Annotated in this window: 201 protein-coding genes and 3 pseudogenes (1 of these 204 only partly in view); 115 read left to right on the forward strand and 89 right to left on the reverse strand. The window is 65.0% G+C overall.

The window, feature by feature from the left end; translation table 11 throughout:
• Nucleotides 1-266, reverse strand: partial view of a nucleotidyltransferase family protein gene (locus tag ABIA40_RS04945; protein ID WP_404539529.1) — the beginning only. Its footprint begins 784 nt before the window's first position; 266 of the gene's 1050 nt are visible here — the first part of the coding sequence; the start codon lies at nucleotides 264-266; its stop codon lies off the left edge, out of view.
• Between the two features lie 198 nt (nucleotides 267-464).
• On the opposite strand from ABIA40_RS04945, the gene ABIA40_RS04950 reads away from it, so the two are divergent.
• On the forward strand, nucleotides 465-1076 hold the full coding sequence (locus ABIA40_RS04950; RefSeq protein ID WP_404539532.1) for an acetyltransferase: 612 nt from the start codon (nucleotides 465-467) through the stop codon (nucleotides 1074-1076).
• Between the two features lie 6 nt (nucleotides 1077-1082).
• Here ABIA40_RS04950 and neuB read toward each other — a convergent pair whose 3' ends face one another.
• The 6 genes from neuB to ABIA40_RS04980 all read right to left on the reverse strand — a co-directional run bounded on the left by neuB (nucleotide 1083) and on the right by ABIA40_RS04980 (nucleotide 9475).
• Nucleotides 1083-2144, reverse strand: a complete 1062-nt coding sequence (gene neuB / locus ABIA40_RS04955; RefSeq protein WP_404539534.1) for an N-acetylneuraminate synthase — start codon at nucleotides 2142-2144, stop codon at nucleotides 1083-1085.
• Nucleotides 2141-3319, reverse strand: coding sequence for a UDP-N-acetylglucosamine 2-epimerase (neuC, locus tag ABIA40_RS04960; protein WP_404539537.1), 1179 nt, complete (start codon nucleotides 3317-3319; stop codon nucleotides 2141-2143). The genes neuB and neuC overlap by 4 nt, the downstream gene beginning before the upstream one ends.
• Nucleotides 3312-4538 carry a LegC family aminotransferase gene (locus tag ABIA40_RS04965; protein WP_271537313.1) on the reverse strand — a complete coding sequence of 409 codons (1227 nt, stop codon included), beginning with the start codon at nucleotides 4536-4538 and terminating at the stop codon, nucleotides 3312-3314. Before ABIA40_RS04965 ends, neuC begins: the two co-directional genes overlap by 8 nt.
• Complete coding sequence (locus ABIA40_RS04970) at nucleotides 4531-5550, reverse strand: NAD-dependent 4,6-dehydratase LegB (protein ID WP_404539540.1); 1020 nt, start codon at nucleotides 5548-5550, stop codon at nucleotides 4531-4533. Before ABIA40_RS04970 ends, ABIA40_RS04965 begins: the two co-directional genes overlap by 8 nt.
• 133 nt (nucleotides 5551-5683) lie before the next feature.
• On the reverse strand, nucleotides 5684-6886 hold the full coding sequence (locus ABIA40_RS04975) for an HAD-IIIA family hydrolase (RefSeq protein WP_404539543.1): 1203 nt from the start codon (nucleotides 6884-6886) through the stop codon (nucleotides 5684-5686).
• A gap of 84 nt (nucleotides 6887-6970) precedes the next feature.
• Nucleotides 6971-9475 carry a hypothetical protein gene (locus ABIA40_RS04980; protein WP_404539545.1) on the reverse strand — a complete coding sequence of 835 codons (2505 nt, stop codon included), beginning with the start codon at nucleotides 9473-9475 and terminating at the stop codon, nucleotides 6971-6973.
• A 725-nt stretch (nucleotides 9476-10200) separates the two neighbouring features.
• Between ABIA40_RS04980 and ABIA40_RS04985 the strand changes: the two genes are divergently transcribed.
• The 4 genes from ABIA40_RS04985 to ABIA40_RS05000 all read left to right on the forward strand — a co-directional run bounded on the left by ABIA40_RS04985 (nucleotide 10201) and on the right by ABIA40_RS05000 (nucleotide 14900).
• Nucleotides 10201-10938 carry a hypothetical protein gene (locus ABIA40_RS04985; protein WP_271537321.1) on the forward strand — a complete coding sequence of 246 codons (738 nt, stop codon included), beginning with the start codon at nucleotides 10201-10203 and terminating at the stop codon, nucleotides 10936-10938.
• 59 nt (nucleotides 10939-10997) lie between these two features.
• Nucleotides 10998-11873, forward strand: a complete 876-nt coding sequence (locus ABIA40_RS04990) for a hypothetical protein (protein ID WP_271537323.1) — start codon at nucleotides 10998-11000, stop codon at nucleotides 11871-11873.
• 81 nt (nucleotides 11874-11954) lie between these two features.
• Nucleotides 11955-13157, forward strand: a complete 1203-nt coding sequence (locus tag ABIA40_RS04995) for a hypothetical protein (protein WP_271537325.1) — start codon at nucleotides 11955-11957, stop codon at nucleotides 13155-13157.
• Between the two features lie 297 nt (nucleotides 13158-13454).
• Entirely contained in the window at nucleotides 13455-14900 is a 1446-nt protein-coding gene (locus ABIA40_RS05000) for a DUF6056 family protein (RefSeq protein ID WP_271537327.1), read from the forward strand.
• A gap of 32 nt (nucleotides 14901-14932) precedes the next feature.
• On the opposite strand, the gene ABIA40_RS05005 is transcribed toward ABIA40_RS05000, so the two are convergent.
• The gene (locus ABIA40_RS05005; RefSeq protein WP_271537329.1) at nucleotides 14933-15874 is read right to left on the reverse strand and encodes a glycosyltransferase family 2 protein; all 942 of its coding nucleotides are present in this window, start codon (nucleotides 15872-15874) and stop codon (nucleotides 14933-14935) included.
• Between the two features lie 238 nt (nucleotides 15875-16112).
• Between ABIA40_RS05005 and rfbF the strand changes: the two genes are divergently transcribed.
• Genes rfbF through ABIA40_RS05025 form a run of 4 tightly spaced genes read left to right on the forward strand, consistent with a single transcriptional unit; the run spans nucleotide 16113 to nucleotide 20142 of the window.
• Nucleotides 16113-16883: a glucose-1-phosphate cytidylyltransferase gene (gene rfbF, locus ABIA40_RS05010; RefSeq protein WP_271537330.1), complete on the forward strand. Its 771-nt coding sequence runs from the start codon at nucleotides 16113-16115 to the stop codon at nucleotides 16881-16883.
• Entirely contained in the window at nucleotides 16880-17941 is a 1062-nt protein-coding gene (rfbG, locus tag ABIA40_RS05015; protein WP_271537332.1) for a CDP-glucose 4,6-dehydratase, read from the forward strand. The genes rfbF and rfbG overlap by 4 nt, the downstream gene beginning before the upstream one ends.
• Before the next feature lie 25 nt (nucleotides 17942-17966).
• Nucleotides 17967-19208 carry a class I SAM-dependent methyltransferase gene (locus tag ABIA40_RS05020; protein ID WP_271537334.1) on the forward strand — a complete coding sequence of 414 codons (1242 nt, stop codon included), beginning with the start codon at nucleotides 17967-17969 and terminating at the stop codon, nucleotides 19206-19208.
• Nucleotides 19209-19245: 37 nt separating this feature from the next.
• Nucleotides 19246-20142 (forward strand): hypothetical protein, encoded by an 897-nt coding sequence (locus ABIA40_RS05025; RefSeq protein WP_404539551.1) that lies wholly within the window; start codon nucleotides 19246-19248, stop codon nucleotides 20140-20142.
• A gap of 11 nt (nucleotides 20143-20153) precedes the next feature.
• Here ABIA40_RS05025 and ABIA40_RS05030 read toward each other — a convergent pair whose 3' ends face one another.
• The 8 genes from ABIA40_RS05030 to ABIA40_RS05065 all read right to left on the reverse strand — a co-directional run bounded on the left by ABIA40_RS05030 (nucleotide 20154) and on the right by ABIA40_RS05065 (nucleotide 28827).
• Complete coding sequence (locus tag ABIA40_RS05030; protein ID WP_404539554.1) at nucleotides 20154-20993, reverse strand: SDR family oxidoreductase; 840 nt, start codon at nucleotides 20991-20993, stop codon at nucleotides 20154-20156.
• Between the two features lie 13 nt (nucleotides 20994-21006).
• Nucleotides 21007-21768, reverse strand: coding sequence for an SDR family NAD(P)-dependent oxidoreductase (locus ABIA40_RS05035; protein WP_271537340.1), 762 nt, complete (start codon nucleotides 21766-21768; stop codon nucleotides 21007-21009).
• Nucleotides 21765-22613 (reverse strand): sugar phosphate isomerase/epimerase, encoded by an 849-nt coding sequence (locus ABIA40_RS05040; protein WP_271537342.1) that lies wholly within the window; start codon nucleotides 22611-22613, stop codon nucleotides 21765-21767. Before ABIA40_RS05040 ends, ABIA40_RS05035 begins: the two co-directional genes overlap by 4 nt.
• Nucleotides 22610-23374, reverse strand: coding sequence for an SDR family oxidoreductase (locus tag ABIA40_RS05045; protein ID WP_404539558.1), 765 nt, complete (start codon nucleotides 23372-23374; stop codon nucleotides 22610-22612). Before ABIA40_RS05045 ends, ABIA40_RS05040 begins: the two co-directional genes overlap by 4 nt.
• The gene (locus ABIA40_RS05050; protein ID WP_404539561.1) at nucleotides 23367-24056 is read right to left on the reverse strand and encodes an acylneuraminate cytidylyltransferase family protein; all 690 of its coding nucleotides are present in this window, start codon (nucleotides 24054-24056) and stop codon (nucleotides 23367-23369) included. Before ABIA40_RS05050 ends, ABIA40_RS05045 begins: the two co-directional genes overlap by 8 nt.
• On the reverse strand, nucleotides 24056-25975 hold the full coding sequence (locus tag ABIA40_RS05055; RefSeq protein ID WP_404539563.1) for an N-acetylneuraminate synthase family protein: 1920 nt from the start codon (nucleotides 25973-25975) through the stop codon (nucleotides 24056-24058). Before ABIA40_RS05055 ends, ABIA40_RS05050 begins: the two co-directional genes overlap by 1 nt.
• Nucleotides 25976-25997: 22 nt before the next feature.
• Entirely contained in the window at nucleotides 25998-27374 is a 1377-nt protein-coding gene (locus tag ABIA40_RS05060) for a CBS domain-containing protein (RefSeq protein ID WP_404539566.1), read from the reverse strand.
• A gap of 229 nt (nucleotides 27375-27603) precedes the next feature.
• A complete protein-coding gene (locus ABIA40_RS05065) occupies nucleotides 27604-28827 on the reverse strand; it encodes a phenylacetate--CoA ligase family protein (protein WP_404539569.1) in 1224 nt (407 codons plus the stop codon).
• A gap of 86 nt (nucleotides 28828-28913) precedes the next feature.
• On the opposite strand from ABIA40_RS05065, the gene ABIA40_RS05070 reads away from it, so the two are divergent.
• On the forward strand, nucleotides 28914-30065 hold the full coding sequence (locus ABIA40_RS05070; RefSeq protein ID WP_157285545.1) for an AGE family epimerase/isomerase: 1152 nt from the start codon (nucleotides 28914-28916) through the stop codon (nucleotides 30063-30065).
• A gap of 12 nt (nucleotides 30066-30077) precedes the next feature.
• Here the strand turns inward: ABIA40_RS05070 and ABIA40_RS05075 are convergent, their stop codons facing one another.
• The 6 genes from ABIA40_RS05075 to ABIA40_RS05100 all read right to left on the reverse strand — a co-directional run bounded on the left by ABIA40_RS05075 (nucleotide 30078) and on the right by ABIA40_RS05100 (nucleotide 37242).
• Nucleotides 30078-30917 carry an ABC transporter ATP-binding protein gene (locus tag ABIA40_RS05075; RefSeq protein WP_404539572.1) on the reverse strand — a complete coding sequence of 280 codons (840 nt, stop codon included), beginning with the start codon at nucleotides 30915-30917 and terminating at the stop codon, nucleotides 30078-30080.
• Between the two features lie 160 nt (nucleotides 30918-31077).
• The gene (locus ABIA40_RS05080) at nucleotides 31078-32361 is read right to left on the reverse strand and encodes an ABC transporter substrate-binding protein (protein ID WP_036015698.1); all 1284 of its coding nucleotides are present in this window, start codon (nucleotides 32359-32361) and stop codon (nucleotides 31078-31080) included.
• A gap of 42 nt (nucleotides 32362-32403) precedes the next feature.
• Entirely contained in the window at nucleotides 32404-33477 is a 1074-nt protein-coding gene (locus tag ABIA40_RS05085; protein ID WP_157285543.1) for a branched-chain amino acid ABC transporter permease, read from the reverse strand.
• Nucleotides 33478-33480: 3 nt separating this feature from the next.
• Nucleotides 33481-34374, reverse strand: a complete 894-nt coding sequence (locus ABIA40_RS05090; RefSeq protein WP_036029874.1) for a branched-chain amino acid ABC transporter permease — start codon at nucleotides 34372-34374, stop codon at nucleotides 33481-33483.
• A 118-nt stretch (nucleotides 34375-34492) separates the two neighbouring features.
• On the reverse strand, nucleotides 34493-36424 hold the full coding sequence (locus ABIA40_RS05095; RefSeq protein ID WP_404539577.1) for a long-chain fatty acid--CoA ligase: 1932 nt from the start codon (nucleotides 36422-36424) through the stop codon (nucleotides 34493-34495).
• Nucleotides 36421-37242 (reverse strand): ABC transporter ATP-binding protein, encoded by an 822-nt coding sequence (locus ABIA40_RS05100; protein ID WP_128266395.1) that lies wholly within the window; start codon nucleotides 37240-37242, stop codon nucleotides 36421-36423. The genes ABIA40_RS05095 and ABIA40_RS05100 overlap by 4 nt, the downstream gene beginning before the upstream one ends.
• Before the next feature lie 334 nt (nucleotides 37243-37576).
• On the opposite strand from ABIA40_RS05100, the gene ABIA40_RS05105 reads away from it, so the two are divergent.
• The 4 genes from ABIA40_RS05105 to ABIA40_RS05120 all read left to right on the forward strand — a co-directional run bounded on the left by ABIA40_RS05105 (nucleotide 37577) and on the right by ABIA40_RS05120 (nucleotide 39679).
• A complete protein-coding gene (locus tag ABIA40_RS05105; RefSeq protein WP_036015705.1) occupies nucleotides 37577-38257 on the forward strand; it encodes a Crp/Fnr family transcriptional regulator in 681 nt (226 codons plus the stop codon).
• Nucleotides 38258-38279: 22 nt separating this feature from the next.
• On the forward strand, nucleotides 38280-38987 hold the full coding sequence (locus ABIA40_RS05110) for a helix-turn-helix domain-containing protein (protein ID WP_193760749.1): 708 nt from the start codon (nucleotides 38280-38282) through the stop codon (nucleotides 38985-38987).
• A 61-nt stretch (nucleotides 38988-39048) separates the two neighbouring features.
• On the forward strand, nucleotides 39049-39267 hold the full coding sequence (locus tag ABIA40_RS05115) for a DUF4287 domain-containing protein (RefSeq protein ID WP_036015710.1): 219 nt from the start codon (nucleotides 39049-39051) through the stop codon (nucleotides 39265-39267).
• 10 nt (nucleotides 39268-39277) lie between these two features.
• A complete protein-coding gene (locus ABIA40_RS05120) occupies nucleotides 39278-39679 on the forward strand; it encodes a DoxX family protein (RefSeq protein WP_404539582.1) in 402 nt (133 codons plus the stop codon).
• A 19-nt stretch (nucleotides 39680-39698) separates the two neighbouring features.
• Here the strand turns inward: ABIA40_RS05120 and ABIA40_RS05125 are convergent, their stop codons facing one another.
• The gene (locus ABIA40_RS05125; protein WP_338122748.1) at nucleotides 39699-40961 is read right to left on the reverse strand and encodes an MFS transporter; all 1263 of its coding nucleotides are present in this window, start codon (nucleotides 40959-40961) and stop codon (nucleotides 39699-39701) included.
• Between the two features lie 124 nt (nucleotides 40962-41085).
• Complete coding sequence (locus tag ABIA40_RS05130; RefSeq protein WP_036043312.1) at nucleotides 41086-41928, reverse strand: uroporphyrinogen-III synthase; 843 nt, start codon at nucleotides 41926-41928, stop codon at nucleotides 41086-41088.
• A 141-nt stretch (nucleotides 41929-42069) separates the two neighbouring features.
• Here ABIA40_RS05130 and purU point away from each other — a divergent pair, with 141 nt between their 5' ends.
• Nucleotides 42070-42933, forward strand: coding sequence for a formyltetrahydrofolate deformylase (gene purU / locus ABIA40_RS05135; RefSeq protein WP_404539586.1), 864 nt, complete (start codon nucleotides 42070-42072; stop codon nucleotides 42931-42933).
• A gap of 76 nt (nucleotides 42934-43009) precedes the next feature.
• On the opposite strand, the gene ABIA40_RS05140 is transcribed toward purU, so the two are convergent.
• On the reverse strand, nucleotides 43010-43291 hold the full coding sequence (locus tag ABIA40_RS05140) for a hypothetical protein (protein WP_271537376.1): 282 nt from the start codon (nucleotides 43289-43291) through the stop codon (nucleotides 43010-43012).
• Nucleotides 43292-43866: 575 nt separating this feature from the next.
• Between ABIA40_RS05140 and ABIA40_RS05145 the strand changes: the two genes are divergently transcribed.
• The 12 genes from ABIA40_RS05145 (at nucleotide 43867) to ABIA40_RS05200 (ending at nucleotide 57632) form a co-directional block, all read left to right on the forward strand.
• Nucleotides 43867-45045, forward strand: a complete 1179-nt coding sequence (locus ABIA40_RS05145; protein WP_404539589.1) for an ABC transporter substrate-binding protein — start codon at nucleotides 43867-43869, stop codon at nucleotides 45043-45045.
• Nucleotides 45046-45243: 198 nt separating this feature from the next.
• Nucleotides 45244-46113: a branched-chain amino acid ABC transporter permease gene (locus ABIA40_RS05150; RefSeq protein WP_036015727.1), complete on the forward strand. Its 870-nt coding sequence runs from the start codon at nucleotides 45244-45246 to the stop codon at nucleotides 46111-46113.
• Nucleotides 46114-46121: 8 nt separating this feature from the next.
• The gene (locus ABIA40_RS05155; RefSeq protein WP_128266401.1) at nucleotides 46122-47150 is read left to right on the forward strand and encodes a branched-chain amino acid ABC transporter permease; all 1029 of its coding nucleotides are present in this window, start codon (nucleotides 46122-46124) and stop codon (nucleotides 47148-47150) included.
• Entirely contained in the window at nucleotides 47147-47902 is a 756-nt protein-coding gene (locus ABIA40_RS05160) for an ABC transporter ATP-binding protein (RefSeq protein ID WP_036015732.1), read from the forward strand. The genes ABIA40_RS05155 and ABIA40_RS05160 overlap by 4 nt, the downstream gene beginning before the upstream one ends.
• A complete protein-coding gene (locus ABIA40_RS05165) occupies nucleotides 47895-48611 on the forward strand; it encodes an ABC transporter ATP-binding protein (RefSeq protein ID WP_404539593.1) in 717 nt (238 codons plus the stop codon). The genes ABIA40_RS05160 and ABIA40_RS05165 overlap by 8 nt, the downstream gene beginning before the upstream one ends.
• A gap of 19 nt (nucleotides 48612-48630) precedes the next feature.
• The gene (locus ABIA40_RS05170; protein ID WP_157285532.1) at nucleotides 48631-49749 is read left to right on the forward strand and encodes a cobalamin-independent methionine synthase II family protein; all 1119 of its coding nucleotides are present in this window, start codon (nucleotides 48631-48633) and stop codon (nucleotides 49747-49749) included.
• A 626-nt stretch (nucleotides 49750-50375) separates the two neighbouring features.
• Nucleotides 50376-51731 (forward strand): hypothetical protein, encoded by a 1356-nt coding sequence (locus tag ABIA40_RS05175; protein WP_157285531.1) that lies wholly within the window; start codon nucleotides 50376-50378, stop codon nucleotides 51729-51731.
• Nucleotides 51732-51791: 60 nt separating this feature from the next.
• Nucleotides 51792-52988, forward strand: coding sequence for a methionine adenosyltransferase (gene metK / locus ABIA40_RS05180; protein WP_271537390.1), 1197 nt, complete (start codon nucleotides 51792-51794; stop codon nucleotides 52986-52988).
• Nucleotides 52989-53187: 199 nt separating this feature from the next.
• Complete coding sequence (gene ahcY / locus ABIA40_RS05185) at nucleotides 53188-54609, forward strand: adenosylhomocysteinase (RefSeq protein ID WP_157285529.1); 1422 nt, start codon at nucleotides 53188-53190, stop codon at nucleotides 54607-54609.
• A 159-nt stretch (nucleotides 54610-54768) separates the two neighbouring features.
• A complete protein-coding gene (locus tag ABIA40_RS05190) occupies nucleotides 54769-56229 on the forward strand; it encodes a flavin-containing monooxygenase (RefSeq protein WP_404539598.1) in 1461 nt (486 codons plus the stop codon).
• Between the two features lie 142 nt (nucleotides 56230-56371).
• Nucleotides 56372-57034 carry an AAA family ATPase gene (locus tag ABIA40_RS05195; protein ID WP_404539601.1) on the forward strand — a complete coding sequence of 221 codons (663 nt, stop codon included), beginning with the start codon at nucleotides 56372-56374 and terminating at the stop codon, nucleotides 57032-57034.
• Nucleotides 57003-57632 carry a phasin family protein gene (locus ABIA40_RS05200; RefSeq protein WP_198399873.1) on the forward strand — a complete coding sequence of 210 codons (630 nt, stop codon included), beginning with the start codon at nucleotides 57003-57005 and terminating at the stop codon, nucleotides 57630-57632. The genes ABIA40_RS05195 and ABIA40_RS05200 overlap by 32 nt, the downstream gene beginning before the upstream one ends.
• A gap of 25 nt (nucleotides 57633-57657) precedes the next feature.
• Here ABIA40_RS05200 and ABIA40_RS05205 read toward each other — a convergent pair whose 3' ends face one another.
• Genes ABIA40_RS05205 through ABIA40_RS05215 form a run of 3 tightly spaced genes read right to left on the reverse strand, consistent with a single transcriptional unit; the run spans nucleotide 57658 to nucleotide 58819 of the window.
• The gene (locus tag ABIA40_RS05205; RefSeq protein ID WP_404539604.1) at nucleotides 57658-57825 is read right to left on the reverse strand and encodes a hypothetical protein; all 168 of its coding nucleotides are present in this window, start codon (nucleotides 57823-57825) and stop codon (nucleotides 57658-57660) included.
• Between the two features lie 30 nt (nucleotides 57826-57855).
• Complete coding sequence (locus ABIA40_RS05210; protein ID WP_404539607.1) at nucleotides 57856-58092, reverse strand: 4-oxalocrotonate tautomerase family protein; 237 nt, start codon at nucleotides 58090-58092, stop codon at nucleotides 57856-57858.
• A 16-nt stretch (nucleotides 58093-58108) separates the two neighbouring features.
• The gene (locus ABIA40_RS05215) at nucleotides 58109-58819 is read right to left on the reverse strand and encodes an SDR family NAD(P)-dependent oxidoreductase (protein WP_271537399.1); all 711 of its coding nucleotides are present in this window, start codon (nucleotides 58817-58819) and stop codon (nucleotides 58109-58111) included.
• 213 nt (nucleotides 58820-59032) lie between these two features.
• Between ABIA40_RS05215 and ABIA40_RS05220 the strand changes: the two genes are divergently transcribed.
• The 3 genes and pseudogenes from ABIA40_RS05220 (at nucleotide 59033) to ABIA40_RS05230 (ending at nucleotide 61291) form a co-directional block, all read left to right on the forward strand.
• On the forward strand, nucleotides 59033-59956 hold the full coding sequence (locus ABIA40_RS05220) for a LysR family transcriptional regulator (protein ID WP_404539611.1): 924 nt from the start codon (nucleotides 59033-59035) through the stop codon (nucleotides 59954-59956).
• A 146-nt stretch (nucleotides 59957-60102) separates the two neighbouring features.
• Nucleotides 60103-60258 (forward strand): hypothetical protein, encoded by a 156-nt coding sequence (locus tag ABIA40_RS05225; RefSeq protein ID WP_007612486.1) that lies wholly within the window; start codon nucleotides 60103-60105, stop codon nucleotides 60256-60258.
• Between the two features lie 140 nt (nucleotides 60259-60398).
• Nucleotides 60399-61291: pseudogene (locus tag ABIA40_RS05230) on the forward strand (aspartyl/asparaginyl beta-hydroxylase domain-containing protein).
• 94 nt (nucleotides 61292-61385) lie between these two features.
• Here ABIA40_RS05230 and ABIA40_RS05235 read toward each other — a convergent pair.
• The gene (locus tag ABIA40_RS05235) at nucleotides 61386-61934 is read right to left on the reverse strand and encodes a hypothetical protein (protein ID WP_404539614.1); all 549 of its coding nucleotides are present in this window, start codon (nucleotides 61932-61934) and stop codon (nucleotides 61386-61388) included.
• Nucleotides 61935-62099: 165 nt separating this feature from the next.
• Here ABIA40_RS05235 and ABIA40_RS05240 point away from each other — a divergent pair, with 165 nt between their 5' ends.
• Complete coding sequence (locus ABIA40_RS05240; protein WP_404539617.1) at nucleotides 62100-62558, forward strand: YybH family protein; 459 nt, start codon at nucleotides 62100-62102, stop codon at nucleotides 62556-62558.
• A 72-nt stretch (nucleotides 62559-62630) separates the two neighbouring features.
• Here ABIA40_RS05240 and ABIA40_RS05245 read toward each other — a convergent pair whose 3' ends face one another.
• The 3 genes from ABIA40_RS05245 to galE form a co-directional block, all read right to left on the reverse strand.
• Nucleotides 62631-63332 carry a fumarylacetoacetate hydrolase family protein gene (locus tag ABIA40_RS05245; protein ID WP_157288072.1) on the reverse strand — a complete coding sequence of 234 codons (702 nt, stop codon included), beginning with the start codon at nucleotides 63330-63332 and terminating at the stop codon, nucleotides 62631-62633.
• A 33-nt stretch (nucleotides 63333-63365) separates the two neighbouring features.
• Nucleotides 63366-65168 (reverse strand): ABC transporter ATP-binding protein, encoded by a 1803-nt coding sequence (locus tag ABIA40_RS05250; RefSeq protein WP_404539620.1) that lies wholly within the window; start codon nucleotides 65166-65168, stop codon nucleotides 63366-63368.
• A gap of 118 nt (nucleotides 65169-65286) precedes the next feature.
• Entirely contained in the window at nucleotides 65287-66300 is a 1014-nt protein-coding gene (gene galE, locus ABIA40_RS05255; protein ID WP_275514412.1) for a UDP-glucose 4-epimerase GalE, read from the reverse strand.
• A 126-nt stretch (nucleotides 66301-66426) separates the two neighbouring features.
• Here galE and ABIA40_RS05260 point away from each other — a divergent pair, with 126 nt between their 5' ends.
• Nucleotides 66427-67464 carry a glycosyltransferase family 4 protein gene (locus tag ABIA40_RS05260; RefSeq protein WP_404539624.1) on the forward strand — a complete coding sequence of 346 codons (1038 nt, stop codon included), beginning with the start codon at nucleotides 66427-66429 and terminating at the stop codon, nucleotides 67462-67464.
• Nucleotides 67465-67647: 183 nt separating this feature from the next.
• On the opposite strand, the gene waaF is transcribed toward ABIA40_RS05260, so the two are convergent.
• On the reverse strand, nucleotides 67648-68712 hold the full coding sequence (waaF, locus tag ABIA40_RS05265; RefSeq protein WP_404539626.1) for a lipopolysaccharide heptosyltransferase II: 1065 nt from the start codon (nucleotides 68710-68712) through the stop codon (nucleotides 67648-67650).
• A gap of 158 nt (nucleotides 68713-68870) precedes the next feature.
• On the opposite strand from waaF, the gene rfaD reads away from it, so the two are divergent.
• The 5 genes from rfaD (at nucleotide 68871) to ABIA40_RS05290 (ending at nucleotide 75613) form a co-directional block, all read left to right on the forward strand.
• A complete protein-coding gene (gene rfaD, locus ABIA40_RS05270; RefSeq protein ID WP_404539629.1) occupies nucleotides 68871-69851 on the forward strand; it encodes an ADP-glyceromanno-heptose 6-epimerase in 981 nt (326 codons plus the stop codon).
• A gap of 13 nt (nucleotides 69852-69864) precedes the next feature.
• Entirely contained in the window at nucleotides 69865-71349 is a 1485-nt protein-coding gene (gene rfaE1 / locus ABIA40_RS05275) for a D-glycero-beta-D-manno-heptose-7-phosphate kinase (RefSeq protein WP_275511954.1), read from the forward strand.
• Entirely contained in the window at nucleotides 71346-72632 is a 1287-nt protein-coding gene (locus ABIA40_RS05280; RefSeq protein WP_404539633.1) for an O-antigen ligase family protein, read from the forward strand. The genes rfaE1 and ABIA40_RS05280 overlap by 4 nt, the downstream gene beginning before the upstream one ends.
• Nucleotides 72633-72716: 84 nt before the next feature.
• Nucleotides 72717-74630 (forward strand): SDR family NAD(P)-dependent oxidoreductase, encoded by a 1914-nt coding sequence (locus ABIA40_RS05285; protein ID WP_198400047.1) that lies wholly within the window; start codon nucleotides 72717-72719, stop codon nucleotides 74628-74630.
• A gap of 35 nt (nucleotides 74631-74665) precedes the next feature.
• Entirely contained in the window at nucleotides 74666-75613 is a 948-nt protein-coding gene (locus tag ABIA40_RS05290; protein WP_275511927.1) for an NAD-dependent epimerase/dehydratase family protein, read from the forward strand.
• Here the strand turns inward: ABIA40_RS05290 and ABIA40_RS05295 are convergent.
• Nucleotides 75601-76620, reverse strand: coding sequence for a glycosyltransferase family 4 protein (locus ABIA40_RS05295; protein ID WP_271537413.1), 1020 nt, complete (start codon nucleotides 76618-76620; stop codon nucleotides 75601-75603). The two genes, ABIA40_RS05290 and ABIA40_RS05295, sit on opposite strands and share 13 nt — an antisense overlap.
• Nucleotides 76617-77576: a lysylphosphatidylglycerol synthase transmembrane domain-containing protein gene (locus ABIA40_RS05300; RefSeq protein WP_157287992.1), complete on the reverse strand. Its 960-nt coding sequence runs from the start codon at nucleotides 77574-77576 to the stop codon at nucleotides 76617-76619. The genes ABIA40_RS05295 and ABIA40_RS05300 overlap by 4 nt, the downstream gene beginning before the upstream one ends.
• A gap of 211 nt (nucleotides 77577-77787) precedes the next feature.
• On the opposite strand from ABIA40_RS05300, the gene ABIA40_RS05305 reads away from it, so the two are divergent.
• The 6 genes from ABIA40_RS05305 to ABIA40_RS05330 all read left to right on the forward strand — a co-directional run bounded on the left by ABIA40_RS05305 (nucleotide 77788) and on the right by ABIA40_RS05330 (nucleotide 84990).
• The gene (locus tag ABIA40_RS05305; RefSeq protein ID WP_271537419.1) at nucleotides 77788-78777 is read left to right on the forward strand and encodes an SDR family NAD(P)-dependent oxidoreductase; all 990 of its coding nucleotides are present in this window, start codon (nucleotides 77788-77790) and stop codon (nucleotides 78775-78777) included.
• Between the two features lie 7 nt (nucleotides 78778-78784).
• The gene (locus ABIA40_RS05310) at nucleotides 78785-80197 is read left to right on the forward strand and encodes a mannose-1-phosphate guanylyltransferase/mannose-6-phosphate isomerase (protein WP_404539639.1); all 1413 of its coding nucleotides are present in this window, start codon (nucleotides 78785-78787) and stop codon (nucleotides 80195-80197) included.
• A gap of 182 nt (nucleotides 80198-80379) precedes the next feature.
• Nucleotides 80380-81384, forward strand: a complete 1005-nt coding sequence (locus ABIA40_RS05315; RefSeq protein ID WP_404539641.1) for a Gfo/Idh/MocA family protein — start codon at nucleotides 80380-80382, stop codon at nucleotides 81382-81384.
• A 50-nt stretch (nucleotides 81385-81434) separates the two neighbouring features.
• Complete coding sequence (locus tag ABIA40_RS05320; protein WP_404546170.1) at nucleotides 81435-82586, forward strand: DegT/DnrJ/EryC1/StrS family aminotransferase; 1152 nt, start codon at nucleotides 81435-81437, stop codon at nucleotides 82584-82586.
• Nucleotides 82587-82811: 225 nt separating this feature from the next.
• On the forward strand, nucleotides 82812-84338 hold the full coding sequence (gene murJ / locus ABIA40_RS05325; RefSeq protein WP_404539644.1) for a murein biosynthesis integral membrane protein MurJ: 1527 nt from the start codon (nucleotides 82812-82814) through the stop codon (nucleotides 84336-84338).
• 256 nt (nucleotides 84339-84594) lie between these two features.
• Entirely contained in the window at nucleotides 84595-84990 is a 396-nt protein-coding gene (locus ABIA40_RS05330) for a DUF1127 domain-containing protein (RefSeq protein ID WP_404539646.1), read from the forward strand.
• A 14-nt stretch (nucleotides 84991-85004) separates the two neighbouring features.
• Here ABIA40_RS05330 and ABIA40_RS05335 read toward each other — a convergent pair whose 3' ends face one another.
• Nucleotides 85005-85469: a hypothetical protein gene (locus ABIA40_RS05335; protein ID WP_275511921.1), complete on the reverse strand. Its 465-nt coding sequence runs from the start codon at nucleotides 85467-85469 to the stop codon at nucleotides 85005-85007.
• Nucleotides 85470-85736: 267 nt separating this feature from the next.
• On the opposite strand from ABIA40_RS05335, the gene ABIA40_RS05340 reads away from it, so the two are divergent.
• The 4 genes from ABIA40_RS05340 to ABIA40_RS05355 all read left to right on the forward strand — a co-directional run bounded on the left by ABIA40_RS05340 (nucleotide 85737) and on the right by ABIA40_RS05355 (nucleotide 90596).
• The gene (locus tag ABIA40_RS05340; RefSeq protein WP_275511920.1) at nucleotides 85737-86018 is read left to right on the forward strand and encodes a hypothetical protein; all 282 of its coding nucleotides are present in this window, start codon (nucleotides 85737-85739) and stop codon (nucleotides 86016-86018) included.
• Nucleotides 86019-86199: 181 nt separating this feature from the next.
• Nucleotides 86200-88509 (forward strand): xanthine dehydrogenase family protein molybdopterin-binding subunit, encoded by a 2310-nt coding sequence (locus ABIA40_RS05345; protein ID WP_404539650.1) that lies wholly within the window; start codon nucleotides 86200-86202, stop codon nucleotides 88507-88509.
• A 128-nt stretch (nucleotides 88510-88637) separates the two neighbouring features.
• Nucleotides 88638-89087 carry a cytochrome c gene (locus ABIA40_RS05350; protein ID WP_404539653.1) on the forward strand — a complete coding sequence of 150 codons (450 nt, stop codon included), beginning with the start codon at nucleotides 88638-88640 and terminating at the stop codon, nucleotides 89085-89087.
• 225 nt (nucleotides 89088-89312) lie between these two features.
• Nucleotides 89313-90596, forward strand: a complete 1284-nt coding sequence (locus tag ABIA40_RS05355) for a cystathionine gamma-synthase family protein (RefSeq protein ID WP_157280855.1) — start codon at nucleotides 89313-89315, stop codon at nucleotides 90594-90596.
• 212 nt (nucleotides 90597-90808) lie between these two features.
• Here ABIA40_RS05355 and ABIA40_RS05360 read toward each other — a convergent pair whose 3' ends face one another.
• Nucleotides 90809-91228, reverse strand: coding sequence for a CHRD domain-containing protein (locus tag ABIA40_RS05360; RefSeq protein ID WP_157280854.1), 420 nt, complete (start codon nucleotides 91226-91228; stop codon nucleotides 90809-90811).
• A 148-nt stretch (nucleotides 91229-91376) separates the two neighbouring features.
• Here ABIA40_RS05360 and ABIA40_RS05365 point away from each other — a divergent pair, with 148 nt between their 5' ends.
• Nucleotides 91377-92300 (forward strand): cytochrome c, encoded by a 924-nt coding sequence (locus ABIA40_RS05365; RefSeq protein ID WP_271537437.1) that lies wholly within the window; start codon nucleotides 91377-91379, stop codon nucleotides 92298-92300.
• Nucleotides 92301-92436: 136 nt separating this feature from the next.
• Here ABIA40_RS05365 and ABIA40_RS05370 read toward each other — a convergent pair whose 3' ends face one another.
• Together ABIA40_RS05370 and ABIA40_RS05375 are read right to left on the reverse strand one after the other, a co-directional pair.
• Nucleotides 92437-92682 carry an Lrp/AsnC family transcriptional regulator gene (locus ABIA40_RS05370; RefSeq protein WP_018642903.1) on the reverse strand — a complete coding sequence of 82 codons (246 nt, stop codon included), beginning with the start codon at nucleotides 92680-92682 and terminating at the stop codon, nucleotides 92437-92439.
• A gap of 101 nt (nucleotides 92683-92783) precedes the next feature.
• Nucleotides 92784-94763, reverse strand: coding sequence for a PAS domain S-box protein (locus ABIA40_RS05375; protein WP_404539658.1), 1980 nt, complete (start codon nucleotides 94761-94763; stop codon nucleotides 92784-92786).
• A 321-nt stretch (nucleotides 94764-95084) separates the two neighbouring features.
• Between ABIA40_RS05375 and thiD the strand changes: the two genes are divergently transcribed.
• From thiD to ABIA40_RS05395, 4 genes are all read left to right on the forward strand, one after another.
• A complete protein-coding gene (thiD, locus tag ABIA40_RS05380; RefSeq protein WP_404539661.1) occupies nucleotides 95085-95885 on the forward strand; it encodes a bifunctional hydroxymethylpyrimidine kinase/phosphomethylpyrimidine kinase in 801 nt (266 codons plus the stop codon).
• Between the two features lie 194 nt (nucleotides 95886-96079).
• Nucleotides 96080-96892 (forward strand): UDP-2,3-diacylglucosamine diphosphatase, encoded by an 813-nt coding sequence (locus ABIA40_RS05385; RefSeq protein WP_128264429.1) that lies wholly within the window; start codon nucleotides 96080-96082, stop codon nucleotides 96890-96892.
• Between the two features lie 13 nt (nucleotides 96893-96905).
• Entirely contained in the window at nucleotides 96906-97949 is a 1044-nt protein-coding gene (locus ABIA40_RS05390) for a glycosyltransferase family 4 protein (protein WP_404539664.1), read from the forward strand.
• 157 nt (nucleotides 97950-98106) lie between these two features.
• The gene (locus tag ABIA40_RS05395; RefSeq protein ID WP_157280849.1) at nucleotides 98107-99090 is read left to right on the forward strand and encodes a threonine/serine dehydratase; all 984 of its coding nucleotides are present in this window, start codon (nucleotides 98107-98109) and stop codon (nucleotides 99088-99090) included.
• Nucleotides 99091-99272: 182 nt separating this feature from the next.
• Here ABIA40_RS05395 and ABIA40_RS05400 read toward each other — a convergent pair whose 3' ends face one another.
• Nucleotides 99273-101096 carry a caspase family protein gene (locus tag ABIA40_RS05400; protein ID WP_404539667.1) on the reverse strand — a complete coding sequence of 608 codons (1824 nt, stop codon included), beginning with the start codon at nucleotides 101094-101096 and terminating at the stop codon, nucleotides 99273-99275.
• Nucleotides 101097-101260: 164 nt separating this feature from the next.
• Here ABIA40_RS05400 and ABIA40_RS05405 point away from each other — a divergent pair, with 164 nt between their 5' ends.
• From ABIA40_RS05405 to ABIA40_RS05415, 3 genes are all read left to right on the forward strand, one after another.
• Complete coding sequence (locus tag ABIA40_RS05405; protein ID WP_404539670.1) at nucleotides 101261-101704, forward strand: RbsD/FucU family protein; 444 nt, start codon at nucleotides 101261-101263, stop codon at nucleotides 101702-101704.
• A gap of 7 nt (nucleotides 101705-101711) precedes the next feature.
• Nucleotides 101712-102248: an AAA family ATPase gene (locus ABIA40_RS05410; RefSeq protein WP_404539672.1), complete on the forward strand. Its 537-nt coding sequence runs from the start codon at nucleotides 101712-101714 to the stop codon at nucleotides 102246-102248.
• A gap of 191 nt (nucleotides 102249-102439) precedes the next feature.
• Nucleotides 102440-102799, forward strand: a complete 360-nt coding sequence (locus ABIA40_RS05415) for a hypothetical protein (protein WP_404539675.1) — start codon at nucleotides 102440-102442, stop codon at nucleotides 102797-102799.
• A 12-nt stretch (nucleotides 102800-102811) separates the two neighbouring features.
• Here ABIA40_RS05415 and ABIA40_RS05420 read toward each other — a convergent pair whose 3' ends face one another.
• The gene (locus ABIA40_RS05420; protein ID WP_271537479.1) at nucleotides 102812-103165 is read right to left on the reverse strand and encodes an ADP-ribosylation/crystallin J1; all 354 of its coding nucleotides are present in this window, start codon (nucleotides 103163-103165) and stop codon (nucleotides 102812-102814) included.
• A gap of 127 nt (nucleotides 103166-103292) precedes the next feature.
• Nucleotides 103293-104717 carry a hypothetical protein gene (locus ABIA40_RS05425; RefSeq protein WP_271537456.1) on the reverse strand — a complete coding sequence of 475 codons (1425 nt, stop codon included), beginning with the start codon at nucleotides 104715-104717 and terminating at the stop codon, nucleotides 103293-103295.
• Nucleotides 104718-104792: 75 nt separating this feature from the next.
• Here ABIA40_RS05425 and ABIA40_RS05430 point away from each other — a divergent pair, with 75 nt between their 5' ends.
• Complete coding sequence (locus ABIA40_RS05430) at nucleotides 104793-105992, forward strand: MFS transporter (RefSeq protein WP_404539678.1); 1200 nt, start codon at nucleotides 104793-104795, stop codon at nucleotides 105990-105992.
• On the opposite strand, the gene dgcA is transcribed toward ABIA40_RS05430, so the two are convergent.
• A complete protein-coding gene (dgcA, locus tag ABIA40_RS05435; RefSeq protein WP_271537461.1) occupies nucleotides 105962-106957 on the reverse strand; it encodes an N-acetyl-D-Glu racemase DgcA in 996 nt (331 codons plus the stop codon). The two genes, ABIA40_RS05430 and dgcA, sit on opposite strands and share 31 nt — an antisense overlap.
• Before the next feature lie 131 nt (nucleotides 106958-107088).
• Here dgcA and ABIA40_RS05440 point away from each other — a divergent pair, with 131 nt between their 5' ends.
• Genes ABIA40_RS05440 through ABIA40_RS05450 form a run of 3 tightly spaced genes read left to right on the forward strand, consistent with a single transcriptional unit; the run spans nucleotide 107089 to nucleotide 109902 of the window.
• Nucleotides 107089-108222, forward strand: a complete 1134-nt coding sequence (locus ABIA40_RS05440) for an ABC transporter permease (protein ID WP_157280843.1) — start codon at nucleotides 107089-107091, stop codon at nucleotides 108220-108222.
• A 2-nt stretch (nucleotides 108223-108224) separates the two neighbouring features.
• On the forward strand, nucleotides 108225-109007 hold the full coding sequence (locus tag ABIA40_RS05445; RefSeq protein WP_271537463.1) for an ABC transporter ATP-binding protein: 783 nt from the start codon (nucleotides 108225-108227) through the stop codon (nucleotides 109005-109007).
• Between the two features lie 28 nt (nucleotides 109008-109035).
• Nucleotides 109036-109902, forward strand: coding sequence for an MlaD family protein (locus ABIA40_RS05450; protein ID WP_057028765.1), 867 nt, complete (start codon nucleotides 109036-109038; stop codon nucleotides 109900-109902).
• 143 nt (nucleotides 109903-110045) lie between these two features.
• On the opposite strand, the gene ABIA40_RS05455 is transcribed toward ABIA40_RS05450, so the two are convergent.
• Nucleotides 110046-115748, reverse strand: coding sequence for a negative regulator of septation ring formation (locus tag ABIA40_RS05455; RefSeq protein WP_404539683.1), 5703 nt, complete (start codon nucleotides 115746-115748; stop codon nucleotides 110046-110048).
• 396 nt (nucleotides 115749-116144) lie between these two features.
• Here ABIA40_RS05455 and ABIA40_RS05460 point away from each other — a divergent pair, with 396 nt between their 5' ends.
• Both ABIA40_RS05460 and ABIA40_RS05465 read left to right on the forward strand, forming a co-directional pair.
• Nucleotides 116145-116519 carry an Hpt domain-containing protein gene (locus ABIA40_RS05460; RefSeq protein WP_271540558.1) on the forward strand — a complete coding sequence of 125 codons (375 nt, stop codon included), beginning with the start codon at nucleotides 116145-116147 and terminating at the stop codon, nucleotides 116517-116519.
• Nucleotides 116520-116684: 165 nt separating this feature from the next.
• Nucleotides 116685-117005 carry a 2Fe-2S iron-sulfur cluster-binding protein gene (locus tag ABIA40_RS05465; RefSeq protein WP_008143731.1) on the forward strand — a complete coding sequence of 107 codons (321 nt, stop codon included), beginning with the start codon at nucleotides 116685-116687 and terminating at the stop codon, nucleotides 117003-117005.
• 28 nt (nucleotides 117006-117033) lie between these two features.
• On the opposite strand, the gene ABIA40_RS05470 is transcribed toward ABIA40_RS05465, so the two are convergent.
• Nucleotides 117034-117501: a thioesterase family protein gene (locus ABIA40_RS05470; protein ID WP_225114188.1), complete on the reverse strand. Its 468-nt coding sequence runs from the start codon at nucleotides 117499-117501 to the stop codon at nucleotides 117034-117036.
• A gap of 182 nt (nucleotides 117502-117683) precedes the next feature.
• Between ABIA40_RS05470 and ABIA40_RS05475 the strand changes: the two genes are divergently transcribed.
• The 3 genes from ABIA40_RS05475 (at nucleotide 117684) to ABIA40_RS05485 (ending at nucleotide 120090) form a co-directional block, all read left to right on the forward strand.
• Nucleotides 117684-118712, forward strand: a complete 1029-nt coding sequence (locus ABIA40_RS05475; protein WP_271540555.1) for an NAD(P)/FAD-dependent oxidoreductase — start codon at nucleotides 117684-117686, stop codon at nucleotides 118710-118712.
• Between the two features lie 173 nt (nucleotides 118713-118885).
• Nucleotides 118886-119479 (forward strand): DUF2147 domain-containing protein, encoded by a 594-nt coding sequence (locus tag ABIA40_RS05480; RefSeq protein ID WP_157280838.1) that lies wholly within the window; start codon nucleotides 118886-118888, stop codon nucleotides 119477-119479.
• A 257-nt stretch (nucleotides 119480-119736) separates the two neighbouring features.
• A complete protein-coding gene (locus ABIA40_RS05485; RefSeq protein WP_271540552.1) occupies nucleotides 119737-120090 on the forward strand; it encodes a hypothetical protein in 354 nt (117 codons plus the stop codon).
• A 56-nt stretch (nucleotides 120091-120146) separates the two neighbouring features.
• Here the strand turns inward: ABIA40_RS05485 and ABIA40_RS05490 are convergent, their stop codons facing one another.
• The 3 genes from ABIA40_RS05490 to ABIA40_RS05500 all read right to left on the reverse strand — a co-directional run bounded on the left by ABIA40_RS05490 (nucleotide 120147) and on the right by ABIA40_RS05500 (nucleotide 122650).
• Nucleotides 120147-120416, reverse strand: a complete 270-nt coding sequence (locus ABIA40_RS05490; protein ID WP_271540550.1) for a hypothetical protein — start codon at nucleotides 120414-120416, stop codon at nucleotides 120147-120149.
• Between the two features lie 192 nt (nucleotides 120417-120608).
• Nucleotides 120609-121973, reverse strand: a complete 1365-nt coding sequence (locus tag ABIA40_RS05495) for a cell wall metabolism sensor histidine kinase WalK (RefSeq protein ID WP_275511904.1) — start codon at nucleotides 121971-121973, stop codon at nucleotides 120609-120611.
• On the reverse strand, nucleotides 121970-122650 hold the full coding sequence (locus ABIA40_RS05500) for a response regulator transcription factor (protein WP_036015597.1): 681 nt from the start codon (nucleotides 122648-122650) through the stop codon (nucleotides 121970-121972). The genes ABIA40_RS05495 and ABIA40_RS05500 overlap by 4 nt, the downstream gene beginning before the upstream one ends.
• Before the next feature lie 507 nt (nucleotides 122651-123157).
• Between ABIA40_RS05500 and ABIA40_RS05505 the strand changes: the two genes are divergently transcribed.
• Complete coding sequence (locus ABIA40_RS05505) at nucleotides 123158-123892, forward strand: MipA/OmpV family protein (RefSeq protein ID WP_404539690.1); 735 nt, start codon at nucleotides 123158-123160, stop codon at nucleotides 123890-123892.
• 3 nt (nucleotides 123893-123895) lie between these two features.
• Nucleotides 123896-124636, forward strand: coding sequence for a hypothetical protein (locus tag ABIA40_RS05510; RefSeq protein WP_404539693.1), 741 nt, complete (start codon nucleotides 123896-123898; stop codon nucleotides 124634-124636).
• Nucleotides 124637-124696: 60 nt separating this feature from the next.
• On the opposite strand, the gene garD is transcribed toward ABIA40_RS05510, so the two are convergent.
• The 7 genes from garD to ABIA40_RS05545 all read right to left on the reverse strand — a co-directional run bounded on the left by garD (nucleotide 124697) and on the right by ABIA40_RS05545 (nucleotide 134814).
• Nucleotides 124697-126238 carry a galactarate dehydratase gene (gene garD, locus ABIA40_RS05515; protein ID WP_404539696.1) on the reverse strand — a complete coding sequence of 514 codons (1542 nt, stop codon included), beginning with the start codon at nucleotides 126236-126238 and terminating at the stop codon, nucleotides 124697-124699.
• Nucleotides 126239-126382: 144 nt separating this feature from the next.
• Complete coding sequence (locus ABIA40_RS05520) at nucleotides 126383-127831, reverse strand: aldehyde dehydrogenase family protein (protein WP_057028773.1); 1449 nt, start codon at nucleotides 127829-127831, stop codon at nucleotides 126383-126385.
• Nucleotides 127832-127854: 23 nt separating this feature from the next.
• Nucleotides 127855-129213, reverse strand: a complete 1359-nt coding sequence (gene gudD / locus ABIA40_RS05525) for a glucarate dehydratase (protein ID WP_157280832.1) — start codon at nucleotides 129211-129213, stop codon at nucleotides 127855-127857.
• 23 nt (nucleotides 129214-129236) lie between these two features.
• On the reverse strand, nucleotides 129237-130181 hold the full coding sequence (kdgD, locus tag ABIA40_RS05530; protein WP_036030198.1) for a 5-dehydro-4-deoxyglucarate dehydratase: 945 nt from the start codon (nucleotides 130179-130181) through the stop codon (nucleotides 129237-129239).
• Between the two features lie 123 nt (nucleotides 130182-130304).
• Nucleotides 130305-131210: a LysR substrate-binding domain-containing protein gene (locus tag ABIA40_RS05535; protein ID WP_109143167.1), complete on the reverse strand. Its 906-nt coding sequence runs from the start codon at nucleotides 131208-131210 to the stop codon at nucleotides 130305-130307.
• A 476-nt stretch (nucleotides 131211-131686) separates the two neighbouring features.
• Nucleotides 131687-133633 (reverse strand): hypothetical protein, encoded by a 1947-nt coding sequence (locus tag ABIA40_RS05540; protein ID WP_271540530.1) that lies wholly within the window; start codon nucleotides 133631-133633, stop codon nucleotides 131687-131689.
• 98 nt (nucleotides 133634-133731) lie between these two features.
• On the reverse strand, nucleotides 133732-134814 hold the full coding sequence (locus tag ABIA40_RS05545) for a YbhN family protein (protein ID WP_404539701.1): 1083 nt from the start codon (nucleotides 134812-134814) through the stop codon (nucleotides 133732-133734).
• Nucleotides 134815-135244: 430 nt separating this feature from the next.
• Here ABIA40_RS05545 and ABIA40_RS05550 point away from each other — a divergent pair, with 430 nt between their 5' ends.
• A complete protein-coding gene (locus tag ABIA40_RS05550) occupies nucleotides 135245-135751 on the forward strand; it encodes a ferritin-like domain-containing protein (RefSeq protein WP_271540528.1) in 507 nt (168 codons plus the stop codon).
• A gap of 38 nt (nucleotides 135752-135789) precedes the next feature.
• On the opposite strand, the gene ABIA40_RS05555 is transcribed toward ABIA40_RS05550, so the two are convergent.
• Nucleotides 135790-136128, reverse strand: a complete 339-nt coding sequence (locus ABIA40_RS05555) for a hypothetical protein (RefSeq protein WP_404539704.1) — start codon at nucleotides 136126-136128, stop codon at nucleotides 135790-135792.
• A gap of 31 nt (nucleotides 136129-136159) precedes the next feature.
• On the opposite strand from ABIA40_RS05555, the gene ABIA40_RS05560 reads away from it, so the two are divergent.
• Nucleotides 136160-136351: a hypothetical protein gene (locus ABIA40_RS05560; protein ID WP_404539707.1), complete on the forward strand. Its 192-nt coding sequence runs from the start codon at nucleotides 136160-136162 to the stop codon at nucleotides 136349-136351.
• 454 nt (nucleotides 136352-136805) lie between these two features.
• The gene (locus tag ABIA40_RS05565) at nucleotides 136806-139205 is read left to right on the forward strand and encodes an EAL domain-containing protein (RefSeq protein WP_404546172.1); all 2400 of its coding nucleotides are present in this window, start codon (nucleotides 136806-136808) and stop codon (nucleotides 139203-139205) included.
• A 4-nt stretch (nucleotides 139206-139209) separates the two neighbouring features.
• Here ABIA40_RS05565 and ABIA40_RS05570 read toward each other — a convergent pair whose 3' ends face one another.
• Nucleotides 139210-139644 (reverse strand): hypothetical protein, encoded by a 435-nt coding sequence (locus ABIA40_RS05570; RefSeq protein ID WP_404539710.1) that lies wholly within the window; start codon nucleotides 139642-139644, stop codon nucleotides 139210-139212.
• A gap of 76 nt (nucleotides 139645-139720) precedes the next feature.
• On the opposite strand from ABIA40_RS05570, the gene ABIA40_RS05575 reads away from it, so the two are divergent.
• Nucleotides 139721-140302 (forward strand): hypothetical protein, encoded by a 582-nt coding sequence (locus ABIA40_RS05575; protein WP_404539713.1) that lies wholly within the window; start codon nucleotides 139721-139723, stop codon nucleotides 140300-140302.
• 59 nt (nucleotides 140303-140361) lie between these two features.
• On the opposite strand, the gene ABIA40_RS05580 is transcribed toward ABIA40_RS05575, so the two are convergent.
• Entirely contained in the window at nucleotides 140362-141705 is a 1344-nt protein-coding gene (locus ABIA40_RS05580; RefSeq protein ID WP_225129423.1) for a PLP-dependent aminotransferase family protein, read from the reverse strand.
• 186 nt (nucleotides 141706-141891) lie between these two features.
• On the opposite strand from ABIA40_RS05580, the gene ABIA40_RS05585 reads away from it, so the two are divergent.
• Nucleotides 141892-142128, forward strand: a complete 237-nt coding sequence (locus ABIA40_RS05585) for a DUF1127 domain-containing protein (protein ID WP_036015631.1) — start codon at nucleotides 141892-141894, stop codon at nucleotides 142126-142128.
• Between the two features lie 178 nt (nucleotides 142129-142306).
• On the opposite strand, the gene ABIA40_RS05590 is transcribed toward ABIA40_RS05585, so the two are convergent.
• Nucleotides 142307-142732 carry a universal stress protein gene (locus ABIA40_RS05590; RefSeq protein ID WP_036015633.1) on the reverse strand — a complete coding sequence of 142 codons (426 nt, stop codon included), beginning with the start codon at nucleotides 142730-142732 and terminating at the stop codon, nucleotides 142307-142309.
• Nucleotides 142733-142788: 56 nt separating this feature from the next.
• Nucleotides 142789-143325, reverse strand: a complete 537-nt coding sequence (locus ABIA40_RS05595) for a histidine phosphatase family protein (RefSeq protein WP_275502468.1) — start codon at nucleotides 143323-143325, stop codon at nucleotides 142789-142791.
• A 92-nt stretch (nucleotides 143326-143417) separates the two neighbouring features.
• Here ABIA40_RS05595 and ABIA40_RS05600 point away from each other — a divergent pair, with 92 nt between their 5' ends.
• From ABIA40_RS05600 to ABIA40_RS05640, 9 genes are all read left to right on the forward strand, one after another.
• The gene (locus ABIA40_RS05600; RefSeq protein ID WP_404539718.1) at nucleotides 143418-144875 is read left to right on the forward strand and encodes an NAD(P)/FAD-dependent oxidoreductase; all 1458 of its coding nucleotides are present in this window, start codon (nucleotides 143418-143420) and stop codon (nucleotides 144873-144875) included.
• Between the two features lie 87 nt (nucleotides 144876-144962).
• Nucleotides 144963-145475 (forward strand): peptide-methionine (R)-S-oxide reductase MsrB, encoded by a 513-nt coding sequence (msrB, locus tag ABIA40_RS05605; RefSeq protein ID WP_036015643.1) that lies wholly within the window; start codon nucleotides 144963-144965, stop codon nucleotides 145473-145475.
• A gap of 223 nt (nucleotides 145476-145698) precedes the next feature.
• Entirely contained in the window at nucleotides 145699-147951 is a 2253-nt protein-coding gene (locus ABIA40_RS05610; protein ID WP_157280822.1) for a flagellar hook-basal body complex protein, read from the forward strand.
• Between the two features lie 34 nt (nucleotides 147952-147985).
• Complete coding sequence (gene flgK / locus ABIA40_RS05615) at nucleotides 147986-149869, forward strand: flagellar hook-associated protein FlgK (RefSeq protein WP_275502469.1); 1884 nt, start codon at nucleotides 147986-147988, stop codon at nucleotides 149867-149869.
• 21 nt (nucleotides 149870-149890) lie between these two features.
• A complete protein-coding gene (locus ABIA40_RS05620; protein ID WP_157280820.1) occupies nucleotides 149891-151774 on the forward strand; it encodes a flagellar protein in 1884 nt (627 codons plus the stop codon).
• Between the two features lie 73 nt (nucleotides 151775-151847).
• Nucleotides 151848-152633, forward strand: a complete 786-nt coding sequence (locus ABIA40_RS05625) for a hypothetical protein (RefSeq protein ID WP_404539723.1) — start codon at nucleotides 151848-151850, stop codon at nucleotides 152631-152633.
• Nucleotides 152634-152673: 40 nt separating this feature from the next.
• On the forward strand, nucleotides 152674-154272 hold the full coding sequence (locus ABIA40_RS05630) for a hypothetical protein (protein WP_404539726.1): 1599 nt from the start codon (nucleotides 152674-152676) through the stop codon (nucleotides 154270-154272).
• Between the two features lies 1 nt (nucleotide 154273).
• Nucleotides 154274-155527 carry a RimK family alpha-L-glutamate ligase gene (locus tag ABIA40_RS05635; RefSeq protein WP_404539729.1) on the forward strand — a complete coding sequence of 418 codons (1254 nt, stop codon included), beginning with the start codon at nucleotides 154274-154276 and terminating at the stop codon, nucleotides 155525-155527.
• A complete protein-coding gene (locus tag ABIA40_RS05640) occupies nucleotides 155524-157020 on the forward strand; it encodes a pyridoxal phosphate-dependent decarboxylase family protein (RefSeq protein ID WP_404539731.1) in 1497 nt (498 codons plus the stop codon). Before ABIA40_RS05635 ends, ABIA40_RS05640 begins: the two co-directional genes overlap by 4 nt.
• Before the next feature lie 74 nt (nucleotides 157021-157094).
• On the opposite strand, the gene flbT is transcribed toward ABIA40_RS05640, so the two are convergent.
• Nucleotides 157095-157538 carry a flagellar biosynthesis repressor FlbT gene (gene flbT, locus ABIA40_RS05645; protein WP_404539733.1) on the reverse strand — a complete coding sequence of 148 codons (444 nt, stop codon included), beginning with the start codon at nucleotides 157536-157538 and terminating at the stop codon, nucleotides 157095-157097.
• A gap of 319 nt (nucleotides 157539-157857) precedes the next feature.
• Between flbT and ABIA40_RS05650 the strand changes: the two genes are divergently transcribed.
• From ABIA40_RS05650 to flaF, 5 genes are all read left to right on the forward strand, one after another.
• On the forward strand, nucleotides 157858-160137 hold the full coding sequence (locus tag ABIA40_RS05650) for a DUF1522 domain-containing protein (RefSeq protein ID WP_404539735.1): 2280 nt from the start codon (nucleotides 157858-157860) through the stop codon (nucleotides 160135-160137).
• Between the two features lie 357 nt (nucleotides 160138-160494).
• Complete coding sequence (locus ABIA40_RS05655) at nucleotides 160495-162774, forward strand: DUF1522 domain-containing protein (RefSeq protein WP_404539738.1); 2280 nt, start codon at nucleotides 160495-160497, stop codon at nucleotides 162772-162774.
• A 316-nt stretch (nucleotides 162775-163090) separates the two neighbouring features.
• Nucleotides 163091-165370 (forward strand): DUF1522 domain-containing protein, encoded by a 2280-nt coding sequence (locus ABIA40_RS05660; protein WP_404539741.1) that lies wholly within the window; start codon nucleotides 163091-163093, stop codon nucleotides 165368-165370.
• Nucleotides 165371-165590: 220 nt separating this feature from the next.
• Nucleotides 165591-167885, forward strand: a complete 2295-nt coding sequence (locus tag ABIA40_RS05665; protein ID WP_157280812.1) for a DUF1522 domain-containing protein — start codon at nucleotides 165591-165593, stop codon at nucleotides 167883-167885.
• A gap of 294 nt (nucleotides 167886-168179) precedes the next feature.
• On the forward strand, nucleotides 168180-168548 hold the full coding sequence (gene flaF / locus ABIA40_RS05670; RefSeq protein ID WP_018642830.1) for a flagellar biosynthesis regulator FlaF: 369 nt from the start codon (nucleotides 168180-168182) through the stop codon (nucleotides 168546-168548).
• Between the two features lie 159 nt (nucleotides 168549-168707).
• Here the strand turns inward: flaF and ABIA40_RS05675 are convergent, their stop codons facing one another.
• From ABIA40_RS05675 to ABIA40_RS05690, 4 genes are all read right to left on the reverse strand, one after another.
• On the reverse strand, nucleotides 168708-169067 hold the full coding sequence (locus ABIA40_RS05675; RefSeq protein ID WP_404539746.1) for a hypothetical protein: 360 nt from the start codon (nucleotides 169065-169067) through the stop codon (nucleotides 168708-168710).
• Nucleotides 169068-169225: 158 nt separating this feature from the next.
• Entirely contained in the window at nucleotides 169226-169723 is a 498-nt protein-coding gene (locus ABIA40_RS05680; RefSeq protein ID WP_157280811.1) for a hypothetical protein, read from the reverse strand.
• An 11-nt stretch (nucleotides 169724-169734) separates the two neighbouring features.
• The gene (gene flgJ / locus ABIA40_RS05685; RefSeq protein ID WP_036013115.1) at nucleotides 169735-170103 is read right to left on the reverse strand and encodes a flagellar assembly peptidoglycan hydrolase FlgJ; all 369 of its coding nucleotides are present in this window, start codon (nucleotides 170101-170103) and stop codon (nucleotides 169735-169737) included.
• Complete coding sequence (locus tag ABIA40_RS05690; protein ID WP_036027924.1) at nucleotides 170103-171227, reverse strand: flagellar basal body P-ring protein FlgI; 1125 nt, start codon at nucleotides 171225-171227, stop codon at nucleotides 170103-170105. Before ABIA40_RS05690 ends, flgJ begins: the two co-directional genes overlap by 1 nt.
• Nucleotides 171228-171509: 282 nt before the next feature.
• Between ABIA40_RS05690 and ABIA40_RS05695 the strand changes: the two genes are divergently transcribed.
• Complete coding sequence (locus ABIA40_RS05695; RefSeq protein ID WP_404539751.1) at nucleotides 171510-171923, forward strand: flagellar assembly protein FliX; 414 nt, start codon at nucleotides 171510-171512, stop codon at nucleotides 171921-171923.
• Nucleotides 171924-171935: 12 nt separating this feature from the next.
• Here ABIA40_RS05695 and ABIA40_RS05700 read toward each other — a convergent pair whose 3' ends face one another.
• Nucleotides 171936-172307, reverse strand: coding sequence for a helix-turn-helix domain-containing protein (locus tag ABIA40_RS05700; RefSeq protein ID WP_025037390.1), 372 nt, complete (start codon nucleotides 172305-172307; stop codon nucleotides 171936-171938).
• Nucleotides 172308-172470: 163 nt separating this feature from the next.
• Between ABIA40_RS05700 and ABIA40_RS05705 the strand changes: the two genes are divergently transcribed.
• Nucleotides 172471-173082 carry an NAD(P)-dependent oxidoreductase gene (locus ABIA40_RS05705; protein ID WP_404539754.1) on the forward strand — a complete coding sequence of 204 codons (612 nt, stop codon included), beginning with the start codon at nucleotides 172471-172473 and terminating at the stop codon, nucleotides 173080-173082.
• A 217-nt stretch (nucleotides 173083-173299) separates the two neighbouring features.
• Nucleotides 173300-173665: an RNA polymerase-binding protein DksA gene (dksA, locus tag ABIA40_RS05710; RefSeq protein ID WP_085966600.1), complete on the forward strand. Its 366-nt coding sequence runs from the start codon at nucleotides 173300-173302 to the stop codon at nucleotides 173663-173665.
• A gap of 284 nt (nucleotides 173666-173949) precedes the next feature.
• On the opposite strand, the pseudogene ABIA40_RS05715 reads toward dksA, so the two are convergent.
• A pseudogene (locus ABIA40_RS05715) lies at nucleotides 173950-174224 on the reverse strand (winged helix-turn-helix transcriptional regulator); the annotation flags it as partial.
• Between the two features lie 15 nt (nucleotides 174225-174239).
• Between ABIA40_RS05715 and ABIA40_RS05720 the strand changes: the two are divergent.
• The 3 genes from ABIA40_RS05720 to ABIA40_RS05730 all read left to right on the forward strand — a co-directional run bounded on the left by ABIA40_RS05720 (nucleotide 174240) and on the right by ABIA40_RS05730 (nucleotide 177620).
• Nucleotides 174240-175268: an SDR family oxidoreductase gene (locus ABIA40_RS05720; RefSeq protein WP_404539757.1), complete on the forward strand. Its 1029-nt coding sequence runs from the start codon at nucleotides 174240-174242 to the stop codon at nucleotides 175266-175268.
• Nucleotides 175269-175351: 83 nt separating this feature from the next.
• On the forward strand, nucleotides 175352-176131 hold the full coding sequence (locus ABIA40_RS05725) for a 2-keto-4-pentenoate hydratase (protein WP_404539760.1): 780 nt from the start codon (nucleotides 175352-175354) through the stop codon (nucleotides 176129-176131).
• Nucleotides 176132-176453: 322 nt separating this feature from the next.
• Nucleotides 176454-177620: a PcfJ domain-containing protein gene (locus ABIA40_RS05730; protein ID WP_404539763.1), complete on the forward strand. Its 1167-nt coding sequence runs from the start codon at nucleotides 176454-176456 to the stop codon at nucleotides 177618-177620.
• A 134-nt stretch (nucleotides 177621-177754) separates the two neighbouring features.
• Here the strand turns inward: ABIA40_RS05730 and flgH are convergent, their stop codons facing one another.
• From flgH to flgF, 4 genes are read right to left on the reverse strand one after another with little or no spacing between them, the layout of a single operon-like run.
• Entirely contained in the window at nucleotides 177755-178519 is a 765-nt protein-coding gene (gene flgH, locus ABIA40_RS05735; protein WP_271540245.1) for a flagellar basal body L-ring protein FlgH, read from the reverse strand.
• A 4-nt stretch (nucleotides 178520-178523) separates the two neighbouring features.
• Entirely contained in the window at nucleotides 178524-179654 is a 1131-nt protein-coding gene (gene flgA / locus ABIA40_RS05740) for a flagellar basal body P-ring formation chaperone FlgA (RefSeq protein WP_404539766.1), read from the reverse strand.
• Between the two features lie 10 nt (nucleotides 179655-179664).
• Nucleotides 179665-180453, reverse strand: a complete 789-nt coding sequence (gene flgG, locus ABIA40_RS05745) for a flagellar basal-body rod protein FlgG (protein WP_036013098.1) — start codon at nucleotides 180451-180453, stop codon at nucleotides 179665-179667.
• Nucleotides 180454-180469: 16 nt separating this feature from the next.
• Nucleotides 180470-181231 carry a flagellar basal-body rod protein FlgF gene (flgF, locus tag ABIA40_RS05750; RefSeq protein ID WP_128264476.1) on the reverse strand — a complete coding sequence of 254 codons (762 nt, stop codon included), beginning with the start codon at nucleotides 181229-181231 and terminating at the stop codon, nucleotides 180470-180472.
• A 382-nt stretch (nucleotides 181232-181613) separates the two neighbouring features.
• Here flgF and fliL point away from each other — a divergent pair, with 382 nt between their 5' ends.
• The 5 genes from fliL to ABIA40_RS05775 all read left to right on the forward strand — a co-directional run bounded on the left by fliL (nucleotide 181614) and on the right by ABIA40_RS05775 (nucleotide 185343).
• Nucleotides 181614-182111, forward strand: coding sequence for a flagellar basal body-associated protein FliL (fliL, locus tag ABIA40_RS05755; RefSeq protein ID WP_157280803.1), 498 nt, complete (start codon nucleotides 181614-181616; stop codon nucleotides 182109-182111).
• A 19-nt stretch (nucleotides 182112-182130) separates the two neighbouring features.
• Nucleotides 182131-183333: a flagellar motor switch protein FliM gene (gene fliM / locus ABIA40_RS05760; RefSeq protein WP_036027916.1), complete on the forward strand. Its 1203-nt coding sequence runs from the start codon at nucleotides 182131-182133 to the stop codon at nucleotides 183331-183333.
• Nucleotides 183330-183776: a DUF6468 domain-containing protein gene (locus ABIA40_RS05765; protein ID WP_074448249.1), complete on the forward strand. Its 447-nt coding sequence runs from the start codon at nucleotides 183330-183332 to the stop codon at nucleotides 183774-183776. Before fliM ends, ABIA40_RS05765 begins: the two co-directional genes overlap by 4 nt.
• A gap of 9 nt (nucleotides 183777-183785) precedes the next feature.
• Nucleotides 183786-184547 (forward strand): MotE family protein, encoded by a 762-nt coding sequence (locus tag ABIA40_RS05770; RefSeq protein ID WP_036013086.1) that lies wholly within the window; start codon nucleotides 183786-183788, stop codon nucleotides 184545-184547.
• A 598-nt stretch (nucleotides 184548-185145) separates the two neighbouring features.
• Nucleotides 185146-185343: a hypothetical protein gene (locus ABIA40_RS05775; protein ID WP_404539773.1), complete on the forward strand. Its 198-nt coding sequence runs from the start codon at nucleotides 185146-185148 to the stop codon at nucleotides 185341-185343.
• A 21-nt stretch (nucleotides 185344-185364) separates the two neighbouring features.
• Here ABIA40_RS05775 and ABIA40_RS05780 read toward each other — a convergent pair whose 3' ends face one another.
• Nucleotides 185365-189456, reverse strand: a complete 4092-nt coding sequence (locus ABIA40_RS05780) for a VCBS domain-containing protein (protein ID WP_404539775.1) — start codon at nucleotides 189454-189456, stop codon at nucleotides 185365-185367.
• Nucleotides 189457-189825: 369 nt separating this feature from the next.
• Here ABIA40_RS05780 and ABIA40_RS05785 point away from each other — a divergent pair, with 369 nt between their 5' ends.
• The 3 genes from ABIA40_RS05785 to ABIA40_RS05795 all read left to right on the forward strand — a co-directional run bounded on the left by ABIA40_RS05785 (nucleotide 189826) and on the right by ABIA40_RS05795 (nucleotide 195396).
• Nucleotides 189826-190476: a FecR domain-containing protein gene (locus tag ABIA40_RS05785; protein WP_404539778.1), complete on the forward strand. Its 651-nt coding sequence runs from the start codon at nucleotides 189826-189828 to the stop codon at nucleotides 190474-190476.
• Between the two features lie 65 nt (nucleotides 190477-190541).
• Nucleotides 190542-191447, forward strand: a complete 906-nt coding sequence (locus ABIA40_RS05790; protein ID WP_271540228.1) for a tetratricopeptide repeat protein — start codon at nucleotides 190542-190544, stop codon at nucleotides 191445-191447.
• Between the two features lie 214 nt (nucleotides 191448-191661).
• On the forward strand, nucleotides 191662-195396 hold the full coding sequence (locus ABIA40_RS05795) for a tetratricopeptide repeat protein (RefSeq protein ID WP_404539781.1): 3735 nt from the start codon (nucleotides 191662-191664) through the stop codon (nucleotides 195394-195396).
• Nucleotides 195397-195585: 189 nt separating this feature from the next.
• Here the strand turns inward: ABIA40_RS05795 and fliP are convergent, their stop codons facing one another.
• Complete coding sequence (gene fliP, locus ABIA40_RS05800; protein WP_271540224.1) at nucleotides 195586-196344, reverse strand: flagellar type III secretion system pore protein FliP; 759 nt, start codon at nucleotides 196342-196344, stop codon at nucleotides 195586-195588.
• Nucleotides 196341-197315 (reverse strand): flagellar biosynthetic protein FliO, encoded by a 975-nt coding sequence (locus ABIA40_RS05805; protein ID WP_157280797.1) that lies wholly within the window; start codon nucleotides 197313-197315, stop codon nucleotides 196341-196343. The genes fliP and ABIA40_RS05805 overlap by 4 nt, the downstream gene beginning before the upstream one ends.
• Before the next feature lie 351 nt (nucleotides 197316-197666).
• On the opposite strand from ABIA40_RS05805, the gene flgB reads away from it, so the two are divergent.
• From flgB to ABIA40_RS05855, 10 genes are all read left to right on the forward strand, one after another.
• On the forward strand, nucleotides 197667-198071 hold the full coding sequence (flgB, locus tag ABIA40_RS05810; RefSeq protein WP_271545076.1) for a flagellar basal body rod protein FlgB: 405 nt from the start codon (nucleotides 197667-197669) through the stop codon (nucleotides 198069-198071).
• Between the two features lie 19 nt (nucleotides 198072-198090).
• Complete coding sequence (gene flgC, locus ABIA40_RS05815; RefSeq protein WP_036013073.1) at nucleotides 198091-198516, forward strand: flagellar basal body rod protein FlgC; 426 nt, start codon at nucleotides 198091-198093, stop codon at nucleotides 198514-198516.
• A 16-nt stretch (nucleotides 198517-198532) separates the two neighbouring features.
• Entirely contained in the window at nucleotides 198533-198841 is a 309-nt protein-coding gene (gene fliE / locus ABIA40_RS05820) for a flagellar hook-basal body complex protein FliE (protein WP_036043790.1), read from the forward strand.
• Nucleotides 198842-198948: 107 nt separating this feature from the next.
• On the forward strand, nucleotides 198949-199212 hold the full coding sequence (gene fliQ / locus ABIA40_RS05825; protein WP_025037372.1) for a flagellar biosynthesis protein FliQ: 264 nt from the start codon (nucleotides 198949-198951) through the stop codon (nucleotides 199210-199212).
• Nucleotides 199213-199229: 17 nt separating this feature from the next.
• Entirely contained in the window at nucleotides 199230-200000 is a 771-nt protein-coding gene (gene fliR, locus ABIA40_RS05830) for a flagellar biosynthetic protein FliR (RefSeq protein ID WP_157280795.1), read from the forward strand.
• A gap of 13 nt (nucleotides 200001-200013) precedes the next feature.
• Entirely contained in the window at nucleotides 200014-201093 is a 1080-nt protein-coding gene (gene flhB, locus ABIA40_RS05835; RefSeq protein WP_271545070.1) for a flagellar biosynthesis protein FlhB, read from the forward strand.
• Between the two features lie 155 nt (nucleotides 201094-201248).
• A complete protein-coding gene (cckA, locus tag ABIA40_RS05840) occupies nucleotides 201249-203834 on the forward strand; it encodes a cell cycle histidine kinase CckA (RefSeq protein WP_271545069.1) in 2586 nt (861 codons plus the stop codon).
• A 230-nt stretch (nucleotides 203835-204064) separates the two neighbouring features.
• On the forward strand, nucleotides 204065-205078 hold the full coding sequence (locus ABIA40_RS05845; protein ID WP_128264483.1) for a Tim44 domain-containing protein: 1014 nt from the start codon (nucleotides 204065-204067) through the stop codon (nucleotides 205076-205078).
• Nucleotides 205079-205222: 144 nt separating this feature from the next.
• On the forward strand, nucleotides 205223-205903 hold the full coding sequence (locus tag ABIA40_RS05850; protein ID WP_404539789.1) for a lectin: 681 nt from the start codon (nucleotides 205223-205225) through the stop codon (nucleotides 205901-205903).
• A 204-nt stretch (nucleotides 205904-206107) separates the two neighbouring features.
• Nucleotides 206108-206815: a glutathione S-transferase gene (locus ABIA40_RS05855; protein ID WP_057030310.1), complete on the forward strand. Its 708-nt coding sequence runs from the start codon at nucleotides 206108-206110 to the stop codon at nucleotides 206813-206815.
• A 22-nt stretch (nucleotides 206816-206837) separates the two neighbouring features.
• Here the strand turns inward: ABIA40_RS05855 and ABIA40_RS05860 are convergent, their stop codons facing one another.
• The 3 genes from ABIA40_RS05860 to ABIA40_RS05870 all read right to left on the reverse strand — a co-directional run bounded on the left by ABIA40_RS05860 (nucleotide 206838) and on the right by ABIA40_RS05870 (nucleotide 208584).
• The gene (locus ABIA40_RS05860) at nucleotides 206838-207512 is read right to left on the reverse strand and encodes an isoprenylcysteine carboxylmethyltransferase family protein (protein ID WP_271545061.1); all 675 of its coding nucleotides are present in this window, start codon (nucleotides 207510-207512) and stop codon (nucleotides 206838-206840) included.
• 116 nt (nucleotides 207513-207628) lie between these two features.
• Entirely contained in the window at nucleotides 207629-207802 is a 174-nt protein-coding gene (locus tag ABIA40_RS05865) for a hypothetical protein (protein WP_167361693.1), read from the reverse strand.
• A gap of 308 nt (nucleotides 207803-208110) precedes the next feature.
• Nucleotides 208111-208584: a hypothetical protein gene (locus ABIA40_RS05870; RefSeq protein WP_404539794.1), complete on the reverse strand. Its 474-nt coding sequence runs from the start codon at nucleotides 208582-208584 to the stop codon at nucleotides 208111-208113.
• A gap of 212 nt (nucleotides 208585-208796) precedes the next feature.
• Here ABIA40_RS05870 and ABIA40_RS05875 point away from each other — a divergent pair, with 212 nt between their 5' ends.
• Complete coding sequence (locus tag ABIA40_RS05875; RefSeq protein WP_404539797.1) at nucleotides 208797-210452, forward strand: fumarate hydratase; 1656 nt, start codon at nucleotides 208797-208799, stop codon at nucleotides 210450-210452.
• A 148-nt stretch (nucleotides 210453-210600) separates the two neighbouring features.
• Here ABIA40_RS05875 and ABIA40_RS05880 read toward each other — a convergent pair.
• From ABIA40_RS05880 to ABIA40_RS05900, 5 genes and pseudogenes are all read right to left on the reverse strand, one after another.
• Nucleotides 210601-211520: pseudogene (locus ABIA40_RS05880) on the reverse strand (SH3 domain-containing protein).
• Nucleotides 211521-211537: 17 nt separating this feature from the next.
• On the reverse strand, nucleotides 211538-211834 hold the full coding sequence (locus ABIA40_RS05885; RefSeq protein WP_036013050.1) for a hypothetical protein: 297 nt from the start codon (nucleotides 211832-211834) through the stop codon (nucleotides 211538-211540).
• A gap of 105 nt (nucleotides 211835-211939) precedes the next feature.
• Nucleotides 211940-212494 (reverse strand): inner membrane-spanning protein YciB, encoded by a 555-nt coding sequence (locus tag ABIA40_RS05890; RefSeq protein WP_225128851.1) that lies wholly within the window; start codon nucleotides 212492-212494, stop codon nucleotides 211940-211942.
• A gap of 225 nt (nucleotides 212495-212719) precedes the next feature.
• Nucleotides 212720-212977, reverse strand: a complete 258-nt coding sequence (locus ABIA40_RS05895; protein WP_404539800.1) for a hypothetical protein — start codon at nucleotides 212975-212977, stop codon at nucleotides 212720-212722.
• 80 nt (nucleotides 212978-213057) lie between these two features.
• Complete coding sequence (locus ABIA40_RS05900) at nucleotides 213058-214455, reverse strand: carotenoid oxygenase family protein (protein ID WP_275502139.1); 1398 nt, start codon at nucleotides 214453-214455, stop codon at nucleotides 213058-213060.
• 107 nt (nucleotides 214456-214562) lie between these two features.
• On the opposite strand from ABIA40_RS05900, the gene ABIA40_RS05905 reads away from it, so the two are divergent.
• Nucleotides 214563-215294 (forward strand): TetR/AcrR family transcriptional regulator, encoded by a 732-nt coding sequence (locus ABIA40_RS05905; RefSeq protein ID WP_404539803.1) that lies wholly within the window; start codon nucleotides 214563-214565, stop codon nucleotides 215292-215294.
• Nucleotides 215295-215304: 10 nt separating this feature from the next.
• On the opposite strand, the gene ABIA40_RS05910 is transcribed toward ABIA40_RS05905, so the two are convergent.
• Entirely contained in the window at nucleotides 215305-215910 is a 606-nt protein-coding gene (locus ABIA40_RS05910; RefSeq protein WP_404539806.1) for a hypothetical protein, read from the reverse strand.
• 162 nt (nucleotides 215911-216072) lie between these two features.
• On the opposite strand from ABIA40_RS05910, the gene ABIA40_RS05915 reads away from it, so the two are divergent.
• On the forward strand, nucleotides 216073-216636 hold the full coding sequence (locus tag ABIA40_RS05915) for an SET domain-containing protein (protein ID WP_404539809.1): 564 nt from the start codon (nucleotides 216073-216075) through the stop codon (nucleotides 216634-216636).
• A 46-nt stretch (nucleotides 216637-216682) separates the two neighbouring features.
• Here the strand turns inward: ABIA40_RS05915 and ABIA40_RS05920 are convergent, their stop codons facing one another.
• The 3 genes from ABIA40_RS05920 to ABIA40_RS05930 all read right to left on the reverse strand — a co-directional run bounded on the left by ABIA40_RS05920 (nucleotide 216683) and on the right by ABIA40_RS05930 (nucleotide 218419).
• Nucleotides 216683-216868: a hypothetical protein gene (locus ABIA40_RS05920; protein ID WP_275502146.1), complete on the reverse strand. Its 186-nt coding sequence runs from the start codon at nucleotides 216866-216868 to the stop codon at nucleotides 216683-216685.
• A gap of 887 nt (nucleotides 216869-217755) precedes the next feature.
• Nucleotides 217756-218154, reverse strand: coding sequence for a hypothetical protein (locus ABIA40_RS05925; RefSeq protein WP_157280781.1), 399 nt, complete (start codon nucleotides 218152-218154; stop codon nucleotides 217756-217758).
• Nucleotides 218155-218188: 34 nt separating this feature from the next.
• On the reverse strand, nucleotides 218189-218419 hold the full coding sequence (locus tag ABIA40_RS05930) for a hypothetical protein (protein ID WP_197424487.1): 231 nt from the start codon (nucleotides 218417-218419) through the stop codon (nucleotides 218189-218191).
• A gap of 100 nt (nucleotides 218420-218519) precedes the next feature.
• Between ABIA40_RS05930 and ABIA40_RS05935 the strand changes: the two genes are divergently transcribed.
• Together ABIA40_RS05935 and ABIA40_RS05940 are read left to right on the forward strand one after the other, a co-directional pair.
• Entirely contained in the window at nucleotides 218520-219341 is an 822-nt protein-coding gene (locus tag ABIA40_RS05935) for a helix-turn-helix domain-containing protein (protein ID WP_275511327.1), read from the forward strand.
• A gap of 40 nt (nucleotides 219342-219381) precedes the next feature.
• The gene (locus ABIA40_RS05940) at nucleotides 219382-220206 is read left to right on the forward strand and encodes a helix-turn-helix domain-containing protein (protein ID WP_275502152.1); all 825 of its coding nucleotides are present in this window, start codon (nucleotides 219382-219384) and stop codon (nucleotides 220204-220206) included.
• Here ABIA40_RS05940 and ABIA40_RS05945 read toward each other — a convergent pair.
• Entirely contained in the window at nucleotides 220194-220994 is an 801-nt protein-coding gene (locus ABIA40_RS05945) for a thioesterase family protein (protein ID WP_404539815.1), read from the reverse strand. The two genes, ABIA40_RS05940 and ABIA40_RS05945, sit on opposite strands and share 13 nt — an antisense overlap.
• A gap of 171 nt (nucleotides 220995-221165) precedes the next feature.
• On the opposite strand from ABIA40_RS05945, the gene ABIA40_RS05950 reads away from it, so the two are divergent.
• Nucleotides 221166-221831, forward strand: a complete 666-nt coding sequence (locus ABIA40_RS05950) for a DsbA family oxidoreductase (protein ID WP_404539818.1) — start codon at nucleotides 221166-221168, stop codon at nucleotides 221829-221831.
• A 6-nt stretch (nucleotides 221832-221837) separates the two neighbouring features.
• On the opposite strand, the gene ABIA40_RS05955 is transcribed toward ABIA40_RS05950, so the two are convergent.
• Nucleotides 221838-223007 (reverse strand): GNAT family N-acetyltransferase, encoded by a 1170-nt coding sequence (locus ABIA40_RS05955; RefSeq protein ID WP_404539821.1) that lies wholly within the window; start codon nucleotides 223005-223007, stop codon nucleotides 221838-221840.
• 154 nt (nucleotides 223008-223161) lie between these two features.
• Nucleotides 223162-224598 carry a cytochrome c oxidase accessory protein CcoG gene (gene ccoG / locus ABIA40_RS05960; protein WP_404539824.1) on the reverse strand — a complete coding sequence of 479 codons (1437 nt, stop codon included), beginning with the start codon at nucleotides 224596-224598 and terminating at the stop codon, nucleotides 223162-223164.
• Nucleotides 224599-224654 lie beyond the last annotated feature (56 nt).

Genomic DNA, 224654 nt, shown 5'->3' on the forward strand with positions numbered 1-224654 from the left:
CTCTGCCGCATCAAATGCAGGCGATCCTCACGGGACAAGGTCGCAGGGGCCGACACTGGCGTCCGGTTCATGATATCGGTTGCAAGCCCCGTGAGGGCGATGCCGCGCAGCAGTCCGCGTCTGACGTCGCCGTCGGTGACCACGCCGAGCAGCCGGTTCTGGTCGTCCAGCACCAGCGCAATCTGGATGCTTCCGCTCTCGATCGCGGCAATGGCCTCGCCCACACTGGCCTGGGTACCGACGATGGCCTTGCGCCAGGATTTCATGGCAATTCTGCCTCGTACACGCCGGATTTGTGGGCAGCCCACGGCTGAGCCTGCTATATCGCGGCTGCGAGAGGCGGCGTCAACCCCGTCAGGGGACCCGGGCTTGTCCTTGTTAATTCACGCGTTTTCGGGCGCAATCGGTCGGTTTGAAGCGTCCGGGCCCGCCCGCTAAGATCGGTGCAGCTCAGGGGAATCGCGATGGACGATCTGATCATCATCGGCGGCGGCGAACATGCCTTCATGGTCTACGAGGCAGCGCTTCTGTCGGGCCAGTTCAACGTCATCGGTTTCCTCGACCGCCAGCCGGGAACGTTGGGCGATGCGCGCTATCTCGGAACCGATGATGTTGCGCCGAACTATCCCGATGCCGCCTTCGTGGTCGGGGTCGGAACGATGCAGGCGGGGCCCGCGCGCCGGCAGATGATCGGCCGGCTGCAGCTGAATCGCTGGGCGTCGGTCATCCATCCCCGCGCGTTCGTCTCGCCGTCGGCCACGATCGGTCCGGGCAGCGTCGTCATGCCGGGCGCGATCGTCAATGCGCGAAGCATGATCGGCCATCACTGCATCATCAATTCGGGCGCGGTCGTCGAGCACGACGTGCGGGTCGGGCACTACACCCATCTGTCTCCGGGAACGGTGGTCGGCGGCGGCGCGGAGATCGGCGACAATTGCTTCGTCGGGCTCGGCAGCCGCGTTCGCGATCACATTTCCATTGGCAATGATACGCTGGTCGCGATGGGCTCTGTCGTCACGGGCTCATGGCCGCCCGGCTCGGTGCTGCGCGGGGTTCCTGCCAAGCCTCGCCGCTAGACCGGATCATCCGGCTCGAGCGCCCGCGGTGCCGCGGGTTCCGATCAGGGACCAGTACTCGATCGGCGACCGCCCCGTGCCCGGCCGCTTGGCGGTGATGTCGGCCGGACCAATGATCTCGCCGGCCTTCAGTGCGCGTGCCGCCACGATGCTCTTGCGCGCCACCGGCACATTCCCGACCTCGGACTCCCTCGGCGCCTTAACGCCGTCGCCGAGCGCGGCCTCGACATTGCGGATGGCGCCGACCATCCGCTTGAAATCATCAGGTTCGAGCGAGGCCGCGTGGTCGGGACCCGGCGCGCTGCGATCCAGCGTCAGGTGCTTCTCGATGACCGCCGCCCCGAGCGCGACCGCGGCGACCGAAACCTCGAAACCGTCAGTGTGATCGGAATAGCCGACTGGAAGCTGGAACGCCGACCGCATCGTCGCCATCGCAGCGAGGTTCACATCGGCGATGGGGCAGGGATATTCGGTCGTGCAATGGAGCAGGCTGACGTGCCGCGCCAGCGTGGCGCGCGCTGCCGGATCGCGCCACGCCGCGCGGAAAGATGCGAGGCCCGCAGCATCGTTGCGCTGCGCGTAGCCGTGCGCCAATACGCCGAGGGCTTCCTCGATTTCGCTGAGCGTCGCCATGCCGGTCGAGAGGATCAGCGTCGCACCGGCCCTCGCTGCAGCGTGCAGCAGCGGGGCATTGGTGAGATCGCCCGAACCGATCTTGATGCGCGGCAGTTTGAGCGACAGCAGAAAGGCCAGCGAAGCGTCGTCGAACGGTGTCGACAGAAACGCGATGCCGCGCTCCTCGGCGCGCGCGATCAGCGTGTGATGCGCCGCCTGGGGCAGCTCGAGACGTTCCAGCATGGCGAGCTGGCTCTCGGCGGCGTCCGTCGTCCGCTGCTGATAGTCGGCCTTCTTCGCCGCTCCGCCCGCCAGCGCCTTCGCGCTGAAGGTCTGGAACTTGACGATGTCGGCACCAGCATCGGCCGCAGCATCGACGAGGGCCAGTGCCTTGTCCAGGCTGCCGTCGTGATTGACGCCGGCCTCCGCGATGATCAGCGTGTGTCTCGTCATGGCCGCGCTCCGTTTGCGGGAGCTTCGTAGAAGCCCTTCTTCAGGAGCTGGCCGAAATCCGGGATGGCCGCGATGATGTCGGCAAAGCGCCGGCTGGAATCGCCGTCGCCATAGGGATTGACGGTGTCCTTGCGGCCCCGCTGAAGCGCTTGCGAGATCGCCGCGGCGATCGCGCCGCGCTCGGGCGTGGCGTGAAATACCGAGTCGGCGCGCTCGCGCCCCTTCTGACGGTCGCCGATATCCACCGTCGGAACACCGAATGACGGCGCTTCGAGGATGCCGCTCGACGAATTGCCGATCACGACGTCCACCTGGCTCATCAGGCTGAGATAGCGGAGCTGCCCGAGCGAGGCGACCGCGATCGTGTTCGGCCGGCCGGCCGCGAAGGCCTTGGTCCGGTCGTTCAGCGCGCGCCCTTCGGCATCGGCATTGGCGAGCGTGAAGATGAGGCGAAAGCCGGGATCGAGCCTCGACAGCGCCGCGAACAGCTCGTCCAGCTCGGCCACCGAGCGTCCGGCCTCGACCGTCACCGGATGGAACGTCACGAGCGCATTGCGTTCGCCGAGCGGCATCCCGATCGCGTTGCCGATGTCGTCGCGGTTCATCAGAACGAGATGCTTGATGGCGTCGATGCCGACCGAGCCGATGGTGTGAACACGGGTTGGGTGCTCGCCAAGCTGCATCAAGCGCCGCGTCGAGTCCTGATTGCTGGTGAAATGCAGATGCGACATCTTGCTGATGGCGTGGCGGACGGATTCGTCGACGGCGCCTTCGGTGACGTCGCCGCCGAACAGATGCGCCATCGGCAGCCGCATGAACATCGCGGCCTGGGCGGCCGCGAACATCTCGAAGCGGTCGCCGAGCACGACGACGAGATCCGGTCGCAGCCGCGTGAACGCGTCGGCAAAGCCGATCACGCCGAGCCCGACCGATTTTGCAACGCCCGCGCCGGTGTCGCTGGCAAGCAGCGTCTCGACGCGCTCGTCGACCTCGAAGCCCTCGTCGCGGATGTCGTTGAAGGTGTAGCCGAACTCGGGCGCGAGATGCATACCGGTGGCGATGAGCTGGAGCTTCAAGCCTGACGTCTCGCGGATCGCGCGCATCGGCCAGACCAGCAGCCCGAAATCGGCCCGGCTGCCGGTGACGAAGCAGATCTTTCGCGCGCCGCTATTCATCGCGGGCTCTGATGCTGGCGCTGCTCGGCAGGTTGATCAGCCGGCGTTCGATCGACTCGGCGGTGGAGAGATCGCCGCGCGGGCTGTCCGAGAACATCGGCAGGCGGTGCATCAGGGTCCAGGCCGGCCGCGCGCCGAAGCCGGCTTCGTTCAGCGCCGTCAGCAGGTCGTCCCGCCGTCCGGCATGGGCCTCGTCGAGCAGGATCGCGTTCAGCCAGTAATTGCTCGTGGTGCCCTCGGGCTCGCGCGAGAAGCTCACGCCGGGAACGTCCGCAAAGACGCGCTCATAGGCTGCCGCCAGCCGGCGCTTGCTTGCCAGGAATCCGTCGAGTTGCTCGAGCTGGGCGCAGCCGAGCGCGGCGTTCAGGTTGGGCAGGCGGTAGTTGAAGCCGATCTCGTCGTGCACGAAGGCCCATTTGTGCGGCAGCTTCGCGGTGGTGGTGAGATGCTTGGCGCGGCGTCCCAGCTCCTCGTCGTTGGTGAGGATGGCGCCGCCGCCGCCTGTGGTGACGATCTTGTTGCCGTTGAAACTCAGCGCCGCGAGCCGCGCCTGCGATCCGACGGCGTGACCCTTGTAGGTCGAGCCCAAGGATTCCGCGGCGTCCTCCACCAGTGCGATGCCCCAGTCGCGGGCGATCGCGGCGATCTCGTCGAGCTCGACGGGATGCCCGAACGTGTGCATCGGCGAGATCGCGGCGATGCGGCGTCCGGTCTCGCGATTGACCGCGCCCTTTGGCGTTCGCTCGGCAATTCTCTCGAGCCGCGCGGCGATGGCGCGCGGGTCCATGCCGAGCGTGGCGAAGGAGCTGTCGACGAAATGCGGCACCGCCCCGCAATAGGCGATCGCGTTCGTGGTCGCGATGAAGGTCAGTGCCGGCGAAATGACCTCGTCGCCGGGCTCGACGCCGGCGAGGCGGAAGCAGGCGTGCAGTGCCGCCGTGCCGTTGACGACGGCGACCGCGCGCCTGGCGCCCGTCACCTCTTCCAGCATCCGCTCGAATCGGTCGACGAACGGGCCGACCGAGGAGACGAAAGTGCTCTTGATGCATTCTTCGAGATAGGCGACCTCGTTGCCGGCAAACACCGGCTCGTGCAGGCCGAGGATGCCGTTGGGCGTGCCTGCGGCGCGCCGGACGGCATCGACCACGGCCTTCGGATCGAAGGTGCGCGTAGAAATGTCGGATCTGGTCGCGGCCGTTCCCACAATTGCCTCAGACATTGTAGACGTCCGCCTTGTAGCGGCCGAGATTGACGGGATTGGTGAACCAGTTCACCGTCTTCTCGATGCCCTGGCGCATGCCTTCGATCCCGCCGAATTCCGGGGCCCAGCCGAGCTGCTGGCGCGCCTTGGAATTGTCGGCCCAGAGGCGCTCGACCTCGCTGTTCGCCGGGCGCAGGCGCGCCTCGTCGGTCTCGATCTCGATCGTGGTCCCCATCACGTCGGCGATCATCTGCGCGGTGGCGCCGACCGAGATCTCGAAGCCGCTGCCGAGATTGATGGTCTGGCCGACGGTCTGCTCGGCCGGAGCGGTGAGTCCTGCGATCAGGCCGCGCGCGGTGTCGGTGACGAAGGAGAAGTCACGGGTCGGGCTGACGGCGCCGAGACGAATCCTGCGCTTGCCGGTCGCGATCTGGCTGATGATCGTGGGGATCACCGCACGTGCCGATTGCCGCGGTCCATAGGTGTTGAACGGCCTGATCACGACGACCGGCATGTCGAACGAGGCGTGGAACGATAGCGCCATCTGATCGGAGGCAATCTTCGAGGCCGAGTAGGGCGACTGGCCGACCAGCGGATGGCTCTCCTTGATCGGAACGGTCTGTGCCGTGCCATAGACCTCGCTGGTCGAGGTCTGCACGAAGCGCCGCACGCCGGCCATGCGCGCGGCCTGGAGCAGGTTCACGGTGCCGCGCACATTGGTCTCGACATAGGAATCGGGCGCGACATAGGAGAAGGGAATCGCGATCAGCGCCGCCAGGTGCAGCACGTCGGTGCAGCCGCTGGCGGCTGCGATCATGAAATGCGGATCACGGATGTCGCCGGCGACCACCTCCACGGACTTCATGATGTCGGCGGGAACGGTGTCCAGCCAGCCCCAGGAGTTGAAGGAGTTGTAGTAGACGATCGCCTTGACGCGGGCCCCGGCTTTCACCAGCTCCTCGACGACATGCGAACCGATGAAGCCGTCGCTGCCGGTAACGAGGACGCGGGCGTCCCTCAGATCTGCCATGCCGGACCCCAAAAGGCGATTAAGCCAGTCTTCGCAACAAGATGGCGCTATAGCATACTGGCGGTCGCGCGCAACAGAGCAGCGGTACGAAAGCTGCCAAATGCCCGGGGATGCAGCGGTTTTGATGCGCCATCTAAGTCTTGCCGGCTGCCTTCAGACGCGCTCTTACGAAGGCCTCGAGATTGCCGCCCTGGAACAAATGGCCGGGAAGGCCGGCCGCCTGCGCGGCCTCGAGGTCGCTTGGCTTGTCGCCGATCACCATGCTGCGCGCCATGTCGATGGGAAAACGCTGCGCCAGGTCGGTGATCATGCCCGCGCCCGGCTTGCGGCGGTCGCTGACACGGCAATAGCGGGCCACGGTTCCCTCGGGATGGTCGGGGCAATATTCGAACGCGTCGATATGCGCGCCGACGAGTGCCATCTGGTCCGCCATCCAGCGGTGCAGGGTGTCGACGTGATGCTCCTCGTAATAGCCGCGCGCGACGCCGGATTGATTGGTGATGACGAAAGCGAAATAGCCGGCGTCGTTGACGGCCTTCACGGCCTCGCGTGCCCCGTCGATCCATTCGAGCTTGTGCGTCTCGAATGTGTAGCCGGAATCATGGTTGAGCACGCCGTCGCGGTCGAAGAACACGGCGGGACGCCGCAGCTTCTCGCGCAGCTCGCGATCGGCGCGCGCGAAATCGTCGGGGATGCCGATGTCAATGAAATAGCCGCGATAGGCGGTGCCGCGCAGCTCGCCGCGCGAGGCAAGGCCGGGAAACGCGTCCTGTTCGAGAGAGGCAGGAAGCTTCGCGATATCGGCGAGAACGGACTTGTCGACGACGTAGATTCCGGCATTGACCGGACCGGTGGCGCCCGCACCCGGGGCGATGAAATCGCGCACCACGTCGCCATCGAGCGCGACGCGCCCGTAGCGGTCCCCGACGACGCCGTCGCGCAATGCCATGTGAATCCGGCCGTTCCGCGCACGCGCGATCAGATCAAGCAGGTTGAAGTCGAACAGCGAGTCGCCGTTGAGCAGCAGGAAGCGGTCGTGCAGCAGATCGCGCGCGTTCACGAGCGCGCCGCCGGTACCGAGCGGCTCGGTCTCGCGCGCCACCAGGATCTTTGCCCGGCCCCGCACAGCGCCGGCGTAGTGGCTCTCGACGATGTCGGCCTTGTGGCCGGCTAGCAGGAGGATTTCGTCGAAGACGTCATAGCGGACGAGTTCATCGATCAGAGTGTCGAGAAACGGCCTGCCCCCGATCTCGAGCATCGGTTTCGGCACCGCCTTGGTGCGCGCGCCAAGCCGCGTGCCCAGCCCTCCGACGAGGACGACAGCCTGTCTCAGCATGATTTGTCCCTTCGACAGCATGAATGATGCAGCACGACGCCAATCTGCCGCAATGCGGCGGGCAATTCCCGTCTTGTCTTCATATCAGCGCGAACAAGGAATGCGAACGACGACGGTCTGCCTGTTGGCGAACAGGACCGGAAACGGGCCTGCGCGAAGGGCATCAATGATCGTCGGCTCTATCGGCTCTGCGGGAGGAAAATAACCGAGACGCTGGTTGGCTGCGAGATGGGTCCACTCGATCGTGCGGGGTGTGATGATCGCGACGAGCTCCCAGGCGTTTTCGCCCGTCCCCAGGATGTTCTTAATCGCAGCCTTGGCCTCCTCAGGCGGAATTTCAGGGATTAATGCGGCGGCAACGTCGGCAGGCGGTGGGGCCTGGCCCGGTGCCCGCGCACTGCGGACCGACCGCATGATTCCGCTCAGAGCATCGGCCCTCCGCATTTGGAACAAGACTTCTGTGCTGATGGATGCCATCAGAGGGGCGATCAGGCTGCAAGTACTTGCAAGCCGCTGATCGCCCTCGGCCGGCTGCAGAATCGTGCGCACGACCGATTTCGCCCGCGTTGCGGTCATTTCGTTCACAGTGTCCAGATTGGAGAACAGATAGACGACCGGCGCGCCGGTGGTCGCCCGCACGATGCCCATCGTATACGGGTCCGAGAGGATGATTCCTTTTCGTAAATTCTGGCGGAGCCAATGGGCCAATTCGAGCTCGTCGGCGTTGTAGTGTGAGACGATCGCAGTGCGGTCGGGAAGGGTGCCGTAACTGTAACTCCTGTTGATGCCGGACAGACCGATCTTATCGATGGCCATTCCCAAGCCCACGATCCCCGCCAGAGCGAAGATGGAGACCCGTCGCGACTGAATCAGGGTCAATAGCGCGAGCGCGACGAGCAGCGCGACGCCGGCCAATTCCACCGGTCGCAGGACTGCCTGATAGCGGGCAACGGGCAGCTCGGCTCGCCATGCAAATGCGTAAACCAGAATCACGAGAGCCGTCCCGAGCAGCGCGACGGCGGCGGCCGTCAGGGCTCTCCGATAACGCGGGGAGCGATCAGAATCGACGAATAACTGACTAAAGAGCTCGGTAGCCGTGATCGTGAACAGCGACAGTATGATCGCGCTGGTGCGATACAGGAACGGGAAGCCCGAAAGCACGGCAAGGCTCAGACCACAGCCTACGACCCATGACCAAACGAGTGTCACGAAGCGGTCGCCACGAGCTCCGATCGCCCCGGAGGTATTACGGAGGGCGGGTCGGGTCATCCACCAACACCCAATGCCCAGCGTAGTACAGATGGACAAGACCGGACCGATCGTCCGGCCGAGCTCGATCGTGGCGACCAGCGGTCCGGAGCCCAGGAAGAGCTCTTCACCGCCTTCTATCCTTCTGCCCAGCATCAATTCCGTAATCGAGGAAAATGTGTCGTTGGCGCTCATTGAAGGGATGTAGCCGAAGCGCATTCCCACCACGCTGACGACAATTCCGAGAATGATCGGGGGCAACACGAAGGACAGAATCCGCAGCACCGCGAGGCTGGGCGATGGCCAGGCGGAATTCATTCGCGCCATCGCGAGATACATGAGCCAGCTGGCCACAGCGATCGGAACGAACAGGTAGGAGCCGCGATGTGCAAGCACCAGCGTCGCCGGCCAGATGCAACCAAGAAGGAAAACCGCGCCATATCTTCCGGCGCCGCCGAAAATCCTGAGCAGGAACAGCCCGGCTATGAGCAGAGCAAGCACGAGCGTGTTGTTGTTCAAGACGAACGCGAGCAGCAGAGTCGCGCCCGCGGCAATAGTCAGCAGCAGAACAGATCGGGCCGAGATAGCGTTTGCCTCGCGCGGCGCATTGCTGATCAGCACGCCGAGAAATACGACGCTGCTGACGACCGCCAGGCTGCCGTTCGTCATCAGGGCGACTGCATTGCTGGTCGCGGCAAAGAAGAAAGCGATCCATTTCCGGGGCGAGGTGGGATAGACGCCCTGCACGAAGGCGTAGGACGCCAATAGGAAAAACAGGATCGAGAAGAAGCGATAGGTCCAGGTAAATCTAAGGAGTTCGAGGCCCAGCGTTCCCGCGAGCGCGCCTGCTACTCCCGAACGAAGATCGACATAGGACTGGGCCGCATACGGATTGATGATACCGCCATCGGCGTACTCTTGTGCAGTCTTCATCCAGTGAACATCAGCGCCGATGTCCGCAAAGGGAAAGCTGGAAAATGCGCCGAACGACCACCACCATGTCAGCAGCGCGATTGGTAGCGACAGAATGCACCAAGTGGCAGCCGCGCGCGCCTCATTGGGGCTCGGGCACCAGCTAGGCAATGACCAGGCAAGTCCGAAGCAGGATACGACGACCAATGTCGCGAACTGAAGCCAGATGTCGGTCACGAATAGCGATAGGGCGCCGAGCAGGATGCCCGTGGCAGAGGCGCCGACGCTAAATCCAAGGACAACGAACTGAGCCTTCGTGAGCCGGCATGCCGATACCAGGCTCGCAGGCGCAATGGCCAAGATCGAAAACCCGGTGCCGAGCTGGATCAGGAAGTACAGCAAGGTTAGGACAAAGGTGGTCGTCCACATCGCGAGATCTCTAGGATGGGGGCCGTCGTAGCAGCCGAGAATTGAAGATCTTCAATCTCCTTTCGGTAGCTTGGCCTCGCTGCCAATGATCAGGAAGCAGAGCGTGAACGGGTGTTCCGGCGAAAAGCTTCTTAAGTGCGCGGCCATCAGGACCTGCCTTTCCGCCCGCAGCAGCCGTCGTGGGACGTGCGCTGCGGGGCGTATTGCAGACATTTGCCCCAGGGAATGTTCGACAATACGGAGAACGCCCGCGCCTTTGTTTGCCAGCGCACGTCAGCACTTCCTCGATGGAACGGCCAGAATCGGAGTGATGCTGACGAGCGGTCGTTGAAGCACGGTGTAGGTCCAGGAAAGGCCGATGTTCCGCCTGTGTGAGGTGGATACCAAGTCACTAGCCAGTTCGGTCATACGGGAGCCGCAGCCCCAATGCAAGGATTCGACCGCAGCGATGGCAGCACTCGTTCTGGTAGCAAGAGCACCCTCATGTCCAGCGGCCGCTTCGGCGCCGAAACTTGAGCCTGACGGCGGCCTTGCGGACTTAAAGTGCATTGTTGCGTATCGCTCGCTGCAGCGGCGTTCCCGGTTGATTCCCTTGTCGGCACAGCGTAAACAGGCGCTGAAATCGCGCTGACGTTTTAGCATGCGGGCAAGAACATCGCGTATGATTTGGGTTAAGCCGCCGACCAGCTGTGTCGATCCCTTGCTCTCCCGCCGAGTCCTGTCGAATGCCCGGTGATTTGCTGATTGGCGAAGCCGTCGCCAGAGGTTATCCGCCCGCTGTTCTCTATCTCCGCAATGACGAGACCGTCACGACGGAGGTCTCCGCATTCAACTACTTCTCGGTCTTCATGAAGGACCATCCGGAGGTGGATGCGCATGTCTGGTTCTTTGATGGTGCGGGCACGCCGGCCGGTCATTTCCACAGGGAACTCGGCATCAACGGCCAACTGCAGTTGCAAACTTCGGATCTGTGTCCCCGGGTTTCGGGTACGGTGGCGATGGCGCTGATTCCGAAGCACGATAAGCTTCGTCCCGGTCGGAAGGTGACCACCGGCTATTACGCACAATATTTCTCGCAGCACGGCGCGGTGACATTGTCGCACGAGCGCGAGCCGGTCGCCGCGGCACCATTCCCGACTTCCGCCTGGATGCAATCCTATCTCACCCGTTTCCTGAAGGAATCGGGCGTCGTGCTGGTGAACTCCTGCATGGCGCCCGAGGGCGTCTCCGTCGGGACGGCCCGGCTCATGGCCCTGGACGGCACCGAGTTGGGCCAGCGTGCGCTGCCGGAAATCTCACCGATGGGAGCCGCGCGCATCGGCACGCTGGATCTTTTCCCCGAGGCCGAAAAGCTGATCGGCGTGGCCGAAGGTTTTGCCCTCGAGTTCAAAGGCACCAACATCGCCAGTCCGTTCAGCTATTACGAGTTTGCCAACGGCAAGTTCAGCTTGCATCATTTTTGAAGGGCGCGTCCGTGACTCGTTTCCCATCCCGTCCCTGGAAGCCCTACGAGCCCAGATTCATGTTCCCGACGTTTGCCGGCGTCGAATCGCGCATGGGTTTCTCGATTCCTGTCTGGTATCGTCCGATCGACATCAGGTATCTGCGTAGCCTCGTCGCCGGCAGCCTGCGCAAGAATTTTCGCGAAACGTTCAAGGATCTTGTCCCCGAGCTCGCCAGCCTGGTCGCATCGGGCTTCACCAAGAAGCTGAGGTTCAAGCTGCACATTCTTTCGCGCAATGGCGAGTACCGGGCAACTTACGAGTTCCCTCGGGATTACGCGCCGGGTGCGTCCGTCGAGATCGAGCTGTCGCGTCTTTTCGCCTCGCTCAAGCTGCCACAGGACGATTATCTGGTCATCGCCGTGATGTCGCGCGGACGAATGGACGGCTTCCGATCCTCGCCTGCCAGCTATTCCATGACCTATGTCGACCAGGACAACGTCGCGATCTACCGCACCGGCGCGTTTGCCCGGCCCTTGAACGAGGGCCGGCTCAAGGCGCATGTCGGCTTCACCGGCATCAATCCGAAGATCATTGCGACCAGCGACATCGTCAGCAGTGTGCTGCTAATCAATCACTCTTCCGATCCCGAATATGCCCATCCGGCACGGCCGACGACGAGGCTGATCCGCGAGGACGGCGAGGAGCTCGAGGCGGACTTCGGCGAGATCCCGCCGCTCGGGGCGCGCGAGACGTCGGTCGTGGATATGTTCGGCCCTCGTGTGTTCGACTTCCTCAAGCCGTTCAGCGGTCGCGGAAGCACAGTCACCACCTGCGCCGGGGTCACGCTCGCCAGCCTGCACCTGCAGCGCACGAACGACAATCGGCGGACGCTGCTGGGCATCGAGCACTCGCGCCCCGCCCACATGAATCTCGCCGGGATCCTCCAGCACTAGTTGAGCGATCGATTGTCACAAGATGGATCAATAACGTCATCGCCCGGTCCTCACGGGCGGCTCTTAGATCTCGGCGACGGCATGAAGGCGCCATCGCTCACTCTTGTAATGGTGTTCTGGATCATCTCCAATCTCTTGGTTGTTGGTTGGTGGTGGCTCGAGCTTTCCGACACGTGGTGGTGGATTGGAAGTGTCGACAGATACCGCGTTCCCTGGGTGCTGCGGAAGCTTGGAGTAACTTTTCCCGATGTGTTGCGGGCTGCTAGCATAACATTCTATGTGCTCGTCGCGCTGGCGCCGCTGCCACTACTCTTCAAGTTTCGGAGGAATTTTCGCGGTCCAGTCGCCTTGGGACTGCTCGTCAGCTGTTGTCTGGCCGCGTCAATCACAGCTCACGAGGCCAATTTGCTGCGTGAGCAGATGCAGCACAGCCTTGATCACGAGCGGGCGTTTGCCCATGGAGAGCTCGTTGAAGGCATTATCCGTCCGCTGATATCGAAGGTCGTGGAAACCTACGTTCAGGTTCTCGGCGACGATCGCCTGCAAGGATCGACTTACCGCACGCATATCGCGATCAACTATATGTTCGACTCCTTATCGTTCCTCGGGGTGTTTGCGCTGGCGACCCTTCTGCTCTCGCCGATCTCGACTTGGCTCTGCCTGTTCACCTTCGCGTTCTACACGCAGATCGCCATCTATCCGGGGCGCATGGGGCCCGTATTCATTGCAGGTGGGTTGTTCTGGCAGCTGTTTCTGCTGGTATCTCAGCGTTACCCCGCCGCCATCATATCGGGGCTTATCATCAGTTTTGCTCGGACGGACGTCGTATTCGCATCGGCCTTCGTATTGGTCAGTCTCGCGGCCTTCGAGCGGCGTTGGCCTACTGCGAAGGAATGGTTCGCTTTTGCAGTGCTGGTCGGCATCTCTCTGGCGGTGCCAAAAATTCTGCTGTGGATGCATCCTGACGCGAACTTCAGCTCATTCCTGATTGCGCGTGGCGACTACTTTACCAAGCTCAAAGGCAATCTTTTGACCATGAAGATTGCGGTCGCCATTGCCTGCCCGGTGCTCGCGATTGTCATCTTGAAAACACGCGCGATCACCCGGACGATGGCCGCTGTCATCCCACCGGCCCTGATCCATGTAGGAATCGTGTTCCTAATTGCCGATTTCTCCGAAGTTCGGCTGATCATTCCCGCGCTCGGTGCGCTCGCGTTCGTTAGCAGTGAGGCGCTCGGAAATCTCTTGGCAAGCGAAAAAAGAGAAAAGCTCAGCGCCGGCTGAAGTGTGGACCGGTTGGATGATGGCAGGTCACCTACATCGGACTTAGACAGTTGCTCGGTGTTTCGATCATTGGTTGCGCCGCTCTGACGCCGTATGGTAAATTCTAACACATGACTAGGGGAACGCGGGCGGCGTTACACGGGCGAAGCTAAGTGGGGTTGCGAACAATATCCTGACCACTAGGCCCACGCATTCGTGCGTCGATCTTCTCGGCGGTCTTCTCTCATCGCATCGGAAGAGAATGACCTGTGGGGCCAAACACGTTGCGGCGAACATTGCCGAATGAAAGTTCTTAGAATGGATCACATTGTTACTACTAGCCAAGAGGGACTGAAGTCTGGGGACAAATCCAAGCCTTTTACGACAGAACTTTTGTTCATCATCTTGTTTGCCGTCGCGGCCGCGGTCCCAATCTATGTGATTTCGAAGTTCTTGCTTGTTGCCCCTTATGCCTTCCCTGAGTCCGACGACTTCTGCTGGTTCTATCGTTACAGGGACGACGGCCTATTGAAGATGATGATCATCTTTTATCATAGTCTCGTCGGTAGAGTTGTCCCACTGGCCTTGATCGCAGTGCCGGGAATCGTTACCGGCGGCTCCGCCCAACATTTCGTTGCAGCATATCCCGGAGTGCTTCTTGCCTTCGCACTGTTTTTCGCAGGCTCCATGGTTTGGGTTACAGCTCGGTTGTGCCGCGGCGCTCCGGTCAGTCGACTGATCTTCCTGTCCCTCGGTCTAGTCGCGACGATCTGGGCCAACTCGCAGGATCCTCGCGAACTGCTCTACTGGTTACCTGGGACTGCGTGTTATGCGGTCCCGGCGGCGTTCGTAGCGATCATTCTGGCGGAGCTATATACCAGCGCTGCGGATGGCCGCGAGCTCTCGCGCCTGGGAGTAAGCAGCCTTGCCGCGATTTCGTTTCTTTCGGCGATGTGCAACGAATTTACACCTCTTTGGCTGGTGGGGATCGTCGGTAGCTCTTTCTTATTCAGGCGATTTTCGGGCCATCCACGACCGCAGTTAGCTGCGCATATCGTATTGTTGACGGCCACGCTGGCGGGATTTGCCATTCTTCTGTTGGCGCCCGCGAATTCGACACGAATGGGCCTGTTTCCGGGCAGTGGGAACTTGGTGGAGGCGCTGAAATATGCCGTCAGGCCATCGCGCGCGGATTGGATACGAGCGTTCTTTATCGCGATACCCTGGTCCCTTGCCGCTAGCCTTTGTTTGGCTCCGTTCAAAGCCAAACAGGGTAATACAAAGAAGCTGGCAGTCTTGTCCGGTGGATTGGTAATCGTGCTTTTTGGTTGTGCGTACTTGGCGCACTTCGTTGCGTACTATGCGACAGCGGATCGCTTGCCCCCAAGAGCGAACAACGAAGTGATCATCGTGCTGATCGTGGGGTTTGCTTGTGCTTTTTCTGCAATCACGGCATTTGTCAGCAACTTAAGACTCGGTACTGTCGGTACAGCAATAGCGTGCGCGCTGCTCACGGTGCCGATTCTCAACGGAAGCGCCTTCAAGCTGATGCGTGCCGAGTGGCCTCTCTTAGATGCTTTCCGCACACAGAGCTTGCACCGCGAGCATCTCCTGTTATCCGCAGGAGGATCTGACCTTGTGCTGCCCGGCTGGACGGTTCGCCCGGAGCTACTGGTAAGTCAGGATTTGGGGCGTGATCCCGACCGTCTTCCAAACGACTGTATCGCTCGGGCATATCAGATAAAAAGCGTGGTTCCGGAGTGATTGTTGATGCGTCCAGCGAGAGCTGGGCGCGTTCAATCGAAATTGATCCGCTCGCGCTCGACCACGATCGGCCGTCGCCGGACCTGATTGAAGATCGCCACGATGTATTCGCCGAGCACGCCGAGGAAAAACAGCTGCACGCCCCCGAAGAAGAACAGGCCGATGATGATCGTGGGGATGCCGTGCGGACCGATGTCGAAGCCGGCTATCTTGAGCAGGAACACGACGAACGCATAGGCGAAGCTCAGCGACGAGATGATCAGTCCGAAGAAAAACGCAGTACGTAGCGGCACGGTCGAGAAGCTGATGGCGCCGAGCAGCCCCTGGTCGATCAGGCTCGACAGCCGGTTGCGCGAGATGCCGTGCTTGCGCGCCAGCCAGGTGTAGGGCACGCCGATCGAGCGAAAGCCGCATTCGAACGGCATCATCCGCATGAAGGGCTGGACGTCTTCGAATTGCTTCATGGCGTCCAGCACCTTGCGGTCGACGAGCTGATAGTCGCCGACGTCGGCCGGATAGTCGACATACGACATGCGGCTGATCATCTTGTAGTAGAGATGCCGCGCGGTCCGGCTCAGGAAAGGCTCCTCGCGCCGGGCCCGGATGCCGAACACGATCTCGTAGCCTTGCTCCCAGTGCTTCACGAAAGTCGGGATCAGCGATGGCGGGTCCTGCAAATCCGCGGGCATGAACAGCACGGTGGCATCGCCTGTCGAGGCAAGCACGCCGTTGTAGGTGTTCCTCAAAACGCCGAAGTTCCGGGCATTCACGATGACCTTCACCGAGGGATCGGCCGCTGCGATCTCCTTGAGAATCTCCACCGTCCGGTCGCTCGAGGCGTTGTCGCAGAAGATGTGCTCGCGCTCATAACCCGGGAGCTCGCGGTCGAAGATTTCCTTGACCGCCGCGTAGCATTCCCGAATTCCGGTCTCCTCGTTGTAGCAGGGCGTCACAAGGCTGATCTTCTTTCGCATCAATCCTCCAGGACGTCCGTCGAGCGGGGGCCACTTCCCCGCGTGGGAATCAGGCAGCCGGCGAACCGCCCGAGAGGACTGGCGCACCGGTGGTGGGGTTGCCATCCTTCAATCGTTTCTTTAGCAGGTAAGTCGGCAACTTCAACCGTTCCGGGAAACGGGGCGGGGCGGTTTGATCTTGTTGACAAGACTGGGCTAATCGTTCTGATGTGACGTTTTCTGCTGGACGGGTATGAGCATGAAGGCCGTGATTCTGGCAGGTGGCTTCGGGACTCGCATCACCGAAGAGAGCCACGTCAAGCCGAAACCCATGATCGAGATCGGTGGCAAGCCGATCCTCTGGCACATCATGAAGATCTTCTCGTCGCACGGTATCGACGAATTCGTCATCTGCTGCGGCTACAAGTCCTACGTCATCAAGGAATATTTCGCGAACTACTTCCTGCATATGGCGGACGTGACGTTCGACCTCGCCAACAATTCGATGGAAGTGCACAACAAGTTCGCCGAGCACTGGAAGGTGACTCTGGTCGATACCGGTCTCAACACCATGACCGGCGGCCGCCTCAAGCGCATCAGGGACTACGTCGGTAACGAGACGTTTTGCATGACCTATGGCGATGGTCTCGCCGACGTCGATATCGGTGCGCTGCGGGAGTTTCATCGCGCTCACGGGCGTCACGCCACGGTCACCGCGATCCAGCCGCCGGCGCGTTTCGGCGCGCTCGATATCGGCGACGACGTGGTCCGCCATTTCGAGGAGAAGCCGCGCGGTGACGGCCGCTGGATCAACGGTGGTTTCTTCGTGCTGGAGCCGGCGATCTTCGACTATCTCGGCGACGACGCCACCATCTGGGAGCAGGAGCCGCTCAAGCGCCTGTCGCAGGACGGCCAGCTTGCAGCCTATCGCCACGCCGGCTTCTGGGAGGCAATGGACACCCTGCGGGACAAGGTGCACCTGGAGCAGCTCTGGGACAGCGGGCAGGCGCCCTGGAAGCGTTGGCAATGAATCCAGGCTTCTGGAGCGGCAAGCGCGTTCTCGTCACCGGGCACACTGGCTTCAAGGGTGGGTGGCTGGTCGTGTGGCTACGGCGTCTCGGCGCCGAAGTCGCGGGTCTGGCGCTGCCGCCGTCGACGACGCCCAACCTGTTCGATCTGGCGCAGACTGAGCAGGACATCGTGTCGGTCTTCGCCGATATCCGCGATCCACTCGCGGTCAAGGCGGTGTTTGACCAGTTCCAGCCCGAGATCGTGTTTCACATGGCGGCGCAGGCGATCGTGCGAACATCCTATGACGATCCGGTCGGGACCTACGCGACCAACGTCATGGGCACCGTGCACGTCTTCGAGGCGGTGCGGAGCTCCGGCGTGCGCGTGGTGGTCAACGTCACCAGCGACAAATGCTACGACAACAGGGAGTGGGTCTGGGGCTACCGCGAGACGGATCCGCTCGGCGGCAAGGACCCCTATTCCAGCAGCAAGGCCTGTGCGGAACTGGTCACGGCTGCGTACCGGTCCTCATTCTTCGGTGGAACTCGCCGGATCGGCTTCGCCAGCGCCCGCGCAGGCAACGTGATCGGGGGCGGGGACTGGGCGCAGGATCGTCTCATCCCCGATGTGATCGCCGCGATCCGCAGCGGCCAGCCAGTGCCGGTCCGCAATCCGGACGCGGTGCGGCCCTGGCAGCACGTGCTCGAGCCGCTGTCGGGCTACCTTCTGCTCGCCGAGCATCTATGGCGCGATCCGGCTGCCTTCTCGAGCGAATGGAATTTCGGTCCCGACGCCGACAGCGTGCGCACGGTGCGCTGGCTGGTCGATCGCCTCGCGCTGCTGTGGGGTGTACCGCCGCAGCAGATGCCGCAGCCGGGACAGCATCCGCACGAGGCGCGACTGCTGTCACTGGACAGTTCCAAAGCGCGGGCTCATCTCGGCTGGGCGCCGCGTTGGGGCCTCGATCGCGCCGCCTCCGCTGTGGTGGCGTGGTACAAGGCGTTCGAGCAGGGCGCCGCGGTCAAGCCGGTGATGGTTGACCAAATCGACGCTTTCATGAACACACAGCGGGACTAGCCGCCTTTCCAATTGGATGAGTATGATGGCCACCACGTCGACGAGACCGCTTACCGAGATCAGAGGTTGCGAGGTCTGCGGCAATGACAAGCTCGTGCCGGTGCTCGATCTCGGCCTGCATCCCCTGTGCGACGACCTGGTGGCGGTCGGCGATTCGCGCCAGTGCCGCGAGTACCCGATCCAGATCGATTTCTGCCCGACCTGCGCCACCGGCCATCAGCGCTTCCAGGTGCCGAAGGAGGATCTGTTTCCCAAGGATTATCATTACCGCTCGCGCTTCACCGCCGACGTGCTCTCCGGCATGAAGAGCCTCGTTGCGACCTGCGCCGAGCGGATGGGACCGCTGACCGGCAAGATCGCGCTCGACATCGGCTGCAATGACGGCAGCCTGCTCGACTTCTTCCGCGAAGCCGGTGCGACAACAGCCGGCATCGAGCCGACCGGCGCGGCGCAGGACTCCGCCGCCAAGGGCCATTACGTGGTGCAAAACTATCTCAGCACGGAGACCGCGGCAGAGATCCGCCGCGCGGTCGGCACGCCCGACATCATCACCTTCACCAACGTCTTCGCGCATATCGAGGATCTGAACGGTGTGCTTGCGGCGATGAAGACCCTGCTCGGGCCCGAAACGGCGATCGTGATCGAGAACCATTATCTCGGAGCGGTGCTGGACCGGCATCAGTTCGACACCTTCTACCACGAGCATCCGCGAACCTATTCGTACAAATCGTTCAGCTTCATCGCAAAATCGCTCGGCCTCGACATCGTCAACGTCGAGTTTCCTGCGCGCTATGGCGGCAATATCCGCGTCATTCTCGGACATGCGGCCAAGAGCGATGCCGTCGCAGCCGACATCGTTGCGCGCGAGAACAATTTCCAGGCCGAGTTCGCCCAGCTCGCGCGCGACGTCGAACTCTGGAAGGCACGCAAGAGCGCAGAGCTGAAGAAGATCATCGCGGCCCATGGTCCGGTCAGGGCCAAGGCGTTTCCGGGCCGCGCGGCGATCCTGGTCAAGTTGCTGGGACTGACCGAAAAGGAGATTGTTGCAGTCCACGAGAAGCCGGGCTCGATCAAGATCGGGCACTACGTGCCGGGCACGCGCATCCCGATCGTCTCCGACGATGAATTGTTCGCGCATGGCGACCAAGCCAAGCCACTGCTCAATCTCGCCTGGCACATCTCACGCGAGATCCGCCAGTATCTGCAGGACAACGGATACAAGGGGCCCGTGATCGACGTGCTCAGCGCGGACGATTTTCATGCCTGAGGCGCCCGTTTTCACGATCCTCGGATCGGGTTTCGGGATGTACGGCTATCTGCCTGCGCTGATCGAGTGCGGGATGAAGGTGGCACTGCCGGAACGCTACCGTGCGGTAGTTGGCGGCCGAAGCGAGCTCCTCCAATATGTGCCCGAGGTGATTTGGTACCCCGGCACCGAGGAGGCGTTGGCACAGGCGAGCGGGGCGGTGGTTGCGCTTCGTCCTGCCGATCAGGCTGGCTGGATGGCGCGTCTGGCAGACATGCCTGGCATCCGCGAGCTGATCCTGGAGAAGCCGGTTGCGCCGACACCGCAGCTTGCGGCGCAGTTCGTCGAGGCATTCGAGCGCGCCGGCAAGCGCTACCGCGTCGGCTACACCTTTCGTTTCATGCCGTGGGCGGAGCGGCTTCGCGCGGTGCTCAGCGAGAACACCGATGGCCTCTCGCTGGATTGGAGCTTCATGGCGCATCACTATCGCGCCAACCTGACGAACTGGAAGCGGTTCGACGCCAGTGGCGGCGGTGCGCTCCGCTTCTACGGAATCCATCTGATCGCGCTTCTTGCAGAGCTCGGTTACGACGACGTGGCGATGTCGATGCTCGCGGGACCTTCAGACGCCGAGACATCGTCGTGGGATGCCGTGTTCACTGCCAAAGGCCTGCCGTCATTCGCGCTGCGCATCGACAGTCGCGCGCCACATACATGCTTTAGCATCGCGGCCGGACGGCGCGGGAAAACCGATGTGACGATCGTCGACCAGCCTGATCCGTTTTCGTCGGTCCAGCAGAGCTCGATGAACGTTCGCGATCCCAGGGTCGACGTGCTGGCGCAACTTTGCCGCTCGCTGGGCGCGGCCGACGCGAACCACGCTGAGCGTCAGCGCAAGATCATCGCGCTATGGGCTCGGATCGAGGCGGTATCCCGCCGAACATCTGCATCCTGAAGTGCGAGCCGCTACCAGACGCTCCTTCCTCCGTCCATCACCAGGTTCTGCCCGGTCATGTAGCTCGAGGCATCCGAGCACAGGAACTGCACCGCGGCGCGGTACTCGTCGACATCTGCCATGCGGCCCATCGGGATCAGGCGCGTCAGTCGCTCGACGAAGGCCGGATCCTGGTTGTTGAAGACCCCGCCCGGCGAGATCGCGTTGACGCGGACGCCGTGATCGGCCCAGTACGTCGCCAGATATTTCGTCAGTCCGATCAACCCGTGCTTGATCACGGAGTAGGTCACCGGCTTCACCGGCTGTTCCTCCTCGCGCGTCACCTGCGGTTGGCGATAGAGCCGCTGGTCCGGCGCGATCACGCCGAGATCGGAGGCGATGTTGAGGATCACGCCGCGGCCACGCGATGCCATTGCACCGCCGAACACCTGAGCGCACAGCATCGCGCCGGTCAGGCCCACGGCGATCTCGGTCTGCCATTGCGGCACCGGAAACGCCTCGAAGCGGGAGGAATGCATCACGCCGGGTGCGGAGGTCACCTTGGGATCGATGGCCGCGTTGTTGACGAGGATGTCGACGGAGACGCCGCGGCCGGAAAGCTGCTCGTGCGCAGCGCGCACCGAATCGAGTGTGGTGACGTCGATCGCAAGCGCGATCAGGTCGGCAGACGGCGCATTCTGCTTGAGTGCGGCAATTGCGGCTTCGGCCTGCGCAAGTCCGACGTCGGTGACGACGACGCGCGCGCCGGCTTCGGAGAGCGCGGCGACATGCTGCCGGCCGAGCAGGCCGCCTGCACCGGTCACGAGAGCGGTGCGGCCGGTCAGGTCATAGCGCGAGGACGGGCTTGGCATCGGGAGCTCCTGTTCAGCTGCGCAATTGGCCGCCGTCGGCGACCATGACGCTGCCGGTAATGAACGCCGCGCGCGGCGAGGCGAGGAATGCGACGAGGTCGGCAACCTCTTCCGGCTTCCCCAGCCGGCGCAGCGCCACCTCGCGAACAAGCATGTCCTCGACCGCGGCCCTGTTCTCGGCGAGCTTGCGCGCCCAGGTGCCATCGGCGGCGAGGATGTTGCCGGGCGCGACCGCATTGATGCGGATGCCCTCGAGCGCCAGCGGGCGTGCCAGCCCGCGCACGGTGGCGTTCAGCGCCGCCTTCGCGGCATAGTAGGTGACGGGCGCGCCCAGCGCCGCCATGCCGGCGATCGAGGAGATACAGACGATCGACCGGTCGCCGCTGCCGCGCGCCATCAGCGGCCGTGCGGCCTCGATCATGTTGGTCGCGGCAAAGAGATTGAGGTCCATCACCCGCGACCATTCCGCCGCATTTTCCTGCCCCGGCGGCACGGAAGCGCCGCTGCCGACGTTGCAAACGAGAATGTCGAGGCGTCCCCACTGCCGTTCGACCTCGTTCAGCAGCCTGGCTGCGGCAGCCGGATCGGTGACATCGGCCACGTGGACCGACGTGCTGCCGCCGACCGTAGCCCGCGCGGCATCGAGCGCATCTGCGCCGCGGGCCGCCAGCGCGACCCTGGCGCCTTCCGCGGCGAGCGTCGTCGCGATTGCGAGCCCGATGCCGCGGCTGGCGCCGGTGACGAGCGCGACGCGATCATCCAGCTCGAGCTTCATCGCGCGGCATCCTCGATCCAGCGAACCGTCATGTCGCGATATGTCGCCAGCGCGCCGGCGTGATCGCCGTCGCCGGCCCGCGCGGTTTGCAGGATGTATTGTCCCCGATAGCCGGAGCGCTCGATCAGCCGGATCGTCTTGGCGAGATCAGCGTTGCCGGTGCCGAGCGGCACGGTGGTGCCGCCGCGCACGCGGTCCTTCACATGGACGTTGAGAATGCGGGGCGCGTAGGCCTCGATCTCCTCGGCGCTGTCGTAGCCCAGCGAGGCGCTGTTGCCGCTGTCGTAGTTGATGCCGAAGACCTCCGCCGGAAACGCCTCCATGAAGCGGGCGAGGTCGCGCGGTGGCAGATCGGACTCGAAGACGATCTTGACGTTTTGTCTTATGAGCTGCTCGCGGCGGGCGATCAGCACCCGCTTGAGTGTGTCGCTCTCGCTCTCGCGCTCGATCTTGCCGTTGTCGACCAGCGGGATCACGATGAACGCGATGCCGATGCGGCTGCAGGCGGCAATCAGGAGATCGAGATCGTTGACGAGAGCATCGCGCACGACGGCATCGACCTTCCAGAACGGCGCCTGCATGAAGCAATCGCCGGTCAGGCTCGGGATGCGCACGCCGTTCTCGCGTGCCAGCGTCAGAATCTCCTGTTGTCCCGGCTCGGTCATCAGCGGATTTTCGCGCAGCCGTTCCTGATCGATGGTCCATTCCATCCGCCTCAAGCCGAGCGCCTTGGCGCGGGGAAATTCCTCCTGCCATTCGTTCCACGGGAACGCCTGGATCTTGCCGTCGACCAGGGCCGACAGGCGTCCCTGCATGAAGCCGATGCGGTCGAGCGTTGCGGTCACGATGTGCTATCCGAACTAATGGCGAGGCCCTTGGCGGTCCAGCCGCCGTCGACAAAGATTTCCTGGCCGGTCACATAGGCGGAGGCTTCCGACGCGAGAAAGACGGCGGCACCCACCATGTCGGCGGGTTGCCCCCAGCGGCCGAGCATGGTGTGGCGGCGCCGATCCTCGTGCATGACGGGGTCGGCATAGCTCTTCGCGGTCATCTCGGTCGCGACGTAGCCCGGCGCAAGTGCGTTGACGCGGATGCCGTCCGGTGCGTAGTCGGCGGCGAGTGCGCGCGTCAGCCCGGCAAGCCCCGCCTTTGCCGCGACGTAGCCGGGATTGCCGGGGAAGCCGCGCACAGAATTGATGCTGGTGACGTTGACGATCGCCGCCGAGCCCGCGTTCTTCAGGAGCGGATAGGCGGCGAGGATGGTGGCGTAGACGCCGGTGAGATCGGTTGCGACCGTGGCGCGGAAGCGCGCGAGCTCGCTTTCGCCGCCTTCGGCCGGAAGACTGATGCCTGCGGCATTCACGAGTGCGTCGATGCGATCGCCTTTTGCCGCGATGCTGCGGAATGCGCCTTCGATCGCGCTGTCGTCGGAGAGATCGCAGGCAATGGCGGTGACGCCCTGCGGCGCGATTCCGGACCGGCTGAGGCCGAACACGGTGGCTCCGGCATCCTTGAGGCCGCTCGCAATCGCCGCGCCAATGCCGCGCGAGGCGCCGGTGACCACCGCGATCTTGCCTGCGAGCGAGAAGGCGCTGAGATCAGGCATAGCCGTAACTGCGCATGATGGCGGCGCAAAGCTTGACGTCCTCGGGGCGGTCGATCTGGAACATCTTGTGACGATCCATGACGTGGAAGCCGATCTTGCCGCCGAGACGATTGTTCTGCTCGCGCAGGAGGGATGGGATCAGGACGTAGAACGAGCCGTTCTCGAGGTAGCGCTTCTCGATCTGCTGGCGCATGCGGCGGTTGCGATAGTCGTAATTGATCGGCTCCGGGCCGTTCGCGCCGATCCGCCAGTTGAAGTAGTCCTCGACCTCGCAGACGGACAGCAGGCTGTCGAGATGGTCGCGATCGAAGGTCCCAAGCGCGTTCTCGATGTCGCTGGGCTCACGGATCGGCGATGTGGCCTGAAGCGCGACCACGCGCTCGAACCGGCCCAGTCGCGCCTCGGTCGCATCGAGGGCATGCAGCCAGGCGGATTCGGAGGAGGCGAGGTCGCCCGAAATGTCGTCCGGGCGCCGCACGCCGACCGCGCCGGCGGCCTCGGCCGCGGCGAGGATCGCCTCGCTGTCCGACGAGACCGCCACCACGTCGACGCCGCGCGCCGTGCGAGCCTGTTCGACCGTCCAGGCGATCAGGGGCTTGCCGCAGAGATCGAGCAGGTTCTTGTGCGGGATGCCCTTGGAGCCGCCGCGCGCGGCGATCACAGCCAGCGTCTTGCGCGCCATCAGATGTGTCCCTCCAGACGCTCGAGCGCGGTCCAGAAGCCTTCGCCCATGTTCTTGTGGCCCTGCCATATTTCGGGAATGAACGAGGCCGTCGGTGCATGCTTGCGCAGCACCTGTCCGATCTCGTCGAAATCGATCTCGCCTTCGCCGATCTGGAGACCTTCGCCATCGAGGCCCTTGGCGTCGCCGAAATGCAGATGCGCGGTGTGCGGCCCGAGCTGGGCGAGGCCTTGCGCGAAGTCGAAGCCGAAATGATTGGCGGCGAGCTTGGTGTGGGAGATATCGACGCACATGCGCAAACCATGCTTGGCGCAGAACGCGGCCGATTCCTCCGGGAAGATGAAGATGTTCTGGTGGCGCTGGCCGCCGAAATGCCAGGGGAATGGCGCCATGGTCTGCGGCGTCAGCTCGACACCCTCCATGTCGAGCTCGGTCAAGCTCTGCGCAAAGATGCGGTAGCGCTCGGCTTTCTCCTCCGGCGGCAGCGGCTCGTCCATGGTGAAGCCGCCGATATTGGCGACGATGGGCGGGCGCTTGGTCTTGGGGAAGAACTTCTTCAGGCCGCGGGTGATGTCGATCACCGCCTGCGTCTGCTCCAGCGAGTAGCGCCGCAGCGCCTCGTCGGGCGTTGCAAGGTCCATCAGCTTGGAGCCGGCAAACAGCTCCGGCGCATGCACGACGAAACCGAGATCATAGGTGCCCGACAGATAGGCCGCCGGATCGCGCTCCATGTCGCTGTAGCTGAGATGGAATTCGATGATGTCGGGCTCGCAGATCTCCAGGAAGCGTTCGGTATCGTGATAACGCACCGGCACGCCCCAGGGGCGGTCGAAGCGGTAGCGCCGGGCCTTCGCGGCGCCTTCATTGAGGTCGCTCTGGAAGAAATAGTCGTCGGCCGCCATCGTTCGCGTCAGCTTGCGGCCGAGCAGCGCCGGCATCTTCAGCGGCGACAGGCCCTGTCCCGGGCTCTTCACCGCGATATCGCTTTCGGAGATGACGGTGCCGGCCGACAGGTCGCGCGCGGCCACCAGGCTCTTGGCGAGGTTTTCGCGGTTGATCAGCTCACCCTGGCTCAGCGCGCGCTCGGCGAGCTTCTCGCCGCGGGCCGCTTCCACCTCGCGAATGCCGGAGACGAGCGCCTTGAATTCCTCCGGCTCGAGACTTGCGGCATGGTCCGGACCTTCCATCTCGCGATCGAGCGTGATGTGGCGTTCGATGACGAGGGCACCGAGCGCGACGGCGGCGGTCGAAACGGCAATGCCCCGCTCGTGGCCCGAATAGCCGACGACCGGATGGATCTCGCGCAGCGTTTCCATGAAACGCAAATGGATGTTGTGGAGCGCGGCCGGATAGGTGCTCTGGCAATGCAGCAGCACGTAGCTGGCATTGCGGTCGTCGAGGAACTTCGCCGCGGCCTTGATCTCGTCCGTCGTGCTCATGCCGGTCGAGACGATCAGCGTCTTTCCGGTGGCGGTGAGGCGGGCGAGCAGCGGCAGGTTGGTGAGGTCGGCCGAGGCGACCTTGTAGGCCTCGACGCCGAAGCTTTCGAGCACGGCGACGCTCTTGGCGTCCCAGGGCGTGCAGAGGTACTCGATGCCCTTGGCTGCGCAGTACTCGGCGATCTTCTTCTGCTGTGCGGTCGGGAGCTCGAAGCGGCGCAGAAGATCGAGTGTATATTCGACGGCGAGGTCGTCGTCTTTCCCGGACAGGCTCGAGGCGCGATAGACCTCGTCGAGCTTGCGCATCTGGAATTTGGCGCAATCGGCTCCGGCCGCGACCGCGGCATCGACCAGCGCAATGGCGCGGTCGAAATCGCCATTATGGTTGTTGCCGATCTCGGCGATGACGTAGCAGGGTTCGCCATCGCCCAGAAGACGGTTGCCGATGCGGACCGGAGCAGGCTGTTTGGGCGATGTCATCAACATTCTCGTCTCATATGCGTCAGGCTGGCTGGGCGGGAACACGCGATTTCCACGTCCGCAGCCCGTTCTCCTCGAACATGATGCGCGAACAGTTGTGCCCCTGCTGTTCCAGCGCCGCGATCAGCTGGTAGCGTTCGAACGGGCGGACGAAGAACATGAAGTAACCGCCGCCGCCGGCGCCGAGCAACTTGCCGCCGACCGCGCCATGCTGCTTGGCAAAATCATAGATCGCGTCGATCGCGTCCGACGAGATCTTGGAGCTCAGCTTCCGCTTGGCGTGCCAGGCCTCGTCGATCAGCCGGCCGCATTCCAGCAGTTGGCCGCGCAGCAGATGCCGTCTTATGTCGCGCGTCACTTCCTTCTGCTTGGCAGCTGCGGCCACCGCGTCGCTGGTCTCGTGCTGAGCCTTCTGGTCGCGGTGAATGGCGCCGGAATCGCGCCCCGCGCCGACATAGCAGAGCACCAGGCTCTCCTCGAGCTCGGCGATGATGTTAGGATCGAGGCGGAGCGGCACGATGGTGTTCTGGTCGGAGAAGAATTCCATGTGATTGAATCCGCCGAACACGGTGGCGTACTGATCCTGCCAGCCGCCGGGGATGTTGAGCATCAACCGCTCGGCCTGGAACGCCATCTCCGCGATCTCGTGGCGGTCCCACTGGTCGCTGCGAAATTCGTTGAAGCAGCCGATGATCGCCGACGAGACCACCGCGGAGCCGCCGAGGCCGGAACCGACCGGGAAGTCGGCGGACACTTCGAGCTCGAAGCCGTAAGTCGGCTTGATCAGGCGCACGACCGACTTGATCAGTGCGAGATCTCCGCCCGTTCCGAGCTCTGCGAGGTTACCGGCCTCGACCGTGCGGCGGAAGTCGTGCGAGTAGATCCGGATGCTGGGATCGCTCCGGCGCCGCAACGTCGCGTGAGCGTACATCTTGATCGTGGCGCTGATGACCGCGCCGCCGTCATTCGCCACGAAGTAATGCGTCAGATCGGTGCCGCCGCCGGAGAAGCTGATCCGCACCGGCGAGCGGGCGCGCGCGAACACCTCGCTCTCTTCCGACAGGTTGAACAGTTCGCGGCTGAACACGTCGACCAGCCGTCCCTCGCCATCCAGGATCGGCACCACGTGGACGCGCTGGTCGAGCAGCTTGAGGATCTGCTCGCGTGGCCCGCCGGTCGGTGCCCAGACGAATTTGCGGTTGATGCAGGACCCAACCTGGTCCTGGATCGTGATACCCGTCAGCATGCGCCTGCGGATGTCGCCGTCCGTCACGGCGCCGACGATTCGCCCGCTCGCGTCCTGCGCGAACAGGATGCCGAGCATGTTCGCGTTCAGGCGCCGGAAGGCTTCCTCAATGGTCTCCGTCTCGGCGATCGTGACGAGGGTTCGGTCAAGCACGTTTTGGGGTCCAGAAAGGGCCGATTCCGGCCATATCGCAGCGTCTGGTAATACGGGAGCAGCCCGGACGATGCAAGGTTCCTGCGCCCGGCGGCATCGCAGCCATGGCCCGAAGGTCGGGCTCTACGCTCGTCATCTTCGTCGCGCCGCGAGCTCGTTCCGCGCTCCCGCATTCGCGGAGGGATGTGCTCAGCCCCGGCAATGACCTGCTGTCGAAATCGAGCTGAGGTTAGCGCTCGTCCACGATGACCTTACCGTCATTCGGCAGCGTGCCGGGACCGACCAGCTCGACGGCTCCTCCGAGCTTCGTTATCGCGCGCAAGCTGGCCGCGATGTCGTCGCGGAGCGAGTCGCCAGCAGTCGTGGCTTCCGCTCTCAACGTCATGGCGTCGGTCTCGCCTTGGCGCGTGACGACGAGGCGAAGTCTTCCGAGCCCCGCGTGGCGCTTGCCGATCTCGGCGATCTGCTCGGGACGGACGAACATGCCCTTGATCTTGGTGGTCTGGTCGGCGCGGCCCATCCAGCCTTTGATGCGCATGTTGGTGCGCCCGCACGGGCTCGTGCCGGGCAAGGCTGCGGTGAGGTCGCCGAGCGCGAGCCGGATCCAGGGATGGTGCGGGTCGAGCGAAGTCACGACAATCTCGCCGACGTCACCTGGTGCGACCGGATCGCCCGTGCCGGGCTTGACGATCTCCAGGATCAGATCCTCGTTCACGACCATGCCTTCGCGTGCCTCGGTCTCGAAGGCGATGAGGCCGAGATCGGCGGTACCGAAGGCCTGGTAGGCATCGATGCCGCGCCCCTTGATCTCGGCCTGCAGCGAGGGCGGGAACGCAGCGCCCGAGACCAGCGCGCGCTTGATCGAGGAAACGTCACGCCCCGAGCTTGCCGCGGCATCGAGCAGGATCTTCAAGAAGTCCGGCGTGCCGCTGTAGCCGACCGGCCGGTAGGCCTCGATCAGCTCGAACTGCTGCTCTGTGTTGCCGGGGCCGGCGGGGATCACCGCGCACCCTAGCGCCCGCGCCGACGCATCGAAGATGAATCCCCCGGGGGTGAGATGGTAGCTGAAGGTATTGAGGACGATGTCGTCGGGGCGGAACCCGGCTGCGAACAGCGCCCTTGCGCCGCGCCAGGGATCGGCTTGTCGCCCTTCCGGCTCGAAGATCGGACCGGGGGAGGTGAAGAGACGGGCGAACGAGCCAGGCGCCGCCGCCACGAAGCCTCCGAAGGGTGCGGAGGCCTTGTGCAGGGCGGGCAGTTCCGACTTGCGCAACACCGGCAAATCCGCCAGAGCCGCCCTGGAGGTCACGGCGGCGGGATCTAAGCCTTTGAGCCGCTCGGCATAGGCCGGGGCGGCCATCGCGGCTCGCAGCACCTCCGGGAGGCGGGCGAACAGGTCGGCCTCGCGCGCGGCCTGCTCACGCGTCTCGCGGGCGTCGTAATGGGCGGTCATGGCTGTTCTTTCCGTGTTGGCATCCGTTGCGCGCCGCCACCGGCATGGCTATCAGACCGCCATTGGCGAGGCTTGAAAGGGATCCGATGGCGGACGAAGGAATCATCGCGGCCGACGAGGCGTCGAACGTCGTTGCGCGCCTGAAGCGCCGTATGATCGACGCGGCGCTGCCGCTGTGGTCGACGGTCGGCTGGGATCACGCCGCGGGCGGCTTCATCGACAGGCTGCACCGCGACGGTGCGGCGGATGCGGCCGCGCCCCGGCGCGTGTTCGTGCAGGCCCGCCAGATCTGGTGCTACGCCAAGGCGGCACAGATGGGCTGGTATCCCGAGGGGCGCGCGATTGCGCTGAAGGGGCTGGAGCACCTGCTGGCCAAAGCGAAAGCGCCCGATGGCCGGCCCGGCTATGTGCACCGGCTGACGCCGGACGGATCGGTGCTGGATGCCCGGCGCGATGCCTATGACCACGCCTTCATCCTGTTTGCGCTCGCCAGCGTCTATGCGCTCGACCAGGATGCGCAGGTCCGCGCCGAGATCGATGCGCTGCTCGCCTTCCTCGACGGCCACCTGCGCTCGCCGCATGGCGGCGTTCACGAAGGCCTTCCGGTCTCGCTGCCGCGCCGGCAGAACCCGCATATGCATCTGTTCGAGGCGATGATCGCGTGCTTCGAGGCGACGCATGATCTGTCGTTCCAGAACCGTGCCGGAGAATTCTTCGCACTGTTCCTCGCCAACCTCTACGACAAGCAGAAGCACGTATTGTCCGAGTATTTCGAGGAGGACTGGTCGAAGATCGAGCCGGTCAGCGTCGAGCCGGGCCACCAGGCGGAATGGGTCTGGCTGCTGAAGAATTTTGAACGCATCACGGGATGCCCGACCGGCCAGCGGCGTGCGGAATTGCTGGAGACCTCGCTGCGCTATCGTGACGAGGCAACGGGCTGCCTCGTCGACGAGGGCGATGCAAGCGGCAACATCCGCCGCAGCACGCGCCGGCTGTGGCCGCAAACCGAGATCGCGAAGGCGTGGATCGCGCAGGCCGAATCTGGCGAGGCGGGTGCGGCGGACGAGGCGCGCGCGGCGTTGGTGCGGCTCGAACGGCATTATCTCAGCCATCCCGTCAAGGGCGGCTGGTACGACCAGTTCGATCGCGACGGCAGATCGCTGATCGACATCATTCCTGCGTCGTCGTTCTATCATGTTCTCTGCGCGGTCACGGAAGCCGAGCAGGTGCTCGGCTAGGCTCCTTGTGGATCATAGCCAGCGCTTGCGCCGCTTGAAGCTCTTGAGGTTCTTGAAGCTCTTGCGCTGGTCGCCGGCGCCGCCGAGGTAGAATTCCTTGACGTCCTCATTGTCGCGCAATGCGTCGGCGCTGCCATCGAGCACGACCTTGCCCTGTTCCATGATGTAGCCGTGGCTCGCCACGGAGAGCGCCGCGCGTGCATTCTGCTCGACCAGCAGGATGGTGACGCCGAGATCGCGGTTGATCTTCTGGATGATCGAGAACACCTCTTTCACCAGCAGCGGCGACAGGCCCATCGAAGGCTCGTCCATCAGGATCATCTTCGGGCGCGCCATCAGCGCGCGGCCGATTGCGAGCATTTGCTGCTCACCACCGGAGAGATAACCGGCAAGGCCGGTGCGCTCCTTCAAGCGCGGGAAATAGCTGAAGACCATGTCGAGATCGGCATCGACCTCGCGGTCCCGGCGCGTGAAGGCGCCGAGCTTGAGATTCTCGAGCGAGGTCATGTCGGCGACGATGCGCCGGCCCTCCATCACCTGGAAGATGCCGCGGCGGACGATCTTGTCGGGATCGATGCCGTTGATCCGCTCGCCCTCGAACAGGATCTCGCCGCGCGTCACCTCGCCGTCCTCGGTCTTGAGCAGCCCCGAGATCGCCTTGAGCGTCGTGGACTTGCCGGCGCCGTTGGCCCCGAGCAGCGCCACGATCCCGCCCTTGGGCACGTCGAGGCTGAGGCCGCGCAGCACCAGGATCACATCGTCATAGACGACCTCGATGTTGCGCACGGCGAGGAGGGGAGCGGACGCCACGGCGGTTGGCTTGGCGCGGGATGCTTCGAGGGTGTCGGTCATGCTTCAAACTCCGCTGTCGTCGCCCGGCTTGACCGGGCGACCCAGTATTCCAGAGGCGCCTGAGATTCATCGAGAAGCCGCAGCGTACTGGATCCCCCGCCCGGGTGCGCAATTGCGCACAACGCGAGGGATGACAGTGTTCGCGTGGTGAAAGCCGGGCTCACCACCCCAGCCATTCCGGCTTGCGCGGCAGCTCGACGGTCTTGACCTTCTCGAGCTTGATCGTGCCGTTGGCCATCAGGTCGTTCAGGTCGGCATTGGTCGAACCGGAGACCTTGGTGCGATAGAGATCGACCTTGAGGGTGCCGCGATGGTCCTTGTTGGTCCAGGTCGAGGGATTGCAGACGCCGTCCATGCCGGCCGGCACCCAGTCCTTCTTCTGGTAGAAGCCCTTGGCGACGTTCTCACCGGTGGCACCTCCGTTCTTGGCGGCCCAGTCGAGCGCTTCCCTGGCGTAGAGAGCGCTACAGACGCCTGCGATATAGTGCACCGGGCGATAGGCCTTGCCGCTTGCATCCGATATTTTCGAGATTTCCATCACCGTCTTCATGCCTGGCGCGTTGCCGCCCCAGGTTACGGCCGTGCGTAGCGGGAAGACGACGCCGTCGGCGGCGTCAGCCGCGGTCTTGGCGGCGTTCTCGTCCATGCCCCAGACATTGCCGAGGAACTGCACGTCCACGCCGGCGGTCTTGCAGGCCTTGAGCACGGAGATGTTCGAGGCTGCGGTGTTGCCGAGATAGGCGTAGTTGGCGCCGGAGCTCTTCAGGCTGAGGCATTGCGCGGAGTAATCGCCGGGCGTCAGCGCGAACACGATCGGCGGCAGCACTTCGAAGCCGAGCTCATTGGCGATCGCCTCGCCGGCGGCCTTCGGCGCGTTCGGGTACGGATGATTGCCGCCCATATGGACGAATTTCGGCTTACCGCTCTTGCCCTTGGCCTTCCAGTCTTCCGCTGCCCAGGTCACCAATGCCCGCATCGCGTCCGAATAGCTCGGACCGTAGAAGAAGTTGTAGGGCGCGGGTTTGGCCTTGCCGCTCACGCCTTCCGGATCGGTCAGCGCCGCCGCGTAGGAGGCGGAGATATAGGGAATCTTGTCCTGCGCGACAAAGCCGGTCAGCGCTTCGGTATCGGCGGTACCCCAGCCCATGATCGTTGCAACCTTGCCATCCGGCGCCGACCACTTCTTGTAGAGCGCGATCGCGCGCGGCACCTGATAGCCGTAGTCGTTGGTATCGAGGTTGACCTGCTTGCCGCCGATACCGCCGTTCTTGTTGATCCAGGCAAAGGTGTCGGCGACGGCCTGGCCGTAGGGCGTGCCAACGTCCGACGTCGCACCGGAGTAGTCGGCGAGATGGCCGACGGCGATCTGGGCCTGCGCACTGGCCGCAAAACCAGCGATCGCAAACGCGAGCGACGCGGTGCTTAAAAGCGATTTGGTCTTCATGGGTTGGTTCCTCCTGTTATCGTTTAAGTGAAGTAGCCGTGCTCAATGCGAGAACGGGTAGAGTTTCCAATACGCCTTGATCTGTCGCCAGCGATGCGCGAGCCCATCGGGCTCGAACATCAGGAATGCGATGATGATCACCCCGATCGCGATCTCGCGCAGAAAGGTGATGTTGGTGTTAAGCGAGAGCGCCTTGTCGATCGCGCCGCCCTTCAAATGATGGCTGATGAACTCCATCGCCTCGGGCAGCAGCACCACGAAGGCGGTGCCCATCAGCGTGCCCATGATCGAGCCGGTGCCGCCGATGATGATCATGGCCAGGAACAGTATTGAGCGCTCGATGCCGAAGCCTTCCTGGGAGACCACGAGCTGATAGTGCGCGTAGAGCGCGCCCGCGATGCCGGCGAAGAAGGCGGCGAGACCGAACGACAGCGTGCGGTACCTGGTGAGGTTGATGCCCATGATCTCGGCGGAGAGATAATGGTCGCGGATCGCCACCAGCGCGCGGCCATCGCGCGTGCGCATCAGGTTGGTGACGAGGATGTAGCTCAAGAGCACGTAGGCCAGCACGACATAGAAATATTGCCGGTCGCCCCGCAGCGTGTAGCCGAAGATCGAGAACGGCTCGGCGCTTGCCGGCACCGATCCGCCTGAGAACCACTCGGCGCGCGAGAAGAAGTCGAGCAGGATGTATTGTGCGGCGAGCGTCGCGATGACGAGGTAGAGTCCTTTCAGCCGCGCCGCGGGGATGCCGAAGACCAGTCCGACCAGCGCGGTGACGAGCCCCGCGAGCGGGATCGCAAAGAACACCGGGATCGGCGCGTTGTTCGAGATGTAGGCCGAGGTGAAGGCGCCGAGCAGGAAGAAGGCCGCGTGTCCGATCGAGATCTGGCCGGTGAAGCCGACCAGGATGTTGAGGCCGAGCGCCGCGATCGAGAAGATGCCTATCTGGATCAAGATGCTGAGCCAGTAGCCGCTGAAGAATTGCGGCGCGAGGCAGAGCAGTGCGACGCCCAGAATTGCGAAGTTGCGGCTGGTGGTGGTCGGAAAGATCGTGGTGTCCGCGGCGTAAGTGGTGCGGAAATCACCAGCGGGGATGAGGGCAGGGCCGGCCATGGGTCAGATCCGCTCGATGTCGTGGGTGCCGAACAGGCCGTAGGGCTTGATCATCAGCACGATGATGAGGACGTAGAACGGCGCAATCTCGTAGAGATTGCCCCAGTGCAGATACTCGCTGTCGACATATTGGGCGACGTTCTCCAAAAGCCCGATGATGATGCCGCCAAGCACGGCGCCGCCAACCGAATCCAGCCCGCCGAGGATCGCCGCCGGAAACACCTTGATGCCGTAGGCAGCAAGGCCCGAGGACACGCCATTGACCACGGCGACGACGACGCCCGCGACCGCCGACACCGTCGCCGAGATCGCCCAGGCCATCGCGAACACGCTCTTGACGGAAATGCCGAGCGACTGCGCGACCTGCTGGTTGAACGCGGTGGCGCGCATCGCAAGGCCGTATTTCGAGGCGCGGAAGAACCAGGCCATGCCGATCATCATCGCAACCGACACCACGAGGCTCATGACGTAGACGGTCTGGATCTGCAGTCCGAACAGGTCGACCGACTGGCTCTCGAACACGCGCGGAAACGGCTGCGGATTGACGCCGAACATCCATTTCAGCGTCGCCTGCAGCACGGTGGAGAGGCCGATCGTCACCATGATCACCGAGATGATGGGCTCGCCGATCATCGGCCGCAGGATCAGCACCTGCACCGCGATGCCGAACACGAACATGAACACCAGCGTGATCGGCATGCCGATCCAGAACGGCACCTGGTATTTCGCAAGCAAGGCCCAGCACACCCAGGCGCCGACCAGCAGCAATTCACCTTGCGCGAAGTTGACGACTTGCGTCGCCTTGTAGATCAGCACGAACGACATCGCGACCACGCCATAGAGCGTGCCGACCACGAGGCCGTTGACCAGGAGCTGGATGAGGAAGGCGGTGTTCATGTTGGGTGACTCGGCCCGTCATTGCCGGGCCTGACCCGGCAGTCCATCGATGCGGAAGGAAGGCTGTTCGGAAGAGGATGGATGCGCGGGTCAAGCCCGCGCATAACGAGGATCTGTATCACTCCGCAGCCTCCGCCATGTGCCCGTGCCCGCCGAGGTCCACCACCCGCAGCGTCGTTCGCACCCGCTGCGTGGTGCCGTCCTGGAAGCGGATCACGGTGTCGACGGGGATGTCGGAATCGCCGCGGTAGATGGCATCGATGATGCCGGCGTATTTCTCGTTGATGACGCCGCGGCGCACCTTTCGCGTCCGGGTGAGCTCGCCGTCGTCGGCGTCGAGCTCCTTGTAGAGCAGCAGGAAGCGCGAGATGCGCTGGGCCGGCGGCAGCGTGCCGTTGACGGTCTCGACCTCCTTCTGCAGCAGGGCGTAGACCTCCGGCCGTGAGGCGAGGTCGCTGTAGGTCGTGAAGGAGAGCCGGTTCTTTTCCGCCCATTTCGAGATGATGGAGTAGCGGATGCAGATCATTGCCGCGAGCGCGTCGCGGCCGGCCCCAAGCACCACGGCTTCGGCGATATAGGGCGAGAATTTCAGCTTGTTCTCGATGAACTGCGGCGAGAAGCGCTCGCCGCGCGAGGTTTCGGCGAGATCCTTGATGCGGTCGATGACGACGAGCTGGTTGTTGGCGTTGAAATAGCCGGCGTCGCCCGAGCACATCCAGCCGTCCTTGATGTCGGCGACGCTGGCCTCGGGGTTCTTGTAGTAGCCGAGGAACATGTTGGGGTGCCGCACGACGATCTCGCCGACGCCGTGGACGTCGGCATTGTCGATACGGATCTCGACATTGTCGGCCATCGGTACGCCGGTGGTATCAGGATCGACCTTGCCCTCGGGATGCAGCGTGTAGGCCCCGAGCAGCTCGGTCTGACCGTAGAGCGTGCGCAGCGGCACGCCCATGGCCTGGAAGAACTTGAAGGTGTCAGGCCCGAGCGCCGCGCCGCCGGTCGCGGCCGAGCGCAACCGGGTGAAGCCGAGGCGGTCGCGCAGCGCGCGGAACAGGAGCGCGTCGGCAAAGCCCGAGCGCTTGCCCTGTTCGAGCGCGGCAAGGCCCGACTTCATGCCGATGTCGAACAGGCGCTGCTTGAAGGGCGTTGCGTCCATCACCTTGGCACGGACGTCGGCGGCAATCGATTCCCAGACGCGGGGCGCGAACAGCACGAAGGTCGGTGCGATCTCGCGCAGATCGTTCATCATCGTGTCCGGCTCTTCGACGAAGTTGATCTTCATCCGGCAGAGCAGACCTTTGCCGAGCACGTAGACCTGTTCCATGATCCAGGGCAGCGGCAGCACCGAGACGTATTCATCGTCGGGACCCTTGGGGTCGAAGGCGAGATAGGTGGCGCAATGGCCGAGTACGCGGCCGGCGGCCAGCATCGCGAGCTTCGGATGCGAGGTGGTGCCGGACGTGGTGCACAGGATCGCGACGTCCTCGCCCCTCGTGGCATCGACCAGTCTGTCGTAGAGCTCCGGCTCGCGTGCAGCGCGGGCGCGGCCGAGCTCGGCGAATTTCTCCGCCGGCATCAGGCGCGGGTCGTCGTATTTCCGCATCCCGCGCGGATCGGAATAGATGATGTGCTTCAGCTTCGGCACGCGCTCGGCAAGGATGAGCAGCTTGTCGACCTGCTCCTCGTCCTCGGCGAAGACCAGCTGCGCCTCGCCATAGTTGAGGAGATAAGAAGCTTCCTCGTCCAGCACGTCGCGATAGAGCCCGAGGCTGAGGCCGCCAATGGCATGTGTCGCAACTTCTGCCGCGACCCAGTCGGGCCGGTTGTCGCCGATGATGCCGATGACGTCACCGCGGCCCAGGCCGAGCTCGATGAGGCCGAGCGCGAAATCGCGCACGCGCGACTGATAGTCGTTCCAGGTGAAGATGCGCCAGAGCCCGAGATCCTTCTCGCGCATTGCGATCTCGTTGCCGTGCTCCCTGGCATTGAGCCGGAGCATCTTCGGATAGGTGTCGGCCTGCGCGACGCGGCCCGCATAATCCATCATGCCGCGCTCTCCTGCGCCGGAGAGGCATCATCGGGATCGACCAGCACCTCGTCCTCTTCGCCGAGATAGGCACGCCTGACGTGCGGATCGGCGAGCACGGTCGCCGGATCGCCCTCGGCGATCTTCTTGCCGAAATCCAGCACCATGACGCGGTGGGAGATATCCATCACCACGCCCATGTCGTGCTCGATCATCACCACCGTCATCCCGAACTCCTCGTTGAGATCGACGATGTAGCGGGCCATGTCCTCCTTCTCCTCGAAATTCATGCCGGCCATGGGCTCGTCGAGGAGGATCAGGCGCGGCTCCAGCGCCATGGCGCGGGCGAGCTCCACGCGCTTGCGCAGGCCGTAGGAGAGGGTGCCGGCGGTGGCCTTCCGCACCGACTGCAGATCGAGGAAGTCGATGATCTCTTCCACCTTGCGACGGTGCTCGAGCTCCTCCTTGCGCGCGCCGGTGAGCCAGTACAGCGAGCCTGTGAGGAAATTGTTCCTCAGCAGGTGATGGCGGCCGACCATGATGTTGTCGAGCACGCTCATGTGGTGGAATAGCGCGAGATTCTGGAAGGTGCGGCCGATGCCGAGTGAGGCGCGGGCATTCGGCGTCAAGCCGGTGATGTCGCGGTCCTGATAGAACAGCTGGCCTTCGGTCGGCTTGTAGCGGCCGGAAATACAGTTCACGATCGAGGTCTTGCCGGCGCCGTTGGGGCCGATGATCGAGAACAGCTCGCCATCCCTGATAGCGAAGCTGACGTCGGTCAGCGCACGGACGCCGCCGAATCGTAAGGACACGCCGCGCACTTCGAGACTGGTAGCCACCAAACGAATCCCTCCCGGTGATGGCGCTTGATTGGCGCTCTTCCGTTCCTGTCAGGCGATCCTAGTACGGTCGTGCCGGCCAGACCATGCAGCTATTGGTCTCGACCGGACCGGCGCCACCTTCGTTCCCGTGAGGGATCAAAAGCCGCATCGCCCGAGGTGGTCCTCAATAGGGGAAAGCGCTATTTTGAAATGTCTCCGGCCTGACAATTCTGCGACAAAGTTTGTCGGGCCGAGCGGGTCTTCATCTTTCGTCGGATGGATGGCCGAAGCGATTCTGTTGCAGTGCAACAGGAGCAAGGGGTGACAGAACGGTGCGGCTGGCTTCGAGATCATGATTTCAGAGGATCATCTGAAGCGCATTGCCGCCTGGTCGCGTGAGCTCACACCAGCCGAGATCGAGGTTGCGCGCGCCGGAATCACGGAACGGTCCTACGGCACCGGCGAGAGCGTGTTCATGCGCGGTGATATCTTTGCCTATTGGGCCGGCATGGTGGGCGGCCTTGCCCGCATGGGCGGGGTCTCGCGCGACGGCAAGGAGACCAGCCTTGCCGGGCTGACGGCAGGGGCCTGGTTCGGCGAGGGCAGCGTGCTCAAGAACGAGCCGCGCCGCTACGACGTGGTCGCGCTGCGCGACAGCCGCATCGCGCTGATGGAACGCAGCGCCTTCATGTGGCTGTTCGAGAACAGCGTCGGCTTCAACCGCTTCCTGGTGCGCCAGCTCAACGAGCGGCTCGGCCAGTTCATCGGCATGCTCGAGGTCAACCGCACGCTCGATGCCACCGCGCGCCTCGCCCGCAGCATCGCCTCGCTGTTCAACCCGATTCTCTATCCGGAATCGACCGCGCATCTGGAGATCACCCAGGAGGAGATCGGAGCGCTCTCCGGCATGTCCCGCCAGAACGCCAACCGCGCGCTGAACCGGCTGGAGAAGGAGGGGCTGCTGCGGCTGGAATATGGCGGGGTCACGATCCTTGATATCGCGCGGCTCGGGAGCTACGGGGAGGAACGATGATCTGCGCATTCCCGGTGCTTCCGTGCTCATAGAGTTCGACCATCGCGCGTCGGACTCGCCTTACGTCGAGCGGGTATGGCGCAGCCGGAGCCGGCGTGGCGGCTCGTTCCTGTCGATGGCCGAGGGAAATATCGAGCTTGTGGTCACCAGGCTCCCGGAGCTTCTGGCGGTGACGCTCCGAGGGCCGGTCACCCGCGGGACACTCGTCGAGTGTCCCGCGAACGGCGAATGGCTCGCGATCCGGTTTCGGCTGGGAACCTACCTGCCGCAGATACCGACGAGCGCACTGATCGACCATCAAAACATGCAGTTGCCGGTGCTGCCCAACAGCCGTTTTCTGTTTTCGGGTCAAAGCTGGGACATTCCAGGCTACGACGATGCGGAAAGTCTCGTCGCTCGCATGGCGCGCGCGGGTGTCATCGCACGCAGCCACGCGACCGATGCGGCGATCGACGGCGACGTCGACTGGATGAGCCGGCGTTCGGTTCAGCGCCACTTTCGCCGCGTTACGGGCATGACGTTCAGCAGCCATCAGCAGATCCAGCGGGCGCGTCGCGCCGCGGCCTTGCTGGTGAGCGGCAGCTCCGCTCTCGACGCGACATCGGGTGCCGGCTATTTCGATCAGGCCCACCTCACCCGCTCGGTCAGGCAACTGATCGGCATGACGCCTGCGCGCCTCTCGCGCGAGCGGCCGCAATTGTCGTTTTCATACAAGACGACCGCGTCCTGACCGCAATATGCCTGGATCGCTCCGGCCGCGCTGGTGGAGCGAACATCGGAGGAGCGCTGCGGTGAGTTTCAAGGCCTATCTCGACAATATCCAGGCCAAGACCGGCAAGAGCCCGGACCAATTTCGCAAATGGGGCAAGGACCGGGGTTTTTCGACCGGGGCGGGATTGGCGGCCGGCGTGAAAGCGGGTGCCATCGTGGCCGCGCTCAAGGACGAGTTCGGCCTTGGCCATGGCCATGCGATGGCCATCGTCGCGCTTCTCAAGGGGAAGGCGTCGTAGGGTGATGACGATGTCCACGTCGAGACATGTGGCCGGCTCCGTCATGAGCGGGCTCGTGATTGCCTTCATGTTGTTTGATGCCGGGATGAAGCTCGTCCCGCTGGACGTCGTGATCAACGCGACCGCCGAGCTCGGCTATCCCCCGTCGGCCGATCTGGCGCGCGCGCTGGGCGTGGTGGCGCTGGCCTGCACCGCGATCTACGCCCTCCCGCGAACGGCCGTGCTCGGTGCGATCCTGCTGACCGCCTATATGGGCGGCACGGTGGCTGTTCACTTGCGGGTCGGCAACCCGCTCTTCAGCCATATGCTGTTCGGCGTCTATCTTGCTGGTCTTGCCTGGGGCGGTCTCTATTTGCGCGATTCGCGGGTGGCGGCGTTGCTTCCACTGAGATCGCCGCCGGCGGAGGTCTGACGTCGTTGCGGGGACGCCGTCATCGCGCATTGGCCGGCGCGTGCGCCGGCCACAGATCGGCGCGCCAGCGGATCGCGATTGCCAGCATCGCGACGAATCCTGCGCCGGCATAGAGCGCGCCCGTCGCGGAATAGCCGATGACGTCGATCAGGCTGCCGGCCGCGAGCAGTCCGATCGGCAAGCCATAGATCACCATCATGCGCACGCCCATGACACGGCCGCGCAGATGTGCGCTCGCGGTACGCATCAGGATGACGGCAGCCGAGATCATCGACATGCTCTGGGCGATACCGGCGAGGACGAGGCAGGCCATCGCCACCGGCATCGTCCTGACCTCGACGAACACCAGCAGCATGGCGTACCAGGCCAGCGTTGCGCCGATCAGAAGCCGGGCAATGCGTACGCCACCGACCAGGCTGAGCGTGATGGAGCCGATCAGCGAGCCGACGGCGAAGCTCGCCGAGAGATATCCGAGGCCGGTCTGGTCGGTGTGAAAGATCTCCCGCGCGATGTAGGGCAACAATCCGCCCGTGAAAGGAAATGCGGTGAGATTCGCCAGAAAAGCGACGCACAGCGCCGCGCGCATTGCCGGCCCGTTCCAGGCATAAACGATCCCCTCTTTGAGGTCGCCAAGCAGCCGCGAAACGGTGTGGCTGCTTGCGGGAAGATCGCTCGTGATGACGGTCCTTTTCGGCCGAGTCAGGCAGAGCATGAGAAGCGCTGCCGTGAAGTAAAGGCAGGCGATCGCCATATAAACGAGGCCGATACCGAGCACGGCGAACAGCCCGGCCCCTGTCAACGCTCCGGCAATGCGCGCGCTGTCCTGGGTCGTGCGCGCAACGCTGATGGCGCCCACTAGCTGCTCGGCCGGCATGATATCGGCGAGCAGCGCGCCGCGAACGCCGAGATCGGAGGGGCGGATCAAGCCCATGATCGTGACGATGATCATGACGCTCAGCGGAGACAGATGACCGCTCAGCGCCAGGACCATGATGGTCGACGACAGCGCCGTATAGGCAAGGCGCATGACGACCAGGAGATCGCGATGGCCGATTCGGTCGCCGATCATGCCGAACACGGGCGCGACCAATGTTCCGACGAACTGGAGTGAAGCCAGCAGCGTGAGCAGCAGCACCGAGCCGGTCTCGACGATGACGTACCAGCCGAGCACCAGCGTCTCGACCTCGAAGGCCCAGGAGGTGAGCAGATCGGACGGCCACTGGAAGCGGTAGTTGCGGATGCGGAATGGCGCGAGCGCCGAAGGTCGTGCAGTGGCGCTCACAACGCGATGACGCGTGTCACGGCGATTTCCTTAACCTTGTTGTTTCTTCTTGCTGTGGCGCAACCTAACGCTGGCGATGCCGGTGTCAATTGCAGCCGCCGCAGGCCGCCCCCGCGCTCGGCTCTTACCTCGCTGCGCTGGCCGCTTTCCTGTCGGCCAACGCACTTGCCATGGCCGAGATCAGAGGACGCATGAAGTAGGCTTCGTCGGCGGGTGAGACGTCCGTGCGCAAGCCATGCGCTGCGAGCTCGCCGGAAACGGCCGGGCCGACCGACGCGATCAGCGTGCGTTCGAGACCTGCACGCAGCTTCGTCTCGCTGCCACGCGCCTTGGCAACCTCGATCAGCCGGCGGACCTGGCCGAGATTGGTCAGGGCGATCGAGTCGATGCGTCCCTCTGCCATGTCGTCAATGGCGGCGACGATGTTGGCATCGGCAGCCTTGGAATCGTAGACGTAGGGCAGCACCGTATCGACGTCGGCGCCTTGCGCAGCCAGCGCGCCGGTCAGCGCGCTGTGATCCTTGTCGGGATAGAGCTGGAGACCGAGGCGCCGCCCCTTCAGGTCGAGTCTGGCCAGCATCTCGATCACGCCTTCGGTGGTCGGCTTCTCCGTGGTCTGCTGCGCCTCGAGGCCGATCTCGCGCAGTGCCTTGCCCGGCTTCGGGCCGCGGGTGAATTTTTGCGCTTTGGCGAGCACCGCGACAAGGGCGGCGTCGAGCCCGCGGGCACGGGCGAGCTTCATGATGCGGCGCAGGCCTTCGCCGGTCATCAGCACGAGATCGTCGAAGGGCTTGTCGATGGCGCGGCGGATCCAGGCCTCGACTGGAGCCGGATCCGGCGCATCATGGATGGTGAACATCGGGCATTGCACGACCTCGGCGCCTTGCTCGGCCAGAAGCTTGGAAAACTGCGCCTCCTCACGCGTTTCCAGGATCAGGATGCGGTAGCCGTTCAAGCGGTCGGCCATGGCTGTGCTCCGTTGAGAATTCGCAATTGTCCGTTCATCCTGACTCCGCGGCTGGGATTGGCGCAAGGGCGGGTCGGTGCTAGAGCAGGGCGCAATCCGCTGGATCGTTCCGCTGCACAAACCTTCATCAAGAGCCGAGCCTTGCCCGACCATCAATATGTCCTGACCCTGTCCTGTCCGGATCGCCCAGGCATCGTCTCGGCGGTGTCGACGTTTCTTGCTCATAACGGACAGAACATCCTCGACGCCCAGCAGTTCGACGACGTCGAGACCAAGAAGTTCTTCATGCGGGTGGTGTTCACAGCGGCCGATCTTGCCGTGGAACTGGCGGCACTGCAGACCGGCTTCGCCGCGATCGCCGAGCGTTTCGGCATGGAATGGCAGATGCGCGACCGCGCTGCGCATCGCAAGGTGATGCTGCTGGTGTCGAAGTCCGATCACTGCCTGGTCGACATCCTCTATCGCTGGCGAACCGGCGAATTGCCGATGATTCCGACCGCGATCGTCTCCAACCACCCACGCGAGGTCTATGCCGGGCTCGATTTCGGCGGCATCCCCTTCCACCATTTGCCCGTCACCAAGGAGACCAAGCGCGAGCAGGAGACACAGATCGTGGACCTCGTCGGCAAGACGAAGACCGATCTGGTGGTGCTCGCCCGCTATATGCAGATCCTGTCCGACGATCTCTCGGCAAAGCTGTCGGGGCGCTGCATCAACATCCACCACTCGTTCCTGCCGGGTTTCAAGGGCGCCAAGCCCTATCACCAAGCCCATGAGCGCGGCGTCAAGCTGATCGGCGCCACCGCGCATTACGTCACGCGCGATCTCGACGAGGGCCCGATCATCGACCAGGACGTCGAACGCATCAGCCATCGTGACACGCCGGAAGATCTGGTCCGCAAAGGCCGTGACATTGAGCGCCGCGTGCTGGCCCGGGCCATCCGCTACCATCTCGACGACCGCGTCATCCTCAACGGCCGCAAGACCGTGGTGTTTGTGGATTAGCGAATGGGGAGTGGCGAATAGTGAGTGGAAGCGGGAGAGCGCCCTATTCGCTACTCCCTATTCGCCATTCGCTTCCTCAGCGCCCCGCGCCAGACGACGTTGTCCCCGTCGCGCCCTTCTGGGCCTGTTCTTCCTTCTCGCGATCGGCCGCCGGCATCAGCCGCTTGCGCTCGCGCTCCTTCATGTAGGCATCGTATTGCGGGGTGCCGGGCCGCGGCGGCGCATCGGCGGGCAGGCCGCCGGCCCATTGCGGGACGTAGTCGCCCATCCCGGCGGAGAGCTTCTCGTTGACCGTCCCGCAGCCTGCGAGATTGAGCAGGGCGAGTGCGGCGGCGATCGAAAGCGAGAGAGAACGCATGAATATCTCTGGTCGTGCCCCCGACGGGGCGCGGATGGTGGAGCGCCATAGGCGTCAGCGGCAACCATATCTCTCAATACGTAAAATTGGCCTATTCGAGGGAGGTAAAGCTGTATACAGAGAAGGTATTATAATAGGCATATTTTGCACTTGATGAGGTCGCGGCAGCTGATACGGTATACACTGGGTATTTGTCATTGGACGGATCGTAGGACGGGGAATGCCAGGACGCACTTGAGATGTCCGGATTCTGCAAATGAGAGACTGAATCCTCCATCCCCGGTGTGGTGCGGCCCTCGTAGGCTGGCAAAGCCATCGCCCTCCGGCCCAGTGTCACAGGGCTTTTTCGTTGACAGGACCATTTCATTTGTACAATCGTACAAATAGCTCTCCGCCGTTGTTGAGGCAGATTGCGCGGCTTGCGCCGAATGGTCGCCCAACGTTCGATTGACAACGGGGTTGCAGAGGACGCCATGTGGCCGCACGGCATGGCTTGTCCGTGAGTGAAGCGCGGCAAGGACCGGGTACTCGGTCCGGCGCACAAGAGGTGAGGGAATGAAGGGGAGGGACATCTGATGTTCGAACGCAGGATTTTTTTACGCACCGCAGCGGTCGTTGCGATCGCGGGCCTCGCGGCCGTCGCGCCTGCCAAGGCGCAAGACACGGTCAAGATCGGGCTGATCCTGCCGATGACCGGCGGCCAGGCCTCGACCGGCAAGCAGATCGAGAACGCGATCAAGCTCTACATGCAGCAGAAGGGCGACACCGTCGCCGGCAAGAAGATCGAAATCATCGTCAAGGACGACGCGGCGATCCCGGATAAGACCAAGACTGCCGCGCAGGAGCTGATCGTCAACGACAAGGTCAACTTCATCGCCGGCTTCGGCGTGACGCCGGCCGCGCTCGCCGCCGCGCCGCTGGCCACCCAGGCCAAGATTCCTGAAGTCGTGATGGCGGCCGGCACCTCCATTATCACCGAACGTTCCCCCTATATCGTGCGCACCAGCTTCACGCTGGCGCAGTCCTCGACCATCATCGGCGATTGGGCGGTGAAGAACGGCATCAAGAAGGTCGCGACGCTCACCTCGGACTACGCGCCGGGCAATGACGCGCTCAACTTCTTCAAGCGGCATTTCACGGCCGGGGGCGGTGAGGTGGTCGAAGAAGTCAAGGTGCCGCTGCAGAACCCCGACTTCGCTCCGTTCCTGCAGCGCATGAAGGACGCAAAGCCGGACGCGATCTTCGTGTTCGTGCCGGCGGGCCAGGGCGGCAACTTCATGAAGCAATATGCCGAGCGTGGCCTCGACAAGGCCGGCATCAAGGTGATCGGGCCGGGCGACGTCACCGACGACGATTTGCTCAACAACATGGGCGACGCCGTGCTCGGCACGGTCACTGCGCATCTCTATTCCGCGGCGCACCCCTCGCAGATGAACAAGGACTTCGTCGCGGCCTACAAGAAGGCCTTCGGCAACCGTCCGGGCTTCATGGCCGTGGGCGGCTATGACGGCATCCACCTGATCTACGAGGCGCTGAAGAAGACAGGTGGCGACACCAACGGCGACAAGCTGATCGAGGCCATGAAGGGCCAGAAGTGGGAGAGCCCGCGCGGTCCGATCTCGATCGACCCCGAGACCCGCGACATCGTGCAGAACATCTACATCCGCAAGGTCGAGAAAGTGGATGGCGAACTCTACAACGTCGAGTTCGCGACCTTCGAGGCTGTCAAAGATCTCGGCAAGACCAAGAAGTGACGCGCGAAAGCGCGTCATCCCGGGGCTCTCCTCACCTCTCCCGCTTGCGGGAGAGGTGAGCGCGGAGCGCCGGGTGAGGGTTCTCTCCTCGTCGGGAGTCCTCCAAGTGGAAAGACCCTCTCCCCAACCCTCTCCCGCAAGCGGGAGAGGGAGTGCAGCACGGCCCTTGGCCACACTTGAGATGACCCTCGACTGCCGATGACCGCAATCCTCACCAACCTGTTCGATGGCGTCGCTTACGGCATGCTGCTGTTCGTGCTCGCCTGCGGGCTCGCGGTCACGCTCGGCCTGATGAACTTCGTCAATCTCGCCCATGGCGCCTTTGCCATGGCCGGCGGCTATATCTGCATGGTGCTGGTCAACCGGATGGGTTGGCCGTTCTTTGCCGCTTTGCCGCTCGCTTTCGTCTCCTCGGCTGCAATCGGCATCGCGCTCGAACGGACGCTGTACCGTCATCTCTACGCCCGCAGCCATCTCGACCAGGTGCTGTTCACGATCGGACTGACCTTCATGTCGGTGGCAGCCGTCGATTACATCCAGGGATCCTCGCGGGTCTTCATCAATTTGCCCGCCGCGCTCCAAGGCCAGTTCGATCTGTTCGGCGTCGGTATCGGCCGCTACCGGCTGATGATCATCGTGATCTGCGGCCTGCTGACCATCGCGCTTCAAATGGTTCTGGCGAAGACGCGTTTCGGCAGCCGCCTGCGGGCGGCGGTCGATGACCCCCGCGCCGCGAGCGGTCTCGGCATCAACGTGCCGCAGGTATTCGCCTTCACCTTTGCCTTCGGTTGCGGGCTCGCCGGCCTCGGCGGCGCGCTCAGCGCCGAGATCCTCGGCCTCGATCCGTATTTCCCGCTGAAGTTCATGATCTACTTCCTGATCGTGGTCACCGTCGGCGGCTCCTCCTCGATAACGGGCCCGTTCCTCGCCTCGCTGCTGCTCGGCATCGGCGACGTCGCCGGCAAATATTACGTGCCGAAGATGGGCCCCTTCGTGATCTACACCATCATGATCGTGATCCTGATCTGGCGCCCGAACGGCCTGTTCGGCCGCACGGCCGCGCGTTGAGTGCGCCGATGAGCGCTGCTTCCGACGTCGGCCATCATGCCCAGCGCAAGGCGCGCTGGCACTACGGCGAAATCGCCTTCTGGCTGATCGTGCTGGCCTGCGGCTTCGCATTTCCCTCGCGCTATCTGATCATGACCGACATCCTGCGCCTCGCGCTGTTCGCGATGTCGCTCGATCTCATCCTCGGCTATGCCGGCATCGTTTCGCTGGGCCATGCCGCCTTCTTCGGCGTCGGCGCCTATGCCGCGGGGCTGCTGGCGCTGCACGGCATCGTCAAGGAGCCCGTGCTGGCGCTGATCGTCGCCGGCCTTGCCGCCATGGTGCTCGGCTTTGCCACCAGCTTTCTGGTGATCCGCGGCGTCGACCTGACGCGCCTGATGGTGACGCTCGGCATTGCGTTGCTGCTGGAAGCGCTCGCCGAGCGCTTCTCCAATATCACCGGCGGAACCGACGGCCTGCAGGGCATCGAGATGCAGCCGATCTTCGGCGAGATCCCGTTCGACATGTTCGGCAAGGCCGGATTCTTCTATTCGCTGGCCGTGTTGTTCCTGTTGTTCCTGTTCGCCCGCCGCGTCGTGCATTCCCCGTTCGGCCTGTCGCTGCGCGCCATCAAGAACAATCCCCTCCGGGCCGCCGCCATTGGCATTCCGGTCAACCGTCGCCTGGTCGCGATCTATACGCTGGCTGCGTTCTATGCCGGCATTGCCGGGGCGCTGTTCACCCAGACGACCGCGATCGCCTCGCTGGACGTGTTTTCTATGGAGCGCTCCGCGGACCTGATGCTGGTGCTGGTCATCGGCGGCACCGGCTATCTCTATGGCGGGCTGATCGGCGCGGTGATCTTCCGCTTGCTCCAGGAATTGTTCTCGACCATCACGCCGCAATACTGGCAGTTCTGGATCGGCCTCGTGCTGGTCGTGATCGTGCTGGTCGGCCGCCAGCGCCTGCATCGCTGGGTGCTGTATGTGCCGAACCTGATCATCGGGCGGATTGCGGGGCGCAATGCGATCGTTGCCGTGCCGGAGAGCGATTCATGACCATCGCGCTCGAAACCCAAAATCTCGAGAAGCAGTTCGGCGGCCTGCGCGTCACCCGCGATCTGTCCTTGAAGGTCGAGCAGGGCGCCCGCCACGCGCTGATCGGCCCGAACGGTGCCGGCAAGACCACGGTCATCAACCAGCTCACGGGCGTGCTGAAGCCGAACTCGGGCCGCATCTTGCTCGAAGGTCAGGACATCACCGATCTGCCGGTGCACAAGCGCGTGCTGCGCGGACTGTCGCGCACCTTCCAGATCAATCAGCTCTATCCTGATCTCACGCCGCTCGAGACCATCGGGCTCGCGGTCTCCGAGCGCCTCGGCCATGGCGGCGACTGGTGGCGACGGATGGGCACGCGCAGTGACGTCAATGGCGAGACCGCCGATCTGCTCTCCCGCTTCCATCTGCTCGACGTCATGAACGAAGAGACCGTGACGCTGCCCTACGGCAAGCAGCGCCTGCTCGAGATCGCGGTGGCCATTGCGGCCAAACCGCGCGTGCTGCTTCTCGACGAGCCCGCCGCCGGCGTGCCCGAGAGCGAGCGCCACGACATTCTCGCCGTTGTGGGCAGCCTGCCGCGGGACGTCACCGTGCTCCTGATCGAGCACGACATGGACCTCGTGTTCTCCTTTGCTGATCGCATCTCGGTGCTGGTCTCGGGCGCGCTGCTGACCGAAGGCCCGCCCGAAGAGGTCGCGCGCGATCCGCAGGTGAAGGCGGTCTATCTCGGCGAGGAGGCGGTCGATGTCTGACCTGCTCGCGATCGATTCGCTTCGCGCCGGCTACGGCGAGGCGGTGGTGCTGCCGAAGATGACGCTCCGTCTCGCCGAAGGACAGGTGCTGGCGCTGCTCGGGCGCAACGGCACCGGCAAGACCACGCTGATCAACTCCATCGTCGGCGTCACGCGCCGCTTCGCAGGCTCCATTGCGCTGGCCGGCACTGATGTCACGGCGATGCGGCCCGACCAGCGGGCGCGCGCCGGCATCGGCTGGGTGCCGCAGGAGCGTAACATCTTCCGCTCGCTGACGGTGGAAGAGAACATGACCGCCGTAGCGCAGCCCGGTCCCTGGACGGTCGAGAAGGTCTACGAGATGTTCCCGCGGCTGAAGGAGCGACGGAGCAATTTCGGCAACCAACTCTCCGGCGGCGAGCAGCAGATGCTGGCGATCGGCCGCGCACTTACCCTCAATCCGAAAGTCCTGCTGCTGGACGAGCCGACCGAGGGCCTTGCGCCCATCATCGTCGAGGAACTCTTGAAGGCGATCGGGACCATCACCCGGTCCGGAGGTATCTGCTCGATCATCGTCGAGCAGAATGCCCAAAAGATCTTGGGGCTCGCCGATCGCGTTGTGATATTGGAGCGCGGAACGATCGTCCACGACGCTCCGAGCGCCGCGCTGAAGACCGACCCCTCTGTCCTGGAGCGCCATCTCGGCGTCGCCGGGGCGGCGGCCCACTAAGATGTCCAGGGAGTGACACATGCAGCGAACCAAAGCCCCCTTCCGCGCCGACGAGGTCGGCAGCCTCCTGCGTCCGCCCAAGATCAAGGAAGCCCGTAGCCGGCTGGAAAAGGGCGAGATCTCGGCCGACGATCTGCGCAAGATCGAGGACGTGGAGATCGAGAAGGTCGTGCACAAGCAGGCCTCGATCGGGCTGAAGCTCGCGACCGACGGCGAATTCCGCCGCTCCTGGTGGCATTTCGACTTCCTGGCCAAGCTCACCGGCTGCGAGCTGTTTCACCCCGACACCGGCATCCAGTTCACGGGCGTGCAGACCCGTCACGATGCGGTCCGCGTCATCGGCAAGCTCGACTTTCCCGACAGCCACCCGATGCTGGACCACTTCCGCTTTCTGAAGAAGATCGCGGACCAGGCCCACGTCACCGCCAAGATGACGATTCCCTCGCCGGCGGTGCTCCACTTCCGCGGCGGGCGCAAGTCGATCTCCAAGGAGGTTTATCCCGATCTCGACGCCTTCTACGAAGATCTCGGCAAGACCTACCGCAAGGCCGTGAAGGCGTTCTACGACGCCGGTTGCCGCTATCTCCAGTTCGACGACACCGTCTGGGCCTATCTCTGCTCGCAGGACGAATTGCAGAAGGCACGCGAGCGCGGCGATAATCCGGATGGGCTGCAACAGATCTATGCGCGCATCATCAACTACGCGCTGGCGGAGAAGCCGGCCGACATGGTGGTGACGACCCACGTCTGCCGCGGCAATTTCCGTTCGACCTGGATTTCTTCGGGTGGCTACGAGCCGGTGGCCGAGACCATGCTCGCCGGCACCAATTACGACGGCTATTTCCTGGAGTACGACTCCGACCGGGCCGGCGGTTTCGAGCCGCTGCGCTTCCTGCCCAAGGGTAACAAGGTCGTCGTGGTCGGCGTCATCACCTCGAAGTTCGGCGAGCTCGAGAAGAAGGACGACATCAAGCGCCGCCTGGAAGAAGCCGCCAAGTTCGCCCCGCTGGAGCAGCTCGCGCTGTCGCCGCAATGCGGCTTTGCCTCGACGGAAGAGGGCAACATCCTCTCCGAGGAGGAGCAGTGGGCCAAGCTCAGCCTCGCGGTCGAGATCGCGAAGGAAGTGTGGGGGCAGTAAGGCTCCGCCGTTAAGGCTCACCCGTGTCCCGGACGCGCAGCAACGCTCCAGCGTTGCTGCGCAGAGCCGGGATCCATGCTGCTCGACTTGCTGCGCGGAGCTATAGGCCTCAGCTCTGCAGCGCACCGCTGAGAAGCGCTGCGCTGCGTCCGGGCACGAGTCACTTTCTCCGCCAGATAGACCCAACAGAGAGGAGTTCGACCATGGGCACGTGCTTGTTCTTCGTGGTCGAGATCACCTTGCCGCGCCTGGCTTTGCCGCGATTGAGCTCGTGCCGCTCGGCGGGCCGTGCCCCTGCATCTCCCACGCGATGATTCCTTCGCAGGCATTGATCATCTTGTCCGCCGGCGTCGTGTCCGCCGTGCAGCTCGGCTCGAGCTGATTGTGCGTGCCTGCCCGACCGCGGGCGGACCACAGGATCGCGGCGAGCAGGGCGACCGGGCAGGCGCGCACGGTAAGGACGCGATCAGAGGAGAAGCGCCAGCTGTTGCTCGGCGGGGCCAGAGTGGGGCGCGGCTCGCGGACGGAGCAAACTGTGAAGGAGGCGCTTGGATCCGCTATTCCCTCAGTGGGCAGATTTTGCTAGGAGATTGGTCCCAATCCGTCTGCCCACCGATTTCCCACTCATGAAGAACGACGAAATCCTGAGCCAGATCACCGACTTCTGCCGCAAGGCGGACATGGCGGAATCGACGTTCGGCCGGCGTGCGGTGAACGATGGGAAGCTGGTGCACCGCCTGCGCGAGGGAAAGCGCATCACCATCGACACGCTGGAGCGGATCCAGGCCTATATGGCGGCGTCAATGGCCGGCGGCGTGCCGCCGCCGCGGGGACTTCAAGTGCCGCCCGAGAAGCGCGATCCGCGCGGCAATTTCCGCTTCTTCGAGAACCGTCAGAAATACCTGCTGTTCGTCCACACCTGCAGCGAAAAGCGGGTGATCGCGGACCGCGTCGCGCTCGAGCTTGCCTCGATCCATCCGCGCCCGCCGGCGCTGCGTCTGTTCGACGCCGGCGTCGGCGACGGAACGGTGCTGGCGCGGGTGCTGCGCGCCACGCACCAGCGCTTTCCGCACATGCCGTTCTACGTCGCGGGCAAGGAGCTCAGCCTGGAGGATTTGCGCCTGACGCTGGAGAAGGTGCCGGACCGCATTTTCGAGCACCCGGCATCGGTGTTCGTGTTCACCAACATGTTCTACGCCGAGGCGCCCTGGCTGACCCCAGCATCGCCTGCTGCAGCCGCTGCCACCGTCTGGCACGAGGTGCCGCTCCGCGGCGCTTCGTCGGGCGAGTTCGAGCAGCAGATCGCGGAGCTGAGGCCGTTTCTGGAGCAGAACTGGCGCGCTGCGATCAGCTCACGCACGGCCATGCCGCTCTACGAGCGGCCTGTCGTTCTCGTGCTCTATCGCGAGGACCACAGGTTCCTGCTGGATTCGACCATTCCGCGGCCGGGCCAGACTGAGGCCAATTTCGACCTCGTCATCGCATCCCAGCCCTACCGGGCCCTGTCATCGGTCAATTTCCGGGCCAAGCGGATCATTGCACCTCTGGCGCGGGCGCTGCGGCCGGGCGGCAGGCTGATCGGAATCCACTCCCATGGGCAGGATCCAGGTATGGAAATGATCCAGGCGATCTGGCCGGGAGAAAACCCTTTCTCAGTCAGCCGTCATGAGCTACTGCGTGCCGTTAAGTATGAACTTGGATCGGTGGGCCGCGACTTAAATTTTAATGCATACGCGGACAATCGTTCGATCTTCAGGTATGATATGGAAGCTCTGCCCAACGAGGTCACCGGCACCATCGGAACCTCGACGGCCTTTGCAGCGTGGAATGCGGCGGTGTATGTCGCTCAGATTGAGGACGACCGATTGACAGAAATGACTCAAAGCGGCCGCACTCTGGATGCCGCCAGGGATGTGCTGCGGAAGTACAACGGGCTCTGGTTTCTCGACGAATCCTACGTCATCTCGCGCCGGCGTGATTGACATCATCAAAAGTAAACATCGCAAACGCCCGCCGGCTAGCGGCGGAACAAGGGGTTACTGATGCGCGCGTCCTATCTCTTCACCAGCGAGTCCGTGTCCGAGGGCCATCCGGACAAGGTCTGTGACCGGATCTCCGATGAGATCGTCGACCTGTTCTACCGTGAAGGGCCGAAGGCGGGCATCGACCCCTGGCAGATCCGCGCAGCCTGCGAGACGCTCGCGACCACCAACAAGGTGGTGATCGCCGGCGAGACCCGCGGCCCGAAGTCGGTGACCAACGAGCAGATCGAGGGCGTCGTGCGCGGCGCGATCAAGGACATCGGCTACGAGCAGGAAGGCTTCCACTGGAAGACCTGCGACATCGAGATCCTCCTGCACCCGCAATCGGCTGACATCGCCCAGGGCGTCGATGCGCTGCAGCCGGGCGAGGTCAAGGAAGAAGGCGCGGGCGACCAAGGCATCATGTTCGGCTACGCCACCAACGAGACGCCCGATCTGATGCCGGCGCCGATCTTCTACGCCCACAAGATCCTCCGCCTCATCTCCGAAGCCCGTCACTCCGGCAAGGAAAAGGTGCTGGGTCCGGACTCCAAGAGCCAGGTGACCGTGCAGTACGAGAACGGCAAGCCGGTCGGCGTGCGCGAGATCGTGGTCTCCCACCAGCACCTGGTCGAGGACATCTCGTCCAAGCAGATTCGTGACATCGTCGAGCCCTATGTGCGCGAGGCGCTGCCGAAAGACTGGATCACGCCGAAGACGATCTGGCACATCAACCCCACCGGCAAGTTCTACATCGGCGGTCCCGACGGCGATTCCGGCCTGACCGGCCGCAAAATCATCGTCGACACCTATGGCGGCGCGGCCCCGCATGGCGGCGGCGCGTTCTCCGGCAAGGATCCGACCAAGGTCGACCGCTCCGCGGCCTATGCCGCGCGCTACGTCGCCAAGAACATCGTCGCCGCCGGTCTTGCCGACCGCTGCACGCTGCAGCTCGCCTACGCCATCGGCGTGGCGCGCCCGCTGTCGATCTACATCGACACCCACGGCACCGGTAAGGTTTCGGAAGACCAGCTCGAGAAGGCCGCCGCCAAGGCGATGGACCTCACCCCGCGCGGCATCCGCACTCATCTCGATCTCAACCGGCCGATCTACGCGCGCACCTCGGCCTACGGCCATTTCGGCCGCACGCCCGACAACGAGGGCGGCTTCTCCTGGGAGAAGACCGATCTCGTCGAGCAGCTCAAGCGCGCGCTCTAACGCTCTTACCTCGCCCCGCTTGCGGGGAGAGGTCGCCGCGAAGCGGCGGGTGAGGGGGACTCTCCGCAAGCTCGGTGCTTGGATAGAGCCCCTCACCCCGGCCCTCTCCCCGTAAGAACGGGGAGAGGGAGAATGGTGCCACATAGCGTTCAGCTTGCCTTGCTACTGACACGCCAGCCTCACTGATTAGGAAACAGACATGAACGCGAAGCCCGGCTTCACCGATTACATCGTCAAGGACATTTCGCTCGCCGATTTCGGCCGCAAGGAGCTCTCGCTGGCCGAGACCGAGATGCCCGGCCTGATGGCCACCCGCGAGGAGTACGGCCCGAAGCAGCCGCTGAAGGGCGCGCGCATCGCCGGCTCGCTGCACATGACGATCCAGACCGGCGTGTTGATCGAGACGCTCGCCGCGCTCGGCGCCGACATCCGCTGGGTCTCCTGCAACATCTATTCGACGCAGGATCACGCTGCCGCTGCGATCGCCGCCGCCGGCATTCCCGTCTTTGCCGTCAAGGGCGAGACGCTGACCGAGTACTGGGACTACACCGCCAAGCTGTTCGACTGGCACGGCGGCGGTCACCCGAACATGATCCTCGATGACGGCGGCGACGCCACCATGTATGTCCATCTCGGTCTGCGCGCCGAGAACGGCGACACCGCCTTCCTCGACAAGCCCGGCTCCGAGGAAGAGGAAGTGTTCTTCGCGCTTCTGAAGAAGCAGCTCAAGGAAAAGCCGAAGGGCTACTTCGCCGGGATCGCCAACAGCATCAAGGGCGTTTCCGAGGAGACCACGACGGGCGTGCATCGTCTCTATGACATGCAGAAGGCAGGCACGCTGCTGTGGCCGGCCATCAACGTCAACGACAGCGTCACCAAGTCGAAGTTCGACAACCTCTATGGCTGCCGTGAATCGCTGGTCGACGGCATCCGCCGCGGCACCGACGTGATGCTGTCGGGCAAGGTCGCGATGGTCGCCGGCTTCGGCGACGTCGGCAAGGGCTCGGCCGCCTCGCTGCGCCAGGCCGGCTGCCGCGTCATGGTCTCCGAGGTCGATCCGATCTGCGCGCTGCAGGCGGCGATGGAAGGCTACGAGGTCGTGACCATGGAAGACGCCGCGCCGCGGGCCGACATCTTCGTCACCGCCACCGGCAACAAGGACATCATCACCATCGAGCACATGCGCGCGATGAAGGATCGCGCCATCGTCTGCAACATCGGCCACTTCGACAACGAGATCCAGATCGCGTCTCTGCGCAATCTGAAGTGGACCAACATCAAGCCGCAGGTCGACGAGATCGAGTTCCCCGACAAGCACCGCATCATCCTGCTGTCGGAGGGCCGCCTCGTGAACCTCGGCAACGCGATGGGCCATCCGTCCTTCGTGATGTCGGCGTCCTTCACCAACCAGACGCTGGCGCAGATCGAGCTGTTCGCCAACAACAAGGACGGCAAGTACGAGAAGAAGGTCTACGTGCTGCCCAAGACGCTCGACGAGAAGGTCGCCCGCCTGCACCTCTCCAAGATCGGCGTCAAGCTCACCGAGCTCCGCAAGGACCAGGCCGACTATATCGGCGTGAAGCCGGAAGGCCCGTACAAGAGCGATCATTACCGGTATTGATCCGCCGGTTCGACCAACCATCGACGCAAAGCCCCGGAGCGATCCGGGGCTTTGTTGTTTCGGGGCATGGAATTCAACTCGCTTTGCAGTTGCGGCACGTTGATTGCCGATTGACGGCCAGCAGCGGCAGGCGGACAATCCGCGCCGGCGGAGGAAACCATGCAACAAGAACATTTCGACGTGCTGATCGTCGGCGCCGGGCTATCAGGCATCGGCGCCGGCTATCATCTGCAGACCAAGTGTCCGGCCAAGAGCTACGTCATCCTCGAGAGACGCGATTGCATCGGCGGCACTTGGGACCTCTTCCGCTATCCCGGCATCCGCTCCGACAGCGACATGTTCACCCTCGGCTATTCGTTCAAGCCGTGGACCGATCCGAAGGCGATCGCCGACGGGCCGCAGATCCTGAACTATGTGCGCGAGACTGCTAGCGAGAACGGCATCGACAAGCACATCCGCTTCCACTACCGCGTCAAGCGCGCGGCGTGGTCGACGCCGGATGCTCGTTGGACCGTCGAAGCCGAGCACATCACGAGCGAGGGCGCGACCGAGGTGGTGCGCTTCACCTGCAACTTCCTGTTCATGTGCTCGGGCTATTACAAATACGAAGCGGGCTATACGCCGGAGTTCAAGGGCGCCGCTGATTTCGCCGGCCGCATCGTGCATCCGCAGAAATGGACCGAGGACATCGACTACGCGGGCAAACGTGTCGTCGTGATCGGCTCGGGCGCGACAGCGGTGACGCTGGTGCCGGAGCTCGCCAAGCAGGCGGCGCAGGTCACCATGCTGCAGCGCTCGCCGACCTATGTGGTGTCGCGGCCGGCACAGGATATCCTCGCCAACAAGCTGCGCCGCAATCTGCCGGCGAAGTTCGCCTATCACCTGATCCGCTGGCGCAACGTGATGTGGGGGATGTTCTTCTTCCAGCTGAGCCGGAGCAGGCCGGCGAAGGTGAAGGATCTCATCCTCAAGGGCGCGAGAATCGCGCTCGGCCCGGACTACGACGTCGCGACCCACTTCACGCCGCGCTACAATCCCTGGGACCAGCGGCTGTGCCTCGTGCCCGATGGCGACCTCTTCAAGGCGATCCGCGAGCAGCGCGCCAGCGTAGTCACCAGCGAGATCGACACCTTCACGCATGACGGCATCCGCCTGAAGGACGGCCGCGAGCTGGCGGCCGACATCATCGTGACGGCGACCGGGCTGGTGCTCCAGGTCGCCGGTGGCCTCGAGGTCAGCGTCGACGGCCGCTCCGTCGATTTCGCCAACACGCTGACCTACAAGGGCATGATGTATGCCGACGTGCCGAACATGGCCTCGGCCTTCGGTTACACCAATGCGTCCTGGACGCTGAAATGCGACCTCACCTGCGAATATGTCTGCCGCCTCATCAATTACATGGACCGGCACAATTTCCGCCAGTGCATGCCGCACAACGATGATCCCACCATCACCGCGCAGCCTTCGCTCGATTTCACCTCGGGTTACGTGCAGCGCTCGATCGCCAAGATGCCGAAGCAGGGCTCGAAGCGGCCCTGGCGGCTCCACCAGAACTACGCGCTCGACATCGTCTCGTTGCGCTTCGGCCGGATCGACGACGGCGTGATGCAGTATTCCTGATCTTGCCACGTAGGATACCGCGATAGCCTTGCGTTCGCTTGAGACGAATCGCGACTTGCGGTAGTATTTTTGCGCTGCAAGAAGTTTAGTTCCGACAACGTCTGAGTTCCGCGTAGTCGCCGTCTTAAGGGGAGCGCAGGACATGCACGTCCTTGCCCTGGTCACGCAAAAAGGCGGAAGCGGCAAGAGTACGCTGTCCGTTGGACTGGCGGTGGCAGCAATGGAGCGCGCTGAGCGCGTCGTTCTCATTGAAGCGGACGCGCAAGGTACGATCTCGAAATGGAAAGAGCGCCGCGATCATCCCTATCCCCGCGTCGAGCGCGTTGCCGATCCTGCCGAGATCGAACCGTTGATCGCGCGGCTGAAGGCCGAAGGCGTCTGGCTTGCCATCATCGATACAGCTGCCACGACCAACAGCCTGGCGATGCGCGTCATCGCCTGCGCCGATCTCTGTCTCATCCCGGCGCGTCCGAGCCCGGCCGACATCGAAGCGGCAATTCCCACACTGATCGCCATTCGCAGGCTCAACCGCCGATTTGCCTTCATCCTCAATCAGGCACCGACGCGAGGGTGCCGGCTGAGCGAAGCTGCCACATCGCTAAGCTCGCTCGGCGTGCTTGCACTCCCGTTTATTGCGCAGCGTAACGATCACCAGGATGCACTCGGAGCAGGGTTGGGCGTGACGGAGTTCGCACCGGCCGGCAAAGCTTCGGACGAAATTGTAAGTTTGTGGGGTTGGATCGCGGCGCACTTGGCCGAGGAGTCGGATGATTATGGGAAAGGCGCGCTCAAAGCTGCCTGCTGACGTTGCACGCACCGGGCGTCGCTCGCTGCTGGAACTGGCCGCGGAAGTGAGTCGTGCGGTCGACGAGGGCTTGGCCATGCCGCCGGGCCCAGTGGTCGTCTTCCCCCAGGATGCGCCGCAGATCGCGCAAGAAGCACCTGCTCCGATGACTGTTCCGGTACAAGAAGCGGCCAGCGTCATCGTTGCAACACCTGAACCTCCGAGCAGCACCACCACGGATCTCATCGTGGACATGGTCAAGGAGTATCAAGCCCGCGCTTTGGACGGCATGAGCGCTACGCTCAACTACGCCAACGACCTCGCAAAGTCACGGCTGGCCAGTGTGAGTTCAGAGGCCAATGAAGCCGTCGTCGCGGAAAGCGATCTCATCGACGCGATTGGGACGGCAGCCGAGTGTCGCACCGTCGTGCTCGAACTGATGAAGGTCAATGCGGGCGCGACCTTGGAGTATGCGCGGGAGCTAGGCCGTGCAAAAACGCTGGCGGAGTTGGTTGAGCTGTCGGGCACGCATGCGCGAAAGCAATGTGAGTTGGTCCTGAAGCAAACCGAGTTGCTGAGATCGCTTGCTCAAGGCATGACAAAGCCCAGTGCCAGTTGATGCAGTTCGCCTGCCATCATCCCGCTCAGGATCTGCGCGGGATGATCAGGGCGCCGCCGAGATCGATTGCCAGTGCCAGTACCACCGCACCGCCACCGAGGCAGAACAGGACGAGATAGTCTCCGCCGCTTTGCGCATAGATCCTCGCCGAGATGGCCGGTGACGAGCGGGCCGACGATCGCGCCGAGATCATGTCATCCTCTTGCGCGCGACGGCGTGCAGATCATCCTGCCTGGGTGGCGCGGTGACGGCGGAATTCCTGCACGGGCAGGCCGCCCCAGCCCCAATTGTCGGTGTCGACTTCCTCGATCACGACGAAGGTGGACTCGAGCGGCTTGCCGAGCACATCGCGCAGCAGCTCGCTCGAGCCCTTGATCAGTGCGGCCTTCTCCTCCGCCGTGAGCGACGCCGCACCCGGCGCCGTTCCCTCGCGGGTCACTTGAATGGTGACGATGGGCATTGTCGTTCTCCTCCGCTCAGTGGCCGGCGCTCTGGCCGCCGTCGACATGCAGGATCTCGCCGGTGACGAAGGAGGCACGTTCGAGATAGAGCACGGCATCGACGATGTCGGACATCTCGCCCATGTGGCCGACCGGGTGCAGCGCGTCGAGCTGCGCGTGCGTCGCGACCGGATGCATCGGCGACTTGATGATGCCGGGCGACACCGCATTCACGCGGATGCCGCGCCTGGCGTATTCGATCGCGAGCGACTTGGTCGCGGCGTTCAGCCCGCCCTTGCTCAGCGAGGCCAGCACCGAGGGCACATTCGAATTGGCCTGATCGACCAGCGTCGTCGTGATCTGGACGAGGTGGCCAGACCCCTGCTTCTCCATTTCGGCGATGGCGAGCTGCGTGATGTTGAAGAAGCCCGCGACATTGGTGCCCATCACTGCGGCATAGTCCTTGGCCGTGTACTGCGTGAACGGTTTTGCGACGAAGATGCCCGCGTTGTTGACCAGCGTGTCGATCCGGCCGAAGCGGGCGATCGCTTGCGACACCACGCGCTCTGCGGTGGACCGGTCGGCGATGTCGCCTGCAACGGCGAGGACGTCGTCGTCACCCGACGGCTTGATGGAGCGCGCCGTTGCGGCGACGCGATAGTTGCGGTCGCGAAAACCCTGGACCAGGGCGGCGCCGATACCCTGCGATGCACCGGTGATGATGGCGACCTTCTGCTCGATACCCATGACGGGCTCCTGTTGTTGGCTTGAAAACCTGCGCCAGCGGCGGCTGGCTTGGGCGTTGAGGTACGCTGCGGCGGCTTGCTTGCGAATATCCGCTGCCCGGCAGACACTCTTTCGCGGCGCGAACGAATGCCGGATCGATCTTTGCGGAGGTTGTCGCAGCCGGCGCAAACGCCTAGCTTTCAGCCGAAATCTCAGGGGGGGTGCGGCGAGCGCATGGATCGTTTGGACGCGATGAAGGTGTTTGTCCTTGCGGTGGACGAGGGCAGTTTGGCTGCCGCAGGACGCAAGCTCGGCCGCTCGCCGGCGGCGGTGAGCCGCGCCATCGCCTTTCTGGAGCATCGGGTCGGCGCCGAGCTGCTGCACCGGACGACACGTTCGATCAAGCTGAGCGAGGAAGGCGAGCGTTATGTCGCGATCTGCCGCCGCGTGCTCACCGATCTGGAGGAGGCCGAGGACATCGCGGCCGGACCGCGCACGGCTCCGCGTGGTCTGCTCACGATCACCGCTCCGGTGGTCTCCGGCGAGATGGTACTGCGGCCGATCCTCGACGCGTTTCTCGACGCCTATCCGACCGTGTCGGCAAAACTCCTGCTGTTCGACCGTGCCGTCAATCTGATCGAGGAAGGCGTCGATATCGCGCTTCGCATCGGTCCGCTGGCGGATTCGGCGATGGTGGCGATGCGGGTCGGCGGGATCAGCCGCGTCGTGGTGGCAGCTCCCCGCTACCTGAAACAGCATCCGCGCATCACCGAGCCGGGCGATCTCGCCAAACACCAGATCGTCGCGATGGCGCATCTGCCCAATTCCTGGACCTTTGCGCCGCAGCGGGGCTCATCGGCACCGCGCACCGTGCAGTTCACCCCGCGGCTCGTCGTCAACAGCACCTATGCGGCAGTGGCCTCCACTGTGGCCGGGCGCGGCGTGGCGCGGATGTATTCGTATCAAGTGGCCGAGCAGGTCGCGCGCCGCGAGCTCGAGATCGTGCTGGCGGACGACGAGGATCCGGAGATGCCGGCGCATCTGATCTGCCCGCAGGGCCGGCTTTCGGTGCCCAAGGTGCGCGCCTTCACCGACTTCGCCGTGCCCCGGCTGAAGAAGCAGTTTGCGCTGCTGAAGCAGAGCATCAAGGCGCGCTGAGCCGCTTCATGCCTCCGCAATGCGCGTTTTCGCGTATACGGCGGGGCGGCTGAATCGGCGATGGTTCCGAAACGGTTAACGCCGATTTAACGGATGAGTCCTAGCCTGTCTCGGCCGGGGTTACTCGCAAGGCCGAGGTGAGCCCAATGGAAGCCCAGAGAATAGCGGTCGACGCCGTCGTCGCGCTGACCGATTGCGACCGCGACGCCGTCATCGCCTTCATCCGCCGCCTCTACCTCGCCGGCGTCACCGACCCCAAGCGCCTGACCTTCAAGGGCCTGCAGGCGCTGTCGCGGGCTTGATCGCCTCGTTTCGGCCGGTTTGGACCCCAGTCCATCCCCTTGCTCTCCCCGGCGTGATTGCAACCCAGCGGGAATATCTTGCCGCTCCGGCCGGGTCGGCCTACACGACACCCCGGCTGGGTCACTTGGGGATTGGGGAAATGTTGAAACAGCTTTTTGCGCCGCAGCTCGTCATTTTGTACGTGCTTGCGGCTTCGACGATTTACGTCCACTTCCGCGGCAAGGAGCGGCTGCGCTTCGCGCGCCAGCTCGGCGATCACTCGACCTATCTCGCACCTTACAATGTGCTGATGTATGCGGGCTCGGCGGTGCCGAACAAGCCGGTGATCTCGGTCGATCAGTTTCCGGAGCTGAAGCCGTGTGCCTGTTCGATGAAGGTTTTATCCGCGCGGCGGCGAAGAACAACGACTGGGGCTTCTACTCGTTCTTCAAGAGCGGCTGGAAGCGGTTTTACCTGAAATGGTACGACGACTTTCTGCCGTCGGCGAACACGCTGTGCCCGAAGACGGTGGAGCTGCTCAAATCGATCCCGAGCGTGCATGGCGCGATGTTCGCGATACTGCCGCCCGGCGGCAAGCTCGGCGCTCACCGTGATCCCTTCGCCGGCTCTCTGCGCTATCACCTCGGCCTGGTCACGCCGAACTCGAACAAGTGCCGGATCCTCGTCGATGGCGTCGAATGCGTCTGGCGCGATGGCGAGGCCTTCATGTTCGACGAGACCTTCATCCACAGTGCCGAGAATGCGACCGACGTCAACCGCATCATCCTGTTCTGCGACGTCGAGCGCCCGATGAAGTACGGCTTCATGACCGCGATCAACCGCTGGGTCAGCCATCACATCGTCAAGGCGTCGGCGACGCAGAATGTCGATGGTGAGCACGTCGGCGTGCTCAACAAGGTGTTCGGCAAGCTCTACGAAATCCACCTCGCCAGCCGCAAGGTGAAGGAGTGGAACCGCAACGTCTACTACACGCTGAAATACTCGCTGACGGCGCTGATCCTCGGGCTGATCGTGTATTCGGCACTGAATTGAGGCAAATGCACGGGGCGCGGATCAGCGAAGCTTGGTCCGCCATGCCTCATCTCGATCCGCCCTGGCGCGATCGTCTGATCTCGGTCGGCATTGTCTAGTGATGGTGCTTGTGCTTGTGCCCTGCGGAGCCGTCGGGACGCTGATAGCCTCGTAACTCTGCATACCGCTGCATCTGGCTCTGATCGAGCAAGACACCGGTTGATAGGTGGTATTTGAGGTGGCTCTCGCGGAGCTGCCCCTGAGTTTCGGCAATGGCCCCGATGCTGGTCTTGAGCGCTTCCGATGTGATCGCACGGGACGAGAAGAGGTGTACCAGCGCTCTCTCTTGCTCGACGAGCTTGTTACCCAGCGGAACGGCTTCCTGTTTCATGGCATCGAACAGCCGTTGAACCTCGGCGCGCTGATCGGCGGTCAGGTCGAGACGATCACTGAGCTCGAGTACGTGGCTGGGACCGGGATATCCATTGAGCTCCGCAGCAAGAGCCAGGCCCATCCCGCGTCCGGCGCGGAGATCGTCGATTTGTTGCTGTGACAGCGCCTTGATGGGGCGCTTCTCGAGGCCGACATAGGGTTGACTGGACTGTGCGCCGGCCGCGCTGTTGGTGAGGAGGAGGGAGGCTGCGAGCAGAAGGACGCGGTTCATGAATCTGGCTCCCACAAAATGGAGCCGGCCGATGTCGAAGCATCGAACCCGGCTGTGACGTTACCCCTGTAGCGATCGAGTGATCCCGGCGCGCAAATCTTGCTGGATAGTCCGGCCCGTGGCAACAAAGATCGCCGCGATTGAGTTGCCGAATTGGAGCAGGTGATGGCCTCGTTGCCGACCGCGAATGCTGAGATCATGCAGTTCTTCCGCCGATGGCTGGACACCTTCGCGAGTTATGTCCGCGACGTCGATTACGCCTCGGCGAGGCCGCTCATCCATCCCGACGTGCTCGCCTTCGGAACCCATAACGACGTCATCCCCGGCCTCGATCAATGGGTCAAAACCCAATGGGATAACGTTTGGCCGAAGACGACCGACTTCCGCTTCGTCCTCGATCAGGCGTCCGTTCTGGCATCACCGGACGGCATGATGGCAACCGTCGTCGCGCCGTGGACGAGCACGGGCTATCATCCCGATGGCAGCACGTTCGCACGCCCGGGCCGCGCGACGATGGTGTTTTCGAGGAACGGCGATGGCTGGCTGTGCGTGCATTCGCACATGTCGCTCAATCGCGGTGTGCCGCAGGCGAGCCACGCCAATCGGCCGGTGAAGGCCTGGTAGCTCGACCGCGTGCACGATCGACATGCAAAAGGCCCCATTCCGGGGCCTTTTGAGTTCGAGCTGCAGCGAGCCTTACTCCGGCTGGCCGATGCTGACCTTCAGCGTGCCGATGCCGTCGACGCCGCATTCGAGCTTGTCGCCAGGCTGGAGCTGCGACACGCCGGCGGGCGTGCCGGTCATGATGATGTCGCCGGCGGCGAGCTTCACCTGCTGGGAGAGCTGCCAGATGATCTCGGGCACGTTCCAGATCAATTCGGTGAGGTCGCCCTTCTGCGCTTCCTTGCCGTTGACCGTCAGCCAGATCTTGCCCTTGGAAGGATGGCCGATCTTCGAGGCCGGCTGCAGCGCGGAGCAGGGCGCCGAATAGTCGAACGACTTGCCGATCTCCCACGGGCGCTCCTTCTTGCGCGAGGCGAGTTGGAGGTCGCGGCGGGTGAGATCGATGCCGACGGCGTAGCCGTAGACGTGGTCCAGAGCCTTGTCGGCGGGAATGTTCAGTCCACCGCTCTTCATCGCGACGACCAGCTCGACCTCGTGATGCAGATCCTTGGTCAGAGGCGGATAGGGAATGGTGGCGCCGTCGGGCACCAGCATGTCGGCATGCTTGGCGAAGAAGAACGGCGGGGCGCGCTCGTCATTGCCCATCTCGCGAATGTGCTCGAGATAGTTGCGGCCGACGCACCAGATGCGGCGCACCGGATAACGGCCGCTCTCGCCGACGACGGGAAGCGAAGCCTGGGGCGGAAGCGGGATGACGTAGGAGGCGGCGTTCATGCGGGTCTCGCTGCTCTTGAGGTGAAACGAACTCTATGCGGTTGCGCTGATCGGCGCCAGAGCGCCGGCGTCGTGATGTTGCAGGCGGAAGAACGAGGCGTAGCGGCCGCCGCGACGGAGCAGCTCGTCATGGCAGCCCTGCTCGACGATCTCGCCGCCTTCGATCACCAGGATGCTGTCTGCGTGCATGATGGTGTGCAGGCGGTGCGCGATCACGATGGTGGTGCGGTTCTGGCAGAGATGCTCGATCGCCTCCTGCACCTGCCGCTCGGATTCGGAATCGAGGGCTGCGGTGGCTTCGTCCAAGAGGATGATCGGCGCGTTCTTGAGCAGCGCGCGCGCAACCGCAATGCGCTGGCGCTGTCCGCCCGAGAGCTGGGTGCCGTGCTCGCCGACGGGCGTGTCGTAGCCGAGCGGAAAGCCCGTGATGAAGTCGTGCGCGCAAGCCGCCTTCGCCGCCTCGACGATCTCGTCCTCGCTGGCGCCCGGCTTGCCGAAGGCGATGTTGTTGCGAATGGTGTCGCGGAACAGGTAGACGTCCTGGCCGACATAGGCGGTCTGGGCGCGCAACGATTTGCGCGAGACCGACGAGATCGACTGGCCGTCGATCACGATGTCGCCCTGCGTCACCTCGTAGAAGCGCAGGAGCAGCCCCAGCACCGTCGACTTGCCGCCGCCGGAGGGGCCGACCAGCGCAGTCACCTTGCCGGGCTCGGCGACGAAGCTCATGCGGTTGAGCACGGTCTCGCCCGAGCGGTAGGAGAAGCTGACGTCGCGCAGCTCGATGCGGGCATCTTTCAGCTTCAGCGCCGGCTTGTCATCGTCGGACTGCTCGCTCGCGGGGCTGTCGACGACCTCGAGCAGCATGCGGGCGCCGACCAGCTGGCTGTTGAGATCGATGTTGAGCCGGGCCAGCCGCTTGGCCGGCTCGGTCGCCATCAGGAATGCGGTCATGAAGGAGAAGAACGCGCCGGGCGTGGCGTTGAGCGCGACCACGGCATAGCCGCCATACATCAGGCAGCCCGCGACGGCGAAACCGCCCAGCATCTCCATCAGCGGGTTGGAGCGGTTGGCGACGCGGGCCATCTTGTTGGCGTTGCGCTCGACGACCGCGATGTTCTCGTCGATGCGCTTCTGCATGGTCTCTTCGAGCGTGAACGCCTTGACGGTGCGGATGCCCTGCAGCGATTCCTGCATCGTCTCCATGATGTCGGCGGTGCCGGTGAACTGGTTGAAGGCGAGGCCCTTGATGCGCTTGACCAGCTTGCGCAGCACCAGCATCGCCGGCGGCACCGCGACGAGGCCGATGAAGGACATCAGCGGGTCCTGCCAGACCATCACCCCGATCATGGCGAGCAGCATCAAGAGATCGCGCCCGATGGCGTTGACCAGCATGTTGAGCACGTCGGTGATCGACTTGGCGCCGGCGGTCAGCCGCGCGAGGAATTCAGAGGAGTGCCGCTCGGAGAAGAAGCCGACGCTTTCGCGCATCAATTTTGCGAACAGCTGGCGCTGGTTGGTGGCGAGGATCGCGTTGCTGATCTTGGTCAGGATCACCATGTGGCCGTAGGTTGCCACACCCTTGACGAACAGCAGAGCGACCGTGATGGCCGAGAACATCGCGATGCCCGGGATGTTCTTGTCGACATAGGCCTGGTTGATGACCTGGCCGAGGACGTAGGTCGCAGCAGCGGTCGAACCGGCCGCGAGCGCCATCAGCGCGAAGGCGACGAGGTAGCGTCGCCAGTAGACGATTCCCTGTTCCGTGATCAGGCGGCGAATCAGGACCGCTGCCGCGTAGGGATCGTCGGTGATTTTCTTTGGAAACTGGGCCATCCGGTGTCCATTGACGGCGCAGGACAAAGCCTGCCCGCGCGTCAGGGATCGATGGGCCTCTGTGCCCGGTCAAGCCGGGTTTTTCAAGCCCAATTAAGGGCTTGCGCTTGGGATGATTCTAGGCCGAGACGGCGTGGCGAAGCTCACCGTGGCGCTCGCGGAACAGCTTGTCCTCCCAGGCCAGCGCATGGGCTGCGATGGTCTCGAGGTCGTCGTATTGCGGGCGCCAGTCGAGCAGGCTGCGGATGCGGCTGGTGTCGGCGACCATGGTCATGATGTCGCCGGGCCGGCGCGGGGCGTATTGCACGGCGAAGCTGCGGCCCGAAACCCGGCGCACCGCGTCGATGGTCTCCAGCACCGAATAGCCGCGGCCATAGCCGCAATTCAGTGTGGTCGAGGCGCCGCCGTTGCGCAGATAAGCAAGGGCCGAGCGATGCGCCTGCGACAGGTCGGTGACGTGGATGAAGTCGCGGATGCAGCTGCCGTCCGGGGTCGGATAGTCGGTGCCGAACACGTCGATCTTGGCGCGCTGGCCGGTGGCGGCTTCAACCGCGATCTTGAGCAGGTGCGTGGCGCCGACGGTGGCTAGCCCGATGCGCGCCTGCGGATCGGCGCCGGCGACGTTGAAATAACGCAAGGTCACGTATTGCATGCCGTAGGCGGCAGCGACGTCGTGCAGCATGATCTCGGTCATCAGCTTCGAGGAGCCGTAAGGCGACAGCGGCCGCGTCGGCGCGTGCTCGGGCACCGGCACCTGGTCCGGATTGCCGTAGACCGCGGCGGTCGAGGAAAAGATGAAGCGGCCAATGCCGCGCTTGACCGCGACGTTGAGCAGGTTGCGCGCGGTGGTGAAGTTGTTGCGGTAATAGCCGAGCGGATCGCGCATCGAATCCGGCACGACGACCGAGCCTGCGAAATGGATGATGCTCTCGATGTCGTGCTGGGCGATCACGCCTTCGAGCAGGTTCTCGTCGCCGGCATCGCCGATGAACAGCGGCACGCCTTCGGGCAGGTAGGCCGAGAAGCCGGTGGAGAGATCGTCGATCACGACGACGTCCTCGCCGGCTTCCGCCAGCGCCAGGACCGTGTGACTTCCGATATAGCCGGCGCCGCCGGTGACTAGCACAGTCATGATCTCACCCGTCTTCGATCAACGCGCAAGGCTAGCGCTTGCGTGGTGAAGAGGGGGTATCGGCGGTGCTGAACTGGTCACTATGCTTAATGTTGCGTATAGGGACTTTGCGAAACGGAGTGTGACGTGGCGAATTCCCCCGGCGATCTCGAAGTGATCGTGCCAAATCTGCACAGGCGCTATTCCGGGGTCACCGCGACCAACCGGATGGTGGCGCCGCGGCTGGCGAAACTGTACCGCGCCGCCTGGTTCGGATCCGACGCGCCGGCGGGGATCGCGCGCCTGAGCATCGGAGATTTCCTCAAGCTCTGGCGCCGCAAGCGGCCGATGATCTGGCATGCGCGCCGCAACAACGAGATGATCGCGGGCGTTGGCTTGCGCGCGCTCGGCTGGCCGCTCAAGCTCGTGTTCACCTCGGCGGCGCAGCGGCATCACAGCTGGATCACGCGCTGGCTGATCCGGCGCATGGACGCGATCATCGCAACAACAGATCTCTCGGCCTCGTTCCTGAAGGTGAAGGCGACGGTGATCCCGCATGGTGTCGACACCGACGTCTATGCGCCGCCGCAGGACCGCGCCGCGGCCTTTGCCGAAAGCGGCCTGCCGGGCCGCTATGCCATCGGTTGCTTCGGCCGCGTGCGGGCGCAGAAGGGCACCGATCTGTTCGTCGATGCGATGTGCCGCTTGCTGCCGCACTATCCGGATTTCACTGCTGTCATCGTCGGACAGGTCACGGCCGAGCAGACGCCCTTTGCCAACGACCTGAAGAAGCGCATCGAGGCAGCCGGCCTGCAATCCCGCATCGTCATCACCGGCGAGCTGCCGATCGAAGCGGTGCAGCGCTGGTATCAGCGGCTGACGATCTACGCCTTCACCTCGCGCAACGAAGGCTTTGGGCTGACGCTGATCGAGGCGATGGCGGCGGGGAGCGCGCTGGTTGCCGCACGCGCCGGCGCGGCCGAGCTCGTCGTCGAGGATGGTGTCACCGGCGTGCTGATCCCGACGGGCGACGCCGACGCGCTCGCAGCAGCGCTCGAGCCATTGATGCGCGAGGTGGCTGCGGCAACCGCGATGGGCGAGCGCGGGCGGGCGCGGGTGCTAGAGAACTTCAGCCTCGATGCCGAAGCGGCGCGGATCGGCGCGGTCTATCGGCCGCTGCTCTGAGGCCGTTTTCGCCTGTCGCAAACAAAACCGCGAAAACAACCCCATGCACAGTAGCCGGGGTCAGCAAAATCAAGGAGTTGGCGGAGGGTTCGAGAGATTGCGGATTTTTCGAACGAATTTTGACTCGTCGGGCAAAACAGTGGCAGGATGTCATCATCGGCGCGAGCCGCGATCGCCTTAGATCTAAGTCCGCGCCCCAGCCTCCCCCAGCACCCTCTCTGCAATCCCCACCACCTCGCTCGCCGCAATATTCCGCATGCAGCGGTGATCGTTGATCTTGCAGACCGTGCTCTGGCAGGGCTGGCAGGACAGCTTTTCCTTGTCCTGCACCAGCGTCGCGGCGAGGCCGTTCAACGGGGCCCAGAGGTAGGGGCTGGTGGGACCGAAGATGCCCATGGTCGGCGTGCCCAGGGCGGCTGCGATGTGCATCAGACCGGAATCGTTCGAGATCGCAACGCCGGCCGCCGCCATGGCGAGGACGCCGTTGCGCAAGTCCGTGCCGGTGAGATTGCGGACGCCCGGGCCGCCGGCGGCGACGATCTCCTGGGCGAGGCCCTTTTCAGCGGGGCCGCCGACCACCCAGACCTCGAGGCCGCGCTCGACCAGCAGGCGGGCGGCTTCCGGATAATTGGTCCAGCGCTTGGAGACGCCGACCGAGCCCGGGGCGAGCGCCACCGCAGCGCCGGCGCCGAGACCATTGGCCTCGCGCCAGCGGGCGATCTCCTCGGTCGGGACGCGCAGTTGCGGCACCGGCCATTCCGCCGGCAGGGGCGCGCCGTCGGGCTGGGCGAGGGCGGCGTTCTTGTCGATGAAGCGGGGCAGCTTCTTTTCACCCCAGCGCCAGCGGTTGAGCAGGCCGAACCGGAACTCGCCGACGAAGCCGACCCGTTCAGGAATACCGGCCAGTGCCGGCGCGATGGCCGCCTTCCAGGTCCGGGGCAGCACCAGGGCGGTGCCGTAGTTCTGTTTCCGCAGCAGCCCTGCCAGGCCGAACTGGCGGGCGATGGCCAACCGGCTGCGCGGCATGTCCCAGACGATGCCGGCGCGCACCCCGGGCATGTAGTCCACCAGCGGGGCGCACAGGGAGGTGGTGAGGAGGTCGACGGGCCGGTTCGGCCAGCGCTCCTTCAGGACCCGCACGACGGTGTGATTCCGCACGAAATCGCCGATCCACATGTAGGGGACGATCAGGATCGGGCGTGTGTCGCTCCGGTCTCCATCACTACCAAGTTGCGAATCAATATTCATTCGTTATGAGGGCCGAACACGTGCCGATATGGCGGCTCGGTTAGCCGCTCCGGGCCGGCAGGTAAAGGCGGCAGAAGAGCAATCCCAAAACAGCTTACACTTTGGCGGATCATGCGCTAGGGCAGGATCGGGCACCTAAAATCGGGCAGGTAGGTGGAATGTTGCTGGTGACCGGCGGGGCCGGTTTTATCGGATCGAATGTCGTGGCCGCGCTGAACGAGGCCGGTCGCAGCGACGTCGTGATCTGCGATCTCCTCGGAACAGAAGGCAAATGGCGCAACCTCGCCAAGCGGCAGCTTGTGGATATCGTTCCCCCGACCGAGCTGATGGACTGGCTGAAGGGCCGCAAGCTGGAGGCTATGATCCATCTTGGGGCGATTTCCGCGACTACGGCGACCGACGGTGATCTCGTCGTCGAGACCAATTTCCGCCTGTCGATGCGCCTTCTGGACTGGTGCACGATGAATGCGGTGCCGTTCATCTACGCGTCCTCGGCGGCGACCTATGGCGACGGCACGGAAGGCTTCGACGACGATTCTTCGCTGCCGGCGCTGAAGAAGTTGCGGCCGATGAATCTCTACGGCTGGAGCAAGCACCTGTTTGATCTCGCTGTCGCCGAACGTGTGGCGCGCGGCGATCGGCTCCCGCCCCAATGGGCCGGCCTGAAATTCTTCAACGTGTTCGGGCCGAACGAATATCACAAAGGCTCGATGATGAGCGTGCTGGCGCGGCGCTTCGACGACGTCAGGGCAGGCCGCGTCGTGCAGCTGTTCAAGTCGCATCGCGAGGGCATCGAGGACGGCGATCAGCGTCGCGATTTCATCTATGTCGACGATGTCGTGCGCGTGGTCCTTTGGCTGCTCGCGACGCCGTCGGTGTCCGGCCTGTTCAACGTCGGCACCGGCAAGGCCCGCAGCTTCAAGGACATCATGCTGGCTGCCTATGCGGCGCTCGGCGCCAGGCCCAACATCGAATACATCGACATGCCCGAGCAGATCCGGGACAGCTACCAGTATTTCACCCAGAGCGAGGTCGATCGTCTGCTCCGCGCCGGCTATAACGGCGGCTTCACGACGCTCGAGGACGCGGTGAAGGCCTATGTCGGGGATTATCTCGACCGGCCCGACCGCTTTCGCTGAGGCCCTTTCGACCATGCCGACGCCCATTCTCGATTTCGATGCCCTCGCGCAAGCCATCTCAGGCCGTACGGTGCTGTGCATCGGCGACATCATGCTGGACGAGTTCGTCTACGGCGAGGTGTCGCGGATCTCGCCGGAAGCGCCGGCGCCCGTCATCGCCGCCCAGCGCAGCGAGATCCACGTCGGCGGCGCCGGCAACGTCGCGCGCAACGTCGCTTCGCTCGGCGCGCGCTGCATCTTCGTAGGCCTCGTCGGCGAGGACGACGCCGGTACGCGGCTCGAGGCCGCGCTCAATGATCAAGCCGGCATCGAGAGCGTGCTGGTGCGCGACGCCTCGCGGCCGACCACGCGAAAGGTCCGCTTCGTCTCCGAACATTTTTCCACGCATATGCTGCGCGCGGATTGGGAGCAGGCGCTGGCTGCGTCCGACGAGGTCGAAACGAAGGTGATCGACGCGATCCTGCCGCAGATCGCGCGCGCCGATATCGTGCTGCTGTCCGACTATGCCAAGGGCGTGCTGACGGCGCGCGTGATCCGCCACACCATCGATGCCGCGCGCAAGCTCGGCAAGCCCGTCATCGTCGATCCCAAGAGCCTGAACTGGGCGATCTATCGCGGCGCCACGCTGCTCACCCCCAACCGCAAGGAATTCTCGGAAGCGACCCGCAGCCGCGCCGACACGGTGCAGAGCATCGTCGAGGCCAGCGAGGATGTGATGCGGCTCGCCGACTGCGAGGCGATCCTAGTCACCCAGGGCGAGCACGGCATGACCTTGGTGCCGCGGAATGGCGGGGCCGTCCACGTGCCGGCCGTCACGGTGAAGGTGCGCGACGTCTCCGGCGCCGGTGACACCGTCGCCGCTGCGGTTGCGGTGTCGCTCGCGGCCGGCGCGGACTGGGACACGGCACTGCGCATGGCCAACGCCGCCGCCGCCGTCGCGGTCGGCAAGCAGGGCACCGCCAGCGTCAGCGCGGCCGAGCTGCGACGCAAGATCCTGCCGCATGCAACGCTCGCCGCCGAGGAGAAGATCGTGCTCGATCCGGCCGCACTCGACGCGCAGGTTGCCGAATGGAACAGGCAGGGCCTGCGCGTCGGCTTCACCAACGGCTGTTTCGACATTCTCCATCCCGGCCACGTCAAGGTGCTGACCGCGGCGCGCGCCGCCTGCGATCGCCTGATCGTGGGGCTCAACAGCGACGCCTCGGTGCGGCGCCTGAAGGGTGCCGATCGTCCGGTCCAGGACGAGCGCGCGCGTGCCGAGGTGCTCGCCGCACTGGAGGCCGTCGATCTCGTCGTCATCTTCACGGAGGACACGCCGATCGACCTGATCACCAGGATCAAGCCCGGCGTGCTGGTGAAGGGCGGCGACTACACACGCGAACAGGTCGTCGGCCATGAGGTGGTCGAGGCCGCGGGCGGGGCAGTCGTGCTGGTCGACATCCTCCAGGGCTTCAGCACGACGGCGCTGGTTCATCGCGCCCGGGGAGGGGGCAAGTGACGGCGCTCGCACGCGAGACCCCCGGCCAGATGTTGCGGCGGCGCCTGCGCAGTCCGGCGGCCTGGCGTGAAACGGTCGATCTGTTTGCGATCCTGACCGCGGCCTCGCTGCCCTGGTCGACCTCGCTTGCGGGGATCTTCAACGCGCTGATGCTGCTCTGCATGGTGCCGTTCCTCGATCTACGCGACTTCCTGCAGTCCCTGAAGCGTCCGATCTGCATTGCGCCGATCGCGCTCGTCTTTCTCGCGCTGCTGGGGACGCTATGGTCGGACGCGGCCTGGGGTGCGCGCCTCTACGCGGTCAATCCGACCGTCAAGCTGCTCGTGCTGCCGGTCCTGCTCTATCATTTCGAGCGCTCACCGCGCGGCCGGTGGGTCTTCGTCGCCTTCCTGGTGTCTTGCGCCTTGTTGTCGGTGATGTCCTGGCTGGTCGCCTTTTACCCGAACCTCGCGCTCAAGACCGACCCGCCCGAACGCGGCATCTTCGTCAAGAACTACATCGACCAGAGCCAGGAATTCGCGCTTTGCGCGGTTGCGCTGGCCTATCCGATCGTGATGCTGTTGCGCGAGAAGCGGTACTGGTTCGCCGCGCTGCTGACGGCGCTGGCGCTGAGCTTCTTCATCAACATGACCTTCGTGGTGGTGTCGCGCACCGCGCTCGTCACCATTCCGATCATGTTCGGCGTGTTTGCACTGCTTCACCTCAAATGGCGCAGCACCGCCATCATCTCCGGCGCGCTGCTCGTCGGCGCCGTTCTCGCCTGGCAGGCCTCGCCGCAATTGCGCCACACCGCCGAGAGGTTTACCACCGATTACACCGGCTATGTGGAACGGGGCGAGGCAACCTCCATGGGCATGCGGCTCGAGTTCTGGCGGAAGTCGTTCGGCTTCTTCGCGGAGGCGCCGGTCCTGGGGCACGGCACCGGTTCGACCCGCGGGTTGTTCGAACGCGTCGCTACGCCCGCCGGTCAGCGGCGGGCGTCGGCCGAGGTGGTCGGCAACCCGCACAACCAGACGCTGAACGTTGCGGTGCAATGGGGCGCGATCGGCGTCGCCATTCTCTACGCGATCTGGATACTGCATCTCCGGTTGTTTCGCGGCGACGGGCTTGCCAACTGGATCGGGCTGCTGGTGGTGGTGCAGAACGTCTTCACCTCGCTGTTCAACTCGCATTTGTTCGACTTCCACGAGGGCTGGATGTACGTCATTGGCGTCGGCGTCGCCGGCGGAATGGTGATCCGGGAACAACAGCTCGGGGCTAAGATGAGGGAAGCCGGTTCCTGAGGGGCCACGCGGCTGGCAAGACTTGTCGAGATGGGCTATCAGCGCGGTCAAGTTGCATTTAACTGGGTTTTCATCGGTCGGCGGATGACGCGACTTTCGCATCTCACCTCGCGCAATTTCCTGATCGCGCTCCACGACCTGCTGGCGACCACGGCGGCGCTTTTTGCCGCCTTCTATCTGCGATTCGAGGGTGGCGACGATTTCTACGCTCGATTGCCGCTGCTGTTCCAGATCCTGCCCTACTTCCTCGCCTTCAGCGTGGTCGTGTTCTTCCTCTGCAATCTGACCACGACGAAATGGCGTTTCATCTCGCTGCCTGACGCGCTGAACATCATTCGCGCGGCGACCGTGCTCACGGTTGCGCTGCTCGTGCTCGACTACATCCTCGTTGCCCCCAACGTTCGCGGCGCCTTCTTTCTCGGCAAGGTGACGATTGTCCTCTACTGGTTTCTCGAGATCTTCTTCCTCAGCGCGCTGCGCATGGCGTACCGCTACTTCCGCTACACGCGGGTGCGGCGTCACGCGAGGGGCGGGGAAGCCGCGCCGACGCTGCTGATCGGCCGCGCCGCGGATGCCGAAGTGCTGCTGCGCGGCATCGAGAGCGGAGCGATCAAGCGCATTTGGCCGATCGGCGTCTTGTCACCATCGCCTGCCGATCGGGGCCAGCTCATTCGCAACGTGCCGGTGCTGGGCGGCATCGACGACGTCGAGGATGTGATCTCGGATTTCGCCAAGCGCGACAAGCCCATCGCGCGCCTCATCATGACACCATCGGCTTTCGAGCCGGAGTCGCATCCGGAATCGATCCTGATGCGGGCGCGCAAACTGGGTGTGATCGTGAGCCGGATGCCCTCGCTGGAGAGCGGCGATACGCCAAGGCTCACGGCGGTTGCGGTCGAGGACCTCCTGCTGCGTCCGAGCGAGAAGATCGACTATGCGCGCCTGGAGGCCTTGATCAGGAGCAAGGCCGTGATCGTCACCGGCGGCGGCGGCTCGATCGGATCCGAGATCTGCGAGCGTGTGGTCGCCTTCGGCGCGGCACGTCTCTTGATCGTGGAAAATTCCGAGCCGGCTCTCTACGCGGTCACCGAGGCGCTGGCCGCGCGTGGTGCCACCGCACAGATCGAAGGCCGGATTGCCGACATTCGCGACCGCGAGCGCGTCATGCGCCTGATGGCCGAGTTCAAGCCCGACATCGTCTTCCATGCCGCGGCGCTCAAGCACGTGCCGATCCTCGAGCGCGATTGGAGCGAGGGCGTCAAAACCAACATCTTCGGTTCAATCAACGTCGCGGACGCCGCCGTTGCCGCCGGCGCCGAGGCGATGGTGATGATCTCTACCGACAAGGCAATCGAGCCGGTGTCGATGCTCGGCCTCACCAAGCGCTTTGCCGAAATGTACTGCCAGGCGCTCGATCGCGACCTCGCAGCCGGAGCGAACGGCAGCAAGCCGCCGATGCGGCTGATCTCGGTCCGGTTTGGCAACGTGCTGGCCTCGAACGGGTCGGTGGTGCCGAAGTTCAAGGCCCAGATCGAGGCCGGCGGGCCGGTGACGGTAACTCATCCCGACATGGTCCGTTACTTCATGACCATCCGCGAGGCCTGCGATCTCGTCATCACCGCGGCGACGCATGCGCTTGGGACGCAGCGTCCCGACGTCTCGGTCTACGTGCTCAACATGGGCCAGCCGGTGAAGATCGTCGATCTCGCCGAGCGCATGATCCGCCTGTCCGGGCTGCAGCCGGGCTACGACATCGAGATCGTGTTCACCGGCATGCGGCCGGGCGAGCGCCTGCACGAGATCCTGTTTGCCTCGGAGGAGCCGACCCGCGAGATCGGCGTGCCCGGCATCATGGCCGCGCAGCCGAACGAGCCGCCGATGCAGACGCTGCGCAAATGGAATGCGGCGCTTGAGCAGGCGATCGCGCGCGACGATCGCGCCACCATCAGGACCATCCTGAAGGATGCCGTGCCGGAATTTGGATCCACGGCGGCCTGACCATTGTTGCGCAATCCAGCGCTCGGGGAGCGACGATGAGCGAACGTAAGCCAGTCGTGCTGGTGACGGGAGCGAGCGGCTTCATCGGCCGTCATCTCGGGCAGGCGCTGGCGTGCGAGGGATGGTCGGTCCGCCCCGTGGTCCGCAAGCGTCAGGGCATCGACGGCGAGGTCGTGATCGAATCGATCGGCCCCGACACCGATTGGCGGGCCGCGCTCGAGGGGGTGGAGGCGGTCGTCCACCTTGCCGCGCGCGTGCATCACAGGCGCGAGGAGCATGCAGCCCAGCTCTACCAGGACGTCAACACCGCCGGCACCGTGCACCTGGCGCGCGCTGCGGCGAAGGCGGGCGTGCGCCATTTCATCTTCATCAGCACCGTGCTGGTGCATGGCCGCAGCAACGAGGGCAGGGCCCCGTTCAGCGAGACCGACGTCCCGACGCCGCGCGGCCTCTACGGTACGTCCAAGGCCGCGGCCGAGGCGGGCCTGAGGACGCTCGCGCGCGACAGCGACATGAAGTTCTCTGTGATCAGGCCGCCCATGGTCTATGGCGCAAGAGCCAAAGGAAGTTTCGCCCTGTTGACGCGCGCGATGAACCTTGGGGTGCCGTTGCCGTTCGCCGCGATCCGCAATCGCCGCGCCTTCCTTGCCGTGCAGAACCTGTCGTCCTTCATCCTGCACCGGCTCGCTCATCCAGATGCGGCCGGCCATTTCGAGATATTCCTGCTCGCCGACAGCGAGCAGTTCTCGACGCCCGAATTCATCGCGCGTCTGGCGAAGGCGTCCGGCAAGCGCCCGCGACTGTTCGGCGTGCCGCCGGGCCTGCTCAGCGCGCTTTTCCGAATGATCGGCCGGCAGGACATGCATGATAGCCTGATCGGCTCGCTCGAGCTCGACGTCTCCAAGGCGCTCGCGACGGGCTGGCGGCCGGAGGTTTCGCTCGACGAGGGGCTGCGGCTCGCCGTGTCGGCTCAGGACGCCTGAGGGCGGGAGAAGCGGCGCAGCAGGAGGGCGACCGCGATCGCGCCGGCGATCAGCGCGGGCAGCGTGACGGCCACCGTCGCGGCGCGAACGGCGAGGATCGCCAGCCCTGCGAGCACGAGGTTAAGCAGGAAGACTTCGCCGCTCACCCGGGACACCGAGAAACCGTTGTCGGTCGCGCGCTGATAGAAATGCGAACGGTGCGCCGACCAGAACGGCTCGCGGCGCGCGATGCGCCGAAACAGTGTGATGGTGGCATCGGCGAGGTAGTAGGCCGGCAGCAGCAGCGCCGCAGCCGCTTGTCCATGCCAGGCGAGCTCAAGCAGGCACCAGCCGAGCAGGAGGCCGATCGGCAGGCTGCCGACATCGCCCAGGAAGACTTTTGCGACAGGACGGTTGAACGGCGCGAAGCCGAGCATGGCGCCGCACAGCGCGGTGGCGATCAGCACGGCCGGCCATGGGAGATCCCCGAGCATTCCCAGCAGCAGCAGCGCAGCGGTGACCGGAACGACTTCCGCCACCGTCATCAGGTCGAGCCCGTCCATGAAGTTGACGAGGTTCACGAACCAGACGCCGGCAAGGACGATGAGGCCGCGCTCCAGCGCGAGCGGCAGCGCCGGCAGGATGCGCGCGGTGTCGGGGGCGGTGAACACCACGGCGCCGACGCAGGCGGCCTGCAGCACCAGGCGCACCAGCACGGGCAGCGACACGATGTCGTCGACGAAGCCGACCAGCGCGATCACGATTGTCGCAGCGACCAGCGCCGGCGGGATCGCGACATTGGCGGAGATCCCCCACAGCGAGGCAACGATCAGCGTCGCGGCGATCACCGCGATGCCGGCGCCCTGCGGGGTCGGGACGCGATGGGAGGACCGCGCGTTCGGCCGCGCCAGCGCGTAGCGCTGCAGCAGGGGGCGGCTGGTCCAGGTCACCAGCGCCGAGATCAGCGCGGCGGCCGCAACGGCAAGCAGCAGGACCGCGCCGGCGAGCGCATCGGCAGCCGAATTCACTCCGGCACTCCGATCGCGGCCGACCCTTGCGCGGCTTTCTCGGCGCTGAGGATCCAGACCAGGCCGCCGACCGCCCCGACCAGGAAGAACACGGCGCCGAACAGCAGCGAGACGTTGACGCCCTCGTTGGCGGAAAGTCCCGCGAAGCCGAACGCAAGGCTCATCGTGGCCTCACGCACGCCCCAGCCGGCGATCGAGATCGGCATCATCGTGATCAGCATCACCGGCGGCACGAGCAGAAAGACATCGCTGAAGCGAACCGGCGCCCCAATCGACTGCACGACGCACCAGGCGATGACGACGGCGAGCACGTGAACGAGGATCGACAGGATCGCGACGATGGCGCCGCTTGTGCCGCCGAAGATCACGCGGTTGGCGATGACGGCGCAGGCGTGGATGTGATGCGTTGCCCACCAGGTCTTCAGCCAGCGCCATTTCAGCGCGCCGAAGATCAGGAAGCCGAGGCCGCCGGCGAGCGCCAGGAGGTCGATGAGCAGCAGCGCCGAGCGACCGTGCGGATCGGTGATGAGGGTGTAGCTCCAGGGCAGGCTGGCGACGATCAAGATCGCGAGCGCGATCAGGCCAATGGCGCGGTCGACAAAGATCGAGTAGGTCGCCGTGCGCCAGCCGGCGCCGGCGCGGGCGACCAGCCACAGGCGCACCGCATCGCCGCCGATCGCCGACGGCAGCGTCTGGTTGAAGAACGAGCCGATCACGTTGTATCGCATGGCGCGGCCGAGCTCGAGCGGCGCGCCGCAGGCGGCGCTGATCTCGCGCCAGCGCAGCACGCCGACGAAGATCTGCAGGAACGTGACCGCGATCGCCACACCGAGCCAGAACAGGCTGGTCAGGGTGAATCGGGAAAACAGCTCGGACAGGTCGACCTTGCGCAGCGCCAGATAGAGCAGCGCCGCGGAAATCAGAATCTTGGCCGTCGACAACAGGATTCGGCGCATCTCGTCCGCATGAACAGGGTTTGCTAAGATTGGAGGCAACCCGACGCGAGGCGCCGAATTCGGCCGCTTTGGTATGGTTTTGGCGCCGATCTTGCAATAGCCGTCGTTAAGGACGCCATGAGGAGACCGCGTGAAGGAGCGGGGAACCTATTGCGACCCCGTCGAGGTGGCGGCTAGACAGGATCGGGCGAGGGATCACCCAGGGAACAGGATGACGGATCAGGCGATTTTGGTCACGGGTGCGGCCGGCTTCATCGGCTTCCACGTCGCCCGGCAGCTCCTGGGCGAAGGTCGCGCCGTCGTCGGGCTCGACAATCTCAACAGCTATTACGATCCGGCGCTGAAGAAAGCGCGCCTTGCTCTGCTCCGGGATCAGCCGCGCTTTTCGTTCGTCGAGGCCGATCTCGCCGACCGCAAGACCATGGCGGCGCTGTTCGCGCAACATCGTTTTGCCAAAGTCGTGCATCTGGCCGCGCAGGCCGGCGTGCGCTACTCGATCGAGCAGCCGCAGACCTACGCCGATTCCAATCTCGTCGGCTTTCTCAACGTGCTGGAGGGCTGCCGCAACAATGGCTGCGGTCATCTGGTCTACGCCTCGTCATCCTCCGTTTACGGCGCCAACACAAAACTGCCATTTGCGGTTGCGGACCGCACCGACCATCCGGTCAGCTTCTACGCCGCGACCAAGAAGGCGAACGAGGTGATGGCGCAGTCCTACAGCCATCTCTATCGCCTACCGGTCACGGGGCTGCGGTTCTTCACCATCTACGGGCCATGGGGCCGCCCCGACATGGCCATGTTTCTGTTCGCGAGCGCCATCATGGCCGGCAAGCCGATCCGGCTCTTCAACCATGGCAAAATGCGCCGCGATTTCACCTATATCGACGATGTGACGCGCGTCGTGTCCAAGCTGATCGATCTCGTGCCTGCGGACGATCCGGCTGCCGCAAATGCGCCGTCAAAGCTCTACAATGTCGGCAATCATCATCCGGAGGAACTGATGCACGTCGTCGGTCTTCTGGAGCGGGAGCTGGGCCGGACGGCGATCAAAGAATTGCTGCCGATGCAGCCGGGAGATGTGCTGGAAACGTTCGCGGATGTCGAGGATCTCTCGCGCGACACCGGCTTTGCACCGTCAACGCCGATCGAGCATGGGGTTCATAACTTCGTCACCTGGTATCGGGACCATTTCAAGGTTTGAGATCACGATGGACAAACGCATAATCCCCCTGATCATGTGCGGCGGTGCCGGCACGCGGCTGTGGCCCGCCTCGCGCGAGGTTCGGCCCAAGCAGTTCCTGCCGCTGTTCGGCACGCGCTCGACGTTCCAGGACACGCTGCTGCGCGTGTCCGATCCCTCTTTGTTCGACCGGCCGATCGTCATCACCAACGCCTCCTACCGCTTCATGGTGCTGGAGCAGCTCGCCGAGATCGGCATCGAGGCCGACGTGATCCTCGAGCCGATGCGGCGCGATTCCGGCCCTGCGATCGCCGCCGGCGCGGTATTCGCGCAGAACCGCGCCAGCGAGGCGATCGTGCTCGCGCTCGCCGCCGATCACGTCGTGCAGGATAATGCCGCCTTCGTCGCCGCCTGTCGCGAGGGCCTCACCGCCGCGAATGCCGGGCGCATCGTCACCTTCGGCGTCAAGCCGGAGCGGCCGGCGACCGAATATGGCTACATCAATCCGGGCGAGGTGATCGCGGGCGAGGTGCAGGCGGTTGCGCGCTTCGTCGAGAAGCCGGATGCGGTGAAGGCCTCCGACTACGTCAATTCGGGCTATCTCTGGAACAGCGGCAACTTCATGTTCCCGGCGAGCGTGCTGCTGGACGAATATCGCAAGGTCGATGCGGCAAGCGTCGAGGCCGTCACCAATGCAGTCAACAATGCCGGCCGCGATCTCGGCTTCGTCACGCTGGAGCCCGAGGCGTTCGGCGCGGCCAAGGCGATCTCGATCGACTATGCGGTGATGGAGAAGACCTCGCGCGCCGCCGTCGTGCCGGTGTCGTGCGGCTGGTCCGACGTCGGCTCCTGGCATGCGGTATGGGAGCTGTCGGAGAAGGACGCGCAGGGCAATGCCGCGCACGGCACCGCCGTGTTCGAGGATTCCCGCAACTGCAACGTCACCACGGATTCCGCGCTGGTCGCGCTCGAAGGCGTCGACGATCTCGTCGTGGTCGCGACCGCGGACGCGGTGCTGGTCTCGCGGCAGAAGGATGCCAACGGGCTGAAGCGCCTGGTGACGAAATTGAAATCGGTCGCGCCGAAGGTCACCGAGGAGCATCTCAAGGTGCACCGGCCCTGGGGCAGCTATCAATCCGTCGACAATGGCGAGCGCCACCAGGTCAAGCGCATCGTGGTGAAGCCGGGCGGGCGGCTGTCGCTGCAGAAGCACCATCATCGTGCCGAGCACTGGATCGTGGTCCGCGGCACGGCGCAGGTGACCGTCAACGAGACGGTGAAGACGGTGCATGAGAACGAGTCGATCTACATCCCGATGGGCGCCGTCCACCGGATGGAGAATCCCGGCAAGATCCAGCTGGAGCTGATCGAGGTCCAGACTGGAAGCTATCTGGGGGAAGACGACATCATCCGGATTGAAGACGACTATCAAAGGTCGTAACCAGCAAACTCCGAATCACGCGACCCGGGCCGAGAAGCGGTATCTTTTTCGGCCTAAGGCCCGGGGAACGTGTAACTTTTTGAATCAAATCGTGTCCGGCCCGTCAGGGCGGCATTCGCCACAAATGTGGCGTCCGTGCTAGAAGCGGCCCGGGGATTTGCGTTGAATCGGGGTTTGCTCAGATGACTTCCAAAGGGTCTGCACCGGCAAAGGCCGGCTTGCGCGTCGGTGTCATTGGCGCCGGCGTGATGGGCAGCAACCATGCGCGCGTGCTGAGCGGCCTGCCCGGCGTCAGCCTCGTCGGCGTCGTCGATCCCTCGCCGGCGCATCGTGCGCGGGCCACGGAGCTCGCCAATTGCGAAAGCTTCGAGACGCTTGACCAACTGCTCAGCGCCGGTGTCGATGCCGTCACCATCGCAGCGCCGACCCATCTGCATCACGAGGTCGCGCTCGCCTGCATCGCCAAGAACATCCACGTGCTGGTCGAGAAGCCGATCGCATCCACGGTGGCAGAGGGCCGCGAGATCGTCGCCGCCGCGCATAAGGCGGGCGTGACGCTGATGATCGGCCATGTCGAGCGCTTCAATCCGGCGGTCGCCGCGGTCAAGCAGGCGATCGCGGGCGAGGACATTCTCTCCATCGCGATCACCCGCGTCGGCCCGTTCCCGCCGCGCATGTCCAATGTCGGCGTCGTCATCGACCTTGCCGTGCACGACATCGATTTGATCCGCTGGTTCACCGAATCCGACATCGTCGAGGTGCAGCCGCAATTGTCGAGCGCGGTCGCCGAGCGCGAGGACATCGCGCTCTTGCAATTCCGCACCGAGAGCGGCGTGCTCGCCCACATCAACACCAACTGGCTGACGCCGTTCAAGGCGCGCAGCGTCACGGTCGCAACGCGCGGCAAATACGTGATGGGCGATCTCTTGACGCGCCAGGTCACCGAATGCTTCGGCTTCAAGCCGGACGGCAGCTACTCGATGCGGCATCTGCCGGTCGGCCATGACGAGCCGCTCCGCGCCGAGCTGATCGCGTTCCTCAAGGCGGTGCGCAACGGCGAGACGCCGGCGGTGACGGGCGACGAGGGCGTCGCCAGCCTCGAGATCGCCACGCAATGCCTGGAGACGCCCTCGCGTCCTGCGGCGACGTCACCTGCGCGCAAGGGGCCACGCCGCGTCGCCGGCTGATCTCTTCCATGTCGACCGCTCAAACGTCACAAGGCGCCAAGAATCAGGTCATGAACCAGCACTTACGTTCCGAACCCATTCCCTTCATCGACGTCGCCTCGCAGCGCCGCCGGCTCGGCGCCTCGCTCGATGCGGCCGTGAAGCGCGTGATGGACCATTGCCAATTCGTCAACGGCCCCGAAGTCTTCGAGCTCGAGAAGCAGCTTGCGGCCTACTCAGGCGCCAAGCACGTGATTGGCTGCGCCAGCGGCACCGACGCCATTCTGATGGTGATGATGGCCAGGAATGTCGGGCCCGGCGATGCCGTGCTGTGTCCGTCCTTCACCTTCATCGCGACGGCCTCGCCGGTGGCGCGGACCGGCGCGACGCCTGTCTATGTCGACGTCGACGAGACAACCTTCAACATGAGCCCGGAATCGCTCAAGCGCGGCATCGCCACCGCTCGCAAGGCCGGCCTCAAGCCCGTCGCGGTGATTCCGGTCGATTTGTTCGGCCAGCCCGCCGATCACGACGCCATCGCCGAGATCGCCAGGGCCGAAGGCCTGTTCGTGCTCGACGACGCCGCGCAAGGCTTTGGCGCGAGCTACAAGGGGCGCAAGCTCGGCACGCTTGGGCACGCGACCGCGACCAGCTTCTTCCCGGCAAAGCCGCTCGGCTGCTTCGGCGACGGCGGAGCGATCTTCACCGATGACGACGAGCTCGCCGCGACCTTGCGCAGCATCCGCGTGCACGGGCAGGGCGTCGACAAATACGACAACGTCCGCCTCGGCCTCACCGGCCGGCTCGACACCATGCAGGCCGCGGTCCTGATCGAGAAGCTGAAGATTTTTGACGATGAGATCGCCGCCCGCAACAAGGTCGCGGAGCGCTATGCGCGCGGCCTGTCCAATGTCGTCACCGTGCCGCGCCTCGCGCCCGGCAATACCTCGGTCTGGGCGCAGTACACGATCCGCCTGCCTGAAGGTACCGACCGCGACGGTTTCGCTGCCGCGCTAAAAGCCCAGGGCGTGCCGACCGCGATCTATTACGGCAAGTCGATGCACCAGCAGACCGCCTACAAACAGTACCCGGTCGCCGAGGGCGGATTGCCGGGTTGCGAGAGCCTGTCGCAGGACGTCATCAGCCTGCCGATGCATGCCTATTTGACCGAAGCTGACCAGGAACGAATCATCGCCGCCGTCAGCGGCGCGCTGGCGGGGTGAGTTCTTCACCTCTCCCGCTTGCGGGAGAGGTCGGATCGCATCGCAGATGCGATCCGGGTGAGGGGGTTACGGCCCCACGGAATGCTGCGGCCCCTCACCCGGATTGCTGCGCAATCCGACCTCTCCCCGCCGGGGAGAGGTGGACACACCGAGCGAGCCTCTTTTTTGATCCCGCCATCGTTCAAAGCCTTATCGGCTGCCCGATAAGCCTCTAGAAGAGTCCGCATGCTCGGACGCATCTTCACGGTCGGTGGCTACACGCTGCTCTCGCGGCTGACGGGGTTTGCCCGCGACATCATGCTCGCGGCGATCCTGGGCGCCGGTCCGGTGGCCGATGCCTTTTTCGTGGCGCTGCGGCTGCCCAACCATTTCCGCGCGATCTTCGCCGAGGGCGCCTTCAACGCCGCCTGGGTGCCGGCCTATGCCCATGTCCATGGCGAGAAGGGGGAGGCGGCGGCAAAGCTATTCGCCGATCGCATCTTCACGCTGCTTTTGGCCTCGCAGGTGATGCTGCTGATCGCGGCCTGGCTGTTCATGCCGCAGGCCATGAGCATCTTGGCGCCAGGCTTCGGTGAGGATGCCGAGCAGCGCAAGCTCGCGATCGAGCTGACCCGGATCACCTTTCCCTATCTGCTCTTGATCACGCTGGTGACGCTCTATGGCGGCATGCTCAACGTGATGCAGCGCTTTGCCAGCGCCGCGGCCGCCTCGATCTTCCTCAACGTCGCCATGATGATGACGCTGGCGGTTGCCGTCTGGTTTCCGACCGCGGGCCATGCCGCGGCCTGGGGCGTGCTGATCTCCGGCTTCCTGCAATATTTCCTGCTCGCAGGCGATCTCGCCCGCCATGGCGGCCTGCCGCGCTTTGCGCCCTTGAAGCTTGATGAGGACGTCCGTGGTTTCTTCAAGGCACTGGGGCCGGCGACATTGGGCTCGATGGGAACGCAGGTCGCGCTGTTCGCCGACACCATCATCGCGACCTTCCTGCCCGCCGGCGCGCTGTCGGCGCTCTATTACGCCGACCGGCTCAACCAGCTCCCGATCGGCGTCATCGGCATCGCCATCGGCACCGTGCTGCTGCCGGAGATGTCGCGGCGGATCACTGCAAACGACCACGATGGCGCGCTGAGGGCGCAGCGCCGCGCCTTCGATTTCACGCTGCTGTTCTCGATCCCGTTCGTCGCGGGCTTCCTCACCGTGCCCGATGCGATCATGCGCGCGCTGTTCGCGCGCGGTGCGTTCTCCAAGGCCGATGCAGCGGCCGCCGGTGCGACTCTCGCGGCCTATGCCATTGGCCTCATCCCGTTCGTGCTGATCCGCAGCGCGGTTGCGACCTTCTATGCCCGCAAGGACACCGCAACGCCAGTGCGGGCGTCGCTGACTGGTATCGCGGTCAATGTCGCGCTGAAGGTCGCCTTAATGGGATCGCTGGCCCAGATCGGCCTCGCTCTGGCCACCGCCGTCGGCGTCTGGACCAATCTGCTCCTCGTGCTGTACTTCGCCGTGCGGCGCGGCTTTCTCGTGCTCGATCGCGGCTGGCTGTTGTCGCTCGCCAAATTTCTGCTGGCCGGATTGATCCTCGCCGCCGCGTTCTGGCTGATTGCGCACTTCAGCAGCCCTTGGCTGGGCGCGATGCACTTCCGGGATGAATTGATGCTGATCCTGCTCGCCGTCGGCGGCACGATCGTCTACGCGCTCGCGATCCTCGTGTTGTTCGGACGCAAGTGGCTGGTCTCGCTGGTGCGCGGCTAGTAAGCACGGCGTTCGCCTCCAGGCTGCAACCGGTACTCCCACATCTCTTGATTTTGCGCGGTTGCCGTGATATCAGCGCGTCATGATCAAATCGTCGCGCAAAGTCTCCCGCAATCACATCACCCGCTTCGGCTGGGCGGTGGGAGGAGTCGTGCGCTAGGATTTCGACGACATCTTTTCCACCAGGCCCCGCCGGCATCGGACGGGGCCTTTTCTTTGGCCACGCTCCCTGCCGGCTCAACAGCAGGAGCGTCCGATGCCACCACAACTGACGAACATTTCATCCGAGGCCGAGCACGATGCGGCGGTGCTTCGCCTCGACCAATCCATTGCGCTCGCGAAGCAGGCCATGGACGAGGTTCTGGCGGCAGCGGCTCGTCTCAACGTGTCCGTTGCAACGCCGGGCCAAGCCTTGTCGGGGAGAGAAGCTGCCGCAGCCGCGCCGGCGCAAAGCCTCCCGGGCCTGCTCAAGCGATATTGGTCTGCTTTTAGGAATTGTCGCCTGCACCCGCGGGGCAGTTTGCTGGATCTGAGCGACAGGGAGCTGATGGACATCGGCCTGACGCGCGCCGAGATCAACTATCTCGTACCTGGGCGGGCGATCGATGCGCTCAGAGATAGTACGAGGTATCTGTTGAGCCGCGGAATGTGAGTGATCGACGATCCTCACACCGACATATGACCTGCCGCGCGCGGGTTGAACTCGGCAAGGTCTGGCTCAATCCAGCCGTGCCGAGCCTCCCGCGAGAACAGCGCGTCGCGGCTCCAGAAACGTAAGAGTACGTCCTTTTCGATTGCCGGGGACGCCAGCACCGCGTTGCAGGCGGCGACAATGTCGTGGCGGCCGACCTCCGCAAGAATTGCTTCGATGATCATCAAGAAGGCCAGCGTAATCGTGTGGTGGTAGCCACGCACATCGTCGTTCACGCCGCCAGCGGCAACATTGTAGGCGCAGATCATCTCGGGGAGCTCGACCCGCCAGTCCCGAGTCGGATCAGTGGCGAGCAAGTAGCTCGTCACGATCAGATGTTCACGATGGCTGAAACGTGCCCCCGGAAGTGTACGCGCGAGGAAGCCCTCGCTCAGTTCGGCGACTTCTGCAGCATCCGTGCAGCTACGTCTGTTGCTCATGGAGGCGCCATATGTTACCTTGGTACCAAGGTAACATTCTGGTGCGGGAAAGGCAAATTGGGAATCGGTCGAACGGCCGCCCAGGCTCTGCCTGTGTGGCAACAGTCGTTTCGCGGTCAGAGCGTCGACCCCGCAGGCGTCCGGACGAAAGCAGGATTCACCTGATCTCTGAGGGACGCGAGTTGCAGGGCTGGAGACCGATGCCCGAGCAAGTCCGGCAATGGCATGATGCGATTAAACCCCGCCTTCCGATCGAGGTCACACATCATGAGTTCAGAAAGCCACGAGCATTCAGTCCAACGCGTACAGACGGGAGTTCGGATCGAGAAGCGCATTCTCAAGGTCGCGAAGGGCCTCGCCGAATACCTGGATATGAGCCTCGGTGATTTGCTGGAGGGCGTTCTCCTGCATTCGTTCGAAGGCAAGACTCCGTTCGAGCCTGCGACGCTGCAACGCATTTCGACGCTGAAGGATTTGTACGGGCTGACGCTCACGGCCTCCGATGCTCATCAGCTGTTTGAAGCTCGGGGTGAGCACGAGAACAGCTAAGTGTGAGCGCTTGGCTCTCGCCGTCAGCGTCACACATCACGCTGGGACCTGCCGAGCATCCCAGTGAGGCACGCGTGGCGCTTTTGAAGCTGCGACCCCTGCGCCCGGCTAAACCCGTTTGCGTTGCCAGTTTTTCCACGGCAATATGCCCACAAAACAACCATGAGAACGGGAAGATAACATGGCGGCTCCCATCAAGTTCGGCGTTGGCCAAAGCGTGCTGCGCAAGGAGGATGACGCGCTCATCCGCGGCAAGGGCCGCTATACCGACGATTACGCGCCGCAGGCCGCGCTCCGCTGCCTGGTGCTGCGCTCGCCGCATGCGCATGCCAAATACACCATCGATGCGAGCCGCGCGCGCGGCCTGCCGGGCATTGCGCTGATCCTGACGGCGGACGACGTCGGGGATCTCGGCAATCTGCCCTGCCTGTTCAACCTCGAGACCGATCCGTTCACCGGCCCGCCTTACCCGATCCTGGCCAAGGACGAGGTGCGCCATGTCGGCGACGCCGTCGCCTTCGTGGTCGCCGAGACCATCGACCAGGCTCGCGACGCGATCGAGGCGATCGAGGTCAAATGGTCGCCGCTGCCCGCGGTGACCGGCGTCGTCAACGCCGTGAAGAAAGGCGCAGCCTTGGTCTGGCCCGACAAGCCGGGCAACGTGCTGTTCGACGTCTCGATCGGCGACAAAGCGGCGACGGAAGCTGCCTTCGCGAAAGCGCATGCGGTGGCCGAAATCTCCATCGTCAATCCGCGCGTGGTTGCGAGCTTCTTGGAGACCCGCGCGGCGGTCTGCGAATACGATTCCAAGCGCGACCATCTGACGCTGACGGTCGGCAGCCAGGGCAGCCACCGCCTGCGCGACATCCTCTGCCAGAACGTGCTCAACATTCCCACCGACAAGATGCGGGTGATCTGCCCCGACGTCGGCGGCGGGTTCGGCACAAAACTGTTTCCGTATCGGGAATATGCCCTGATGGCGGTCGCTGCGCGCAAACTGAAGAAGGCGGTGAAGTGGGCGGCCGACCGCTCCGAGCATTTCATGGGCGATGCGCAGGGCCGCGACAACGTCACCACCGCCAAGATGGCGCTGGCTGAAGACGGCAAGTTCCTCGCGATGGATTGCGACCTCATGGGCGACATGGGCGCGTATCTGTCGACCTTCGGGCCCTACATCCCGCATGGCGGCGCCGGCATGCTGCCGGGCCTCTACGACATCCAGGCCTTCCATTGCCGGGTGCGCACGATCTTCACCCACAGCGTGCCGGTCGATGCTTATCGCGGCGCGGGCCGGCCCGAAGCCGCCTACGTCATCGAGCGCCTCGTCGATGCCTGCGCGCGGAAACTCGACATGACGCCGGATGCCATCCGCCGCAAGAATTTCATCCCGCCGAAGGCGCTGCCCTACAAGACCGCAACCGGCAAGGTCTACGATTCCGGCGACTTCGCCGCGCACCTGAAGCGCGCGATGGAGATCGCGGAATGGAAAGAATTTCCCAAGCGCGCCAAGGTGGCCAAGAAGGGCGGCCTCATCCGCGGCATCGGGCTTGCGAGCTACGTCGAGATTTGCGGCGTGATGGGTGAAGAGACGGCCAACGTACGTCTCGATGCCAATGGCGACGTCACGGTGCTGATCGGCACGCAATCGAGCGGGCAGGGCCATCAGACCGCCTATGCGCAGATCGTCGCCGAGCAGTTCGGCGTCACGCCCGAGCGCGTGCATGTTCGCCAGGGCGACACCGACGAGATCGCAACCGGCCTCGGCACCGGCGGCTCGGCCTCGATCCCCTCCGGCGGCGTCAGTGTCGAACGCGCCACGCGCGAACTCGGTTCGAGGCTGAAGGAGATCGCGGCGCAGGCGCTGGAAGCCAGCGCGGGCGACCTCGAAATCTCCGAAGGCGTGGTGCGGATCGCCGGCACCGACCGCTCGATCTCGTTTGCCGATCTCGCCAAGCGGCCCGGCGTCGATCCGTCGAAGCTGAACGGCAGCGCGACCTTTGCCAGCGCCGACGGCACTTATCCCAACGGCACCCATATAGCGGAGGTCGAGATCGATCCGGCGACCGGCATCATCAAAATCGTCAACTACGTGATCGTCGACGATTTCGGCAAGACGCTCAATCCGCTGCTTCTGGCGGGCCAGGTCCATGGCGGCGCCATGCAGGGCATCGGCCAAGCCTTGATGGAGCAGGTTGTGTATGGACCGACCGACGGCCAGCTCATCACCGCAACCTTCATGGACTATGCGCTGCCGCGCGCGGCGGACGGGCCGGCCTTCGTGTTCGAGACCCACAACGTCCCCTGCAAGACCAATCCGATGGGCGTGAAGGGGGCCGGCGAGGCTGGCGCGATCGGCTCTTGTCCGGCCGTCGTCAACGCCATCGTCGATGCGCTCTGGCGCGAGTACAAGATCGACCACATCGACATGCCGGCAACGCCCGAGCGGGTGTGGGTTGCGATCAGCGAGCATCACCGCCGTCACAGCTTGTGAAGCCGCGCTTCCCGCGCGCACGGGAATAAACGCGCCGCGCGGGGTTCTACCCATGATGGGTCCCGGCTTCACCAGAAGCCGGTGACGTTTCATTCCCTGAACGTCTCGAGAGCCGGAGAAACGAACCAATGAAACGGACGATGATTGTCGCGGGCGCCTTCGTGCTGGGCGCGGGCGCCGTCATGGCGCAACAGGAGATTGCCGTCCAGCAGGACAATCTGATGCGAGCGATCGCCAAGAATCAGTACGGCGTCCTCCAGAAGATGAGCAAGGGCGATATTCCCTTCGACAAGAAAGCCGCCGATCAGGCCATCGCCGCCATCGAGGCCGATGTTGCCAAGATCGCCAAGACCTTCGAGATCAACCCTAAGCAGGATGTCGTCAACGCGACCTATGGCTCCTCGCCGAAGGTCTGGCAGAACAAGGCCGATTTCGATGCCAAGATCCCGCCGGTGCAGAAGGCGATCGCCGACGCCAAAGGCAAGATCACCGATGTCGCGGGTCTGAAGGCGGCCTACACGACGATCAACGACCGCTGCAATGATTGTCACGAAACCTATCGCGTGAAATTGAAATAGCGGGGCGGAGCTACCAAGGACTTCAGAAAGGGCGGTTGCGAAAGCAACCGCCCTTTTTCATGACCGCGGGCCCGCAGGAACTTCTGTCCGCAAGGCCTGACGGATTGCCGCGAGAGCGGCTATCTTTGTGCCAGCGGCCGTGCGCTCACACGAGTCTCCTCCCGGCATCCTCACGTCGGGTTTCCCAACGCGCGGCGAGCACCTCGATCAACAGCGAGACAGGCCATGGCAAAACCGTTCCCGTCCAAGACCCATATCGGCAATCATATGCTGCATCCGGAAACCTTGATGCTGACCTATGGCTATGATCCGCAATTGTCGGAGGGCGCCATCAAGCCGCCGGTGTTCCTGACCTCCACCTTCGTGTTCAAGACCGCCGAGGACGGGCAGGACTTCTTCGACTACGTCGCCGGCCGGCGCGAGCCGCCGGAAGGCATGGGCGCGGGCCTGGTCTATTCGCGCTTCAATCATCCCAACAGCGAGATCGTCGAGGACAGGCTCGCGATCTACGAGCGCACGGAGAGTTGCGCGCTGTTCTCGTCCGGCATGGCGGCCATCGCAACCACGATCCTGGCCTTTGTTCGCCCCGGTGATGTCATCCTGCACTCGCAGCCGCTCTATGGCGGGACGGAGACGCTGCTGACGAATACGCTCGCGCGCCTGTCGATCGGCGCTGTCGGCTTTGCCGACGGCATTGACGAGACGGCAGTCAAGCAGGCCTCGGAGGAGGCCATGGGCAAGGGGCGGGTGTCGATGATCCTGATCGAGACGCCCGCCAATCCGACCAACGGCCTCGTCGACATCGCAATGATCCGCCGCATCGCCGATTCCATCGGCAAGGCGCAGGGACACACGCCGGTCATCGCCTGCGACAACACGCTGCTCGGGCCGGTGTTTCAGCGGCCGATCGAGCACGGCGCGGACCTGTCGCTGTATTCGCTGACCAAGTATGTCGGCGGCCATTCCGACCTGATCGCGGGCGCCGCGCTCGGATCGAAGGCGATCATGAAGGGCATCAAGGCGCTGCGCGGCGCCATCGGCACCCAGCTCGATCCGCATTCCTGCTGGATGATCAACCGCTCGCTCGAGACGCTCAGCCTGCGGATGGAGAAGGCCGATGCGAATGCGCGGCTCGTGGCGGACTTCCTGCGCGATCACCCGAAGGTCGCCAGGGTGCACTACCTCGGTCATCACGAGCAGGGCTCGCTGTCCGGCCGCGTGTTCGCGCGGCAATGCCTGGGCGCGGGCTCGACGTTTTCGTTTGACATCGTCGGCGGCAAGGAGGCGGCGGTGAAATTCCTCAACGCGCTGCAGATCCTCAAGCTGGCGGTGAGCCTTGGCGGCACGGAATCGCTCGCAAGCCTGCCGGCGACGATGACCCATTCCGGCGTTCCCGCCGACATCCGCCAAAAGATCGGCGTGCTAGATTCCACGATCCGGCTGTCGATCGGCATCGAGAATCCGTCGGACCTGATCGCCGATCTCGCACAGGCGCTCAACGTGGCTTGAGCACGGTCAGAGTCGTAGCGTCGTAGCCCGGATGGAGCGCAGCGAAATCCGGGGACCTGTCCGCAACGCGCAGGGCTCCCGGATTGCACCAACGGGCGGCACTTTGCGCCGACCGTTGGCTCCATCCGGGCTACGAAGTTGCTTGGAATCGAAAAGGCCGGACGCTCCCTCCTTGCGTCCGGCCTTTCCGCGACGAAGCCCGCGTTTTCGCTTTACTTCGTCACCTGACCGCGGATCTCGCCGCCCGGGTTCGCGGCCGTGTGGATGTTGATGTAGTACTTGCCGCCGAGCAGATCGGCGGCCTGCGCGTCCGTGAGCGTGGCTTCGCCCTTGACCGGGCTCGAGGCTGCATTCGGGATCGGGACTGCGACGCCGGCGTTCTTGCCGGCTTCGGCAGGCCCGTGGAAATGTGCGGCGGTGGCGGGACCCGAGAGACCGGAATAAGTGACGGTCCAGGACAGCTTCTTGCTGGCAGCGTCGTAGTCCAGATCGGCCGTTCCGGTCGCGCTGCTGGTGTTGGCGGGGACTTCGGATTTGCCGTCCAGCGTCGCCTTCAGTTTCTCCGCGCCGGCCGGGGCGGCGAACGCAACGGCAGCTCCGAGTACCAGTGTGGCAAAAACGGCTTTGGTCATGGGTCTCTCCTGTTGACGCCTGATTGCTTTTCAAACAGTGCGTCATGCGGTTTATTCCGGCATTACAGCCGGACCGTCTAAAATATTCGTGTGTTGGATCGGGCGCGACATGACCCTTAAGTTCGCGCGTTCACGATGGAATGATCGAATGTTGCGACGAACGCTTTTTGCCGCCCTGATCGCCGCCGTCGCGGCGTTCGCCCTCTATTGGTGGTTGACCGCCCCGGCCGTGCTGGCCGTGCCGGCGCCGACACGCAACCTCGATGTCGCCAACGGGCAGGAGCTGTTCAACGCTGGCGGCTGTTCGTCCTGTCATGCCACCCCCAATCAGCCCGATCGCCTGCGGCTCGGCGGCGGGCTCGCGCTGGGCTCGCCGTTCGGGACGTTCTACGTCCCCAACATTTCCCCCGACCCGGCCTACGGGATCGGCCGCTGGAGCGAGGCCGATTTCGTCAACGCCGTGATGCGCGGCATATCGCCCGCGGGCACGCACTATTTCCCCGCGTTTCCCTACACGTCCTATCGTCTGGCCAGCGTCGACGACGTCCGCGATCTCTTTGCCTATCTGAAGACGCTTCCGCCGGTGTCCGGCACAGTGGGCGACCACGCACTGCCGTTTCCGTTCAACATCCGCCGCAATATCGGCATCTGGAAATTGCTGTTCATGGACACCGCGCCGTTCGTCGCGGACGCCGCGCGCTCGCCGCAATGGAATCGCGGAGCCTATCTCGTCAACGCTTTCGGCCATTGCGCCGAATGCCACAGCCCGCGCAATGCGCTCGGCGGCATCATCGCCGGCCAGCGCTTTGCCGGTGGGCCCAATCCGGAAGGGGAGGGCTGGGTGCCCAACATCACGCAGCAGGGCATCGGCAGCTGGAGCGAGAAGGATATCGCGGATTTTCTCGAGACCGGCGACATGCCCGAGGGCGACAGCGCTTCGGGTGCGATGCGGCCGGTGATCAAGAACCTTGCGCAACTGACCGCGGAAGACCGCGCCGCGATGGCCGCCTATCTGAAGTCGCTGCCGCCGGTGCAGGGACCGACACCGCCCAAGCGCAAGGAGGGCGGCTAGCGCTGCCGGCGCTTCGGCCGTTGTTTGCGCGTGATCTAAAGCGCGATGAGATTGGGATGAATCATCATCGCGCTTTAGGTTGTTGTTTACGCATGATCTTTCCGGAAAACCGCTTCGCACTTTTCCGGATCATGCTTTAGCCGGTGCCGAACGCCTTGAAGGTGATGATGGTGAGAGTGTCCTGGATGCCCGGCAGCACCTGCACCTTCTCATTCACGAAGTGGCCGATGTCGGTGTCCTTGTCGACGTAGAACTTCACCAGGAGGTCGTATTGGCCGGCCGTGGAGTAGATCTCGGAGGCGATCTCGGCTTCGGCAAGCGCATTGGCCACCGTATAGGACTGGCCGAGCTTGCACTTGATCTGAACGAAAAAAGGAACCATCGCGGGCACTCCGAAAGCGTATTCTTCCGGCTAATAGGCCAAAACCGGCTGGATTTAGCAAGCGAACTTGCTGGATCATTCGAGGCGCTTCGGGCGCGATGCTAGGATGGGACCGCTGCGGCGGCCAATGCATCCCTCAGCCGCTGGGCGAGCTCGACCTTGCGGTACGGCTTGGTCAGCACGACCGCTCGCGCCTGCGCGCGGCCCTGCTCGACCAGGGCCTCCAGCGCGTAGCCCGAGGTGAACAGGACCGGCAGGCCGGGACGCACACGCCGCGCCTGATCGGCGAGCTCCCAGCCGCTCATGCCGCCCGGCATCACGATATCGGTGAATAGCAAGTCGATGCCGGGATCGCCCTGCAACTGGTGCAAGGCATCCTTGCCGTTGACCGCAGCGACGACGCGATATCCGAGCGCTTCCACCCTGCGAATGACGGAGGAGCGGACGAACGGATCGTCCTCGACGATCAGGACCGTCTCGTAGCCTCGCGGCGCCGTGTCCTCGCCGTCGGGAAGATCGGCTTGCGACCTACCGGTGCTCGCGCGCGGCAGGTAGATCCTGGCCGTGGTCCCAAGGCCAGCCTCGCTGTAGATCGAGACATGGCCGCCTGATTGCTTGGCAAAGCCGTAGACCATGCTGAGGCCGAGGCCCGAGCCCTTGCCGACCTCCTTGGTGGTGAAGAACGGCTCGAACGCGCGTACGGCGACCTCGGGCGTCATGCCTTCGCCGTCATCGGTGACCGCGATCAGGACGTAGCTGCCGGGCGCGACCTCCCGGTGAACGGCACCGTCATCATCTTCGATCGTGACCAGCTCCGTGGCCAGCGTGAGGTGGCCTCCCGATGGCATGGCATCCTGCGCGTTGAGCGCGAGATTGAGCACGGCGGATTCGAGCTGGGCGCGGTCGGCAAAGGCCAGGATCGTGCCGGGCCCGGAGGTCGTCCTGATCTCGATGTCTTCGCGCAAGGTGCGCTTGAGCAGCTTGAACATGGAATCGAGCAGGCTCCGGCAATCGATCGTCTGAGGCCGCAGCAATTGGCGGCGGCTGAAGGCGAGCAGGCGCTGCGTCAGCTCGGCGCCCCGTTCGCCCGATTGGCAGATGTCGTCGGCAAAGCGCCCGAGGTCGGGCCTCGCCTTGAGCTGCTCGCTCAGGTGCTCGGCATTGCCGATGATCACGGTCAGCAGGTTGTTGAAGTCGTGCGCGATGCCGCCGGAGAGCTGACCGACCGTCTCCATCTTCTGCGCCTGCTGAAGCTGCTGCTCGGTCAGCTTGCGCGCGGTGAGGTCGTGGACGATGCCGACGAAGATCAATTCGCCGTCCTGCCGCGCCTCGCCGACCGACAGGTCCATCGGAAACGTCGTGCCGTCCTTGCGCAGGCCGACGGCCTCGCCGCCGGTCGCGAAATGCCGCGCCTGGCGGTCGGGCGCCGCATCCGCCTCGGGCATCAGCATGCCGACGTTGCGGTTCATCACCTCGTCGGCACGGTAGCCGAACAAGCGCTCGCAGGCCGGATTGAACAGCAGGATCCGGTCCTCCGCATCGAGCAGGATGACGCCGTCGACCGCGGTCTCGACGATCGCTGTGAGGCGCGCCACGCTCTCGCGCATCGCGCGCTGGGCGTCGCGGACCTGCTGCAGCAGCAGCGCGGCGTCGCGGCTCTTGATTTCCTCCTCCTCGAGCGCGGCCTGGACCTGTCGCAGCTCGAACGGCGAGGGGATCGTCAGGATCTTCGGCAGCAGCGGCCAGAGCGCGGCGGCGGTGAAGACCGACGCGACCGCCGTGGCGGCCTTGACCATGCCCTCGATGCCATAGATCGGAACCCAGAGCGTGTAGATCGACAGCACGTGGGTCAGGCCGCACGCCATGATGAAGATCGCGAACGCCCAATAGACCCAGCCGAATTTGAGGTCGCGCCGCTTGGTGACGAGGATGGCGAGGGCGAACGGGATCGAGAAATAGGCGGCGGCAATGCTGGCGTCGGAAACGACGTGAAGCCAGATCAGCTCAGGCTCCCACAACAGGCAGATGCCGTGCGGCGACAGCATGGACGAGTCGAGGAGACGTTCGAAGAAGGCCCACATCGTTCCACCCCAAGGAGTCTTGTTCAGGTGGCTTGCGCGGCCGGGCGGCCCGCAACATGGGGGCGCCGGACGGTTCCACCACCTGACGTCTCGCGTCACCGGCGAAGCACGCTAAGGTACGCGACTATAGCAAGGGTCCGGCGCCGTTGCATTTTCAAGTCCGCACCATTGCGGGCCCTGGTCCGCGCGGTGTCCGACTGATTCGCAAGGTGCGCAATCGGTTCGCGAATCACGCCTGGCGGCGGCCCGGCGCGCTTGCTGACGTTCCACAGTCGCGCTACGAGAGGCCATGGCGGCCTCCTCAAACACATGTCTCCCGCGATGACGACCCCGGTCGCACTCACCATCGCCGGTTCCGATTCGAGCGGCGGCGCCGGCATCCAGGCGGACCTGAAGACCTTTGCCGCGCTCGGCGTCTATGGCGCCTCCGTGATCACGGCGCTGACGGCGCAGAACACGCGCGGCGTGACCGGCATTCACGCGGTGCCGGCCGGGTTCGTCACCGAGCAGATCGACGCGGTGTTCTCCGACCTCGACATCGGTGCGGTGAAGATCGGCATGGTGGCCCAGGCCGCCAGCATCGATGCCATCGCGGCCGCGCTGTCCCGCTGGGCGCCGCGGCATGTCGTGCTCGATCCCGTCATGGTGGCGACCTCCGGCGACCGCCTGCTCGCCGCGGAGGCCGTCGACGCCCTGCGCACCAGGCTGATGCCACTGGCTGCCGTGATCACGCCGAACCTGCCGGAGGCTGCGGCCCTGCTCGATGCGCCGGTGGCGGCGAGCGAGGCCGAGATCGAAAGCCAGGGACGCCGCCTGCTGGCGCTGGGCTGCCGCGCCGTCCTGATCAAGGGCGGGCACGGGGAGGGCGCCGAGAGCACCGACTATCTCGTCACTGCCGAGACCGCGATCGCGCTTGCCGCGCCGCGTGTGGCCACCCGCAACACCCATGGCACCGGCTGCTCGCTGTCCTCCGCCATCGCAGCGAGGCTGGCCAGGGGCGAGGACCTCGAGGCCGCCGTGCGCAACGCCAAGACCTGGATCAGCGCCGCGATCGCCGCCGCCGACCGCTTCAGCGTCGGCCACGGCCACGGGCCGATCCATCATTTCCACAAGTTCTACTGAGGCGGGCTTGCTTCGCCTCTCCCGCAAGCCAAGCGGGGAGGGAGCGCACCTACCCTGCGGCGCCATGTCGCCTGATTGTCGCATGCGACTGATATTCGCGGGGAGGGCGAGGCAAGGCGTGATTCGTATTTGAAAGTGCCTCAAGGGTTCAATCGGTCATCCCGCTGTCACGGGACATTGTTACAGGCTGGCGCATGGGAAGTTACGATGTGAGTGACGAGAGCCCGGAGCGGCGCTTTCGCACGTTGTTCATCTCCGACGTCCATCTCGGAGCCCGCGGTTCACAAGCCGATCTTCTGCTCGACTTCCTGCGCTACCATGATGCCGATACGATCTATCTCGTCGGCGACATCGTCGACGGCTGGGCGCTGAAATCGAGCTGGCACTGGCCACAATCGCATAACGACCTGGTCCAGAAGCTTTTGCGCAAGGCGCGCAAGGGCGCCAAGGTCATCTACATTCCCGGCAATCACGACGAGTTCCTGCGCAACTATTACGGCACGCATTTCGGCGGCATCGACGTGGTCGAGAACACGGTTCATACCGGCGCCGACGGCAAGCGCTATCTCGTCATTCACGGCGACATCTTCGATCTCGTGGTGCAGAACGCGCGCTGGCTCGCCCATCTCGGCGACAAGGCCTACGATTTTGCGATCCAGATGAACCGCCTGGTCAACTTCTTCCGCCGGCTGTTCGGCGTGCCCTATTGGTCGCTCTCGCAATGGGCCAAGCAGAAGGTCAAGAACGCCGTCAACTATATCGGCGCGTTCGAGCAGGCGCTCGCCGCCGAGGCGCGGCGTCACCAGGCCGACGGCGTGATCTGCGGCCACATCCACTACGCCGTGATCCGCGACGAGGGCGGCATCCGCTACATGAATTGCGGCGACTGGGTGGAGAGTTGCACCGCCCTGGTGGAGCATGACGACGGCCATTTCGAGATCATCACCTGGGCGGATCAGTTGCGGAAGCCGGAGCAGGTGCCACAGGTCGCAGCCAGAGCTGCATAACAAGGACCACTTGATGCGCATCCTGGTCGCGACCGACGCCTGGCACCCGCAAGTCAACGGTGTGGTTCGGACGCTGACCAAGCTCGCTGATGCTGCAAAAGCGCTCGGCGTCGAGTTCACGTTCCTGACGCCGCAATCGTTCCGCACCTTTGCGATGCCGAGCTATCGCGACGTGCGCCTCGCCATGCCGCGCCCGGCCCGGATCGCAAGGCTGATCGAGGAGGCGCGCCCGGACAGCATCCACATCGCGACCGAAGGGCCGATCGGCCTGATGGTCCGCCGCTATTGCCGCCAGCGCAAGCTGCCGTTCACGACCAGCTTCCATACCCGCTTTCCCGAATATGTCCGCGCCCGCGTGCCAGTGCCGGGCTCGCTGATCTGGCGGGCGCTGCGGCGCTTCCACAGCGCCAGCCGCGCCGTGATGGCGGCGACGCCGGCGCTCGCGCGCGAACTGACCGAGCGCGGCTTCGACAATGTCGTGCTGTGGCCGCGCGGCGTGGACACTACGTTGTTCCACCCGCGCGTCATCGATCTCTGCCTGCCGGCACCCGTGTTCCTGTCGGTCGGCCGCGTCGCAGTCGAGAAGAATCTCGAGGCGTTCCTGGACCTCGACCTACCCGGCACCAAGGTGGTCGTCGGCGACGGCCCGGCGCGCGCCTCGCTGGAAGAGGCCTACCCCGATGCGATCTTCCTCGGCGAGAAGCACGGCGAGGAACTGGCGGATATCTACGCGGCCGCCGACGTGTTCGTGTTCCCGAGCAAGACGGACACCTTCGGCCTGGTGCTGCTGGAGGCGCTCGCCAGCGGCCTGCCGGTCGCGGCCTTCCCTGTGAAGGGTCCCCGCGACGTGATTGGCGATGCGCCGGTCGGCGCGCTCGATCACGATCTGCGCAATGCCTGCTTCGCCGCGCTCGATATCTCCCGGCAGGACTGCGTCGCCTTTGCCGCCAATTACACCTGGGAGGCCTCGGCAACGGTCTTTATCGACAGCATTTTGGCGGTCGGGGCGGTGCTGCCCGGCCGGACCGCCGCGGAACAGCCGCGCCAAGTCGCCTAGAGCTATCTCGATCCGATGGATCGAAATAGCTCTAGATTCTTGTTTTGACGCGTTTTCTTCACGCGAACCGGGATCCACTTCGCTCGAAAACGCTATGGGGAAATCCTCTCGCGGAGGTGTCTTGCCCGGGCCTGATCGGCCGCGATAACATTCCGCCATGACCGAACAGGCCCTTCCGGTCGGCCCTGCCGACATCGATGCCGCAGCGCGCGTGATCGCGCCTTACGCCATTCGCACCCCGCTGTTGTCCTTCCCCGTGCTCAACGAGCGCGTCGGTGCAAAAGTGTTCCTGAAGCCGGAGATGCTCCAGCGCACCGGCTCGTTCAAGTTCCGCGGTGCCTTCAACAAGGTGTTCTCGATCCCGCAGGACAAGCGCGCCGGCGGGGTCGTCGCGTTCTCCTCCGGCAACCACGCGCAGGGCGTGGCGGCGGCGGCAAAGATCCTGGACATGCAGGCAACCATCGTGATGCCCGCCGATGCGCCGCTGTCCAAGCGCGAGCGCACCAAATCCTACGGCGCCGAGGTCGTGCTGTACGATCGCTATAACGAGGACCGCGAGGCGATCTCGCGCGGCATCGCCGAGAAGCGCGGCGCGACGCTAGTCAAACCCTATGACGATCCCTTCGTGATCGCAGGGCAGGGCACCGCCGGCCGCGAGATCGCCGAGGACATGGCAACGCTTGGCCTCAGTCCCGACATCGTGGTGGCGCCGGCCTCCGGCGGCGGTCTGATCGCGGGTGTCGCGACCGCTGTGAAGGCGCGCTATCCGCAAGCCGAGATCGTGGTCGCCGAGCCCGAGGCCTTCGACGATCACGGCATTTCACTCAGCTCAGGCCATCGCGAGCCGCATCCGCCAGCCGGCCGCACCATCTGCGATGCGCTGATGGCGCTGATGCCGGGCGAGATGACGTTTGCGATCAACAGCAAGCTCTTGGCGCGCGGCGTCACGGCGTCGGACAAGGAAGTCGGCGCGGCGGTCGCCTTTGCCTATCGCGAGCTGAAGCTGGTGGTGGAACCCGGCGGCGCGGTGGGGCTTGCTGCGCTACTCGCGGGCCGCCTTGATGTGGCCGGCAAGAACGTCGTCATCGTGCTGTCAGGCGGCAATGTGGATGCGGATCTGTTCGCGGAGCTGGTGGCCTGACTTTGGCTGAAACGGTGTGAGCCGCAGTCCACCGCGTGGGCAGGGCAATCGCATTCGAATTTCGAGAGGCCGTCATGCCCGGGCATGACGACGTAGAGAGAGTTGGTGCCCATGGCCCACATCTCATTGCGATAGTCCTCCCCCGCAAGCGGGGGAGGGAGCGCACCTTCCTTCTTGCCCAATCAGTGCGTGAAGCCGCCGCGACGGTTGCCGCCATTGTTCATGCTTGGCGCCTGGTTCATTGACTGCCGGAAGTTGTTGTTGCTGCTGACCATGCGGTTCGGCACCGTGTTGAGCTGCGGACGGCTCGTCTGCACGTTGGTCTGCACCTGCACCTTGTTGACTGGGCTAATGTTGGGCCTCACGATGCCGGTGTTGCCGTTGTTGACGCGGATCGGCTGGTTCTGCGTCTGAACGTTGACCGGCTTCACGTCGATCTTGGTGCCGCCTTTGCCGACATTCACCGGCATGCTCACGATCTTGGGCGGAGAGCCGTTGCCGGCATTGTTGCCGCCGTTCTGCGGCTTGTTGGTCGCAGGCAGGGTCACGATCTTGCCGATGCCGACCTTGCCGTTGATCGTGTTGGTCGGCGCAGGCAGCGTGACGATCTTGCTCGGGGTCTGCGGCGGCGTGCCGTTCTGCGGGCTCGGCTGGTTGTTGCCGGCAGGCAGGGTGACGATCTGGCCGCCATTGCCGAGCTTGCCGACGACATTGCCGTCGAGCGGCTTCTGCACGACCGGCAGATTGCCGTTCACCTGCGCGCCATTGCCCTGCTGCATCAGCGGCATGTATTTGGGCTGGCCGAGATTGCCGATCTTGATCGTCGGAGCAATGTTCTGCGGCGCCAGGAACTTGGTCGCCTGCATCAGGGGGATCTGCTTCGGCTGCGCCTGCAGCTTCAGCGCGACCTGCGCATAGGGGCTGTTGCCGTAGCTGTCATAGAAGCTCTTGTAGGCGAGCGGCGAGTTGGCGAGCACCGCCTTGTGCCAGGCCTGCGAGATCAGGATGTTGTTGAGCAGCCAGCGGATGTGGTCGCACAGCGGGTCGTGCGGGTACATCCGGATGAACTCCTGATAGTACTCCGGCCGGCCCTCGGACACCACGTAGTCATAGGCCTGGCGGGTGGAGCGGCTCGGCAAATTGGAGGCCATCTGCACGACCGGCGCTTTCACCGGCGCGCGGTTGGCGGCAACGGCGGTGTCACCGAAGAAGGTGAAGTCGCTCGTCAATGAGGAGCTCTCCCACGGAATCTGCGCGCCGCTGGTGGTCTGGTTGACCTGCAGGCGCACGCGCTTGAACAGCTGCTCGATCGGCACGTTGGGCTCGCGCGCGACGTTCAGGAACGCCTGTGTGTACGGGCTGTGGCCATTGGTGCCGTCGAGCGCCTCGGCGCCTGGCGCGGTCGAGTAGCCGACGATCGAGCCGTTCGGCGCATCGACGATTGCCAAGCCGCGGCCGGCGTCGTTGATTTCAGGGAACGGGTTGTTGCGGCAGGCATCGAGGATGACGATGCGCATGCGGCTCGGGATCGTCTCCAGCGTCGACATCACGTCGACGAGGCGCAGCGAATTGTTGACCAGCTCGGTCGGGCTGGAAACCTTGGCGTCGACCGGAACGAGATAGTTCTCGCCGGCGAGCTGCACGCCGTGACCGGCGTAATAGACCATGGCCACCGTGTTCGGACCGCGCGAGGCGACCTTGGCGGAGAAGTCCTGGACGACGCGGAGCATGTCGTTCTGGGTCAAGTCGGTCGCGGCGACCACTTCGAACCCGGCGGAGTTCAGGAACTGCGCCATCGACTGGGCGTCATCGTCGGGGTTCGCAAGCTGCGGCGCGTTCTGGTAGTTGGCATTGCCGATCACCAGCGCCACCCGCTGCTCCGGGCCTTGCAGCCCGGTGGGGGCAGGCTGCACCGGGGCGACTTGCGCGGAAACGGGCCCGCAGGCGAAGCCGAACAGGCTTCCCAACAGGCTCGCCGTCATGAAAAAGGGCTTTAGGCGGAACATGGCGTGCTCCTTTGGCACTCATCTCGATGCGGATTGGTTGCGGCCAAGCTTGGCTGCGTTCGAGCCTTGCGGTCCGTGATCCCAGTCACCATGCTCGCCTCCGTGATCTGAATCACGCTCGGAACCTGTTATGGTTAGCGATCGATTGGGAGGACGTCCGCCACATGCTGAAATCGATCGATCCGATCCTGACGCCCGATTTGCTCTGGCTGCTCGCCGCGATGGGCCATGGCGACGACCTCGTGTTCGTCGACGCCAATCACCCCGCCACCCGGATCGCGCAGAGCACCTCGTCGCAGCGCCTGATCCAATTGCCGGGCATGACGATGGAAACTGCCATCCGGGCCATCATGTCGGTCTATCCGCTCGACAATTTCGATCCCGATCCGGTGCGTGTGATGATGCCGGTCGACGATCCCGACCGCGTGCCCGAGGTGCAGCGCGCGGTGCTCGCGGAGATCGCACGTGCTGCTGGTCGGCCGGTCACGCCCGGCAAGCTCGCGCGTCGCGATTTCTATCGCGCGGCAGCGGCAGGCTTTGGCGTCGTGCAGGTCGGTGACAGCAGGGGCTATGGTTGCTTCCTGATCAGGAAGGGCGTGATCGGTTAGGAATATCATGAAGCATCCATCCTCACTGATCGTGTTCGGCGGCCTTCCAGGTACCGGTAAGACGACGATCGCTCGCGAACTCACCGCCAGGCTGGCGGCGACCTATCTTCGTATCGATGCGATCGAGCAGCCATTGCGGGACGCAGGCCTCATCGTCGGCGCAGCCGGCTATGCCGTTGCCAACACGCTCGCCGCCGAAAACCTCAAGCTCGGGCGCATCGTCATCGCGGACTGCGTCAATCCCGTGCTGGCAAGCCGCGCCGGATGGCGGCAGACCGCCTTGCGAACCGGCGCAGCCATCGTCGAGATTGAAGTGATTTGCAGCGAACCGGCGTTACACCGGCAGCGCGTGGAAAACCGGCTGCCCGACATTGACGGTCACAAGGTTCCAACCTGGGATGACGTCGTGAGCCTGACTTTCGAACCGTGGGATCGGGAGCACTTGGTGCTCGATACGGCCGAGAGTTCGCTCGATCATGTCCTGGACCGCGTTGAAGCGCATGTGCGCGACAAGATGGGCTACAGCAGAATGGCTTTAGGTTGAATCGATTGCCACGGGCTCGGTGCAACCTCTCCCGCTTGCGGGAGAGGTTGCACCGAGGGCGCGGGTGAGGGCTTTCTCCTCTAGGGGGCTATCCCATTGCGGAAACACCCTCTCCCGCAAGCGGGAGAGGGAGTGCACCTCGCACTCGAATTTGAGTGGCCTTCTCGCATCCGCCTGTCTATCGTCGATTCATGTCTCGCCTTCTGTGTCTCTTCATTGCTGTCGTCCTGTCGCTGCTGCCCGCCGTCGCACCCGCCGAGCCCGTGCAAAAGCGCCCCAAGCCGGTCTGGAAGGGCTACGGCTTCCTGCCGGGCTATCGGCAGCCGCTCAGCAACAGCATTCCGCTCTACAAGCAGAAAGACGCCATGCGCCGCCTGTCGCGCGCAGACCGGCGCCATTGGTACATCGACCCGGTTCCGCAATTTTATCGCTGGGACGGCGAGTGGCACTATTTCGGCCGCCCCGGATTCAACGGCGGCCGCTACAACGGCGGCAGCTTTGGTCCGTGCTGGACGCGCACGCCGATCGGTCCGATCTGGAATTGCGGGTGAGGCGCGCGGCGGTTAGGGAAAGCTACGGACGACCTCGATCAAGCCGACGATTGCCGCATTGAACGCATCGAGCTCCTCAGCCGGAATCCAGTACTCCAGATGTGAACGTCCGCCCGCTTCCTGCACATCGTATTTTTCGATGAAGCTGCGCTTGACTGTGAAACGGGTCACGAAGCCCGATCCGCTCGCCGGGACATTCCAGTCCCGCGCGATCTTGATGGCGTAGTCTTCGGTCAGCACCGGATAAAAGATCGGCTGGTCAGGCAGGCGCGGCGGAAACGCGCGCATGCCGGATTGCTGGATCAATTCCAGCTCTTTTGGACCGACGGGCCGCCAGAGGGTGAGAGTATCTTCGGTGGGGGACATGGGCGTGAGGTCCAAGATCGAGCGTCGTCGTTGCGAGCGCAGCGAAGCAATCCGGAATCCTTCCGCGGAGACAGCCTGGATTGCTTCGCTGCGCTCGCAATGACGGGGTTGGGGAGTGCGCGCTCTCTTACGAAAAGAACGCGATCTTCTCGGCCTGGGTCATGCGGCGGATCGGGGCGAGCGGGTCGTTGGCCGGTGCGCGGGGTTTTTGCAGGATGCCGCTGGCGAGGATGGTGGCGCCGAGCGAGGCGTCGGACATGGACGCGGGCAGGGGCGAGGGCATCGGCAGCGTCGCGGTCGGGGCTGCCGCCATTGATGCGGTGGCCGCCATGGCCGGCGCCTGCTGCTCCATCACTTCGGCGGCGGCTTCCGCAATGGCGTCGGTGAGGCGCGCGAGCGAGTCCAGCGCGATCGGCGCGTCTGCGGCGGGCTCTTCGGCGATGGCTGCGAGGACAGGCTCGGCTGCGACCGGCTCCGGCTGTTCGGTGGCAATGGGCGCCACGAGATCCGAGAGCGCCGGCTCCGGCGTCGCGGCTGCCATCTCCACCGGCTCGATGATCTCGTCGAAGTCGGGATCGGGCGCGGCCATCTCCATCGCGATGGCCTCGAGGATGGCTTCGTCCTCGGCCTCGGCTGCGGCGTCGAGCGCGAACTCCTCGCTGACTTCCGTCAAGGCCTCAGGCTGAGCGGCCGGCTCTTCAAACGCGACGGCTTCGAGCTCGGCATCATCAGGCGCGACGTTTTCGAGCGCCGCGCTTTCGGCAGGGATCCGGCTGTCGGCCGCGATCCCCTCGGCGGCAGCGGCGTCCATGGCCTGCTCGGCCATGGCGGCGGTTTCAGCGGCCGCCGTTGCTTCGACGGCCGCATCGAGTTCCGGAGCTGCTGCGATCTCTTCGCGCGTCTCCGTAAAAGCCACGGGTGCGTCGCCGGCCATCGCCGCAGGCGCCGTCTCGACGGGCGAGGCTTCTGCGACCGATGAAGCCGCCTCCTGGGCCGGAGCGGCCCGCGGCGTTGCGTCGCCGTCGAGCTGCTCGACGCGGTCCTTCAGCAGATCGAACGCAGCCTTGAGCTCGATGCGGGGATCGAGGGTCGAGATCTGCCCGCAGGCGGCCTCGATCGAGGCGAGCTGCGAATCAATGAGGTCGCAGATTCGCCCGTCGGCGCCGATCTCGCGCCAGCGCCAGGAGATCTCCTTGATGATGCGGACCCCGCGCGGGATCGGCGCGAGACTCGCCTCGATCGCGCCGGGATCGACCGCGGCGAGCGCGATCGTCTCGGCCTCGCGGATGGCGCGGCGGATCTCGACCAGCGCCTCGGGCAGGCGGTCCTCGACGACCGGTTGCCGCTGTGCCGCAAGGGTTTCCTCGATTTTCGCGACCGCATCCAGCACCATGCGCGTGTCGGCGTTGCGGTTGCGCTTGGCATATTCGCCGAGGAACCAGCGGCCGCGCGCGGTCTCCATGAAGGCTTCGCGGATCGCTTCGTAATCCTGCTCGTTCGGCGCGGCCGCGCGGGCAGACATGGGCGAGAGGGCGAATGCTTCGTTGGCCATGACAATCTCGTCGCGCAAATCAGTGCGCGTTACTGTAACGATCACCACGATATCGACCGAATCGCAATTGGTTTGATGCAGTCCGAATCACAAATCCCCATCGCGGCAGCGACGAAGCGGCGATTCGCCGTGAGCCTCGCCGTGTTCTATTCGGCCTTCTTTGCGGTTCTGGGCACGCATGTGCCGTTCTTCCCGGTCTGGCTGAAGGCGATCGGCATCGACGCTGTCTGGATCGGCATCATCGCCGCGCTGCCGGCGATCACGCGCTTCACCACGCTGCCGCAAGTGACCGCCTTTGCCGAAAAGCGGCAGGCGATTCGCGCCGCCATCATGGTGTCGGCGCTGGCCACTGCGATCGGATTTACGGCGGTCGGCCTGCAGCAGCAGCAGCCGCTGGCGCTGTTCCTGGTCTACGCGCTGACCTGCATGATGTGGACGCCGACGATGCCGCTGACCGATGCCTATGCGCTGCGCGGCGTCGCCCGCTACGGGCTCAATTACGGACCCCTTCGGCTGTGGGGGTCGGCGGCGTTTGCCGCCGGCTCGCTCGCCTGCGGCTATCTCGTCGACATCATCGCTCCGCGCGACCTGATCTGGGTCATCGTCGCCTGGGCCGTCGTCGCGGTAGCAGCCAGCCTGCTGCTGCAGCCGCTCGACGATCTCAGGCGGAGGACGCCGGAGCGGCATGCCGGCAAGCCGCTGCTGCGCGATGCAGCCTTCTGGGCCGTGATCGCGTCGGCGGCGCTGATCCAGAGCAGTCACATCGCCTTCTACACCTTCTCGGCCATCAACTGGCAGCTCCAAGGCATCAGCGGGCTGACCATCGCGGTGCTGTGGACGCTGGGCATCATGGCTGAGATCGTCGTGTTCGCGCTGTCGCCGCGCTTCTCGCTGCAGCCGTCCACGCTGATAGCCATCGGCGGCGTGATCGCCGTGCTGCGCTGGATCGTCACCGCGAGCGAGCCGCCGCTCGTGCTGCTCGCGATCGCCCAGCTCGGCCACGGCTTCAGCTTCGGCCTGACCATCGTCGGCACCATGAACCTTTTGGCGCAGCGCGTGTCTTCGCATCAGATCGCGCGCGGGCAGGGCTATTACGCCGCGTGCAACGGGCTCCTGGGGGCGGCGACGTCGATCGCATCAGGCGCGATCTACGCCCGCATCGGCGACAATGTCTATTACGTCATGGCGGCGATGGCCGCTGCCGGTGCCATCCTGATCTGGTCGGCGCGGCATCGCCTCACGGCTCAGCCCCAGAGCGAAGCGTCCGGCGGGTAGACCAGGCTGCCGTCATAGCGCAGGCCGTGCTCGCGGTCGCGCGCCAGCAGCAAAGGGCCGTCGAGATCGACGAAGCGCGCCTGCGGCGTCACCAGCATCGCAGGCGCCATCGACAGCGAGGTCGCGACCATGCAGCCGATCATGATCTCGAAGCCGAGCGCCCGGGCAGCATCGGCCATGGCCAGCGCCTCGGTGAGGCCACCGGTCTTGTCGAGCTTGATGTTCACGGCGTCGTAGCGCTCGCGCAAGGGCGCAAGCGAAGCGCGGTCATGCACGCTCTCGTCGGCGCAGACGGCGAGGGGGCGCTTGATGCGCGCCAGCGCTTCGTCGCGGCCTGCCGGCAGCGGCTGCTCCACCAGGGTGACGCCGGCGGCGGCGCAGGCGGCGAGATTGGCTTCCAGATCGGCCTCGGTCCAGGCCTCATTGGCATCGACGATCAGCTCGGCCTCAGGGGCGGCCTTGCGCACGGCCGCGATACGCTCCGGATCGCCGCCGCCGCCGAGCTTGATCTTGAGCAGCGGGCGGTGCGCCGCTTTGGCGGTCGCCGCGGCCATCGCCTCGGGGGTTGCTAACGAGATCGTGTAAGCCGTGGTGCGCTCCTTCGGCGCCGGGCGGTCCAGTAGGTTCCAGGCGCGCAAGCCCGCCGCCTTGGCCTCGAGGTCGATCAGGGCGCAATCCAGGGCGTTGCGGGCCGCACCTGATGGCATTGCGGCCTGGAGGGTCTCTCGCGTCAGCCCGCCCGCGACGGCCTCCTGCATGGCCTGGATCGCAGCCAGCGTCGCCTCCGGCGTCTCGCCGTAGCGGGGATAGGGCACGCACTCGCCGCGGCCGGTCAGGCCGCCCCGGCTGACCTCCGCCACGACCGTGACGGCCTCGGTTTTGGCGCCCCGGCTGATGGTAAAGCTGCCGGCGATCGGGAAGCGCTCGATTCGCGTCGCCAGAGCTGCAAATTTCATGGAAGTCATTTTGAACTCTGGCGAAATCTGAACCTGCTAGTTACCTCTAGCAACTAACATTAACCCCTTGGGGATACCTTCTCTGGGTAAGGGCGCGTGCGCAACCATCTGATTTTCTCCGCCCCGGCGCGGGAGCGGACATGAGTGGCGATCCGAAGCTGGAACGGATTGCCAAGGGCAACGCCCTGGCACTGTGCGCCACCGGCACCTGGACCGCGAGCTTTGCGCCGGTCCTGGAGCGGATGGTGACTGAGGCCGAGAAGCTCGCAGGCACCCCGCAAAGCATCTTCATCGACGTCTCCGAGGTCGCCAAGCTCGACACGTTCGGCGCCTGGCTGATCGAGCGGCTGCGCCGCAGCCTGACCCAGGGGGCCGTCGAGGCGCAGATCGCAGGGCTCTCCGCCAATTATTCCAGCCTCGTGGACGAGGTGCGGCGGGTCAGGGGGGCGGCCGTGGTCGACAGCGACCCGATCACCATCTCCGGCATGCTGGAGCAGATCGGCCGGACCGTGGCCGGCGTCGCCGGTACGGTGGCAGGCCTCGTCGACATGCTGGGCGCCGTGCTCGCGGCGTGGTTTCGCGTCCTGATTCATCCGCGCTCGTTCCGCCTGACCTCGACCGTGCATCACATGGAGCAGGTCTGCTGGCGCGCGGTGCCGATCATCGTGCTGATCACCTTCCTGATCGGCTGCATCATCGCGCAGCAAGGCATCTTCCATTTCCGCCGCTTCGGCGCCGATATCTTCGTCGTCGACATGCTCGGCGTGCTGGTGCTGCGCGAGATCGGCGTGCTCCTGGTCGCGATCATGGTCGCCGGTCGCTCCGGCAGCGCCTACACCGCCGAGCTCGGCTCGATGAAGATGCGCGAGGAGATCGACGCGCTGCGCACCATGGGGTTCGATCCGATCGAGGTCCTGGTGCTGCCGCGCATGATGGCGCTGGTGCTGGCGCTGCCGATCCTCGCATTCCTCGGCGCCATGGCTGCGCTCTATGGCGGCGGTCTGGTGGCCTGGCTCTATGGCGGCGTTCAGCCCGAGGCCTTCCTGCTGCGCCTGCGCGACGCCATCTCGATCGACCATTTCATCGTCGGCATCGTCAAGGCGCCGGTGATGGCTGCCGTGATCGGCATCGTCGCCTGCGTCGAAGGGCTCGCCGTGCAGGGCAGCGCGGAATCGCTGGGTCAGCACACCACCGCGTCGGTGGTGAAGGGCATCTTCTTCGTCATCGTCATGGACGGCATCTTCGCCATCTTCTTCGCCTCGATCGGGATGTGACGATGGCAAGAGAAACTCAAAGCGAGATCCAGGACCCGATCATCCGCGTCCGCGGCATCACCGTGCAGTTCGGCGCCACGCGCGTGCTGGACGGGCTCAACCTCGACGTCAAGCGCGGCGAGATTTTGGGATTTGTCGGCCCCTCGGGCGCAGGCAAGTCCGTTTTGACGCGCACCATCATCGGCCTCGTGCCGAAGGTCGCGGGCTCCATCGAAGTGTTCGGCGTCGATCTCGATTCCTCGAGCGCGTCGCAGCGGCGCAACGTCGAGCGGCGCTGGGGCGTCCTGTTCCAGCAGGGCGCGCTGTTCTCCTCGCTGACCGTGCGGCAGAACATTCAGTTTCCGATGCGCGAATATCTGCGCGTCTCGCAGCGGCTGATGGACGAGATCACCATGGCCAAGCTCACCATGGTCGGCCTCAAGCCCGAGGTCGCCGAGCGTTTCCCGTCCGAGCTCTCCGGCGGCATGATCAAGCGTGTGGCGCTGGCGCGCGCGCTGTCGCTCGATCCCGACCTCGTCTTCCTGGACGAGCCGACGTCGGGCCTCGACCCGATCGGTGCCGGCGACTTCGACGAGTTGGTGAGGACACTCCAGCGCACTTTGGGGCTGACGGTTTTCATGGTAACCCACGACCTCGACAGCCTATACACAGCATGTGACCGCATCGCCGTTTTAGGGAACGGTAAGATCATTGCGGCAGGGTCGATCGCCGACATGCAGGCCTCGCAGCATCCCTGGCTGAGGCAGTATTTTCATGGCAAGCGCGCCCGCGCGGTCATGGGTTGAGAGCTGGGTTGAGTAGCCGGAGCACCTGATGGAAACGCGGGCGAACTACATTTTGATCGGCTCGTTCACGCTGGCGGTGATCGCCGCCGCGATCGGCTTCGTGCTGTGGTTTCAGTCGCTGCACACGACCAAGCAGCGCAGCCCCTTGCGCGTCGTGTTCGAGGGCCCGGCGGCGGGCCTGCGCAACGGCGGCAGCGTCAATTTCAACGGTATCAGGGTGGGCGAGGTGGTCTCGGTGAAGCTGGACAACCCGCGGCGGGTTGTCGCACTCGCGATGATCGAGAACAACGCCCCGATCCGCAAGGACACGCTCGTCGGCCTCGAATTCCAGGGCCTCACCGGTGTTGCCGCGATCTCGCTCAAGGGTGGCGAGGAGGCTGCGGCCCCGCCGCCGCTCGACCAGGACGGCATCCCGACGCTCACGGCCGACCCCAACAAGCTCCAGGACGTCACCGAGGCGATCCGCGCCACGCTGCAGAACGTCAACAAGATCGTCGCCGACAATCAGGAATCGGTGAAGAACTCGCTGAAGAACCTCGAGACCTTCACCAATTCGCTGGCGCGCAATTCCGAGAAGATCGACGCCGTGATGGCCAAGGTCGACGGCGTCATGCTCAAGGCCGACAATCTCATGCTCGGCCTCAACACGCTGGCCGGCGGCAAGGATGGCGGCGAGCTGTTCCAGGCGGTGAAGTCGATCCGCGAGCTCGCCGAGGATTTCGACAAGCGCTCGGGTGCCTTGATGGCCGACGGCCGCCGCACCCTCGGCGACATCAGCCGGGCCGTGAACAATTTCGATCGCAACCCGACCCGCGTCCTGTTCGGCGCCAGCAATTCGTCGCAGCCCGCTCCGCCGCCCGAGCCGCCGAAGCCTGCGGCAGCGCCGAGGCGGTAGGCGGTAGGGAAGCGCGAATGGGGAGTGGCGAGTAGCGAGTAGCGTATACAGCGTTCCTCACGGATCGATCCCAAACAAAAACGGAGCCCGCGAGGGCTCCGTTTTCATTCGCTATTCGCAATTCGTAATCGGCGAGCTTCCGCTCACCCCAGCCGGCCCGCCGCGTGCGCGAGCAGGGTGTACACCAGGCCCGTCTCCGAGATCAGGTGGCTGCGCAGCTCCTGCGGGCCGCGGCCGTCGCGGGCGACTTCGTCGAGCAGGCGCTCGAACTCGGCGACGTAGCGGTCGACCGTGCCCTTGAAGTTGCGGTCGGCGCGGTACTTGCGGGCGACCTCGTCGAAGGCCTTCTGGCCGGCGGGCGTGTACAGGCGCTTGGTGAAGGCCTTGTTCTCGCCGCGCTGGTAGCGGTCCCACATCTCGGTGGCGAGGTTGCGGTCCATCAGCCGGCCGATGTCGAGCGACAGCGATTCCAGCGGATTGCTGCTGGCCTGCGGCGCCTGCGGCTGCGGCACGGGTGCCGCGCGGCCACGCGGAGCCTGGCCGGCCGGCGCGCCCTGGTTGGCGTCGGTGCGGTTGAGCAGGTCCGACAGCCAGCCGTCACGGCCCTGGTCGTTGCCACCGGGTGCGACCGGCGGCGCTTCGGTGCGACGCGCGGCCGGCATGCCGAGGTCCGGCGGCGGCAGCGTCGAGGCGCTGCCGATGTCGCGCATGCGGGTCTCGGGAGCGCGGCCGCCGACGGCGGCCAGCACCGGCTCTTCCTGGCGCTGCACGGTGGCGCGGCCCGCCGTGGTGACGTCGAGCCCGCGGCCGTGCTGGGCCACGATGCGGTTGAGCTCGGCAAGCGCCTCGATCTGGTCGACGATCACCTTGCGCATCTGCGCCGTGCTCTCGGCGGCCTCCTGCGGCATCTCGAGTACGCCGCGGCGCAGCTCGTTGCGGGTGGCTTCGAGCTCGTTGTGCATCTCGAGAGCCATCTGCTTCATGCTGGCGACGAGGTTGGTGAACTTCTCGGTCGACTGCTTGAACATCGTATCCGCCTCGTCCGTGGTCTGGCGGTAGATGTCGTGCATGGCCTCGATGGTCTGCCGGTGCTCCTCTTCAGACGCCGCGCGCACCGCCTCGAACTGGCGGGTGATCGCGGCCGAGCCTGCGCCGGCGGTCTCGGCGACGACGCGGGCAATGTCGCGGGCGCGCTCTTCGGCCGCGGCAAGCGATTCATCGAGCAGGCCGGTGAAGCGCGACAGCCGCTGGTCGAGATCGGCCGTGCGCAGGTCGATCGTTGTGACGAGCGATTCCAGTGCCTGCTTGCGTTCGGCGAGCGAGGCAGTGGTGTTCTTGTTGCTCTGCTCGACGACCTGCGCGGCCTCGACCAGCGCTTGGCCATGCTTGTCGAACTGGGTCGACAGCTCGCCGAGATCCTGCAGCGCCTTCGTGGTCTTGCTGTTGAAGACGTTGAGCTGCTCTTCCAGGTTCTGCGTCGCCGCGCCGTTGCGCGAGGTGACGTCGTTCATTGCCGAGACGAAGTCGGCGACGCGGGTCACCAGCGCCCGCTCGAGCGAGTTGAGGTTGTCGTGCGCACCGGTCAGCACCTCCTGGAGCAGGATGTTGCCTTCGCGCAGGCGCTCGAACAGGGCGACCGTGTCGGTGCGCAGGATCTTGCTGGTCTCCTGCATCTCCGTGACGGCCGCGATCGAGACCTGGCGCGACTGGTCGATTGCGGAGCGCGAGGCCTGCTCGAGGTCCTTGAGCGACTTCCCGACGGCGCTGGTGGCGACCTCGCTCGCCGCGTTGATGGTGCGGGCGACTTCCGAGCCGTTGCCCATCATGGTCTGCGAGAAGGCCTGGCCGCGCGTCTCGATCGACTTCAGCGCGTCGGAGGTGACGCGGTCGATGTCGAGCGTGAGCTGGCTGGTCTTCGAGCCGATCGCGTCGACCAGTGCGCCGCGCTTGGCGTCGATCATGTTCGACAGGCGGTCGGCCTGCTGCTGCACGTAGGTGACGATCTCGTCGGTCTTGCCGGTCATGGCCTGGCCGAAGCTGGAGCTGGCGGCGAGCACCGAGCGCTCGACGTCGGCCGAGCTCGACTTGACGCGCGAGCTCGCCTCGTTGGAGGCGGAGATCAGCGCGTTCTGGGCGTTGAGCGCGCTGGTCTGGATGTCGTTGGTCGCGTTGGCGGTGGCCGCGCTCAGCGTGCGCTCGATCTCGGTCGAGATCGTGCGGATCTGGCTCGCGGCATCGGCCGAGGTCGAGGTCAGCGAGATCTGGGCTTCACGCGCGCTGTTGAGGATGGTCGAAGCGGTGTCGGCGCCGACCGCGGTCAGCGTGCGCTCGATGTCCGCCGTCAGCGACTTGATCTGGCCCGCCGCATCGGTCGAGGCGGAGATCAGCGTACCCTGGGCCTCGCGCACGCCGCTGGTCAGCGCCTCGATGGTGGCGCCGCCGGCGGTCGCCAGCGCGCGCTGCATCTCGGCCGCGAGCGAACGGACCTGGCTGGTTTGTTCTGCGGAGACAGCAAGAAGGGTGCTCTGGGCGTCGCGGGCGCTGGTGGTGATCGTCTCGGCGGTGGTCTGGCCGACCTGCGAGAGCGAGCGATGCACTTCGGCCGCGAGCGACTTGACCTGGCTCGCCGCGTCCGAGGACGCCGTCACCAGCGTGCTCTGAGCCTCGCGGGCGCCGCTCATGATGGTCTCGGCCGTCGAGGTGCCCGCCATCGTCAGCGAGCGCTGCACGTCCGAGGACAGCGCCTTGATCTGGTTTGCGGTCTCGGTCGAGGCCGCGATCAGCGTGCTCTGCGCATCGCGGGCGCCGGCGGTGATCGACTCCGCCGTGGCGGTGCCGGCCATCGACAGCGAGCGCTGCACGTCGGCGGTGAGCGTCTTGACCTGGCTCGCCGCATCCGAGGACGCCGTGACCAGCGTGGTCTGCACCTCGCGGGCGCCGGCCAGAATCGAGGCCGCAGTGGCGGAGCCCGCCGCCGACAGCGTGCGCTCGACGTCGGCCGCCAGCCCCTTGATCTGGTTGGAGGCTTCGCCCGAGGCCGCAACCAGCGTCGACTGCGCTTCGCGCGCGCTGGTCAGGATCGAGTTCGCCGCACCGGTGCCGACTGCGGTCAGCGCCTGCTCGACCTCGGCAGAGGTCATCTTGAGCTGGGCGTTGACATCGGAGGAGACCGTCAGCAGCGACTGCTGGGCGGTGCGCGCGCCGGTCTGGATGGTCTCGCTGGTGTTGACGACGAGGTTGGTGAGCGAGCGCTCGGCGTCCTCGACATGCGAGCGGATCGCGGTCGAGATCATCTCGGCGCGGGACATCATGTCCTCGCTGGCCTGGCGTCCGCTGCTTTCGATGCGGCCGGCGACGGCCTCGACGCGCGAGCCGAGCAGGTCTTCGAACTGTGCCACGCGCACGTCGATGTCGCTGGCGACCGAGCCGACCTTGGTCTCGATGGCCTGCTGGATCTCCTGGAAACGCGCGGTGACCGTGTCGGTCAGATGGGTGCTGCGGCCGTCGATGATCTCGGCAACCCCGGTAATGCGGCGATCGACCGCCTCGATCGCCTGCGCGGTGCCGTCGGTGAGGGTCGAGGTGAGGAGGGTCAGCCGCGTATCGATCGACTGCACCGCCTGCGAGGCGCCGTTCGTTACCGCGGTGGTCAGGTAGGTGAGGCGGGAATCGATGGATTCGAGCGCCTGCGTCGCGCCGCCGCTGAGCGTCGTCGTGAGATGCGTCAGGCGGGTATCGATCGTCTGGATGGTCTGCGATGCACCGTCGGTCAGCGAGCTCGTGAGGTGGTTGAGGCGCGCATCGATGGTTTCGATGGCCTGCGTTGCGCCGCCAGTGAGCGTCGTCGTGAGGTAGGTGAGGCGGGAGTCGATCGACTGGATCGCCTGCGCGGCACCGTCGGTCAGCGAGTTCGCCAGCGTGTTGATGCGTCCGTCGATGGTCTCGGTCATCGACTTCGCGCGGCTGTCGAACGACAGCTCGAGCGCGGCGACGCGGCCGACGAGCTGCTCGTCGAAGGTCCTGATGTGGCCTTGGATGGTGCCGTCGAGGCTGGCGATCTTGCCGTTCAGCGAGGCATCGATATTGCCGACACGTTCGCCGATCGTGGTCTCGAACTGCGCGAGGCGCTGGTCGAGCACCGCCGTGATCTGGCCGCCGTTCGAGGTGAAGCGGGTGTCGAAATCGTCGACATAGGTCTTCAGCGTTTCGGCGATATCCTGCGTGCGCTGGCCCATGCGCTCGACGATCTCGCCGCCAAAGGTCTTCACGGTGCGGTCGAATTCGGAGATGTGGCGGGTGATCAGCGCGCCCAGCGTGCCGGAGTCGCGGGCGAACTTCTCGACCAGCTCGGTGCCCTGGTTCCGCACCAGCTCGTCGAACGCGCTCATCTGCAGCGACAGCGAATCGTGCGCGGTCTCGGTCTGGCTGACGACCTTGGCGACCAGGGCGTTGACGGTGGCGTCGAGCGCCTCGCTGGCCTTGTCACCGCTCGTCATGATCTGGCCGGCGAGGCGGTTGCCGGCGTCGTCGATCTTGGCGGAGATGTCGTTGGACCGCAGCTCGAGCTCGAGCAGCAGGGAGTCCGACGAGTTCTTCAAGGAATCGTGCACCTGCTCGGTGCGCTCGGAGATGCCGTCGACGATCGCGGCGGAACGCTGCTCGAACTCGCCGGTGATGCGGTCGATGCGCTCGTTCAGCATCTCGTGGACGCGGTCGGCGAGGTCGACGAATTCGTCGTGGACGTGGCCGGTCTTGAAGTTGAGGCTGGTGGTCAGCCGCTCGCTGGCGTCGAGCACGGCGCGCGTGGTCTCGTTGCTGGCCTCCTCGAGACGGTCGAGCAGGTCGCCGCCGCGCTCGCCGAGCGCCAGGATCATGTTGTCGCCGGCATTGCTCAGCGCCTGAGTGATGTGGGCGCCGCGCTCTTCCAGAGCGCCGGTGATCGACTTGGCCACTTCGTCGACGCGGGAGGCGATCGCGTCCGAGATCAGCGCGATGTCGTGGCGCAGGTCGATCTGCACGCCGGAAATGGCGCTGCGAACCTGCTCGGCCTGGCCGACCAGGTTGTCGCGCTGATGCGCGATGTCCTGGAGCAAAGCGCGGATGCGCACCTCGTTGTCGGAATAGGCGCGTTCGAGCGCGGCGACCTCGTTGGCGACCAGCGTCTCGAGCTCACCGGCGCGCGCGATCGCACGCTCGATGCCGTCGCCCATCGCCGCGACCTCGCGGCGGATGGCCTGGCCGACGGTGACCATGGAATCGGAGGCCGAGCCTTCCGGCTCGGAGAAGCGGATCGCGACCTGCGCCATCGCCTGCGCGATCATGCGCATTTCCTGGCCGCGCCAGACGAGGCTCGCGAGGAAGTAGAACAGCATGACTGGCGCGAAGAACATCGCGACGAGGCCGGCGATCACGAGCACGCCGCCGCTCTGGCCCATCGCGGCCTGGATCGAGGGCAGGAAGCCGACGGTCAACGCGGCGCAGGCGGCGAGCCAGATGCCGGCGAAGATGGTGGCGAAGGTGTAGACGCTGCGCGCAGGGCGGCCCTTCTGCAGCGCCTGGAGCAACTGGCCGATGGTCTCGCGATCGTCGTTGGCAGCGCGGCGCGCGGCGCGCGGCTCCTCGACCGGGTCGAACACGGTCGAGCGCTCGTTGGCGGCGGGGCGCGGCTCGAAGCTCGGCTCGTCGAAGACCGGAGGCGCGGCCGGCGGCACCGGGGGCGCCGCTTCGTTGCGCATTGCGGCGTTGCGGCTGGTATCGGCCGCGGTGTCGCTGATGTTCAGAGCTTCCTGGATTGCAGAAAGCGCAACTTCTGTAGGGTCTTTGACCTTTTTCGGAGTGTTCGCCATGTTCAGTCCGAGCCCTCGTTACTTGTACGCGTCCCCCCGCGAGCCCTGCGCGCGGCGCAAGCCCACAGACCGGATCATGCCGCTTGCGCGGATCTCCGAGCCGTCCCCACCCGGACGGCTTGTCCGCCAATTTCTGCAACATCCTATTGGCAGAGCGTCGCGAATGAAATGCCCGCGATTAAGACATTCTTAATCATCGTTAACAGGATCGCGCCGTAACGCCTTAGCAATCAACGCAATTCTCAACCGGACTCGGCCAATTGCGGCAACTTTTCGTCAATAAACCGGCGGATCTGCGTCAAATCCCCCAAACATTTCGTTAACCATTTCCATGCTTGGGTGAGGGGAATCTGACCGCCGGACCGGCGGCCGTCGCGCGAAGCCGGGGCCTGCGCCATGACGCCTGAACTGCAAGGGATGGACTGGATGCCTTCGCCCCCGCTTGCGCCCATCGACAGCCCGCTCGACCTCGATCACCTCTCCCGAATGACGCTCGGCGACGCTGAGCTGGAGCAGGAAGTGCTGGCCATGTTCGCGGAGCAGGCGGCCCGCCTGCTCGCGGCGATGACGGCATTGCCGGCCGAGACCGGCACGCTTGCGCACAAGCTCAAGGGTTCGGCGCGCGGGATCGGCGCCTTTGCGGTCGCTGATGCCGCTGCCAGCCTGGAGACTGCGATCCGGACCGGCCATGGCCGGCCCTACGCCTTCGCCGCGCTGAAAGAGTCGGTGGCCGAGGCCCGCGCTGCCATCGCGGCGATGCTGAAGCGTTGAGCCGATACGATCGGAGCCGGGCTCTAGTCGCTTGTTTTGACGCGTTTTCTTCCCGCAAAGCGGGAATCATTTGGCTTCAAAACGCTATGGCGCCGGGCTGACCGACCCGTTATAGGACAGCCGGGACCCTCCTTCATTCAAAGCACCGCGGCAGCACGAGCACACATGGCCAAGATTCACTTTGTCGACCACAAGGGCGAAACCCGCACGGTGGAAATCGAGAACGGCGCAACCGTGATGGAAGCTGCGATCCGCAACAGCATTCCCGGCATCGAGGCCGAATGCGGCGGCGCCTGCGCCTGCGCAACCTGCCATGTCTATGTCGACGAAGCCTGGCGCGAGAAGGTCGGCAGCCCGACGCCGATGGAAGAGGACATGCTCGACTTCGGCTTCGACGTGCGCCCGAATTCGCGCCTGTCTTGCCAAATCAAGGTCTCCGACGAGCTCGACGGCCTCGTCGTGGCGACGCCCGAGCGCCAGGCCTGATCGTCTCCAAGCAGACTGTCCAAGTCGACTAGGTGCTCGGCGGCGCGACCTCGATGCCGCGCTTGTGCCAGGGTCTGAGCTTCTCGATCACCTCTGCGGTCAGCGGCGCCGGTCGCCGCGTCGCCTCGTCGAGCAGGACGCCGACCGACGTCGCCGACGCAATGCACGTGCCGTTCGAGAACACGACCTGCTCGAATGTCACCGACGTTCGCCCGAGCTTGACCACGCCGAGGCCGAGCTCGATCGAGCCGGGCCAGTGCAGCTCGGCGCGAAAATGCATGTCGAGCCGCACCATGATCCAGGCGAGCCCCGGCGGGGTCAGCCCGTATTCGGGAAGCTTCATCAGCGTGACACGGCCGGTCTCGAAATATGTGGCATAGACCGCGTTGTTGACGTGCTGGTTCGGGTCTAGGTCGCCGAACCGGACGTTGTCGCTGAGGCGAAACGGAAAGTCCTCAAGGCGCGGGGTCGTGTCGAGGCGGGCTGGCGCGTTCACCGATTGATCTCCGTCATATCCATCCTCGTTACAGCCCAGTTATTTTGGCCCGGCAAGTGGGCGCGGCGGCGGGGCGATCCCGCTTTTATGCCTTTCCTGTTCCATCCCCGTTGGCTAGACAGGCAGGGTCACCTCTGCCCAACGGGCGCCGTCCAACCGATAACGATCGATAAAGAGACGACATGAGCGACGTGATCAAAACCGATGTGCTGATTATTGGGGCCGGGCCCTGTGGTCTGTTCGCCGCCTTCGAGCTCGGCCTTCTCGACATGAAGGCGCATTTCGTCGACATCCTCGACAAGGTCGGCGGCCAGTGTGCCGAGCTCTATCCGGAAAAGCCGATTTACGACATTCCCGGCATTCCCCAGGTTTCGGGGCAGGGGCTGACCGACGCGCTGATGGAGCAGATCAAGCCGTTTCATCCGACCTTCCATCTTGGCGAGATGATCGAGACCGTGGAGAAGATCGGCGATCCCTTGTTTCGCTGCACCACGGATGCCGGCAAGGTGTTCGAATGCAAGGTGGTGGTGATCGCGGCCGGCGGCGGCTCGTTCCAGCCCAAGCGCCCGCCGGTACCGGGTATCGAGGCCTATGAAGGCACCTCGGTGCATTACGCCGTGCGCAAGATGGAGACGTTCCGCGACAAGAGCGTGCTGATCGTCGGCGGCGGTGATTCCGCGCTCGACTGGACGCTCAATCTGCATCCGATTGCGAAGCGCATCACGCTGCTGCATCGGCGCGACGAGTTTCGCGCCGCGCCCCATAGTGTCGAGCAGATGCGCGCGCTGGTTGCCGGCGGCAAGATGGATCTGCGGCTCGGCCAGGTCACCGCGCTCTCCGGGGCTGACGGAAAGCTCACCGGCGCGACCGTCAAGGGCAACGACAACAGCGTCACCGAAATCGCCTGCGACACCATGCTGCCGTTCTTCGGGCTGACCATGAAGCTCGGCCCGGTCGCGAATTGGGGCATCGCGCTGGAGAACAATCTGGTGCCGGTCGAGACGTCCGCGTTCGAGACCAATGTGCCGGGCATCTTCGCGATCGGCGACATCAACACCTATCCCGGCAAGATCAAGTTGATCCTGTGCGGCTTCCACGAGGGCGCGCTGATGTCGCAAAAAGCCCATCGTTATGTCTATCCGGAGAAGCGGCTCGTGTTCCAGTACACGACCTCGTCCTCCAGCCTGCAAAAGAAGCTCGGTGTCAACTGACGGAAGCGTTCGGGGCGGCGATGCCCCATGTTTCTGGTGCTGGAACCGTTCGTGAAATCGCCGTAGTCTACGGCCATTCCGGTCATAGGCTTGGCCAGGTTTTTGGCTTAGCACAGTTTGGCTCTGCGAAGTCTTGGCTCAGCAAAGGTGATTGGCTCAGCAAGGTGATCATAATGCGGACTCTCGTTTCCAGCTTTCGGCTGCTCTCCTTCCTGGCGCTCGCATTGTCGCTCGCGATCGTGACGCCGTGCGCGGCGCAGACCGCCGAGCCCACGGCGGCGGGCCTCTGGCAGAAGGTCGAAGACGGCAGGACGGTCGGATGGTTCCTCTTCGTCGATCGCAACGGCGTCTTCGAAGGCGTGATCGCCAAGACCTTCCCGCGGCCAACCGACGACCCGAATGAGGTCTGCTCCAAGTGCACCGACGATCGCAAGAACGCTCGGGTGCTCGGCATTTCCTTCGTCCGCGACATGAAGCGCGAAGGATTGAAGTACGAGGGCGGCAACGTGCTCAATCCGCGCGACGGCCAGATCTGGAAGGCCAACATGCGGGTCAGCCCCGACGGTCAGACCCTGACGTTGCGCGGCTATCTCGGCATCGCGCTGCTCGGCAAGGACGAGACCTGGACGCGCCTGCCTGATGCCAACATCGCGCAGGTCGATCCGGCCATCGTCGCAAAATACTTGCCCGCGCAGGCTGCAGCCGCCAAGCAACCGGCGCCCGCGGCGAAGAAGGGCGGCGCGATGATGGCGCCGGCAAAGCAGTAAAGGCGCAAGCCGCGCGCCGCGCGGTCTCAAAGGCCCTAGCGCAGGGTCTCCAGCCTGTGCGGGCACCTTCGCCGAAGGACGAACGTGCCTCGGGCGCCCTCCAGTAGTTCCCCGGAATGCGCGCTGGCGCCGGATTTGCATAGCTGTCGGCAAAGCTGCTGGGGGAGCGAGTCGCCGTCTCCACGCCTGCCGCGCACCATGCGGAAGGCGGACGGCAGCGTTTGCCCCGCGGTGATCACTTCGACCGCGGAGACCACATGAAACCTGCAAGACAGTGTGCCGCCGTGCTGCTGGGGCTGGCGGTTGTGACGCATTCGGCGCTGGCGCGCGACGACGGCCGCTTCGCCAACTCGCCCCTGAAACCCTGGTTCGAGAGTCTGCGTAGCGAGTTCGGGCAATGCTGCTCGGATGCCGACGGCTACGTCATCGCCGACGTCGATTGGGAGTCCGATCGCGGTCGCTACCGCGTGCGCATCGACGACGAGTGGGTCGTGGTGCCCGACGGCGCCGTGATCACCGTGCCGAACAAGATCGGCCGCACCATGGTGTGGAAGCACTATATCGACGGCCATCCGCGCGTGCGCTGCTTCATGCCGGGCAGCATGACGTAGACGCGCGTGCCATTCCGGCCGGCGCGGAGCGCCGAGCCGGAACGACAACGCCAGGCTTAGCGCGCCTGGTTGTTCGAATCCGCGCTCGCGAGCTGCTTGATCCGCGGCGACAGCACGGCGACCTGCACGGGCGAGGCCGGCATGGCGGCGACGATCATCGCGGGGCTCGCAGACTGCTCCTGGACGCCGGCGCCGCCGAGCACCTGCACTTGCGTTGTCGTGATCGGAAACGACGTCACTTCGTAGGAGGGAAGCTCGCTGGCGAACGCGGCGGCAGAGCTCGCAATCATGGCGCCGGCAACGGCAATCATCGAGAGAACACGCATTGGAAAATCTCCGTGGAAGATGTCAATCGGAGGTTTGGTCGCCGCGATGGCGGAACAGGTTCGCCCGGGCGGGAACATTCCCGTTGTCTTCGGCGCAGATATTGATTGCGTGATGCGAAGGGACGAAACGCGGAAGACGTTTTCCGCGCCAATGTTTCCGGACGGTTTCGCGAAAAGCGCCGATGCGCCCGCTCAATGCTCTTGCAGATCGAACTGCGCAGATCTCGCCAGCGCGGCGGCCGCGGCAAAGCGCAGGCGCATCGTCGTGCCGTAGCCGGGCGCGGAAGCGACGACCAACTCCCCGCCATGCGCCGCCATGATCTCGCGGACGATCGACAGGCCGAGACCGGCGCCTGCACCTGCGGCGTTGCCGGTCTGAAACGGCTCGGTCAGCCTGTGTTCGGCGCCATCGGGCAGGCCCGCCCCATCATCGTGAATAGCCACGCCATCGCAGCCGATCGTGGCGACGATGCGCCGCGCGCCATGGGCGTGGATGAGCGCATTGCCGACGAGATTGGCAAGTGCACTTCGGATCGCAGCGTCTACGCCCTGCACCACGAAGGGACCTCTTCCATCGTGCTCCAGCGCAAGCTCGATGCCGGCGTCCAGCGCCGACGGGCTGAAATCGGCCAGCACGTCCAGCGTGATTTGGGCAAGATCGATCGGCCGCTTCTCGATCGCATGATTTTGCAATCGCGCCAGGTCCAGCATCGCGGAGACCAGCGAGGTCAGCCGGCGGACGTCGCGCACCAGCTCGGCCTTCAGGGCCGGCTCGGGCACGTCCTCGATCTTGGCGCGCAGCAGCGTCAGCGGCGTGCGAAGCTGATGGGCGGCATTGCCGAGGAAGCGGCGCTGCATCCTGATATAGGCGTCGATCTCGCCGAAAGCGCGGTTCAGCGCCTCGACCAGCGGCTTCAACTCGCGAGGGACCTCGGACAGCGATATCAAACCTTGCGGCGCCGAGGGGTCGATCGCGAGCGCGCGACGCGCCACCCGCTCGATGCTGCGAGAGACGAAACGTGCGGCAAGCGCTGAACCGATGGCGACGGTCGCGGCAAAGGCCAGCGCCACCAGGGCGATCGAAAAGACCCTGCGGAGGAGAAAAGTCCTTGCAATCCGGCCAAAGCGAACCTGAGGCTCGCCGACCATCATCGCGAGCCGCAACGGGCCCCGTTGCACGGCGGAAAGACAGAAGGTGCTCTTCTGGTCGAGCGTGCTGAAAACGGACGAGCCGATGGGCCCGTGGTAGGGCAGCACGAAGGGAAGGGGAGGCCGGTGTTCGCTGCCGTACTCGCTGAGCAGGTCGCCCGCGGACACCACGTACCAGAGGTTTGGGCTGTCCAGCTTCAATTCCTCGAGCGCAGGAGTCGAGCGTATTATCAGACTTTGCCCTTCGATCACCGTCGCGCGATCGAGAACGGCCGCTACGACCTGGCATGCCCTGAACTCGCGCTCCTCCGTCGGGTAACGCCATATGAAGAGGCCAAGCATGATCAGGAAGATCGTGGTGGCGGCGATACCGAGCGAGAACGCAAAGGTTCGGGCGATTGACTTCATCGCGGCGTTGCCAGCCGCAGGATGTAGCCGATGCCCCGCATGCTGCGGATCTCGACGTCGCCGCCGAGTTCGGCCAGTTTCTTGCGCAAGCGCGAGACCTGCGCCTCGAGCGTGTTGGACTCGATCTCGTCGTCGAAGCCGTAGATCTCCTCGATCAGGGCGGCGCGGGTGATGACGCGGTCGCGCCGCATCAGCAGCGCCCCCAGGATCAGCGCCTCGCGCCGGCGCAGCAGGATCCTGGTGTCGGCGACTACCGCCTCGTTGCTGCCGAGGTGCAGCTCGACGTTGCCGAGCGACAGCACCGATGGGGCCAGCAGCCGAGGCCGGCGCAGCACCGCGCGCACGCGCGCAAGCAGCTCCTGCGGCTCGAACGGCTTGCCGAGATAATCGTCGGCCCCGCCGTTGAGCCCTTCGACGACATCCTCCTTGGCGTCCTTGGACGTCAGCATGATGATTGCGGGCCGCTCCGCCGATTGGCTCAGCGCCGTGACCACCTGGAGCGCATCTCCGTCGGGTAGCATCCGGTCGACGATCGCCAGATCATACTTGAAATTGTTCAGTGCCTGGCGGGCATCGGCGATCGAGCCGACGAGGTCGACGATGCCGTGCAATTGCCCGAGCAGCCGGCTGACATAGGCGCCGATCTGTGGTTCGTCTTCGATCACGAGGGAGCGCACGCGGGTCGTCCTTGACTCTGCTGGGGCAACAAAACCCTGACCGTGACGCTCCCTGGCCGAAGTCTGGCGCTTCGGCTCGTGCGCGAGGGTTCCCATAAAGGCGGCGAGCTTGGCGAATAAAAGGCAGGACCGAGTGAGCTCGCGGGCACGGCTCGTCACGTTTTTGAGGGCGTGATCGCGGTGGTGCAAGTTGGGGCAATGTTGATCCGGCGGGCGTGCCTGCCAGCGCCAGACATGGCCCTGGGAGCATCCGATCGCACCTTGCAATCTTGGGGCAATTTTGCCGGACCAGATGCTGTGGCTCCTAACCACAACAGTCGACTTGGCCTGCAAGGCCGGTCCGGGGCCCCGCAATGAATGATTTCGAAGAAGCCGCTCTCCGCCTCACGGCGATTGTGCGGCGGACGACCGCCTGTCTCACCGCACTCGGTGCGATCATGGCAACTGCGCCATCAGTCTCGCGCGCAGACCGCCTTCACGCTGCCAGCGCCGCCATTGGAGCTGCCGATGTTGCCCTCGCCGTCGGGAAACTGGACCGTCATGGTCGGCATCGGCGGTGAGTACAAGCCCGAGTTCGTCGGATCGAACAACGGGAAGTTTCTTCCGATCCCGATCTTCTCCATCCGCCGCGCCGGATCGATCGACCAGTTTCGCGGACCGCGCGACAGCGCCAGCATCGCGCTGCTCGACGTCGGCAATTTTCGCGCCGGCCCCGCGTTCAAATACGTCGCCTCAAGGAAGGCCGACAAATATGCCGAGCTGACCGGCCTTGGCAATGTCGACGCCGCCTATGAGCTCGGCGGCTTCGTGGAGTATTATCCGGTCGACTGGCTGCGCCTGCGCAGCGAGTTGCGCCAGGGCATGGGCGGCCATACCGGCACCGTCGCGGATGTGTCCGCCGACGTCATCGTGCCGCTGATTCAAAGGCTGACGATCTCGGCCGGCCCGCGCTTCACCTGGAAGAGCGCCAATGCCACTGCGCCATATTTCGGCGTCACCGACACGCAGGCACTGGCATCGGGGCTTCCGAGATACGATGCCAGGGGCGGTGCGCACTCGGTCGGTTTCGGCAGCCAGATCTCCTACCGCATCAACCCGCAGTGGGAGGTCCACGCCTATGTCGAGTACCAGAAGCTGCTCGGCGATGTCGCGGACAGCCCACTGGTGAAGCTGCGGGGATCCTCGAACCAGACCACCATCGGTCTCGGTGCGTCCTATTCGTTCGATTTCAGGATCCGATAGACCATGCGCGGCAAGATAATCCTAACTCTCGCCTGCGCGATCGCCAGCGTCGCGCTCGGTGCCGCCGCGGCGTTCGAGACGCGTGCGAGCCGGCTCCAGGCGATCAAGACCGTCGGCATCATCTCGGCGATCGGCGAGGAGATCAGCCTGACGCGAGCCGGCCTGACCGGGCTCGACAACGCCGCGCAGACCGCCTCGATCGGCGCATGGGGGCTGGACGAGCTGATCGTCCAGCAGGCGACGAAGCTGCTGAGCGGACGGTTTCATGTGCAGCCGGTGAGCTACCGGCGCGCGGCCTTCGCCGCGATCAGGGATTCGGCGGTCGCCCCGGTCAATCTGCTGCGGAGCGACCCGTTCAAGGAGCTGGTTCGCAGCGATGTCACGCCGCAGGGACTGGACGCGTATATCGTCATCACCCGGGCGAGATCGAAGCTTGGAAACGGCCGCAACGTCGAGGGCGTCGGGTTCGCCGAATATCGGACGTTGCTTGCGGATTACGGACTGATCCACGCGTTGTACGAGGTTCGCATCATCGAGGGCAAGTCGTTCGACGTGATCGAGAAGAGGGCGGCCGCGCCGCTCGACAACACTGGAACGGTGCGGATCGCCGGCCCGAGCGGACCGATCGAAGGGACGTTCGAGGAGGCGGGTTCGAGCGAACGGCTGCGTGCGGCGATCGCGAACCTCATCGTCCGAAGCCTGCCGCTCACGCTGGGCGACATGCACTTGATCGAGGGGCAGTGACGGTTCTGTCTTGACGCGTTGTCTTGACGCGAACCGGGACCCACTTCGCTCGGAAACGCTTTAGGTCACCGGCGCGGGATTGAACAGCGTGAGGTCGTTGTGGATGCCCCAGCGGTCCGACCAGGGTTTGGTTCGGCCGCTGGCGACATCGAGGATCAGGCGGAACAGGTCCCAGCCGGTCTCCTCGATGGTCTTCTCGCCGGTTGCGATCTTGCCGGCGTCGAAGTCGATCAGGTCTTTCCAGCGCCGCGCCAGCTCGCTGCGCGTCGCGACCTTGATCACCGGTGCTGCAGCAAGGCCATAGGGCGTGCCGCGGCCGGTGGTGAACACTTGCAACGTCATGCCTGAGGCGAGCTGCAGCGTGCCGCAGATGAAGTCGGAGGCGGGTGTCGCGGCGAACAGCATGCCCTTCTGCGTCGCCTTCTCGCCGGGCGAGAGCACGCCGGTGATGGCGCTCGAGCCGGACTTGACGATGGAGCCGAGCGACTTCTCGACAATGTTGGCAAGGCCCCCCTTCTTGTTGCCGGGCGTGGTGTTGGCGCTGCGGTCGGCGCCGCCGCGGGCGAGATAGGAATCGTACCAAGCCATCTCGCGCACCAGCGCGCGGCCGACGTCCTCGTTGATGGCGCGGCGAGTGAGCAGCTGGATCGCGTCGCGCACTTCAGTCACTTCCGAGAACATCACGGTCGCGCCGGCGCGCACCAGGAGGTCCGCGGCGAAGCCGACGGCGGGATTGGCGGTGACGCCGGAGAAGGCATCGCTGCCGCCGCATTGCAGCCCGATCACGAGGTCGGACGCCGGACAGGTCTCGCGCTTGCGCGTGTTGAGCACCTTCAGCCGCGCCTCGGCCTGGGTCATGATCGCCTCGACGATCGCACCAAAGCCGTCGAAAGCCTCATCCTGCATGCGGATGATCGCGTCACCCACGCCTTCCGGCACCAGGCGTTCGGGTGCGAGCTTCTCGCAGCCGAGGCCGACAACGAGGATCTCGCCGCCGAAATTCGGGTTGAGCGCGAGGTTCTGCAGAGTGCGGATCGGCACCACCGCGTCGGGCGCGGTGATGGCGACGCCGCAGCCATAGGCGTGCGTCAGCGGCACGACGTCATCCACGTTCGGATATTTCGGCAGCAGCTCGGCGCGGATGCGCTTGACCGCATATTCCATCGTGCCCTTGACGCATTGCACGGAGGAGGAGATGCCGAGGATGTTCTTGGTGCCGACCGAACCGCCCGGATTGCGGTAGCCCTCGAAGGTGAAGCCTTCGAGCGGCGGCAGCGGTGCGGGGACGGCGGTCGAGATCTCGAGCTTGTCGAGGGCAGGGGCCTCCGGCATGCGGATGCGCGCCTCGTCGACCCATTCGCCGGCCAGGATCGGCGACAGCGCGTAGCCGATGATCTCGCCATAGCGGACGATCGGTTCGCCTTCCGCGATGTCGACCAGCGCGGTCTTGTGTCCCTGCGGCACGAAGGCGCGCAACGTCAGGCCGCTGGCAAACCGCGCGCCGGCGGGGAGCCCGAAATCATTGACAACGATCGCGACATTGTCGCGCTCGTTGAGCTTGATGTAGCGGGGCTGCTCTTTCGCGGCGACGTCCTGGTCCATCGAGGACTCCGAAGTGTAGGGTGGGTTAGCCCCGTGATTGCGCGGAGCGCAATCACTCGGCGTAACCCACCAATGTCTGTATCTGCGGAAAGCAGAAGAGGTGGGTTACGCTGCGCTAACCCACCCTACAATCTCAACGATATCTCAGCCCGGGAACGTATAAGCCGTCTTCACCGTGGTGTAGAACTCGCGCGCGTAGGAGCCCTGCTCGCGGGCGCCGTAGCTCGAGCCCTTCCGGCCGCCGAACGGCACGTGATAGTCGACGCCGGCGGTCGGCAGATTGACCATCACCATGCCGGACTCGCTGTTGCGCTTGTAGTGCGAGGCGTATTTCAGGCTGGTGGTGCAGATGCCGGAGGCGAGGCCGAACTCGGTATCGTTGGAGATGGCGAGCGCCTCTTCGTAATTCTTCGCACGAATGACGGCGGCGACCGGACCAAAAATCTCCTCACGCGCGATGCGCATGTTGTTGTTGGCTTCGGTGAACAGCGCCGGCTGGAGATAGTGGCCGGGATTCTCGCGCTTCAGCAGCTCGCCGCCGAAGGCGAGCTTGGCGCCTTCGTCCTGGCCGATCTTGATGTAGCGCAGGTCCTGGTCGAGCTGGTTCTGGTCGACCACGGGGCCGATATGCACGCCGGCCTTGAGCGCATCGTCCACCGACAGACTGTTCAGACGCTCGGCCATGGCGGCGACGAAGCGGTCGTGGATGCCCTCGGTGACGATCAGGCGGGACGAGGCCGTGCAGCGCTGGCCGGTCGAGAAATAAGCGCCGTTGACGGCGACCTCGACGGCGGTCTTGAGGTCGGCGTCGTCGAGCACGACCAGCGGATTCTTGCCGCCCATCTCGAGCTGAAACTTCTTCATGGGGTTCGAGAGCACGCAGGCCTGCGCGATCTTGCGTCCCGTCTGCACCGAGCCGGTGAAGGAGATCGCGGCGACGTCCGGATGCTCGAGCAGGGTCTGGCCGACGACCGAGCCGGAGCCGACGACGAGGTTGAACACGCCCGCGGGAATGCCGGAGCGGGTGATGATCTCGGACAGCGCATGCGCCGAGCCGGGCACCAGCTCGGCCGGCTTGAACACCACGGTATTGCCGTAGCAGAGCGCCGGCGCGATCTTCCAGGCGGGGATTGCGATCGGGAAGTTCCAGGGCGTGATCATGCCGACGACGCCGACCGGCTCACGGGTGAGCTCGACGTCGAGGCCGGGACGCACCGAGGCGCCCTTCTCGCCGATCAGGCGCAGCGCTTCGCCGGCGAAGAACGCGAAGATCTGGCCGGCGCGGGCGACCTCGCCGATGCCTTCGGGGAGGGTCTTGCCTTCCTCGCGCGCGAGCAGGCGGCCGAGCTCTTCCTTACGGGCGAGGATTTCAGTCGAGATCTTGTTGAGCGCGTCGTAGCGCGCCTGCGGGGTCGACTGTGCCCAGGCGGGGAAGGCGGCCTTCGCGGCGGCGATCGCCTTCTCGGTCTGCGCCTTGTCGGCCTTGGCATATTCGCCGACGAGATCATTGGTGTTGGAGGGGTTGATGTTCCTGGTGACGCCGGAGCCGTCGACCCATTCGCCGCCGATGAAGTTCTTCAGGATCGCTGTCATCTTTTTCCTCCAGGGGAACGTTTCTAACGCACGAGGCAGGGACGCTTGTCGTCAAACGTCCAGCCGGGGATCAAGTCCTGCATGGCCATAGCGTCATCCCGCCCGCCGAGTCCATGCTTCTTATAAAGCTCGTGCGCGGCCTCGATGGCGGGGCGGTCGATCTCGATGCCGAGGCCCGGGCGGTCCGGAACGGCGATCTTGCCACCCTTGATCTGGAGCGGCTCCTTTGTCAGCGCCTGACCGTCCTGCCAGATCCAGTGGGTGTCGATCGCGGTGACCTTGCCGGGGGCGGCGGCGCCGACATGGGTGAACATGGCAAGCGAAATGTCGAAATGGTTGTTGGAGTGCGAGCCCCAGGTCAGGCCGTTGTCACGGCAGGTCTGCGCCACGCGCACCGAGCCTTGCATCGTCCAGAAATGGGGATCGGCCAGCGGGATGTCCACCGCCCCGAGCCGCAGCGCATGGGAGAGTTGCCGCCAATCGGTCGCGATCATGTTGGTGGCGGTCGGCAGGCCGGTGGCGCGGCGGAACTCGGCCATGATCTCGCGGCCGGAGAAGCCGGCCTCGGCGCCGCAGGGGTCCTCGGCATAGGCGAGGATGCCATGCATGCCCTTGCAGAGGCTGATCGCCTCATCCAGCGACCAGGCGCCGTTGGGGTCCAGCGTGACGCGCGCGCTGGGGAAGCGTTTTGCGATTGCGGTAACCGCCTCGATCTCCTGCTCGCCGCGGAGCACGCCGCCCTTGAGCTTGAAGTCGGCGAAGCCGTAATGGTCGTGGGTCGCCTCCGCGAGCCGCACCACGGCCTCGGGCGTCATCGCCTCCTGGTGGCGGAGATTGAACCATTCCGCCTTTCCGGTCTCGCCCGTGACGTAGTCGAGCTTCGACTTACGACGGTCGCCAACGAAGAAGAGATAGCCGAGCGTCTCGACGCTGGTGCGCTGCTGGCCTTCGCCAAGCAGTGCTGCGACGGGCAGGCCGAGATGCTGGCCGAGCAGGTCGAGCAGCGCGGATTCGATCGCGGTGACCGCATGGATCATCACGCGAAGATCAAAGGTCTGCTTGCCGCGTCCGCCGACGTCGCGGTCGGCGAAGGCGGTACGGATATCGGCGAGGATGTTGTTCATCGCGCCGACCGTCTTTCCGATCACGAGGTCGCGCGCGTCCTGGAGCGTCTGCCAGATCTTCTGCCCGCCCGGCACCTCGCCGACGCCGGTGTGGCCGGCATTGTCGGTGAGGATGACGATGTTGCGGGTGAAGAAGGGCGCATGCGCGCCGCTCAGGTTGAGGAGCATGCCGTCGCGGCCCGCGACCGGGATCACCTGCATCGCCGTGATAACAGGTGCTCCGGCGACTGACGCGCCGGAAATCTCAGTCTGGGCCATCGCAGGCTCCTCCGTTCGTCTTATTATTCTGCAGCCTGTTGTGACGATCGTGCGGCGGGCAGCTTCTGCACCAGTGCGGTCAGCTCCGCCATCTCCTGCTCGGTGAGATCAGTCAGCGGCGGACGGACCGGGCCGGAATCGCGGCCGATCACCTTCATGCCGGCCTTGATGATCGAGACCGCGTAACCCTTCTTGCGGTTCCGGATCGCGATCAGCGGCAGGATGAAATCCTTCAGGCCGGCCTGGATCGTGGCGTGGTCGCGCTTGCGCACCGCGGCGTAGAAGTTGGTGGCGAATTCCGGCACGAAGTTGAACACGGCCGAGGAATAGGTCGTCACGCCCATGTCGAGATAGGGCAGCGCGAAGGTCTCGGCGGTCGGCAGGCCGCCGACATAGGTGAGGCGGTCGCCGAGCTTGGTGTAGACGCGGGTCATCAGCTCGATGTCGCCGATGCCGTCCTTGTAGCCGACGAGGTTCGGGCAGCGCTCAGCAAGGCGCGCGAGCGTGTCGGGCTGGAGGATGGCGTTGTCGCGGTTATAGACGATGACGCCGATCTTCACGGCGGCGCAGACCGCCTCGACATGGGCGGCAAGGCCTTCCTGCTCGGAATGGGTGAGGTAGGGCGGCAGCAGCAGGAGGCCGTCGGCGCCTGCCTTTTCCGCACCGATGGCGATCTCGCGGGCAATCGCGGTGCCGTAGCCGGTGCCGGCGAGCACGGGCACGCGGCCCTTGGTCTCGTCGACGGCGACCTTGACGACCTGCGGAACCTCTGATGGCGTCAGCGAGAAGAACTCGCCGGTGCCGCCCGCGGCGAACAGGCCTGCGACGTCATAACCGCACAACCAGTCCATGTTGGCGCGATAGGTCGCCTCGTCGAAGGAATAGTCCGCCCTGAACGGCGTGACGGGGAAGGACAGGAGGCCCGATCCGATCTTCTGGGCCATTTCCTGCGGGGTCATCTTGCTCATGGGCGCTCCCTTCTCGTGTTGCGGAGGACGCAAGCAGAGGCCGCACGTCCATGCGCCGTGGTTTAGGAGACCGTTCGATGCGCGTCCAAACCAAAGCCTATATCGACCGATGCGGATTGAGCATCAATCCTCCGCCAGCTCCGCGGAGGACAATTCGCCGGCGATCTTGACCAGCGCCGACAGCAGCGGGTTCTCGTCCTCGCGCCGCCACACCATGAACAGCTCGACCGGAACGCGCGTGCGCAGCTTCAGCGGACGCAGGCGGACGTCGGAGATCTTCAGGCTCGCCGCTGCCGCCGGTACGATGGCGAGGCCGAGGCCCGCGCGCACCATCGCAAGGATCGAGTGGATCTGGCTGAGATGCTGGACGTAGCGCGGCAGCACGTCGGCGCGGGTGAACAGCGCCACCAGGAGGTCGTGGAAGTAGCGGCTCTCGTAGGGCGAGTACATCACGAAGGGCTGGTCGTCGAAATCCTTGATGGTGATGCCGTCGGCATTCGCCAGCGGATGCTTCTTCGGGATCGCCGCAAGCAGCGGCTCGGCGACGACGCGACGGCTGGCAAGCTCGGGCCGCGCGATCGGCGGCCGCAGCAGGCCGGCATCGATCTGGCCCGAGGTCAGCGCCTCGAACTGGTCGCCCGATACCATCTCCTTCAGAGAGAAATCGACCTCCGGCAATTTGGCGCGGCAGGCGGCGATGAGCTCGGGCAGAAAGCCATAGGCCGCGGCCGCGGTGAAGCCGACCTTCAGCGAGCCGGTCTTGCCGAGCGCGATGCGGCGGGCCACTTGCGAAGCGCTCTCCGCAAGCTTGAGGATGCGCCGCGCCTCCGGCAGGAAGCTGCGCCCGGCCGGGGTGAGGCGTACCGAGCGGCTGGTGCGCTCCAAGAGCGGCGCGTCGATGATGTGCTCGAGCACCTGGATCTGCCGGGACAGCGGCGGCTGCGTCATGTTGAGCCGCACGGCGGCGCGGCCGAAATGCAATTCCTCCGCCACCGTGACGAAACAGCGGAGCTGGTTGAGGTCGAACATCGATACATGCCTTAGATGAATAAGGCGTTTCCCCGGCACTTCTAGCATCGATCACCCCCAAAACAAAGACGGCGGCCTTGTGGGCCGCCGTTGAGTTGCCTGGTCAGGCTCTCCCATGGGAGCCCTCAGGAGGAACAGGCTGATGCGAGACCGCCTGACGTCCGCTGCGGACGCCACTGCGCTCATCACGCGCCTCTCTTAAGCCTCGGCCGTTTGCCCGACACGAGTCCTAGAGGTGCGCGCGGCGAAGTGTCCAAGTTCAAGGCAGTATCGATCGATGCTGTTTTTGGATCGATGGAACGGCGAAGTGGGGGATGATCGGTGTTGGGAAACCCTATCAAACCAGCGCTGTCATTCCCCGCGAAGGCGGGGAATCCAGTACGCAGCGGCGTCTCGATTCAATCACTGCTGTCACGGAGTACTGGATCGCCCGGTCAAGCCGGGCGACGACGGTGGGTGTGTGGAGGCAGCGCGCGCTATTGCTGCGCGCTGGGCAGCAACTGCGGCAGCAGTCCGCGCGTCACGTTCGGCGGCACGGCGTCGAGACCGAGCACGGCGCTCGCCGCCGGCAGCGCCGCGTCGGCCATCGCGGCATGGCCCTCGGCGCTCGGATGCACCGCGCCGCCATAGACGGCGGAGAGCACGCCCCAGGCCGCATCGTGGATGTCGGTCGGCTGGCTCGCCGCCGGCAGGCCTTGCGGATAGGTCATCGCGGCGAAATAGCTGTCATTGGCGTCGCGGATCCAGCGCGCGCGGGGCAGGTAGGCGCGGTATTCCGAGGCGCCGCGGCCGCACAGCATCGGCTGGCTCGCCGCGCTGACGATGTCGGGATCGAAGCTCTGGCCGTTCGCGGCAAAGCAGCTGCGGTCGAATTCGGGATCGTTGCCGGAACGGGCGCAGAAGCCGTGCTCGGCGAACGCGGCCTGGTGCGCATCGACGAAGGTCATGCGGTCGGCTTCGGGATCGCGGCACAGCGCACCGCGGGTGCAGGTGGCGAGCCCCTTCAGCTGCGGCAGGAATTCGCTGTCGACGAAGGCGGAGACGCGGGAAAGGCGCTGCGGATCGGCATTGAAGGACGGGTGGATGTCGAAGCCGGCCCGGCCGCCGCGGCAGGGCGCACCGCCGTCGGCGAGCGCAGGATTGGCATAGGAGACATAGACCACGTGCGAGAGGTCGCCGCCGACCAGCGGCTTCAACGCCTCGCGCAGCTTGACGAAAGCCTGCGGCAGCTCGCGTTGGAGCGCATCGCGGGAATCGTCGACGCTTGCCATCACGCCGGAGCGGCGGAACAGCGCGCGCTCGGTGGCGGTTTCGACGATGACGTCGGCGACCAGGCCGGAGAAATAGACGTCGTTGGCGCCGACCGAGAGCAGCACGAGATCGAGCGTGCGATCGGGCTGGCGCTTCTTCGCCGCGGTGACGGCTTCCCGCAGCTCGGCGACTTGCGCGTTCACGCTGGTGTTGCAGACGCCGGTCTTGCCGGGCGGGCATTCGCGGGCGCGCTGCGAGCCGAGCAGCCCGTCGACGATGCTGGCGCCAGTGCAGGCGAGCGGCAGGAAGGTCACGGCGATGTGGGTGTAGCGCACCGCGAGTGCCAGCGCGGTGCGCGCCTGATAGCTGTAGAGCGATCGATGGCACGGCGCATTGAACCAGAGCGCGCTGTAGCGCTGCCAGTTGGCGAGCGTATCCGGCGCCTCGCAGGCGCGGCCGCCCTTGAAGCCGTGGCGGCTCGGCCGATAGTACTGCTCGCCGGCGGTGCCGAGATAGGAGCGGAAGCAAAAACCTTCGTCCGACAGCGCCAGTGGCCGGTCCGGGTTGCCTTCGCCCGAGGCGATGCTGTCGCCTAGACCTGCGATGAAGATGTCGCGGACCTGGATCTCGGTCTGGACCCGCTGGGTCGGATCGGAGCCGGCCGAGACATCGACGGTCGCGACCGTCTGCTTGCCGTAGCGGACGCGCAAATTGACCGGCTCGGCACAGTCGAAGGTCGAGCTCTGCGGCCCGTCGCCGTCATCGAACGACCAGGCGCAGGTGGCGCCGACCGGCACCGCACCGGTCAGGCGCACCGTCACCGGATGGTCGATCGGCGTGATGTAGTTCTCTTTGACATTGTCGCGGGTGCAGGGCTGGTTGACCCGCCCCTGCAGATCGATGCACAGCCGGTTGACCATGTTGCGGGCCCAGCCGCGGCCCTCGCTCTGGAGCTCCAGCGACTGCTCGGCGGCCAGAATGCTGCGGTTACGCGCGTTCTCGACATGGAGCAGGAAATCACGCTCCTCGCGGAATAGCCGGAAGCGGTTACGCACCTCCCAGCTGATCTGCATGGTGCCGGCGTCCTGCGCGGCGGCACGCTCGGGCAAAGCGAGGAGGCTGGTAAGCAGCACGGCGCCTGCCGAAAGGGTGCGAAGGAATACGGAAATCATGGCCCGCGTCTTCAACGGCAAAGTTGAGGCGGAAATAAGAGAGGATTGCGCGCCGGCCCGCAACCTTTGTCCGATGATTCCGAGGTGCCTTCGGCGGCTCAGCGCTTGCCGGCCTGCCGCAGCAGCCGTTCGCGCTCCATCGGCGTCACCTCCTTCGGCAGGTTGGCCTGCGCGCAGGCTTCCGCCAGCCGCCGCCGCTCCTGCCACGGTGCGACCACATTCATCCAGAGCTCGCGCATGCCCATGATGGAGATGGCGAGGCCGAACGGGATCACGAAATAGAGAATGCGGAACACCAGCAGCGTGGCCAGAAGCTCCTCGCGGCCGAACTGGGGCAGCGCCACCAGCATGGCGGCATCGAACACGCCGATCGAGCCGGGGGCGTGGCTGGCAAAGCCGATCAGGGTCGCCAGGATGAACACGACCGCGAGCGACATGAAGTCGATCGGCGGGTTAGCCGGCATTAGGAGGTACATTGCGGTGGCGCAGTAGCCGAGATCGACGACGCCGATCAGGATCTGCACCAAGGTCAGCGGTGCCGAGGGCAGCACCACCTTCCAGCCTTTCTGGCCGAGCTCGCGGCGCTTCTCGCCCATGCAGAGCCAGACCAGATACGCGCCGATCGATGCGAGACCGCCGAGGGCGATCAACCGGTTGAGCGAGGAGGGCAGCTGATCCATCGAGGAGGCCGCATCCGGATGGATGGCCATGCCGATCGAGAGCACGAAGATGTTACCGAGCCAGAAGGTCAGGCCCGACAGGAAGCAGATCTTCGCGACGTCGATCGCGTTCAGTCCGTAGTCCGAATAGATCCGGAAACGGATCGCGCCGCCGGTGAAGACCGTGGCGCCGATGTTGTGCCCGATCGAATAGGACGTGAAGCTGGACAGCGCCGCGATGCGATAGGGCACGTGCTTCTTGCCGATCGTTCGCAGCGCAAAATAGTCGTAGAAGGTCAGCGTACAGAACGCGAAGACGACGCAGATCGCCGCCAGCCCGATGTTGCCGCGGGGAATCTCCGTCAACGCGGTCAGGATGACCCCGGTATCGATGCCCTTGAGCGTCCGCACCAGCGTGGTGATCGCAAACGCGATGATGAAGATGCTCGCGGCGACGCCGAGCCGTCGCCAGCCGATCCATCTGTTGAAGCCGCGTTTCAACGCGGGCAGCAGTCCGTGCATTCATCCTCCCGGCGGGGGGCAAGACCGACCGGGCCAGACATTGGCCGGTCGGGTGCGATCACGGCCAAAAGGCAGGCATCGATCGCTAGGCATGATCCAGCTCATTTAAGGCAAAATCAGCGGCTTGTGCAGCCCTTGACAACAATAGGTTCTGCGTTCGGCGGGCAACTTTGTCATACGCGGTTCATATCGGCGGCGCGTTAAGCATATGAGTCGCGAAACCCGACGCCATCCCCGCGCTCGCCGTGCCGATAAGATCTCAAATCCCGGCGCCGTCCGCATTGTTCCAGCGCAGAGCCGTATCGGCGTTTTTGGAACGTCGATGCCGCGTGGTCGTTAGGCTCCATCAGCAATCGAACATGGCGGAATACGCGGCTTTTTCGTGCAAGCCGGCGCCTCCGTGTTCCCAAAACCCGAGAGGATCAGAACGATGGGACTGTTCACAAAAGACATCAAGACCATGAACGACCTGTTCGTACATCAGCTCCAGGACATCTATTACGCCGAGCAGCAGCTCACCAAGGCGCTGCCGAAGATGGCGACCAAGGCCACTGATCCGCAGCTGAAACAGGGCTTTTTGACGCACCTCGAGGAAACCAAGCAGCACGTCGCGCGGCTCGAGGAGGTCTTCAAGATGCACGGCGTCCCCGTGAAGGCGGTCGACTGCCCGGCAATCGACGGCATCATCGAGGAAGCCGACGAGACCGCCGGCGACGTCGCCGACAAGGCGGTGCTCGACGCGGCCCTGATCAATGCGGCGCAGGCCGCGGAGCATTACGAGATCGTCCGCTACGGCAGCCTGATCGCCTGGGCCAAGCAGCTCGGCCGCAAGGATTGTGCGGCGGTGCTCGCCAAGACGCTCGAGGAGGAGAAGGCGACCGACCAGAAGCTGACGACGCTCGCCGAGAGCAAGGTGAATCTGCGCGCGGCGAGCTGATGCGATTGCACTGGACCGACGCCGAGAACGCCGCGCCATCAGCGCGGCGTTCCTGATTTAGTGGGCCTATATTTGAGCCCGAAGCCGAGCGCGATCACGGCAAAGGCCGCGATCATGGCGGCGAAGACGATACTCGCAAGGCGCGGGCTTGCCAGCGTCAAGATCACCCCGATGCCGATCACAGGAAGCGCGTTGCCTAGAAAGCCGCAGATGAAATAGGCCGAGACCACTTCCGCGCGACGATCCTCCGGCGCGATCTGGTTCACCACCTGCAGGCTGCCACGATAACCCAGCCCCACCGCAACTGCGCATAGCGTAATTGCCGCGATCATCAGGGCCATCGATGCCTGAAATTGTGCAGCGACGATCAGTGCCACGCTCGGGAGCATGAGGTCGAGGGAGCACAGCATGGCCGTGCGGCTCGACAGCGAGCGTCAGCGCGATAACGATGGCCACCACTGCGGAGAACTCGAGGAAGACAGCCCCGGCCACGGCGTGATGATGGCAACGACCGTTGCAGTGAGCGCTGTCCGGCGGCGGCCAATCTGGTCCGAGATGCGCCCGAACACCAGCAGCGCAGCCAGATTGCCGATCACATAGGTAGATCAGCGTCAGGGTGATTTGCGAGAAGCCGAACTGTCGCTCGTAGAGCACATAAAGCGGCGTCACCAGGGTGCTGCCCGCGAACAGCACGCCGATCAGGCCGGCGACGATTGCAAGCGTAGCCAGCTTGCCGAATTCGGACCCACTGTGTGATCAATGGAGTAGTGCTTCGTTGCCATGCCTAACCTATAGATGTAGTCCCGGCGGCCAACTCGAAGCAATCACCCCCGTTCCCTGTGTCCCCGGCGCGGCTGGCATGCGCGCGCGGGAAGGTTGATTGTATTGGCACCCGCTCATCCGCCAATTGAAAAATGGGGAGCGAACGCGCGCTGACCGGCAACGATCGGTTGATTTTGGAAGCTCCTGTTCACCATCCGGCACGCCAATCATCCTTCGTTACCTAATATCCACCACTTCCCGGCTTTGGTGATGGCAGGCTTGGGGAATGCTTATGTATCAGGTGCTCTACTGTCTGACCGACGAACATGACTGGCGGCTGGTCGCGCTTGCCGGCGCGGTGTGTCTGCTCGCCAGTGCGGCGGCGATCAGCCTGTTTCACAGGGCGCGCGCGACGCAGGGATCGGGGCGCCTGGTGTGGCTAACGCTCGACGCAGTCGTCGCCGGCTGCGGCATCTGGGCGACGCATTTCATCGCAATGCTGGCGTACGGACCGGGCGTCGGCGGCGCCTACAATGTCCCGGTGACGCTGGTGTCGCTGATCTTCGCCATCGCCGTCACCTTTGTCGGCTTGAGTGTTGCGGTCTCGACCATCCGGCCCAGCCTCGTCGCCCTCGGGGGGGCAGTTGTCGGAGGCGGCGTGGCGGCGATGCACTATACGGGCATGATGGCGCTCGAAATCCCTGCGCGCGTTAGCTGGTCAACGGGGACCGTGGCCGTGTCGATCTTGCTCGGGCTGATCTTCGGCGCGCTCGCGCTCCATGTTGCTGACCGGCGTGACAGCCTGTCCGGCGCGCTCGGTGCCACGGTGCTGCTGACCGTGGCCATCGTCTCGCATCATTTCACGGCGATGGGGGCGGTGCAGCTGACGCCGGATCCGACACTGGTGATCAGCGGGCTATCAATCCCGCCGACGTCGCTGTCGGTTTTGACCGCGAGCGCCGCGGCTGCGATCATCATGATCGCATTGCTCGCCGCGCTCCTCGACCGCCGCGCCAAGGGCGAATTGGGCCGCCAGCAGATGGTGCTGGATACGGCGCTCGAAAACATGTCGCAGGGGCTCTGCATGTTCGACGCCGACGGCAAGATCATGCTGTTCAACGAACGTTATGCATCGTTGCTCCGCCGCACCGGGATCGCCCTGACCGGCCGCCTGCTGGCCGACGTGCTGAGGGAAGAGCAGGCCAGCGGCGAGTGGCAGGGCAATGCCGATGAATTCTTCGCCCGCCTCGTCGCCGATGCGCGGGACGGCCGCACCACGACCGAAATCCTCAATCGCTCCGGCCGCTCTATCCGGGTGGTCAACCAGCCGATGCAGGGCGGCGGTTGGGTCGCAACCTTCGAGGACATCACCGAATGGCTGGAGGCGCAGGCGAAGATCTCCCATATGGCGCGCCATGACGCGCTGACCGGCCTGCCTAACCGCGTGCTGTTCCACGAACAGCTCGAGCATGGGCTGCGCCGGACCAGCTCGGGCGACCAGCTTGCGGTGCTCTGTCTCGATCTCGACCACTTCAAGGACATCAATGATTCGCTCGGCCATCCCATCGGCGATGCCTTGTTGAAGGAGGTTGGGCGCAGGCTGGAGGCGAGCGTCGGCGAGAACGACACCGTGGCCCGGCTTGGCGGCGATGAGTTCGCCGTGGTCCTGATCGGGCGCTCCGAGGAGGCGGTGGCTAGATCCCTGGCCAGCCGTCTCGTAGAGGTGATCTCGGCGCCTTACGAGATCGACCAGCATCAGATCGTGATCGGCGTCTCGATCGGCATCTCGCTGTCGCCGCAGGACGGCAGCAGTCCAGACGAGCTGTTGAAGAACGCCGACCTCGCATTGTACCGCGCCAAGGCGGACGGTCGGGGCACCTACCGCTTCTTCGAGACCGGTATGGATGCGCGCGCGCAGGCGCGGCGGCTACTGGAAATGGATCTCCGCGCGGCGCTCCAACGGAACGAATTCGAGGTGCATTATCAGCCGATCCGCGACGTCCTCAGCGAGCGCGTCGTGGCCTTCGAGGCGCTGCTGCGCTGGAGACATCCGCAGCGCGGGCTGATCGCACCTATCAAATTCATTCCGCTGGCCGAAGAGACGGGCCTCATCATCCAGCTCGGCGAGTTCGTGCTGCACCGGGCCTGTGCCGACGCGGCGACCTGGCCCGACGGTATCGACGTTGCCGTCAATTTGTCGCCGGTGCAGTTCAAGAGCCCAAACCTGATCGCAGGGGTGACCGAGGCGTTGGCCGCCTCGGGACTCGGTGCGCGCCGCCTCGAGCTCGAGATCACCGAATCCGTCCTGCTCCAGAACAGCGAGGCGACGCTGACGACCTTGCACGAGCTGCGCGCCATGGGCGTGCGGATCTCGCTCGACGATTTCGGCACCGGCTATTCGTCGCTGAGCTATCTGCGCAGCTTCCCGTTCGACAAGATCAAGATCGACCGCTCCTTCGTGTCAGAGCTGGCGACGCGCGAGGATTCCATGGCGATCATTCGCGCCGTGACCGGCCTCGGCCGCAGCCTCGGCATCGTCACCACGGCGGAGGGCGTCGAGAACGACGCGCAGCTCGAGCTGCTCCGGCGCGAGGGCTGCACCCAGGCGCAGGGTTATCTGTTCAGCAAGCCGCGGCCCGCCTCGGATGTCGCGATTATGCTGGAACGGCCGCGGCTGCGCGCGTCGGCTTGAGAGGTCAGCTTCGGCGCAGCGCGAAATGCGCGCCGCAGAACGCCATCACGGCGCCGAGACACAGGGCGGCAAGCCCGGCGAGCACGCCCGAGACGGTCGGGATCGGGCTCGGCGCCGACGCCGCCTGACCCGCTCCCGCAAGCAGCAGCACGCCGACCGCGATCAGGAATTGCCGCATCCGCTGCCGGATCTGTCCGGAAACGGCGCTCTGCATCAGGCTCGCCGTGAAATAGCCGCCGGAGAAGCCGACGGTGGCGATCAGCCACCAGGCGATGGCGGCGCCCGCCGGAATGAACTCATGCGTGTCGGAGCGCCAGAGGCGGCCGAGATCGAGACCGTAGCGCGCGCCCAGCATGTGCACCGCGAGCGCCAGCAACACACCGGAGATCATCGCGGCGCCGAGAATCAGGTGGCGCGGAAAAAAGGTCGTCTCAGCCATGTCTCGCTTGTAGGATGGCCGGGGGCGATCGCGCAAGCCGATCGCCCAAGCGATCGCCCATGGGTTCGTTGACGACATGCCGGAAGCGGAAGCGGGTTCGACCACGAGCTATGCCTACAAGGCCTCGCTGATCGGCTCGGCGCATCGCTTCGAGCTGACGGAGCAGGGGCTGTCCTGGCACATCGCCGGCCGCTCCGGCCTGTGGCGCTATGACGAGATCTCGGCGATCCGGCTGTCGTTCCGCCCGGTGTCGATGCAGCAGCACCGCTTCCGCGCCGATATCAACCGCACCGGCGGCGGCCGCATCGCGATCCTGTCGACGAGCTGGCAGACCGCGGCGCTGATGGCGCCGCAGGACAACGGTTTTCGCGATTTCCTGATCGAGCTGCACGCGCGGATGGCCAAAGCCGGCAGCCGCGCCGAATTGACTGCGGGGCTCGGCCGCAAGACCTATGCGGCGGTGCTGGCGTTCCTGGCCGTGCTCGCCGTGGCAATGGCGGGGCTGTTGTTCCGCGCGCTTCTGACCGGCGAGCTCGCCGGCGTGCTGTTCATCCTCGGCTTCGCCGCGCTGTTCGCCTGGCAGGTCGGCGGCTTCGTGCGGCGCAACCGGCCGCAGAGCTACAGTTTCGATCGCGTGCCGAAGGCCCTGCTGCCCTAAAGCGTTTGCGAGCGAAGTGAGGTCCGGTTCGCGTGAAGAAAACGCGTCAAATGAGAGCCCTACTCCGTCGAATCGAAATCGTCCTCCTTGGTGCCGAGCAGCGAGACGATGGTGCGCAGGCCGGAATCGAGCTGCTCGGGCGAGGGCGGGGCCAGCGCGAGCCGCACCGCATTCGGCGCATGACCGTGCGCGATCGCGAAGGTCGAGGACGGCGTCAGCGCGATGCCGCGCCTTGCTGCTGCCGCGACGAAAGTCTGCGAGCGCCAGTGCGGCGGCAGCGTCAGCCAGAGATGATAGGAGCGCGGATCGGCGGCGAGCTGGTAGCCGGAGAGCAGCCTAGCGGCGGTCTGCTGTCGGCGCGCGGCATCGATGCGTTTCAGCCGGGTCAGCTCGGCGACGGTGCCGTCGGCCATCAGCCGCTGCCCGGCCGCGAGCGCATGGCCGGAGGCGATCCAGCCGCCGGTCCGCACCGCGCTCATCACACTCTCGCGCAGATGCGGCGGCGCGACGAGGATGCCGAGCGCGAGCCCCGGTGCGACCTTCTTGGACAGGCTGTCGAGCACGATGCAGCGGTCAGGCCCGAGCGCCGCCAGCGGCGTGTCGTCGGCGAGGAAGCCGTAGACGGCGTCCTCGATGATGGTGAGATCGAGCTTCTCGGCGACGCGCATGATGTCGGCGCGCCGCGTCGCGTTCATGGTGACGCCGAGCGGATTCTGGATGATGGGCTGCAGATACAGCGCCGACAGATGCGCCTCGCGATGGGCCTTCTGGATGGCGTCGGGCCGCGCGCCGAACTCGTCCATGGGGATCGGGACCAGCGTCACACCGAGCCGCGCGGCGATGCTCTTGACGTAAGGGTAGGTCAGCGCCTCGACGCCGCAGCGGCCGCCGGTGGGCACCAGCGCGGCAAGCGCGGCCGCCAGCGATTGCTTGCCGTTGGCGGTGAAGAAGATCTGCTCGGGCTGCGGCGAAAAATCCTTGCGTGCGAGATAGGCAGCCGCGGCAACGCGGGCGCTCTTGGTGCCGGTGCTGGTGGAAACGCGCAGTGCGGATTCGAGCGCGTCGATGCGCTCGAGCCCCGCGAGGCTCTTGGCGATCATCGCCCATTGCTGCGGCAATAGCGGGTAATTGACCTCGAGATTGATGCGCGCGTCGGCCGGCTCGCGCATGGTCTCGACTTCACGCCTGACGTCGCCGGAGATGAACGTGCCGCGCCCGACCTCGCCGACCACGAGGCCACGGCGGAGCAATTCAGTATAGACCCGGCTCGCGGTCGAGACCGCGATGCCGCGGTCATAGGCAAAATTGCGCTGCGGCGGCAGCCGGTCGCCGGGCCTTAACGTGCCGTTAGTGATATCGGCCGCAATGGCATCGGCCAGCTTCACGTACTCGAACTTGGACATATTGCACCGAGAGCAATGTTTTGCTTGCTCCGAGGAGTGTACTGGAGCATTTAAGTTCCATCAAGTTCCGCGATTGAGCCGAGGAGAGCGAGAGCAATCCGGCGGCAAATGAGGTGCAGGCGCCCACTAGCGTCCGCGCCAACGGCACCTGCTTCGCCGCGCGGGACAATAGGCCGGAGAAGAAGAATGACCACGATCTCGCAAACTGCCGGGCGGACTTTACGCCCATCCTCATCGGGCGGATTTTTCAGTGCCCTAGCCCTGCGCCTCACCGCGCTGTTCGACCGGCTGGAGCGCCGCTCCGCCGTCAAGACCCTGAACGAGCTCGACGACCGCGCCCTGCGCGACATCGGCATCACACGCAGCCAGATCGAGGATGCCGTGTACGGGCAGTTCAAGACCGAGCTGTCGCGGTATCTGTGATACTCGCGTGTCCAGAAGCGCTGCAGCGGGAAACGCTGCTGCGCAGAGCCGGGACCCAGCGGATCGCACTCGCTGACGCATGGGCCCCGGCTCTGCAGCGCATCGGCGAAGAGACGCTGCGCGGCGTCCGGGGCACGGGAGCGCGAGTGTGGCTCGCAATGACGGAGTCTGCTGCCCTTCAGTGCCTCACCACCAGCACCGAGCACTTGGCGTAGCGCACGACGTGGCCGGCGTTGGAGCCGAGGAAATAGGTGCGCATCGCCGGGCGATGCGAGGTCATCACGATCAAATCGGCCTTCACGTGCACGGCTTCCTCCAGGATCTCGTGATAGATGCCGCCTTGGCGCACCACGCTGGAGATGCGGGACGGCTCGATGCCGGATTCCCGCGCGACGATGGCAAGCGCCTCTTCCGAGGTCTGGCGCTGTTGCTCGTCGAAATCGGCCGGGACGTACTCGGCCAGCATCACCGGCGTCATCGGCAGCACGTTGAGCAGGCGCACGGTGCCGCTCCAGGTCTGCGACAAAGTCGCCGCGGTCGCGATCGCCGGCTTGGCGAGATCGGTGTCGGCGAGATCGATGGGCACGAGGATGGACTTGAACATCTGCGCCTCCCTGAAGACCAAGCTGAACAACCGGTCGAGACGGCGCCCGCGCGTCTCTAGCTCGATCGAAGCAGCTTGGGGCTGACGAACAGCACCAGCTTGCCGCGGCGGTAGGCCACGTCATCCCAATCCTTGACGTCAAAGTCGAAGATCGCAAGCCCCGCTGTGGGCAGGTTGTCGCCGAGTGCCTTGGCGCCATCGGGATCGCCGCCGCCGATCAGCATGAGCGCGACCTCGTGCATGCCGGGATTGTGGCCGATCAGCAGCAGCCGCTTCGGATCGGCGGGGGCGGTTGCGGTGCGAATGGTGTCCAGGATCTGCGCGGGATCGGCGCCATAGAGTTCCGGCAGGACCTCGACCTGCGGCGCCGGGACGCGGTCCTTCATCGCCTCCCAGGCGATGTCCCAGGTCTGACGGGCCCTCACGGCGTGGGAGACCAATACGGTATCGGGGAAGGGCGGATGGGCCGCGATCCAGTCTCCCATCCGCGCGGCATCCTTGTGACCGCGGTCGTCGAGCCGGCGGTCCTGGTCACGGCCGCTCGGTGCGTCGGTCTCGGTCTTGGCGTGACGCAGCAGCATCAAACGGCGCATGGCATTCTCGAATCGTTCCACGTCCACGATAATCTACAGGCGCCGGTTGAGGACAAGGTGACAGGCGCCCGGTTGGTATCTTAAGAAACGCTATGAGCGAGACTTTCACAAGCGTGTCCCAGGAAGAAGCCGGCTTTCGCGACCGCGTGCGGCTGTCGTTCGATCTCGATGCCGACATTTGTGTGATCGGGGCGGGCCTAGCTGGGCTTACCGTGGCGCTGGAGGCGGCCCGGCTCGGGGCCAGCGTCGCGGTGCTCGAGGGTCGGCATATCGGCTGGAACGCCTCCGGCAACCAGCTCGGCACCGTGATGCCGGGCTTTGCGCTGCCGCTCACGGACCTGATCGAGCGCATCGGCTTGGAGGACGCCCGCGAATTGTGGACCCTGTCGAAGCAGGGCGCCGCGTTCGTCCGGGCCAACGCCAGCGAAGAGAGCATGCCGGGGATCGGCCTCAGCGACGGCGCGCTGGAGGTCTCCAACGTCGATGCAGGCGACCGGCTGATCAGCCGGCTGCAGATGCTGAACGAGGATTTCGATACCGAGGTCGAAGGCTGGCAGGTCGATCGCGTGCGCGAGGCGCTCAAGACCGATCATTACTTCCACGGCGTGTATTATCCGAAAGCGTTCCAGGTCGACGGCCGGAAATACGTGCACGGCCTTGCGGCGCTGGCACGGCGGGCAGGCGCCCGCATCTTCGAGGACACGCCGGTCGTCAGCATCGATCATTCCGGCATCCGCAAGCGCATCGTCACGCCCTCGGCGCGGCTGCGGGCGAGCCACATCGTGCTCGCCGGCAACATTCATCTCGGCGCCCCCTCCAAGCGCCTGTCGGAGACGCTGCTTCCGGTCTGGCGCTATGCCGGCGTGACCGCGCCGCTCGGCGAGCGTGTGCACGAAATCATCGCCTTCAAGGGATCGGTGATGGATTCCGACGGCGTCGACCATTTCCGGGTCGTCGACGGCGACCGGCTGATGTGGGAGAGCCCGGAGACCACCTGGGCCGCGCGTCCGCAGCGCTTCGCCGGCGCCATCAAGCGGCGGATCCGGACGATCTTTCCCGAGCTCGGCAATGTCGAGATCACCGACATCTTCGGCGGCGCCACCGGCCAGACCGTGCACGGCATGCCGCAGATCGGCCAGCTGCGCAAAGGCCTGTGGGTGGCGAGCGGCTTCGGTCGTCAGGGCATGAACACCTCCGCCATGGCCGGACAGATGATCGCACGCAGCATTTTGTGGGGCGATGAGCGCTGGAAGCTGTTCTCGCCGTTCGAACTGGTCTGGGCGGGCGGCGCCACGGGGCGCGTCGCCGGCCAGCTGGTCGGGATCTGGGGCAGGGCGAGCTCCGCCGCCGCAGGTGCGCTCGCCCGCTATCGCGAGCGCGCCAGGGTCAAGGACAGGCAACGCGAGGCCCGCGTCGCCGAAGCCAACCGCGCCGCCGGCACCGGTCCGCGCCGAGCGCCGCCCGGCGTGCGACCCCGGCCGGCGCCACCGCCGAAAGCCGCGGTCGGCGCTGCGGAACCGGTCGTGCACGAGGACCGCGTCTCGCAATAAGTTGAGCGAAATTCCGCTCCGACGTGTAACTTGGGCCGGCAGAAGCCCGTATCTCAGGGCGTGGACTTCCCGCGCACGGAGAATGACATGCTTGACCGCCGCATCCTGCTCACGACTGTCGCCGGCCTGTTTGGCCTTTCGGCCTTGCGCTGGCTGAGGGGAACACCTGCCGAGGCCGGCGAGAAGGCCGCGCAGAAGTTCGAGATCACCAAGACGGAGGCCGAATGGCGCGCGCAGCTCACGCCGCAGCAATATGAGATCCTGCGCAACCACGGCACCGAGCGGCCCGGCTCCAGCCCGCTGCTCAAGGAGAAGCGCAAGGGCATCTTCGCCTGCGCCGGCTGCGACCTGCCGCTGTTTACGTCGGAGACCAAGTTCGAGAGCGGCACCGGCTGGCCGAGCTTCTATGCGCCGATCGAAGGCAATGTCGGCAAGACCGAGGACCGCAGCTACGGCATGGTCCGCACCGAGGTGCATTGCCGGCGCTGCGGCGGCCATCTCGGCCATGTCTTCGACGACGGCCCGAAGCCGACCGGATTGCGCTATTGCATCGACGGTTTCGGCTTGGTCTTCCATCCCGCGGCGGCGTCGGCGACGTAGGTTTCACGGGAGTCATTCCGGTCCTGCGGACCGCTCCGGAACGACAGGATGCCCCGGCAATTGTTGCCGGTCCCGGCAAATGTGCCCCGGTCGTCAGACCGGGGCTTTTTCATTAAGTCATTGATTTGCTGAAGATACCCGCATTGGCATAGGCCTTGCGACGTCTCTTTCCGATTGCGGCCATGGTCGACCGGCCGCCGAGATCGGATTTGGAGACAAAGTTATGGGTATCTTCGATGCAATGAACACCTCGGTGGGTGGCCTGCAGGCGCAGTCCTTCGCGCTGCAGAACATTTCCGGCAACATCGCGAACTCATCCACCACCGGTTACAAGGGCATCGGCACCAGCTTCGTCGACCTCATTCCGGACTCCTCAGTCCCGAGCAAGCAGGTGGCAGGCGGCGTGCAGGCCAACGCCAAGGCTACCATCACGACGCAGGGCACGATCTCGTCCTCCAGCGTCGCCACCAACATGGCGATCACCGGCGACGGCTTCTTCTCGATCCAGAAGGCGAGCGGCGTCGTCGACAACGTGCCTGTCTTCACCGGGGTGACCTACTACACGCGGCGCGGCGACTTCCAGCTCAATGCCAACGGCAACCTGGTCAACGGCGCCGGCTATTATTTGATGGGCGTCACCGTCGACCCGAAGACCGGCAACCCGACCGGCAGCGTGGCAAACGTCCTGCAATTCCAGAACAACTTCATTCCGGCGCAGGCGACCACCTCGATCCAGTACGCGGCGAACCTGCCGACCCAGCCGAACACGGTGGCAAAAACCACGGCATCGACCGGCACCTTGCTCGCCGCCGGCGGCCTGAACCCGTCCGATTTCGCCGCCAACCCGCTGCCGGTCGGCACGCCGCCGGCGCCCTATGCCAACGCGACGGTCTCGGGCGCGGCCGCAACCGGCAACATCCGCTCGGCCTATTCTTCGACGACGGCCACGGGCACAGTTGCGCTCCAGAACAATTCCTCGGCAGTCGCCTCGACCACCACCTCGCTCGACAATGCCGCCGGCACGCATCTCGCCTCCAGCATTCTGACCGCGTTGAGCGGCCAGACGCTGACCATCAACGGCAACACCATCACGTTCAACGGCGGCACCACGGTCTCGACCGTCGGCAGCAACACCACGATCGGTCTCGGTGCGGGCACCACGGCGACAGTGGCCGACATTCTGAATGCGATCCAGACCGCCGGCGGCGCCGGCGTCACGGCCTCGCTCTCGGTCAGCGGCAATATCCAGATCGCGACCGGCACCGGCACGGACGTTGCGATCGGCAGCGGCACGGCCGCCACCGCGCTCGGCATCAGCAGCGTGACACGCGGCGGCAACGTGCTGTCGTCGCCGGCGATCTCCGGCGCGACCGTGTTGAGCGGCAGCGCGACGGCCGGCGGCGCCCAGGTGCTCACATCCGGCTTCTCCGCCGGCGACACCATCACCGTCAATGGTCAGACCCTGACCTTCATGAACTCCGGCGCCTCGGGCCCGAACCAGATCAACGTCACCGACAACGTCACGACCCTGCTCGGCAAGATCGATGCGCTCTCCGGCGCCTCGGGATCGTCGGTCAGCAGCGGCGGCGTGATCACGCTGAACACCGGCACGGTCTCCAACCTGACGGTCTCCAGCTCCAACAGCGCGGCCTTCTCCGCGCTCGGCTTCACCTCGACCATCACCAGGAATCGCGAGGGTGGCGGCACGGCCGGCACCGGCGGCGTGATCGGCAACGACATCGCCACCTTCACCAAGGAATCGATCAGCGGCGGCGCGGTGACCGCCTACAATGCCGCCGGTACGCCGGTGAACCTGCAATTGCGCTGGGCCAAGACCGACAGCGCCTCGCTGGGCGCAGGTCATTCCGACAGCTGGAACCTGTTCTACCAGACCGACCCGAACGCGACCGGCACGACGGTCGGATGGGTCAATACCGGCCAGACCTTCACCTTTGCCGCCGACGGCTCGCTGACCTCGCCGAGCGGCTCGGGCATCACCATCAACAACGTCACCGTTAGCGGCCAGTCGCTCGGCTCGGTCGCCTTCAACATCTCCTCGGGCGGCCTGACGCAATATGCCAGCACCAGCGGCGCGGTGACGATCAACACCATCACCCAGAACGGCTACGCCGCCGGTCAGCTCCGCTCGGTCGCCGTCAACAACAACGGCGTGGTGGTCGGCACCTTCTCCAACGGCCAGAACCTCAACCTCGCGCAGGTGCAGCTGTCGCACTTCAACGGCACCAATTATCTGAAGGCGATGGACGGCGGCGCCTATGCCGCGACCGAACAATCGGGTGACGCCATCGACGGCGCTTCGGGCACCATCAGCGGCTCGTCGCTGGAGGGATCCAACACCGACATCGCCGACGAATTCACCAAGCTGATCGTGACCCAGCAGGCCTATTCGGCCAACACCAAGGTGATCACGACGGCAAACTCGATGGTGCAGGATCTCCTCAACGTGTTGCGCTGATCGGCGCGTGACGTAACAAAGGCGGGCCAGTGATATGGGTTTGAGTTCAGCCCTCGCCAGTGCGATGAGCGGTCTGCGTGCCAACCAGGCCGCGCTCTCGATCGTCTCCTCGAACGTCGCCAATGCGCAGACGCCGGGTTACGTCGTCCAGACGCCGAACCAGATCGAGGTCACCACCGGCGAGTTCGGCGCGACGGCGATGACGACCGGCGTCAGCCGCCTGCTCGACACCTATGTGCAGAACCAGCTACGGACCGAGACCGGCGGCGGCGGCTACGCCGACCAGATGGCCAACATCCTGAAGCAGCTTCAGAATGTCTACGGCACGCCCGGCAATTCCGGCACGCTCGAAAGCGCGCTGAACAAGTTCACGACGGCGCTGCAGGCGCTGTCGACCAGCTCGGGTGCGTCGTCGGCGCAGACCGTCGCGCTCGGGGCGGCCCAGGCGCTCGCGACGCAGCTCAACGTCACCACCAAGGGCATCCAGTCGCTGCGCTCCAACGTCGAACAGGATCTCGGCAATTCGGCGCAGGCCGCCAATGCGGCCATGAAGCAGATCGCCGACATCAACACCAGGCTCCAGGGCCTGTCGGCCAACGATCCCTCGGCCGCAACGCTGATGGACCAGCGCGACCAAGCCATCAACACGCTGTCGAAATATGTCGACGTCCGCGTCACCACCGACAATTCGAACCAGGCCAACATCTACACCACGACCGGCATTCAGCTGGTCGGCGCCGGGCTCGCCTCCGAATTCTCCTTTGCCTCCGCCGGCGCGCTGTCGGCAACGTCCCTCTACAACATCGACCCTGCCAAGTCCGGCGTCGGCGCGTTCAACATCAAGCTGCCGAACGGCTCGCAAGTCGACGTCGTCGCCAACAACGTGGTGTCGTCCGGCCAGATCGCGGCCGATCTGAAGCTGCGCGACGACATTTTGGTGCAGGCGCAGAACCAGATCGACCAGCTCGCCGCCACGATGGCGAGCGCGCTGTCCGATAAGACAACGGCGGGCAGCACGGTCACCGGCCCGCCGGCCGGCTTCGATCTCGAGCTCGCCGGTGCGCTGCCGGGCAACACGGTCAACATCACCTATACGGACACGGCGACCAACACGCAGCGCCAGATCACGCTCGTCAACGTGACCGACCCAGCCGCGCTGCCGCTCCAGAACGCGACCAACGCCAACCCGATGCGGATTGGCGTCGACTTCGCCGGTGGCATGGGCGCGATCGCCTCTGCGCTGAACACCGCGCTGTCGGGCACGCATCTGTCGTTCTCCGCCGCCCCGTCGCCCGCGACCGCCACGACACTGAGGGTGACCGACGACAACACCGGGCTTGCCAAGGTCGGTTCGGCCTCGACCACCAAGACGATCTCGTCGCTGACCTCGGGCAATCCGCAGCTGCCGCTGTTCACCGACGGCGGGCAGGCGCTCTACACCGGCGCAATCACGGCGTCGGGCTCGCAGATGACCGGTCTTGCCGGGCGCATCGCCGTGAACACGCAGCTCGTGACCGATCCCACCCGGATGTCGGTCTACAATACCTCGCCGGTGACGCCCGCAGGCGACACCACGCGTTCGGACTATCTCTACTCGCAGCTCACCAGTGCAGTGTTTTCCTATTCGCCGCAGAGCGGCCTCGGCTCGGCGAGTCAGCCCTTCACCGGCAGCGTCTCGAACTTCCTCCAGCAGTTCCTGAGCGTGCAGGCCAACGCCGCGACCCAGGCGACCCAGCTCCAGCAAGGCCAGAGCGTCGTGGTCTCGACGCTCCAGGCCAAGTTCGACTCGACCTCCAAGGTCAACCTGGACTCGGAGATGTCGAACCTGATCCAGCTTCAGAATGCCTATGCCGCCAACGCCCATGTCATGTCGGTGGTGCAGACCATGATGAACACGTTGATCCAGGCTCAACTGTAAACAGTAACAGGGCTCCGAAAGATGGCGATCAGCAGCATCAACTATTCTTCGTCGATCCTGGGCGCGCAGATCCGCAACATCAATCAGCAGCTCACCGACCTCTCGACGCAGCTCTCGACCGGCAAGCTGTCGCAGAACTATGCCGGCATGGGGACGAACGAGGGCTTTGCGATCGCCGGGCGCGCGCAGCTCTCCAACATCGCCGGCTATACCGACACGATCACCAACGTCAACGTCAGCATCAACCTCGCCAACACCGCGCTGCAATCGCTGACCAAGATCCGCAGCACGGTGCAGACCGGCTCGGCCTCTACCGCGCAGGACCTCAACGTCAACGGTCAGACGATTGCCCAGAACACCGCCGCCGCCCAGTTCGGCTCGATGGTCGGTGTCCTCAACACGCAGACCGGCAGCCGCTATCTGTTCTCCGGAACGGCCGTCAACACCCAGTCAGTCGCCGATGCCGGCGACATCATTAACGGCACCACGACGCAGGCCGGCTTCAAGACCGTCATGGCCGAGCGCCAGGCCGCGGACTTGGGGGCCAGCGGCATGGGCCGCCTGGTGCAGACGCAGCCGACGGCGAGCTCCGTGCAGGTGTCGGAGGACGTCGCCGGATCGCCGTTCGGCCTCAAGATCAAGGCGGTGTCCTCGACGCTGAACGGGGCGACCGTCACCGGCCCGAGCGGCTCGCCGGTGTCATTCTCGGTCGATCTCAACGGCGTCAATCCGAACAACGGCGACAAGCTCAGCATTCAGTTCACCCTGCCGGACGGCACGACCGAGCAGATCGACCTGACGGCCTCCTCGGCAACGCCGACGCCGCTCGGCAGCTTCGCGATCGATGCGAGCACGCCCGTCAACCCGAACAATACCGCTGCGAATCTCAACACGGCGCTGAACACCGCGATTCAGAAGCTCGCCAACACCTCGCTGGTGGCGGCATCGGCGATCGTTGCGGGCGACAACTTCTTCAACACCGCGAGCTCTGCGATCGGCACCCCTGTCAACAACCAGGCGGCGCCGCCGACCCCGGTCACCGGCGCGACGGCGCTGTCGGGCGCGAGCCCCTCGGACTCGATCTCGCCGGGCTTCGTCGCAGGCGATACCATCACCGTCAACGGGACCACGCTGACCTTCGTGGCCTCGGGCGCGACCGGCAACCAGCTCAACGTTACCGACAGCATCCAGAGTTTGCTGAGCAAGATCGACACGATCACGGGCACGTCGAAGCCCTCGACGGTCCACGGCGGCTCGATCACGATCAACACCGACGATGCGGCGAGCCTCAACATCACGACGTCGAACACCGGCGCGCTGAGCGCGCTCGGGTTCAGCTCGACGCCGGTGACCGCCGCGCAGCCGCCGCTGCGCGTCGGCTCCTCGCCTGCGAGCTCGGCGACCACGCTGGTGAACGGCTCGGCCAATACGGTGAAATGGTATTTGGGCAATGACGGGCCCGGCTCGGCGCGCTCGACCGCGATGGCGCGGGTCGACGATGCCGTGACGGTGCAGTACGGAGCCCAGGCGAATGAGGATGCGATCCGCCGGCAATTGCAGGCGATCGCGGTGTTCGGCACCTTCTCGACCTCGCCGACCGGGCAATATTCGGGCGGGCAGGTCTCGGCGCTGAGCCTGCGCACGACCCAGGCGCTGACCCAGCAGCCCGGACAGCAGCGCATCGAGGACATCCAGACCGACATCGCGATGGCCCAGAACACGATGAAGGACGCGAGCACGCGCCAGACCCAGGCCAAGGCGCAGCTCCAGACCATCATTGACCAGGCGGAATCGGCTTCGCCCGACCAGGTCGCGAGCGAGATCCTGGCGCTGCAGAACGCCCTGCAGGCGTCCTACCAGGTGACCTCGAACCTGGCGCAGCTCTCGCTCGTCAAGTTCCTGTAAGGAAGCGTTAAGACGCCGTTAACCATGCCTGTTTACCTCTTGGTGAGGATTGCAAGCGGGGGCGGAGCGGTCGATGTCGGACAATTTGCAGGTGGTGGTGGCGACGCCTTGCTTCGGCGGGCAGGTGTCGAGCATCTATGCGAGCTCGATCTTCGCGTTGCAGCGGGCCGTGCACGGCATGTCCAATCTCGAGCTCAAGGTTCTCCTGCGCGACGGCGACGCGCTGATCACCCGTGCGCGGGCCAACCTGGTCGCGATGTTCCTGGACGATCCGAAGGCGACGCATTTCCTGTTCATCGATGCCGATATCGGCTTCCGGCCGGAGCAGGTGTTCCGCCTGATCGAATGCGGCGCGGACGTCGTCGCCGGCTGCTATCCGATCAAGCGGGTCAACTGGGACAAGGCCGCGCGGGCGATCCAGTCGGGTCGGGCCGACGTGCCGGCCGCCTCGCTCGACTACGTGCTCGAGATCGAGGATCCCGACCGCATCGTGGTGGTCAACGGATTTACCCGCGTGCGCTATGCCGGCACCGGCTTCCTGATGATCCGGCGTCACGTGCTGGAGGCGATGTGCCGCCACCCCGACTACGCGAACCTCCAGTTCTTCCGCGAACATTCCCATGATGCGCTGGCGGCGAGCCGGAACCGGTTCGCGCTATTCGAATGTATGATCGATCCGGCGACCGGCACCTATCTGTCCGAGGACTTCGCCTTCTGCAAGCGCTGGACCGACATCGGCGGCGAGATCTGGGCCGACATCCAGAGCCCGCTCGACCACGTCGGGCCATCGGTGTTCCACGGCGACATCGCCTCGCAATTCGCAGCCGTGCCTGCGGCGGCGGCCGATGCCGCGGCGTGAGCCTTTCGGGATGAGCGGCGGCCCATCCCCTCGGCGCGAGATGCAACGCGCCGCCGACGGCGGCTCGCGTTATCGCCTGCGCGACCTCTTCACGCCGCTCGACACGCTGCTCGTTTCCGGCGGAGATCCGCGCCTGGCGCTCGATCCCACCGGCCGCGCCAACGCCTATGGCTGCCCGGCTTCGCCGGAGCCGGAGGTGTGGAATTTCGCCTCCTCGACCGCGTCGACGATCTCGCAGGCGGCCTATGACCGCGCCGCGTTGGCGCGTGAAGAGCTGATGCACAAGTGCCTGCTCGACGAGGTCGAGCTCGCTTTCGATGCACGCTGCGAAGATATGCGCGACGAGCTGCGCGGTCATCTCCAGCTCTCGCCGCGCGTCGACGTGGTGTTCTCGCCGTCCGGCACGGACTCCCAGCTCCATGCCCTGTTCCTGGCGCGCGCGATGCTCGGCGCGCGGCCGGTGACGATCGTGGTCGGCGCCGACCAGACCGGCAGCGGCACGGTCCATACCGCGCGTGGACATCATTTCAGCGCCCTGACGGCGAGCGGCTTCGCGGTTCGCAAGGACGGTCCGGTCGCGGGGCTGGCCGGCGCCAGCATCTCGCTGCCGCTGCGCGCGGCGGGGGACGGGATCGCGATGCGCATGGACGCCGATGAAGCGGTGCTGCATGCGGTCGAGGCCACGATCGCGCAAGGCGCGCCGGTGCTGCTCCAGATCATGGATTCCTCGAAGCTCGGATGGCGTGCGCCGAGCGCGGCCTGCCTCGACGAGATCGCGCGGCGCTGGCCGCGCAAGGTCCAGATCGTCGTCGATGCCTGCCAGGCCCGACTCGGCCGCCGACGGCTGCGCTCCTATCTCGGCCGCGGCTATATGGTGCTGATCACCGGCTCAAAATTCTTCGGCGGACCTGCCTTCAGCGGTGCGCTGCTGGTGCCGAAGGGCCTGTCGCGGTCGCTCGATCGCGTCGAGGGGATCGCAGCTGGAATCCGTGATTACGCCGGCCGCTGCGATTGGCCGATGGCCTGGACGGCGCTGCGTTCGCGCTTCGAGCGCCGTCCGAATTTCGGTCAATGGCTGCGCTGGGAGGCGGCGCTGGCCGAGATCGGCAGCTACTACGGCGTGCCCGGGGCCTTCCGCGCCGGGATGCTCGCCGAGGTCGCTGCCGGCATCGACAGCATGATCGCATTGTCGCCGTCGTTGCGCGCTGTTTCGGCCGCGACCCACGCGGCCGGCATCGACGATGAGGAATTCGCGCAACCCACCATCTTTCCGTTCACGCTGCTGCGCGACGGCAAGCCGGTTTCTGTTGCCGAGACCGCTCCTGTTCATCGCGCGTTGGCGCGTGATGTCAGCGAAGGGACCAACGGCAGCACGGAGGACCGTCAGGTCGCCGCGCAGCGCTGCCTGATCGGCCAGCCGGTGCGGCTGGAGCGGCAGGACGAGACGCCGCAGGCCGTGCTGCGCCTCTGCGTCGGCGCGCGGCTCGTGACTGAGGCCTGGTCGCCGGACAGGGCGGAGGCGCAGCGCAACGTGCAGCGCCTTCTCGACCAGATCGCCCACGTCCTGGTGAAGATCGAGCTGCTGCTCGCCGGTGGCGCAGCGGCGGCCGTGCCAGTAAAGTCCGCGTTCGAGGTGTGAGATGCAGCATCCGGTTTCCGCGCCGATCGGCCTGACCGCGGCGAACTATGCCGACCGCGTCGGCTTTGCGCAGCTGACGCGCCGGGCCTTCGAAGGCGTCGATCTGCATCCGTTGCGCGATCAGCTCGTCGCGCGCATCGCGGCGGGGACCGCGCTGGCGGGCGAGGGGCTGGACCTGTCGTTGATCACCCAGCTGCTGGGTGACAAGGATCGGGGGCTTGCGATCCAGTCCGAGGTGCTGGCCTTCCATCAATTGTTCCGAACGCCTAGCGCCGCCCCGAAGCCGGGCCTGCGCCTGCTCGCGCTTGCAGCCGACATCGACATGGGCGGCAACACGCCGATCGATTTCCTGCTCGAGGGCTCCGATGTCGAGCTGTTGACTCTCTATGTGATCAAGGGCGTCGGGTTGCCCGAGACCTTGCCGGAGCACGACGTGGCCATCGTGGTCGCGTCCGATTCCGAGGAATGCCGCGAGGCGCTCGCGCTGATCGAAGGGGCCGCGCCGCACTGGCCGCGGCCGCTGCTCAATCGCCCCGATCGCATCGGCAATCTCGATCGCGACAAGCTGTATCGGCTGCTGATGGACGTGCCCGGCCTCGACATTCCCGCGACCATCCACGCAACGCGCGCGCAATTGTCGGACCTCGCGCAGGCGCGGATCGCATGCGCGGACATCGCAAGCGAATTGCACTTTCCGATGATCGCGCGGCCGCGCGGCTCGCATGCCGGCGTCGGGCTCGCAAAGCTCGATGATGCGGCGGCTCTGGCGGCCTATCTCGCCGAACGGAAAGAGCAGGACTTCTTCGTCGCACGCTTCGTTGATTATGTGAGCCCCGACGGGCTCTACCGCAAATATCGCCTTGCCATGGTCGACGGCAAGCCGTACGCGTGCCACATGGCGATCGCCGACCGTTGGGACATCTGGTATCTCAACGCCTACATGGCCTTCAGCGAAGAGAAGCGGGCCGAGGAAGCCGTCTTCATGCGCGACTTCGATCATGCTTTCGGCGAGCGTCACAGAAACGCGATCGAGGAGATGAGCCGGCGCGTCGGCCTCGACTATTTCATCGTCGATTGCGCCGAGAACGCGGGCGGCGAGCTTCTGGTGTTCGAGGCCGACAACACCGCCGTCGTGCACAACATGGATTCGCCGGTCGTGTTTCCTTACAAGCCGCCGCAGATGCGCAAGATCTTTTCAGCGTTCACGGCGATGCTGTTGCGGCATGCGAAGACGGGCGGGGAGAGCGCAGCATGAACGAGATCATCCGCAATACGCAAAGCTCCGTTGCGGATGCCCCGCTCGATCCGCAGGACTGGAGCGAGTTTCGCGCGCTGGCCCACCGCATGCTGGACGAGACGATCGACGGCATCGCCAACGTTCGTGCGCGCCCCGTCTGGCGGCCGATTCCCGATGACGTTCGTGCGGCATTCAGGTCGGACGTGCCGCGCGAAGCGAGCGACCTTGCCGAGGTCTGTCGCGAATTCTCCGAGCATGTCGCGCCCTATGCGACGGGCAACGTCCATCCCGGCTTCATGGGCTGGGTGCATGGCGGCGGCACCGCCGTCGGTATGCTCGCGGAGATGCTCGCCGCCGGCCTCAACGCCAATCTAGGCGGACGCGACCACATGCCGATCGAGGTGGAGCGCCAGATCGTCGACTGGATGCGCCGCCTGTTCCTCTTTCCCGAGAGCGCGAGCGGCATCTTCGTCACCGGCACGTCGATGGCCAATCTGATGGCCGTGCTGGTGGCGCGCACCACCGCGCTCGGCACGCTGGCGCGGCAGCACGGCATCGGCAATGACGGTGCGCTGCTCGCGGCCTATACGTCGCAGGCAGCGCATGGCTGCATATCGAGGGCGATGGACATTGCCGGGTTCGGCACCGATGCGCTGCGCAAGATCCCAATCGATGCCGATCATCGCATCGACGTTGCCGCATTGCGCGCGCAGATCGCCGCCGATCGCGAGGTCGGCTTCAAGCCTTTCCTGGTGGTCGCATCCGCAGGCACGGTCGATATCGGTGCGATCGACGACCTCAGGGCGATCGCTGCGCTGTGCAGCGAGGAGGGAATCTGGTTTCACGTCGACGGCGCTTTCGGAGCGCTCGCGATCCTGTCGCCGGAGCTTGCGCCGCTGCTCGGCGGCATCGAGCTTGCGGATTCCATCGCACTCGACTTCCACAAATGGGGGCAGGTGCCGTACGATGCAGGCTTTCTGCTGGTGCGCGACGGCGAGCAGCATCGGCAGGCCTTCGCGCAGCCGGCGGCCTATCTGAGCCGCGAGGCGAGGGGGCTTGCGGCGGGCACAGTCTGGCCCTGCGATCTCGGTCCCGATCTGTCGCGCGGCTTTCGTGCGCTGAAGACGTGGTTCACGCTGAAGACGTTTGGCACCGACCGGCTGGGCCGGGCAATCGCACGAAGCTGCGCGCTCGCCAAATATCTGGAGGCGCTCGTGCTGGCCGAACCGCGGCTGGAATTGCTGGTGCCGGTCAATCTCAACATCGTCTGCTTCCGCTATCGCAGCGGGGATGCGGTCAATCGCGAGATCGTCGCCGACGTCCAGGAGTCCGGCATCGCCGCGCCATCGAGCACGATGCTGGACGGAAAGTTCGCGATCCGCGCCGCGATCGTCAATCACCGCACCGAGGCGGCGGACATCGATGCGCTGGTCGCTGCCGTGCTGCAGTTCGGTGACCAGCGGAGCGGCGGAGTGATCGAGGTCGACGCGCCGCCGCTCGTAGCGCAATAGCTTGACGAGCGCCTGAAAACGACAACGGCCCCGGAGACGATCCGGGGCCGTTGTCGTTGGCGCGAACGCCTGTATCAGGCGGCGGCGGTGCTGACGTCGTCCTTGTCCGCTGCCGCCGTGGGATGCGTGGCCTCGAACTGGTTGCGCAGCTTGTCCTCATAGGCGATCAGCTTGCGGGCGTCCTTCAGCGCTCGGTAGAGGTCGCCGTTCAGGATGTTGTTGTTGATGCCTTCGATGATCGGCCAGGAGCTCGGCACCGCGGTGACGATGTCCCGCACCAGGTTGAAATAGGTGCCGTGTTGGGTCTGCGGATCCGGGGAGATGTACATGAGCTGGACCGCCAGATAGACGAGCTTGGCGGGCGTGTCGGCGGTCTCCGGCGTGAGGATGTCGCGCTCGCGCAGGATCGGAACGTTCTCGCCGTCGATCAGGAGGCGGGCCCGCTGGTCGGTGTTGGTGATCACGGAATTGCCGACGATGATGCGTTCGTGCGGCTTGAGCTCGACCTTGAGGGCCATTCCTGTTCTCCATCAACGCTTTCGTAACCGAGCGTTCGTTGCGGCCTGTCAGACCCTGATTCTCGCTTGCAACTAGTTAACGAGCTGTAAACTCAGGTCCTTCCGGCCAAAAAGCTCAATGCTTTCAAGGGCGGGATTTGGCGGCGGTACGACTGGGCGCGCCGCTTCCGAGGCCGAATCACGCGTGACCGGGTAAAAGCGCGGATTTCATTTCATGTTTCGTTAGAGGTCTCGGCGCCACGGTCCGCCGTCGCTGGATCAATCGCGATCCAAGCAGACGTGTAACAGTAGCGTCGTTTACCAGAAAGGTAACAGAGTCATGTCCGGTATCGTTCTCTCCGCATCGGTTCGTCAGAACCTGCTCTCCCTCCAGTCCACCGCTGATCTTCTCGCCACCACGCAGAACCGTCTGTCGACCGGCAAAAGCGTCAACTCGGCCCTGGACAATCCCACCAACTTCTTCACGGCACAGTCGCTCGACAACCGCGCCAGCGACATCAACAACCTGCTCGACGGCATCGCCAACGGCGTGCAGGTGCTGCAGGCTGCCAACACCGGCATCACCTCGCTGCAGAAGCTGATCGACTCTGCGAAGTCGATCGCCAACCAGGCGCTGCAGACCACGGTCGGCTACTCCACCAAGTCGAACGTCTCCGCCACCATCTCCGGTGCGACGGCGGCCGACCTGCGCGGCACGACCTCCTATGCCAGCGCGACGGCGAGCAGCAACGTCGTGTATAGCGGCGCGGCCGGCGGCACCACCGCGGCGACCGGCACCACGACGCTCGGCGCGACCATCGGGGCGTTCACGGGCACGGCGGGAACGGCCGGCGACGGCACCACGGCCCTGACCGGCACGATCACCCTGATCGCCACCAACGGCACGACCGCAACCGGCCTGCTCGGCAACGCCCAGCCCGCCGACGGCGACACGCTGACCGTCAACGGCAAGACCATCACCTTCCGCAGCGGCACCGCTCCGGCTGCGACCGCCGTTCCGACCGGCTCGGGCGTCAGCGGCAACCTCGTCACCGACGGCAACGGCAACACCACGGTCTATCTCGGCACCGCCGGCACTCCGGCTGCGAACGTCAACGATCTCTTGACCGCGGTCGATCTCGCCAGCGGCGTCAAGACGGTCTCCATCAGCTCGGGTGCTGCGACGTTTGCCACCAGCGTCAACCAGACCGCTTCGAGCGTTGGCGGCGGTGCCGTCACGCTGAGGAGCTCGACGGGCGCGGATCTGAGCGTCACCGGCAAGGCCGACCTGCTCAAGGCGCTGGGCCTGACCAGCTCGGTCGGCGGCGGCAACGCCACCGTGAGCGTCAACCGGACCACGAGCGCCGCCTCGCTGGGTGCGACGATCACCGACGGCTCGACGCTGAACGTCAACGGTCACGTCATCACCTTCAAGAACGCGCCGATCCCGGGCTCGACCGGTGCGCCGAGCATTCCGACCGGTTTTGGTGCGAGCGGTAACATCCTCACCGACGGCAACGGCAACTCGACGGTCTATCTGCAGGGCGGCACGCTCAACGACGTGCTGAAGGCGATCGACCTCGCCACCGGCGTGCAGACCGCGACGATCGCTGCCAACGGCACCGCCACGCTTGCGACGGCTTCCGGCCAGACCAACTCGTCGGTCAACGCCTCGGGCCAGCTGAAGCTGTCCACTGGCGTCAATGCCGACCTGTCGGTCACCGGCACCGGCAACGCGCTGAACGCGCTCGGCCTCGCCGGCAACACCGGGACGGCGACCGCCTTCACCGCGGCTCGCACCTCCGGCATCGGCGGCATCAGCGGCAAGACCTTGACCTTCACCTCCTTCAACGGCGGCACGGCGGTCAACGTCACCTTCGGCGACGGCACCAACGGCACGGTCAAGACGCTCGATCAGCTCAACACCAAGCTGCAGGCCAACAACCTGTCGGCGACGATCGACGCCAACGGCCTGCTGACGATCTCGACCACCAACGACTACGCGTCCTCGACCATCGGTTCGAGCGCCGCGGGTGGTGCGATCGGCGGCACGCTGACCTCGTCGCTCACGTTCTCGACGGCTTCCAGCCCCGTCCAGGACGTCGTCGCGCAGACGGCGCGTGCGAACCTGGTGTCCCAGTTCAACAACATCCTGAACCAGATCGACACCACCGCGCAGGACTCCTCGTTCAACGGCGTCAACCTCTTGAACGGCGACCAGCTCAAGCTGGTGTTCGACGAAACCGGCAAGTCGAACCTCAGCATCACCGGCGTGACCTACAACTCCAAGGGTCTGGGCCTCGCCTCGCTGACCAGCGGTGTCGACTTCATCGACAACGCCGCCACCAACAAGGTGCTGACCAACCTGAACGCCGCCTCGAGCACGCTGCGCTCGCAGGCCTCGAGCCTCGGCTCGAACCTCTCGGTGGTGCAGGTCCGTCAGGATTTCAACAAGAGCCTGATCAACGTGCTGCAGACCGGCTCAGCCAACCTGACCCTGGCCGACACCAACGTCGAAGCGGCCAACAGCCAGGCGCTGTCGACCCGCCAGTCGATCGCGGTCTCCGCGCTGTCGCTGGCCAACCAGTCGCAGCAGAGCGTGCTGCAGCTGCTCCGCTAAGGCGCGGACGACATCGCAAGACGATCACGGCGGCGGGGCTTCGGCCCCGCCGCTTTCTTTTGTGCCGGCATCGGAATGCTGCTCGGCGGAGGGAGTGCTGCATTCGAATGCAGCCAATTGCTCACTCTGAGTTATGGTTGACAAGTCGCAAATGCCTCCTAGCTGCCCGAAAAAGTATCATCCTATCATGATGATATCGGTGAGCACGTTTGGGCCTCGAAGGCGCATATGGTGAATCCGCGCAAGGACTGGCGCGACACGCTTCATGCTTTGTTAGCCCTCCGCGTTCACCGTCCCCGACATCGATTAATCCTAATCGAAGTCCTGTTGCGTTGCGTACCAGAAGGGTAACACTCAATGTCCGGTATCGTCCTCTCCGCGTCGGTTCGTCAGAACCTGCTCTCCCTCCAGTCCACCGCTGATCTTCTCGCCACCACACAGAGTCGTCTGTCGACCGGCAAGAGCGTCAACTCGGCCCTGGACAATCCCACCAACTTCTTCACGGCACAGTCGCTCGACAACCGCGCCAGCGACATCAACAACCTGCTCGACGGCATCGCCAACGGCGTGCAGGTGCTGCAGGCTGCCAACACCGGCATCACCTCGCTGCAGAAGCTGATCGACTCTGCGAAGTCGATCGCCAACCAGGCGCTGCAGACCACGGTCGGCTATTCCACCAAGTCGAACGTCTCCACCACCATCTCCGGTGCGACGTCGGCCGACCTGCGCGGCACGACCTCCTATGCCAGCGCGACGGCGAGCAGCAACGTCGTGTATAGCGGCGCGGCCGGCGGCACCACCGCGGCGACCGGCACCACGACGCTCGGCGCGACCATCGGGGCGTTCACGGGCACGGCGGGAACGGCCGGCGACGGCACCACGGCCCTGACCGGCACGATCACCCTGATCGCCACCAACGGCACGACCGCAACCGGCCTGCTCGGCAACGCCCAGCCCGCCGACGGCGACACGCTGACCGTCAACGGCAAGACCATCACCTTCCGCAGCGGCACCGCTCCGGCTGCGACCGCCGTTCCGACCGGCTCGGGCGTCAGCGGCAACCTCGTCACCGACGGCAACGGCAACACCACGGTCTATCTCGGCACCGCCGGCACTCCGGCTGCGAACGTCAACGATCTCTTGACCGCGGTCGATCTCGCCAGCGGCGTCAAGACGGTCTCCATCAGCTCGGGTGCTGCGACGTTTGCCACCAGCGTCAACCAGACCGCTTCGAGCGTTGGTGGCGGTGCCGTCACGCTGAGGAGCTCGACGGGCGCGGATCTGAGCGTCACCGGCAAGGCCGACCTGCTCAAGGCGCTGGGCCTGACCAGCTCGGTCGGCGGCGGCAACGCCACCGTGAGCGTCAACCGGACCACGAGCGCCGCCTCGCTGGGTGCGACGATCACCGACGGCTCGACGCTGAACGTCAACGGTCACGTCATCACCTTCAAGAACGCGCCGATCCCGGGCTCGACCGGTGCGCCGAGCGTTCCGGCTGGTTATGGTGCGAACGGTAACATCCTCACCGACGGCAACGGCAACTCGACGGTCTATCTGCAGGGCGGCACGCTCAACGACGTGCTGAAGGCGATCGACCTCGCCACCGGCGTGCAGACCGCGACGATCGCTGCCAACGGCACCGCCACGCTTGCGACGGCTTCCGGCCAGACCAACTCGTCGGTCAACGCCTCGGGCCTGCTCAAGATCTCGACCGGCGTCAACGCCGATCTGTCGGTCACCGGCACCGGCAACGCGCTGAACGCGCTCGGCCTCGCCGGCAACACCGGGACGGCGACCGCCTTCACCGCGGCTCGCACCTCCGGCATCGGCGGCATCAGCGGCAAGACCTTGACCTTCACCTCCTTCAACGGCGGCACGGCGGTCAACGTCACCTTCGGCGACGGCACCAACGGCACGGTCAAGACGCTCGATCAGCTCAACACCAAGCTGCAGGCCAACAACCTGACGGCGACGATCGACGCCAACGGCCTGCTGACGGTCTCGACCACCAACGATTATGCGTCCTCGACCATCGGTTCGAGCGCCGCGGGTGGTGCGATCGGCGGCACGCTGACCTCGTCGCTAACCTTCTCGACGGCTTCTACCCCCGTCCAGGATACGGTTGCCCAGACCTCGCGTGCCAACCTGGTCAATCAGTTCAACAACATCCTCCAGCAGATCGACTCGACTGCCCAGGACTCCTCGTTCAACGGCGTCAACCTCTTGAACGGCGACCAGCTCAAGCTGGTGTTCGACGAGACTGCCAAGTCGAGCCTCAGCATCACCGGCGTGACCTACAACTCCAAAGGTCTGGGCCTCGCCGCACTGACCAGCGGTGTCGACTTCATCGACAACGCTGCCACCAACAAGGTGCTGACCAACCTGAACGCCGCGTCGAGCACGCTGCGCTCGCAGGCCTCGAGCCTCGGCTCGAACCTGACGATCGTGCAGGTTCGTCAGGACTTCAACAAGAACCTGATCAACGTGCTGCAGACCGGCTCGTCCAACCTGACCCTGGCCGACACCAACGTCGAGGCGGCCAACAGCCAGGCGCTGTCGACCCGCCAGTCGATCGCGGTCTCCGCGCTGTCGCTGGCCAACCAGTCGCAGCAGAGCGTGCTGCAGCTGCTCCGCTAAGGCGCGGACGACATCGCAAGACGATCACGGCGGCGGGGCTTCGGCCCCGCCGTTTCTTTTTTGCGCACTCGGAGATTTCGAGGAGGGCAGAAAAGTAACCAGCGGTTATGGTTAACCGAGCGTAAGCGTCAGGAATTGCCAATAGTTTCAGATGGATTGCGAGCCGTGCCCGTACGTTCGACTCGCTTATGGTGAACCGGCGCTTATGCGGGCGTCATGCGTTTCACCCTTTATTAGCCATGTCACGGCACCCTGTGCCCGTCACTCGATCCAGAAGCGATCGAACGAAGACGCGTAAGCCAGAAGGGTAAGAGTCATGTCCGGTATTGTTCTCTCTGCGTCGGTTCGTCAGAACCTGCTGTCTCTCCAGTCCACCGCCGATCTTCTCGCCACCACACAGAACCGTCTGTCGACCGGCAAGAGCGTCAACTCGGCCCTGGACAATCCCACCAACTTCTTCACGGCACAGTCGCTCGACAACCGCGCCAGCGACATCAACAACCTGCTCGACGGCATCGCCAACGGCGTGCAGGTGCTGCAGGCCGCCAACACCGGCCTGACCTCGCTGCAGAAGCTGATCGACAGCGCCAAGTCGATCGCCAACCAGGCGCTGCAGACCACCGTCGGCTACTCCACCAAGTCCAACGTTTCTACCACCATCTCCGGTGCGACCGCGGCCGACCTGCGCGGCACGACGAGCTTCGCCAGCGCGACCGCGAGCAGCAACGTGCTGTATAACGGCACGGCCGGCGGCACGACCGCTGCGAACGGCACGACGACGCTCGGCGCCACCATCGGCGCCTTCACGGGCACCGCGGGAACGGCCGGCGACGGCACCACGGCCCTGACCGGCACGATCACCCTGATCGCCACCAACGGCACGACCGCCACCGGCCTCGTCGGCAACGCCCAGCCCGCCGATGGCGACACGCTGACCGTCAACGGCAAGACCATCACCTTCCGCAGCGGCGCCGCGCCGACGTCGGCCGGCGTTCCGGCTGGTTCGGGCGTCAGCGGCAACCTCGTCACCGACGGCAACGGCAACACTACCGTTTACCTCGGCACTGCCGGTACCCCGGCTGCGAACGTCAGCGATCTCTTGACCGCGATCGATCTCGCCAGCGGCGTCAAGACGGTTGCCATCAGCTCCGGCGCCGCGACAATCGCCACCAGCTTCAACCAGACCGCTTCGAGCGTTGGCGGCGGTGCCGTCACACTGAGAAGCTCGACGGGTGCGGATCTCAGCGTCACCGGCAGAGCCGACCTGCTCAAGTCTCTCGGCCTGAGCGCATCGGTGGGTGGCGGCAATGCCACCGTCAACGTGAACCGGACCACGACCTCGGCCTCGCTCGGCGCGACGATCACCGACGGTTCGACGCTGAACGTCAACGGTCACGTCATCACCTTCAAGAACGCGCCGATCCCGGGCTCGACCGGTGCTCCGAGCGTTCCGGCTGGTTATGGTGCGAGCGGTAACATCCTCACCGACGGCAACGGCAACTCGACGGTCTATCTGCAGGGCGGCACGGTCAACGACGTCTTGAAGGCGATCGACCTCGCCACCGGCGTGCAGACCGCGACGATCGCCGCCAACGGCACCGCGACGCTTGTGACCGCCACCGGTCAGTCGAACTCGACGATCAACACGTCCGGCCAGCTCAAGCTCTCGACCGGCATCAATGCCGACCTGTCGATCACCGGCAGCGGCAATGCGCTCAACGTGTTCGGCCTCGCCGGCAACACCGGCAGCGCGACCGCCTTCACCGCGGCCCGCACCTCCGGCATCGGCGGCATCGCCGGCAAGACGCTGACCTTCACCTCCTTCAACGGCGGCACGGCGGTCAACGTCACCTTCGGCGACGGCACCAACGGCACGGTCAAGACGCTCGATCAGCTCAACACCAAGCTGCAGGCCAACAACCTGTCCGCGACGATCGACGCCAACGGCCTGCTGACCATCACCGCCTCCAACGACTATGCGTCCTCGACGCTGGGCTCGACGGCTGCCGGCGGTGCGATCGGCGGCACGCTCACCTCGGCCCTGACCTTCTCGACCGCTTCCACGCCCGTCCAGGATGGCGTTGCCCAGACGGCGCGTGCCAATCTGGTGACTCAGTTCAACAACATCCTGAACCAGATCGACACCACCGCGCAGGACTCCTCGTTCAACGGCGTCAACCTCTTGAATGGAGACCAGCTCAAGCTGGTGTTCGACGAGACCGCCAAGTCGAGCCTGAACATCACGGGCGTGACCTATAATTCCAAGGGTCTCGGCCTTGCCTCGCTGACGGTCGGCGTCGACTTCATCGACAACGCCGCCGCCAACCGGGTGCTGACCAACCTGAACGCCGCCTCGAGCACGCTGCGCTCGCAGGCCTCGAGCCTCGGCTCGAACCTCTCGGTGGTGCAGATCCGGCAGGACTTCAACAAGAACCTGATCAACGTGCTGCAGACTGGCTCGTCCAACCTGACCCTGGCCGACACCAACGTCGAGGCGGCCAACAGCCAGGCACTGTCGACCCGGCAGTCGATCGCGGTCTCCGCCCTGTCGCTGGCCAACACGTCGCAGCAGAGCGTGCTGCAGCTGCTCCGCTAACAAGCAGCTGAAATCACTGACTAAAATCGAGCGGCGGGGCCTTGGCCCCGCCGCTTTTTCTTTGCGTCCGGGGGCGGGCAGGGGCGTTCATCGGCGGTTAACCCTATCCCTTAAACCGCCGTTAACCATACTTTAAAGGACACCTTCTAAAACTGGACAAAAGGCCGGCTTTCCAGTCCGCGCGGCCGATTCGTATCTGGTTCAAGAGGAAGACTCGCCAATGTCCAACATCGTTCTCTCGGCGTCAGTTCGCCAGAACCTGTTGTCGCTGCAGTCGACGGCCGACTTGCTGGCCACGACGCAGGAGCGGCTGTCGACCGGCAAGAAGGTCAACACGGCGCTCGACAATCCCACCAACTTCTTCACGGCGCAGGGGCTGGACAACCGGGCGAGCGACATCAGCAACCTGCTCGACGGCATCAATAACGGCGTCCAGGTGTTGCAGGCGGCCAACACAGGCATCACCTCGCTGCAGAAACTGATCGACAGCGCCAAGTCGATCGCCAACCAGGCGCTGCAGACCACGGTCGGCTATTCCACCAAGTCGAACGTCTCCACCACGATTCCCGGCGCGACCCCGGCCGACCTGCGCGGCACGACCTCGTATGCGAGCGCGACCGCGAAGAGCAACGTGCTCTATACCGGCGCGGCTGGCGGCGTGACCCCGGTCACGGGAACTGCCGCACTCGGCGCCTCGCTCGGTTCGAGCGCCGGCACCTTCACAGGTACGGCCGCGCTCGCGGCCGACGGCACCACCGCGCTGTCCGGCACGGCGACGCTGGTCGGCACAACGGCATCGACCACCTTCGGCACGCCGCCCGCGGACGGCGACACCATCACGGTGAACGGCAAGACCATCACCTTCCGCACCGGCGCTGCTCCGAGCACCCAGCCGACCGGCTGGGGCCTCGACGCCAGCGGGCACATCGCCACCGATGGCAACGGCAATTCGATCATTTATCAGGGAACGGCTGCCGCGCCCCTAGCGACCGTCAACGACGTCCTCACCGCCATCGACCTCGCCAGCGGCGTCAAGACCGCAACCATCAGCGCAGGCGCGGCCACATTCGCTGTCAGCGGCTCGGCCGGCCCTGTCGGCACGCTTCAGGTGGCATCGTCGATATCGGGCGGCGGCGCGGTGACGCTGAAGAGTTCGACCGGCGCCGATCTCAGCGTGACCGGAAAGGCAGACTTCCTCAAGGCGCTCGGCCTGACCTCCGCGACCGGTGCGGGCAATGCGAACGTGACCGCGAACCGCTCGACCACCGCGGGTTCGCTCGGCACCCTGGTCCAGGACGGCTCGACGCTGAACATCGGCGGCAAGACCATCACGTTCAAGAACGCGCAGACGCCGCAATCGACAGCGAGCGTGGCCACCGGCTATGGCGTCAGCGGCAACGTCGTCACAGACGGCAACGGTAACTCGACGGTCTACATCCAGAGCGCGACGCTGACCGATTTGCTTAACGCGGTCGACCTCGCCACCGGCGTCAAGACCGCCAGCATCTTCAACGGCGCGGCAACCATCTCGACCACTGCGGGCCAGATCCCGTCGTCGGTCAACAGCAGCGGTCAGCTTGCGCTCTCGACCGGCATCAATGCCGACCTGTCGATCACCGGCACCGGCAATGCGCTCAGCGCCTTCGGCCTCAGCGGCAACACGGGAACGGCGACGGCCTTCACCGCGGCGCGCACTTCGGGCGTCGGCGGCATCAGCGGCAAGACCCTGACCTTCACCTCCTTCAACGGCGGCACGCCTGTCAACGTCACCTTCGGCGACGGCACCAACGGCACCGTCAAGACACTTGACCAACTCAACGCGCAGCTTCAGGCCAATCACTTGACGGCCACGATCGATGCCAACGGCGTGCTCACGGTGACCACCGTCAATGAATACGCCTCTTCGACGCTCGGCTCGACGATCGCGGGCGGCGCGGTCGGCGGCACGATCACCGGCGTTCTCGCCTTCACCACCGCGCAGCCGCCGGTCCAGGATCCCGTGGCGCAGACCGCGCGCTCCAACCTGGTCAACCAGTTCAACAACATTCTGGCCCAGATCGACACGACCTCGCAGGACTCCTCCTTCAACGGCGTCAACCTGCTCAATGGCGACACGCTGAAGCTGGTCTTCAACGAGACCGGCAGCTCCACGCTGAGCATCAACGGCGTGGTGTTCAATGCGGCGGGCCTCGGTCTCAGCAATCTGGTCAACGGCGTCGATTTCATCGACAACGGTGCCACCAACAGGGTGCTGGCCAGCCTGAACGCGGCCTCGAGCACGTTGCGTTCGCAAGGCTCCACGCTCGGTTCGAACCTGTCGATCGTGCAGGTGCGTCAGGACTTCTCCAAGAACCTGATCAACGTGTTGCAGACCGGCTCAGCCAACCTGACGCTCGCCGACACCAACGAGGAAGCGGCGAACAGCCAGGCGCTGTCGACGCGCCAGTCGATCGCGGTCTCCGCGCTGTCGCTGGCCAACCAGTCGCAACAGAGCGTGCTGCAGCTGCTCCGCTAATTCCGCAGCGCAACTTCGCTATTCGAGATTACGCGGCGGAGCTGATGCTCCGCCGTTCTTTTGAGGAAGATCGCTAAGACGAGATTAGCCGAGATCGACGCGCATCACGCCAGGCGAGTTTACATCGTGCGTGCGTGGATCTAGCGTTGCGCTGACGAAGGACTCCGTGCCCCGTAATTCTGCGGAGTACTTCCAAGCACGATACGTAAGCAAATCTTAAGCGGTGCTGCCTAGGGTTGGGAAAGAAATCCTTAAGCGCGTACAACGTGCTAGGTAACCTCCAGGGTGTGATTGATGTCGAATTCCGCTGCCTCGGCTTATGCGCGTGTTGCAACCACCACCGCATCTCCTCGCGACATCGAGGCGCAGACTCTGCTCAAGGCCGCCAACAAGCTCCAGGACGCGGTGAACAACGCCGATCCGCTCAGCGAGCAGACCATGCAGGCCCTGATGTTCAACCGCAAGCTCTGGACAATCTTCCTGAGCGAGGCGATGCGCGACAGCAATCCGCAGCCGATCGACGTTCGACAGAAGATCGCCAACATCAGCGTGTTCGTGCTGAGCCAGACCGCCGCGCTGCAGATGAGCCCGCAGTTCGATCACTTCCGTCCGCTGATCGAGATCAACCGCAATATCGCGGCAGGGCTGTCCGGACGGCCGTGACGGAATTCGTGATGGTCGCCATCACGAGCACATCGGCGAAACTCGCAAATGTCGGCAGGAGCTGATCACGGCCAGTGGTCTTGCCTCGGCACGCGAACTCCGCGCTGACCGATGACGGCCAGGCGCAGAGCAGAAACATCGGCATCGATCGCGTGATCGTTAGGCGCTGAGATCCGTGCTGAGCGGACGCGAGGGCTCGGACTTCATGTCCAGTGCGTGGAAATAGGCACGCCGGCGAAGCATCGCCTCGTCAGGGAACTGGTTGACCACCGTGTCGGTCTTGTCGTTGACGACCTGAAAGACGAAGGACGCGGCCGCCTGGTCGAACACGACCTGGCGCGAAATGTTCTCGTGGTTCGGCAAATCATTGCGCACCGGCGCGCTCGTATCGCTCGCGGCGACCGTTTGCCTCACCGGAAGATCAGTTTGCACAGCCTCGTTCGCCGCCGAATTCGACGTCGGTACGAACTGCACGGGGGCCGGGATCCCCACCGGCCTGATGCTGAAATCTGTACTCATGGCAGCCTCCTGGTTGCCTTACGTGAGTCAAATCCCAACCCCTCTAATCACGCAAGCATGGAACACCAGGACTGAACACCTGGTAAGGAAACGTGCCTAACCGCGCGACGCCATCGCCGCGCGGTTTTTCTTAAAATCGTCGGTTGTTCTTGTGCTGCTCAGAGCGAGCGGCTGACCGCAAGCGGCGTGATATGGCGCGGACCTGGCGCCGCGCTGCGCCCTGCGGCGGTATAGGTGTTCGGCACGTTGCGCTTCTGGATCTCGGCGTTGACGCCGCGCACGACGCTTTCGGAAACCGCGTGCGCGGTCGCGAGCACGGTGAGATTGACCTGGAGCATCGCGCGGAACGCATCGTGGTGGCGATGCAGCGTCGAGAGCAGCTCCGGCGCGGACTTCGCGAGCTGGTCCTGGTTTGCCTTCAGCTGGCCGACTGCGCTGACGTAGCTGCGCGACAATTCCTGCTTCTTGCCCTCGAGTGTCATCGCCTCGCGGACCTTGCCGGCGCGGACGAGCTCGGTCTCTCGCTCGATCAATCCGAGCAGCGCGCTCATCGCGTCCATCAGGTCTTCGGCGAGCTTGCGCGCCTCGCTGCTGACGGGCGCGCTGCCCGGGCGCTGGGCCTGCATCGGCTGACGTGAGGCGTTGAAATGGTTCATCTCGTTTGACCTTATGCCGTGCGGATCGTTTTCGCCTGCTGCAGGATGAGGGTACGGTAGACGTCGCTGGCGATGCCGACGCCGCCGGCCTGGGCGAAGTTCTTGGAATATTGCTCGGTCAGCATCGAGCGCCATACGCCGGTGCCGGGCGTGTCGCCGAACGGGCCTTCGCCTTTCAGGCCCGAGGTCATCTGCGCGAACATGCTGTTGAGGAACATTGCCTCGAAGTCGGTGGCGGTCTTCTGCGCCTTGGCCTGTTGCTGCGGCGAGACCTTTTGCAGCGCGGCGGCGAGCTCGAAGTCCGGCCGGCCGTTCCGGCTCTCGACCGAGAAGGCCGAACTGGTGGCGAGGCGAGGGGTGTTGATCGCGCTGGTCTGCATCACATCACCTCAATGTCGGCTTCGATGGCGCCGGCGGCCTTGATCGCCTGGAGGATGCTGATCATGTCGCGGGGGCCGATGCCAAGGCCGTTGAGGCCGTCGACGAGCTGCTGGAGCGAGACGCCGTCCTTGACGAGCGCCAGCTTCTTGCCGTCCTCGGTGACGGTGACGCTGCTGCGCGGCGCGACCACGGTGCGGCCGCGTGACAGCGGATTGGGCTGGCTCACCTGCGGGCTCTCGGAGATGGTGACCGTGAGGTTGCCCTGCGCCACCGCGACGGTGGCGACGCGGACGTCGCGGCCCATCACGATGATGCCGCTGCGTTCGTCGATGACGATCTTGGCGGCGAGATCAGGGTCGACCTGGAGCTGCTCGATCTCGGTGAGGAAAGCGACGACGTTGCCCTTGAACTCGGGCGGAATCGACAGCTGCACCGTCGAGGGATCGATCGGTTCGGCGGTCTTGACGCCGAGATAGTCGTTGATTGCGGCCGCGATGCGCTTGGCGGTGGTGAAGTCGGGATTGCGCAGCGCCAGGCGGACGTTCGGCAGCCGGTTGAGCGCGAACTCGATCTCGCGCTCGATGATGGCGCCGTTGGCGATGCGTCCCACCGTCGGGACGCCCCGCACGATCTTGGCGGCCTCGCCCTCGGCCTGGAAGCCGGAGATCGCGAGCGAGCCCTGCGCCACCGCATAGACGTTGCCGTCGGCGCCGAGCAGGGGGGTGACCAGCAGGGTGCCGCCCTGGAGGTTCTTGGCGTCGCCGAGCGCGGACACGGTGACGTCCATGCGCGTGCCCTGGGTGGCGAAGGCCGGCAGGTTGCCCGTGACCATGACGGCGGCGACGTTGCCGGTGCGGATCGTGGCGCCGCGGATGTTGACGCCCATGCGTTCGAGCATCGCCTGCAGCGACTGCTTGGTGAAGGGGATGTTGTTGAGCGTGTCGCCGGTGCCGTTGAGGCCGACGACGAGGCCATAACCGATGAGCTGGTTCTGCCGCACGCCCTCGATATTGGCGAGGTCCTTGATGCGCGAGGTCGCCGCCGCGGAGGTGACCGACAGCGCCAGCGCCGACAGCGCGGCGCAGGCCAACCCAACAATCCTCACCCAACGAACGCCTGGCATCTCTGCTCCCCAAGACCCCTAGAAGAGGCTCCCAAATCGGACAGGACTTGCACGACACTCCCATGACGAGCTGGTCCGGCGCTTTCCTTGCGAGCGCTGTGCCAACGCCCGACGGCGAGGTAGGTGGCTGAATAGCTTGAATAAATCTGTTGCGACCGCTGTCAGCACTCGTTCGCCCTGGGGAGCGAAACTGCCGCCTGTCGGCAGATTTTGCCGGGCCGTTTACGCACCGTTAACCATAAGACAGCGAAGGTGAGGCATCGATCACCCGGATTCTTTCCGATGCGCATCTACGGACCGAACGGTACGACGCTTGGCACACCGGCCAGCCAGGCCAAGCGGACGGGCTCCGGCAGCTTCGTTCTGCCCGACACCTCATCGGCGCAGGAGACGCGGAGCGCTGCCGCACCGAAGGCGGCCGCCAACATCGATGCGCTGCTGGCGTTGCAGGGTGTCGAGGAGGATCCGGTCGAGCGCCGCAAGCGCTCGGTCGCCCGCGGCAGGACTGCGCTGGACGTGCTCGACGATCTCAAGATGGGCCTGTTGTCCGGCAATTTCGACGCCTCGACCGTGATGCGGCTGCGTGATGCGGCGGCCAACCTGAAATCGTCCTCGGGCGATGCCGGCCTCGATGCGGTGCTCTCCGAGATCGAGCTGCGGGTCGAGGTCGAGCTGGCGAAGGCCGGGCAGGCGTAGTCACGGAGGCTCTTACGCCGCTTCCTCCTTCAACTGCGCATCATAGCGGCGCTGGGCGGCGAGCACGTCTTTCAGGTTCTGCTCAGCCCAATCGCGTAACGGATCCACAGCCGCCGCCAGCGTCAGGCCGAGCTGGGTGATCGAATATTCCACCGTCACTGGCACGGTCGCGATGGCGCGGCGCCTGATCAGGCCGTCGCGTTCGAGCGACTTGAGCACCTGGCTCAGCATCTTCTGCGAGATGCCTTCAATCGTGCGGCGCAGCTGATTGAAGCGCATCGGCTCCTCGCGCAGGAGCAAGAGGATCAGCACCGCCCATTTGTCGCCGACGCGATCGAGGATCTGGCGGGTGGGGCAGTTCGCTGCGTAGACGTCGGGTTTCATCGTCAGTTCTCGGAAATCCATACCGTTGCTTGGCATCCGCGTGCCGGTTGTACGCGATCAGTTACCTCAGCGTAATCAGGTAAGCACAAAGTGCTCTCTTAACACCAGCATTCTTTGCGATATCTAGTCTCTGTCAGTTACCATAGAAGCAAAGGAGCCTTCCATGAAAATCGCAGTCGCCGGCGCCTCGGGCCGGGCAGGGTCCGAGATCACCAAGGAGTTGTCCCGCCGCGGCCACACGGTCACGGCCATCGCCCGGAACCCGGAAAAGATTGCGGCCCTGCCGAACGTCACGCCAACCAAGGGGGATGTGCTCGACCAAGCGGGCCTCGCCAAGCTGTGGGCCGGTCACGACGTCGCCGTGAGTTCCGTGCACTTCCTGGCCAGTGATCCGCTCAAGCTGATCGGTGCGGCGAAGGACTCCAAGGTCGGTCGCTACCTCGTGGTGGGCGGCGCCGGGAGCCTCGAGGTTGCCCCGGGCGTGAAGCTGGTCACGACTCCCAATTTTCCGGCCCAATACAAGGCCGAAGCGGAGGCGGGCTCGGCCTTCCTGGACCTGCTGCGGCAGGAAAAGGACCTGAACTGGACCTTCATCTCGCCCTCGGCGCTGTTCGAGGAGGGGGAGCGCACCGGCAAGTTCCGGCTCGGGACCGACCAGCTTCTCGCAGATGCGAACGGCAAGAGCTGGATCACCTTCGCCGACTACGCCATTGCGCTCGCCGACGAGATCGAAAAGCCGGCCCACCTGAAGCAGCGCTTCACGGTCGGCTATTAAGGTCCGCAAGCCGCCTCCGAGCCCGTAAGGATAAACCTTCCTGTGCAAGGGCTTGGGGGCGCGGACCGGGCGGCGAGGGAAATATTGTCTGTCACGGGAGGCCACTATATAAGGCCCGGCTCAACGGACCCCGGTCCGTCAGCGAGTCGTTGCTTTAGAAGATAGGCCTCCCTTGGAAAAGTTGAAAAACTACCGACCGACCGACAAAGAGCCTTTCATGAACGACCGGCAGAAGGAGTACTTCCGTTTGAAGCTCCTCGCCTGGAAGGATGAGATCCTCAAAGAGTCCAAGCTCACCCTGCAAGCCCTGCAGGAGGAGAACGTGAACCACCCCGATCTCGCCGATCGGGCCTCGTCCGAAACCGACCGTGCCATCGAGCTCCGCGCCCGCGACCGCCAGCGCAAATTGATCGCCAAGATCGACGCCGCGCTCCAGCGTATCGAGGACAATACCTACGGCTATTGCGAGGAAACCGGCGAGCCGATCTCGTTGAAGCGGCTCGAGGCCCGGCCCATCGCGACGCTCTCGGTGGAAGCGCAGGAGCGCCACGAGAAACGCGAGAAGGTCTATCGCGACGAATAAGGTCCGAGCCGCAGAGATGCGGCTCTTTGTTTTTGGACGCAAGGCGCGCCGTTTCGCGCCGTGCTCGGTATATTGCCCGTCGCTTGCCGTCGCGCCCACCATCGCGACGGCGCGATCGCGAAAAGTGAATCGCGATCAACGGGCTAGACTGGATTGCTCCGAGCTCACGTGAGTTCGGATGAGAAACAGCCTTCACTTCAGGTGCGGGAGATTTTGCGAGTCGCATCAACGAGATCGACTCTGAAGTTGAGACGCTGATCCAGCTGCATCAAGCATCGCTGCAATCAGGCCTGCTGCGACGTCTCGAGACGGGCATTCCCATAAAGCCCGGACCAGCTCAATATTTCCTTAAACGCCGGCAACAGGCGTAGGCCGCATCGGTCAACTCGTACTCGACCCTCAACGGCTTTTCCGCGAAGACAGTGCGCGACACAAGGCCGTCCTGCTCGAGCTCGCGCAGCTGCGTGGTCAGCATGTGCTGGGTGATGCCGCCGATCGAACGCCGCAAGGCGCCGAAACGAACCGCGCCGTTCATCAGCGCAAACAGGATCTCCAGCCTGAGGGAAAGCGGGTCATGAGCACTGTTCTGGTCACCGGCGGGTCTGGCTTCGTCGGCATCCATGTCGTCCTGCAACTTCTGGCCGCCGGCCATGCCGTGCGGACGACGGTGCGCCGGCCGGAGCGCCAGGCCGATGTGCTCGCCATGCTGCGCGAGGGCGGGGCGGCGACGCCCGAGAGCGTGGCCTTCGTCACCGCCGATCTGACCCGGGACGACGGCTGGGCGGCGGCGGTCGCGGGCTGCGACTACGTTCTCCACGTGGCGTCCCCGCTCTCGACCACCGTCCCGACGGACGAGAACGAGATGATCATCCCGGCCCGCGACGGAACGCTCCGGGTGCTCCGGGCCGCGCGCGCGGCCGGCGTCAGGAGGGTCGTCGTCACCTCGTCGCTGGGCGCGATCGGCTACGGTCATCCGCCGCGCGACAAGCCGTTCGACGAGACCGAATGGACCAATCTCGCTGGTGTCGACGGCCAACCCTACGTCAAGTCCAAGACGCTGGCCGAGCGGGCGGCTTGGGATTTCGTCGCGCGCGAGGGGGATGGGCTGGAGCTGTCGGTGATCAACCCCGCCGGCATTTTCGGGCCCGTGCTGGGACCGGACTTTTCCGGCTCGATCGAGATCGTCAGATCGCTGCTCGACGGCGCCATGCCGGCCGTGCCGCGGGTCTATCTCGGCGTGGTCGACGTCCGCGACGTCGCGGAGCTGCACCTGCGGGCGATGACTGCGCCGGAGGCGAAGAACGAGCGTTTCATCGCGGTCGCCGGCGAGACGATGTCGATCCTCGACATCGCCCGCGTGCTGCGGCGGGAACTCGGGCCCCGGGCGCGCCGGGTTCCGCGGCTTCAAGCGCCGGACTGGCTGGTGCGGCTGGCCGCGCGCCAGATTCCGCTGCTGCGTGCGGTCGTGCCGATGCTCGGAAAGGTCAGGCATTCCACCAGCGCCAAGGCGCGCTCGCTGCTCGGCTGGCAGGCCCGCTCCAACGAGGAGGCGATCCTTGCGACCGCCGAGGGCCTGATCCGGCTCGGCCTCGTCAAGGGGTGAGGGCATGCCACTCGCGCTTGTCAGGCCGGAGCGGGGATGCTGAAGTGCCGCCCTGCGACTGCGTAGCGTGGGAGGCGGCGCCGATGGACAAGATTCTCCAAGCCGCAAAGGCGATCGCGCTGGCGCGCCGCAACCATGCCCCGCTCGCGGCGCTGGAGCGGCCTCCTGCGGACGAAGCCGAGGGTTATCAGGTCCAGCGCGCCCTGCACGATCTGCTGCTGCCGCATGTCGGGCCGCTCGTCGGCTACAAGATCGGCTGCACCAGCCAAGTGATGCAGGACTATATCGGCATCCCGCACCCCTGCGGCGGCGGCGTGTTCCAGAAGGGCGTCCATGAGAGCGGCGCCAAGCTCGCCGCCTCCAATTATGTCCGGGTCGGGGTCGAATGCGAGATCGCGGTGCGGCTGAAGCGGGACCTTGCCGCCGGCGAGGCGCCGTTCACGGCCGAATGGGTCGGCGAGGCGGTCGAGTCCTATCATCCCGCGATCGAGATCGTCGACGATCGCTACGTGAAATGGGAGACGATGGGCGCGCCGACCTTGATCGCCGACGATTTCTTCGCCGCTGGCTGCGTGCTGGGCCCATCGGTCCCGCGCTCGTCGGTGCCGGACCTGAAGGCGGTCAAAGGCCGCGCCATCGTCAACGGCGAGGAGGTCAGCCACGGCACCGGCGCCGACGTGCTCGGCCATCCCCATAACGCACTCGCCTGGCTCGCCAACCATCTCGCCGCCGAGGACAAGGGGCTGCACGCGGGGCAGCTCGTGCTCACCGGCAGCCTGGTGAAGACGCTGTGGCTGAAGGCCGGCGACAAGGTGCGGATGGAGCTGGACGGGCTCGGCGTGGTGGAGGCGGAGTTTACGTGAGGGGGCAGGGGCACATCGGCACTCTCCGTCATTGTGAGCAGCCAAGGCTTCGGCGGGCTAGTCGCTGCGCGTCGCAATGACGGCGTGTGACGTCGCTGCGTTGCCAAAATGTCGCGAGCTTCGCTCGTGATGTTCAGCTTCTGGCTCCATCAGCAGAGACATCTTGCGCCCACTGGCGATCGGGTCTATGAGCCCCGTCCCATTCAACCTGCGTGTTCAACAATGAGGAGACCAGCCGTGCGTACGTTGTGGCGATCGACACATTCCGTGCCGACGCTCTCAGTGCGTCCGGCTGACAGTCATCCAATCATGTTGAACGACAATGGCACAGTCATTGATTCAGCGCCGGCGGGAGGCCGAGCGCACGCGGGTTGAAGCCTACGAGCTGTCGCTGCGGCATGTGTCGCAGCGGACACGTCCTCCACCGGATTTCGAGAACGCGATCAAAGAGGCCAGGCGTGGCTTCGAGGCAGACATCGTGCGCGATGCCGAGGCCTGGCAGCCGCGAATGAAGACTCGCGATGCCGCGCGTCTTCGTCTTGCCGCGGCTCGCTATCTCTTTGCGCGCTATCCCGTTGCCGAACATCTGGAGCAGATCTGGATCGACGGCGCGGGACTGGGCGCCGACGAGATCCACTTGCGCAAGCGCTGGTACATCGCGGCGGCCGGCGGCGGTTCGCTCTACGCTGCCGGTGCGGCCGAATGGCTGTCTCGCAAGGAGGTCCATGCCTTCCTCAATCCGTTCGGGAAGGTCGGCTTCGAAGCTGCGATCTGGCAGGCGATTGCGCGTTCCTATGCGACCGATCCCGCTGTTGCGATGCGGATCGCGCGCACCAGGATCACGCAGACGCAGCGCGCTCAGCATCGCTTCTGGCGCGAGGTGGTGCGCTTCTTCTGCGCGCATCCCACCACGGTCGAGGACATGGATGACTTCCATGATTACCTCGCCGATTGCCACCGGCGAGATCCCGAGTACACCCTCAAGGGGCGTTCTCTGGTCTCCCTTGGGCGGCAGATGCGCGAATGGCATCGCGATCTTGATGCGATTGCTCGTATCGAGGCCGCACGCCGTCGCGCCGAGGCGGCGCGAAACCGTGCGCGGGGGCTGGCAGCAGGCCCCGAGCAGAGCGAGGACCGTTGGCTCGGTGCAGCGATCGCGGACTGGTCATGGACCAAGTCGTCCAAGGACCGGGCCAAGCGCGAAGAATATGTTGTGGTCCAGTTGAGGACGGCAGCCGATCTCGTGGCTGAGACGCGCAGCATGCGTCACTGCGTCGCCACTTACGCGACGAAGTGCATTGCCGGGCATGCCTCGATCTGGTCGCTCCGTCGCCGTGCCTCGGGTGACGTCCAGCGGCTGCTGACCATCGAGCTTGATACCCGTTCCAGGGCGGTTCAGGTTCGCGGGTTTGCGAACCGCCCGCCGCTTGCCGAGGAGTACAAGATCCTCCAGCGATGGGCGCAAGCACGCGGGATCATGCTGCTGTGAGAGAAGCCTGCGCCGTTTCGGCGGCGCAGGCAAAATACATGCGGCCCTCGCCAGGGGAGCTAGCGAGGGCCGCGTCGTACATCGTCGTTCGCGCCTTTAGTTCGCGAGCACGATGTGGGAGCTCTTGAAGGGGCTTAGAAGGGCAGCAGCACGTCCATGACCTGCTGGCCGTAGCGCGGCTGCTGCACGTCGGTGATCTGGCCGCGGCCGCCATAGGCGATGCGGGCCTGGGCGATCTTGGTGGAGTCGATGGTGTTGTCGCTCTGGATGTCTTCGGGGCGGACGATGCCGGCGACGATCAGCTCGCGGATTTCGAAGTTGACGCGGATCTCCTGCTTGCCTTCGACGACCAGGTTGCCGTTCGGCAGCACCTGCGTCACCACTGCGGCGACGTTGGTCTGCAGGGCTTCCTTGCGGTCGACGCTGCCCTTGCCCTCGCTCGACGAGGTCGAGTCGGCGGTCAGGACGCGGCCCGGCAGGATCTTGTTGGCCTGGGTGATGGTTTGGGCGCCAATGAAGTTGGTGATTCCCGAATCTTCCTTGTTGGAGCGGCTGCGCGAGGTGTCGTTCTCGATGTTGGCCTTGTCGGTGATGTTCACGGTCACGGTCAGGAGATCGCCTACCTGGCGGGCGCGCTGGTCCTTGAAGAAGGCGCGGCTGCCGTTGCGCCACAGCGAGTTCGGATTGTAGGAGGCGACCTCGGGCTTGGGCATCGGCATCTGCACCGGCTTGTAGCCGGGCTGCGCGGTCGGATTGTCGATGGCCGACAGCTTCGGCTGTTCACCGATCTGCGACAGGCGGTCGATCGAGGAGCAGCCGCTCGCCAAGGTGCAAGTCGCCAGCAGCAGGGCAGAGATCGCGATGCGACGAAGGCGGGAGGCCGAACTGAACGTGGACATGAATCTACTCTGACTTGGCTGGAGCTTGCGAGAGACGAACTTGCGGAATCCGGGCTTGGGCGATCTCGGCTGCGGACGCGGGCGCCTGGACCAGGCTCTGCGCCAGGGCCGCGGCCGCCGGCGCTTCGTCGCGCTTGACCGACGAGGTCTGCTCGACCACCGGCGCCATCGGCGCGGACTGGCTGGCGCCCTGGACGGTCACCTGGCCGCGGCCGGTGATGACCCCGGTCAACGTGCGCTTGGAATGCAGATTGAGCACGCTGATGGTGTCGCCCTCGGCGCCGCTCTCGATCGCCTTGCCGCGCGTGGTGAGATAGAGGCCGGGCACCTGGTAGATGATGGTGACGGCCTGATCGCGCACCACGAAGTCGGGCTTGACGAGGTCGGCGGCGCGGATCGGCGTGCCCGCGCGCGTTGCTCGGCGCAGCTGCATGCCGATGCTGCGGTCGCGCGAGGCCGGCTCGCCGGCGACCTCGGCCTTCGGCCGGCGCTCCAACGACAGATCGGAGGATTTCAGCAACTCGGTGCGGTCGATGTCACGCGTCAGCACGGCCACCTCCACCGTCTCGATCGCGGTGCCCGTGAAGCGCAGCTTGGTCGGCGCGGCGTTGCCGTCGTTGGCGATCTCGAAGGCGATATCGAAACGGCCGCTGCGGGCATCATAGCGGGTTGCGACCGGCTGCAGCCCGCCGCTGTTGGAGGCGTCCAGCCGCATCTCGGCGACGCTGCGGTCGAACGTGATGGTGATGTTGGCGGCGTCTCCGAGGCCGAAGCGCCGCTCAAGCGCCGCGGCGACGGCGTTCTCGATATCCTTGCTCGCGAGCGTGCGCGCGAGGCGGGTGACCTGGACCTCCTTGATGTCCCCGGTCATGACGCCGATCACCTGTTTGGCCCGCAGCACCGACAGCACCTCGCCGACCGTCAGCGTGCCGGTGGTGCCGAGATCGGGCGAGCGGTAGACCGGGATCAGCGCGGCCGATCCGGCGTTGTCGATGAGATCGCCGATCCGGACCACGTCCGAGGTCACCGTGACGCTTGCGCGCAGCGTCGGCGCGGCGATGAAATCGTTGGCGGCCGCTGCTGGCAAAGCCAGCGCGACAAGAGTGGAGATGGCGGCGAGGGTGGCGCGGATCATCGTCATCACCTCAGCGGAACAGCGCCGTGGTCGATTGCATCATCTGGTCGGCGGCGCTGATCACCTTGGCGTTCATCTCGTAGGCGCGCTGGGCGGCGATCAGGTCGCTCATCTCCGAGACGACGTCGACATTGGCCTGCTCGAGGCTTCCTTGCGTGAGCTTGCCGTAACCTTCTGTGTTCGCGGTGCCGTCCTGCGGCGCACCGGACGAGGGCGTCTCGGTGAACTGGTTGTTGCCGACCGGCTGCAGGCCCGCCTTGTTGATGAAGCGCGTGACGCCGATCTGGCCGACGATCGAGGAGGTGGTTGAGCCCGGCAACGTCACCGAGACCTGGCCCTGCTCGCTCACGGAGATGCCCGAGGCGTTGTTGGGAATGGTGATAGTGGGCTGCACCGGATTGCCCTGCGCGGTGACGACGCGGCCCTGATTGTCCATCTGGAAGGTGCCGTCGCGGGTGTACTGGAAGGTGCCATCGGGCATCAGGATCTTGAAGAAGCCCTCGCCCGAGATGGCGAGATCGAGGTCGTTGCCGGTCTGCGACAGCGTGCCTTGCGTCATGCTGCGCGGCGTGCCGACGGTCTTGACGCCGCCGCCGATGTCGACGCCGACAGGCAGGATGGTGCCCTGGTCCGACGACTGGGCGCCGACGCGGCGGACGTGCTCGTAGATCAGGTCCTGGAACGCCGCCGTCTGCTTCTTGAAGCCGGTGGTGCGGAGGTTGGCGATGTTGTTGGAGATCACCTGAACGTTGAGTTCCTGTGCCGCCATTCCGGTCGCTGCGGTGTGAAGCGCCTGCATCTCAGTTCTCCTTCAATCAGGCCGGAACGTCGGCGAGCTTCTCGATCGCCGATTTGTGGAGGTCGCTCTGCTGCTGCAGCAGGTTGGCAACCGCGGCGTAGCTGCGCATCACCTCGACCATGCGGGTCATCTCGCCGACCGCATTCACGTTCGACTTCTCGACATAACCCTGCTGCAGGGTGGACTTGGTGTCGGGCTGCTGGTTCGCCGAGCCAGCGGCATAGAGATTGGCGCCGAGCTTGGTCAGCTTGGCCGGATCGTCGAACGAGACCATGCGGATCTTGCCGCGGATCGAGTCGGTTCGCGCCGTGCCCTCGAGCACCGTGACGGTGCCGTCGGGCGCGACGTTGATGTCGTGGTCGGTCGGCTGAAAGGTGATCGGGCCGGCATTGCCGAGCACGAGATTGCCGTCGGCGGTGACGAGCTGGCCGGTGCTGTTGAGCGAGAACTTGCCGTCGCGGGTATAAAACTCGCCGCCGTTGGCCTGCACTGCGAAATAGGCGCCGCCGTTGATCGCCATGTCGAGCGGATTGTTGGTCGGCTCCAGCGGCCCCTGGCTGATGTTGCGGAAGGTGCCGCGGTCCTGGACATAGGAGACCCGGCGGTCGCGGCCGATGAAATTGTCCTCACGCGCGTTCGAGTTCAGGTATTCCTCGAACAGCGAATGGTCGGACTTGAAGCCGTTGGTGTTGGCATTGGCGACGTTGTTGGCGATGACATCCATCTGCCGTTCCAACGTCATCTGCCGTGACAAGCCGATCAGACGCGCGTTCTGCATCGGAAATCTCCCCTGAGCGGATCTGCCATTTCGCTCTCCCAAGCGCCTGGCGGACCCCGTGACCGAGACCGTCGGGCTCTCCCAAGCCGTGAGGTCTCGGGCCTCTCTCAGCGAAAGCCGTGCCAATCAGGAAAATCACGTAACTTCAATGTGTTGGCGCCTTTCGAGGGGCGGGAGCAGGCGGCAGAAAGGTTCTGTTAGCCATGTTTGCCCGGCAGATTTTTCCTAGCGGCGGCCCAATCGAAAGATTCCGTTAACCATTATTACCGTAGCGTTTGCGCATCAGAGGAGCGCATTGCGCTGGGGCATTCGTATCGCGTCATTGTCTGCCAGGAGGCTTCGCTCTTTCGACCCCTTTGAGAGATAACCGGGCGCGGCAACCATGGCAGAGAATGAGGAAGGTGGCGCAGCCGCCGAGGGCGCGGAAGCCGCTCCGCCGAAGAACAAGCTCAAGCTCATCATCATGGTCGTCGGCGTGCTTGCTGTGCTCGGCGGCGGTGCCGCGACCTGGTTCTTCTTCTTCCGTCATGGCGATGCCGAGCATCATGCCGAGGCCGCGCCGCCGCCGAAGCCGCCGGCTTTCGTCGACGTTCCCGACCTCATGGTCAACCTCGCCGGCTCGCCCGGCGAGCGCGTGCAATATCTGCGGTTGAAGATCGTGCTGGAGCTGAAGGAAGAGAAGCAGATCGAGGCGATCAAGCCGACGATGCCGCGCGTCACCGACATCTTCCAGACCTATGTGCGCGAGCTGCGCCCGTCCGACCTCAACGGTTCGGCCGGCATCTTCCGCCTCAAGGAGGAGCTGACCAAGCGCGTCAACGCGGCGGTCGCCCCGATCCAGGTCAGCGCCGTGCTGTTCAAGGAAGTCGTGGTCCAGTGAGCATGACGGGCTAGGGATCATGGCGGGCAACGACCAAGTCGACCAGGATGCAATTGCCGCCCAGTGGGAGGCCTCGCTCGATAGCGAGGATCCCGCCGAGGCGGCAAAGGCTGCCGCCGAGAACGAACTATCGGAGACCATGGCCCTGCAATGGGCCGCCATGGTCGAGGACGGCAGCCGCGATCTCGGCACCGGCAAGAACTCCGGCGAGCGGGTGCTGTCCCAGGAGGAGATCGACAATCTCCTCGGCTTCACCGTCGGTGACGTCACGCTCGACGACCATTCCGGCATTCGCGCGATCATCGATTCGGCGATGGTCTCCTACGAGCGCCTGCCGATGCTCGAAATCGTCTTCGACCGCCTGGTGCGGTTGATGACGACCTCCTTGCGCAATTTCACCTCAGACAACGTCGAAGTCTCGCTCGACCGCATCACCTCGGTGCGCTTCGGCGACTACATGAACTCGATCCCGCTGCCCGCCGTCCTCACCGTCTTCAAGGCCGAGGAGTGGGAGAACTTCGGCATGGCGACGGTCGATTCCAACCTGATCTATTCGATGATCGACGTGCTGCTCGGCGGCCGCCGCGGCACCAGCCAGCTGCGCATCGAGGGCCGGCCCTACACCACGATCGAGACCGAGCTGGTCAAGCGGCTGGTCGAGGTGGTGCTGGCCGACGCCGAGCAGGCGTTCCGGCCGCTGTCGCCGGTGACCTTCTCGATCGACCGGCTCGAAACCAATCCGCGTTTCGCCGCGATCAGCCGTCCCGCCAACGCCGCGATCCTGGTGCGCCTGCGCATCGACATGGAAGACCGCGGCGGCAACATCGAGCTGCTGCTGCCTTACGCGACCATCGAGCCGATCCGGGGCGTCCTGCTCCAGATGTTCATGGGCGAAAAGTTCGGCCGCGACCCGGTCTGGGAGGGCCACTTCGCCACCGAGATCGTGCAGGCCGAGATCGCGGTCGACGCCGTGCTCTACGAGGCCGACATTCCGCTCAAGCAGCTGATGCGGCTCAAGGTGGGCGACACGCTGCCGCTCGACATGCGCGCCGACGCCAACGTCACCGTGCGTTGCGGCGACGTCACGCTGACCGAGGGGCGGATGGGCCGGGTCGGCGACCGCGTCGCGATCCGTGTGACGAAACCCTTGCGCAAGCCAAGTACGACACTTGCGATGTTCGAAAAGGTGGACGAGCAGAACAAGATGATGGAGGCCCCATGAACCACTCCCTGGGAATGGCGATCGAGACGCTGGTGGCTATCCTGCTGATGCTGACGATCGTCTACTGCGTCACGCTCAACAAGCGCTTGAGGCGGCTGAAGGCGGACGAGCATTCGCTGAAGGCCGTCATCGCCGAGCTGATCACCGCGACCGAGATCGCCGAGCGCGCGATCGGCGGGCTGAAGCTGGCCGTGCGCGACGTCAACGAGAACCTCGGCAGCCAGCTCGCCGCCGCGACGCAGATGTCGGATCAGCTCTACAAGCAGCTCGGCGAGGCCGACAACGTGGTGCGGCGCCTGTCCAAGATCGCGATCGCCGCGCGTCCCGTCACCAATCCGGAGACGGTCGCCGCGCCCGCGCCCAAGCCGTCGTCCGCGAAGGCGGTGGCGGCGGCCGCCGAAGCCTTCTCCGAGCGCCGACGATCCAACGGCCTTGCCGCATGAAGCCTGGGTATGAAGTCCTTTCGTAACATCCGCGTCATTCCGGTCGTCCTGGTCGCCGTCGCCGGCCTCGCCACGCTGAAGGTGGCGGGCCTTGCGATCAACGGCGGCTACGTCTTCGACTACAAGCCGAACCAGGGCAAGAAATCCTGGGCGGAAGAGAACCTGAACTTCCCGACCGGCCGCGAGGATCCCGACATCACCGGCTCGACCCCTGCGCCGAAGGAAGCACCCAAGCCGGCAGCGCCCGAGACCAAGATGGAGGGTGGCACCGTCGTCAAGATCGACGAGGGCCAGCCGCAGGTCTCGGCCGCGGAGCGCGCGATCCTGGAACGGTTGCAGGCGCGGCGGCAGGAGATCGAGGCGCGGCAGCGCGAGATCGACATCCGCGAAAGCCTGCTCAAGTCGGCCGAGAAGCGCATCGAGACCAAGGTCGAGGAGATGAAGGCGGTGGAAACCCGCATCTCCGCGACCCAGGCCGAGCAAAAGGCCGCCGAAGCCCAGCGCATGAAGGGCCTCGTGACCATGTACGAGGGCATGAAGCCCAAGGATGCCGCGCGGGTGTTCGACCGGCTCGAAATGGGCGTGCTGATCGAGATCGCCTCGGCGATCGCGCCGCGCAAGATGTCGGACATCCTGGGTCTGATGTCATCGGAAGCCGCCGAGCGGCTGACCGTCGAGATGGCCCGCCGCGCCAATGGCGGCGGCGATCAGTCCGCCTCGGCCGGCGAATTGCCCAAGATCGACGGCAAGCCGACGCAAAAGCCGAATTGAGGGCTCGAGGAGAAACGCGCTTTAAATCCGCGCGCTGTCGCGCGGTCGTTCGACTGAAGCCCAGCGAAATGACTCGTGCGCCTAATTCGCGAAGGCCTGTTGCACCCTGCGAACAGGCGGGCGCAACTGCTGCTCCATCTGGGCGAGGATATTGACCTGCTGCTTGATCAGCGCCGCCTTTGAGACGCGGGTCACGAGCTGCAGGGTGCTGTGGCAACAGGCACATTCATATGTCTTCAGGGCATATCCTCTGGCAATCGGGACGATCGCGACGACCGCTCTTGCTCTGCTACACACAATGCAACCGGCTTCTCCGCTCATTGATTACCCCCAGAGCTAACCAATGCGATTTGCATCGCCGAGATTCACATCTGATTCAGAGTCGCGCGCGAACCGCAACGAGCCGAAGGTTGTGAGCGCGCGCTCAGCAACTCGTCAAGGTGGAAATCAGAATCCCGTGGCGGATGCAGCCGGGGCAGGCGGCATCCTCCGGGACTGCGATGACTTGACGCGCGCAGGTGTGAAGTGGCGTACAGTGGCGCACAAGGCGTCGTCCTACGCTCCGGCCCATTCGCAGTCCGCAGCGCAGGAGGAGGCAATGAACTACTCGTCCGCAGCAGAACGCGTCATCGAGGCCGTCAACCGGCTGCTCATAACGGCGATGACATCCGCATGGACATCCGCGCTAAGCCATCAGCATGCCGCGCCGCCGGATGGCGAGGCCGGCAACGATGAGGAATCCTGTCTCGACGAAGAGAGTTCCTCGGCGCCCGATGGCGCCGGAAAGCAGCACTGAAGACGCCATTGGCTCGGGGCGTCACACGATCAGATCGTGCAAGCCGTGGCCGTGAGCTGCACTTGGCCCATGAGGCGGATCACCATCGGGCGGAGATGGTTCAGGCGTGAACGCCGGTTCGGACCCAACGCGTCCTCCTGCGTGGGCGTGATGACCGGCAAGCTCTGTAAGATGATCCGGCACGACGTTGTGCTGTGAGCCCTTTGAAGCGTTATCCTTGAACTGGAACGAGTCGCCGAGCTGCTGCGTCTCGCCTGCAAGCGAGTGGGCGTTACCTCCGGACGATGCCTTCGAAAGGCCTGGATTGAGCGCCGTGTCTGCCGTGTCATCGCTGCGACGACCATGGGCATGAGCCGCCCCGTCGGCGCTTTCCTGGGGAGAGACGCCGTGATGCCCAGCATCGTTCCCGAGCGCAAGCCCGCGGCCGGCATGCTGTTCGGCGGCAATATGATCAAAATTCAGCGCGGCGATGGCAATGTCAGGCATCTGACCACCATTCGCGCCATTCTTCCCGGCCGCCGAGGCTGTGTCGAAGCCCGTGAAGTGGAAGACAAAGCTGGCCTCCGTCGGTGCGACGACGGATTGCAAGGTCGTAGACGTTCCGCTGGCCGAGGGAGCTCCCGCATCAATGTGGGGCGTTTCGGTCGTGGGCGTTTGCACCGGATCCGAACCGGAGATGCTGGAATATTCTGTTCGTCCGATCTGGTCCGAAGTTGAATTCAGGTTGTAGGTCGAATCGCTTGACTTAATTTCCGGACTCCTGTCTGCGAGGAGCGTGCTGTCGCCGCTTCCGGAAACGGACGAGATCTCGGAAGTGGTCGTCACTACCGCGGCTGCATCACTCTGCAGGGGTGCGGTGAGGTCGACGAGCTCGCCGGCGGCGGCGATCACAGGTGCGGCCGCCGGTGCCAGGATGAAGTCCGAGGCGTCGACGGTCGCAATCCCCTGCAAATGGATTTCGAGCAGACTGGAATCGCCGATGTGCAGGGTTCGGTCCGTTGAATTGACGTACACGATGGTTTCATTCGTCGCGCTGTCATAGATCCAGGCGATCGTATGTGCCGGCACCGTCGTGCTGGTCGAGCTCAACGCCAGGATGGCAAATCCAAGCGCGCCAAAGGCGGTCAGGTCGATCCTGTCCGATCCCGACGCGAAGTCGGTGATGGTGTCGAACTGGCCGGCGCGGGAATCGGCGACGAACAAATATGCGAAACGATCGTTGCCATTGCTGCCGGTGAGTTGGTCCGCACCAAATCCGCCGGTTATGGTATCGGCGCCGTTGTTGCCGTTTACCGTATCGTTTCCCGAGCCGCCGTAGATGGCATCATTGCCATCGTTGCCCTTGATCGTGTCATTGCCTGAGCCGCCATAGAGAACGTCCGTCTTGCCGGTCCCATTGACCGTATCACTGCCGGCTCCCGCATAGATGACCTGACCCGTGTCGCCGCCACCGGCGATGGTTTCGCTCCCCGGCGTTCCGTACACGTTCGGGGGATCGGAGATCACGACGGATCCGGTGGCCAGGTTGTCAAAATCGTTGGGGTCAGCATCGCTGGCGCCATGAATGGCGACGGTCACCGTCTGCGTGGTACCGTCGATCGCGGTCACCGTGAATGTGTCGGTCAGGGTGTCGCCGGAATCGAGAGCCTCAACCACGCTGTTGTTGTTGTCGAGGGTGTACGTCCATGCGCCGGCTGCGGTCATCGTGAAGGTGCCGTATCCGTCGTCGCTCGCGGTCGGTGAAGAGATCGCGGTGAACGTATTCGGCGCGTTGTCGACGTCGGTATCGGTCAGCGTGCCAGTCGCGATGGGAGCGCCGGGCGAGAAGGTTCCTGCCTCGGTCACTGAGCCGGTCGTGGTGCCGGAAATGAGGGCCGCGTCGTTGCTGCCGTGAATGGTGATCGTCACCACCTGCGGCGTGCCGTCGAGGGTCGTGACAGTAAAACTGTCGGTGAGTGCGTCCCCGACATTCAGCGCCTGCACCGCGCCGCTCGCATTGTCGAGCATGTAGGTCCACGCGCCGGCCGCGGTGATCGTATAGGTACCGTAACCACCCGTGCTTGCCTTGGGCGAACTCACAGTTGTGAAAGTATTGGATGCATTGTCGACGTCGGCGGCAACGAGCGTGCCGGTTGCGCTCGGCGCGCCGGGGGTCGTGTTGGCAACGCCTCCGGCCTCGGTCACCGATCCGGCGGTTGTGCCGGAAATCACGGCAGCATCGTTGCTGCCGTGGATGGTAATCGTCACCACTTGGGCGGTTCCGTCCAGAGTCGTCACCGTAAAGCTGTCGGTCAGTGTCTGCCCGCCATTGAGCGCCTGCACCGCACTGTTGGCGTTGTCGAGCGTGTAGGTCCACACGCCCGCTGCCGTCATGGTGAACGTGCCGTAGCCGGCCGTGCTCGCCGTTGGCGAGACGACTGCCGTGAATGCATTTGCGATCGTGTCGACGTCGGTGTCGGTGAGCGTGCCGGTCGCGGCAGGCGTGCCGGGATTCGCATTGGCGATGCCGCCAGCCTCGATGACGGCGCCGGTCGTGTCGCCGGAGATGACCGCTGCATCACTGGCTCCCTGGATGGTGATCGTCACCACCTGGGGGGTGCCTCCGATCGTGGTCACCGTGAAGCTGTCGGTCAGCGTTTGGCCGGCATTGAGCCTCTGCACTGCGAGGTTCGAATTGTCCACGGTGTAAGTCCACACGCCGGCAGCCGTCATCGTGAAGGTGCCATAGCCGCCGGTGCTCGTCGTTGGCGAACTCACGGCCGTGAACGTATTTGGTGGGTCGTCGACGTCGGTATCGGAAAGCGTGCCGGTCGCAATCGGCGTGCCGGGCGTTCCATTGGCAATGCCGCCAGCCTCGACGATCGAGCCGGTCGTGGTGCCGGAGATGATTGCAGCGTCGTCGACACCGTTGACGGTGATTGTGAACGTCTGGCTCGCAGAACTGAGGCCGTCGGAAACCGTGATGACGAAACCGTCGGTCGTGGGCGCCTTCAGTGCGTTGATTGCGATGCTGTCAGGCACGAACGTGTAGGCGCCGCTCGTACTATTGACGTAGAGCGTCCCGTACGGACCGGGCTTTGACAGGTCGTATGTCACCCCGCCGAGGACCGTCTCGCCGGCGGTCGCCCCTATGACGCCAAAGGTCAGCTTGGCGCTGCCGCTGGTGCTGCTGGCAGCGAAGATTCCGCTCGTCGCAGTGAATGTATCAAACACCACCGTATCGAGCTCGGTCGGCCCCGCTCCGGTGCTGAGTGTCGGCGGTATGGGGTCGAAAACGGGAATGACGAATGGCGACACAGGCGCCAGCAAATTCTGCAGCGCGGGCGCATCCGGCTGAATGAAATTGATCGGCTGCAGCGACTGGGTTTTGACGAAGGGAGGCGTGCTTGAGCCATGCGGCCCCTGTCCTTCGAGATTGGCGAGCACGTCCTGTTGCGCGGCGTGCAACTCATCCATGCGAGCGGCCGTGTTCGTGACCTGATTGATACTGATGCTGGAGCCCACCTTCCTGAGCACGATCGTCTCGCCGGGATCTTCGACGATGATGCGCCGCGGGATCCGCTCCTTGGTTACGAGCTCGAATGCACCATGGGCAAGGTCCTTGTAAGTGATGGAGTCGTCATCCAGGAGCGTGACGTCCGGGTCCGCGGCTTCGGCATTTCGTCCGAGCGAGAAAGTCAATGCTGCAAGCGTCAACATTCCGGACCCGCCTGCGTGACTCCGGCCACGAATGCCTGCAATTGACGCGTTCGTCTGGTGAGACCGGGCTTCTGCCGGCCGGCCTGGTGCTGAAGTGGAGCTCCTTCGGGTCAGGTCGAGGAGGGCCGTCGATGGCTCGCCTTCGACTTCGAACACGAATGCGCTCAGCGAGACGCGAGTGCCGCAGGAGATGTCGAAGGAAGTACCGTCGATGAAGCGAACTGTGATCTGTCCGTCGGCATCGGTCTCTATCACGTCAGTCCGATAGACAGGCGCGCCAGCTACGGCCTGTGTGGCGATGCCGCTGGCTCGCGTAAGCGTACCGCAACCAATCACTGTCTGAATATGTCCGATGATTTGGACGGGCAAGGCCATTGCGGGCCTGGTACCAACCTGGATGTCGGATGCTGACATGGCTCGACCTCGCCTGGGTGATCGATTCAGGCTCGGCGTGCTGCCGTGGTCTATTCGGGGCGGCCCTCGCCAAAGGACAAATATCCTGGGCGCTGGCAGCCGATGGCATGCCCGCCGAAATATCAAATCTGCTATCGAGAGTTGCATTGCGCGGCGACGGTAACGCGTGCCGCCATTCGCGCATTCCTCCCGCCAAAGTGATTAAATCGAGAAACCAGACGTATTTAATTTGTGGCGTTTTCATACCGCCGCGATAAAGTAGGCCGATTAATCATATTAAACAAGAATTATGTTTGTTGTTGCTGCGCGTCGCGACTCAAAAAATGGAGCCGCCGACAGCCGACAAGGTCTCTCGAGAAAGGGGGGATCATGTGCAGAACCAAAATATTCTCAATAGCGGCGGGCCTGGTCTTGGCGCTTCTAAATTTCTCGCCGAGTGCGGCTCAAGCGCAAGTCGATTCCGCCGGGCCCGCCGACGCCAACTCGTCTTCCAAACCGATCGGGAAGGTGGCGACGGCCACAGGCTCCGTCACGATCGAACATGCGGGCGCAGTGATCGTTCAAGCGAATGTCTCAAGTGAGCCCGGCCGGGCCAAGAGGGGTGATCCCGTATATCTTGGTGACGTGGTGCTGACCGGAGACGACGGCCGGGTCGGAATAAATTTTAGCGACGGCAGCTCGTTCAATCTATCGAGCAACGCCCGTATCGTGCTGGATCACTATGTGTATGAGCCGGCCGGCAAGTCCAACGCGACCCTGTTCAGTCTTGCCAAGGGAACGTTCACTTTTGTTGCGGGCAATGTTGCGAAGACCGGCGATATAAAGGTCGATACGCCCGTCGCCACGTTGGGGATCCGAGGTACGACGCCGCACATCGAGATTTCTGATGACGGGTCAGCCAAATTTTCGACGCTGATCGAAGAGGGCAAAAGCAAGCTCCTGAAGAAGCCGCCGGCCGGCGCGGCGCCGGAGCCCGATCGAAGCGCCAATCGCAGGCTCATTATCTGTCGGGGATGCTGAGAAGTTTGCTCGATCGAAGCCGCCGTGATGCCGGCGCAGCGTCCGGCCGGGCAGAAAGACGCAACATGAGTGCTTCGTTTCGCTCGCGGAGTTCGGCGCTTGGTGTGAAAATCGCACGGGCCAGTGTCATCAGGGCAGGGATGCTCATTCTGATCGTTGGACTGTCCGGTTCGTCAGGCTTGGCGCAGACGTCGAAGAAGAGCAGCTCACTCAAGAATATCGAGCTATGTAACGGGTCAGATCGGGTCTCGCCCGAAGCTCGGATCGAGGCCTGCACGGCCTTTATCGATGCGGGCGAGGGGAGCACAAACGGCTTCGCCGTCGCCCACAACAACAGGGGCAATGCCCATAGCGCCAAAGCCGACTACGAAGGCGCGATCAAGGACTTCGTCGCAGCGACCCGGCTTAACCCGAATTATGCGAAAGCCTTCAACAACCTCGGAGTGGCCTATCTGAGGACGGGCTCGCACGACCTCGCCCTTGGCGCTTTTCAGGAGGCGCTGAAGCTCAACCCCAACTATGCCACTGCCTTTGCCAACCGTGCGGCAGCGTTCTTGAAGAGGAATGCGTACGACCGTGCAGCGCAGGACTATGACGAAGCAATTCGCCTTGACCCGAAGATGGAGGTGGCTTGGAGCGGACGCTGTTGGGCCCGGGCCGTCCTTGGCGCCTTGCAGGCTGCGATGGAGGACTGCGACATGGTGCTTCGATCGGGAGCGGGTAACGCCGCGACATACGATTCGCGAGCCCTGATAAATCTGAAAATGGGACAACTCTCCGCGGCTATCGACGACTACAACGCGGCGCTGCGGTACGCCCCCAAGCTGGCGAGCGCGCTGTACGGTCGCGGGGTCGCCAGATTCAAGCTCGGCGACACAGAGGGCGGCAATAGCGATATCTCGGCAGCCAGAAGGATCGAGGCCCGAATCGCCGAAGATTTTGTCCGCTATGGGGTGCCGCAAAGGGACTGACAGGCCGCGACGTCGTGCAGCCGTTAACAACTGCTTAACCGCCTGCGTCTCAAATTCAAACTGGCGGACCGGCCCCCGCTCCATCCGGCACGGCGTGCTGTTCCCGCAAATCAAGACATAGCATTAACAAGTCCTTAATTGGCGAGACCTACAGTCGACGGCACGGGCCGGCGCCAGTGCCGGCATGCCCGCCGAACCGGAAGAAATGCCGCCAATGGCGCGAGAGGCTGCCGCTGGATTTGTGTCGCGAGCCCGCGCATCGGCGCGGGGCTTGCCGCGTCACGCCCGCGCCGCGGCCTTGTTGGCGGCTTGTCTCCTGCTTGGCCTTGCGGCGCCCGGCCGGGCGGCCGATCCGATCAGGGGCGAGGCGACGTTTTCAGCCGGTGGCGGCTTTGCCCGTCTCGTCATCAAGCTCGGCGAGGACGTTCCCTCCGAGGTGACGACCGCGGGCTCGATCCTCGTCATCCGCTTCGACCGGCCCGTCGATGTTCCCGTCGAGCGCATTCCGGAAGGCGCGCCCGATTACGTCAATTCCGCCCGCCGCGACCCTGACGGCGGCGCCATCCGCCTGTCGCTGGCGCGGCGCGTCACCGTCAACACCATGAACGCCGGCGAGCGCACCTTCATCGACCTGCTGCCCGAGGGCTGGAAGGGGCCGCCGCCGAGCCTGCCCATGGACGTGGTCAAGGAGCTCGCCGAGCGGGCACGCGCGGCCGAGCGAGCGCTGCGCGCCCAGCGTGCCGCCGCGGAGTCCAGGAAGCGTCCGCCGATCCGCGCGCGCGCCTCGGTGCAGCCGACGTTCGTGCGCTTCGTGTTCGAGATGCCCGACGGGGTCGGCGTCTCCTCCGTGCTCAACGAGCAGAAGCTGACGCTCGTCTTCAACGCCAATCTCAATTTCGACCTGGCGGACGCGGTTCTCGCCGCGCCGCCGAACGTCGCCTCGATCAAGCAGAAGTCCGATATCGACCAGACCAATGTCGAGATCGCGCTGATCGGCGATGCCGACGTGCATTCGTTCCGCGACGAGAAGAACTACGTCGTCGACGTCTCCTTCCAGCCCGACAAGGGTAAGTTGGCGGCAACGCCCGAGGCGACGATCGCGCAGATGAAGCCGGCCGGTCGCGGGCCGGCGGCTGCCGCTGCACCTGCACCTGCACCTGCACCTGCACCTGCACCGGAAAAGCTCGCCGCCGAGAAGAAGGACGCCCATCGCGAGATCCCACCGCCGACCTCCGAGACGATCGCGCGCGAGGCCAGGATCGACATCAAGCCCGAGGTGAAGGTGGAAGCGCCCGCCGCGCTGCCGCCCGCCGAAGCGCCGAAACCGGCAGCCTCTCCCGCGGCCGAAGCGGCCCAACCGCCCAAGGAAGCTGCGAAGCCGGCGCCAGCGCCGGCGGCTGCGGCTGCGCCCGTCGAAGCGCCCAGGGAGGTCGCGAAGGAACCGGTCAAGGATGCTGCCAAGGATGCTGCCAAGGCTGGGCCGGCGGAGGTGCCGGTCGCGCCCGCGATTGCCAGCGTCGATGTGCGCCGGGACAGCGACGGCTTGCGCGTGACGTTCCCGCTTCAGGTTGCAACGCCGGCGGCGGCGTTCCGCCGCGGCGACACCGTGTGGCTGGTGTTCGATACGCCCAAACCCGTCGATGTCGAGGCGATCCGCACCAAGGGCGGCGCGATGATCGGCGAGGTGGGCCGCGTCCCGCTCGACAAGGGACAGGCGGTGCGCATCCGTCTCACACGTCCGCTGGTCTATTCGCTGACGAGCGAGGAGGTCGGCAAGGAGACCAACTGGATGTTGACGCTCGCCGACAAGATCCAGGCGACGCCGCTGCCGCTGATGATGTCGCGCAACATCACCGATCCCGCGCTCGCCAATATCGCGATCCCGTTCGCCAATCCAGGCCAGCTGCACAAGCTCACCGATCCCGATGCCGGCGACACGCTCTATGTCGTCACCGCGCTGCGGCCGGTGCGCGGCTTCATCAAGCGGCAGGACCTCGTCGATCTCTCGCTGCTGGAATCCGCGCACGGCATTGCGATCCGGCCGAACTCCGACGAGATCGGCGTCGAGGTCGGCTCCGACAAGGTCATTCTCGGTAAGAAGGGCGGTTTGACCCTGTCGCCGGTCGACATCTCGGCCGAGCGGGCGCCGACCGCCGTGCGCCCGATCTTCAGTCCCGAAGGCTGGCGCAAGGGCCAGTCGGAAAACTTCATGGCGCGCCAGGGCGAACTGATGACGGCGATCTCGGCGGTCGAGCCGGCGCTGCGTTCGCTGCCGCGGCTCGATCTTGCGCAATTCTACATGTCGCGCGCCATGTATCACGAGGCCAAGGCCGTGACCGACGTGATGCTGAGCGATCCGCTCAACAAGGAGGAGAGCGGCGCGCTGATCATGCATGCGATCGCCAACATCCTGATCGGCCGGCCGGCGCAGGGCCTGAAAGATCTCGCCAATCCTGCGATCGGCAATAGCCACGATTCCCAGCTTTGGAAGGCGCTCGCCTATGCGCGCCAGGGCAAATGGGCCGATGCGCGCGAAAAGTTCAAGAACGTCGAATTCGCCATCGCCTCGCTGCCGCTCGACATCCAGCGCATCGTGACGATGGACGCTATGCGCGCATCCCTCGAGGTGAAGGACTATGCCGGCGCCTCCAAGCGCCGCAACGAGCTCGAGGTGGTCGGTGTCCCGCCCGAGGCCGCGCCAGGCTTCGCCGTGCTGCGCGGCCGGCTCGCCGAGGCGCTCGGCCACGACAAGGATGCGCTCGACGATTACAAGCTCGCGGTCGCCTCGAATGATCGTCCGGCTGCGGCCGAGGCCAAGCAGCTCGAGATCGCGCTGCGTCAGAAGCGCGACGAGATCGGCAAGGAAGAGGCGTTGCGCGAGCTCGAGACGCTGTCGATGACCTGGCGCGGCGATGCGATCGAGGTCAAGACGCTGCAGATGCTGTCGCGCCTCTATGCCGAGAACGGGCGCTTCCGCGATGCGCTCACCGCCGCGCGCACCGCGACGAGGCTGCAGCCGAACGCCGAAGCCTCGCGTCAGGCGCAGGATCTCGCCTCCGAGCTGTTCACGCAGATCTTCCTCGGGCCGAAGGGCGACGAGCTGCCGCCGGTCGAGGCGCTCGGGATGTTCTACGAGTTCCGCGAGCTGACGCCGATCGGCCGCCGCGGCGACGAGCTGATCCGCCGTCTCGCCGACCGTCTCGCCTCGATCGATCTGCTCGACCAGGCCGCCGAGCTCCTGCAATACCAGATCGATCATCGCCTCGAAGGCGCCGCGCGCGCCCAGGTCGCCGCGCGCCTCGCCATGATCTATCTCGCCAACCGCAAGCCCGACTTGGCCATCACCGCGCTGCGCGCCAGCCGCATCAGCGATCTCTCCGGGGAGCTCCGGCAGCAGCGCCTGCTGCTGGAGGCGCGTGCGCAGAGCGACGTCGGCCGTCATGATCTCGCGCTCGACATCGTCTCCAACGTCGCCGGGCGGGAGGTGCTCCGCCTGCGCTCCGACATCTTCTGGGCAGCGCGGCGCTGGCGCGAGTCCGCCGAGCAGATCGAGCTCTATTACGGAGACCGCTTCCGCGACTTCAAGCCGCTCAATGCGGTCGAGAAGAGCGACATCATCCGCGCCGCCGTCGGCTACGCCCTCGCCGACGACTCGATCGGCCTGTCGCGCTTCCGCGAGAAATACGCCCCGCTGATGAGCGAGAGCGCCGACCGTCTCGCCTTCGACATTGCGAGCAAACCGGCCGCTGCCTCCAGCGCCGAATTCGCCGAGATCGCCAAGCTCGCTGCCAGCGTCGACACGCTCGACGGCTTCCTGCGCGAGATGAAGCAGCGCTTCCCCGACGCCACCGCCCGCGCGCCCGGCGCGCCGCAGGCCAAAGATACGAGCGACCACACCGGCTCGCTGCCCACGATTCCGGTCGTGCGGCAGATCAAGATGACGCGGTAGAGCTCGGTGCCGCGCGAAGCGCGGCCCGTGACCGCGCCGCAAACTCGTCATTGCGAGCGCAGCGAAGCAATCCAGAGTCTCTCCGCGGCGGCAGTTTGGATTGCTTCGTCGCAAGGGCTCCTCGCAATGACGAGGAGAGAGCGGGGGCTGCCGCTGAGAGCGGAAAGGACGCGGCAGCGAACGAAGCCCCTACCCCCCGTAACTCTGCACCAAGCTCCCCGCCACCAGCGACCAGCCGTCGACCAGCACGAAGAAGATCAACTTGAACGGCAGCGAGATCGTCGCCGGCGGCAGCATCATCATGCCCATCGACATCAGCACCGAGGCGACGACGAGGTCGATGATCAGGAAGGGCAGGAACAACAGGAAGCCGATCTCGAAGGCGCGCTTTAGCTCGGAGATCATGAAGGCGGGGACGAGAATGCGAAGTGCGAGATCGTCGGGCGTGGCCGGCGGCGCCTCCCCGGAGAGATCCAGGAACAGCTTCAGGTCCTTTTCGCGCACGTTCTTCTGCATGAAGCCGCGCAGCGGCACGGAGGCGCGCTGGAATGCATCCTCGACGCCGATCTGGTTGGCGACAAGCGGGCGGATGCCCTCGTCGTAGGATTTCTGCAGCACGGGGCCCATCACGAAGAAGGTCAGGAACATCGCGAGCGCGATGATCACCGAGTTCGGCGGGGCGGTCGCTGTGCCCATCGCGGTGCGCAGCAGCGACAGCACCACGACGATGCGCGTGAACGACGTCATCATGATCAGGATCGACGGGGCGATCGAGAGCACCGTGAGCAGCGCGATCAGCTGGATCGCGCGCTCGGTGACGCCGCCGCCACCGGCGCCGCCGCCGAGATTGATGCTGATGTCCTGGGCATGCGACGGCATTGCGAGCGAAGCCGCGCCGACCAGGACAGAAAGGAAAAGAACTCTACGCGGGAGGGCGGGCAAGCTCACGAAGACGGCTTCGGACGGCCGAGCAGGGAGGCCATCTCGTCTTCGAGATTTTCAAAGCTGGTCTTTTCCGCAGCCGGCTTCGCCGGCGCAGCGGGCGGTGCCGGCGGCTCGCTGCGGGCGGCGCGCGCCGGAGCGGGCGGCGGCTCGGGCGCAACCGGAGGCGCGACCGCCTCCCCAGCCGGGCGGCGCAGGGCAGCCTCGAGTCGCTGCGCCATTTCGGCGAGATTCTGCTCGGCGCTCGAGGGCGCGGCAGCCGCTGCCGGCGGCGGAACGGGCGCAGCCTGCGGCACGGGCGGAGGAGGCGGTGGCGCCGCGGCGCGCTCGGCCCGCACCGGCGGCATCTTCATCGGCTCACTGCCGCGCGGCGGACGCGGCATCAGCGGCGGCTCGCCGCGGGCGATGCGCGGCGGCAGCGGCTCGGGCCTCGGTTCGCGCTCGGGACGTGGCGCGATCGGCTCCGGCGTAAAGCCGCCAAGAGCCGGCTCGCTGCGGCGTTCGGCCAGTGCAGGCGCAGGCCGGCGCACTTCGTCGGCGAAGGATGGCCGCGCGGGCCGCGGCGGTGGCTCGGGCATTTGCGGTTCGGGATGATCGAGCAGCTCGGGCCGCGGCGCGTCGTCGGCCCAGCCGCCGGCATCGGGCAGGGGGGCAAGGCGCGGCGGTTCGGCGGCACTCGGACGTTGCGGAATCTGGTCGCGGCTGGGCGCGGCGCGAACGATGTTGGGCTCGACGACGATGTCGGTCGGGCCGCCGATCATCAGCAGATGCTCGACATTGTCGCGCCGGACCAGCACCAGGCGGCGCCGGCCGTCGACCGCGGCGGCGTCGATCACGGCGAGGCGGGGCATCCGGCCGCGCTGGGTGTTGGCGCCGATGCGGCTTCCGGCGAATCGGCGAACCAGCCATGCAGCGACGCCGATCAACGCCAGAACGACGATGAACGCGACGATGAAGGTGATAGGGCTGCCTTGCATACTTGTCCCCGACAAATGGCGCTTTTTTCGTGCCCATGGTCAGTCGAATCGACCACCGGCGGACGATGCCCCAAACTGCGATTTATTAACGTTCCACGGCAAGTTTTGCCGTCCCCAACTCTTAATAACCCATGAATCGCCCGATCCAAAACGACTTCTTGCCCTGTGCACGTCTCGCCAAACGGCTGGGTTAATGCCACTTTTCGCGGCGTCGAATGGCGGGGCGCAAGAATCAGTTTCGGCTGGGGACATGCATCACGACCGGTCCTTAACCAGCTGTTAACCATACAGGCGGCAAATTCTGCCTAGCGGCGGTCCCTAGGGTCCGTCGGGGCGGAGGGGGCCGCGACGATGTCCATCAACGATATTCCGGAACTGTCGGTGCTTCGCACCAAGATGCAGTGGCATCAGGAGCGCCAGCGCGTCCTGTCCGAGAACGTCTCCAATTCCGACACGCCGAAATTCCGGCCGCGCGACCTGGTCGAGCCCAAGTTCGACAAGGCCGGCACCGTCACGGGGTCCATGGGGCCCTTGGTCCTGACCCGGACCAGCGCCTCGCATTTGGCGCCGTCGGGGGCCCCTTCCGCCTTCGACCAGAACAAGAATGCGGGCTTCGAGACCCGCCCGGCCGGCAATGCCGTCAATCTCGAGGAGGAGATGATGAAGGCCGCCAGCAACCAGATGGATTACGCGGCGGTGACCTCGCTCTATTCGAAGAGCCTGCGCCTGCTGAAGACCGCGATCGGCAAAGGTTAGGCCCTAAAGGAGGCGGATCATGGCAAATGACAGCAGCGACTTCGCCCGCTCCATGGCAATCGCGACCTCGGGCCTGCGCGCGCAGGCCGGCCGCATGCGGGTGATCTCGGAGAACATCGCGAATGCGGATTCGACGGCGCAGACTGCCGGCGGCGATCCCTACCGGCGCAAGGTGCCGACCTTCTCATCCGCGCTCGACCGCACGCTCGACGCGCAGGTCGTCACCCTCGGCAGGATCAAGCCCGACCAGTCCGCCTTCCGCGTCAGATACGAGCCGAACAATCCGGCGGCGGATGCCAGCGGCAACGTCAAATATCCCAACGTGAACTCGGTGGTCGAGATGACCGACATGCGCGACGCACAGCGGTCCTACGAGGCCAACCTCAACATCATCAGTGCGACGCGCCGGATGATCCAGCGCACGCTCGACATCCTCAAGAGCTGAACAGGACATTTAAGCCATGGCATCACCGACAATCGCCGCCAATGCTTACGCCAGCCTCGCCCGCGTGCTCGAGAACACCGGCGCCGGCAAGGGCAGCGAACCGAACGGGCAATCCTTCGCCGCGCTGCTGAAGGACGCCGTCGGCAGCGTCGTGGAATCCGGCCGCAAGTCCGACGCGCAGACCGTGGCAATGGCCTCCGGCAAGGCCAACGTGATGGACGTGGTTACGGCGGTCGCAGACACCGATGTCGCGGTGTCCACACTGGTCTCGGTCCGCGACCGTGTCATCGCGGCCTATGAAGACATCATGAAGATGCCGATCTGATTTGAAGCGAGTGGCGAATGGCGAATGGCCAGCTCTGGCCACCATCCGCTACTCGCCATTCGCTACTCGCTTCTCGCGCCTTCCTCTAACCCCATCGGAACCTCCAAATGACCGGACCCGAGACCCTCGACGTCGCGCGCGATGCGATCTGGACCATCGTGATCGTGTCGTCGCCGCTGATGGTGGTCGGCCTCGTGGTCGGCGTCATCGTGTCGCTGTTCCAGGCGCTGACGCAGATCCAGGAGCAGACGCTGATCTACGTGCCGAAGATCCTCGCCATCTTTGCCACGATGCTGTTGGCGCTGCCGTTCATGGCCGATTCGATGCACGCCCACATGCTGCGGATATCGTCGCGAATCATAGGCGGCTGAGGCACTATGCGTGAATTATGCGCATCGACGTCTCGCTGCTGCCGGCGCTCGCCGCTTCCTTCATGCTCGCCTTCGCCCGGGTCGGCGCGATGGTGATGCTGCTGCCCGGCCTCGGCGAGACCAACATCCCGACGCGGATCAAGCTGTCGATCGCGCTGCTGCTCACGCTGATCATCCTGCCGCTACATCGCAACGCCTATCAGGTCGACATGGGCTCGCTGGCGCCGCTGCTGGTGCTGATGCTGCATGAGATCGCGATCGGCATCGTGCTCGGCGCGACCGCGCGCGTGACGTTGTCGGCGCTCCAGGTTGCGGGATCCGTGATCGCGCAGCAGATGGGGCTCGGCTTCGTCACCTCGGTCGATCCGACGCAGGGCCAGCAGGGCGTGCTGGTCGGCAACTTCCTGACCATGCTGGGCGTGACGCTGCTGTTTGCCACCGACAGCCATCATCTGGTGATCGCGGCGCTGAACGACAGCTACAGGATCTTCTCGCCGGGCGAGACCGTGTCGAGCGGCGACGTCGCCTCGCTGGCAACGCGCGCCTTCTCCGCCGCGTTCCGCCTCGGCTTGCAGCTCTCCGGGCCGTTCCTGGTGTTCGGCCTCGTCTTCAATATCGGACTGGGCGTGCTGGCGCGGCTGATGCCGCAGATGCAGGTCTATTTCGTAGGCGTGCCGCTGTCGATCTTCGCGGGCTTCCTGGTGCTTGCCGTGGTGCTCACCGCGATGATGGGCACCTTTCTCGACTACTTCATCGGTGTCATGCACCAGATGATGCCGCTCAAGTGAGGGGGATCGATCGGTGGCCGAAGACAACGATCCCGAAAGTCAAACAGAAGACCCGACGCAAAAGCGCCTCGACGATGCGCTCGAACGCGGCGACGTCGCCAAGAGCCAGGAGATCAACACCTGGTTCATGATGGCGGGCGGCACGCTCGTCGTCTCTACCTTCTCGGGCTCGGTCGGCAGCGGGCTGCTGACGCCGATGCGCAACCTGCTTGCCAATTCCTGGATGATCAAGACCGACGGCAAGGCCCTGCTCGCGCTGATGCAGCAGATCGAGCTCGCCGTGCTTGCCGCGGTCGGCGTGCCCCTGTTGATGCTGGTGCTGGCGGCCATTACCGGCAACATGCTGCAGCACCGGCTGGTTTGGTCGGCCGAATCCCTGAAACCCAAGTTCAACAAGATTTCGCCCGGCGCCGGCTTCAAACGCATCTTCGGCAAACAGGCGGCGGCCAATTTTCTCAAGGGCATCGGCAAGCTCGTCGCCTTGGCCGTGGTCATGACCATGATCCTGTGGCCGGAGCGGCATCGCATGGAGGCGATGGTCAGGCTCGATCCGGCCGCCATGCTCGGCGCCAGCACCAGCATGACCATCCAACTGCTCGGCGCGGTGGTCGCCGCGCTGGCGATCGTCGCCATCGCCGACTATTTCTTCCAGTACCGAAGCTGGTTCCAGCGGCAGAAGATGTCGCTCCAGGAGATCAAGGAAGAGTACAAGCAGTCCGAAGGCGACCCCCACATCAAGGGCAAGATCAGGCAGCTGCGGCAGCAGCGCGCCAAGAAACGCATGATGGCGGCGGTTCCCAAGGCCTCCGTGATCATCACCAACCCGACCCACTATTCGGTGGCGTTGTCCTACGAGCGCGGCATGACCGCGCCGATCTGCGTTGCCAAGGGCGTCGACAATCTCGCCTTCAAGATCCGGGAGATCGCGCGCGAGCACGACATCCCGATCGTGGAGAACGTGCCGCTGGCCCGCGCGCTCTACGCCACCGTGGACATCGACCAGGAAATCCCGACCGAGCACTACCATGCCGTTGCCGAAGTCATCGGCTACGTCATGCGCCTGAAGCGCGGATTCAGCGCCGGGCGGGGATAAGATGCCCGAAAAGTACCGGAAATGGCCGTAATCTGGGAATCAGCGTACCTTTCGCCCTTGCTGCCCTTGCACCTTAGGGTCCGATTCAGGCAGGGAGGACCCCACGCGCCCGGTGGCGCGTTGATTCTCTGCCGACAGGCTGCGCCAGCTCGAGAATGACCGCCGAGACCGACCACGACCTCACACGCGAGCCCGTTGCGGCGCACGAGCCGTCGCCGCGCTCGGGCAGCATTGCGCTGGTGCTGCTGGTGGCAGCCGGCCTCGTCGCCGTGGCCGTCGGGCTGATGACGCTCGGGCGCGCGCAGGCGCAGCCCTATATCCTCGGTATCCTCGCCGTGCTGGCGATGGTCGGCCTGTTCAACCTGTTCGCCTTCGCCGCCGGCATCATCCGCTTCGCCGACCGCAATCTCGACGATCCCGTCATCGGCCGCATCTCCGATCACGCCTTCGACGGCCTCGCGGTCACCGACGCGCGCGGACACGTGGTCTATTCCAATGCCGCCTATCTGACGCTGACCGGCGCCACCGGCCCGCAGGACGTCCGCCCGGTCGAGCGCGTCTTCATCGGCAATCCCGACGTCTCGGAAGCCGTGTTCCGGCTGCTCAAGGCCGCCCGCGAGGGCAAGCGGCAGCAGGAAGAGGTGCGCATCTCCGGCCACGACGGCAATCAGGGCCGCTGGCTGCGCATGCGCGTGCGCCCGCTCGGCACCGGCAAGCGCGAGGCGAAATACGCGGTGTGGTCGATCGCCGACATCACGCGCGACCGCGAACGCCAGGAGGACGTGTTCCAGGAGCTCCAGCACGCGATCGAATATCTCGATCACGCCCCGTGCGGCTTCTTCTCGGTCAATCCGGCCGGCGAGCTCGCCTATGTCAACGCGACATTGGCGAACTGGCTCGACTACGACCTCGCCGAGATCGGCTCCGGCGGCCTGAAGCTCACCGACATCGTCTCCGGCGACGGCGCTTCGCTCTTGACCTCGATCGTGGCGGTGCCGGGCGAGGTGAAGACCGAGGTGTTCGACATCGACCTGCGCATGCGCACCGGCAAGACCATGCCGGTGCGGCTCTATCACAAGCTCGCCTTCGGCGCCGACGGCGCGCCGGGGCCCTCGCGCACGCTCGTGATCAGCCGCGCCCGCGACGAGCGCAGCGACCCTGATCGTGCCGCCGAAGTGCGCTTCATGCGGTTCTTCGACCACACGCCAATGGCGATCGCGACCGTCGATCGCGCCGGCAACGTGGTGCGAGCCAATGCGCGCTACGCCAAGCTCAGTCAGGCGCTGGGGCTCGACACCTCCTCCAAGTCGATCTTCCGCGCGGTCAATTCGCGCGACCGGCACCTCTTGATCGCGGCCATCAACCAGGCCGCCGAAGGCAAGGCCGACATCGCGCCGGTCGAGGTGGCGCTGGAAGGGGCCAAGGAACGCTGGGGCCAGTTCTTCGTGACGCCGGTCGATTCGGCCGAGACCGAGGCGGAAGCCGCCATCGTGCACATGCTCGAGACCACCGAGCGGCGCGCGCTGGAAAACCAGATCAACCAGTCGCAGAAGATGGAGACGGTCGGCCAGCTCGCCGGCGGCATCGCCCACGACTTCAACAACGTGCTGTCCGCCATCATGATGGCGAACGACTTCCTGCTAAACGCGCACAAGCCGACCGACCCGTCCTTCCAGGACATCATGCAGATCAAGCAGAACGCAACGCGCGCCGCCACCCTGGTGCGGCAGTTGCTGGCGTTCTCGCGGCGGCAGACGCTGCGGCCGCAGGTGCTCGATCTCGGGGACGCGCTGTCCGATCTCACCATGCTGTTGCGCCGGCTGATCGGCGAGAAGGTCAAGCTCGACCTCGTCCACGGCCGCGACCTCTGGCCGGTGAAGGTCGACGTCTCCCAGTTCGAGCAGGTGATCGTCAACCTCGCGGTGAACGCGCGCGACGCCATGCCTGACGGCGGCAAGCTGATCATCCGCACCGCCAACGTCACCAGCGACGATTCGGGCAAGCTCGCCTATAAGGGCATGCCGGCCGCGGATTATGTCCGCATCGAGGTCGCCGACACCGGCACCGGCATCCCCGCCGACATCCGCGACAAGATCTTCGAGCCGTTCTTCTCGACCAAAGAGGTTGGCAAGGGCACGGGCCTCGGGCTCTCCACCGTCTACGGCATCGTCAAGCAGACCGGCGGCTTCATCTACGTCGATTCCGAGCCGGGGCAGGGCACCTCGTTCCACATCTTCCTGCCGCGCCACATCGCCGAACCGGAGGTGCAGGTCGAGCAGCCCGCAGCCGCAATCGGCGCGACCAGCGGCGCCGCGAAGGAAGCCGCGCCCGCGGCGGCAGAGGCGAAGCCGCGTACCGACCTCACCGGGCAGGGCACCATCCTGCTGGTCGAGGACGAGGAGGGCCTGCGCGCGCTCAATGCCCGCGGCCTGCGCTCGCGCGGCTACACCGTGGTCGAGGCCGAGAACGGCGTCGAGGCCATGGAGGTGCTGGACGAGCAAAGTGGCGCGATCGATCTCGTCGTCTCCGACGTCGTCATGCCGGAGATGGACGGCCCGACGCTGTTGAAGGCCATGCGCGAGAAGAACCCCGACATCAAGTTCATCTTCGTCTCCGGCTATGCCGAGGATGCCTTCGAGAAGAGCCTGCCCGAAGGCCAGCAGTTCGACTTCCTGCCAAAGCCCTTCACGCTCAGCCAGCTGGTGGCGGCGGTGAAGGAGACGATGACGAAGCAGGGGTGAGACCTGCCGCTCTCCTCGCAATGACGGCTGGTGGGCCAGCTCGGCTCGCGGACCCGGGGAAAAGCGGAAATCGGGTCGTAAACCCGGCGGTAAGCATCCTCCAATGGTTCCCGTAAAACCCCTGTCATATATGGGCTTTTGCCACATCCCCGCGACTGAGGGCCGCAGCCGCAAGTTTCGAAACCGGCTTCACTTTTCGGGAAGTCTGACCATCTTAGGGGTACGTCCCCATGCCGGGGATTTGGGAAACGCACATGACTTTCTCGCTTCGCTCCCGGAAATTCTTCAACGCGATCGCCGTCGTTCTGGCGCTTGCGCTGCCGACCGCGCTGACGATCTCGTCGGCCGACGCCCGCGCGGGTGGCGGCATGTCGTCCGGTTCGCGCGGTACGCGCTCCTATTCGGCGCCGCCGTCGACCACGACCGCCCCCGGCTCGGCCTCGCAGTTCAACCGCACCTACACCCAGCCGGGCGCAGGCATGAACTCGGCGGCGACCGCGCCGGCGCGCGGCGGCCTGTTTGGCCGCGCCGGCGGCTTCATGGGCGGCCTTGCAGCCGGCTTCCTCGGCGCCGGCCTGCTCGGCATGCTGTTCGGTGGCGGCCTGTTCGGCGGCCTCGGCGGCCTGTCCTCGATCATCGGCCTGATCATCCAGATCGCGCTGGTGGTGCTCGTGGTCCGGCTGGCGATGTCCTGGTGGCAGCGCCGTCACGCTCCGCGGGCGGCTTACGCCAATGCTGAGGCCGGCGCAGCGCCCGGACCGCAGACGAACTATCGCAGCGGTCTCGGTGGTGGCCTTGGTGGCGGCCTCGGCGGCTTCGGCTTCGGCGCCAACAACGCGCCGCTCGAGATCAAGCCGGACGACTATGAGGCGTTCGAGCGCCTGCTCGGCGACGTCCAGGCCGCCTGGTCGAACGAGGACGTGGCCAAGCTGCACACGCTCGCGACGCCGGAAATGGTCTCCTATTTCGAGCAGGACCTCGCCCAGAACCGCGCCCGCAATGTGGTCAACAAGGTCACGGATGTGAAGCTGTTGCAGGGCGACCTCGCGGAAGCCTGGCGCGAAGGCGAGACCGACTATGCCACGGTGGCGCTGCGCTTCGCGCTCACCGACAAGACGGTGGATCGCAACACCGGCGCAATCGTCGCCGGCAGCGAGCAGCCGGGCGAGGCGACCGAGATCTGGACCTTCGCCCGCCGGCCGGGCACAGGCTGGGAATTGTCAGCGATTCAGCAGACCAACTGATCGCGGACGAGATGAGGAACCAGGGCGTCGTGCTTCGGCACGGCGCCCTTTTCTTTTGGGCCTCTCGCAGCACGGCATCGGAATAAGCGGGGGCGCCTCGGGTTGAAGTCAGGCGGCGAACAAAAACAACGTTGGGAGGACAGGATGATCCGTATCGAGAGATCCATGACGATTTCCGGTGTAGCGCTGGCCATGGTCTTGCTTGCTTCCCCATCGGCGCTGGCGCAGTCGGCCGACATGACCTTCTTCGTGACCTCCAACGGCCCCGGCAAGGGCGCCGATCTCGGCGGTCTCGAAGGAGCCGACGCGCAATGCCAGAAGCTTGCACAAGCCGCCGGCGCCGGCACAAAGACTGGGCGCGCCTATCTGTCGACGCAGGCCGCCGACGGCAAGCCGGCCATCAACGCCAAGGATCGCATCGACAAGGGGCCGTGGCAGAACGCCAAGGGCACGGTGATCGCCAAGGACGTCGCCGAGCTGCACGGCGCGAGGAACAATCTCACCAAGCAGACCGCGCTCAGCGAGAAGGGCGAGGTCATCAATGGTGCCGGCGACCAGCCGAACCGGCACGACATCCTCACGGGATCGCAACCGGACGGCACCGCGTTCGCCGGGCCGGACGATCGCACCTGCAAGAACTGGACGTCGAGCACGCAAGGCGCCGCGATGGTCGGCCATTTTGATCGCCGGGGTCTGCGCGACGATGAGCCCTCGAAATCCTGGAACAGCTCTCACCCCTCGCGCGGGCCCGACGGCGGCTGCTCGCAGGCCGATTTGAAGACCACCGGCGGCGACGGTCTGCTGTACTGCTTCGCGACGAATTGAGTTTGGGGCGCTAAGTTCTTTCCAGCCGTCATTGCGAGGAGCTCTTGCGACGAAGCAATCCAGAGTCTTTCCGCAGAGGCAGTCTGGATTGCTTCGCTGCGCTCGCAATGACGGGCAGGTTGCGCGGCCGTTGCCTCACGCTGACGGAACCTTCAGCCACGTGCTACATTGGTCCGATCGCCTCCACGCTCACGGACCTCTCCCATGAAATACGAGCTCTACTACTGGCCCGAGATCCAGGGCCGCGGCGAATATGTGCGGCTGGCGCTGGAGGAGGCGGGTGCCGCTTACGTCGATGTCGCGCGCGGTCCGCGCGGATCGGCCGCGATGATGAAGATGATGGATGCGCAGAAGGGCACGCCGCCCTTTGCGCCGCCGTTCCTGAAAGCGGGCAAGCTCGTCATCGGCCAGACCGCCAACATCCTGCTCTATCTCGGCTCCCGCCATGGGCTTGCGCCGAAGACGGAAGCCGGCAGGCTTTGGGTGCACCAGCTTCAGCTCACGATCACCGACTTCGTCGTCGAGATCCACGACACCCATCATCCGCTCGGGCCCTCGCTCTATTATGAGGATCAGAAGGCGCCAGCGAAGAAGCGCACGGCCGACTTCTGGGACGAGCGCGTGCCGAAATATCTCGGCTATTTCGAGCGGCTTCTCGCCGGGAGCGGCGGCATTTACGTGACGGGCCGGCGCCTGACCTATGTCGACCTCTCGCTGTTCCAGCTCGTCGATGGGCTGCGTTATGCTTTCCCCAAGCGCATGAAGGCGTTCGAGAAGGATGTCCCGGGCCTGGTCGGCCTGCACGAGCGCATCGCCGCGCGGCCCAACATCAAAGCCTATCTCGCAAGCGAGCGCCGCATTCCCTTCAACGAGCAGGGCATCTTCCGCCGCTATCGCGAGCTGGATCGATAGCGGCTTCGTGCAGTTGGCGCGTTCACCAGACGCCGGGGATGAGGCGATAGCGCACCCGCGCCGTATAATCGGCATAGCCGGGCAGGCCCTCGCGCAGCGTGCGCTCCTCGATCGGGATGCGGACCGCGAGCAAGGCGAGGAGGAGCGGCATCATCGCAAGTCCCCACCACGATCCCAGCAGCAGCGGCACGCCGGTGAAGAACAGGGTCATGCCGCTGTACATGGGGTGGCGGACATAGGCGTAGGGACCGGTCGAGATCACGTGCTGCGCGCGCTCGGCTTGCAGCTTCACCACGGGCGCGGCGAACGAGTTCTCGCGGAACACCCACATGGTGAACAGTGTCGAGGCCAGGAATAGCCCGAGGCCGAGCACCTGCAACGCCGTCGGCATGTCTGAGGATCGAACGCGCCGGTCGAGCCCCATCACGGCAAGCCAGGCCAGGATGGCGACGATGAACAGCGCCATGAACATCTTGTCGGCGGCGGGCTGATCCTTTTGCAGCACCGGCCGCAGGCGTTCGGCGAGCAGCGCCGGATCGGTCCGGTAGAGCCACCAGCCGCAGAGTGGGCCGAGCAGGACGGAGGTTGCGAGGAAGGCCCAGGCCGACGGCCAATGCAGCGTCCCGGCGCACGCGAACAGCAGCGCGCCCATGCCGACGACGAACACCGTGTTCCGCAATAGCAGCCGTGCGAACATGCGCAGGTCCCGAGTGAACGGCGCATGATCCTCGTGCAGCTATCCGGCAAAGATGCGGCCGGACACGCCAAAAGCCCGATCGACCGGATCGGGCGCTTCGGTCTCGGGACGCCTGATCAGGCGAGCTGGTCGATCCGTGTGCCCTGACCCGGCGGCAGCGGCGCCGGCGGCTGCGGCTTGAAGGTCGGATTCTCGTCCTTGACCTTGGTCTGATCGTCCTGCGGCTTGGTCGTGTCGTAGTTCGGAACCACGATCGCGATCGGCGGGGGCGCAACGGTAGAAACCTTCATCCGCAAATCCTCACACATGGAAACAATCAAGCCTGCCCTGCGAGGAGCGAAATTTCCTTCAAGCCAATCGTTAAAATGTGAGGGAATTGGCGCGGTGAAGGCTGTGCACGCTGGCATCCGCGTGGTGCAAACCGAGACGACGAGGCCTCTCCCCGTCATTGCGAGGAGCGCTTGCGACGAAGCAATCCAGACTGCTTCCGCGGATACAGTTCTGGATTGCTTCCGCCTTCGCCAAGGCTTCGGCGGACAAGTCGCTGCGCTCGCAACGACGGAGTGCGTGGCGACCGCGTGGCGGCCCAACTGCGCCCCTATTCGTCCTTGCCGCGCGTGATCGCGATCGACGCTTCCGTCTTGGTGCGGGTGCATTCCATGTTGAGTCGGCGGTAGCGCATGGTGACCTTGTCGCCGCGGAGCAGGCCCATCCGCTTCAGGCAGCGCGTCGCGCCCGTCGTGGTGTCGTCCTTGGTCACGGTGAAGACGATCGCCGCCATCGAGCCGACCAGCGCGTAGAATTCCGGCTTCGGCTTGCGATCGCCCTTGGCGTAGAGCTCGATGGAGTATTTGTCGCCGCGGCAACCCACGGACAGCTCCTTGGCCGCCGGGTGCGTGAGATAGACGACGTTGGCGGCGCGGAAATTCACCTTGAGGCGATCGACCTGGCTCGCCAGCTCCTTGGCGCTGTCGTCGCAGCGATCGGCGCGGGCAGCCGAAGTGAGGGCCACAAGGCCGGTGATGGCGGCGGCGACCAGGATCGCGCCGCGGACGTTCAGTTTCAATGTCATGATGAAAAGTCCCTTAGGGCACGCATTCAAGCGTCGGCGGACGCGAATCGCAAGGGTGGTCAGAGGCATTTCCACGAGCTGTGCCAATGCCTTCCCGTGCCGAACCTACCCCTCCCATGCGCACCGCTCCCTTTCTTTTCTGGCTGGAATGCGCTTAGAACGCTTCTATGCTGAGAGGCCCGCCAGGGCCGCAAAACCCCGAGATTTGCCCCATGAACGCTCCCACCGCCTTCCCCGACCAGTCCAAGCCCGTTCCGCCCTACAAGCACACCCCGCTGTTCCCGCTGGGCAAGGACGAGACGCCCTATAAGAAGATTTCGTCCGAGGGCGTCAGGGTCGAGAAGGTGCTCGGCAAGGACATGCTGGTGGTGTCGCGCGAGGCGCTGCGGGCGCTGTCGGAGGCAGCCTTTGGCGACATCAACCATTATCTGCGCCCCGGCCATCTGAAGCAGCTCCGCGCGATCCTGGAGGACGGCGAGGCCAGCCCCAACGACAAGTTCGTCGCGCTGGACTTCCTCAAGAACGCCAACATCGCGGCCGGCGGCGTGCTGCCGATGTGCCAGGACACCGGCACCGCGATCATCATGGGCAAGAAGGGCTGCAACGTCATCACCGACGGTGACGACGAGGCGGCGCTGTCCGAAGGCGCGCGTGACGCCTACCTGCGCCGCAATCTGCGCTACTCGCAGGTCGCGCCGCTCTCGATGTACGAGGAGAAGAACACCGCCAACAACATGCCGGCGCAGTGCGAGATCTACGCCGAGGGCGATGACGCCTACAAGTTCATGTTCATGGCGAAAGGCGGTGGCTCCGCCAACAAGAGCTTCCTGTTCCAGGCCACGCCTTCGGTGCTGACCAAGGACCGGCTGCTCGCGTTCCTGAAGGAAAAGATCCTCACCCTCGGGACCGCGGCGTGCCCGCCCTATCACCTCGCCATCGTGATCGGCGGTACCTCGGCCGAGCTGTGCATGAAGACGGTGAAGCTCGCTTCGGCGCGCTATCTCGATGCGCTGCCGACGCACGGCTCGCCCGACGGCAACGCCTTCCGCGACGTCGAGATGGAGAAGGAAATCCACAAGATGACGCAGTCGCTCGGCGTCGGGGCGCAGTTCGGCGGCAAGTATTTCTGCCACGATGTGCGCGTGATCCGCATGCCGCGCCACGGCGCCTCGCTGCCGATCGGGCTTGGCGTGTCCTGCTCGGCCGACCGCCAGGTGCTCGGCAAGATCACCAGGGACGGCGTCTATCTCGAGGAGCTCGAGCACAATCCCGCGCAATATTTGCCGCAGGTCGAAGAGTCGCTCGGCGGTGAGGTCGTCAAGATCGACCTCAACCAGCCGATGAAGGACATCCTGGCGACCTTCTCGAAATATCCGATCAAGACGCGGGTCTCGATGACCGGCACCATGATCGTCGCGCGCGACAGCGCCCATGCCAAGTTGCGCGAGCGTCTGGAGAAGGGCGAGCCGCTGCCGGATTATTTCAAGAACCACCCGGTCTATTATGCCGGCCCCGCCAAGACGCCCGAGGGCTACGCCTCCGGCGCGTTCGGTCCGACCACCGCGGGCCGTATGGATTCCTTCGTCGACCAGTTCCAGGCCGCCGGCGGTTCGATGGTGATGGTGGCCAAGGGCAACCGCGCGCCAGCCGTGCGCGAGGCCTGCAAGAAATACGGCGGCTTCTATCTCGGCTCGATCGGCGGCGCCGCTGCGAACCTCGCCGAGCACTGCATCAAGAAGGTCGAGGTGCTCGAATATCCCGAGCTCGGCATGGAAGCGATCTGGCGCATCGAGGTCGTGGATTTCCCCGCGTTCATCATCATCGACGACAAGGGCAACGACTTCTTCAAGGAGTTGAATTTGGGCTGAGGCGGCGTTCCCCCGGATGCTGCGCAGCATAAAATGCTGCGCTGCTGATCCGGGGTCCATCGTGGAGCCTGGGTCCCGGCTCTGCGTTGCATCACTTCGTGCTGCGCCGCGTCCGGGACACGAGCGCGGCGCTTGCTCGCCTATTTCGCTAGCTGCAATTCGTGACCTGGTTGGAGCACAGCGCGCGCCACCAGCCGCGGACGCCGTCGTGGCTCTCGACCAGGCCCCAATACCCACTGCAGGCGAAGATGCGCTTCGGGCCGCCGTCGGTGTCGAGCGCACCGCCGAGCTCGCGCTGTGCCGGCATCCATTTGGCATCGGTGAAGGGCGCCTGGAACAGCCCGCCCATGCGCGTGGCGCCATTGGCATAGTTCGCGCCGACCTTGTTCGAGGCGACCCAGCCGCGGCCGGCATAGGGCCTCGGCGCGTTGCGCGGATATCGCTTCTCGTCCTCATAGTCCTTGCCGGGCGGCCTCGCGCCTTCGATCAGGAACCAGCCGTCCTTGAAGCCGATGATGCGGAATTCGGTGAGCCAGCCGCCCTCAGGCGTGTTCTCGGCGCCGCCGAGCCTCAGCCGGTAAGGGGCGGCAAGGTGCCAAGCACGCGCGCTTTCACCGAGGGTTCGGCACGCACGTTGAGGCCGCTGGAATCCTTGTCGATGGACCAGGCGCCGAGATCGCAGGGCTCGGTGCCAGCAGGCAGCGTTGCGCGCTTGGCGGCGAGCTCAGCGTGCAGCCTGGCGAAATCATTGTCGTGGTTGTCAGGGTCCGGCTCGATACGCGGCTGCAACTCGGCTGACGTCGCCCGCGTCGCGTCCGCCGTCAGCGTGACGACCAGAGCCTGGCGCGCTGCAAAGGCGCTTGCCCGTGTCTTCGGATCGTTCGAGGTCGCGGGATAGACCGCGAGATAGCTGGTCGACCCCTCGGTTCGATAAGCGGTGCCGGCAACATAGCCTGCCGGCACCAGAGCGAGCGCGCTCGCGCGCCACGCCGGTTCGCTGTCACCTGCGCGCGCGGCCTGTGCTACGGCAGACAGGACTGCCACCGCGATGAGGAGGAGCGCACGCATCGGTGCAGCGCGTGGCTTTACGCCCGCGCGCCCGTGAACGGGAAGCTGCCCATCGGGCCGATGCCCATCTCGCCACTGATGCTGTCACCGGAAACCGTGCCGGTGAATTCGAGCGTGAGCGGCATCGGCTTGTCGATCGAGACCTTCCAGGAGACGTTGTCGCCGGAGACCGTGCCGTCGAAGATCTCGGTGGTATTGCCTTCCGCGCCCTGCGTGCCCGTGAGCGTGCCGCCCGCAGCCTTCAGGCTCAGCGTCGCCTGGCGCTCGCCCATCGGCGTCGTCATGGTCAGATTCCAGTTGCCGTCTACGGCCATTCCCGTCTCCCGAACAGATTGCGGCGGTCCGCGACGATCCGCGGCCGTCCCTGGCCGAGCCTATAGCCCAACTCGCAGCTCCTGCCTAACGCTCCGGTAGGGCATTTAGGCGCGGGCAGCGGCACGTCGGCGGTTGGTTACGATCAGCCGCAGAACGAAGTACTGCACGGCAAAAGCCAGGATCTTGGCGCCGCCTGCGACCACCATAAGATAGAACGCCCAGAGCTTCAGATCGCCGGTGGCGGCGACTGCCATCATGCCGGCGCCGATCACGAACATCAGCGCCGCCCAGGCATAGCCCGCGATGGTGACATATTCCGGGACGGTCTCGACGATGACGGGCGGCATATAGCGCAGCATCCAGCCGCGCTTGAGCATGATCGCGCCGATCGCGAAATGTGCGATCGAGGGTTTTGCCAGCATGAAGCGCGGATCATTGGTCAGCAGTGTGATACCGCCGAGCACGATGACTAGAGCGAGACTTGCATAGGTCATGTAGTGGAGCGGCTGTCCCTTGAGACGCGCATAGATCACCTGCGCGAACGCGCCGGCAATCGCGACCGCCGTTGCGAGGATCACGTTGTCGGTGAGGAGATAGACCGCCAGGAAGATGATAACGGAGAGGAGGTCGGAGGCGAGGCGGGCGAATACGTCCTTCATCGTCATTCCTGTTTCGCGGTCGTGGGCAGGGCGCAGACGGGCGCACCCTACTTGATCCGGCGATGCCCGGCATATCACTATGTGAAGACAACCGTGCTGGTACGAGATGGCGCATGGCAGCCTCCCGACCAGAATGCCAGGCCGGGACCAGCAGCGCGGGATTCGGAACCGCAACAAGCAGAGCGCGATACGCGAGACAGGGAGCCGCGCCGGACCACTCGTCTCTTACAATGTCAAGACGACGTAAACGACCTCCAGAAAATGAAGTGCTGCAACGAGCTGGCTGGTCATCTCGTCGACCAACCCCGTCCAGGGCAGGCGCGACACCATCGGGAGTGCGGCCGCGAGTAGAAGGCCGGCAGCGAGCAGGACGCCGCCTTCGAAGAACGTGAGGCTGCGCCGGCGCAGCCGTATCGCGAAGCATGCAAGTACGGCGCCGGCCGGAGCGATGACAGCGGTGGAATACGCGGTGATCGAGAGCATGTGCATCGGGCTTTCTTTGACCACGCAATATCCACGTGGATTCCGGGGTCGCGATCTCCTCGCGTCCCCATTGGCGAGGGCTACGCCGCGCCGACCCAATTGCCGTGGAAGCCGTCGGGGACGCGGTGGCCGAGCTGCACCAACGCAGCGGGACCGGCCTCGATATCGGTGGCATTGAATACGGCGAGGTCGCTGCGGTTTTCCCGCGCGCGCCAGACCACCGCGAGCAGCCAGCCGTCGCCTTCGGCGGCATCCCTGGATCGCTCGACGAAAACAGGCTCGGAGATGGTGTCGCCGGCCGGCAGCAGGTATTGGCCGAGCCGCCTGCCGTTGCCGTCGACATGGACGATGCCTGCGAGCGCGCCGAACATCGGCAATTTCGGATTGGCGCAGGCGTACCAGCCGTGACGGCTCTTCAGGCCGGCGCGGCGATCGTCGATGCGCGGGAATTCTCCGGTGAGATCGTCGAGATACGTCTGCTGGAAGCGGTCGGTATTGCCTGCGAGATCGAAGGTCCAGCGGCAATGGCGGGCGCGCGACTTCTCGGGATCGGTGGGGCGGCCGTCCGGATGCGGAAACAGCGGCGCTTCCTCGAACTGCATGACGTCGGCGACGATGCGGCTCTCGTCCTCCCACGCATTCATGACATGGAAGACGTAGCAGGCTTCGGCACGAAACCAGACGATGTCCTTGGCCGTGCCGCTGCGCTTCATCACGCCGACATAGGCGCCCTTGTCCGGCTCCCAGGCATAGGGCGGCTTTCCGCTCATCGCGCGCTCCATGCTGCCGGTGATCGGCAGGATCGGAAACAGCACGTGGTTCGCGGTGACGATGAAGTCGTGCACCATGCTGGCATAGGGCGCCTCGAACCGCTCGAAGCGCGTCGCCTTTCCTGTTGCGTCGATCGATCCGTAGGAGAGGGCAGGCGTCAGCGGGCCCGCCGCGTTGTAGCCGAAGAACACCAGCTCGCCGGTGACGGGATCGATCTTGGGATGCGCGGTGAAGCTGCCGGCGACGCGGCCCTGGTAGTTGTGATAGCCGCGCGTCGCCAGCGTGCCCGGCTCGATCTCGGTCGGCAGGTGCGCTTCTTCCAGCGCCAGCAGCTTGCCGGCGTGGAAGATGATGTTGGTGTTGGCGACGCCGCCATCGGTCAGGTTTGCCGGCGCATCCGGCAGCTTGCGGCCGAAGCCGCCGAACAGCGCGCGCCCGGCGTCGTGCTCGGCGAGCCATTTCGGCGTGCGGACCCACCGGTTGCGGTAGCTGGCGCGCCCGTTCTCGAGATGGAAGGCGTGCAGCATCCCGTCGCCGACGAACCAGTGCGCGCCGGGCGAATCGAACTGCGGATTGGGGCCGTTGCGATAGAGCGTGCCGTTCAGCTCGCGCGGCAATTCGCCGACGATCTTCAGGAATGGCGCGTCGGCCTCGAATGGGATCGGCGCGATGTTGTTGCTGCGCTCGGCCATGGCGTCGTGCTGCACGGCGAATCCTCCGATATCTTTACATCGTAAAGATTTGGATAGGCCCGATCGCAGCTTTCGTCAAGTGAAATCTTTACACTGTCAATATTGCGTCATATAGCTTGTAAATGGCTAAGACAGACACCAAGGGCGACGCGGCGCGCAGCCCGCGTACCCTAAGAAAAACCACCTCGACCGCAGCATCGCGCACCGCGCGGCGCGCCAGAAGCGCCAAGACCGAGACGCCGTATCATCACGGCGCGCTCCGCGAAGCGCTGCTCCAGGCCGCCGAACGGGTGCTGGAGCGCGACGGGCTTGCCGGCCTGACATTGCGTGCGGTGGCGCGCGAGGCTGGCGTCTCGCACGCCGCCCCCACCCATCATTTCGGCGACCTGACGGGCCTGCTCAGCGAGCTCGCGGCCGTCGGCTTCCGCCAGTTCAACGTGGTCATGGCCGCTTCGTGCGATGCCGCCACCACGCCGCTCGAAGCCGCGCTGGCGCGGCCGAAAGCCTATATCGCCTATGCGCAGGCCCATCCCGGCATGTACGGCATCATGTTCCGCACCGAGCGGCTGGACTATTCGAGGCCGTCGCTGCACGAGGCGGCCGAGGCGTCTTTCGCCGGACTTGCCAATGCCATCGGCATGATGCGGCAGGAGCAGATCAGCGGCGACGCGCTGACGCTGAACCAGGGCGCGGCAATCGCGCGCGCCTGGTCGCTGGTGCACGGCTTCACCATGCTGCTGCTTGACGGACGGCTGAAGGACATTCTCGCGCGGCTGCCGGAGGGGACGACGGCGGAGCGGCTGCTCGAGACGATGCTGACGGTGCCAGTGACGCCGAAGCTACCCGGCTGTTGAACCACGAAGGCTAGCGCCTGATCGCGAGCTCGACGGCGCGGCCGGGCGTGCCGATGATCTTGACCTCGTCCTTGCCGCAAGCGAAGCCGCGGGCAAAATCGTCCGCGGCCTTGCGCGCGAGCTCGTTGGCGTTAGGGTTGGCGACGGCGTCGACATAAGCGACGTGGCAGACCGGGCCCGGCGGCAGCCGGGTCACCACCAGCATGGCCTTGGTGCTCGGCCGCCCCTGCTTGTCGGGATCGGAATTGTCGGCGATGTGCCAGCGTTGGATGATCGCGAACGGCTTTGCGCCGGCAGCGCGCCATTCGATGGTCGTCTCGGACGAATTGAACGGCGCGAACCAGAGGTTGGCCGCGGGTTCCTCGCTTGCTGCCTTGCGGTTGCGTCCGACCGAGACGATCTCGCGAAGGTCATCCTCGGCGATCAGCACGATCAGGCCGTCCTTGCCCGGACAAACCCGTGTGCTGCTGCCGTCGAGCGCGCTTGGCTTGCCGATTTGCCGGCAATCCTTTGGAGCCGTCGAGGTGTAGCTGCTGCCCAGGGATTGGGCCTCAGCGCAATTCAGGCCGATGCAGGTCATCAGGGCAACCATGCCGATGCTGGTAACGCGGTTCATATGCGGCTTCGATGCAGTGGGAACTTCGTACCATCAGACGTCTTGATTGTGGGCAAGGTTCAAACCCTGGTGGGATATACCTGACAGCAGCGCGGAATCGTTCTACAAGAGCGGCTTCGCTTGGGCTCCTCCTGCCTCGTTCGCGTTCTCATTTTCTCGATCATGCCAGCCACCTCGAACAAACCTTATCGCGTCGGCCGCTCCAAGACCGGGCTCGGCCTCTTCGCCACCAAGCCGATCAAGAAGGGGACCCGGATCATCCGCTATTTCGGACCGATCCTGGACTCGCGGATTCCAGAGCACGACGAGATCGAGAACAAATATCTGTTCGAGCTCAACGGGCGCTGGACCATCGACGGATCGGTGCGCAAGAACCTCGCGCGCTACATCAACCACTCCTGCCGGCCCAACGCGGAATCCGACGTCCGCCCGCGTGAGCGCAAGGTGTTCATCCGCGCCATCAGGAACATCGAGCCGGGCGACGAGATCAACTACGATTACGGCACCGACTATTTCAAAGCCTATCTGAAGCCGATCGGCTGCAAGTGCGATTCCTGCGAGAAGAAGCGCAAGAAGCTGCGTGCCGAGGCGCGGGCGGAAGCCGCCAAGGCGAAGGCGCGGGCCGAGCGCAAGGCGCAGAAGGCGGCCGCGAAAACCACCGCTGCGAAAAAGAAGAAGCTGAACGGCAAGCACTTCCCCGGCAAGGTCGGCCGCGCCAAGGCGTAGCCTCGCGCGGCGGCCGCCGGCTTTCACGAGTCCCCCTGATTGATCCTCAGGCTGCCGGCTGAAATGCAGCGGAGTCTCCACGCACCGTCATTGCGAGCGAAAGCGACTTGTCCGCCGAAGCCTTGGCGAAGGCGGAAGCAATCCAGAATCCCACCGCGGAAAGACTCTGGATCGCTTCGCTGCGCTCGCAATGACGCTGTTGATACAGCGCGTTCAGATGTCTGACCGTCACCCTGAGGCGGCCCGCCTCTTCGGCGGCCCTCGAAGGGGGGCGGCCCGCTTGCATCGGGGTCGTTCATACTTCGAGGCTCGCTGCGCGAGCGCCTCTGGCCCCGTCGGATGAATTGAGCCCTTGCGAAACCTATCGCTTTTCCGCGCCGCTCGCCGTTCTCGCTGCCTACCGGCGAGGCGTCGGGCAAAACACCCAAAGTCTGTCAATCTCGTCGCGTAAGAAATATCGATTTTCCGAATTTCGGATTTGTGGCATACATCCGCCATCCTGGTCCTGCCAGAGGGCGCTTCGCGATCGTCACGAGATGCGGGCCGGGGTGCGGTGGACGCGGTAGCGCCGGCGCGATTTGCTTGAGGACAGGGCGGGCAATCGTGAGTCTCAGGCGATGCGCATACGACACGGCGCGGTCACAGCGGTTTGGTCGATGGTCTGGGGTGCGCACACTAAGCCCCGGGTGCTGAGGCCAAATCGTCCGCGGACGGAGAAGTCGTGTGGTCCTGACGCCCGGGGTCTGTGCGTCAAGTCTTGCGGTGATGCGGCGGCCCGACCGGGTGCGCGCATCAGAAGCCGCAATGCGACGGGGGCAATAGTGCATCGCTCCCCGAGGAGAGCACGAAGGACACCGTCAAAACCATCCGCGCAGGGAAGGCCGGGCGACCGGCATCACCTGTAGTCCACCCCGTGTGCATTTCCTTGTACACGGACTCGGGTGCCGCCGGCGCCCGGCCTTCCCTGCGCCCTCCGGCAACCGAAGGGCGCAAGCAATGAAGCAAAGCTCGGGCGAAATCCGCCGCGAGAACGCGAGGTCATGCATGCATCCGGGTACGATCCGATATGACGAAGCCTTCGCGTTCCCCGGTTTGCGCCGCGGAGCTGGCACGCAAGGATCACGCCGCCACGGCGCGCCCGCTCTTCTTCAAGCCCACATATTGCAGCTCGGCGAACACGCCGGTAGCGATGGCTTGCGCGACGACCATGAGCTGGCCGGCGAGGTTCGGCGACACCATGCCCGAGAGCAGCAGCGCGATGCTGCCGACGGTCCAGGCGGCATTGCCGATCACGACCAGCAGCACCAGCGATTTCGCGACCGTGGCCCGCGAGGCGAGCCAGCCGACCAGGGCGGTGTAGGCGATCAGGAACAGGCCGGTCTCGCGCAGCAGCGCTTCGGGCAGGTTGAACAGCGCTGCGAATGCGGTCGCGCCGAAGGTGAAGCCGAGTGCGGCGACGCCGCTGAAGATGGCGTCGGCGAACAGGGCGCGGCGCAGGAAGGTGGATGCATCGATCATCTCAGGGTCTCCTTGGTTGGGCTGGGGTGGAACTTTAGCGCCGACCGCGCCACCAGGCGCGGAGCAGACGGGCGAGCCGGAACGGGCAGAGGCTCCTGCCGACGCCGTGCTCGAAGGCGATGACCTGCGCGAGGACATAGTCGCCGGTCGAATGCAGCAGCGGCTCGGGCATGTTGAGGCTGCGCGCCAGCATCCGCGTTGCGAACGCCATGGCCCAGGGCAAAACGTGGTCTGCGACGGTCCGGTAGAGCAGCAACGCGATCATGGTCATCTCCTGTTGCGACCGAAGATGCGCGTGCTCGTCCCCCAATTCGATTACCTCGGTGGTAATGGAAGCGCCTAAATCCGCGTGCTAGTTTTTGACCATGAACGCACATGCATCCACCGCACGCACCGAACGCAGCCAGCCGGTCCATATCGGCGACCATTTGCGCGAATGGCGGCAGCGCCGCCGCATGAGCCAGCTCGATCTCGCCGGCGAGGCCGAAATCTCGGCACGGCATTTGAGCTTCGTCGAGACCGGTCGCGCCGCGCCCTCGCGCGACATGGTGCTCAGGCTCGCCGAGCGGCTCGACGTGCCCTTGCGCGAACGCAACGTGCTGCTGGTCGCAGCCGGTTTCGCGCCGGCCTTTCCGCAGCGCCCGCTGGAGGATCCCGCCTTGAAGTCAGCCCGTCAGGCGATCGACCTCGTCTTGAAAGCGCATGAGCCCAATCCGGCGCTCGCGGTGGACCGGCACTGGAACCTGGTCTCCGCCAACCGCATGGTGGCGCCGCTGCTCGAGGGCATCCCGCAGCATCTGCTCGGCCAGCCCGTCAACGTGCTGCGGCTCGCCTTCCATCCCGAGGCGTTGGCACCGCGCACGGTCAATCTCGCCGAATGGTGCGGGCATCTTCTGGAACGGCTGCACCGGCAGTGCGAGGCGACAGCGGACCCTGAGCTGATCAAGCTCTACAATGATCTGAAGAGCTATCCGATTCCGGCGCGCTCGGCGCCGCTGCCAGCCGACAACGTGGCGATCCCGTTCAAGCTGCGGCATGGCGGGGAGATCCTCAGCTTCTTCTCCACGACCATGGTGTTCGGCACGCCTGTTGACATCACCCTGTCGGAGCTGGCGCTGGAGACGTTCTTTCCGGCGGACGAGCGCACCGCCGAACGGCTGAAGCAGATGGCGGCCGGGCTGCGCTAGCGCCGTTTACAGGACGGAGCAGCGCTCGCATAATTGGCGGATGGACACACGCGCGTTCCGGCGATTGCGGCCGGCCAATCCCGTCGGCGATCTCCTGCGCGGCTGGCGCACCCGCCGCGCGTTGAGCCAGGCGGAGCTGGCGTTCGAGGCCGGCATTTCTGTCAAGCATCTGAGCTATGTCGAGACCGGAAAGGCGGCGGCAAGCCGGGACATCCTGCTGCAGCTCGCCTCCGCGCTCGATCTGTCCTTGCGTGATCGCAATGCGCTGCTCGAAGCCGGCGGCTTCGCGCGGCAATATGGCGAGCGCGATCTGTCGGCGCCGGAGCTTGCCGAGGCGCGGCGTGCCATCGATCTTCTGCTTCTCCGTCACGAGCCGTTCCCGGCGATCGTCACCGACCGGCGCTGGAACGTGATGCAGGCCAATCGCGCCGCCTCGCGCCTGATGACCATGCTGCTTGGTCCTGCACGCATGCAGCGGCCGCTCAACCACATGCGCATGTTCCTCGCTCCCGACGAGCTCAAGCCGTTCGTCGAGAACTGGCCGATTGTTGCGGCCGCGCTGCTGACGCGGGCGCGGCATGAGGCAATGGCCGCGCCGCTAGACGAGGCCCTGCAATCGACCTGGCGCGAATTGATGCGGCTGCCGCAGCTGCCTGCGCCGGCGACCGAGGACAATGCCGCCCCGGGGCCGCTGTGCGAGGTGCGCCTGCGCAAGGGCGACATCGGCATTGGTCTGATCGGTGCGGTGCTGACGCTCGGCACTCCCCAGGACGTGACGCTGCAGGAGCTTCGCGTCGAGATGTTCATGCCTGTTGATGCCGCCTCGGAAGGCGCCTTGGTCGCGCTTGCAGATCAGGACGCCTGAGCCTGCACGGCTTCGCGCCGCTCGAAGCTCATGGCCTGCATCACCTCCGCGAACGGCCCGTTGCGGTCACTCAGTGTCGCCGTGGTGAGGCCCGCGCCATGGGCGCCGACGCGCGTCGCGGCGCGGATCAGGATCCATTCGCCCTCGGGCGGACGGAAGAAATAGAGGCTGATTTCCGGGTTGATGAAGGTCCATTGGCGCATGTCAACGATCTGCGCGACGCCGCTGGAGAAGTCCGCGGCCTGCACCGCCTGGAGCAGCGGCGTGTTCGGCTCGCCCTCGACCAGCGGCGCATCGAGCCGCATCCAGGCCGCCGCCGGGCCCGGCTTCTCCAGCGCGCCCTCGATGAGGCGCACCGACACGTTCTGGAAATAGCGGCTCCATTTCTGGGCGAAGGCGGGCGGCGGGCTGCCGGCCTCGGGACCACTGTCGGGGGCCAAGGGCCTCGCGAAGGGATCGATGGGCGACTCGCCGCTCGGCGCCGTCAGCAGCGCCGTGCAGCGGCCGATCTCGGTCTCGCCGTCCATCAGCCGCACCTGCAGGGTCTTGGCCTTGCGACCGTCGCGCAGCAGCTCGCTGACCGGCCTGAACAGGCGCAGGCCCGCCGGCCGCCACAGATCGAAGGTCAGGCGCCGCACCGCAAAGCCGGATGTGGCGGCGAGGCGCTCGACCTCGCGGGTCATCAGCGCGGTGGTGGCGCTTCCCTGCAGCATGTCCGGCGACCACGGCCCGCCGGCATGCTCGGTGGCCCGGAACAGATCGCCGTCCGGCTTGAAAATGGCGCTCATCGCGGTCTCCCCTCTGGGCTTGATCGTGGCCGTAAGTATCGGGGCGGGGAGAACCGGTCACAATAACCGCAGAGGTGAAGTCGTGAGCCATGCGGGACGGGTGCCTTGCGCCGCCCCCGGTTCGGCCTATGTTCGGGCGGACCCTCGAAGTGCCCGAAGGAGGCGCCTGACATGAGCACGCTGAAACCGCTCCAGATCGACGTCGTCTCAGATGTGGTCTGCCCCTGGTGCTATATCGGCAAGCATCGCATCGAGAGCGCGCTGGCGCTGGTGCCTGACGTTCCGGTCAAGCTCAATTTCCGTCCCTTCTTCCTCAATCCCTGGGTGCCGCGCGAGGGCATCAGCCGCGAGGCCTATCTCACCCAGAAGTTCGGCTCGGTCGAAGCCTATAAGGGCATTGCGGGACGCGTTGTCGCGGCCGCGAGCGAGGAGGGGCTCGTCTACAAGCCGGAGCTCGTGGCGCGCCAGCCCAACACGACTGACTGCCACCGCCTGATCCTCTGGGCGGACGCGATCGGCAAGGCGCCCGAGATGAAGCAGCGCCTGATGGAGCTGTACTTCCGCGATGGCGGCGATCTCACCGATGTGAACGTGCTGGTGCAGGCGGCCGCCGACATCGGCCTCGACGCCGACGACGTGCGCAAGCGCCTCGCCACCGACGAGGACGTCGCGCGCGTCTCGGCAGATGCGCAGGAAGCCGCCGACAAGGGCATCTCCGGCGTGCCGACCTATGTCTTTGCGCAGAAGTACGCCGTCTCCGGCGCGCAGGATCCGAACCTGCTCGCCCGCGCCATCCGCCAGGTCTCCGAGGAGATCAACGCGCAGGCGGCGGAGTAGCCTCGCTCATTTGCGGAGCCGGCGAACCACGCCGCGCGCGGCCTCGTGCGCGGCGTTGAGGCCGACCAGCGCGCCGTGAATGAGCGCCACGACCGGATCGTGCCGCCGCAGCGGGATCAGCACATCGCCGATCGCGAGGCGTCCGCGCCAGATCGGGTTGATCATGGGGTGATCGGCATTCGCCGTCGAGTCCGCGCTGGCGACGGCGGGGTCGGCGCAGAGATGGCGGGTGAGCTCGATCGTGAGCTGCACGCCCGGCGAATACTTTGCAAAGCGCTCGTCGATGCCGAGCTTGAAGAAGAACGCGCGGTCCTGGTGGCGCAGCACGATGCCGGCGGCAATCGGCGTCGCGCCGGCGCGAAGGGTGACGATCTCGCACTGCGCGGTCTCCGCCAGCGCGGGAACTGCGCGGCGGATGAAAGTTGCGTCGCCCGCGTGCTGAACCAGCGCGGTGCCGCGCTTGCCCTTCCAGCCGCTGGCTTCGAGCTGCAGGAAGGTTTCGAGCGCACGTCCGATCTGGTCGGAGCTGCGCGCGATCTCGAACACGACGGGGCCGTGCTCATCGAGACGGTGGCGCTGGCGCCGCAGCTCCTTCAGCTTCTTGGCGCCGAGCGCCTCGCGCAACAGTGCGTCTCCATCCTGCGTCGCATCGAGGCTGGCGCGGATGTAGGAGCTGAGGATTCTCGGCTTCAGGCGGTCGCGCTTCAGCGCCTGGTTGAGTGACGCCATCGCTGCGCCGTCGAGCGCGACGTCGCTCAGCACGAGCGCATGCGCGCCGGCCTTGCGCGCCTGCTGCAGCAGATGCGCAGCGGCTTCGAGCGGAGCGTCGCGGTCGAGCAGCGGGCTGCACAGCGTGCCATAGGGATGCGCGCTCACCAGGGCGGGCAGGGGAATCTTCAGGGCGCGCCAGAGGGAGACCACCGGCATCAGGCCGATCAGCCGGGCCGAAGTGCCGTCAAATGCGGACAGTGCCGAGGCATCCGTGCGACCGCGCGCAGTTGCGCTGACGGCGAGCTCCCAGGCGGGCAGGTAATATCCGTTCGGCTCGATCGCCCGCTGCGCCAGCGCGCGCCATTGGCCGGTGTCGACGGCGGCGAGCGGGACAGGCGCGCGCGCCATCGGGGCATCCCTTGCCGATGCCGGATTGATCGCAGCCTGATGCGCGATGTCGACCACGTCCCGTCGTCCCCGTTCACACGAGCTGGGCTCGTGCCACCGGTCATGCTTAGCGCAAAGATTGGAAAATACCGTTGGCACGCCGCCGTAATTCGAGCGGTAGTGTTAACATTCCATTCAGCATCCGGCGGGGGGTGACCCTGAGGAATCTTGGCTAGTCTCTCGGCACGAAATGATCGGGGGTGCTTGCGCGGCCGCCGCTGGCGGTATCGGTGATGGTGATCTCGATGTCGCGGGAGGTCTTCGGCAGGTCGCTGGGCCCGACCTGTACCGACAGCCTGACCTCGCGGGTCTGATCCTGCCCGACCTCGATGATGGGCTTGCCGCCGGGTTCCGCCTCGATGCCGGCGACGCGAATGGTCGCGCCCGGCAGACCGGAGACTTCGAGCGCAAACGATCGCTGTGCACTCTTGTTGAGGATACGCACGGTGTAGTCGTTGCGCACGCCGCCGTCCGAAAGCTGGACGAAGACGGGATTGCGCTCGTGCAGCACGTTGACGTCCATCGTCGCGCGGGTGGCGAGAGTGTACAGCATGATGCTGCCCACAATGGCGATTGCCGCGGCATAGATCAGCGTGCGCGGACGGATGATGCGGTAGATCGGCGGCTTGCCCTCGCGTCGGCGCTGCATGTTGATGTCGGTGTCGTAGCCGATCAGGCCCTGGGGCCGGCCGATCTCGCGCATGACGTTGTCGCAGGCGTCGATGCACAGGCCGCACTGGATGCAGCCGAGCTGGATGCCGTGGCGGATGTCGACGCCGGTCGGGCAGACATTGATGCACTGATGGCAGTCGACGCAGTCGCCGGCGGGATCGCCATGGGCGCGCGCGGCATCCGCCTTCTTCACCGACATGCGCGGCTCGCCGCGGTCACGCCGATAGGTGACGTTGAGCGCCCATTCGTCGGTCAGCGCCGCCTGGATCCGCGGCCACGGGCACATGTAGATGCACATCTGCTCGCGGGCATGACCGGCAAAGACATAGGTCGTGGCGGTGAGGATGCCGATCCAGAGATAGGCGATGAACGGGGCCTGGAAGGTGGCGAGCTCCTTCACCAGCGTCGGCGCGTCGGAAAAGTAGAGCACCCAGGCACCGCCGGTCCACCAGGCGATCATGATCCAGAGGAAGTGCTTGAGCGCGACCTTGCGAAGATGGTCGTACGTCCAGTAGCGCTTGTCGCCCTGCATGCGCTCGCGCCGGTCGCCCTCGACCCAACGCTCGACCGCATAGAACAGGTCGGTCCACACGGTCTGCGGACACATATAGCCGCACCACAGCCGCCCCGCGACCGCGTTCATCAGGAACAGAATCATCGCCGCGATGATGAGGAGGCCGGTGAAGTAGTAGACCTCCTGCGGCCACAGCTCGATGAAGAAAAAGTAAAAGCGCCGATGCGGGAAGTCGATCAGCACGGCCTGGTCGGGCAGGCCGGGTCCGCGATTCCAGCGCACGAACGGCAGCAGGTAATAGGTTCCGAGCGTGACGCACAGGATCGCCCATTTGATGCGGCGGAAAGGGCCATGGACCGACTGCGGATAGACCTTCTTCCGTTTCTCGTAGAGAGGTCCCTCGATGAAGGTGTCGTCGGTCATGGCAGTGCTCCCCGCGTCTTGCGAAGGCGAGAGTCCCACCTGGCGGCGCAGAAGAG

It is taken from the genome of Bradyrhizobium sp. USDA 223 (genome assembly GCF_044909005.1).
GTDB lineage: Bacteria > Pseudomonadota > Alphaproteobacteria > Rhizobiales > Xanthobacteraceae > Bradyrhizobium > Bradyrhizobium yuanmingense.

Coding starts and splice junctions, on each gene's coding strand:
- ABIA40_RS04950 (WP_404539532.1), top strand. CDS start 465: ATGGACGATCTGATCATCATCGGCGGCGGCGAACATGCCTTCATGGTC.
- neuB (WP_404539534.1), bottom strand. CDS start 2,144: ATGACGAGACACACGCTGATCATCGCGGAGGCCGGCGTCAATCACGAC.
- neuC (WP_404539537.1), bottom strand. CDS start 3,319: ATGAATAGCGGCGCGCGAAAGATCTGCTTCGTCACCGGCAGCCGGGCC.
- ABIA40_RS04965 (WP_271537313.1), bottom strand. CDS start 4,538: ATGTCTGAGGCAATTGTGGGAACGGCCGCGACCAGATCCGACATTTCT.
- ABIA40_RS04970 (WP_404539540.1), bottom strand. CDS start 5,550: ATGGCAGATCTGAGGGACGCCCGCGTCCTCGTTACCGGCAGCGACGGC.
- ABIA40_RS04975 (WP_404539543.1), bottom strand. CDS start 6,886: ATGCTGAGACAGGCTGTCGTCCTCGTCGGAGGGCTGGGCACGCGGCTT.
- ABIA40_RS04980 (WP_404539545.1), bottom strand. CDS start 9,475: ATGTGGACGACCACCTTTGTCCTAACCTTGCTGTACTTCCTGATCCAG.
- ABIA40_RS04985 (WP_271537321.1), top strand. CDS start 10,201: ATGCCCGGTGATTTGCTGATTGGCGAAGCCGTCGCCAGAGGTTATCCG.
- ABIA40_RS04990 (WP_271537323.1), top strand. CDS start 10,998: ATGTTCCCGACGTTTGCCGGCGTCGAATCGCGCATGGGTTTCTCGATT.
- ABIA40_RS04995 (WP_271537325.1), top strand. CDS start 11,955: ATGAAGGCGCCATCGCTCACTCTTGTAATGGTGTTCTGGATCATCTCC.
- ABIA40_RS05000 (WP_271537327.1), top strand. CDS start 13,455: ATGGATCACATTGTTACTACTAGCCAAGAGGGACTGAAGTCTGGGGAC.
- ABIA40_RS05005 (WP_271537329.1), bottom strand. CDS start 15,874: ATGCGAAAGAAGATCAGCCTTGTGACGCCCTGCTACAACGAGGAGACC.
- rfbF (WP_271537330.1), top strand. CDS start 16,113: ATGAAGGCCGTGATTCTGGCAGGTGGCTTCGGGACTCGCATCACCGAA.
- rfbG (WP_271537332.1), top strand. CDS start 16,880: ATGAATCCAGGCTTCTGGAGCGGCAAGCGCGTTCTCGTCACCGGGCAC.
- ABIA40_RS05020 (WP_271537334.1), top strand. CDS start 17,967: ATGGCCACCACGTCGACGAGACCGCTTACCGAGATCAGAGGTTGCGAG.
- ABIA40_RS05025 (WP_404539551.1), top strand. CDS start 19,246: ATGTACGGCTATCTGCCTGCGCTGATCGAGTGCGGGATGAAGGTGGCA.
- ABIA40_RS05030 (WP_404539554.1), bottom strand. CDS start 20,993: ATGCCAAGCCCGTCCTCGCGCTATGACCTGACCGGCCGCACCGCTCTC.
- ABIA40_RS05035 (WP_271537340.1), bottom strand. CDS start 21,768: ATGAAGCTCGAGCTGGATGATCGCGTCGCGCTCGTCACCGGCGCCAGC.
- ABIA40_RS05045 (WP_404539558.1), bottom strand. CDS start 23,374: ATGCCTGATCTCAGCGCCTTCTCGCTCGCAGGCAAGATCGCGGTGGTC.
- ABIA40_RS05050 (WP_404539561.1), bottom strand. CDS start 24,056: ATGGCGCGCAAGACGCTGGCTGTGATCGCCGCGCGCGGCGGCTCCAAG.
- ABIA40_RS05055 (WP_404539563.1), bottom strand. CDS start 25,975: ATGACATCGCCCAAACAGCCTGCTCCGGTCCGCATCGGCAACCGTCTT.
- ABIA40_RS05065 (WP_404539569.1), bottom strand. CDS start 28,827: ATGACCGCCCATTACGACGCCCGCGAGACGCGTGAGCAGGCCGCGCGC.
- ABIA40_RS05070 (WP_157285545.1), top strand. CDS start 28,914: ATGGCGGACGAAGGAATCATCGCGGCCGACGAGGCGTCGAACGTCGTT.
- ABIA40_RS05075 (WP_404539572.1), bottom strand. CDS start 30,917: ATGACCGACACCCTCGAAGCATCCCGCGCCAAGCCAACCGCCGTGGCG.
- ABIA40_RS05080 (WP_036015698.1), bottom strand. CDS start 32,361: ATGAAGACCAAATCGCTTTTAAGCACCGCGTCGCTCGCGTTTGCGATC.
- ABIA40_RS05085 (WP_157285543.1), bottom strand. CDS start 33,477: ATGGCCGGCCCTGCCCTCATCCCCGCTGGTGATTTCCGCACCACTTAC.
- ABIA40_RS05090 (WP_036029874.1), bottom strand. CDS start 34,374: ATGAACACCGCCTTCCTCATCCAGCTCCTGGTCAACGGCCTCGTGGTC.
- ABIA40_RS05095 (WP_404539577.1), bottom strand. CDS start 36,424: ATGATGGATTATGCGGGCCGCGTCGCGCAGGCCGACACCTATCCGAAG.
- ABIA40_RS05105 (WP_036015705.1), top strand. CDS start 37,577: ATGATTTCAGAGGATCATCTGAAGCGCATTGCCGCCTGGTCGCGTGAG.
- ABIA40_RS05120 (WP_404539582.1), top strand. CDS start 39,278: ATGTCCACGTCGAGACATGTGGCCGGCTCCGTCATGAGCGGGCTCGTG.
- ABIA40_RS05130 (WP_036043312.1), bottom strand. CDS start 41,928: ATGGCCGACCGCTTGAACGGCTACCGCATCCTGATCCTGGAAACGCGT.
- ABIA40_RS05140 (WP_271537376.1), bottom strand. CDS start 43,291: ATGCGTTCTCTCTCGCTTTCGATCGCCGCCGCACTCGCCCTGCTCAAT.
- ABIA40_RS05145 (WP_404539589.1), top strand. CDS start 43,867: ATGTTCGAACGCAGGATTTTTTTACGCACCGCAGCGGTCGTTGCGATC.
- ABIA40_RS05150 (WP_036015727.1), top strand. CDS start 45,244: ATGACCGCAATCCTCACCAACCTGTTCGATGGCGTCGCTTACGGCATG.
- ABIA40_RS05155 (WP_128266401.1), top strand. CDS start 46,122: ATGAGCGCTGCTTCCGACGTCGGCCATCATGCCCAGCGCAAGGCGCGC.
- ABIA40_RS05160 (WP_036015732.1), top strand. CDS start 47,147: ATGACCATCGCGCTCGAAACCCAAAATCTCGAGAAGCAGTTCGGCGGC.
- ABIA40_RS05165 (WP_404539593.1), top strand. CDS start 47,895: ATGTCTGACCTGCTCGCGATCGATTCGCTTCGCGCCGGCTACGGCGAG.
- ABIA40_RS05170 (WP_157285532.1), top strand. CDS start 48,631: ATGCAGCGAACCAAAGCCCCCTTCCGCGCCGACGAGGTCGGCAGCCTC.
- ABIA40_RS05175 (WP_157285531.1), top strand. CDS start 50,376: ATGAAGAACGACGAAATCCTGAGCCAGATCACCGACTTCTGCCGCAAG.
- metK (WP_271537390.1), top strand. CDS start 51,792: ATGCGCGCGTCCTATCTCTTCACCAGCGAGTCCGTGTCCGAGGGCCAT.
- ahcY (WP_157285529.1), top strand. CDS start 53,188: ATGAACGCGAAGCCCGGCTTCACCGATTACATCGTCAAGGACATTTCG.
- ABIA40_RS05190 (WP_404539598.1), top strand. CDS start 54,769: ATGCAACAAGAACATTTCGACGTGCTGATCGTCGGCGCCGGGCTATCA.
- ABIA40_RS05195 (WP_404539601.1), top strand. CDS start 56,372: ATGCACGTCCTTGCCCTGGTCACGCAAAAAGGCGGAAGCGGCAAGAGT.
- ABIA40_RS05200 (WP_198399873.1), top strand. CDS start 57,003: ATGGGAAAGGCGCGCTCAAAGCTGCCTGCTGACGTTGCACGCACCGGG.
- ABIA40_RS05205 (WP_404539604.1), bottom strand. CDS start 57,825: ATGATCTCGGCGCGATCGTCGGCCCGCTCGTCACCGGCCATCTCGGCG.
- ABIA40_RS05210 (WP_404539607.1), bottom strand. CDS start 58,092: ATGCCCATCGTCACCATTCAAGTGACCCGCGAGGGAACGGCGCCGGGT.
- ABIA40_RS05215 (WP_271537399.1), bottom strand. CDS start 58,819: ATGGGTATCGAGCAGAAGGTCGCCATCATCACCGGTGCATCGCAGGGT.
- ABIA40_RS05220 (WP_404539611.1), top strand. CDS start 59,033: ATGGATCGTTTGGACGCGATGAAGGTGTTTGTCCTTGCGGTGGACGAG.
- ABIA40_RS05225 (WP_007612486.1), top strand. CDS start 60,103: ATGGAAGCCCAGAGAATAGCGGTCGACGCCGTCGTCGCGCTGACCGAT.
- ABIA40_RS05235 (WP_404539614.1), bottom strand. CDS start 61,934: ATGAACCGCGTCCTTCTGCTCGCAGCCTCCCTCCTCCTCACCAACAGC.
- ABIA40_RS05240 (WP_404539617.1), top strand. CDS start 62,100: ATGGCCTCGTTGCCGACCGCGAATGCTGAGATCATGCAGTTCTTCCGC.
- ABIA40_RS05245 (WP_157288072.1), bottom strand. CDS start 63,332: ATGAACGCCGCCTCCTACGTCATCCCGCTTCCGCCCCAGGCTTCGCTT.
- ABIA40_RS05250 (WP_404539620.1), bottom strand. CDS start 65,168: ATGGCCCAGTTTCCAAAGAAAATCACCGACGATCCCTACGCGGCAGCG.
- galE (WP_275514412.1), bottom strand. CDS start 66,300: ATGACTGTGCTAGTCACCGGCGGCGCCGGCTATATCGGAAGTCACACG.
- waaF (WP_404539626.1), bottom strand. CDS start 68,712: ATGAATATTGATTCGCAACTTGGTAGTGATGGAGACCGGAGCGACACA.
- rfaD (WP_404539629.1), top strand. CDS start 68,871: ATGTTGCTGGTGACCGGCGGGGCCGGTTTTATCGGATCGAATGTCGTG.
- rfaE1 (WP_275511954.1), top strand. CDS start 69,865: ATGCCGACGCCCATTCTCGATTTCGATGCCCTCGCGCAAGCCATCTCA.
- ABIA40_RS05285 (WP_198400047.1), top strand. CDS start 72,717: ATGACGCGACTTTCGCATCTCACCTCGCGCAATTTCCTGATCGCGCTC.
- ABIA40_RS05290 (WP_275511927.1), top strand. CDS start 74,666: ATGAGCGAACGTAAGCCAGTCGTGCTGGTGACGGGAGCGAGCGGCTTC.
- ABIA40_RS05300 (WP_157287992.1), bottom strand. CDS start 77,576: ATGCGCCGAATCCTGTTGTCGACGGCCAAGATTCTGATTTCCGCGGCG.
- ABIA40_RS05305 (WP_271537419.1), top strand. CDS start 77,788: ATGACGGATCAGGCGATTTTGGTCACGGGTGCGGCCGGCTTCATCGGC.
- ABIA40_RS05310 (WP_404539639.1), top strand. CDS start 78,785: ATGGACAAACGCATAATCCCCCTGATCATGTGCGGCGGTGCCGGCACG.
- ABIA40_RS05315 (WP_404539641.1), top strand. CDS start 80,380: ATGACTTCCAAAGGGTCTGCACCGGCAAAGGCCGGCTTGCGCGTCGGT.
- ABIA40_RS05320 (WP_404546170.1), top strand. CDS start 81,435: ATGAACCAGCACTTACGTTCCGAACCCATTCCCTTCATCGACGTCGCC.
- murJ (WP_404539644.1), top strand. CDS start 82,812: ATGCTCGGACGCATCTTCACGGTCGGTGGCTACACGCTGCTCTCGCGG.
- ABIA40_RS05330 (WP_404539646.1), top strand. CDS start 84,595: ATGCCACCACAACTGACGAACATTTCATCCGAGGCCGAGCACGATGCG.
- ABIA40_RS05335 (WP_275511921.1), bottom strand. CDS start 85,469: ATGAGCAACAGACGTAGCTGCACGGATGCTGCAGAAGTCGCCGAACTG.
- ABIA40_RS05340 (WP_275511920.1), top strand. CDS start 85,737: ATGAGTTCAGAAAGCCACGAGCATTCAGTCCAACGCGTACAGACGGGA.
- ABIA40_RS05345 (WP_404539650.1), top strand. CDS start 86,200: ATGGCGGCTCCCATCAAGTTCGGCGTTGGCCAAAGCGTGCTGCGCAAG.
- ABIA40_RS05350 (WP_404539653.1), top strand. CDS start 88,638: ATGAAACGGACGATGATTGTCGCGGGCGCCTTCGTGCTGGGCGCGGGC.
- ABIA40_RS05355 (WP_157280855.1), top strand. CDS start 89,313: ATGGCAAAACCGTTCCCGTCCAAGACCCATATCGGCAATCATATGCTG.
- ABIA40_RS05360 (WP_157280854.1), bottom strand. CDS start 91,228: ATGACCAAAGCCGTTTTTGCCACACTGGTACTCGGAGCTGCCGTTGCG.
- ABIA40_RS05365 (WP_271537437.1), top strand. CDS start 91,377: ATGTTGCGACGAACGCTTTTTGCCGCCCTGATCGCCGCCGTCGCGGCG.
- ABIA40_RS05370 (WP_018642903.1), bottom strand. CDS start 92,682: ATGGTTCCTTTTTTCGTTCAGATCAAGTGCAAGCTCGGCCAGTCCTAT.
- ABIA40_RS05375 (WP_404539658.1), bottom strand. CDS start 94,763: ATGTGGGCCTTCTTCGAACGTCTCCTCGACTCGTCCATGCTGTCGCCG.
- thiD (WP_404539661.1), top strand. CDS start 95,085: ATGACGACCCCGGTCGCACTCACCATCGCCGGTTCCGATTCGAGCGGC.
- ABIA40_RS05385 (WP_128264429.1), top strand. CDS start 96,080: ATGGGAAGTTACGATGTGAGTGACGAGAGCCCGGAGCGGCGCTTTCGC.
- ABIA40_RS05390 (WP_404539664.1), top strand. CDS start 96,906: ATGCGCATCCTGGTCGCGACCGACGCCTGGCACCCGCAAGTCAACGGT.
- ABIA40_RS05395 (WP_157280849.1), top strand. CDS start 98,107: ATGACCGAACAGGCCCTTCCGGTCGGCCCTGCCGACATCGATGCCGCA.
- ABIA40_RS05400 (WP_404539667.1), bottom strand. CDS start 101,096: ATGTTCCGCCTAAAGCCCTTTTTCATGACGGCGAGCCTGTTGGGAAGC.
- ABIA40_RS05405 (WP_404539670.1), top strand. CDS start 101,261: ATGCTGAAATCGATCGATCCGATCCTGACGCCCGATTTGCTCTGGCTG.
- ABIA40_RS05410 (WP_404539672.1), top strand. CDS start 101,712: ATGAAGCATCCATCCTCACTGATCGTGTTCGGCGGCCTTCCAGGTACC.
- ABIA40_RS05415 (WP_404539675.1), top strand. CDS start 102,440: ATGTCTCGCCTTCTGTGTCTCTTCATTGCTGTCGTCCTGTCGCTGCTG.
- ABIA40_RS05420 (WP_271537479.1), bottom strand. CDS start 103,165: ATGTCCCCCACCGAAGATACTCTCACCCTCTGGCGGCCCGTCGGTCCA.
- ABIA40_RS05425 (WP_271537456.1), bottom strand. CDS start 104,717: ATGGCCAACGAAGCATTCGCCCTCTCGCCCATGTCTGCCCGCGCGGCC.
- ABIA40_RS05430 (WP_404539678.1), top strand. CDS start 104,793: ATGCAGTCCGAATCACAAATCCCCATCGCGGCAGCGACGAAGCGGCGA.
- dgcA (WP_271537461.1), bottom strand. CDS start 106,957: ATGACTTCCATGAAATTTGCAGCTCTGGCGACGCGAATCGAGCGCTTC.
- ABIA40_RS05440 (WP_157280843.1), top strand. CDS start 107,089: ATGAGTGGCGATCCGAAGCTGGAACGGATTGCCAAGGGCAACGCCCTG.
- ABIA40_RS05445 (WP_271537463.1), top strand. CDS start 108,225: ATGGCAAGAGAAACTCAAAGCGAGATCCAGGACCCGATCATCCGCGTC.
- ABIA40_RS05450 (WP_057028765.1), top strand. CDS start 109,036: ATGGAAACGCGGGCGAACTACATTTTGATCGGCTCGTTCACGCTGGCG.
- ABIA40_RS05455 (WP_404539683.1), bottom strand. CDS start 115,748: ATGGCGAACACTCCGAAAAAGGTCAAAGACCCTACAGAAGTTGCGCTT.
- ABIA40_RS05460 (WP_271540558.1), top strand. CDS start 116,145: ATGACGCCTGAACTGCAAGGGATGGACTGGATGCCTTCGCCCCCGCTT.
- ABIA40_RS05465 (WP_008143731.1), top strand. CDS start 116,685: ATGGCCAAGATTCACTTTGTCGACCACAAGGGCGAAACCCGCACGGTG.
- ABIA40_RS05475 (WP_271540555.1), top strand. CDS start 117,684: ATGAGCGACGTGATCAAAACCGATGTGCTGATTATTGGGGCCGGGCCC.
- ABIA40_RS05480 (WP_157280838.1), top strand. CDS start 118,886: ATGCGGACTCTCGTTTCCAGCTTTCGGCTGCTCTCCTTCCTGGCGCTC.
- ABIA40_RS05485 (WP_271540552.1), top strand. CDS start 119,737: ATGAAACCTGCAAGACAGTGTGCCGCCGTGCTGCTGGGGCTGGCGGTT.
- ABIA40_RS05490 (WP_271540550.1), bottom strand. CDS start 120,416: ATGCGTGTTCTCTCGATGATTGCCGTTGCCGGCGCCATGATTGCGAGC.
- ABIA40_RS05495 (WP_275511904.1), bottom strand. CDS start 121,973: ATGAAGTCAATCGCCCGAACCTTTGCGTTCTCGCTCGGTATCGCCGCC.
- ABIA40_RS05505 (WP_404539690.1), top strand. CDS start 123,158: ATGTTGCCCTCGCCGTCGGGAAACTGGACCGTCATGGTCGGCATCGGC.
- ABIA40_RS05510 (WP_404539693.1), top strand. CDS start 123,896: ATGCGCGGCAAGATAATCCTAACTCTCGCCTGCGCGATCGCCAGCGTC.
- garD (WP_404539696.1), bottom strand. CDS start 126,238: ATGGACCAGGACGTCGCCGCGAAAGAGCAGCCCCGCTACATCAAGCTC.
- ABIA40_RS05520 (WP_057028773.1), bottom strand. CDS start 127,831: ATGACAGCGATCCTGAAGAACTTCATCGGCGGCGAATGGGTCGACGGC.
- gudD (WP_157280832.1), bottom strand. CDS start 129,213: ATGGCCCAGACTGAGATTTCCGGCGCGTCAGTCGCCGGAGCACCTGTT.
- kdgD (WP_036030198.1), bottom strand. CDS start 130,181: ATGAGCAAGATGACCCCGCAGGAAATGGCCCAGAAGATCGGATCGGGC.
- ABIA40_RS05535 (WP_109143167.1), bottom strand. CDS start 131,210: ATGTTCGACCTCAACCAGCTCCGCTGTTTCGTCACGGTGGCGGAGGAA.
- ABIA40_RS05540 (WP_271540530.1), bottom strand. CDS start 133,633: ATGATTTCCGTATTCCTTCGCACCCTTTCGGCAGGCGCCGTGCTGCTT.
- ABIA40_RS05545 (WP_404539701.1), bottom strand. CDS start 134,814: ATGCACGGACTGCTGCCCGCGTTGAAACGCGGCTTCAACAGATGGATC.
- ABIA40_RS05550 (WP_271540528.1), top strand. CDS start 135,245: ATGGGACTGTTCACAAAAGACATCAAGACCATGAACGACCTGTTCGTA.
- ABIA40_RS05560 (WP_404539707.1), top strand. CDS start 136,160: ATGGCCGTGCGGCTCGACAGCGAGCGTCAGCGCGATAACGATGGCCAC.
- ABIA40_RS05565 (WP_404546172.1), top strand. CDS start 136,806: ATGTATCAGGTGCTCTACTGTCTGACCGACGAACATGACTGGCGGCTG.
- ABIA40_RS05570 (WP_404539710.1), bottom strand. CDS start 139,644: ATGGCTGAGACGACCTTTTTTCCGCGCCACCTGATTCTCGGCGCCGCG.
- ABIA40_RS05575 (WP_404539713.1), top strand. CDS start 139,721: ATGCCGGAAGCGGAAGCGGGTTCGACCACGAGCTATGCCTACAAGGCC.
- ABIA40_RS05580 (WP_225129423.1), bottom strand. CDS start 141,705: ATGTCCAAGTTCGAGTACGTGAAGCTGGCCGATGCCATTGCGGCCGAT.
- ABIA40_RS05585 (WP_036015631.1), top strand. CDS start 141,892: ATGACCACGATCTCGCAAACTGCCGGGCGGACTTTACGCCCATCCTCA.
- ABIA40_RS05590 (WP_036015633.1), bottom strand. CDS start 142,732: ATGTTCAAGTCCATCCTCGTGCCCATCGATCTCGCCGACACCGATCTC.
- ABIA40_RS05595 (WP_275502468.1), bottom strand. CDS start 143,325: ATGCGCCGTTTGATGCTGCTGCGTCACGCCAAGACCGAGACCGACGCA.
- ABIA40_RS05600 (WP_404539718.1), top strand. CDS start 143,418: ATGAGCGAGACTTTCACAAGCGTGTCCCAGGAAGAAGCCGGCTTTCGC.
- msrB (WP_036015643.1), top strand. CDS start 144,963: ATGCTTGACCGCCGCATCCTGCTCACGACTGTCGCCGGCCTGTTTGGC.
- ABIA40_RS05610 (WP_157280822.1), top strand. CDS start 145,699: ATGGGTATCTTCGATGCAATGAACACCTCGGTGGGTGGCCTGCAGGCG.
- flgK (WP_275502469.1), top strand. CDS start 147,986: ATGGGTTTGAGTTCAGCCCTCGCCAGTGCGATGAGCGGTCTGCGTGCC.
- ABIA40_RS05620 (WP_157280820.1), top strand. CDS start 149,891: ATGGCGATCAGCAGCATCAACTATTCTTCGTCGATCCTGGGCGCGCAG.
- ABIA40_RS05625 (WP_404539723.1), top strand. CDS start 151,848: ATGTCGGACAATTTGCAGGTGGTGGTGGCGACGCCTTGCTTCGGCGGG.
- ABIA40_RS05630 (WP_404539726.1), top strand. CDS start 152,674: ATGCAACGCGCCGCCGACGGCGGCTCGCGTTATCGCCTGCGCGACCTC.
- ABIA40_RS05635 (WP_404539729.1), top strand. CDS start 154,274: ATGCAGCATCCGGTTTCCGCGCCGATCGGCCTGACCGCGGCGAACTAT.
- ABIA40_RS05640 (WP_404539731.1), top strand. CDS start 155,524: ATGAACGAGATCATCCGCAATACGCAAAGCTCCGTTGCGGATGCCCCG.
- flbT (WP_404539733.1), bottom strand. CDS start 157,538: ATGGCCCTCAAGGTCGAGCTCAAGCCGCACGAACGCATCATCGTCGGC.
- ABIA40_RS05650 (WP_404539735.1), top strand. CDS start 157,858: ATGTCCGGTATCGTTCTCTCCGCATCGGTTCGTCAGAACCTGCTCTCC.
- ABIA40_RS05655 (WP_404539738.1), top strand. CDS start 160,495: ATGTCCGGTATCGTCCTCTCCGCGTCGGTTCGTCAGAACCTGCTCTCC.
- ABIA40_RS05660 (WP_404539741.1), top strand. CDS start 163,091: ATGTCCGGTATTGTTCTCTCTGCGTCGGTTCGTCAGAACCTGCTGTCT.
- ABIA40_RS05665 (WP_157280812.1), top strand. CDS start 165,591: ATGTCCAACATCGTTCTCTCGGCGTCAGTTCGCCAGAACCTGTTGTCG.
- flaF (WP_018642830.1), top strand. CDS start 168,180: ATGTCGAATTCCGCTGCCTCGGCTTATGCGCGTGTTGCAACCACCACC.
- ABIA40_RS05675 (WP_404539746.1), bottom strand. CDS start 169,067: ATGAGTACAGATTTCAGCATCAGGCCGGTGGGGATCCCGGCCCCCGTG.
- ABIA40_RS05680 (WP_157280811.1), bottom strand. CDS start 169,723: ATGAACCATTTCAACGCCTCACGTCAGCCGATGCAGGCCCAGCGCCCG.
- flgJ (WP_036013115.1), bottom strand. CDS start 170,103: ATGCAGACCAGCGCGATCAACACCCCTCGCCTCGCCACCAGTTCGGCC.
- ABIA40_RS05690 (WP_036027924.1), bottom strand. CDS start 171,227: ATGCCAGGCGTTCGTTGGGTGAGGATTGTTGGGTTGGCCTGCGCCGCG.
- ABIA40_RS05695 (WP_404539751.1), top strand. CDS start 171,510: ATGCGCATCTACGGACCGAACGGTACGACGCTTGGCACACCGGCCAGC.
- ABIA40_RS05700 (WP_025037390.1), bottom strand. CDS start 172,307: ATGAAACCCGACGTCTACGCAGCGAACTGCCCCACCCGCCAGATCCTC.
- ABIA40_RS05705 (WP_404539754.1), top strand. CDS start 172,471: ATGAAAATCGCAGTCGCCGGCGCCTCGGGCCGGGCAGGGTCCGAGATC.
- dksA (WP_085966600.1), top strand. CDS start 173,300: ATGAACGACCGGCAGAAGGAGTACTTCCGTTTGAAGCTCCTCGCCTGG.
- ABIA40_RS05720 (WP_404539757.1), top strand. CDS start 174,240: ATGAGCACTGTTCTGGTCACCGGCGGGTCTGGCTTCGTCGGCATCCAT.
- ABIA40_RS05725 (WP_404539760.1), top strand. CDS start 175,352: ATGGACAAGATTCTCCAAGCCGCAAAGGCGATCGCGCTGGCGCGCCGC.
- ABIA40_RS05730 (WP_404539763.1), top strand. CDS start 176,454: ATGGCACAGTCATTGATTCAGCGCCGGCGGGAGGCCGAGCGCACGCGG.
- flgH (WP_271540245.1), bottom strand. CDS start 178,519: ATGTCCACGTTCAGTTCGGCCTCCCGCCTTCGTCGCATCGCGATCTCT.
- flgA (WP_404539766.1), bottom strand. CDS start 179,654: ATGATCCGCGCCACCCTCGCCGCCATCTCCACTCTTGTCGCGCTGGCT.
- flgG (WP_036013098.1), bottom strand. CDS start 180,453: ATGCAGGCGCTTCACACCGCAGCGACCGGAATGGCGGCACAGGAACTC.
- flgF (WP_128264476.1), bottom strand. CDS start 181,231: ATGCAGAACGCGCGTCTGATCGGCTTGTCACGGCAGATGACGTTGGAA.
- fliL (WP_157280803.1), top strand. CDS start 181,614: ATGGCAGAGAATGAGGAAGGTGGCGCAGCCGCCGAGGGCGCGGAAGCC.
- fliM (WP_036027916.1), top strand. CDS start 182,131: ATGGCGGGCAACGACCAAGTCGACCAGGATGCAATTGCCGCCCAGTGG.
- ABIA40_RS05765 (WP_074448249.1), top strand. CDS start 183,330: ATGAACCACTCCCTGGGAATGGCGATCGAGACGCTGGTGGCTATCCTG.
- ABIA40_RS05770 (WP_036013086.1), top strand. CDS start 183,786: ATGAAGTCCTTTCGTAACATCCGCGTCATTCCGGTCGTCCTGGTCGCC.
- ABIA40_RS05775 (WP_404539773.1), top strand. CDS start 185,146: ATGAACTACTCGTCCGCAGCAGAACGCGTCATCGAGGCCGTCAACCGG.
- ABIA40_RS05780 (WP_404539775.1), bottom strand. CDS start 189,456: ATGTCAGCATCCGACATCCAGGTTGGTACCAGGCCCGCAATGGCCTTG.
- ABIA40_RS05785 (WP_404539778.1), top strand. CDS start 189,826: ATGTGCAGAACCAAAATATTCTCAATAGCGGCGGGCCTGGTCTTGGCG.
- ABIA40_RS05790 (WP_271540228.1), top strand. CDS start 190,542: ATGAGTGCTTCGTTTCGCTCGCGGAGTTCGGCGCTTGGTGTGAAAATC.
- ABIA40_RS05795 (WP_404539781.1), top strand. CDS start 191,662: ATGGCGCGAGAGGCTGCCGCTGGATTTGTGTCGCGAGCCCGCGCATCG.
- ABIA40_RS05805 (WP_157280797.1), bottom strand. CDS start 197,315: ATGCAAGGCAGCCCTATCACCTTCATCGTCGCGTTCATCGTCGTTCTG.
- flgB (WP_271545076.1), top strand. CDS start 197,667: ATGTCCATCAACGATATTCCGGAACTGTCGGTGCTTCGCACCAAGATG.
- flgC (WP_036013073.1), top strand. CDS start 198,091: ATGGCAAATGACAGCAGCGACTTCGCCCGCTCCATGGCAATCGCGACC.
- fliE (WP_036043790.1), top strand. CDS start 198,533: ATGGCATCACCGACAATCGCCGCCAATGCTTACGCCAGCCTCGCCCGC.
- fliQ (WP_025037372.1), top strand. CDS start 198,949: ATGACCGGACCCGAGACCCTCGACGTCGCGCGCGATGCGATCTGGACC.
- fliR (WP_157280795.1), top strand. CDS start 199,230: ATGCGCATCGACGTCTCGCTGCTGCCGGCGCTCGCCGCTTCCTTCATG.
- cckA (WP_271545069.1), top strand. CDS start 201,249: ATGACCGCCGAGACCGACCACGACCTCACACGCGAGCCCGTTGCGGCG.
- ABIA40_RS05845 (WP_128264483.1), top strand. CDS start 204,065: ATGCCGGGGATTTGGGAAACGCACATGACTTTCTCGCTTCGCTCCCGG.
- ABIA40_RS05850 (WP_404539789.1), top strand. CDS start 205,223: ATGATCCGTATCGAGAGATCCATGACGATTTCCGGTGTAGCGCTGGCC.
- ABIA40_RS05855 (WP_057030310.1), top strand. CDS start 206,108: ATGAAATACGAGCTCTACTACTGGCCCGAGATCCAGGGCCGCGGCGAA.
- ABIA40_RS05860 (WP_271545061.1), bottom strand. CDS start 207,512: ATGTTCGCACGGCTGCTATTGCGGAACACGGTGTTCGTCGTCGGCATG.
- ABIA40_RS05865 (WP_167361693.1), bottom strand. CDS start 207,802: ATGAAGGTTTCTACCGTTGCGCCCCCGCCGATCGCGATCGTGGTTCCG.
- ABIA40_RS05870 (WP_404539794.1), bottom strand. CDS start 208,584: ATGACATTGAAACTGAACGTCCGCGGCGCGATCCTGGTCGCCGCCGCC.
- ABIA40_RS05875 (WP_404539797.1), top strand. CDS start 208,797: ATGAACGCTCCCACCGCCTTCCCCGACCAGTCCAAGCCCGTTCCGCCC.
- ABIA40_RS05885 (WP_036013050.1), bottom strand. CDS start 211,834: ATGGCCGTAGACGGCAACTGGAATCTGACCATGACGACGCCGATGGGC.
- ABIA40_RS05890 (WP_225128851.1), bottom strand. CDS start 212,494: ATGAAGGACGTATTCGCCCGCCTCGCCTCCGACCTCCTCTCCGTTATC.
- ABIA40_RS05895 (WP_404539800.1), bottom strand. CDS start 212,977: ATGCTCTCGATCACCGCGTATTCCACCGCTGTCATCGCTCCGGCCGGC.
- ABIA40_RS05905 (WP_404539803.1), top strand. CDS start 214,563: ATGGCTAAGACAGACACCAAGGGCGACGCGGCGCGCAGCCCGCGTACC.
- ABIA40_RS05910 (WP_404539806.1), bottom strand. CDS start 215,910: ATGAACCGCGTTACCAGCATCGGCATGGTTGCCCTGATGACCTGCATC.
- ABIA40_RS05915 (WP_404539809.1), top strand. CDS start 216,073: ATGCCAGCCACCTCGAACAAACCTTATCGCGTCGGCCGCTCCAAGACC.
- ABIA40_RS05925 (WP_157280781.1), bottom strand. CDS start 218,154: ATGATCGATGCATCCACCTTCCTGCGCCGCGCCCTGTTCGCCGACGCC.
- ABIA40_RS05930 (WP_197424487.1), bottom strand. CDS start 218,419: ATGATCGCGTTGCTGCTCTACCGGACCGTCGCAGACCACGTTTTGCCC.
- ABIA40_RS05935 (WP_275511327.1), top strand. CDS start 218,520: ATGAACGCACATGCATCCACCGCACGCACCGAACGCAGCCAGCCGGTC.
- ABIA40_RS05940 (WP_275502152.1), top strand. CDS start 219,382: ATGGACACACGCGCGTTCCGGCGATTGCGGCCGGCCAATCCCGTCGGC.
- ABIA40_RS05945 (WP_404539815.1), bottom strand. CDS start 220,994: ATGAGCGCCATTTTCAAGCCGGACGGCGATCTGTTCCGGGCCACCGAG.
- ABIA40_RS05950 (WP_404539818.1), top strand. CDS start 221,166: ATGAGCACGCTGAAACCGCTCCAGATCGACGTCGTCTCAGATGTGGTC.
- ccoG (WP_404539824.1), bottom strand. CDS start 224,598: ATGACCGACGACACCTTCATCGAGGGACCTCTCTACGAGAAACGGAAG.